The sequence below is a fragment of the Specibacter sp. NPDC078692 genome (assembly GCF_040686835.1).
Classification (GTDB): Bacteria; Actinomycetota; Actinomycetes; order Actinomycetales; family Micrococcaceae; genus Specibacter.
This window is the reverse complement of record NZ_JBFBLV010000003.1, coordinates 115,344-282,969: the sequence shown is the minus strand read 5'-3', so window position 1 is coordinate 282,969 and position 167,626 is coordinate 115,344. Positions and strand designations below refer to the sequence as shown.

Below are 167,626 nucleotides of genomic sequence, written 5' to 3'. Positions count from 1 at the left end.
TCGCTGGCGAAGCTCATCTGGATATTTCTTCGGTGGTGCCATGGTGCTCATCCTTTCAAGGATTCAACACCCTCCATTAAACCCGGGGCGGTTCAAACTGACTCTTTTCTAGTGCTATCTTGCGTATCCGATCATTGCATTAGCGCAGGCCAAGACGACTGCAAGTACCGCCAATCTATTCAGCTGGTGGATCGGATCAATGCTACCGATGGTGTGGTGCGCGTCGGATCAACTGTGCGTAAACCGTGGACGGTAGTAACGCCAAGTGTGCTTGCATATAAGAAGGCCCTGCGGGATGCCGGTGTTGATGTGCCTGTCAGTTATGGGCAGGACACTCGGGGAAGGCATATTACGGATTTTGTCCCGGGTTCTCGGGCTATGGATTCATTCAGACTCTCCCTCTCTTAACTGTCCAAGATCGGCCGTCTCGTGCGAGCCATTCACGACGCCAGTGCCTCCTATGAGCCCACCGCCAAATCAAGCTGGATCCCACTCATTCTGACTCCCAACGCCGACCTGATCTGTCACAATGACCTGGCCCCTTGGAATCTCATCATTGGGGAACGATGGGTGTTCATCGACTGGGACGCAGCAGCACCGAGCACTCGCCTCTGGGATCTCGCCTACGCCGCACAAACATTCACACTGAACGACGCCTCAGCGGTTCCAAACGAGGCGGCGCGGGCGCTAGCAGCCTTCATTGACGGCTACGATGTCGACAAGGAACTCCGTGCATTGCTCCCCGCAGCCATTGGGACAGAGCGACCACCTACGTGGTGAAGCACGAGTCAATATGGCTCCAAGCTCTCCGACCTGCCCCGTAGAGGTTCCCACTGCGGAGACGAGTTGCCCCGCACGCGAGAATGAAAGGTTCGTGGCTGGCCTGATTCAAAGCCTTTGCCGGAATCTCTAAGTCCTGCCTCAAGCACAATGAATTGACAGTCCTCAAGGGAGAAGTGTTACAGATTGAAAGTGTGCCGCCAGGCCAATGCCCCCGGCAACACTGATCATGGCGAACGCATCCCGGCCATCTGCTCCGCGCATTCCACCCTCTGACGTCTGCCGCTGCACTTGGGCGAGCAGCCTCGTCACCAACACAGCCCCGGAAGCACCGTACGGGTGCCCCAAAGCCAGCGCCCCGCCGTCGTGGTTGAAGCGGGTGGGATCGAGGTCCAGAATGTCGGCCACAGCCAGCACTTGGGAGGCAAAGGCCTCATTGAACTCGATGAGAGAATTCCTGACCTGGCCGATCTGCATTCCGCTTCGGGTCAGCAATAATTCCATGGCATGCGCTGCTCCTACTCCCAGAAGATTGGGATCATTGCCCGCAACTGCACTTGCGCGAAACGCCAAGACAGTTCCGGCATCACCCCCCAGAGACTTTGCCATTGCCCGAGCCCGCGTCAGCGAGGTGACAACTGCCATCGCCGCGCCATCGCTGAACGGACAAGAATTACCGGCCGTCACACTGCCACCCGGAACAAACGCCGCCGGGAAGCGTGCCATGAGGCTATGGCTGAGCTTGGGCCGCGGCCCCTGGTCTGCAGTGAGGCCAGCCAAGGGGACCAACTCCTTAGTGAAGGCGCCATTGCGCTGAGCGTTCACCGCTTTGGTATGGCTGGCCCGGGCGTAATCGTCCTGCCGCTCGCGCGTGATGCCATAGTGGCGTGCCACATTTTCAGCGGCCACGCCTGCATCGGGATCGCCCGTTTCCAGTGGGGCGAATTGCGCCCGGTCAAAGAACTCAAGAGAACCGTCGGCGGCCTTGTGAGCCCTTGCGGGAGCCGTGCTGATGCTCTCCACTCCCCCGGCCAGATAGAGATCACCGGCGCCAGCCTGCACCAGACGGGCGGCCAGAATGATCGCTTCGAGCCCTGATCCACACTGCCGATCCACCGTCAGCCCGGGTACCTGATCGGGTAGCCCTGCGGTGAGGGCGGCTAGGCGGGCAACATTGCCGCCTCCCCCGGTGGCATTGCCCACGATGACGTCGTCGATCTCTGCCGGGATAATGCCCGAGTCGGCTACGAGGTGCTCAATCACGGTGGCGGCCAGCTCATGCGCCCTGAAATTCTTATAAGCTCCGCCGGCCTTAGCCGTGGGCAGCCGTCTGGCCATGAGCACTACCGCGGTAGTGTCAGGGTTACGGGCCTCAGTTTCAGTTCCTGCTGCTTCAGTACTTGCATAGTTAGGAACGGCGTTGGACACGGGGGTCTCCTTCCACGATCCACTGAGTCAGGAGTGCTCTGCTGATTTTTCCGCTCCCCGTCAAAGGAAGTTCGGCCAGCTCATAGTACTGCGAAGGGCGGTGGCTGGCTGGCAACTCTGCAGCTCCGGCGCGCAGGAGTGCGAGAGCATCAGGACTAGTGCTGCTACGGTGCGCGTCAGAATATGGAGCGGCAGGACGAAACGCTGCAATAACTCGATGGCCCCGCACCGGATCCGGTAGTCCTGCAACAATGACGTCCATCTCCGTGCCGCTGCTGCTATCACCGCTACTTCCACCGTTGCTGTTCCTGCGAAGAGCCTGTTCGACGGCGTGTGGGTAGACGTTGGCGCCGGAGATTAGGATCATGTCGCTGGCACGGCCCGCCAGGCGAAGCTTGCCATGCTCATCGAGGCGGCCTTGGTCATGCACCGTGTACCAGCCGTCGATACCGTGAGTAGAGAAGGCCAGTCCGTCGTCACCCCAGGCGTAACCGCTGCACACATAGGGACTCTTCACGCAGACACTTCCCAGTTTTCCGGTGTCCACTCCCCTGCCTTGCCCGTTGCGGATACTGAGCTGCACACCGGGAAAGGCGCGCCCTACGCCGTCAGACTCTTCTAGGACAGCTCCCGGCTCCAGAGTTGTGGCGGCGACAAAACCCAGCTCAGCCGCACCATAATACTGGTGGATCACGGCGTTCGGCGCCCACTGCTGGGCCAAGGCTGCCGTTGCACTACTAAGCGCCGAACCAGCACAGACGATGCTGCTGATTACCGGAGCTAGCTGGCCGGTGGCCACTCCTCGACGAGCCAACAGCTCCAACACCGTGGGTACCAGCACGAGCCGATTCACATGGTTGGCCGACACTGCCGCCAGCGCTGCATCCGGGCTGAAATCTGGGAGCGCAACAAAGGAGCCGCCAGCAAAAATGGATTCACCTAGCGCGTAGAGATTCATGCTCGCGGCCATCGGCCCCGGTGCAAAGGTAACCGTTTCGGCAGTGAGCCCAAAATAGTCAGTACTGCGAATAAAGGATTCATGCCACGTAGCCGTGCTGCGCGTGAAGGCCTTGGGCAGTCCACTGGTGCCGGAAGAAAGCCCTAGCAGGAACGGAGGATCAATGGCGTCCTGCGTCGTGGCCCAACTCTGGGCGGTTTCAGCCAGTTGTTTGCGGAGCTCCTGCGGCCAGCTGGTATCCACCACCATGGCTGTTTTGTGCTGGCGTAGGGCGGCACAAAACTGCACTGCCACGTCCACGCTAGCGGGTACGTCAATGACAGCTACCGGGCCGCAGCTGGGCCCGGGGGCGCTAACCGTCACCGACGTACCGGCACCGGGTTCGGCACTGACCAAGGTTTCGGGCGCCTCGGCGGCCGCCAGCAGGCTGGCGTAGTCAAGGCGCTGGGCGCCAACAGTCACGGCGGGACGTGCCCCGGCAGTTTTGGCCCAGTGCTGGAGTTTCTCTATGAACGGCATTGCCTTCATCGTAGAGGAGAATCGCACGCACAGAAATGTGGCCGTTATCTAGTGTCTTACCCTCGATAGCCAGCTGTGGGGATACCCTGTAGCCATGACTTTTAATGAAGGCGCGCGACTTGACCCCTCGCAAGCGGAAGACCGTAGAGGCCGTGGCAGTATGGGCCGGGGCGGCAAGATGGGACTAGGACTCGGCGGCGGCATTGTGGTGCTCATCGGTGCCCTATTGGGGATCAACCCCGATCTCCTGAGCTCCATCTTGGGTGATACCGGCGAACAACCGGCCATCGAACAGACCGGTGGATCGGCCATCGAGAGCTGCCAGACCGGGGCCGACGCCAATGCACGGCTGGATTGCCGCATCCTCGGCACCGCCAACTCGCTCAATAGTTTCTGGCCTGGCTACCTCAACCAATATGGAGTGAAGTACTCAGTCCCCAAAACCGTGATCTTCACCGGCAGTGTTGACACTGCCTGTGGTGCGGCCACCTCAGCCGTTGGCCCGTTCTACTGCCCGGGTGATAACAAGGCCTACTTTGATCCAGATTTCTTTGCCCAATTGGAAACCCAGTTTGGTTCCTCTGGCGGTCCGTTAGCCCAGGAATATGTGGTGGCCCACGAGTTCGGTCACCACGTGCAAAACCTCACCGGAACCATCGGCAAAGCACAGCAGGACCCCAAAGGTGCACAATCGGCAGCCGTCCGCACGGAGCTCCAGGCAGACTGCTATGCAGGAGTTTGGATGGGGTACGCCTCCACTACACCAGCCCCTGGAAGTGACCAGCCCTTCCTGAAGCAGCTGCAGCAAAAGGACCTCAATGATGCGCTGTCCGCGGCGTCGTCTGTGGGTGATGACAGGATTCAAAAGGCCGCCACCGGCAGGACTAACCCCGAATCGTGGAGCCACGGTTCGAGCGAACAGCGTCAAAACTGGCTGTACAAGGGCTATCAGAGTGCCGATCTGGCCGCGTGCGACACGTTCTCCGTCCCGAACGTCTAGCTCGGAACGAAAAGAACCGCCGCCGTCCCCGAACAATTTCGGGAACGGCGGCGGTTCTTCTAATTCGTGGGTGGCGGTGGTGACTAGATGTTGAAGCCGAGGGCACGCATCTGGTCGCGACCGTCGTCCGTGATCCGCTCGGGACCCCACGGCGGCATCCACACCCAGTTGATGCGCCATTCGTCAACGATCGGGCCCAGTGAGTTTTCCACCTGCTCTTCGATGACGTCCTGCAGAGGGCAGGCGGCCGTGGTCAGCGTCATGTCCAACAGCAGGGCACCGTCCTCGCCGTAGCGCATGCCGTACAGCAGACCCAGATCGACGATGTTGACGCCGAGTTCCGGGTCAATGACGTCCTTGAGAGCTTCCTCAACGTCTTCGAGATCAGTTTGGCCGGCCACAAGGGCTGCGCTTGATTCGCTGATGTCAGTCATGATTCCTTCCTAGTGTTGTTTAGGCCGTGGCCGACTCTGCTACCAGGTAGCGGTCGTAGCCTTCTTCTTCCAAACGGTCGGCCAGTTCGGCGCCGCCCTGTTCGGCGATGGCACCGTCAACGAACACGTGCACGAACTGCGGCTTGATGTAGCGCAGGATGCGAGTGTAGTGGGTGATGAGCACTGTGCCCAGACCACCGGCTTCGATGGACCGGTTCACACCTTCCGAGACAACCTTCAACGCGTCAACGTCAAGGCCGGAGTCGGTCTCATCCAAGATGGCGAACTTGGGCTTGAGCAGCTCGAGCTGGAGGATCTCGTGGCGCTTCTTCTCGCCACCGGAGAAGCCTTCGTTGACGTTACGCTCGGCGAACTCCGGCTCGATACGCAGTTCAGCCATGGCGGCCTTGACGTCCTTGGTCCAGGTACGCAGCTTGGGGGCTTCGCCGTCGATCGCGGTCTTGGCGGTGCGCAGGAAGTTGGTCATGGTGACACCGGGGATTTCTACCGGGTACTGCATGGCCAGGAACAGGCCTGCGCGGGCGCGCTGGTCAACTGTCATCGCCAGAACGTCTTCGCCGTCGAGGGTGATGGAGCCGCTGTCAACCGTGTAGCGGGGGTGACCGGCAATGGTGGCAGCCAAGGTGGACTTGCCGGAACCGTTGGGGCCCATGATGGCGTGGGTTTCGCCGGTGTTGATGGTCAGGCTGACACCCTTGAGGATCGGCTTGATGCCCTGTTCCGTCTCGATGCTGACGTGCAGGTCCTTGATTTCCAGAGTAGACATACTCTATTTTCTCCTAAAAAAGTTTGTGTGCGGGCCGTGGCGCTACTGCGCGCTGACGCCGTTAAGAATGTTGGTGACGTCCACATAGACGTCGCTGCCGTGAACGCTCAGGGCAAAGACGGGTACCGGTTCGAATGCGGGCAATGTCAGCGGTTGTCCTGTTGTCAGGTCAAAGGAGCTGCCATGGGCCCAGCATTCGATGGTGCCATCCTCCACGTCGCCTTCGCTGAGGGAGATTTCTGCGTGTGAGCAGGTGTCTCCAATTGCGTGAAGCTCCCCGTAGGAATCCCTGACAATGGCGATGGGGTAATCATCAACCTCAACGAGTAAGGATGATTTCACCTGTACGTCGTCGGCTTGGCAGACAACGACTCCGGCGGGCGTGGAGGAATCGGTCACTGTGGGGTCGCCGCCAATTCGCGTTCCACGGACTCGCGCAGACGCTCTTCGAGGGCAGGTACCTGGATGTGCTGGATGACTTCGTTCAAGAAGCCGCGCACTACCAGACGGCGTGCAACACTTTCTTCAATGCCGCGAGCCTGCAGGTAGAACAGCTGCTCATCATCGAAACGGCCGGTGGCGCTTGCGTGCCCTGCCCCCTCGATCATGCCTGTCTCAATTTCCAGGTTGGGAACCGAATCGGCGCGCGCACCCTGGGTCAGGATGAGGTTGCGGTTCATCTCGTAGGTGTCGGTGCCTTCAGCCTGCTTGCGGATCAGCACATCGCCAATCCAGACAGCGTGAGCGTTATCGCCCTGCAGTGCACCCTTGTAGGTGACGCGGGACTTGCAGTTCTTCGTGGAGTGATCCACGAACAAGCGCTGCTCGAGGTGCTGGCCAGCGTCCGCAAAGTACAGCCCGTACATCTCAACTTCGGCGCCCGTGCCGCTGTAACGCGCGGCCGGGGTGGTGCGAAGCAAATCGCCACCGAGGTTGATGACAACGTGCTTGACCTTGGCGTCGCGGCCAACCTTGATGTGCTGGGCACTGGCGTGTACAGCGTCATCGTTCCAGTCCTGGATGCTGACAACTGTCAGGTTGGCACCGTCCTCGACGAGGATCTCGACGTTCTCGCTCAGCACAGCGGTGCCGCGGTGGTCCAAGACGACAACGCCGGTGGCGAACTTCTTGGCAATGACGACCACGTGCGCGGCTGTGGGCGCATCGCCCTGACCGGTGAGGGTCAAGGTGGTGAGGTTCTCAGCGTTGCCAGCGAATTCCTCGGGCAGGGTGACCACGGTGGCTTCGGTGAAACTAGCCCATGCCCCGGCGGCCACACGGTCTTCGGGGATACCAGCGGAGCCGATGCGTGCGTCGTCGCGACCCACGGTCTCAACGGTGACGCCGTCGGGCGCCGAAACCTCAACCAACGGTGCGGGACCGTTGAGCTCTACGCCCTTGATACCAACGCGGTCAAGGCCGCGCAGACGCTTCAGGGGGGTGAAGCGCCATTCTTCTTCGCGGCCCGTGATGGCCGGGAAGTCGGCGAGGTTGTAGGAGGTCAAGCGGCCGGCGCGTGAGCTATCCGGGACGCCGATGCCGCCACCGTGGCTGTCGCCGCCGTGGCTATGAGCCTTTGCAGCGCTGCCGCCGAGGGGACCTGACTCCGGGTTGATCTCGGAGAGGCTTTCGCCCTCCTCGGTCATGCCCTTGATGAAGCCCTGTGTCCAAACCTTTGAATCTGTTTCGTGTTCTTGCGTGAGCTCGGTCATTTAGCCGACGGCCCCTTCCATCTGCAGTTCGATCAGGCGGTTCAATTCGAGTGCGTATTCCATGGGCAATTCCTTGGCGATCGGCTCGATAAAGCCGCGCACAATCATGGCCATGGCCTCGTCCTCGGGCATGCCGCGGGACTGCAGGTAGAACAGCTGCTCTTCGCTGACCTTGGACACGGTGGCCTCGTGACCCATGGAGACATCGTCTTCACGAACGTCCACGTAGGGGTAGGTGTCCGAGCGGGAGATGTTGTCCACCAGCAGGGCGTCACAACGGACCGTGTTGGCCGAGTGGTTTGCACCCTCACGGATCTGAACCAGACCACGGTAAGCTGCGCGTCCACCACCGCGAGCAACAGACTTCGAGATGATCGAGGACTGCGTGTTCGGGGCAATGTGGACCATCTTGGATCCGGTGTCCTGGTGCTGACCTTCGCCGGCGAAAGCTACCGAAAGGGTCTCGCCCTTGGCGTGCTCGCCGACCAGGTAAACGGCCGGGTACTTCATGGTGACCTTGGAACCAATGTTGCCATCGACCCATTCCATGGTGGCGCCTTCGTGTGCAATGGCGCGCTTGGTCACCAGGTTGTACACGTTGTTGGACCAGTTCTGGATGGTGGTGTAGCGAACACGGGCGTTCTTCTTGACCACGATTTCGACAACGGCAGAGTGCAGCGAGTCCGAGGTGTAGATCGGGGCGGTGCAACCTTCGATGTAGTGCACGTAGCTGTCTTCATCGGCGATGATCAGGGTGCGCTCAAACTGGCCCATGTTCTCGGTGTTGATGCGGAAGTAGGCCTGCAGCGGGATTTCTACGTGAACGCCTTTGGGGACGTAGACGAAGGAGCCACCGGACCAGACGGCCGTGTTCAGTGACGCGAACTTGTTATCGCCCACCGGAATCATGGTGCCGAAGTACTCCTGGAAGATCTCCGGGTATTCCCGCAAGGCAGTGTCGGTGTCGGTGAAGATGACGCCCTGTGCTTCCAGGTCCTCGCGGATCTGGTGGTACACAACCTCGGACTCGTACTGGGCGGTGACGCCACCAACCAGACGGTTACGCTCAGCTTCGGGGATGCCCAGCTTCTCGTAGGTATTACGGATGTCCTCGGGGAGTTCTTCCCACGAACCGGCTTGCTTCTCCGTGGAGCGCACAAAGTACTTGATGTTATCGAAGTCGATGCCGGAGAGGTCTGCACCCCAGGTGGGCATGGGCTTGCGGTCAAAGTACTTCAGGCCCTTCAGGCGCATGTCCAGCATCCACTGGGGCTCGCCCTTCTTGGCGGAGATGTCCCGAACAACTTCTTCGCTCAGACCGCGGCGGGCGTTATCGCTGGCCGCGTTTTTATCTGACCAGCCGAAGGCATAGTTGCCTAGGCCCTCCAGTTCGGGGTTCCTCTCGAGGATGTCGTGGTTAGTGGCATCTGCCACGTCACCATTGGCGCTAACATCCTGCGCTAATTGATCCGTCATCACGGCCTTTCTTGCTGATGGTTGGAAATCGAGTCCACGGGGCTTGCTGTGTTGGTCTGAGCTGTTGCCAGCTTGCGGACCACCGCGCGCCCCGTTGGTACATGTGTGGTGCACACATGCCCGCCACTTGCCATAGTGGAGAGCCTGCGCACGTCGACGCCAATCAACCGGGAAAAAACTTCGGTTTCGGCGTCGCAGAATTGGGGAAAGGAACTGGCAAGTTCCTGGATAGGACAGTGCCCTTGGCATAACTGTTCGGCAGCCATGGATGTTCCGCTATTGAGCGAATTAGATGTAGCTACGAACCTGTCGGCATTCAGCGCCTGAGCCAAAGCCTTAGAGCGGGCCGCTACATCTTCGCCGGCGGCGTCGACGAGAGGCTGGTATTTAGCCTCCATGAGGGCAAAACGGCGCTGCGCGAATTCCACAACACCGGATTCTCCGCGGATATCGGAAATTTCATTCAGCGCCTGTGTTGCAATCTGCAGGTAATCGTCACCGATTTCAGTCTGGCCGCGTCTGGAGACCACATATCTGCGGGCAGGACGCCCGGCGCCACTCTTGGCGTTGCTGACTAGCTTGACTTCAATAAGCCCCTCTTTGGTCAAGGTGTCCAAATGTCGACGTACAGCTGCCGGCGTCAGACCGAGCAGCACACCCAGCTGCGCGGCACTGATAGGACCCTGCTCCAGCACGGCCGTCAATACTCGGTCTCGGGTACGTTCATCAGGCTCGACACCGGCCACGGGAACGGACGCTATTTGCTGACTCAACTAACACCTCCACACTGTCAAAAAAACGCACAACATTAGACAACACAATTATGCCGTAATTGGGGGTGCCCCGCCACTAAGGCGAGCCTACCCACAGACCGGAGCAGCTAGTGGCCGGCAGGCGAGCCGATAGCATGGCGCGCACTTCAGTTCCGCAGTCCCACCCACGGGTCAGCTTGGAGCCCACGGAATAGCCGCACTCGGCAGAACTCCCAATTGCTTCGCGTACAATGGCCGCGTGACAAAGACACTTTCCCCTGCTCTGGAAATCTCCGGGCTCATCAAGGACGTGGGGCCCCTTCCGGCATTGGATGGCCGGATGAAACGCGTTATTTCCAATATTAGTCTCACGGCCCATTTTGGTCAGGTTACGGCACTCTTGGGTGCCAATGGCGCCGGTAAAACCACCACTATTGAATGTGCCCAGGGCCTACAAAACCGTACCGGAGGCAGCATCTCCCTCCTAGGTCAAGACCCAGAAACGGCCGACGCCGAACTGCGCTCCCGGGTGGGTGTCATGTTGCAGGACGGCGGGCTACCCCCGGCGGCCCGCACCATAGCGCTGCTGCGCCACGTGGCGGGCTTGTACCAAAACCCGCTTTCCGTGGACGCCCTGGTAGAGCGGCTCGGCATCAACGAGTTCTCCGACACAAATATTCGGCGTCTCTCCGGTGGTCAGAAGCAGCGTGTGGCACTGGCCGCGAGTTTGTTGGGCAACCCTGAAGTGTTGTTTCTCGATGAACCCAGCGCCGGCCTGGATCCACAGTCACGCATCATGGTTTTTGAGCTGATCCGGGAACTGCGCGACGCCGGCAAGGCCATCATCCTCACCACCCACCTCCTCGATGACGCCCAGCGCCTTGCCGACTACGTCTACATTGTGGACAAGGGTGAATCGGTGGCTTCCGGCACGGTTCAGGAACTCCTTGAAACGTCCACGGCGGCCATGGAGCACCGCGCCATGACGTTCGAGGCCACACCAGCTTTGGATGTGTCTGCTCTGCTGCGGCCCGGGCTTGAATGCTCCGAGACCCGTGCCGGTAGCTACGTCTTGACCGGCCCCCTGGAGCCGGCCGATCTTGCCCGCTTTGGCGCCTGGTGTGAACGAGCCCGCGTCATGCCGACGTCCGTGCATCTGGCATCCAAGTCCCTCGAGGATGTGTTCCTTGCCATTTCCGACGGCGCCGCAACCGTTGCCTCTGTTTCCGCCGATCGCAACTCTCATAGCCCTAACCCTCACAGCCGCAACTCCCACAGCACGGTGATTTCATGAGCACCCTTTTCCATAACGCCCCGCCAGCACACGCCGCGAGTCTGAGCCGACGAATTGTGAACCAGGGCAAGTATGAGGCATCCACCATGCTGCGCAACGGCGAACAGCTGGTGCTCATGGTCGTCATGCCGCTGCTGGGCCTCATTGCCCTAGTAGCCACTCCCCTGCTCGATGACATGGGACATTCCCGTGTGGCCATTGCAACCCCGGGCATTCTTGCCCTCTGTGCACTTTCGACGGCGTTCACCGGACAGGGCATTGCCACCGGATTCGACCGGCGCTATGGAGTGCTGCGCTTCATGTCCACCACACCGCTGGGCAGGGGCGGATTGATAGCTGGCAAGGTCATTGCCGTGTTGGCCGCCTTGGCCCTGCAGGTGGTGCTGATTTCCACCGTGGCCGCGTTCATGGGCTGGCACCCACCGTTAGCGGGAGTGCTGCTGGGCATCCCGCTGCTTATTTTGGGTGCTGCCGCGTTCACGGCCATTGGCCTGCTGATTGCCGGCACAGTGCGCCCTGAAGCGACCTTGGCTATCACCAACCTGGGTTGGATCCTGTTCGCCGCCGTGGGCGGGATCGTACTGCCAGCCGGTAAGTTCTCCAGCACCCTCGAGGCCTACGTCCAGTGGCTGCCCTCGGGCGCCCTCGGCAACCTGATGCGCGCTGCACTGATTGACAGCCGCCTCGATGTGTGGGGGCTCATTATTTTGCTCGCGTGGGGTGTGGCTGCCGCCGTCGCCGCACTCAAGTGGTTCAAATGGAATTGAAAGGCGTCACCGAAGTGAGTCAAAGCAGCACCGCAACAGCCCTGCGTAACTTTGCCGAAAAGTTGCCCACCTCCATCACCCCAGCCATCAAGCGCCTAAGCGTGGCTTCCTTGATCGGCCAAGGCGTCTTGATCATCTCCGGTGGCGTGGTGCGAGTTACTGGCTCGGGACTGGGCTGCCCCACCTGGCCCAAGTGCACGCCGGAGTCCTTGACTAACACCCCCGCGATGGGTATTCACGGTGTCATCGAATTCGTCAACCGCACGCTCACCTTCGGACTTGCCGCCATCGCCCTGGTCCTGCTGATCCTGCTCTGGAACCTGCGTAAGGAACGTAAGGACCTATTCTGGCTGGCGTTTGGCCTGCTCGCCGTCATCCCCGCCCAAGCCATTATTGGCGGCATTACAGTGCTTTCAGGTCTGAACCCCTATGTTGTCAGCCTGCACTTCCTGGTCTCCGCCGCTCTGGTGGTGGTCTCCATGCTGATGGTGAATAGAACCTACGGCCGCACGGGCGCTTCGGCGCCTAACGACGTTCCTCGCGCCAAACCCATCATCCGCAAGCTCAGTGTCATCGCAGCCGTGGCCAGTTACTTGGCAGTGGTGCTGGGAACTCTGGTCACGGGATCCGGGCCGCACTCGGGCGATGCCACCTCGCCACGCATGGAACTGGACGGCTACCTGGTTACGCGTATTCACGTCGTCCCTGTCTACGTGCTGGTGGCGACGGCCTTGCTGCTGGTCATCTTGCTGTGGCGCAACGGCAAGGGCGATATTCTCCGTAACGCATCCCTGATCCTGTTCGTCTCCGTACTGTTCCAGGGCGTTATTGGCTATTGGCAGTACTTCACCGGCATCCCGATTCTGCTGGTAGTGATCCACATGCTCGGGTCCTCTCTCATGCTTTCCGTTGCCACCAACATGATTGATGTCGCGCTTCGCCGCGGCAAGGACCAAGTTCAACTCAAGTAGGACTCTCCCGTCATAGCGCCAAGGCATAACAAAGCCCGGTCCACCGCCACAGCTGGCGGCGGACCGGGCTTTGTCATGGCTATTTCATGCCGAGGCTTGGTGACGGGTCTTGGCGAACGTGATCGCGGTGATGGCCAGGAGTACCAGCATGAAGCCACCGAACATCATGACCGAGGGAACCGGGGCAACTGCCTGCAGCAGCAGACCCATGGTGGCCTTGAAGGTAACGCCAACTCCCGCTCCCGCCACCATGCCACCTGCAACGGGCATCGGGCATCGGGCATCGGGCATCGACATGGAGACTAGGACCATGCTGGCGGTCACGAGCACCAACCCTACGGCGAGGATTATGAGCCCGACGGGAATCTGTGTGGTGCGTGCCCAGCGCGAGGAGATCATTTGGAAGATCGCGGCGGCAGCAAAGACCGAGAATGCCACCGAACCGGCCACGACGTGTGAGGTGATGCCCAACTTCCCGGAGATCAACACGGGGGCCAATGACGTGAAGAAACCAAACATGGCAAATCCCACGAAGGCCATCATGGTTGCGGCACGGTGACCAGCAACAGCAATCCGCCCAGCAACAAGAAGGCAAAGACTACATACGGGGTGAACCATGCTGCCGGGACGTGCGGAGCCGAACAACTCGGTCATGTGCGCCGTCGCTGTGGCCGTCAACATACCCACGCCAAGTCCGGTAATAAACCGCTCCAGCAGCAGCCCCGGAAGATCCGGCCAGGAAGAGGCTGACGACAACACCTGCGGCATAGACAGCAAAGATCACCGTGATGGTGAAGGCACTGAACCCTGAACGCTGCTGATACAGCACGTACAAAGGAGCTGGTGCGGCGGCGAACGCCATGGAAGTCATGAAGACAAAGGCAACAATCCAAAAACCGATGCCATGGCGACGGCGATGGGAGCTTGTGGCGTCGGCGGGTTTCGCGAATGCACGAGAAGTGCAGGAGAAATGGTCATGGTGCAAGTTTCTGACGGAAAATCAATCGCGTCCAACACTTATATTCGATGATTCCGATCGCCGTTGACGATAATGGCAGGAGGCAGATCTTCCAGATTGAGTACTTCCTCGGGGTCGCCGAGGAGATGAGCTTCACTCGGGGCACCCAACGCGCCAATATTGTTCAGTCCGCGGTGTCGGCCGGCATCAAGCAACTCGAACATGACCTTGGCTCCGCGCTGTTTTTACGTCAAGGGCGCTCCATAGCACTGACACAGGCCGGCGAAGCGCTCCTCCCCCACACTAGGAGGATCCTGGCCGATATCCAAGGCGCCCGCGATGCCGTGGACGCCAGCCAGGGCACGGTTCGAGGCACCGTCAAGCTCCGGCAGACGGTACAGGGCACGCGAAGCAGTCTTGCCGAGCTTCGCTCAGGCACGCTGGACTTGGCCCTCGTCTCTGTCCACAACTCTTCCGACACCACTATTGAGCTCATCCCTATGCACTCCGAATGCATCTCGTTTTTGTGTGTTCCAGCGACCATCCCCTGTGTGGACGCCAGCAGATAAGCCTGAGCGAAATAGCGGACGAATCCTTCATCGATTTCCCCGAAGGCTGGGGCAATCGAACCCTCGTTGATGCCGCATTCTCAGCCAGTGGCCTGTCCCGTGTGGTGCGAGCGGAGGTCATCTCCTTCGACATCGCTCTCGCAATGATGAGGCAAAATCTGGGCGTCGCTTTTCTGCCCGCATCGGCATTGGCACCAGACGGCGAGACGGGCCTCTGGGCGATACCGACCAGCTTGCAGTGGAAGATCCAGCTGGCCCCATTCACGGGCCGATTGCCCACGTCAGCCGGACGAGCTCTGCTGCACGGATTCAGCACCCTAAGCGCATCACGCTCACCCAAGTAACTCTCACCGCACCGACGGAAGTAGGGACAACCAACGGCACCAGCTAAGGCAATTGTTAGCTGCTCGGCGGCATGCCCGCTGGCGGGGTACCTCCCGGGCCACCATCAGGTGGGGTGCCACCACCCATGCCACCAGCCGGAGCAGCTCCCGCTGTGGGAGCAGTCGCGGTGTCGACGCCAACTGTGAGCTCCACCTGGAAGCCCTTTGTCACATCGCCGGTTACGGTAGCAAGTTGCAAAGCACCCCCGTCATCCCCGAAGACATTGTCCGAATCAAGGCTCACCCGGGAGAGGTTTGCGGCGGATCCTTCGTACTCGGCCAGGGCATACACGGACTCGCTAATGTCTTTTGGCAGGGCAACCTGGGAGGTTGAAATCGCCTTGGATGAATCTGCAATATCCGCTGCGGTGGAGTACACCTCGAAGTGAATATGTGGCCATCGGCCCGTGTAACAGGCAGGGAAGATGGAGGAAAATGTCACTTTTCCGTCCTTGTCGGCAAGCTGCACTCCACGAAGGTACGTTTCGTTTTCAATCCCCGATGAGTACATCGAATACGCTCCACTGGCGTCACAGTGCCAAACGTAGACGGCGGTGTTGGCGAAGGCCGCATTCCCCTTGGCCATGTCCTTGATATTCAACGTCAAGGTCATGGGCACCCCTTTCGCCGTGGTGCCACCTCCGATGCTGGATCTGATATCGCTCCGAACGATGCCCGCGTCTGCCAAAATGTCGGGACCGTTGGAGCCATCGCCCGGGTAAGGTCCCGCGGTCTCATCCGGCACCTCCTCAAGAGCTCCTGCCGCAGCAGCGGCACTTGCCGTTGGCGTGGCGCTGGCACTTGATGCAGCGCTGGCGCTCTGCGTGGTAGTGGTTCCGGGAGCACCGGCTGAGCAGGCTGCCAGAGCAAATGCGCCTACACCCGCACCCAGCAAGCCCATCACCGAGCGGCGGCTCACAAGCGTCCCAATATCAAAGGAAATGCCTTGATCAACCACCTCCTCGTCGGCCCGGTCAAGCAATCGACCTTCGTACACCGGACCGTCCGGGCTGCTCTGGGGTTCAGGAATTTTGCTCATGTGGCCTCACTTGACGCGTCGTTTGGAATACCTCCAGTCTCCATGCCGTCAATAGGTGCGCGCTTTACCAACGCTGTGCGCCAGCTGTGAGTGCGGAGCACAAGAGCCGCTGACACAAGAACGGCGGCCGGCGAGCTCTCCAAGAGAGCCAGCCGGCCGCCGTCGTCCACCCTGAGGAAGATCAGCCCATCAAGGCAGAGCCAACAAAGGGATCCACGGCCAGTGAAAGGAATACCAGCGTCAGGTAGCTGATGGAAACATGGAACACCTTCATGGCGTTCTTCTTCGTGACCAGATCCTTCTTCGAGTTGTTGTAGAGGACGTGGGCCTCGTACAAGAACCAGGCGCCCGCAGCGAGGGCCACCACGGTGTAGACAATGCCAGCGCCGCCTAGGGGAACCATGAGTAGTGAGCAAGCCACCATGGCCCAGGTGTAGAGCACCACCTGAACGGCGACGGTCCGTGATCCGGCTACGGCGCCGAGCATGGGCACGTTGACGGCGTTGTAGTCGTCGCTGTAGCGCATGGACAGGGGCCAGTAATGCGGCGGGGTCCAGAGGAAGATGACCATGAAGAGGATGATGGCAGGCCACTGCACGGTGTTGGTGACAGCTGCCCAGGCGATCAGGACCGGGAAACAGCCGGCGGCTCCGCCCCAAACAATGTTCTGTGAGGTGCGGCGTTTGAGGATGATGGAGTAGACAACCACGTACACGAAGATGGCGCCAATACCCAGCATGCCTGTGAGCGGATTCACACTCCAGAGCAGGGCCACGGCGAGGACTGTCAGGACCCAGGAGAAAGTTAGGGCCTCACGTGGCGTGAGGACGCCGGTCACCAGCGGACGCTTCGAGGTGCGGTTCATGACCTTGTCAATGTCGCGGTCAATGTAGCAGTTGAAGGAACCCGCAGCGCCAGCAGCCAGTGCCCCACCAACCATGGTGGCGAACATCAGCCACAAGCTCGGCACGCCCCCCAGACCAGAAAACCCTTGTGCGTAAAACATGGTGGGCAAGGTGGTGACCAAGAGCAGCTCTACAACCCGGGGCTTTGTCAGTGCCAGGTACCCTTTGGCTTTGTCCGAAAAACTCACCGGAACTTTGGCCGAAGCCCCAGTTATCGGGGTATGTGTCGCACTCACTTGTAATGTCACCATGTTTTCATTGTTGTAGCTGTGCCGGTTGCATTCGGGCTGGCAATTATTGCCCCGGATGTCTGCCTTACGCCAGCGCTGTCCCTCGTGCGGGCGGGTCACAGGCGCGTTAAGCCTCTGAATATCATAGCCGCTTTCAGCATGGAAGGGCGAAAACCGACATTGTCAAGATTGGCTCCAACTCTTCGCAACATGTGAAAACTAATCACGTTCCGGGTGCTGCATCGTGTAACTTTAGAAGCACCCAACGGCGTGGAATTTTTACTGGTCTCCAGCACCCGTGGGACTAAGCTTGCAATTGCTGAAAGTAACACCGCAGGGCGTACCGGCCAGCGTGTGCCGGCAAGAACTTCGAATTCTCGGCTGCACCGGCGTTGTTCGCACCTGCATTATTTATGCACATAAACGAGAGGGACCTGTCAGTGTCACATCAGGATTTGCCAACGTTCACCTGGACCGCCAACGACCAGCGAGCCGTCGATACGGCCCGCATTTTGGCCGCTGACGCCGTAGAGAAGGTCGGCAACGGCCACCCCGGAACAGCCATGTCACTAGCTCCGGCTGCCTACTTGCTGTTCCAGAAGGTCATGCGCATTGACCCGAAGAACCCGGATTGGATTGGCCGCGACCGCTTTATCCTCTCCCCCGGCCACACCTCGCTGACACTGTATGTGCAGTTGTTCCTCTCCGGCTACGGCCTGGAACTCTCCGATCTGGAAGCCCTGCGCACCTGGGGATCATTGACCCCCGGCCACCCCGAATACAAGCACACCGCCGGAGTCGAGATCACCACCGGCCCGCTGGGCCAGGGCCTGGCCTCGGCTGTTGGCTTCGCCTACTCACAGCGCCGTATGCGCGGTATGCTCGATCCCGACGCTGCCCCTGGCACCAGCCCGTTCGATCACACTGTCTGGGTTATTGCCTCCGACGGCGATCTCCAGGAAGGCGTCACCAGCGAGGCTTCCAGCCTGGCCGGCCACCAGGAACTGGGCAACATGGTTGTGGTCTACGACTCCAACCACATCTCCATTGAAGATGACACCAACATCGCCTACTCCGAAGACGTACTCAAGCGTTACGAAGCCTATGGCTGGCATGTGCAGCGCGTTGACTGGACCAAGACGGGCGAATACGTCGAAGACGTGGCAGAACTGCACGCCGCATTGGCTGCGGCGAAGGCCGAGACCACAAAGCCCTCCATCATTTCCCTGCGTACCATCATTGGCTACCCTGCTCCCAAGAAGCAGAACACGGGCGCCATCCACGGTTCCGCCCTGGGTGCTGCTGAAGTTGCTGCTGTCAAGGAAGTTCTGGGCTTCGATCCCGAGAAGAGCTTCGTGGTAGAGCCTGCAGTTCTGGATCATGCCCGCCAACTGGTGGAACGCGGCGCGGCTGCTCACGAAGAGTGGAACACCAGCTTCAACGCCTGGTCCGCTGCGAATCCGGAAAACGCTGCTTTGCTTGAGCGCATCCAGAAGAAGGAACTGCCGGCTGGCTGGGAAGAGAACCTCCCGGTCTTCGAAGGCGGCAAGGCTGTCTCCACCCGTGCAGCATCGGGCAAGGTGTTGAACTCCATTGGCGCCGTGCTGCCTGAACTCTGGGGCGGTTCCTGCGACCTGGCCGGTTCCAACAACACCACCCTTGAAGGCACGGGATCGTTCGTGCCTGCTTCCAAGCAGACCGACACCTGGTCAGGTGGCCCCTACGGCCGCGTCCTGCACTTCGGCATCCGCGAGCACGCCGCCGCCTCCATTGTGAACGGCATCCACCTCAGTGGTCCCACCCGCGCCTTCTCCGGCACGTTCCTGATCTTCAGCGACTACCAGCGCCCGGCCATCCGCCTCTCGGCACTGATGGGTGTACCGTCCATCTACGTGTGGACGCACGATTCCATCGGCTTGGGCGAAGATGGCCCCACGCACCAGCCCGTGGAGCAGCTCTCGAGCCTGCGCGCCATTCCGGGCTTGGACGTTGTCCGCCCCGGTGATTCCAACGAGGTTTCGGCTTCCTGGAAGAAGATCCTGGAAACCACTGACAACCCGGCTGGCATTGTGCTGACCCGCCAGAACATCCCCACCTACGCGCGTGGCGAGGGTGCGGCCACGGCCACCGAGTTCGGTTCCGCAGACTTGGTTGCCAACGGCGGCTACGTTTTGGCAGAGGCCGTGTCCGACGGCGCAGTGGTCACCCCCGCTGTCATCCTGATCGCCACCGGTTCCGAGGTTCAGCTGGCCGTCGAGGCTCGCGAAGCTCTCGCAGCTGAGGGTATCGCTGCCCGCGTTGTCTCCATGCCGTGTGTTGAGTGGTTCAACGCGCAGAGCCCGGAATACCGCGAATCCGTATTGCCTGCAGGCGTCAAGGCGCGTGTCTCGGTCGAGGCCGGTTTGGCTCTGGGCTGGCGCGAGTTCGTCGGCGATGCAGGCCGTTCCATCTCACTGGAGCACTTCGGCGCCTCCGCTGACTACAAGGTCTTGTTCGAGAAGTTCGGCATCACCACGGAAGCAGTTACAGCCGCAGCCAAGGACTCCATCGCAACGGTGAACTCCTAAGCGTTCTTTGTCACATAAGTAGTCCCAAGGCCGGCACCCCACAACAGGTGGCGCCGGCCTTGGGAATACAACACCTCGCCTGCAACGCTGTTCAGTGCAGGGCCTTAAAACACAAGGAAGTAGCATCATGACTAACTCAACACCCACTGCCGCACTCTCAGCCGCTGGCGTTTCCATCTGGCTTGACGATCTTTCTCGCAGCCGGATCAGCAGCGGCAACCTCTCCGCCCTGATCGCCGAGAAGAACGTTGTTGGCGTCACCACGAACCCCAGCATTTTTGAAGCAGCCATCACCAAGAGCGATGACTACAAGGCTGAGCTGAAGAAGTTCTCGGCCGCTGGTATCAATGCAGAAGATGCTGTTTTTGAACTCACCACAGCAGATGTTGCCGACGGTTGCGATATCTTCGCCTCGATCTATGACACCACCGCTGGTGTTGACGGCCGAGTCTCCATCGAGGTTGACCCGCGCAAGGCTTGGGACACTGCGGGCACCATCGAAGAAGCCAAGCGCCTCTACGCCAAGGTCAACAAGAAGAACGTTCTGATCAAGATCCCCGCAACCCTTGAAGGCATCGAAGCCATCACGGCAACCCTGGGTGAAGGCATCAGCGTCAACGTCACCCTGATCTTCTCGCTGGAGCGCTACCGCGCCGTCATGAACGCCTTCCTCAGCGGCCTGGAGCTCGCCAAGGCCAACGGCCACAACCTGGCCGAAATCCACTCCGTTGCCTCCTTCTTCGTTTCCCGCGTGGACCTGGAAATTGACAACCGCTTGGATGCCATCGGCACCGAAGAAGCCGCTGCCCTGAAGGGCAAGGCCGGACTGGCCAATGCCCGCCTGGCATACCAGGCCTTCGAAGAGGTCTTCTCCTCTGAGCGTTGGGCCGTATTGACTGAAGCCGGCGCGCTCCCCCAGCGTCCGCTGTGGGCCTCCACGGGTGTCAAGAACCCGGCTTACCCGGACACCCTGTACGTGACCGAGCTGGTCGCTGCCAACGTGGTGAACACCATGCCGGAGAAGACCCTGGATGCAACCTTCGATCACGGCGTTGTCACCGGCGACACCATCACCGGCGGTTACGCAGAAGCCAACGAACTCTTGAACAAGCTCGAGGGCTTGGGCATCTCCTACAACGACGTTGTAGGCGTACTGGAAACTGAAGGACTGGATAAGTTTGTCGCCAGCTGGAAGGACCTCCTGAACCACGTTCAGGTTGCCCTTGACGCTGCAGGCGCGGAAGGCTGATCCCCATGACTTCACTGGCATTTGCCGCAACCGGGGCCGCCAAGGCCGCCGGGGAGGCTCAGTTGTTGACGCTGGTGGCCGATCAGGTCGCCTCGCGCATCTTTGCCAAGGACGCCACCCTGTGGGGCGCCGAGGCAGAGTCCGAATCGGCGATCCGGCTCGGCTGGGTTGAGGCCGCCGAAGTTTCGGCTCCCTTGGTTGCAGAGATCACCGCCTTGCGCGATGAGCTGCGTGCCGAAGGCATCAACCACATTGTGCTGTGCGGCATGGGCGGTTCTTCACTGGCCCCTGAGGTCATCACGGCAACTGCCGGTGTTGAGCTCAGCGTCCTTGACAGCACCGATCCGGATCAGGTTCGGACAGCTGTCAGCGACCGTCTGGCCACCACCGCCATTGTGGTTTCTTCCAAGTCAGGTTCCACGTTGGAGACTGACTCCCAGCGCCGTATCTTCGAACACGAGTTCGCGGCTGCTGGTATTGACGCCAAGTCACGCATCATCATCGTCACCGACCCAGGCTCGCCCCTGGACGGTTCTGCTCGTGCAGCTGGCTACCGCAAGGTCTTCAACGCAGACCCCAACGTGGGCGGACGTTACTCGGGTCTGACCGCTTTTGGCTTGGTTCCTTCCGGTCTGGCCGGGGTGGATATCGCTGCACTGCTAGATTCCGCCGAAGAAGCCGGCGAGATGCTGCGCGATGACGATGTTGACAACGTTGGTCTGCGCCTCGCCGCAGCCTTGGGTGGCACGTCGCCGCTGCGCAACAAGATCGTCATCGTCGATGAGGGCTCAGGCATTGTGGGCTTCGCCGATTGGGCCGAGCAGCTCATCGCCGAATCCACGGGCAAGCTAGGCACCGGTGTCCTGCCGGTCGTGGCCGATCCCAACTCTCCCGAGGTGACTAGCGGTGCTGCTGACGTGCTGGTGGTGCGCCTGGTAGGCGGGGACGCCGACGTCGAACTTCGTGAGAACGAGGTCAGCATTGCTGGCGAACTGGGTGCGCAGATGATGGTGTGGGAGTTCGCCACAGCAGTTGCCGGGCGCTTGCTGGGCATCAACCCCTTTGATCAGCCTGATGTTGAGGCTGCCAAGGAAGCTGCCCGCGGCTTGCTGGACGCCACCCCGGAGGCCACAGCTGCCCTGTTCACCGACGGTGCCGTTGAGGTGCGCACTGCCAATAACGACGCCGGATGGCTGGCCGGGTCACAAACCCTACCCCAGGCGCTGGCTGCTTTGGCAGGAACGTTGGGTGCCGATGGCTACCTGAGCGTTCAGGTCTATCTGGACCGCTTGGCTCATGCCCCGCTGGAATCTGTACGCAATGAACTTGCTGCATACACCTCCCGCCCAGTCACCTTTGGTTGGGGCCCGCGCTTCCTGCACTCCACCGGCCAGTTCCACAAGGGCGGCCCCGCCGTCGGCGTGTTCTTGCAGGTGACAGGTGAGACCTCAGCCGATGTGGCAATTCCGGACCGTCCCTTCAGCTTCGGCGAGCTCATTGCGGCTCAAGCCGCAGGCGATGCTGCCGTACTGGCAGATCACGGACGCCCCGTGTTGCGCCTGCACCTGACTGACGTGGCTGCCGGTGTGACTCAACTAAAAACTGCGGTTGCCGAACTCGCTGGCCGCCAACTCGACGCATAGGGCTACCTCTTTCAAGATGCCATTCTCTGCCACATCCCATAATGAAAACCCGCTCCGGGACAGTCGCGATCGCCGACTGTCCCGGGTGGCGGGCCCATCGTCGTTGGTACTTTTCGGAGTCACCGGCGATTTGTCACGTAAAAAGCTCATGCCAGCTATTTACGACTTGGCTAACCGCGGTTTATTGCCGCCTAGCTTTGCCTTGGTTGGTTTTGGCCGCCGTGCATGGTCAGACGCCGAGTTTGCGGCACAGGTACGGGAGTCCGTTGAGGCCCATTGCCGTACGCCGTTTGATGAGACCGTCTGGAATCAGCTCAGCGAGGGAATTCGTTTTGTTCAGGGTGAGTTTGATGAAGACGCCGCCTTTGAACGCCTCAAGGCGACCCTTTGCGAGCTAGATGAAACTCGTGGCACCCGCGGCAATCACGCCTATTACCTGTCCATCCCGCCGAAGGCCTTTGAACTGGTGTGCCGCCAGCTCTCGCAGCACGGCCTCGCGCAGGGTCCCTCGGACACGTGGCGCAGGGTGGTGATTGAGAAGCCTTTCGGGCACAACCTCAAATCAGCACGCGCACTGAACGACATTGTGGAATCGGTGTTCCCGGCAGATGCTGTGTTCCGGATTGACCACTACTTGGGCAAGGAAACTGTCCAGAACATCCTCGCCTTGCGTTTCGCCAACCAGCTCTTTGAGCCGTTGTGGAACGCCAACTATGTAGACCATGTGCAAATCACCATGGCCGAAGACATTGGCACCGGTGGCCGTGCAGGCTATTACGACGGCGTGGGTGCAGCCCGCGATGTGATCCAAAACCACTTGTTGCAGCTACTGGCATTGACGGCCATGGAGGAACCCATTTCCTTCAACGCAGATCATCTGCGGGCCGAGAAGGAGAAGGTGCTTGCAGCTGTCAAGCTGCCCGAGGATCTCTCGGCCCACTCTGCACGCGGTCAGTTCGCTGGCGGCTGGCAGGGCGGGGAACAGGTTTTGGGCTACTTGGAAGAAGAGGGTATTCCGGCCGATTCCACCACCGAGACCTTTGCGGCAATTCGTCTGGACATCAACACCCGCCGTTGGGCTGGTGCTCCGTTCTACCTGCGCGCTGGCAAGCGTCTGGGCCGTCGCGTGACCGAAATTGCGGTTGTCTTCAAACGGTCACCGAATCTGTTGTTCACCGACCATGCCGAGGACGATTTCGGCCAAAATGCCGTCGTCATCCGGGTTCAGCCTGATGAGGGTGTGACCATTCGTTTCGGCTCCAAGGTCCCTGGTACACAGATGGAAGTTCGGGACGTCACGATGGACTTTGGCTATGGCCATGCGTTTACCGAATCCAGCCCGGAAGCTTATGAGCGTCTGATTCTTGATGTGTTGTTGGGCGAACCGCCGTTGTTCCCCCGTCACGAAGAAGTTGAACTTTCCTGGAAGATCCTGGATCCCTTCGAGGAATACTGGGCCGCTGAAGGCATCCAGCCCGAAGCCTATGAACCAGGCAGCTGGGGCCCGTCCTCCGCTGATGAACTCTTGAAGCGCGATGGAAGGACGTGGCGCCGACCATGATCGTAGAACTCCCGGATACAAACACATCCAAGATCACCAAGATGATCGTGAAGATGCGTGAACAAGGCGGCGTGGTTGCCTTGGGTCGCGTGCTGACGCTCGTGGTGATCACCAAGGAAGGCCGTCAAGAAGAGGCCATCGAGGCTGCAAACTTGGCTAGCCGTGAGCACCCTTGCCGCATTATTGTTCTTGCTGCGGGGTCACCTGGGGATCCGACCTGCCTGGATGCGGAAATTCGTGTGGGCGGTGACGCCGGCGCTTCCGAGGTGATCGTGCTGCGCGGTTCCGGTGAACTTGCCGCAGAAAGCGAATCGATCCTCTCGGCATTGCTGTTGCCAGACGCTCCTATTGTGGCTTGGTGGCATACGGACGCCCCGGATTCACCGAGCCAATCGGCTGTGGGTCGTATTGCCCACCGCCGCATCACGGACTCTGCCAACACGGCAGATCCGCGCGAGGCACTTGCGCATATCGCCAAGACGTATGCCGACGGTGATACGGATCTGGCCTGGACCCGTTTGACCAACTGGCGTGTGCAGTTGGCGGCGGCTCTGGACCAGTCCGACAGCTCGGATCCCATCACGGGCCTGCAGGTTGAAGGCGCCAGCGATTCCCCCAGCACACTCCTGCTAGCAGCATGGTTGCACCGCGCCTTGGACGTGCCCATCACAGTGACCGAGGACCCCCGTGGCACCGGTATCCGAACCGTTGTCATTGAACGCAAAAAAGGCAATGTGCAATTGACTCGTCCGGGCGCCTTGGAGGCAACTCTGAGCCAGCCAGGACAACCTGAGCAAAAGATCTCCTTGCCGCGCCGTTCGTTGCAGGACTGCCTGGCCGAAGAATTGCGACGACTGGATCCCGACTTAGTCTTTGGGGAAGTTGTCACCTTGGGGCTGAGCAAGCTTTTGGCTGAAGAGAAGGTAGTGAAACTATGAGTAGGAATTTCCGCGTCACCGAACATCCGTCCTTTGATGTGTTGGCAGCCACCACGGCAGCACGGCTCATCACCCGGTTGTTGGATGTTCAAAGCGAACGTGGTGAGGCTACCGTTGTGCTCACAGGCGGCAGTGTTGGCATCGCCACGCTGCGTGAAATTGGCCAGTCACCGGCGCATTTGGCGGTTGATTGGAGCAAGGTGAACTTCTGGTTTGGTGATGACAGGTTCGTTGAAACTGATTCTCCCGACCGTAACTATGGTCAGGCTGCTGAGGCACTCTTGAACCAGATCCCCGTGGATCCGGCTCGTGTTCACATCATGCCCGCCTCCGACACCGTAGCCGATCTTGATGAGGCTGTATCGCAGTATGCTGCCGAACTGGCTGCTGCGGCTCAGGCTGAATGGCACAACGACGAATCTCGTGAAGCCGAAGCCGCCGAGGTGGCGCCTGTTGTGCCCCGTTTTGACGTCCTGCTGTTGGGTCTGGGACCGGACGCCCACATCGCATCCCTGTTCCCGGACATGGCTGGCATCCGCACCAAGGGTGTGTCGGTGGTGGGAGTCCGTAACTCCCCTAAGCCCCCACCCACTCGGGTATCGCTGACGCTCGAAACTATTAACTCTGCCCAGGAGATTTGGATTGTGGCAGCAGGCGCGGACAAGGCTGCTGCTGTGGGGCTCGGCTTGGCCGGCGCCAATGCAGTTCAGGTACCTGCGTCCGGTGCCCGCGGCATGCAGAAGACTCTGTGGCTCCTGGATCAGGCGGCAGCTGCCAAGGTTCCCGGAGTGCTCACGCACCGCAATTCCTAGCAGCCAAAGACTGCTACGACTGACAGTACTAAAAAGGTCCCCTCCAGCACGTAGCCGGAGGGGACCTTCTTAGTTGGAACTAGTGTTGGTGCAAAGTTTTATGCGCCGATGTTTCCGTAGGACATGATCAGGCCGAGGCCAATGATGACAACGCCCCAGATGATGCCCAGGACCACGGTGAAGCGGTTCAGGTTACGCTCTGCCACGCCGGAGGAGCCCAAGTTTGAGCTCATGCCACCGCCGAACATATCGGACAGACCGCCGCCACGGCCCTTATGAAGCAAGATCAGCAGGGTCAGCAGCAAACTGGTGACACCCAAGATGATCTGCAGGGCAATTTGTAGAGCTTCCACGTGTGGCCTTTCGAACATGGTGATGGTGAATCAAGTAGTTGGTGGAGCAGGATTTCCGCGCATCAATGCGCAGCAGTGCCTTGGTCCGCAACCAAGTCTAACCGTGTCCACCCACACAAGGCGAATGGACACGGTAAGCAACTACTTGGTGACGAGGTGGTTTTCAAAGCGTGCGATGTTGGCGAACTCGCCGGCATCCAAGCTGGCACCGCCTACCAGCACACCGTCAACGTCGCGTTCGGCCATGATGGCGCCCACGTTGTTAGCCTTGACCGAGCCGCCGTAGAGCAGACGGGTCTTGGCGGCTGTTTCGTCGTCGAAGAGTTCCACGAGCTCGGCACGGATGGCGGCACACATTTCCTGTGCGTCCTCCGGTCCAGCAACCTCGCCTGTGCCAATGGCCCACACGGGCTCATAAGCAATCACGAGCTGTGCGGCCTGCTCGGCGGTGAGTCCGCTGACTCCGCCGCGCACTTGTGCCAGCGTGTGTTCTACGTGAGTTCCGGCCTTCCGGATTTCAAGGCCTTCGCCTGCGCACAGCACGGGCGTCACTTCGTTGCGGAACGCGGCCTTGACCTTTGCGTTGAGCAGTTCATCGCTCTCAGCATGAATCTCGCGGCGTTCGCTGTGGCCGACCAAGACGTAGGCGCAGCCCAGCTTGTTCAGGAAGGCACCCGAGATGTCACCGGTGTAGGCGCCTGAATCCTTATCAGAGAGGTCCTGCCCACCGTAGGCAAGTTTGAGCTTGTCGCCCTGAACGAGGGTCTGGACACCGCGCAGGTCGGTGAAGGGTGGGAAGACGGCAACTTCCACCCGGTCAAAATCGTGGCGGGCGTCGGACAAGGTCCAAGCCAGTTTCTGCAGGAGGGTGATGCCCTGGACGTGGTCCATGTTCATCTTCCAGTTGCCTGCAATCAGCGGCGTCCGGTCAAAATTGCCGTTTGTTGAAGTAGTCATCGCGTCTCTCGTTTCTTGCGTTACTTAGAGTAAAACTTTTGTCACAACAGTGCAGAAGGGCATCCTGCAAAAGTGGTGGCGGGGACTGCCCGCCACCACCATTTTGCTTTTAGCGGTCTAGTGCGTTCAGCCCGGGGAGTTCCTTACCTTCAAGGAACTCCAGGCTGGCGCCACCACCGGTGGAGATATGACCAAATGCGTCATCGGCAAAGCCCAAGGTACGTACGGCTGCGGCTGAATCACCGCCACCTACAACGTTGAATCCACCGTTGCTGGTGTTGGCTGCGAGGGCCTGCGCAACGGCCTTGGTTCCTGCGGCGAAGGCCGGGAATTCAAAGACGCCCATCGGCCCGTTCCAGAACACGGTCTTGGCGCCGGAGATTGCTGTGGCGAAAGCCGCAGCTGAATCCGGACCAATGTCCAGGCCCAGTCCGGATGCGCCGAAGGCACTGCTTTCAATGGCATCGGCCGCAACAACTTCGTGGGCTGCGTCAGCAGCAAAGCCGGCAGCAACAACCACATCGGTGGGCAGCACAAAGTTGGTGCCTGCTGCGGCAGCGCGTTTCAGGTAATCCTGAACCACGGGGATCTGGTCAACTTCCAGCAATGAAGAGCCAACCTTGTGGCCCTGAGCTGCGAGGAAGGTGAACAGCATGCCGCCGCCAACCAGGATGGAATCGGCTTTGCCAATCAGGTTGTCAATGACAGCCAACTTGTCCGAGACCTTGGAACCACCGAGCACCACCACGTAGGGGCGTTCAGAATCTGAGGTCAGCTTGCGCAGGACCTCCAATTCTGTGCGGACCAGATCGCCCTGGTAGGACGGCAGTACCTTGGCAATGTCATAGACGCTGGCGTGCTTGCGGTGAACAGCACCAAAAGCATCATCCACGTAGGCACCATTGCTGCCGGTCAGGGCGGCGAGCTCAGTAGCGAAAGCCGCCCGTTCGCCGTCGACCTTGGACGTTTCGCGAGCATCGAAGCGCACGTTCTGCAAGACCAGAACCGAGCCATCAGCCAAATCAGCCGCTGCCGCCTGGGCAGCCGGACCGGTGGTGTCGGCGGCCAAGACCGCGTTCAACTCCGGAGCGAGTTCTGACAAGCGGGCAACGGCTGGAGCCAAAGAGTACTTGGCTTCCGGCGCGCCCTTGGGGCGGCCCAGGTGGGCACTGACCAGAACACGAGCGCCAGCATCCGCCAGCGCCTTGATGACGGGCAGTGAAGCTTTGATGCGTCCATCATCAGTGACGTTAGAGCCGTCGAGCGGCACATTCAAATCGCTACGGATAAGAATGTGCCGCCCGCGGACACCTTCATCGATGAGTTCGCTGAGGGTGTGAAGAGTCATTTATTATGCCTTAGAGCTTGGAAGCGACGAGCTTGGTCAGATCGACCAGGCGGTTGGAGTAGCCCCACTCGTTGTCGTACCAGGAAACAACCTTTACCTGGTTGCCCATGACCTTGGTCAGGCCCGAGTCGAAGATCGAGGAGGAGGGATCGCCGACGATGTCCGAGGAAACGATCGGATCTTCGGTGTACGTCAGGTAACCGGCCAGCTTGCCTTCGGCTGCAGCGGCCTTGTAGGCAGCGTTGACTTCTTCAACGGTGACCTCACGGCTCACAGTTGCGGTCAGGTCAGTTGCTGAGCCTGTGGGGACGGGTACACGGATGGCGTAACCATCGAGCTTGCCCTTGAGTTCGGGCAGAACCAGGCCAATAGCCTTGGCAGCACCCGTGGAGGTCGGAACCATGTTGATGGCTGCGGCGCGTGCGCGGCGCAGATCGCCGTGGGGGCCGTCCTGCAGGTTCTGATCGGCAGTGTAGGCGTGGATGGTGGTCATGAGGCCACGCTCCAAACCGAAGGTGTCGTTCAGGACCTTGGCCAGCGGGCCCAGGCAGTTGGTGGTGCATGATGCGTTGGAAATGATGTTGTGCGCAGCCGGGTCGTACAGCTCGTCGTTGACACCCATGACAATGGTGATGTCTTCATCCGAGGCCGGTGCGGAGATGAGGACCTTCTTGGCGCCTGCATCAATGTGCTTCTGTGCGCCAGCAGCCTTGGTGAAGAAGCCGGTGGACTCGATGACAATGTCAACACCCAGCTTGCCCCAGGGGAGGTTTGCGGGATCGCGCTCAGCGAAGACCTGGATGGTCTTGCCGTCAACAACCAGGTGGCCGTCTTCAACTGCAACGCTGACGGACAAACGGCCGGCAACGGAGTCGTACTTGAGCAGGTGCGCCAGGGTTTCGGGGCTGGTCAAATCATTGATGGCAACGATTTCAATGTCTGCACCCTGAGCCAAAGCCGCGCGGAAGTAGTTGCGACCAATGCGGCCGAACCCGTTAATACCAATACGAGTAGTCACTGTTATTTCTCTCCTTCGGTGCTCTATTGAACACACGTAGCTAGGCTGAAGGTCACCTTCAGCCATTGTTTCCCGCACGCCGTTGGGCAGAGATTTTTTACTGATGCACACGTCAAAGTGCGTACCGTGATCTATATTACGTTCTATGGTGCCCGCCCCGTTAATCTTACGGGACGGGCGTCCATATATTGGGCATGTCCGCGGTCCGCTGAACCGGCTGACACTAACCCGGGTGAAGCAGCTTACGGCAGGATCAAGCCTGTCGCGTTCTTGCTGGCAGCCTCAAAGCGCTTGGCCACATCGGCCCAGTTCACAATGTTCCAGAAAGCCTTGACGTAGTCAGCCTTAACGTTGACGTAGTCCAGGTAGAAGGCGTGCTCCCACATGTCCAACATCAGCAGCGGAGTGGTGGCAACAGGGACGTTACCCTGCTGATCGAAGAGCTGCTCGATGATGATGTTGCCACCGAGGCCTTCGAAGGACAGCAGCGCCCAGCCGGAACCCTGGATACCCATGGCGGCTGCGGTGAAGTGTGCGCGGAACGCATCGAAGGAGCCGAAGGCGTCGTCGATGGCTGCTGCCAACTCCCCTTCGGGCTTGTCGCCACCCTCGGGTGAGAGGTTGTTCCAGAAGATCGAGTGGTTGGTGTGACCACCGAGGTTGAACGCCAAGTCCTTGGAGTATTTGGCTACGTTGGCGAAGTTGTTGCTTTCGCGTGCTTCGGCGAGCTGCTCGAGGGCGGTGTTCGCACCGGCCACGTAGGCTGCGTGGTGCTTGCTGTGGTGCAGTTCCATGATGCGGGCGGAAATATTGGGTTCCAGAGCAGCGTAGTCATAGCTGAGTTCCGGAAGTGTGTACTTAGTCACGGTTCCTCCATTGCGATTCTTCTGATTTTTGCCGGCAAAACACAACCGACAGGGCAAAGGCGCCCAAAATGGGCCGCTCTTCACCTCTACTCTTCCATACTAAAGCGCTTAGCCATCGAGCATGTCAAAGGTGACGTTGGACTCAGTGCCGGGGATACCTAAATCCTTGGCCTTTTTATCAGCCATGGCCAGCAAACGACGGATACGTCCGGCGATCGCGTCCTTGGTCAGCGGCGGATCGGCCAACCGTCCCAGTTCATCCAAGCTGGCCTGTTTGTGGGCCACGCGCAGTTCGCCGGCGTACTTGAGGTGATCGGGAACATCGTCGCCTAAGATTTCCAGGGCTCGCTCCACCCTGGCACCTGCAGCAACGGCGGCCTGAGCTGAACGGCGCAGATTCGCGTCATCAAAGTTGGCCAGCCGGTTCGCCGTGGCACGCACTTCCTTGCGCATGCGCCGTTCTTCCCACACGAGGAAGGTGTCATGGGCGCCCATGCGGACCAGCAGCGCGCCGATCGTGTCGCCGTCACGAATAACTACGCGGTCAATTCCGCGGACGTCGCGGGCCTTGGCCGCAATGTCTAAACGGCGGGCGGCCCCCACTAGGGCCAATGCCGCTTCCGGGCCCGGGCAGGTAATCTCCAAAGACGAGGACCGGCCAGGTTCCGTCAGCGAGCCGTGGGCCAGGAAGGCGCCTCGCCACACAGCCTCGGCATCGGCCGTGGAGCCATTGACGACGGCGGACGGCAGCCCGCGCACGGGCCGTCCCCGACCGTCGAGGAGGCCACTTTGCCGAGCCAGAGCCTCGCCGTCGCGCACCACGCGCACTACATAACGGCTGCCGCGGCGCAGTCCCCCACCGGAGACCACCACAATCTCACTCTGATGTCCGTACATCTCCGCAATGGCCTGGCGCAAGCGCCGAGCGGTTGCTGCAGTGTCTACTTCAGCCTCAATGACGATCTTGCCGGCGATGATGTGCAGGCCTCCGGCAAATCGGAGCAACGCTGAGACCTCAGCTTTGCGTACCGATGACTTTTTTACGTCAAGCCGTGACAATTCCTCTTTTACCGCAGCGGTTAGCGCCATGGTTCACCTCCACTGTTCACGTTCATTTTTGACCACCAAAGACATCCCGGTAGGCAGCTGCCAACCGCAATGGGTCATGGACCGCATCGCCTGCCGAGCTACCCACCTTACCGAATACAACCTCTGCCCCGATCATTGCCGCCGCTTCCTTGAACTCGGCAGCATCGCCAATGGAGTTTGGATCAGCTAGGACCACATCTACGGTAAATTCTGGAGCATAACGGGAGATGACGCGCAGATGATCAGCCGCATCCATCCCGGTTGCTTCCTGGTCGTTGATGTCCAGGTTCATCGTGATCAGCCGTCTAGCCTTGGTAGTGCAGAGGGCCTCACGCATTTCGGGCAGCAGCAGGTGCGGCAGCACCGAGGTGTACCAAGACCCTGGGCCCAGGACCACCCAGTCGGCGCTGTGAATCGCGTCGACGGCTTCACGGCAGGCCGGAGCGTTCTCCGGCAGTAGCCGTACATTCTCCACCTCACCGGCTTTGGCGAGGTGAGACTGCCCGCGGATGATAGTCCCGGGCGTGCCGTTCATCCGCACTTGGCCTTCAATGGTGAGCGGGACACTAGCCATGGGCAGCACTTCACCGCGCGCACCCAGCAGTGCTCCGGCCCAGCGCAGTCCAGCCACGGGGTCTCCCAGTAATTCCCACAGGGTGACGATCAGCAGGTTTCCCAGCGCATGATTGTCCAGAGACCCCTTAGCCCCTTCACGGGAAGTGAAACGGTGCTGCATGACATCACGCCACGTGCGCCCCCAGTCGGTGTCATCGCACAGGGCAGACAGAGCCATGCGTAGATCACCCGGCGGAAGGACACCCAACTCTTCGCGCAGACGGCCGGAGGAGCCGCCGTCGTCCGCTACGGTCACAACAGCCGTGACATTTCCGGTCACCAAACGCAGGGCGGAGAGCGATGCGGCGAGGCCGTGGCCGCCACCCAGGGCCGCGACCTTGACGCCGGAATCCGCCGCCGGCAGCTTGTTGGCGGATGGAATGATCGGCAAGATCCCCGTGTACACCACTATTCCCGGCCCAGATCGCGGTGACGGATGCTGGTGGTGACGCGTGGCAGCTGGCTGAGGCGTTTGGCGAGCTCAATCGCGACGGCCACCGAGCGGTGTTTGCCGCCGGTGCAACCCACGGCAATGGTGGCGTAGTGCTTGTTCTCGCGGCGGTAACCGTCAAAAACCGGCTCCAGCATGTGCACATACCTGTCCACGAAATCGTTGGCCCCATTGTCATTGAGGACAAAGTTACTCACGACCTCGTCCTCGCCGGTGAAGGGACGTAGCTGCGGAATCCAGTGCGGGTTGGGGATGAACCGGACGTCGGCAACATAGTTCGCATCGACAGGCAGACCGTATTTGAAACCGAAGCTCATGATGGTCAGGCTCAGGACCACGGGGCCAGATTCGGAGAACAGCTCCGTCACGGCGGTGCCCAGCTGGTGCACGTTCATGACGGAGGTGTCCAGGATCATCTCAGCCTGATCCTTCATCTCGGCCAGCAGCACGCGTTCGGCGGCAATGCCGTCGGTGATGCGGCCGTCTTTCTGCAAGGGATGCGGGCGCCGGCCCTGCTCGAAGCGCCGCACCAGGGTGTCGTCGCTGGCGTCAAGGAAGAGGACCCGGTAGGACACCCCCGCGGCGGAAAGCGCATTGAGAGATTCACGGATGTCGGCAAAGAGTGCCTTCCCGCGCACATCGACGACGACGGCCAACTTGGGAAGTGCGGCGGGCATGCGGGATACAAGTTCAGCCAGTGCGGCAAGCATTTGCGGAGGTAAGTTTTCAATGACGAACCAGCCGTGGTCTTCGAGAGCATTGGCGGCGGTACTGCGCCCGGCACCGGACATGCCAGTGACCACGAGAAGCTCGGATTCAACGGGCTTGACTGAAGTCAGCTCACCGTCAAGGGCGGCAGTCGGTTCTTGCTGTTGGGTCATTGATCTTCCCTGTCGGTAGTTGTCGTGCACATAAATCATGCAGCAGCTGCTGAGCTAAGCCTACTGGGCGCGGGGCCCGAATTTTGGCGGAGCCACATTTGGGAGCCCAGGATGCGCTACTGGGCGCGGTTATCAATTCGTGAGGATGATTGGCCCGTCCTCGGTGATGGCGATGGTGTGCTCACTGTGCGCGGAGCGGGCGCCCGTTGCGCTACGAAGTGTCCAGCCATCTGCATCGGTGAAAAGCTCAGCGGTATCCGCCATGACCCACGGTTCAATGGCCAACAGTAGGCCGGGGCGGAGCTTGTAGCCGCGTCCGGGCTGGCCGACGTTGGAGATGTGCGGTTCTTGATGCATCGTGGTGCCGATGCCATGCCCGCCGAAGTCGGTGTTGATGGGGAATCCACCGGCGGAAAGTACAGATCCAATGGCATGAGAGATATCGCCAATCTGTGAGCCTGGGTTGGCGGCCGCGATCCCAGCCTCAAGGGCACGTTGAGTTGTCTCGATCATTAGAGAGTCCGCCAGCGAGGCAGCTACTCCAACAATGAAACTCACGGCGGCATCGGCTGCAATCCCCCCGAGAATCGCAGCGAGGTCGAGGGTGAGCAGATCCCCGTCTTTGAGAGCGTAATCGTGAGGCATACCGTGCAGCACAGCATCGTTGACCGATGTGCAAATGTAGTGACCGAAAGGCCCGTCGCCAAACGATGGATCATAATCTACGTAGCAAGAGATGGCACCGGCATCAGCAATCATGTCAGCTGCCCACTGATCGATTTCAAGTAGATTTGTGCCAACTTTGACCCGGTCCTGCAGAGCCCTCAGGACCGAGCCGATGAATTTTCCGCTCTCCTTGGCTCGCGGTAGCTCAGCTGGCCCGAATATTTCAATCATGCGCTTATCCTCTCAGAAACCAATAACAATACCGGTAAGACTATACCGGCACTATCGACTATCATTGGAACTATGGTCAGACTCCCACTCACTCCTGCAGAGATCGAACGAGGGCAAAACCTAGGCGCCCTGCTGCGTCGAGCGCGAACAGATCGCTCCATGCTTGATGTGGCCCTAGCCGCGGGTATCTCACCGGAGACCCTGCGGAAAATTGAAACTGGACGGGTAGCCACCCCCGCCTTCTCGACGATTGCGGCGATTGCGACGGTCCTGGGACTTTCGCTCGATGACGTTTGGGCCACCATCAACCCTCAAGCCTCAGCGGCTACCTGTCAGGACACAGCAGATCAGCTGACTGAGCGCTTGGCGTCTTAAAGCTCCAGACTGACACCCTTAGGGTTTGGCCTGCGCATGATGAGTCCATCAGGCTGGTGGCCAGCACTAACCGTGTTGCCCAGCCGGATGCAAAAAAGACTTGTCGGCGAGGCCTACGGTTGGCGAGTTCGCCTTGGCGACTACCGAGTTCTGTGCGATATTTTTGACGACGTTCTCGTCGTGACTGTGGTCGGCGTTGGACACCGCCGCGATTCTTACAGGTTGTCCTACAGGTAGCGGTCCGCTTCGAGGATTCCACACCATAGAGTCCCCGGGCTAAGTTCCCTATAACGGGCCCAGCCGGGTACTAGTCCAGAATTTCGCCCGTAGTCATATTGACCGCTGGCGCCTGTGGCTGTTTTTGCTCCTGGGTATTCAAGGTGTCGTAGATGGCTTGGGCGAGGACGGGTCCAATGCCCTTGGCCTCCCCCAGCTCTTCCAGGGTCGCAGCCCGGACCTTCTTCAGGGAACCAAAATGTGCCAGCAAGGATTTCTGCTTGGCAGCGCCCATTCCCGGAACCGTGTCCAGCACCGAAGCGGTCATGGCCTTGCCGCGCTTGGCACGGTGGAAGGTGATGGCGAAACGGTGGGCCTCGTCGCGGATGCGCTGGAGCAGGTACAGCCCTTCCGAGGAACGCGGGAGGATCACCGGGAAATCACTGTCTGGGACCCAGACTTCTTCGAGCCTCTTTGCCAGTCCGACGACGGCCACATCAGTAATACCCAAATCTGCCAGTGCGCGTGAGGCTGCGTTGACCTGCGGAATGCCACCATCCACCACCACCAAGTTGGGCGGGTAGGCGAACTTGGACTTTGGCGTCTCAACCAGCAACTCTTCACCCTCTGCAGTCAGAGCTGGAACCGGTTCAGAGCCAAGTTCACCGCTGGTGCCCACACTCTGGGCACGCAGCTCCTTCTCGGCCAGGTAGTTGCGGAAGCGGCGCGTGATCACGTCATACATGGAAGCGGTATCGTCGATGGCGGCGTCGCCCGTGATGGCAAATTTGCGGTACTCGCTCTTCTTGGCCAGCCCGTCCTCGACCACCACCATGGAGGCCACCACATTGGTGCCTTGGACGTGGGAGATGTCGTAGCACTCGATGCGCAGCAACGGCATCGGCAAATCAAGCGCTTCCTGCAGCTCCTGCAGAGCCAGCGAACGGGTGGTCAGATCGCCCGCACGGCGCGACTTGTGCAGAATCATGGCCTGCCGCGCGTTGGCTTGAACGGTGTCCATCAGGGCCGCCTTTTCACCACGTTGGGGCACTTTGATGGAAACCTTGCCCTCGCGCAAACTCCCCAACCAAACGGACAATTCTTCATGGTTGGTGGGCAGCTCAGGCACCAGAATATTGCGCGGAATGGAGTCCTGCTCGGAGTCTTCACTGCCGTACACCTGCTGCATGAGGTGTTCCCAAAGCTCGGCGTCGGTGGCGTCTTCAACCTTCTCCACAATCCAGCCACGCTGTCCGCGGATACGCCCACCACGGACGTAGAAGACCTGCACCGCGGCTTCGAGGTCATCCTGTTCGACGGCGAAGATGTCCGCGTTGGTGTCTTCGGTCAGCACCACGGCATTACGCTCAAAGACTTTCCTCAGGGCAATGATGTCATCACGCAACCGGGCAGCCTGCTCGTAATCTAGCTCAGCCACGGCGGCGGCCATCTTCTTTTCCAGCGTGCTGATGAAGCGTTTGGCCTCCCCGCCCATGAAGTCGCAGAAATCCTGCGCCAGCTCCTTGTGGTCCTCGACGCTGATCCGCCCCACACACGGCGCGGCACACTTGTCGATGTAACCGAGCAGGCAGGGACGCCCGCTGCGTTCAGCGCGGCGCAGCACACCCACACTGCAGCTGCGAACAGGGAACACGCGCAGCAGCGTGTCCATGGTTTCGCGAATGGCACCGGCGGTGTATGGCCCAAAATAACGGGTGCCCTTGCGCCGCTCACCGCGCATGACCTGCACCCGCGGGAACTTCTCACTCATGGAGACAGCCAAATACGGATACGTTTTATCGTCCCGGAACGCCAAGTTGTAGCGCGGCGTGAATTCCTTGATCCACGTATATTCCAGTTGCAGGGCTTCAAGCTCACTGCCCACAATGGTCCACTGCACGCTCGCGGCATGGTGAACCATGGCGTGGGTTTTGGGCAGCAGGGTGGCCGGATTGGCGAAGTAGGAATTCAGGCGCGAGCGGAGGTTTTTGGCTTTACCCACGTAAATGATGCGCCCGTGCTCATCACGGAACCGGTAGACGCCCGGATCCGTAGGAATTTCGCCCGGCTTCGGCCGGTAAGTTGAGGGATTTGCCATGACTATTCCACGACGGGGCTCTGGTTGTATTTGCTGCTGCGTTCCTGACCGCTGAGCTCGCCGATGGCGTCCATGATGGTGTCCGTGACCAGACGGCGGGCCGGCAGCGAATGGTCTGGGCCGGTCTTATCGAAGTACAACGGTTTGCCAAAGCGCAGCGTAAACCGCGCAGGCCGGAAGCCCTTGCTCCCGGCTGGCTGCAGCTTTTCGGTGCCGATGATACCCACGGGAACCACGGGAGCGCCGGTGGTCAGTGCCAGCCAGCCCACACCGGTGCGGCCACGGTACAAAATGCCGTCGCGGGAACGGGTGCCTTCGGGGTAAATACCTACGCCTTCATTGCGGCCCAGAATCTCCAGCAGCGTCTTGAGCGCCTGCACGCTAGCTGCCTGTTCGCCACGTTCCACGGGAATGGAATTCACGGACTCGAAGAACGTTTTCATGAGCTTGCCTTTCACACCCTTCCCCGTGAAATATTCCGCCTTCGCGAAGAAGGACACGGGGCGCGGCGTGAGCGCCTGAACAATCACCGAATCGAAGAACGACAGGTGGTTGGGCGCCACAATGAACGGCCCGTCAGTGGGCACATTCTCCAGCCCCTCCACGGTAGGACGACACACGGCCGCAATGGTGCCGCGCGTCAGCACCCTCGTTGCGTCATACAGCGCCATGCCCAGCCTCCCCTGTTGCTGTGTCGGCTCCCATGCCAGCTGCGGTTCCCGCAAGTACGGCAGCTAATTCGTGTGTTGAATGGACGACGGCGGTAGCTCCTGCCGCCGCCAACTCACCGTCCCCAGCAAATCCCCAGGCGACCCCGATGCACCCGAGTCCGTTGCTCTGGGCACCGTTCACATCCTGGTACCGATCCCCCACCATGACGGCGGTGAGCTCGGTACCAGGGGTGGCAACGAGAGCAGCAATGGCGCAGGTGTGGGCCAGCGCGGCAGCAATAATCTCAGTCTTGCCCGGGCGGTATTCCGGATCACCCGGCTTGAGTGTTTCATCGGCGTGTGAGCCGCAAATGGTGTGGAACAAGGTATCGATGCCGTGGTGCGCCAGCAGCTTCTTGGCCAGCGGCTCGGGCTTTTGCGTTGCAACGGCGAGGTAAACGCCGCTGTTCTTCAGCTCCGTCAACAACTCACGGATGCCCGGATAGACCTGTGACATGGCCATGCCCTGTTCGCCGTACCAGCCTCGGTAGGCTGCGATGACGCCATCGACCTGAGCCTCGGGAACTCCGGCGATGTTGACCAGTGCATCGGCCAACTTGGGGCCGATCATCTTGCTGAGCTCGCTTGTTGCCGGCACGGGCAGGCCCTTGGCGCGCAACGCGTATTCCACGCCGCCGGTGATGCCACCGGCTGGGTCAACGAGCGTCCCGTCGAGGTCGAAAAGAACCACCCAAGGCAGGTTGTCACGTTTTTTGCCAGCGGTCATGGCAGGAATCACTGTAGTCACGTCCACCAGTTTCTCACGAGCCAGCCCCCACCATGCCCATCCATGCAGCAAGTGGCATACATGACTAGCCACAACGGAGGGCACTGGGCAGCGTGGGAGGGCGTGGGGATTACAAAACCTCGCGCAAGAACGTAGCCGTGTGGCTCTCCTTGTTCTTGGCGAGCTTTTCCGGAGTGCCGGTGGCCACCACACGGCCGCCGCCGGTGCCGCCGTCGGGGCCCAGATCCACGATCCAGTCGGCACTCTTGATGACATCGAGGTTGTGCTCAATGACAATGACCGTATTGCCCTTGTCCACGAGCCCCTGCAGCACCAGCAGCAGTTTGCGAATGTCCTCGAAGTGCAGGCCCGTGGTGGGCTCATCGAGCACATAGATGCTGCGGCCATTGGAGCGCTTCTGCAGTTCTGCAGCGAGCTTGACGCGCTGCGCTTCACCGCCGGAAAGCGTGGTCGAGGCTTGCCCCAAGCGCACGTAACCAAGTCCGACGTCGACCAGCGTGCGCAGGTGCCGGGCAATGGGGGTGAAGGCGGCGAAGAAATCGGCGCCTTCTTCGATGGGCATGTTCAGGACGTCGGCAATGGACTTGCCCTTGTAGTGCACCTCGAGGGTTTCGCGGTTGTAGCGGGCACCGTGGCAGACCTCGCAGGGCACGTAGACGTCCGGCAGGAAGTTCATTTCGATCTTCAGCGTGCCGTCACCGGTGCAAGCTTCGCAGCGTCCGCCCTTGACGTTGAAGGAGAAGCGGCCCGGCTGGTATCCGCGCATCTTGGATTCGTTGGTCTCGGCGAAGAGCTTGCGAATGTTGTCAAAAACACCCGTGTACGTGGCCGGGTTGGAGCGCGGGGTGCGGCCAATGGGGCTTTGGTCGACGTGCACCACCTTGTCCAGGTGTTCCAGGCCGTCGATGCGCAGGTGGCGTCCGGCAACCTGCTTGGCTCCGTTGAGCTTGTTGGCCAGCACCTTGTACAGGATCTCATTGACCAGCGTTGACTTGCCGGAGCCACTGACGCCGGTGACAGCTGTCAGCACGCCCAAGGGGAACTTCACATCAATGTTGAGCAGGTTGTTTTCGCGCGCACCAACCACGGCGAGTTCCCGTGCTTTGTCATACTTGCGGCGCTTGGCCGGAAGTGCGATGGACTTGCGCCCGGACAGGTAATCGCCGGTCAACGAGCGGGTGTTCGCCAACAGATCCGGCAAGGAACCGGAGTGCACCACTTCGCCGCCGTGTTCACCGGCGCCGGGGCCAATGTCAACGATCCAATCGGCTTCCTTGATGGTGTCTTCGTCATGCTCCACCACAATGAGCGTGTTGCCCAGGTCCCGCAGACGGGTCAGGGTGCCAATGAGGCGGCGGTTATCGCGCTGATGCAGGCCAATGGACGGTTCATCGAGTACGTACAGCACGCCCACCAGACCGGAGCCGATCTGGGTGGCCAGGCGGATGCGCTGGGCTTCACCGCCGGAGAGCGTGGCTGAGGCGCGTTCTAGGTTCAGGTATTCCAAACCGACATCGAGCAGGAACTTCAGGCGGGCCTGGATTTCCTTCAGCACCTGGCTGGCAATCTGTGCTTCGCGGCCCGTCAAGACCAGGTTGGAGAGGAAGTCAAAGCAGTCGCGCATGGACAGGGCGCAGACCTCGGCGATGGACTTGCCGTTGATCAGCACCGAGAGGGAGGCCGGGTTCAGCCGCGCACCGCCACAGGCGGGGCAGGGAATCTGGCGCATGTACTCTTCGTAGCGGTCACGGGCGGAATCGGATTCCGTCTCGCCGTGCTTGCGGTGAATGTACTGGATGGCGCCTTCAAAGCCGGTGCTGTATTTGCGTTCGCGGCCAAAGCGGTTCTTGTACTGCACCACTACCTTGTGGTCCTTGCCGTACAGGATGGCGGTGCGCGAATCGGTGTCCAACTTATTCCACGGGGTCTCCATCTTGAAGTCCAGCTCCGTGGCCAGACCTTCAAGGAGCCTGTTCCAGTACTCGGTGGTGGCGGTTCCCAAGGACCACGGTGCAATGGCGCCTTCGCGCAAGGACAGGAATGGGTTGGGAACTACCAGTTCCTCGTCCACTTCGAGCTTGGTACCAATACCGCTGCACGCACTGCAGGCACCGAAGGGGTTATTGAAGGAGAAGGAGCGCGGCTCAATCTCATCGATGGCGAGGGGGTGTTCGTTGGGGCACGCCAGATTCTCGGAGAAGGAGCGGATCCGTCCGTCATCGCCGGGCTCAAGGTCCACGAGTTCCGCCAGCACCCGTCCATCGGCCAGGCCCAGAGCGGTTTCGACGGAGTCGGTGAGGCGCTGCTGAATGCCGTCCTTGACGACCAAACGGTCAACCACCACTTCGATGGTGTGCTTGAACGTCTTTTTCAGTTTGGGCGGATCGCTGAGCTGAACTTGCTCACCATCTACCTTGGCGCGGGAGTAGCCCTTGGCCGTGAGCTCCTTGAACAGCTCAACAAACTCACCTTTGCGGTCACGAACTACCGGGGCCAGAACTTGGAAGCGGGTGCCTTCGGGCATTTCCAGCAGCTGATCCACAATTTGCTGCGGCGTCTGCTTGGCGATGGGCTCACCACAAACGGGGCAATGGGCCGTACCCACACGGGCCCAGAGCAGGCGCATGTAATCGTAAATCTCGGTGATGGTGCCCACCGTGGAACGCGGGTTTTTCGACGTCGACTTTTGATCGATGGACACGGCCGGGGACAGGCCTTCTATGAAGTCAACATCCGGCTTGTCAACCTGGCCCAGGAACTGCCGCGCATAGGCGGAGAGCGATTCCACGTAGCGGCGCTGACCTTCAGCAAAAATAGTGTCAAAGGCGAGAGAGGACTTGCCTGAGCCGGACAGCCCTGTGAAGACGATCATGGAGTCGCGGGGCAGGTCAAGGTCAACGTTGCGCAGATTATTTTCCCGGGCACCCTTGACAATCAGGCGTGACAAATCCGGGCGGGCGGCGTTCACAGGTGTTGCTGGCTGGGCCATTATTTCCTTCGCATAGCAGTCCGCGGCAAAGCCGCTACACGTGGCGAGCGTCCGCCACGCAAGTGTTTTCCTACATCAGTATAATCGAAAGTTCGTTCGAACAATGGCTCGAATCGGCGCTTTCTTCGGCTCTGGCTTGAGCGCTAAAAAATCAGCCGCCGGTGCGTTCCAGAGCGGCGGAGACAATACGCAGAGCCTGAGCCCGCGGCATCCCCAATTCACGCACGACGGCGGCATAAGAGTCCGCGGCTTCGGCCACCGCAGCGGCAATCTTGTCACCGCCGGAAGCAATAGCTGTCCCACTGCGTCCTGCCGTGATCACAATGCCTGCTTGCTCCAACTCCCGGTAGGCCCGGGCTACAGTGTTGGCTGCAACCCCTAGATCCGTGGCCAGAGCACGAACCGAGGGCAGTTTGGTGCCCACGGCCAGCTCCCCTGAAGAGGCTAGGTCCAGAATCCGCAGCCGGACCTGTTCAAACGGGGGCACCGTCGATTCCAAGTCCAATCGCCACCGGCGCATCAATACATCCATGGAGTTCATACCTGGCTCACCTCTTCCACCATTGGATCGCCAAATTGGCTCATATAGAGATCGTAATAGAATCCCCTGTGAGCGAGCAGCACGTCATGGCTGCCCTGTTCAATAATGCGACCACTATCCATCACCAGTATGAGGTCAGCATCGCGAATAGTGGAGAGTCTGTGAGCAATAACAAAACTGGTCCGGTTGGCACGCAGCTTATTCATGGCTTGGCGGATCATGACTTCGGTGCGCGTATCGACGCTGCTGGTGGCCTCATCCAAGATCAGAATGCCCGGATTGGCGATCCAGGCCCTGGCAATCGTCATGAGCTGGCGCTGCCCCTGACTCAGCCCGCCGCCGTCGTCCGTGAGAACTGTGTCATAGCCATCCGGGAGCGAACGGACAAAGTGATCTACGTGTGTTGCTACGGCCGCTTCTACGATCTCTTCCTCGGTAGCGCCCAGCTTGCCGTAGGCCAGGTTTTCCCTGATGGTGCCACCAAAGAGCCACGCGTCCTGGAGCACCATGCCGAACTGGCTGCGGAGGTCATCGCGGGTTAGCTGGGCTGTGTTGACGCCGTCCACCGTGATGGTGCCCGAATCAATCTCGTAGAAGCGCATGAGCAAGTTGACCAAGGTGGTCTTGCCGGCGCCGGTGGGCCCCACGATGGCCACGGTTTCCCCCGGCTCGGCCACGAGGGACAGGTCCTTGATGAGCGGATCCCCCGGGGTGTAGCTGAAGTTGACGTGATCAAAGACCACGCGGCCCGCAGGGGGAGCCAGCTTTGCAGCGGGGACGTGATCGGGAGTCTGCTCTGTGGCGTCGAGCAGCTCAAAGACGCGCTCTGCGGAGGCGACCCCTGATTGGAGCAAGTTGATCATGCTGGCAATCTGAGCCATGGGCTGGCTGAACTGGCGCGAGTACTGAATGAACGCCTGCACGCTACCAATCGTGAGCACGCCCTGGGCCACCTGAATGCCGCCGAGTACCGCAACCACCACGTAGTTGAGGTTGGAGATGAAGTTGGTGCTGGGCATGATGATGCCGGAGATGAACTGGGCCTTGGCGCTTGATTCATAAAGGGAATCGTTGGAGACCCGGAACTTCTCAATAGCCTGCTTCTGCTGCCCAAACGCCTTGACGATTTCATGGCCCGTGAACATTTCCTCCACATGACCGTTGAGGTCTCCGGTGCTCTTCCACTGAGCTGCGAACTGCACCTGCGAGCGCTTGGCGATCATGATGGTGATGACAGCAATAATGGGCACCGTCACGAGCGAGATGCCAGCCAGTAGGGGCGAGATGGAGAACATCATGCCTAGGACGCCGCATACCGTCAGGACGGCGATGAGGATCTGCGTCAATGTCTGGTTCAGCGTTTGGGAGAAGTTATCAATGTCATTGGTAACGCGTGAGAGCACATCGCCGCGAGATTCCTGTTGGAAGTGCGACATAGGTAGCCGGTCCAACTTTGCCTCAATGTCGCGGCGCAGTCTGTACATGGCTCGCTGGACTATGCCCGTGGTGACAAAGCCCTGACCCCAGTTGAAGAAGAAGGCAGCTATGTACAGGCTCAAGACAATCATGAGCACCTGGCCCAGGGCGCCTAGATCCATGCCTTGGCCGGGCACCACGTTCATGGCGTTGAGCATGTCCGCCAGCTGGCCCTGCCCCTTGGCGTGCAGCTCGGCCACGGCTTGGGCTTTGGTGGTACCGGCCGGGAACTGGCCGAGCATCTTGCCCACCACGCCGTCGAAGATGATGTCGGTGGCGTTGCCGAGGATCTTGGGCGCTACTACGGACAGGCCAACCGAGATAGCTGCCATGATCACCACGAGAGTGATGCGGATCTTGTCCGGGGCCATAAGACCCAGGATTCGTTTCAGACTGGGACCAAAGGCCATGGCCTTTTGGGGTGGACCGCCGCCGCGGCCGCCGCGCATCATGCTCATGAGAGGCCTCCGTCACGGGTGGTGGTGGGGTTGGTTTCCGTGCTGCTGGTGCTGTCCATGGCCGGAGCCTCTAAGTCATCGTCTGCTCCTAGCTGCGAGTTGACGATTTCCTGATACGTGGGGCAGCTGTCGAGCAACTGCTCATGGGTGCCTTGGCCTACTAACACCCCTTCGTCTAGGACCAGGATGTTATCTGCGTCCCTGATGGTGCCTACCCGTTGGGCTACAACCAGAACTGCCGCGTCGCGGGTGACCGGTTTCAGTGCTGCCCGGAGTTTGGCATCCGTTGCATAGTCCAGAGCCGAGAAGCTGTCATCAAAAAGGTACACAGAGGGTCCGGCGGCAATGGCTCGGGCAATACAGAGCCGTTGGCGCTGTCCACCGGAGACGTTGGAGCCTCCCTGCTCTATAGGGGCCTCTAAGCCTTCAGGCATGTCCCGGACAAAGTTCGCAGCCTGTGCTGTCTCCAATGCTTGCCACAGTTGATCATCCGTAGCGTCTGGGTTTCCCATGCGAATATTGCTCGCTACCGTACCCGTGAACAAGTAAGCCTTCTGCGGTACGAGCCCAATAGAGCTGCGCAGCGCTTGCAAGGTCACGTCCTTGATGTTGTGTCCGCCCAACTGGATGCCACCCTCGGTGGCGTCCAAGAGTCTTGGTATGAGGTTCACCAATGTGGACTTGCCGCTACCGGTGGAGCCAATGATCGCCGTCGTGCTTCCCGGGGAGGCGGTGAAGCTGACTCCGGAGAGGACTGGGGCCTGGGCTCCGGGGTAGGTGAAGGTGGCGTTCGTGACGTTGAGGCGGCCATCGAGGCGGGTGACATGCACGGCGTCGGGGCCATCGACCACGCTGGCTTCGGTGTTCAGGACTTCGGTGATGCGTTCTGCGCTGACGGCCGCGCGCGGGATCATCATGAACATGAACATGGCCATCATGACGGACATGAGGATTTGCATGATGTAACTCAGGAATGCGGTGAGGGCGCCAATCTGCATGTCACCAGCGTCAATGCGTTGCCCGCCAAACCACAGCACACCCACACTGGTTACGTTGACCACGAAGAAGATGGTGGGGAACATGAGCGACATCAGCCGCCCTGCCCGTAACTGGGAGGCGGTGAGTGCGCCGTTGGCCGTGGCGAATCTTTCCGCTTCGTAGTCGCGGCGGCCAAACGCGCGGATGACGCTGATACCGGTGATCTGTTCGCGCAGCACCCCGTTGATGTCATCGAGTTGGCGCTGGACTTTACGGAAGGTGGGGACCAGCACGCGAACGATCAAGCCGATGGCGATGAGCAGCACAGGCAGGATCACCAGTAACAGGCCCGAGAGGGGAACATCCTGGGCCATGGCCAGCACAATCCCGCCAATGCACATGATGGGTGCCATGACCATCATGGTGAAGGACATCAGTGTCAGCATCTGCACCTGCTGGACGTCATTGGTGGTGCGGGTGATCAGGGACGGTGCGCCAATGATGCCCACCTCTTGGGAGGAAAACGTCTCCACTTTGTCAAAAATGTCGCGGCGGATTTGCCGTCCTACGCCCATGGCAAGCCTGGCGCTCAGATACGTGGCCGCGATGGCACACACCACCTGGCCTGCAGTAATGAGCAGCATCCACAGACCCAGATTCAAGATGACGTCGATCTGACCCTTGACCACACCGTCGTCAATGATGTCGGCATTGAGGGTGGGCAGATACAAGGTGGCGAGGGTAGAGAGGAATTGCAGCACCACAATCGCGATCAATGACGCCTTATGCGGCGCCAGATTGCGGGCAATCAGTTGAAACAGCACCTATCCTCCTGATGGTCTCGGCGAGCGTGTTCTTGGTCCAGCTATCAAGCTACTCCTAGCGGCTTGCGAATGTCAGTCATCTATCCCGTGAGTTTGCCGTGGCCTGGGGCGCCTTGTGGGCGGGGTGCCCGGGCACGGGCGCAAGCGAGTGCCAGCGGGTGCCAGAACGCTCGCCGGACAGTTTTGGGCGCTCGCCACCCATCGAGCCGTCACATCACGCCGCTTTGGGGTGATCTAAGCGGCATTATGTGACTGCTCGATGGTCCGTGGTGCGGGGATCGGTCTACCTCGACGCACTACCGGGCTTCGTTGCCCGCAATGTGGCGCCGCTACCGGCCTGTGGGTGCTGTTGCCGTACACTTCTGACCCCTTCCGGCCCGAAAACGTACAGGAGGTGCACACTCGAAAGTGGATCGGGGCTGTTTCTCCCGAACTGGACCGGCTAGGGAGACTCCAGACGCAAAAGGGACGGCGCTCGCGGGATCGGACGGCCGTATAAGACCATCCCATCCCGCAAGCGCCGTCCATTTTCGCGCCAACATTTCGCGCCAACATTCCACTGATCGGTAGCCCGGCAGCCGGACACCGAAAGGGCGTAATAATTAGGCGACGACCTGCCGCTTGGAGGAAATCACGCCGGTGTCGAATCCTGCCAGGTGCAAACCACCGTGGAAGCGGGCGTGTTCAATCTTCACGCAGCGGTCCATGACTACTTCCAGTCCGGCAGCTTCAGCCTTAGCCGCAACGTCCTCGTGCCAGGAGCCCAACTGAAGCCACAGGCTCTTTGCCCCAACGGCAATGGCTTCATCCAGAACGGTGGGCAGATCGTCATGGCGGCGGAATACATCCACCATGTCCGGGACTTCCGGCAGATCAGCCAATGACTTGTACACCGGCTGGCCCAGGATTTCCGTAGCTACCGGGTTCACGAAGTAGACGCGGTAGCTACTGGAAGAGAGCAGATACGTCGCCACGAAGTAGCTGGCCCGTGACGGCTTATCCGAGGCTCCCACAATGGCGATCGACCGAGTCTTGCGCAGAATGGCCAGGCGTTCGGGAGCTGAGGGGCCAACCCATGAACGTTCGGGAGTACTCGTGGTGCTCATGCGTTTGCTCCGATCGTGCAGGACGCCGCGGCTTCGTCAGTGGCAGCAGCGGCATCTGTGGCAGCAGCACGACTGGCAATGAACTCCTGCGCGATGGTCAGCGCCTGATCAAGGTCCCACAGGATATCTGCGAGATCTTCCAGACCAACGGAAATGCGGATCAAGTCCTCGGGGACTCCGGCTGCCTCAAGCTGATCTGCCGTGAGCTGCTGGTGGGTGGTGGAACCCGGGTGCAGCACCAAGGTGCGTGAGTCACCAATGTTGGCCAAGTGGCTGGCCAACTGGAGGGAGTCGATGAACTTCTTTCCGGCAGCACGTCCTCCGCGCACACCGAATGCGAACACCGAGCCAACACCCTTGGGCAGGTAGTGCTGTCCACGCTCAAAGTGCGGGTGGCTGGGCAGTCCGGCGAACTGCACCCAGGAGACGCGCTCATCGGCTTCGAGCCAGGCGGCCACAGCGGCGGCGTTGCGCAGGTGCTCATCCATGCGCTGCGGCAGCGTTTCTACACCCTGCAAGAGCTGGAATGCGGACTGCGCCGAGAGCGCCGGACCAATGTCGCGCAACTGCTCGGAGCGCAGCTTGGTCAAGAAGCCGTACTCACCAAAGTTGCCCCACCAAGACACGTTGCCGTAGGAGGCTACGGGCTCGGTCATGGAAGGGAACTTGCCGTTGCCCCAGTTGAAGCGGCCCGATTCCACCACCACGCCACCCAAGGTGGTGCCGTGTCCGCCCAAGAACTTGGTGGCCGAGTGGATCACAATGTCGGCACCGAATTCGATGGGGCGGATCAAATACGGGGTGCTCAGGGTGGCATCAACCACCAGCGGCACTCCGGCTGCGTGAGCCACATCAGCCAGCCCCTGCAGATCGGCAATGTCGCCGGAGGGGTTGGCCACGATCTCCGTGTAAACAGCCTTCGTGTTTTCCTTGATAGCGGCAGCAAAGTCGGCCGGATCCGTGGAATCGATGAAGGTGGTGTCCACACCGAAGCGGCGCAGCGTCACATCTAGCTGGGTGATGGTTCCGCCATACAGCTTGGAAGAGGCCACAATGTGGTCCCCTGCCCCCGCCAGTGCGGCAAAAGTGACGAATTCCGCTGCCATGCCCGACGCCGTTGCAACAGCACCGATGCCACCTTCCAGAGAAGCAATGCGCTCCTCAAAGGCTGCCACGGTGGGGTTACCAATGCGTGAGTAAATGTTGCCGTACTTTTGCAGCGCAAAGAGGTTCGCGGCGTCGTCGGTGTCTTTGAACACGAACGAGGTGGTCTGGTAGATGGGCACCGCGCGGGCGCCGTGCTCGGAATCAGGCGTGCCGCCCGCGTGCAGAGCGCGCGTGCGGAAGCCGAAGGAATGCTCAGTCATTAGGCGCTCACCTTGTCAAAGTTGGTGATGGGCAGCAGAGAGGTGTCCAGCTCAGTGCCGTGCTTGCGGGCCAGGTCGGATTCGAGTTCGCGCACAATCGGCATGACGTCCCGGCCGAACGCGGCTGTTTCTTCCTGGAAGTGCAGGTAGCCGGTCAGCAGCAAGTTCACGCCGCGCTTCTTGTATTCCACGATGCGTGTGGCGATCTGCTCGGGGGTGCCGATCAGTTCGGTCTTGAAGCCATCGTTGTACTGGATCAGGTCCTCGAAGGAGGAATCGGCCCACATGCCCTTGCCATCCTTGGTGGAGGCTCCGGCCTCCTTGACGGCGGCGGCGAATCCTTCCACGGCGGGGCGGTGTGCCTTGGCGACGATCTCGCGCAAAGTCTCGCGGGCTTCCTTCTCGGTGTCGCGGGCAATGACGAAGCCGTTGAGGCCAAAGCGCGGCTTGCGGCCGGACTCGGCAGCTGCGGCCAAGACGCCGTTGACGTTTTCGCTGTAGCCCTCCAGGGTGCGGCCGTTGGAGAAGTACCAGTCGGCGACGCGGCCGGCCGTAGCCTGGGCAGCGGTGGAGTTGCCGCCGAAGAAGATCTCCGGATGCGGGCGGCCGGGCACGTCAACGGGTGCCGGGTTGAGCGTGAAGTTATTGATGTTGTAGTACTTGCCGGCCTGGGAGTATTCCCTCTCCGTCCAGAGTCCACGCAGCACTCGGATGAACTCTTCGGTGCGGACGTAACGTTCGTCGTGCTCCAGCCAATCGAGACCAAAGTTCACGAACTCGTCCTTGAGCCAGCCGGAGACAATGTTCACGGCAGCGCGACCGTTGGAGAGGTGATCGGCGGTGATGATGAACTTGGCCAACACACCGGGGTGCCACATGCCGGGATGGACGGCGGCGATGACCTTCAGGCGCTCCGTCGCACCGAGCAAAGCGAGCGAGAAGCTCGTGGCCTCGTGCTGCTGATCGGCGCCGTAGGAGGCCGCGTAGCGGGTCTGCGTCAGAGCATATTCGAAGCCGCTATTCTCGGCGATTTGGGCCAGCTTCTTGTTGTACTCGAAGCTCCAATCCGTGCGCTGTTCGATGGTGCTCACCACGAGGCCACCGGAAACGTTGGGGACCCAATAGGCAAATTTGAGCGGAGTGGCGAGGTCTGCAATGTTTTCTGGTGCAATGCTCATCAGTGATCTTTCTTTTTGTACTGGGTAACGGACGCGATAATTCCGGCCATTGATTCTTCGTTTTGGAGCGAGGTGGTATCGCCCAGAGGCGTCCCCTCAAACATTTGTGTCAGCAAACGCCGCATGATTTTCCCAGAGCGGGTCTTGGGAACATCGGGAACTACGACGACGGCGCTTGGCTTGGCGATGGGCCCAATCTTGTGTGCCACGTGGGCACGCAGCTGGTCCTGGACTTCCGCGGCGGAGTGACTTTCGCTGTCCGCTAGGACGACGAATGCCACCACTGCATGGCCGGTCAAAGCGTCGGTCACGGGGGTGACACCGGCTTCAATGACGTTGGTGTGGGTGACAAGTGCCGATTCAATTTCGATCGTGGAGAGTCGGTGTCCGGAGATGTTGATGACGTCATCGATGCGGCCAAGGATCCAAATGTGGCCGTCGGCGTCATACTTGGCGCCGTCGCCGGCCAAGAAGTAGCCCTGCTTGGCGAACTTGCGCCAGTAGGAATCCAGGTAGCGCTGCGGGTTTCCCCACACGGTCCGGGCCATGGCCGGGCCAATTCCGTCAACCACAATCAGACCTTGGACATCGCGCCCAACGTCAGTTCCGGCGTCGTCCACGATGCGTACGCTCACGCCGGGCATGGCACGGGAGGCACAGCCAGGTTTGAACTCGGTATCGCCGGGGCGTGGAGAAAGGATGGTGGCGCCGGTTTCGGACTGCCACCAGGTGTCCACCATGGGGAGAGTGCCTCCGCCGAGTTGATCGCGGAGCCAGTTCCAAGCCTGCGGGTTGACGGCTTCGCCGACGGTTCCGAGCAGGCGCAGGGAGGAGAGGTCGTGGTGGGCGGGGACGCCGTTGGGGAACCAGCCCATGAGCGAACGGACCAGCGTGGGTGCCGTGTAGTAGCTGGTGACACCGTAGCGTTCAATGATCTCAAAATGCCGGCCAGGGTGCGGGGTATTGGGCGTGCCTTCGAAGATGACCTGCGTGACGCCGTTGGAGAGCGGCCCGTAAATTTCGTAGGTATGCGCCGTGACCCAGGCAAGATCGGCAGTGCACCAGTGAACGTCGTTCTCGCGCAGGGCCGGATTCGGGTTGCTGAACAGGAGTTCGTGACTGTAGGAGGCCTGAGTGAGGTAGCCGCCGGTGGTGTGCACCAAGCCCTTGGGCTGGCCGGTGGTTCCGGAGGTGTACATGATGAACAGCGGCGTTTCGGCGTCAAAGTATTCGGCCGTATGCTCCGTGCTGGCTTGTCCAACGGCGTCATGCCACCAGATATCCCTGCCGTCGGTCCAGTCAATCCCGGATCCTGTGCGGCGAACCACGAGGACGTGTTCGATCGCGTTGTCACCCGCCACGGCGGCGTCGGCGTTGGCCTTGACGGGAACCGCCTTGCCGCGTCGGAACTGACCATCGGTGGTGACCAGCAGCTTGGCGCCAGTGTCTTCAACGCGGAACTGCAAGGCTTCGGCGGAGAAGCCGCCAAAGACGAGGGAGTGGACGGCACCAATCCGGGCCACGGCCAAGGTGATGATGATGGTTTCGGCGATGACGGGTAGGTAGATGACTACGCGGTCGCCCTTGCCGATGCCCAAGGCCTTCAGCGCGTTGGCTGCCTGGCACACCTCATCTTGGAGTTCCTTATACGTAATGGCGCGCCGGTCTCCCGGTTCACCTTCACAGAACAGTGCCACCTTGTTGCCGTTGCCGGCGTCGACATGCCTGTCTACGCAGTTGACGGCTGCGTTGAGTTTGCCGCCGGCAAACCACTCGATGCGCGGAACCTGAAGTTCGCCGGTGACGGCGTTCATGGCAGGTTCAAAGCTGTGGTCGGTGTGCCACGGTTCGGCCCAGTCAAGCCGGTTGGCTTGCTCGGCCCAAAAGTTCACCCTGGCGGCGTCTTCGGCCGTACGCGAGGTCACGGTGGTGGGGGCAAAACTAGTGGTATTCATCAAAACTCCATCAAGGCCGCCGTGTACAGGCGCATAGTGCGGCATCCTTGGCCCAGATCTCTTGGCCGCAAGAAATATTTCTTCATAACTAGACCCCACAAATGCGTTACATGCCAAATTTTCATGTCATAAAGGGTCACTATGTGGAACTTATGAAGTATTGGGAAACATTTGTCCTTGACGAATCGTCCAATAGTTCACGAGAGTGATACTTTTTCACTTATGACAGCAGCCGCAGTCCACGCCGACTTTGGCCGCACTAAAGGAGAGTCCATGTCGCAGTCAACCGTTTTCGCCGAGCCCAAACAGGTCACCCATCCCGGTTTCCATGAAATGCTCAGCGCCGACGATTTCAAAGCTGCGTTCCGGAACCATCCCGCAGGCGTTGCCGTAATTACGGCGGACATCGGCGAGGGGCCTGTTGGGCTGACGGCAACCTCAGTCATCTCGGTTTCAGCCAACCCGCCGCTTGTGGTCTTTTCCTTATCCTCAGCGTCGTCCTCGACGCCCACGGTCAAGCAGGCCGAGACGGTAGTCATTCACCTATTGGGTGCGGATCAGATCTCTCTGGCCAAGAATTTTGCAACGAGCGGCATCGACCGCTTCGCTGACACCTCGATCTGGTCGCGCCTGATCACCGGGGAACCTGTACTACCCTCGGCTAATGCGTGGATGCGTGGACGGATTGTCAACCAGATGGACGCCGGCGATTCCACGGTTGTGGCCGTACAGATTCTGCAGGTGAACCTGCCTGGTGAATCCGGCCGCACAGCAGAACAGGCACGTCCGCTGGTCTACCACGATCGCACCTGGCACTCCCTGAGCGAAACCTCAGTAGTCAAGTAGCTCCGGCCCTAATGTTGGCCGCAGCCTTAACAGAATTCCCGAAGAGTTCACAGTAGAGATCATGAGTATTAAGACTGACGTGGTTGTTATTGGTGCTGGCGCCATGGGCTCAGCAGCAGCATTGGCCGTTGCCCGCAGCGGAAAATCCGTCGCCGTGTTGGAGCAGTTCCCGGAGGGGCACAGCCTCGGGGCTTCCCATGGGACCACCCGCAACTTCAACACTGCTTACCAGCAGCCGGAGTATCTTCGGCTGGTCAGCGAAGCGCGCCTGCTGTGGGATGAGCTCGCTGAAGAAACCGGCGTGCAGCTACTGGACCTGGTGGGACTGGTCAACCATGGCCATGAAGTAGCACTAGAAAACACCCGGCAAGCACAGCAGGAAGCTGGCATCAGCAGCTCATTCCTGTCACCGCAAGCGGCCATGGAGCGTTGGGCAGGCATGCGCTTTCGTAGCAGAGTCCTCTACGTACCGGAGGCTGGCAGGATCCGGGCAGCGAATGCTCTCACCGCCCTGAAATCTGCCGCTCAAAACCGAGAAGCGCAGTTCCTGTACAAAACCACCGTGCGGAATCTCGCAGTGCTCGGCGACGACCTCGTAGCGGTGTCTACCGACAGCGCTGAATACCGAACCACCCGCGTCATTGTGACCGCTGGCGCATGGACCCAAAAGTTAATCGGCGGAATAGTCCAACTCCCGCGGCTTGTGGTGACGCAGGAGCAACCAGCGCATTTCCAGACTGTCAGCGACGGGCTCGAATGGCCCTGTTTCAACCACAACCCCGAGCCCGGAGTCCCGGAAGATGACTTTTGGTACAGCCCTATTTACGGGATGCTAACTCCGGGCGAAGGTATCAAGGTCGGTTGGCACGGCGTGGGTCCCGTGGTTGATCCGGACGCCCGGGACTTCACAGCCGAGACGCGCCAGATGGATGCTCTCCTACGCTATGTGCGGGAGTGGTTCCCCGGTTTGGATGCCGAACGATTCGACCCCATCAGCTGCACTTACACCTCTACCGAATCAGGCGACTTTATTCTTGACCGGTTCGGCCCCGTTGTGGTCGGCGCGGGATTCTCCGGTCACGGTTTCAAGTTCACGCCTGCCATCGGCCGCATTCTGGCCGATCTTGCTGACGGCATCGCCGCCCCAAAGTTGTTCCAGGCCCCGCACAGAAGTTGAGCGCGAAGACGCCGAGGTTGGTGCAGCCACCTAACGCCGCCGCCGGCTGGCCCGCCCGAACTCAGCCGTAAAGCTCAAACGCTACGACGCCGCCCGCCGTCACCATCTGCGTTTGCTCCCGGGCCTGCTCCTCCACGGGCGCATCGCTAAGGGCGCGGAGGTATTCACCGTGTTCAGCCAAGGAAGCCACGGCTTTCTCGACACTGGCTTCCGACACTTTTTGAGCGTGGGTAGGCTGCGGGAACTGATCGCCACCCAACGCACCTTGTGACGCGCTAAGCCTTCCGCCAAGAGTTCGGGAAAGATCCAATCGTTGTCCGCATCGCCCACAGCGTCAAGGACGGCTCGGCCAACAGCCCTGTGATCGGCCGAGTTCCATCGCCCCGGGCCCCACTCATCCCGGTGATTCAAGGTCAGCACCAGATCGGGCCGTGCACGGCGAATCTCCCGCGCGAAGTCTCTACGTAACGCCAACCCTTCCTCAATCCTCCCGTCCGGATGATCGAGAAAGACCAAGTCCGAGACACCCACCCGAGCACACGCATTCTGCTGCTCCATGGACCTCAGCGGACCCGATTCCTCGGCCGCCATGCCAGCAATTCCGGCCTCACCACGGGTGGCCAGCACATAGCTGACCTCTTTACCCTCGGCCGTCCATTGCGCCACGGCCGCTCCCATCCCGTACTCGGGGTCATCCGGATGCGCCACGATCACTAGCGCCCGCTGCCAGTCCTGCGGAAATTGCTCAAGGTCAGTCATTGTTTCTCTCCCACCATGAAGATCCGCCGAAACGGATAAATTGTGCCATGCTCCCCCGTTGGATAGGCATCGACCAATAGCGCGGCGTACTCATCCTCGAACGCCGTAGCTTCACTAGCAGAAAGCGCACCCAAAACGGGCCTCAGCGCCGTCCCTCGAACCCACTCCAGAACCGCATTTTCGCCCTGTAACAGTTGGTTATAGGTGGTCTCCCACACGTCCACCCTAGCCCCGCCACTGAGGAACAGTTCCTGATAGACGGCAGGTTCGGCCACCACGTCGTCGTGCTGCAGCACCCGGCCAAGTTGCTTTCGCCACCGGGAACTCTCGGCCAGTTCTCGCATCAAAACGTGCGACGGCGCTCCAAAGTTTCCGGGTACCTGCACTCCCAGCCACGCGCCAGGGTGCATGGTCGCCAACCAGCCAGACATCAATTCGCGATGCCCCGGCACCCACTGCAGGGCAGCGTTGGAGACTATGACATCAGGAGGAGCGCCGGGGGCGGAAGCACCGGCCAAGGGTGACCATGCGGCAATATCGCCCTGCACAAATGACAGCCCCGGAACAGTCAAACCCTGCGCCTTCTCCACCATGGCTGCCGAACTATCCAATCCCACCACTGACGCCTGCGGCCAACGCCGCGCCAAGGTAGCCGTCAGATTGCCCGGCCCACAGCCAAGGTCAACTGCACTCGCGGGCGCCACTGCTCCAATGCGGGAGGTGAGATCAAAGAAGGGCCTGTCACGGAAATCGCCGAACTTACGGTACTGAGCTGGTTCCCACACAAATGGTTGATCCGTCATGGCGTTATCCTGCCACATGCCATTCCGCACGGGCAGGGGTTCAGCAGTGGCAGCTGCGACCGCCTAAGCTGGGATGACCATGAATCTTCTTGAACAGCTTGCCACCCTAAATCCGCAGACCTCCACCGACGACGACGTATTGGACGCGTTTTTGGAGTGGACCTTAGACCGGGGGCTGGAGCTGTACCCAGCTCAGGAAGAGGCCGCACTGGAGCTGGTGAGCGGCAACAACGTGATTTTGTCGACCCCCACAGGTTCAGGCAAATCGATGGTGGCCATCGCGGCGCACTTCAACGCCATGGCCCGCGGCGCAGCCAGCTACTACACGGCCCCCATCAAGGCGCTGGTCTCGGAGAAGTTCTTCGCCCTGTGCGAGATCTTCGGAGCAGAAAACGTTGGCATGATCACCGGTGATTCCTCCGTGAACCAGGACGCACCCATCATCTGCTGCACGGCTGAGATCCTGGCAAACATTGCGCTGCGCGAGGGCGAAGATGCCGATGTTGGCGTGGTCATCATGGACGAGTTCCACTACTACTCCGATCCCCAGCGTGGCTGGGCGTGGCAGTTGCCCTTGCTGGAACTGCCGCAGTCGCAATTCCTGCTCATGAGCGCCACTCTGGGCGATGTCAGCCGTTTCGAGAAGGAGCTCACAGAGCTGACCAACCGCGAGACCACCACCGTTTCTTCCGGTGAGCGCCCCATCCCGCTGCACTACTACTACGTGCAGACCGGCGTACATGAATCCCTCGAGGAACTGCTCGCCACCAAACAGGTCCCGGTCTATGTGGTGCACTTTAGCCAGGCCGAGGCCATTGACCGCGCCCAGACCCTCATGAGCATTAACGTGTGCACGCGTGAGGAGAAGGACAAGATTGCCGAGCTCATTGCCGGTTTCCGCTTCTCCGCAGGTTTCGGCAAGACTCTGAACCGTTTGGTCCGCCACGGCATTGGCGTCCACCACGCCGGAATGCTGCCCAAGTACCGCCGCCTTGTGGAGCAGCTGGCCCAGGCCGGCCTGATGAAGGTCATCTGCGGCACCGACACCCTCGGCGTGGGCATCAACGTGCCCATCCGCACCGTGTTGCTGACTGCTTTGAGCAAGTACGACGGCGTCCGCACTCGCGTTTTGCAGGTGCGTGAGTTCCAACAAATCGCTGGCCGAGCAGGCCGCGCAGGCTATGACACCGCTGGCACCGTCATTGTGCAGGCACCCGAGCACGTTATTGAGAACACCAAGGCCATGGCGAAGGCCGTGGCCAAGTTTGGCGACGATCAGAAGAAGCTCCGCCAGGTGGTCAAGAAGAAGCCGCAGCAGGGTTTTGTCAGCTGGGGTGAGCCCACATTCACGCGCCTAGCCGAATCCGTGCCGGAACCGCTGACCTCCAGCTTCACCATCACGCACGCCATGCTGCTGAACTTGCTGGAACGCCCCGGCGATCCCTTCCAAGCAGCGAAGGCCTTGCTGACCGAGAACCACGAATCACCGGCCAAGCAGCGCGTGCTGATGCGCAAGGCCATCGGCATGTACCGCGAACTCCTGGGCGCCGGCGTTGTAGAACGCATCCCCGAGGACGAGCTCGAGAATGATGGCCGCACTGTGCGCCTCACCGTGCACCTGCAGATGAACTTCGCGCTGAACCAGCCGCTCTCCCCCTTCGCCCTGGCTGCCCTAGACTTGCTGGATCAGGAATCGCCCAGCTACGCCCTGGATGTCATTTCCGTCATTGAGTCCACGTTGGAAAAGCCACGCCAGATCCTCTCGGCCCAGCTCAAGCGTGAGCGCACCGAAAAGGTTGCGGCCATGAAGAGTGAGGGCATCGAGTACCACGAGCGCATGGCCATCCTCGACGAAGTCACCTACCCTATGCCTCTCTCGGAGCTGCTATTCGAGGCCTTTGAGGTCTACCGCAAGGCCTCCCCGTGGATGGGTGACTTTGAGCTTTCCCCGAAATCGATCATTCGCGATATGTATGAGCGCGCCATGAACTTCGGTGAATACGTCCAGTATTACCAGCTGGCTCGCTCCGAGGGAATCGTGCTGCGGTACCTGACGGACGCCTACAAGGCCCTCCGCCAGACCGTCCCCCAGGATGCACTCCGCGAAGACCTCGAGGACATCATTTCCTGGCTGGGCGAGCTGGTCCGCCAGGTAGACTCCAGCCTGCTCGATGAGTGGGAGAAGATGACCAACGGGGACTCCACCGATGGCGCTGGCCTGCTGGAGGAAACCGCACTGCCGCCTGCCCCGCCTCGTCTGACGGACAACGCCCGAGCCTTTAGGGTCATGGTCCGCAATGAGATGTTCCGCCGCGTGGAGCTCGCTGCCGATGATGACTATGAGGCGCTGGGGAAGCTCGACGGCGAACACGGCTGGGATGCGGACCGCTGGGCCGATGCGCTGGATGAGTACTGGGACGAACACGAATACATTGAGTCCGGCCCGGCCGCCCGTGGCCCCGCGCTGTTGCACATCGCCCCGTCGGATGACAACTGGACCGTGCGCCAAACCATCGTTGACCCGGCAGGCAACCACGATTGGTTTATGCACGCCACAGTGGATCTTGACGCATCGAATGAGGCGGGTGCCGCCGTCGTACTTTTCAAGGAATTCAGCCGTATGTAGAGGTGCGCGATAAGCTCAGTGCATGAATTTGCTTCGCACTGCCGTGCCCGCCGATGTCCCCGCAATCCTTGGCATGATTCACGATCTGGCTGTCTATGAAAAAGAACCAGACGCCGTGAAGAACACGCCCGAGATGCTCCGCACCAGCCTGTTTGGCGAGAATCCGCAGGTGTTCGCGCACGTGGTGGACTCCCCCGCTGCCGGCGAACCCATTGTGGGGTTTGCCCTGTGGTTCCTGAACTACTCGACGTGGGAGGGCACGCACGGGATCCATCTCGAGGACCTGTATGTGCGGCCCGAGGCGCGTGGGGGCGGCTACGGCAAAATGCTGCTCCAGCACCTGGCGCAGATCACGGTGGAGCGCGGCTACGCCCGCATGGAGTGGAGCGTGCTGGACTGGAATGAGCCGTCCATCAACTTCTACAAGTCGTTCGGGGCGGCGCCGATGGATGGGTGGTCGGTGTTCCGTTTGGATGGCGAGGCGCTGGCAAAATTCGGCGCTTCGGCTGCCACCGAGACCGCAGGAGCCCAGTCATGAGCGATTCCTTTACAGTCCTTTCGGAGATGGCCAGTTCGGAAGCGTACACTGCCCGCGGTGTGCGCATGCGAGATCATTTCTTCACCGTGCCGCTGGATCATGCACAGCCCCAAGGCCCCACCATCGAAGTGTTTGCGCGCGAACTCAGCGATGCGCGCATTGATGCCGAGGAGCTCCCCTGGTTGCTGTTCCTCCAGGGCGGCCCGGGTGGACGCGGCAACCGCCCGGCTGGCCTAAGCGGCTGGCTCGCCGAGGCCGCCAAACACTTCCGCGTGTTGATGCTTGACCAGCGCGGCACCGGACTTTCGACGCCGGCCACTCGCCAAACCTTGCCCCTCGCCGGGGACGTGGCTGCCCAGGCAGACTACCTTTCTCATTTCCGAGCTACCGATATTGTGGCCGACGCCGAGCTCATCCGCGCCACGCTGGGCTCTGAGCCGTGGAGCATCTTTGGCCAAAGCTATGGCGGCTTCTGCGCGTTGACGTACCTCTCTTTCGCGCCGGAGGGTGTCCGCGAGGCACTCATCACGGGCGGCCTGGGCCCGCTGACCGGGCCCGCAGACCAGGTGTATCAGGCTACGTTTGACCGCCTGCGAACCCGCAATGCCGAGTACTTTGCGAAGTACCCTGAGGACCGCGAACTGCTCACGCACATCATGCGGCACACGTCCGAGGTCGAAGAACTGCTGCCTACGGGTGAGCGGCTCACGCCCGAACGCGTGCAGATGTTGGGCAGCTTTTTGGGCGGTAATACCCGTTTCGATGCCTTGCACTTTGTCCTCGAGGATGCGTTCACGTCAACGCTCGACGGCGTCCGCCTGTCCGACACGTTCTTAAGCACCGTTTCGGCCTATGTGAGCCGTGCGGCCAATCCGCTCTACGCGTTGATGCACGAATCCATCTATGTGCAGGACTCCCCGAGCGACTGGGCAGCCGCCCGCGTGCTGGCGCTGAACCCGGATTTCTTGCCGGATGCGCCGGAGCCGCTACTCACCGGTGAAGCCATCTACCCGTGGTACTTCGAACAGGATCCTGCCCTTGTTCCTTTGAAGGGACTGGCTGATGTGCTGGCTGCTCGCACCGAGGGCTGGGGCCCGCTGTATGACGTTGCTCAGTTGGCCAAAAACACCGTGCCCGTGGCCGCCGCCGTCTACAGCGATGACATCTTCGTGGACCGCGAGATCTCCATGGCCACGGCCGCAGCCGTCAAGGGACTCCAAGTATGGGAAACCGCCGACTTCCACCACGACGGCATTGCCGACGACGGTGAAGGTATCTTCGCCCGGCTCCTTGGCATGGTTCGGGCGTAAATCCCCAGTAGTCGAGGCCCCCGGTGGTTGAGCCTGTCGAGACCCACGTTTCGACAGGCTCAACCACTCACGCCTTGGCTAGTCATGGCCGGCTTCTCGCATCTGGCGTAGTTCCTTCTTCAGATCGCCCACTTCGTCGCGGAGCCGGGCTGCAAGTTCGAAGTGGAGGTCTGCGGCGGCGCCGTGCATTTGCGCCGTAAGCTCTTCAATGAGTTCCACCAGTTCCTTGGCCGGGCGTGAGGTGGCACCGGCGGCGCCCTTCTTCTTACCTGCCTTGCCAGCAGGTTCACGCTTGAGCCGCGCTTCCTCCAACAGCGCGGCCGTGTCCGCGTCTTCACGAGCCAACTGGTCGGTGATGTCTGCAATCTTCTTGCGAAGCGGCTGGGGGTCAATGCCGTGCTTCTTGTTGTAACTGACCTGGATCTCCCGGCGTCGATTGGTTTCATCAATGGCGAACTGCATGGAGGCCGTGATCCGGTCCGCATACATGTGCACCTCACCCGAAACGTTTCGAGCGGCACGACCAATGGTCTGAATCAATGACGTCGAGGACCGCAGGAACCCTTCTTTGTCGGCGTCGAGAATGCTGACCAAGGAAACTTCGGGGAGGTCGAGTCCTTCACGGAGCAGGTTAATGCCCACCAGCACATCAAAGACGCCCATACGCAGTTCGCGCAACAACTCAACACGTCGCAGGGTGTCCACATCGGAGTGCAGGTACTGGACCTTGATGCCATTTCCCAGCAGATAGTCGGTGAGGTCCTCGGACATGCGCTTGGTCAGCGTCGTGACCAGAACACGCTCATTCTTGGCCGTGCGCTTCCGGATCTCGCCGAGGAGATCGTTGATCTGGTCTTGGGAGGGCTTGACAATAATCTCGGGGTCGATCAAGCCTGTGGGGCGGATGATCTGCTGAACGTAGCCGTCTGACATGCCCAGCTCGTATTTGCCTGGAGTTGCGGAAAGGTACACAGTCTGACCGATGCGTTCCAAGAACTCATCCCATTTAAGAGGACGGTTGTCCATGGCTGAAGGAAGCCGGAAACCGTGGTCCACGAGGGTGCGCTTGCGGGACATATCGCCCTCATACATGGCACCAATCTGTGGAACCGTGACATGGGATTCGTCGATGACCAGCAGGAAATCGTCAGGGAAGTAGTCCAGCAAGCAATGTGGGGCGCTGCCCTTGTCGCGACCATCGATGTGCCTGGAGTAGTTTTCGATGCCGTTGCAAAAGCCCATCTGCTCCATCATCTCTAGGTCATAGGTGGTGCGCATACGCAGTCGCTGAGCCTCGAGGAGCTTGTTCTGGCTTTCAAGTTCCTTGGTTCGGGTGGCAAGTTCGTCTTCAATTTGTTTGACGGCACGGGACATCCGATCTGGGCCGGCAACATAGTGCGATGCCGGGAAGACGTACATCTCATTCTCTTCGCGGATGATCTCCCCCGTTAGTGGGTGGAGCGTGTAGATATTTTCGACCTCATCGCCAAAGAACTCAACCCTGATGGCTTGTTCCTCGTACATGGGGATGATCTCAACGGTGTCACCACGGACGCGGAAGGTACCGCGGTGGAAATCAATATCGTTGCGGGTGTACTGCATACTGACGAACTTGCGCAACAAGTCATCGCGGTTCATCTGCTCCCCGCGCTTCAAGGTCACCATTCCGGCAACATACTCTTCGGGCGTACCTAAGCCGTAGATGCACGAGACCGTGGCTACCACGATCACGTCGCGCCTGGTCAACAGGGCGTTGGTTGCTGAGTGACGAAGCCGCTCCACTTCCTCATTGACGGAGGAGTCTTTTTCAATGAAGGTGTCCGACTGAGGAACGTAAGCCTCGGGCTGGTAGTAATCGTAGTAGGACACGAAATACTCGACGGCGTTATTGGGCAATAGTTCCCGGAACTCGTTGGCGAGCTGGGCGGCAAGGGTCTTGTTCTGAACCAGCACCAGGGTGGGCCTTTGCACCTGCTCAATCAGCCACGCCGTGGTGGCTGACTTACCCGTTCCCGTTGCACCAAGAAGCACCACGTCCTTCTCGCCATTATTGATGCGCTCGGTAAGTTCCTTAATAGCTGCCGGCTGATCGCCAGCAGGTTTGAACTCACTGATCACTTCGAAAGGGGCCACAACACGGTTGATCTCTTGGGCAAGACTCATGATGTTAAAACTACCCCTCCTAGGCACCACCGGCACAATAACTAAGTTCCACCATGGGCACAACTCACCACGCAACATTCGGTGGACTAAGGATCATCCATGCAAAAATGAGATGGGAAATCATCACTTTTACGCGCAAATATTCCTTTGAGAGGAAAACAATGTCTTCCAACACACCCGAAAACCCGTACGGCCAGCAGCCGTCCGCACCTTACGCTTCACAGGCGCCGACCGCCTACGGTCAGCAGCCCGGTCAGTACGGCGCCCCGGCTGCCGACCCGGGCAAGACCATGTCGATCATCGCCATCATCCTGCCGTTTGTCGGTTTCAGCTTGGTTGGTTTGATCTTGGGTCTCGTTGCCAAGTCAAAATCCAAGAAGGCCGGTTACAAGAACACTCTGGCCCTCGTGGCCATCATCATCAGCGCCGTGGTCCTTCTCATATCCATCATCGTTGGCATTTGGGCGATTAGCTACTTTGCAGACGTCGCCGCACAGGTTCAGGCTTGCGCTGACGGTGCGGACACCGTAACCATCAGCGGCCAGGTTGTGGACTGCTCCAGCTTCACCACTCCCTAAGACCTCCCGGCGATGGCCCGCACCTTTTGGTGCGGGCCATCCTTTTCTGCCGGTTCTCGGTACTAGCTCCACACGTTGCGGGCTTCGCCTCAGCTTCGGATGGAGCCTCTGCTCCGGAACCAGCCGATCCCGGCCGTAGCAACAAAGAGGATTATGCCAATGACTGCCAACCAGAATAGGCCCTTGATGGCGAATCCCAGCACCGACAAAATAAGCCAGATGACCAACAAACCAATAATGAGTCCCATAGCGGCACCTTCCTATCGTCCATAGCAAGTCACGCAGCCAACTGCCCAGCCATTTCTCGCAGCTGTGGCTGCCGTATGTTTTCAGGCTAGGCCCGTGCCGTGCCAATAACAAGGGCACCGCATGTCATTGATGGATCCAGCCTCGGCGCCGCTAGGTGACACTCGATTCCACCAACTGGCCCACCTCGTCGGTGACTGAGATGCTCTGACAGATGAGCCGCCTAGGCGCCGTCGACAAGATCCGGTCGCGCCTCGTGATGCTCCAGGCCATGTGTTCTGCGGTCCTCTTTCATCTCCGCCTCATACACGTGCCGTTTGCCACCGTCCAGCTCATCTCTAGCTCGCTTTTCGGCATCCTTGAATGCGGCGTAATACCCGTCGTCGTATTCCTCAACAATCTGGAATGTCCACCGACCGTCGATGACGTTACGCCCCACTATTTGACGCTCAATGTCATCACCAAGTACTCCGTGGCCCGCCGCTCGCAACAATTGCACAGCCTCACCCAGCGCCAGATCGGCCTTTCCTGTAAGCCGGTGAAAACCATAAAGAAGTCCTCTGGCGTGCTCAACTACTTCGAGTGCTTCAGAGAGTTTCCCGAGTGCCTTCACCGTGCCGTCGGATACCCCAGGACCGCGTTGATGGGCGTCGTTGGGCCCATCAGCTGGCGTTGCCGATGATGATGTCATCTGAAACACCCATCATTCTGATTGGGATGATCGTCTACTTTCCATGCCACCGTAGTTGCTCCTTCGCAAGCTGGTTTTCCTTGGTACCTAGGAACCCGCGGCCGGGGGTTCGTCAACGGCTGAGCGTTCGGCATCACCGAATACGGCGCCGAGGCCCTTTGAGTCTTCGGTTGCTTCACCACGGGGAATCGACTCCCCGTGACCTCGTGAAATATTCTCCTCCTCAACTGACGTCTGGCCGAGATCGGGGAACGTCTGCTGCCCCTCATGGCGCCAACTGACGTTTACGTGGGCTGAACCATTCGCAGGGGTCTCCACGGAAGTCTCAATTGCTTCGGGCGGTGCACCCATGTCCCGAATCTTTTGCTGGTAGGAAGCCACCAGCTGGTCCAACGATTCCGGCGTCCATTCCCCAGGGCGCATTCGGGTGGAAATTTCAACAGGTTGGTCGGTGCTTTCAGTCATGTGATTCTCCTAACGGATGAATTAGCTGTCGGCGGCTCGCCGGATTTCAGGGCTGAGCTTTGTTTTCATAAACATCGCATGGACGTATGCAGTTCGTTGGGAACTAAGAATTGCGCAATGCCTCGATAAGTTCCGACTTACGTTTTTTTGAGTAACCGGTCAGTCCGATTTCTTTGGCCTTGCCTCTGAGTTCGGGCACCGTCCAGGCTTCATAATCTTTTGATTTTCCACCCTTCCGTCCCACCGTAGACCGACCGTTCTTGGCCGCAGCATTGGATATTCTGGCTGCCTTCTGGGCAGAGGCTCCGTCATCGCGCAGTGCCTCATACATTTCCGGATCCTTGATGCTGGGATTCTTTTTCTCTGGCATGATTCCTCTCCTTAGTGCGTGGGTTGAGCTACTTTGAGGGCCAAGGCCGTTAGATGCTTCCCGTTGGAAGGAAGGACGGCACCTGGATTACGGGCTCAGGCTCGCGAATAACTTCAGCCTGAATCTGTTCATGCGCCCGCGTGACCAGTTCGGCGGCGCCTTCGTGATGCGCCGCCTCCAAAGCTCCCGCCAAAAGAACAGCGTCCACAAGTGTGCTGTCCGTCTTGGCGATGAGGGCGTTGGTCTCCCTATTCAAACCTTTGGCCGCCGCGCTGGGAGCATCGTTGGTGTTTTGATCCGGCAGGCTAAAACACCCTTGCAGATTTTGAAGATGGTGTCGGGTCGCGTGGGCGGAATCCCGAAAGAGATCCTCGAGATCGCTGCGCGTGGCGGTCTCCTCGAGGGTATCCAGCGCGTCGATCGATCCCTGCAACATGGTCAGGGCCAAAGCAAGTTTGTAGCAATAAATTTCTTCGAGAGTTGTGAAGTGTTCAAACATTGTTTTTCCTTCGCGTTGGCGTTGGTAAACGACGTAAATCTTCCTCCGGCGACTTCTGCTGTGGCATAGCCAAGCGCGTTACATGAGTCATTTCTTGGGCCGATGAATGCTCATCCCCCTCTTCGACTCTAACGAGGTCAGCCATAAAAATCCATGCCCCGGTATGAAGATTCAACAGGCGATGACATTGCCCTGAAGTTCAATTCACAATTGATAAGATATCAATCAGTGCAGTCTAGGTTCTGCGGCTAGTGGCAGCAGCCAGGCTTTCGTCAGTACCCAGACAACCCTGACCTTTGAGCAGCCCTAGGATTCATAAGAGATCAGGAGAGGCTGCCCCGGATCGGCCGAGGCCAAGACCTGGTGGCCCTCGATAGCATCAGCCACGGGAAAGAATCCAGCCTTGGCCATGGCATGAAGGAGCGTTTCAGCGGAATTTCCAGCCGTTGGCTCCACGCGAAACGCCGGTCCATAACCCTCCGGATGTAAGGCGAGGACGGCGGCGGACTCCCCCACCGCATGCTGCAATCGAGCCACAAGCCGCGCTTCTCCTGCATCGTCAGAAGCGGGCGCATGCGCGCTTTGATCCACATCTGCATGTTCTGCATGAGCCCGCCCGGCGGCCACATTCGTTGCAAACGGCACTAGCCGTTCATGCCAGAGCACATCCAGGGCGGCAATTGCCTCGTCCCGGGTGCCATCATTGACGATCACCACATCAGCCACGGCTGCCCGCTGTTCGTCGGTAGCTTGAGCGGCAATGCGGGCCAGCGCATCCTCCCTAGACATCCCGCGGTCCCGAATCAGGCGCTCTAGCCGAAGCTCCTGAGGCGCCTGCGCAACGACTACCAGGTGAAAGTTGGGGCCTTGCCCCGACTCCACCAGCAGTGGAATGTCTTGGACTACAATGGCGTCCGGGCTGGCGTCGGCTTTCAACGCAGCAGCCGCCGCACGCACTAACGGGTGGGTGATGGCGTTCAGCGCCGCGAGCTCCGCCTTATCGGCGAAGACCCGGGACCCGAGAGAAGGACGGTTCAACGAACCATCCGGCAGCAGCATCTCAGGACCAAAATGAGCTACGACGGCGGCCAGGCCCTGCGTTCCGGGAGCCACCACCTCGCCGGCCAGCTGGTCGGCGTCAATGACAACGGCTCCCAGCTCGCGGAACCGGGTAGAGAGCAAGGATTTTCCGGCAGCGATGCCGCCGGTGAGACCAAGTGAAAGCATGCACCCATACTATCGAGCGTGCCGCAACGCGGTTGTTCCTGACACAGCACAGCGACCAAGCAATGAGCCGGTACTCCCCCGTTAGATAGGATCAGTGGGTGACACTTCCCCTCGCCTCAGCCGGCCCCAACAGCTACACGACGTTAGCGTCCGGACCCGACTTCCGGCACGAAATTTCCATCAAGCGCTCCCGCTTCATCACCGTGCTGCGGCGAGTGGAACAGGAATCCTCCGCCCGCGAGCTGGTGAGTGAACTGCGCAAAGAATTCTACGACGCCAGGCACCACTGCTCCGCGTTTGTCATCGGCTCCGACCGCAGCATCCAGCGCTCCAATGACGACGGCGAACCCTCCGGCACCGCAGGCATCCCCATGTTAGACGCCCTCATCAGACGGGAGGTTCACGCTCCGTCTAGCAACGGAAGCGACACCTCGGCCGCCGCCGACCTCAGTGACGTGTGCGCCGTCGTCGTCCGCTATTTTGGTGGCATCCTCCTTGGCGCCGGCGGACTGGTGCGCGCCTACTCGGAGTCCGTGAGCACGGCGTTGGAGTTGGTCCCGCTGGTGCGCAGGGAGCGGCAGCAGCTGTTCACGGTCGCGGTGCCGCATGCGCAGGCCGGGCGGTTGGAGAATGATCTGCGCAGCGCCGGCTATGTGATGACCGGGAACACGTACGACGGCGCCGAAACTCAGCTTGGGCTGGCCATGTACGACGACGAGCAGGTCATCACCGCCGCGGTGGAAAGGCTTGCCGCGCTGACGGCTGGACGCTGCGCGTTGACGGCCGCCGGAAACGATTGGGTTGACACGCCGCTGACCTAGTACGCCCTACAAATCCAGGCTGAGCCGACCTTCCAGATCCGGCCATGGAACGTTGACACGTGGACCGGCCACCAGGGCCTTCACCAACTGTGCGTCAGCTACTAATATGCCGTCCGGGGATACCTCAACAATGGCTACACCACCTCGGAACGCGGGCTCTGCATCTCGCAGCTGCCAGCCCTCGGCGAGTTCACCGATTCCCCGATCCGCAAGACGTTCGTCAGCAGTAAGAAAATCCGTTGCTCGGCCCACTGGGTGTCCCAGCAGGTTCCGGGGTTGGACGTGCGAGTAGTCGGCCGCCAACGGCTCCAGATACCCCACCGTTTCACCATCATCGGGGCGGGTCACTTTCAGCCATGAAGTTGCTGACACAACGGTTCCTTACGGAGGATTTTAAGACAGGGTCTGCTAACGGTCTTGGTACGGGTAGTTGCCCTGCTGGTAGTTGGCTTGCGGCTGGGTGGGTGGCAGCAGATAAGGCATCTTATCGAATCTGGCACCTTGGGGGTTGCTGGGCAGGCAGGCGAGGATCCAGACCACCAATGCTCCCGCATAGGGAATCAGGCCTAGGGCCAGGAATCCACCACTCATGTTGGCGTCGTGCAGCCGCCGAACGAACAAGGCCAGTGACGGCACGATGATGGCCAGCATGTACAGTCCGTAGAGCACGATGATGAGGCCGGCCAAGGCGGAAGCCCCTGAACCGTCAATTGCCCCAAACAGGACGCTAACCACCATCAGCACGACGAAGTGGAACAACTGGACCCACCAAAATTCGCTTCGTGTGGATCGTCCACTGAAGACGGCGTACTGCTTGAAAAAGCTCTTGATGGCTGCAACAGGTCCCGCAATGTTCCCACGCTGAGGCGCCACGAGTCCCTGTGGAAATGATGGCGCGGCAGCTTCCTGTACCGGGACCACGTCAAAGGTGGGTGGCGGGGTGGCCTGACTGAAATAACCAGGGGTGATGTGAGCCGTGGAGGGCGGCGTGTAGGGCACCGGGTTGTCTTGGTGCCCGCCTGGATAATTCGTTGTCATGCGTTGTCTCCCCCATATGTGATCGTGTGTTCTGTTTATCTTATCTATTGGGCACTGACATTGTCGCCACAGCTCCGAGCGCGCACCAGAGCAATCGACCAAGGACGCACCTCATCACGAGGACAACGAGCGTTAAGTAAGTGAGGGCCCCCGCCAATGGCGGGGACCCTCACTCAAGTCAGCAAAACCTCATTTTCATGGGGCGGTGCTTGCTGGCGTCGAAATTAGTTTCCGGTCAGCTTTTCGCGGAGAGCAGCAAGTGCCTCATCCGATGCCAAGGTACCGGCACCGGCGTCAGCTGCAGCAGGCTCGGAGGAGTAGGAAGTCCCTGCGGACTCGCCACCTTCACCGGCGTTGTCAGCAGCTGCATCTTCTGCGGCGTGCTCGGCAACCTGCTTCTTGTGGGCTTCCCAGCGAGCCTGAGCGTCAGCGTACTGCTGCTCCCAGACGGAACGCTGAGTCTCGTAGCCTTCAAGCCACTCGTTGGACTCGGAATCGAAGCCCTCCGGGTACTTGTAGTTGCCCTCTTCGTCGTACTCGGCAACCATGCCGTAGAGTGCGGGATCGAACTCGGTGGAGTCGACGTCGACACCTTCGTTGGCCTGCTTGAGGGACAGCGAGATGCGGCGGCGTTCCAGGTCGATGTCGATGACCTTGACGAACAGTTCGTCACCAACGGAGACAACCTGCTCGGCCAGCTCAACGTGGCGCACGGCCAGCTCGGAGATGTGAACCAGGCCTTCGATGCCGTCTTCAACGCGAACGAACGCACCGAACGGAACCAGCTTAGTGACCTTACCCGGTACAACCTGCCCGAGGGCGTGGGTGCGGGCGAAGGTCTGCCACGGGTCTTCCTGCGTAGCCTTGAGCGAGAGCGATACACGCTCGCGGTCCAGATCCACTTCGAGAACCTCGACGGTGACTTCCTGGCCAACTTCGACAACCTCGGACGGGTGGTCGATGTGCTTCCAGGACAGCTCGGAAACGTGAACCAGACCGTCTACGCCGCCAAGGTCCACGAATGCACCGAAGTTGACGATGGAGGAAACAACGCCGGGACGAACCTGGCCCTTTTCCAGCTTGTTGAGGAACGTGGAACGAACCTCGGACTGGGTCTGCTCGAGCCAGGCACGGCGGGACAGAACAACGTTGTTGCGGTTCTTGTCCAGCTCGATGATCTTGGCTTCGATCTGCTGACCGATGTAGGGAGCCAGGTCGCGCACACGGCGCATCTCGACCAGCGATGCGGGCAAGAAGCCGCGCAGGCCGATGTCGAGGATAAGACCACCCTTGACCACCTCGATGACGGTACCGGTAACGACACCGTCTTCTTCCTTGACCTTCTCGATGTCGCCCCAGGCACGCTCGTACTGAGCGCGCTTCTTGGAGAGAATCAGGCGGCCTTCTTTATCTTCCTTCGTGAGGACCAAGGCTTCGACCTGATCGCCAACGGCGACAACGTCACCGGGATCAACGTCGTGCTTGATGGACAGCTCGCGGGAGGGGATGACACCTTCGGTCTTGTAACCGATGTCGAGCAGAACTTCGTCGCGGTCAACCTTGACAACAACACCTTCGACGAGGTCTCCGTCGTTGAAGTACTTGATGGTTGCATCTACTGCGGCGAGGAATTCTTCAGCAGTACCAATGTCGTTGATTGCAACAACAGGAGTACTAGTCTTCTCGGGGGTCGTGATGGTCATGTAGTAGGGGCTCCGATGTGGATAGTTGGTTTCGACGAACCCGGGGCTAGGCCGCGAGGTATCGCGTCCATGCCGGATCGGGTCCGAAAATTATTATGGTTGCAGGGGTTCCTGCTGATCGTGATTGCACGACTTGTACGAAATCTGCCGGGTTCTCCGGCCCACTTCACGCATGACATGCCTATTTAGTCTAGTTGTTTGGGGCAAGGAGCGCAAAAGTTCGCCGACGGCTTGCCATAATGTCAAAGGTGGTGGACTCGACGCTTCTAATTCTCGGACCGAACGCGTGGATTCTGCTTGCCATCATGCTGATTTTGGCCGCTGCACTGTGGCGGATTGCGCTTGGAAGATCCCCGTGGGACATGCTCTTTGCGGGGCTGCGTGCGCTGGTTCAGCTGGCAGCTGTGGTGCTTGTCATAGCGTGGCTTTCCGGCCGCGGCCCGTGGGCCTTTGCCTTTGTCACCGTGATGTTCGTGGTGGCCGCCTGGACGTCCGGTCGGCGGGTGGCGCCAGATGGCCGCTGGTGGCTTGCCGCAATTCCCATCGCGGCGGGAGTCATCCCCGTGGCGGCCATGATGTTTGCCCTCGGCGTGGTCCCGTTCAATGCACTGGCCATCATCGCCATCCTCGGCCAGCAGATCGGCGGGGCAATGTCTGCCGTGACGTTATCTGGGCGGCGTATTCGCGATGAACTTTCGCTTCGCCATAATGAAGTGGAAGCAGCCGTGGCGCTGGGCTTCCAGTGGCCGGCCGCACGCCTCATGGTTGCCCGCCCCGTGGCTGGGGAGGCGATCATTCCCACGCTCGATCAGACCCGTACCGCAGGCTTGGTGACATTGCCGGGTGCCTTTGTAGGAATGATCCTGGGCGGTGCCGCCCCCATCGACGCCGGACTCATTCAGCTGTTGGTACTTATTTCACTCTTGCTGGTCAATGCCCTCGCCGCAGCTGTCTCCCTCTGGTTGGGCTCTCGCGACGCGTGGCGCCGCCCCAGCCAGAGGGCCTAACTCGCAGGAGTGAAAGCCCAAGTTCCAGCCTGCAGAAGCTAACCCGCAGCGCGCCCAGTTAGAAGGCGCGGGCAGTTAGAAGTTGGTCAAGCAATGCGGTGGCGCCGGTGCGGCGAAAAGGGTGTCAAAGACGGCCACCGCGGCGGGGTCTGTGGCACGTACCCGGCCAGCAGCCTGCAACGTTCGCGCTGAGACGGTGCCCAGGTACAGGCTGGAAAGTTCGCTGACACCCATGTTCAGTTCCGGCTCCACCGAACCGTCTTCCGCGCAGCGTGTCACGGTGGCTTTACCGTGCACTACCTCGATCCGGAAAATTCCCGACGCATGGCCTAGCGGGTCACCCACGTGGATCGTGATGGTTCCGTCGGCCGTGTACTGCCGGGCAGCAAGCGCTCCTGGGGTATCCAGAATCCGCAGCCACAGGTGATCTTCGGTGGCTGTGCGCTTGTAAAGGCGTTTGGCCGCCATGGCCCATTCCAGCGGATCCACCACCGGTGCCATGTCCCAGAGGATCACATCGATCAAATCCAGGGACCCCAAATAGTTCCATAACGCCAGATACGCAGCATCGCTCACGGCCAGAAAATCAATGATCTCAACAGAGGATCGGTGCTTCTCATCTGTGGGCTTATAGGTGACATAGCCGTCCACCACCCCGGCCGCGTTATAGTGCAGCGCCGCCCGAATATTCTTGATCGGATCTATGGACCCGTATTTTCCTTGCCCTGAAGCCAGCTGGCGATACATGTCTTGGCGCCCAATGGAGCCGTAGCTGAGGACATGAACCTGCGCAAAAATCTCATGATGAATCTCCCGCACCACCAGGACATCGGCAATCTCCACCATTCCCTGGGCTGCAGCCGCCGGGAGAATGAGCTCAAGTCCACCCTTGACCGTGACTTCCACAGTGTTGGAATGAGTTGCCACCCCGAAGCCGAAGCGTCCGTAAATGGTGGCCTCGGAGGCTGTCAGCGCCGCAATGGACAGGCCCGCGGCCTTGGCCTGAGACAGGTCCGAGTCCATCATGGCCCTGAGCAACCCACGACGGCGGTGGCTTGGGCGCACTGTCACAGCAGTGATCTGGTGGACAGGAAGTAAGGTGCCCGCACCTACGTTCAGACTCTTGCGGTGGTAGGCGTAGGTGGCCACCGGATAGTTCTCACCCCAAGCCCTGGCCGGGGCGCCGGTTCCGCTGAGGTACGCACCGGTGACCATCCGGCCATCAGCTTCCTCAGCAGCCCCGTAGAAGGCCAGCAACTCCTCGGTCAAGGTGTCACCGTGGAACCCCAGCGAGACGGCCTGCATCCAAGCAACCACCTCGGCGGGCACCTTTCCATCCACCAACCGCGATGGAAAGGTGCGCAGTTCGTAGGGAAACGACCGTGGGTTTCGGCTGCCCGCCGGATCATGGCTCTGCGTCATTGCGGTTCCTCATCCTTCATGCCCAGTAAGGCGTTGTGACTATCAGCGTCTAACTATCAGCGTCTAACTATTAGTGCCCGGCGTCGTTCCAGCTGGCGCCCACGCCCACCTGGACTTCAAGAGGCACCTTTAGTTCCGCCGCGGCACCCATCTGCTCGATGACCAGAGCCTTGACGGCGTCAAGCTCCCCCGGCCAGATTTCAAGGATCAATTCATCATGGACCTGCAACAGCATCCGCGACTTCAGCTCCTGCTTCCGCAACGCCGCATCGACCCCAAGCATGGCGGCCTTGATAATGTCGGCCGCAGAACCCTGGATGGGTGAGTTCAACGCCACCCGCTCGGCCAGCTCACGCAGCTGACGGTCTGTGCTGGCCAGATCGGGCAGGTAACGGCGGCGGCCCTCAATGGTGGAGGTGTAGCCGTCAACGCGAGCCTGTTCCACCACACCGCGCAGGTAGTCGCGGACGCCACCGAATCGGTCAAAGTAGTCCTTGACCAGAGTGCGAGCTTCATCCACCGAGATTTCCAGCTGCTTGGACAGGCCAAAGCTGGTCAAGCCGTACGCCAAGCCATAGGACATGGCCTTGACCTTGGAACGCATAGCGGAGGTGACCTCTTCCGGAGCCACACCGAACACATGGGAACCCACATAACGGTGCAGGTCCTCACCGAGTGCGTAGGCCTCAATCAGGCCGGCATCCTCGGAAAGATGCGCCATGATGCGCATTTCAATTTGCGAGTAGTCAGCTGCCAGCAGGCATTCGTAGCCTTCGCTGACCACGAAAATGTCCCGCACCCGGCGACCCTCTTCGGTGCGGATCGGAATGTTTTGCAGGTTGGGGTTGATGGAGGACAAGCGGCCCGTGGCGGCTACATTCTGCGCGTAGGTGGTGTGGATACGACCATCCTCGGCCACAGACTTCTTCAGGGTTTCCACCATTTGCTTCAGCTTCGAGGCCTCACGGTGGGCCATCAGCTGGGCCAAGAACTCATGCCCGGTCTTCTCCAACAGCATCTTCAAGGAAGCGGCATCGGTGGTGTAGCCGGTCTTGATCTTCTTGGTCTTGGGCAGACCCAACTCTTCAAAGAGGACCTGCTGCAATTGCTTGGGCGAGCCCAGATTGACCTCATGTCCAATCGCAGCGAAGGCGGCCTCCTGAGCGGCGTTCATGGCCGCAGTGAAGTCGGCGAGCAACGTGGCCAGGCGCTCCTGCGAGATGTCAATGCCCGTCAATTCCATCGTCGCCAGAATTCCCGCCAGAGGCAGTTCCAGCTCGTGCAATAAACGCTCGGCCCCACGCTCAACCAGAATCGGCGCAAAATGCTCACTTAGCAACAGTGCAACGTAGCCGCGTTGGACGGCATCGGTAAACTTAGAATCGCCTTCCAGCCCCAGATCCAGTTGCCCGGACTCAGTGGCAGCTGCCTCAAAAGACACTTTCAGGTGAACCTGGCTCAGCTCAGCCAGCTCGTAGCTGCGGCGGTCCGGCTGAATTAGGTAGCCAGAGAGGGAGGTGTCATCGACCACGCCCGCCACAGCAAGGCCTCGCAGCGACAGGGCCTTGAATGCTTCCTTGTACTCGTGGATTACCTTCGGCGCATCGGAGGCCAGCCAAACAGCCAGCTCAGATTCCAGCGCCGCATCAGCGGCACCCAGATCAACCACGATGGCGGAATCGGCACGTACCAGCGCCACCGCAACAGCTTCATGGGCCAGGCCAGCCTTTTCACTGAGCACCTCCACAGCGACGGCTGCGCCCGCAGCACCTGCAGCAGGCCCCGCAGCAAGCCATGTCGCTAGGGCAGCCGCCTCGGTGACCATCTGGTGGGCAGGCACCTGGTGAGCCTCGCCGGCGTCGACCGCTTCCTCTTCGCCAAACAAATCAAAGAGGCGCTTGCGCAGGGTGTTGAACTGCAGGGCGTCGAAGAGTTCCTCGACGGCTTCACGGTCGGGGGCCTGAAGCACGGTGTCGGTGATGGCGACCGGCAGTTCCATCTCACGGAGCAGATGGTTCAGGCGGCGGTTGCGTTTGACGTCTTCAACGTGGGCGCGCAGCGACTCCCCCACCTTGCCGCCAATGGCGTCCACGTTTTCCAAGATGCCATCGAGACTGCCGTAGAGCTTGAGCCACTTGGCCGCCGTCTTAGGACCCACCCCGGGCACGCCGGGCAAGTTGTCGGCAGTCTCGCCCACGAGTGCGGCCAGATCCGAATAGCGGTTCGGCGGCACCAGATACTTGGCCTCAACAGCGTCGGCATCCATGGGGGGAATGTCGGAGATGCCCTTCTTGGGGTAGAGCACCAGCACCTTGTCGGTGATGAGCTGGAAGGCGTCACGGTCACCGGAGACCACCAGCACGTCCCAGCCGGCTTCCTCGCCCTGTGTGGACAAGGTGGCGATGATGTCATCGGCTTCGAAGCCGTCCACGGAAATGGTGGGGATCCGCATGGCCGCCATGACCTTGATGATCAAATCGATCTGCCCGTAGAACTCCTCGGGCGTCTTGTTCCGACCACCCTTGTACTCGGTGTATTCCAGCGAACGGAAGGTGGGGGTGTCCAAATCGAAGGCAACCACCACATGGGTGGGCTTTTGCTGACGAATCATGGTCAGCAACATGGAGGTGAATCCGTGCACGGCGTTGGTGTGCTGGCCCGTGTCGGTGGCAAAGTTTTCCGGCGGCAAGGCATAAAAAGCACGGAAGGCCATGGAGTGGCCATCAATGACCAGCAGGCGCGGCGTTTCACCGCCAGGCAGGCCGGCGACAGGGGCTGAGGCCGGGCTCGGTGCAACAGTGGACAGGGGGGCCGTCTTGGCAGATTCACTCACAAGTGCAAGCCTAGTCATCATGAGCAATAAATCCACACCGCACCCTATGACCGAAGAACTCCTCGCCGCAGGAATCCCACCAGAATTTCACGCCTCGTTAGGACAACATGGAGTAGGCGCGCTGGTCACAAAAATGGGGATCGTCTTCACCCACATGAGCGCCGATTCCATGGTCGCCACCATGCCAGTGGAAGGAAACACTCAAGTGACGGGCCTGCTCCACGGCGGCGCGCACGTGGTTTTAGCCGAAACGCTGGGCTCCTTTGCCGCATTTTTCCATGCCGGACCAAACTCCCGCGTGGTGGGCATTGAGATCAACGCCACACACCACCGTGGCGCCTCCAGCGGCCTGGTCACCGGCACGGCCACCCCTGTCCACCTTGGCCGCACCCTGACAACCCACGAGGTGGTCATGACCAACGAGGCCGGGCAGCGCCTCTCCACCTGCCGCATCACGAACATGATTCTCGCCTCCTAGCCCGTCCTTGAACGTTCGACGCCGGGCACTGACCTTCCGCTGTAGCGAAAGGTCAGTGCCCGGCGTCGTGCGTTGCTGCGTCGAACGTTGACGAACGCAAAAAAGACTAGAAAATGTTGCCGATGACGGTTTCTGCTGCCTTGCTCAGAGCTGGCACGATCAAGATGATGCCGGCCAGCACTGCCAGCACGCAGAAGCCAAAGCAAATGTAGGAACCCCACTTGGCGGCCTGGTTGCGGCGGCTGTCGTCGTCGCCACTAACAGCAGTGAAACGGACACCCAACGCGTACATGGTGACCACAAAACCGGCACCAACAAGGGTTGTCAGGCCTACTGTGACAAATCCAAACCAGTCAATCACTTCTTGTCCTCCGTAGCGTTATCCTGCACTCCTTTATCAAGGGGTGCATCAGCCAGCTGGATCTTTTCCTGCGGTGCCTTTTCCTGCGGAGCCTTCGCCTTTGCAGGCTTGGGCTGTCCCGGCGACTTGGGCTGTGCAGCCGTCTTGGACGCAGCAGCCGGCTTGGGCGCCTTCGCATCCAGCGCAGCCTGGGTCATGGCCTTGAGTACGGCCGTGTCGGCGCGGTCCAGGGCAGACTGGGCAACGGTGCGGGCAGCATCAGTTTCCGCGGCACGCCTGGCAGCCTTGTCGGCGACCTTCTGGGCCGCACGAGCTTTAGCGGCCAAGCGGTCACGTTCCTTCTTGCTGGGAATGTGCATGGCCTCGCCCACGGCATCAACATCGCTGATGGCGTTACTATGGTCCACCACCTCACGCTGGGAGATGACGAACATGGCGAGGATGGCCCCAAGTCCCAGAACAGCAACGATGATCAGCCCGACGGTTCCGGTGCGGATCAGCAAGGCCGCCAAGCCACCGATGAGGCCAGCGGCTGGCAGCGTCAAGAGCCAGGCAATACCGATCTTGCCGATCGCGCCCCACCGCACGGTGGAGCCCTTACGGCCCAGACCCGAACCAATCACGGAACCGGAAGCAACGTGCGTGGTGGACAGTGCGAAGCCAAGGTGGCTGGAGGCCAGGATGGCAGCGGCGGTGCTGGTTTCAGCGGCGAAGCCCTGTGCGGGCTTGACATCTGTCAGTCCGGAACCGAGGGTCCGGATGATCCGCCACCCACCGGCGTAGGTGCCTGCTGCAATGGCGATCGCACAGGTGGTAATAACCCAAATGTGCGGGCCGGTGCCAGCCTGTTGCATACCGGAAGCCACCAAGACCAAGGTGATGACACCCATGGTCTTCTGGGCGTCGTTGGTGCCGTGTGCCAACGCCACGAGAGATGAACTGAAGATTTGTCCGCGACGGAAGCCACCACGCTTCTGCGTGAGCTTGTCACCGGAGTCCGGGTCGTGGCGACGTGTGATGCCGTAGGCCAGTTTGGTACACAGGAACGCCACCAGCCCGGCAATGGTCGGGGCGAGAATGGCCGGCAGCAGCACCTTGGAAACCACCACCATGAAATTCACTGCTCCCAGTGACCAAGTGCCCACAATGGCTGCACCGATCAGGCCACCGAAGAGGGCATGGGAAGAACTTGATGGCAGGCCCAACAGCCAGGTCAGCAAGTTCCACAACACCGCGCCCATCAATCCGGCAAAAATCATTTCCGGGGTGATGGCGACGCCGTTGGGCCCGCCTTCATTGATGATGCCACCGGAAATGGTCTTGGCCACCTCTGTTGAGAGGAAGGCACCTACCAAGTTCAAGATGGCAGCGAGTGCCACCGCGGTCTTGGGCTTGATGGCGCCTGTGGCAATGGGAGTTGCCATGGCATTGGCTGTGTCGTGAAAGCCATTCGTAAAGTCAAAGAAGAGGGCCAGTGCTATGACTAGCACGACCATGAAGGTGAGATCCACCCGCGATCCAATCTTGAGAGGGCGTAAGCGTGAATTCGAAATTGTGAAGTCGGAAACTCATGCCAACGCCCATGACTTGCGGCAATGATGGCGAACCCAACCGCTACGATCCTACGACGATTTTGGCTCTTAAGTGTCCAGCACCCCCTCATCAGGTTAACGGAAAGTGAACAAGGAGTTAACCCCGGTACCGGATCGGCGAGTTCACCGCACCCGCACAACCGCCATGGCGCGTCAGCACGGCACAGCCGCCAAATCCTTCGACGAATAGTGTTTAGTTGATCACGTTAGGCCCGAACCTGCGATCAACGCTCGATCAAAGATGAATTGAAACGAATTCGAATCCGGATCAACGCCGCATTAACGCCGAAGAGGTGAGTTTCAGCACGCCTCCTGCGCTGAAACTCACCTCTTGACTCATGCTGACTTAACTCAAGCTGACTTAACTTTGGCTGGTTCCGAGCCTAGGCACATCCCCGCCCAGGCCCAGCCCCGCCCGGGATTGAGCACGGACCCTCCCCTGACGTAGGCCTTGGCGAGGACTTAGGCCCTGCTGAGATTTTCGCGAACTCGCGGAGCGACCTCGGTGGCGTACAGCTCAATGCTCTTCATCATGGCCTCGTGCGGGAGCGTGCCATGGCTGTACTTCAGGTCAAAGCGGGACAGCCCAAGAGAGGTGGCCACCGTAGTGATCTTTTTGGCGACGGTCTCGGGCGAGCCCACCATGAGTGCACCGCTGGGGCCGGCCGTGGCGTCAAACTCGGCCCGGCTCAGGGGCGGCCAGCCGCGGTCGCGGCCAATACGGCCATGAGCTGCTGCGTAGTGTGGCCACAGCTCATCCATGGCCTGCTGGTCAGTTTCAGCGATATGGCCCGGCGAGTGGACCCCGATGGGCTGTTCGGGCTGGCCAAATTCCTTCAGGGCCCGGTGGTAAAGCTCGGCAAAGGGGGTGAACTGTGCCGGCTCCCCACCAATGATGGCCAGCATCAGCGGCATGCCATAGTGGGCGGCCCGCACCACCGACTGCGGGCTACCGCCAACGGCGACCCAGGTCTTGAGCGCTCCCGATTCGGTGTGCGGATACACCATTTGGCTGTGCATGGCCGGACGCGTGTTCCCGCTCCAGCTCACGGGCCCTTCCTTGCGCAGCTCGTTGAAGAGTTCCAGTTTCTCCTCAAAGAGTTCCTCGTAGTTGGCCAGGTCAAAGCCAAACAGAGGGAAGGATTCGGTGAAGGACCCCCTGCCCAAGGTGACTTCGGCGCGGCCTGAAGAAACGGCGTCGAGCGTTGAAAAACGCTGGAAGACGCGGATCGGATCATCGGAGCTGAGCACCGTGACGGCCGAACCCAACCGGATTTGCTGGGTCTGACCTGCGATGGCAGAAAGCACCATGTCCGGGGATGAAATGGCGTAGTCATCGCGGTGATGTTCGCCCACACCAAAGTAGTCAAGGCCCAACTTGTCGGCCAGCACGGCTTGTTCGACGACGTCACGAATCACCTGCGCGGCATGCTTGGGCGTGCCGGTGGCATCGAGGGTGATGTCACCAAAAGTGTCCAAGCCCAGTTCAATCTGCCGGGGTTGAGAAGTGCTGGGGGCCATGAGAACCATCCAATCCAAATAAATATACGTTTGTATCTACTTGAAGAACCGGACGGACTTAGAAACTATTCCCGCACGGCGGCTACTTAGCTAACGAGCGCCGCTTTGCTGCGGTAGACGGCCAGGAAGGAGCTGATGCGTCGGATGGCCTCTTCGATATCAGTGATCGAGGGCAGGAGCACGAACCGGAAGTGGTCCGGGGTGGGCCAGTGGAATGCGGTGCCGTGGCTGACCAGGATTTTTTGGTCCTGCAGCAGGTCAATCACAAACTTCTCATCCGATTCGATGGGGTACATGTGGGAATCGAGCTTGACGAATAGGTACATGGCCCCGGCCGCCGGCACACAGGAGACGCCGGGCAGCGCATTGAGTAATTCCGAAGCGCGGTCGCGCTGCTCACGCAGGCGACCGCCGGGCTTGGTCAGATCGTTGATGCTTTGGTAACCGCCCAAGGATGTCTGGATGGCGTGCTGAGCCGGCACGTTGGAGCACAGGCGCAGGGAAGCGATGAGCTCCAAGGACTCCTTGAAGCCGGCCATCGCGGCACGCGGACCCGAAAGCGCCACCCAACCGGCACGGTAACCGGGCATCCGGTATGCCTTGGACAGGCCGCTGAAGGTCAGCATGCAAATGTCATCGGCGAGCGAGGCCATGTGGATGTGGCTGCGGCCGTCATAGAGGATTTTCTCGTAAATTTCATCGGAGAAGATCACCAGATCGTGCTTGCGGGCCAGCTCCACGAACTTTTCCAGAATGTGCCGCGGATAGACAGCCCCGGTGGGGTTGTTCGGGTTGATGATGACGATGGCTCGGGTCGCCGGCGTGATCTTCGCTTCGACGTCGGCCATGTCCGGCCACCATTCATTGTCCTCATCACACAAGTAGTGCACGGGCACACCGCCGGTCAAGGTGACAGTAGCGGTCCACAGAGGATAGTCGGGGGCCGGGATGAGCACCTCGTCGCCGTTTTCCAAGAATGCCTGCAGGGTCATCGAGATGAGTTCGCTAACCCCGTTGCCGACAAAGATGTCATCGACGCCGATACTCATCAACCCCTGGGTTTGGTAGTACTGGGAGATGGCCGTGCGGGCGGAGAAGATACCCTTGGAGTCGCTGTAGCCTTGGGCTCCGCGCAGGTGATGGATCATATCCACCACAATGGATTCCGGCGCCTCCAGCCCGAATGGGGCGGTGTCACCTAGATTCATGCGCAGGATCCGGTGCCCCTCCGCCTCCATTTTTTGGGCCGCATGCAAGATGGGACCGCGGAGTTCGTACCGGACGTTGGCTAACTTGGAAGAGTGTTGCATGGGGCGCATGCTTTCCATTTTCACACATGCACCCCCGCAAGCCGCGTATCCTCCCCTAGCGTGGCCGGTCCCTCGCGGCGGCGCCAGTTACTTTCTGGGCTACTTTTTGGCGAGCAGCCGCTCCACCCGGGGCTTGACCTCGGTGGCCAGCAGCGTGATGGATTCCAGGAAGTATTCGTGCGGCAGGCCCCCAAAGTCCGATTGCAAAAAGTGCCGCATGTGACCCATGTAGCCGTGCAAGTGAACAATGCGTTGCGCCACCTCGTCAGGGTCACCCACGTAGTAGGCACCCGGCGCCTGTGCTTGGGCAAGGTAGGCGTTCTTATCCGGTGCCGGCCACCCTCGCAGGCGCCCCATCTCCACGTTGAGGTTGTGCCAGCTGGGATATAGGCGGTCCAGGGCCTCCCGCTTGGTGGGTGCCACCAACCCTAAGGCGGCCACCGAGACCTTAATATCGGAGCCCGTGTGCCCGGCCTGCGCCGCCGATTGACGGTAGAGATCGGCCAGCGGAGCAAATCTGTGCGGCGCACCGCCAATGATCCCGTAAGAGATGGGCAGTCCCAGTTGTCCTGCCCTGGCGGACGACGCCGGGCTGCCGCCAGTTGCGATCCACAGCGGCAGCTTCCCTTGGACGGGCCGTGGGACGACAGCCAAGTTCTCGATGGCCGGCCGGACGCTGCCGTGCCACGTTACGTTTTCAGACTCGGCGCTGTTGATGGCCATGAGGAGCTCCAGCTTTTCGGAGTACAACTGGTCATAGTCACGCAGATCGAAGCCAAAGAGTGGAAATGTCTCCACGGAGGAGCCGCGGCCGGCGGTAATTTCAATGCGGCCACCACCGGAGATGGCATCAGCCGTGGCCATCTGCTGGAAGACCCGCACAGGATCATCGGTGCTGATGATGCTCGCGGCGCTGCCGAGTTTGATGTTCTTGGTGGCACCGGCCGCGGCAGCCAGCATGGCACCGGGCGAAGACGCGGGCATGGAGACGGTGTGGTGCTCCCCCACGCCGAAGTAGTCCAGGCCTTGCGTATCGGCATGAACAATTGCCTCAAAGAGGTTTTTTATGCCCTCGGCGGTGGAGCCGGTGCTGCCGTCCGCATTCAGGGGTGTGTCGCCAAAGCTGTACGCGCCGATTTCCATGGTGCCTTCCACAAATCATCCTTTGCAGGCACGAAAGTGCCGAACCACGAAACTGCGTGGTTCTACAGATCATATTGATAGCAGATTAATTCGGCAAGTTTTGAGCCAGCAGGGTCACAGCAGGACCATAATCCCAGCAGTGCGCATCCGGGGTGTCACAGCTTTGGCAGCGACTGCTCTTTAACTTGCTTGCGGAGAATCTTTCCCAGCATGGATCGTGGCATCTCATCGATTTCAATGATACGGACGGGCACCTTGTACCTGGCCAGCAACTCCTTGCAATGGTTCCTGAGGGCTGTCTCATCCAATGCAACACCGGGTTCCAGCTGGACGGCGGCCACCACCATTTCCCCGCCGCGATCAGCAACTTTTCCAAAAACGGCGGCGTCCGTGACATCGGCGTGCTGACGCAGCACCGCTTCTACTTCCGACGGCGAGACATTGAATCCACCCGTGATGACCAGTTCTTTGGCCCGATCCACAATGGTGGTGAAACCCTCTGGGTCAACCGTGACGACGTCGCCGGTACGCAACCAGCCGTCAGCGGTCAGGGTCTTGGAGGTTTCCTCCGGATTGTTCCAATAGCCTTGGAACACCTGCGGACCCTGCAGCAACAGTTCTCCCGGTTCGCCCTGCGACACCTCGCGAGACGGGTTGTCAACGTCGACAACTTTCATCAAGGTAGAAGGGAAGGGCACCCCGATGGTGCCCGTCTGCCGGCTCGGATGAAAGGGATTTCCCAAGGCCACGGGAGAGGATTCGGTCATGCCGTAGCCCTCCACCAAGAGGCCGCCGGAGACCGACTCCCACAGCTCGACCACATGGTCGGGCAGGTTCATGGCACCGGAAATGCAGAACTTACACGAGCGCAGTGACACCCCTTTTTCCTTCGCAGCAATGGCTGTGCGTTCGTAGATGGGCGGCACGGCGCAGTAGACCGTTGCCGGAGACTTTTTCATTGCAGAGAGCACCAGATCGGCGTCGAACTTGGGGAACAGAACCAGCAGACCTTGCTTCCGGATACCGAACGTCAGGTACAAGGTCATGCCGAAGGCGTGGAACATGGGTAGCACCGCGTACAGGATTTCCTTCTGTTGCTGCGCCCCATGCATCCACGCTTCACCTTGGAGGGCGTTCGCATAAAGGTTTCGATGCGTCAACATGGCGCCCTTGGGGTGGCCGGTAGTGCCGGAGGTGTAACCGATCACAGCCAGATCGGTGACCGCCGGACGGGGGTGCGCCTCCTCCAACGCCCCTCCCGAGAGAAGTTTCTGCCACGGCAGTGTGCCCGGTGCCGGTGCGCTCAAAGACGCCCGCGTTTCACGTAGTTTCTTCACCGGCAGTTTCAAAGCCAAACGCTTGACGAGCGGGAATTCTGAGAGCAGGTCCACGGAAATGATCCGGTCAATGGCAATATCGGCCGGGAACTCCTGCACGGCGGGAACCACCTTGTTCCACGCGATCACTACCCGGGCCTGATGGTCCTCGAATTGGTGGCGCAGTTCCCGAGAGGTGTACAGCGGGTTGTGTTCGACCACCACTGCGCCCAGGCGCAGCACGGCATAGAAGGCCACCACATGCTGCGGGCAGTTCGGCAGAATCAGGGCAACACGGTCGCCGGCACGAACGCCGAGCTTGCGCAAACCCTCCGCTGCCCGAGCCACCTGCTCCCCCAGTTCCCGGTAGCTGGTGCGGCGAGCAAAGAACTCCATAGCCGGGAGTTCTCCTGCCTCCTGAACGGAACGCTCAAACATTTCCACCAGCGATTCAGTGGGCATCACAATCTGCGCAGGAACGCCCGGCTGGTAGTTCCGCACCCAAGGCTGCTCGGTGGGAGAAAAAGTAGATTTCGGGGTGGGCACAGCGGCGGATTCTGGCGTGGCTTCGGAGGATGCGGCAGGGCTGGGGGTGTCGTTATGTGGCATGGTTCCATCTTGCCGTCTGTTTTGTCAATTTTGAAACTTTTACCCCAAGTTGCTGGACTCAGGGCACAAGGATCGCTACCGTGGGGATTCCGGAGCACCTAGGAAACTAGAAAACTAGATGCACCGGATGCCATGCGAACAGCACGACTTTCACTACTAGTTCACTATTAGGAGACTGTTATGGGTTTCATCGGATGGATTATTTTGGGCCTCGTGGTTGGAGCCATTGTCAAGGCCATCATGCCCGGCAGGGTAGGTGGCGGCTGGGTCACTAGCCTGATTCTCGGTGTGGTGGGGGCCATCGTGGGCGGTTGGATCGGTGACGCCCTCTTCAACAAGGGAGAGATGGGCTTCTTCAGCATCGGATCGTGGCTGCTCGCAATCGTCGGCGGCCTGGTGGTTGCCGGGGTTTACGGTGCCATTACCGGACGCAACAAGACCGCCGCCTAGGAGCGGCGAATCGTGAGAGTAAGTCAACGAGGCCCGGCCACTGCGCCGGGCCTCGTCACGTCCGGAGCAGTCACGCCCGGAGCAGCCGTGGACAAGGCCGACGCCCCAGCCCCTGATGATGAGCGCAAGCCGGATTCCCCGATACAACTGCCAGCAAAGTCATGGAAGTATGCAGGTCGACGCGCCATTGCGAAGTTCAGTGCTGATGGCTGCACAGATTTAGCCGCGTCCCTGACCTACTATGGCGTGCTCTCCTTATTCCCTGCCCTTCTCGCCCTGATCTCCATCATGGGACTGGTGGGTCAGGCAGAGCAGACCTCGACCCTGCTGCTAGATCTGGTCAGCCGGGCGGCCGGCCCGGAGACTGTTGAGGCCATCCGCCAACCCGTTGAGCAACTGACAAGTTCGCGGGCAGCAGGCTTGACGTTGGTCATCGGTATTGTGACAGCTCTGTGGTCGGCGTCGGGATATGTTGGCGCCTTCAGCCGGGCCATGAACAGGATCTACGGCATTGACGAAGGCCGGCCTGCCTGGAAACTACGCCCGGCCTTACTGTTGGTGACACTTGCTGTGGTGCTGCTGGTAGCCACCATGGCACTGCTGCTGATCCTCTCCGGTCCCGTGGCCCGGGCGGTGGGTGAGGTGCTCGGCGTCGGATCTGCCACACTCACTGTGTGGTCCATCGCCAAATGGCCCGTGGTGGGCATCTTGGCAGTGATTCTGATCGCCATCCTTTACTACTTCACACCCAATGTCCGCCAGCCAAAATTCCGCTGGATCAGCATTGGCGCCGCGGTGGCACTCGTGGCGCTCGTTGTGGCGTCGGCAGGATTTGGTCTGTACGTGGCAAATTTCTCCAACTACAACAAAACCTACGGAACCATTGCCGGCATGATCGTACTGCTGCTGTGGATGTGGATAATGAACCTGATGCTGCTCTTCGGCGCCGAGGTCGACGCCGAACTCGAGCGGGTGCGTCAACTCCAGGCGGGCATTAAAGCCGAAGCGCAACTGCAACTACCTCCGCGCGACATTGCCGCCAGCGCTAAAAAGGAAATCAAGGAGCAGCAGCTACTGACCGAAGGCCGGGCGCTTCGAGCGGAACTAGACGCCGAGGCCGAGCCACCGGTCAGAGAATCCGCTGAGGCCCGCGCGCTGATGGGCATCATTCTCCTCGGGGCAGGCGCTGCCGCACTGAGCTCCTTCCTCAAGCGCCGCCGTCGTATCTGAGAAAGAGCCACCCAAAAAAGAAGGCTCCCCAAAGCTGTCCGCTAGCAGCTTTGGGGAGCCTTCTTTGCCTGTTGGATTTCTCACAATTTAAGGATTTGGACGTCCCCTAGCACAGACCCCCGATGCCCGGTCACCGGGAAATAATTGATAGGCTGGGAAGTCGGCCCTCCTCCCTTAAGGGAAGCTGCCGCAACAACTCCCATTCCCTCTAAGGAGAACTAAGCCTCAATGACATCCGTGGCCACTGAATCACTGCGTGAACAGCTCTGGAATCGCCGATACGACGAGAACATTGCCCCCATCACCGAACTCTGCGACACCCTGGCCGAAGCCCGGCCGGAGCAGCAGGTGGCTTACGTGGACCCCGTACACGATGTTGACGAGTGCAAGATCATCAGCTTGTTTTCCAATGTTGGCGAAATAGATCCTTCCGGCTTCGTCACCGCAGGAGATGAGCAGGCAGCTACCCGCCTGCTGGGTATTCACTGGCAGATTGGCCTGCGCCCAAGCTACGTCATGCCGTGGAACGTCCACCCCTGGTTCACCCCGGGCCAGCCCAACGGCCGTTTGACTGCTCCCCAAATTGAGCAGGGTCTGCGTCCTCTGGTGAAGTTCCTGACGCTGGTTCCCCGCGCGTCTGCGTTGGTTGCTCACGGCACCGAAGCGCACCGCTTGGCCGATCAGCTGCTGAAGGCTCAGGGCCCCATGCTGTACAAGCGTGGCTTCGGTATCTACAAGGTTCGCTCACTGTCCGGCCGCAGCTTTGCCGGGTCAGCCGAGCGCCAGGAGCAGTGGCTGTTGGAGTCCGCCAAGGCCTACGCCGAGTCAATGACCCGCAACGGCATCCCGGTCAAGGGCCGCTAAGCCTCACCAACACCTAGCTAACAGTTGGCAGCCGCGGGGCGGGTGCTTGGATTCTTTAGGACTAAACTCCTTTACGTGAAACACACAGAATCCAAGCCCCGCCCCGCACTCGTTGTACAGACCCTTGTTATTGACATCGTGCTGGTGCTGGCCTTTGCCCTATCCGGCCGCCGCAACCACGATGAAACCCTGGGCGTCATCGGCGTCCTTGAGACGGCCTGGCCGTTCCTGACCGCGTTGGCCGCAGGCTGGCTCATCTGCCGACTCTGGCGACAGCCGTTGAGAATCTTCCCGCACGGCATCTGCCTGTGGCTCATCACCGTGGCCGGCGGAATGGCGCTGCGCATACTCTCCGGAGCCACGGCCGCACTCCCCTTCGTGGTGGTAGCCACGTTGGTGCTGGCACTGTTCCTACTGGGTCAGCGCATCATCACAACACTGCTGCTGCGACGCACTGCGAAAGCGTAGTTTCGGGGCCGCTTTGGGTTAGGATCTAAGCGGGTGAATCGTTGTTTTACAGCAGCGTTTTCCCCTGCTTCCCCCTGCCCCGCCACACGATAAGGAACCACTACTGTGATCACCGCATTCGTCCTGATCAAGACCGACGCTTCACGGATCCCCGAGGCGGCCCAAGAAATTTCGGAGCTGGCGGGGATCAGCGAGGTTTACTCCGTCACAGGCGAGTGGGATTTGATCGCCATCGCTCGCGTGCCCAAGCATGAGGACCTGGCCGAGGTCATTGCGGACAAGCTCTCGAAGGTCACCTCCGTGGTCTCAACCACTACACAGATCTCCTTCCGCGCCTACTCACAACATGATCTGGACGCGGCGTTCGCCCTAGGCTTCGACCACTAACACGGGCTGATGCGCCTTGAAATAGCAGTTCAGGATGTTCCCGGCGCTCACCTTGCAGCCGCCCATGGCGCAGACCGCATTGAGCTGTGCTGTGCACTCCAGCTAGGTGGCCTCACACCGTCGCAGGGCTTGCTGCGCAGCGTTCGCTCCGCCGAGCCCGCCCTGCCCATCCATGCGTTGATCCGAGCCCGACCCGGCGATTACGTCTATGACGCTCCAGCCCTTGCGCTCATGCTGGCTGAGATCAAAGAAATACGCGACGCCGGCGCCACCGGTGTGGTCATCGGCGCCCTAACGCCTGCTGACACCATTGACTACGCCGCAGTACAGGCCATGGTTGCGGCCGCTGATGGCCTGCACATCACCTTTCACCGGGCCGTGGATCACTTGTCCATGAACGACGCCGTTGCCGCCGTTCCGCGCTTGGCAAGCCTTGGTGTGCAGCGCATCTTGAGCTCAGGCGGGGCGCTCAAAGCCGGCGCCGGGTTGGCTCAGTTGCGGGCCATGCACGAGGCAGCCTCCGGGACCCTGACCATCATGGCTGGCGGCGGTGTGGACGTGGCGGACTTCGCAGCCTTTCATGACGCCGGTCTGCGCGACGTGCACCTCTCCGCCAAGCGAACCATCCATAAATCTACGCCCGGCCCGCTTACCGGGGCCGCACAGGCTGAAGACAATAGCTATTTTGTCACCGATGCACACATGGTGGAACAAGCTGGGATTGCGGCAAGGGCCCTGGCACTGGCCTGAGCCAGCCCCGGAGGCACTCGCACAGAACCTTGTTTAGCTACCAGGCCAACGGCCCATGCCAGTTCAGCTAGTGGTGCAGACTCTATTTATTGCTTCTGTTTGGCTTCGCTGCTCAGTGCCACCCAGCTGGTGAGGACCTTAGCTGCTGCACCGCTATCAATGGAGGCCTCGGCCCTGACGACTGCGGCCGCCATCCGCTCTAGGAGAGTTCCTTCGTGAGAGCTGTCGTAAGCCACCAGGCCTGCTGCTGCATTCAGGACAACTGCGTCGCGCACTGGTGAACGTTCGCCATCAAGGATGCGGCGCACTACACCGGCATTGAATTCGGCGTTCTGTCCGCGCAGGTCCTCAATGGTGGCCCGAGGGATACCAAGATCCAAAGGATCAAAATGACTTTCGGTGATGGAATTGCCCCGGACCTCCCAGATGGAGGAGGTGCCCGTCGTCGTCAATTCATCAAGTCCGTCGCTGCCCCGGAACACCAAGGCACGGATATTCCTGGCGGCCAGCACACCCGCCATCAGCGGAGCCATGCGAACATCGGCCACACCAATGGCCGACGCCACCACGCGGGCAGGATTGGTCAGCGGGCCTAGGAAGTTAAAGGCTGTGGGGACAGCAAGTTCTCTCCGCGCAACTGCGGCGTAGCGCATGGAGGGGTGGAAGAAGTTTGCGAAACAGAAGGTAATCCCCACCTCCGTTGCAGCACGTTCGACCATTTCCAACGGCAGATCCAGGCGCACGCCCAGGCTCTCAAGAACATCGGCCGAACCTGCAGCCGAGGAAGAGGCCCGGTTACCGTGCTTAACCACGGTGGCACCCGCTCCAGCACACACCAAAGCGGCCATGGTGGAAATATTTACTGTGTTAAGACGATCTCCGCCCGTGCCAACAATGTCCAGAGCCTCACTGGAGACACGTAACGGCCTGGCGTTGGAGAGCATTGCCTCCACAAGACCTGTCACCTCCGCCACGGTTTCACCCTTGGCCCGAAGCGCTACGAGAAATCCGGATATCTGCGCATCACTGGCATTGCCAGCCATGATCGTGTTCATTGCCCACGCGGTCGCGTCCTGTTCCAGATCGTTTCCTGCAATCAATGCAGCAATGAGATTTGGCCACGTGTGCGTGCTTGACGAAGTGTCTTGGAGAGGATTCACCTTTCAAATATTAGACGAATTCGCAGCACTCCCGGTCTTTGTGACCATTGACACGTGAAGCGTGTTGTGCATAGGCAACTGGGTTTAAGCTGTGAATACGCCGGAATTTCGCAGGTTTGTAGAAAAAGATCGTTCATTCGGAGTTTTGCATTGGGAACTCTGGGGTTTTATAGACATAATGTCTATGTGACAACTGCGACCCATACCCCCAGTACCCCGGCGCATCCGACGCTGAACCGCCCGAACCTGGTTTCTGTAGGAACCGTAGTTTGGCTGTCCAGTGAGCTGATGTTCTTTGCCGGCCTTTTTGCCATGTACTTCACACTGCGTTCCACCACTGGTGGGATGTGGGCTGAAGAAACGGCCAAGCTGAACTTCCCGTTCGCCTTGGTTAACACCCTCATCCTGGTTTCGAGCTCTTTTGCTTGCCAGATGGGTGTGTTCACCGCGGAGAACCTTCGGCCTCGCCGCACGGGAAGCCTCTTCCAGTTCTCCAAGTGGGGAATGACGGAGTGGTTCCTGTTGACCTTCGTTCTTGGTGCAGTATTCGTTGCCGGTCAGACGACCGAATACGCAATGCTGACTTCCGAGCACGTGACCCTGAACTCCAACGCCTATGGCTCTGCCTTCTACATAACTACCGGGTTCCACGGCCTGCACGTTATTGGTGGCCTCATAGCATTCCTCCTCATCATTGGCCGCGCCTATGCAGCCAAGAACTTTGGACACTTTGAAGCTACGAGTGCGATCGTGACTTCTTACTACTGGCACTTCGTGGATGTCGTGTGGATCGGCCTGTTCTTGGTCATCTACGTCCTGAAGTAAGCTGCCCGCAGCTTACTTCTGCACAAGATACGAATTAGCATTTGCGGCTCTCACTCGGGGCTGCTGGATATAGATCAAAGGAACCACCAAGTGAAGGCACTCTCGCAGAAGCGACGTCATCCGCTGGCCGCACTAGCGTTGCTAGTGTTGGGGCTCATGCTGACAGGTGGGCTATACGCCGTTGTCACAACCGTGAATGAGGCCAAGGCCGATACCACCACCTACACTGCCCAGGAAGTGCAGGAGGGCGAGAAGCTCTTTGTCGCCAACTGCGCTACCTGCCACGGCCTCGGCGCCAGTGGTACCAACGCTGGCCCATCGTTGGCCGGCGTTGGCGCCGCTGCTGTTGACTTCCAGGTCGGCACAGGCCGCATGCCCATGCAGATGCAGGGACCCCAGGCAAAGCAGAAGCCCCAGCAGTTCACCACCGCCCAGACCCGCGAAATGGCCGCTTATGTAGCCACTTTGGGTGACGGCCCGGCCATTCCCGACGAGCAGTACCTCGACGGCGGTGGCGACGCAGCCGTCGGTGGCGAGCTGTTCCGCGTTAACTGCGCCATGTGCCACAGCGCCGCTGCAGCCGGTGGCGCACTGACCCGCGGCAAGTTCGCACCCCCGCTGGCTGGCGTTGGAAACAGCCACATCTACAGCGCCATGGTTACCGGACCGCAGAACATGCCGGTCTTCAACGATGCCAACATCAGCCCTGATGGCAAGCGCGACATCATCACGTTCTTGAACACCATCGAAAACCAGGGCTCACCCGGTGGCGCCAAGCTTGGCTCACTGGGTCCGGTATCTGAGGGCTTGTTCCTCTGGACTGCCGTTCTCGGTGTCATCATCGGCTTCACCATCTGGCTGACCTCACGGACCTCCTAGGTCCATAAGAAGTCCCAAGATTTTGGCTGCAGCTGCAGCCGCAGAAACATACATTACGACCCCGGGAATGCACCGGGATAAGAGAAGGATGAGGGGATTATGGGCAACCATAGTGACGGCACGCCGACAGGCTCGGACGCCGTAGCTAAGGCTGGTCACAAAGAGGTGGATCAGTTCCAAGACCCGGGACTGCCTCCACACCGTTTGCGACTAGCTGACACGGACCCCAAGGCTGCAAAGCGGGCCGAACGCCAGGTGGCATGGCTATTTATCATTTCCATCGTCGGAACCTTGCTGTTCTTCGTGGGCTACTTCGGCATTCGACTAGATGACACCTTCGGCCAACTGCGACTGCAGAACACCCTTCTGGGTCTGGGCATCGCCTTTGCCATGTTGGGCATTGGAACAGGCATCGTGCACTGGGCTCGCGCCCTCATGCCGGACCACGAAGTCATTGAAGAACGCCACGAGCTGCGTCCCGAAGAGGACCGTCTGGCCGCTGTCGAGATCCTCGAGAACATTGTCGAAGAAACCGGTATCAAGCGTCGACCGTTGATCCGCAACACCCTCCTTGGTGCTGTAGCTCTGGCTCCGCTGCCGGCTATCGCGATCTTCCGTGACCTGGGCCCGCTGCCGGGTGATTCTCTCCGCCACACACTGTGGAAGGAAGGCGAGCGTCTGGCTCGCGATCCCGACGGAACCCCGATCAAGGCCTCCGATGTCACCATCGGCTCTGCCTTCCACGTGATTCCGGAATCGCTGAACAGCCTCGAGCAAGGCAAGTTGAACGAAAAGGCCAAGGCCGTCGTCTTGCTGATGCGCCTGAACCCGGAAGACCTCAACCCTTCCGAAGGTCGCGAAGACTGGGGCTACAACGGGATCGTTGCTTACTCCAAGATCTGCACCCACGTCGGTTGCCCTGTTGCCCTGTACGAGCAGCAGACACACCACCTGCTGTGCCCCTGCCACCAGTCGACCTTCGACCTAACGCAGGAGTGCAAGGTCATCTTTGGCCCGGCCGTCCGTCCTCTGCCGCAGTTGCCCATCTCAGTTGATGCTGATGGCTACTTGGTCGCCCAGAGCGACTTCCACGAACCTGTTGGACCGAGCTTCTGGGAGCGTGGCTAAACATGTCTGCAGTTACTGAAACAACCTTCGAACCCAAAACGTCCACAGGACGCATTACCAACTTTGTTGATGAGCGTGTTGGCGGTTCGGGTATTGTCCGTGAGTTCGCCCGGAAGGTCTTCCCTGACCACTGGTCATTCATGTTCGGCGAGGTGGCACTGTACTCCTTCGTCATTTTGCTCCTCTCGGGTACCTTCCTGACGTTCTTCTTTGATCCGTCCATGGCAGAGACCCACTACAACGGTCCCTACGTCCCGCTCAAGGGTGTGGAGATGTCGGTGGCTTACAACTCCACTCTGCAGCTCTCCTTCGAGGTTCGTGGCGGCTTGTTCATGCGCCAGGTTCACCACTGGTCTGCGCTGCTCTTCGCAGCCGCCGTGGCCGTGCACATGCTCCGCGTATTCTTCACTGGCGCATTCCGCAAGCCCCGCGAACTGAACTGGGTTGTGGGTGGCGTGCTGCTCATCCTCTCCTTGGCTGCAGGCTTCACCGGCTACTCGCTCCCCGATGATCTGCTCTCCGGTAACGGTCTGCGCATCATTGACGGTGTGGTCAAGTCCATCCCCGTGGTCGGTACTTACATCTCCTTCTTCCTCTTCGGTGGAGAGTTCCCGGGCACCATGATTGTTGGCCGCCTCTACATGATGCACATCATGTTAGTTCCGGCACTGATCCTCCTCATGGTTGCCATCCACTTGTTCATGGTTGTCATCCACAAGCACACGCAGTACCCCGGCCCGGGACGCAACGACCGCAACGTCGTCGGCTTCCCCCTCGGCCCGGTATACGCTGCCAAGGCTGGTGGCTTCTTCTTCATCATGTTCGGCATCATTGCCTTCATCTCCGCTACCTTCCAGATCAACCCGGTCTGGAACTACGGCCCGTATGACCCCTCCCCCGTATCGGCAGGCACCCAGCCTGACTGGTACATCGGATGGGTCGATGGCGCCCTGCGTTTGATGCCAGGCTGGCTGTTCAACATCCCGATGGAATGGCACATCCCGCTGCCGTGGGGTACCAACACGCTGTCCTTCAACGTGCTTGGCCCGGCATTGCTGCCAGCTGGTCTGCTGTTCACCGTCCTGTTCCTGTACCCGTGGATTGAGCGCTGGGTAACCCGCGACAACCGCGAGCACCACGTACTCGACCGTCCTCGCAACGTACCGACGCGTACCGCCATCGGTATTGCAGGCTTCATCTTCTACTGCGTCATGTGGGCAGCTGCAAGCTCCGACTTGATCGCAACGCACTTTGAAGTCTCATTGAACGATGTCACGTACTGGCTGCGTGTACTGTTCTTCGTCGGCCCGATTCTTGGCTTCGTCGTCACCAAGCGTGTTTGCTTGGCGCTGCAGCGCAAGGACCGCGAGATCGCACTGCACGGCCGCGAGACCGGCCGCATTGTGCGCCTGCCGCACGGTGAGTTCCAGGAGATCCACGCACAGCTCGATGACTACAAGCGCTACAAGCTGGTTGGTTACGAGTCCCCCGTTGCTGAAGAGGGCATCCCGAATGAAAACGGGATCGTCACGAAGCAGGAGAACCTGCGCTCCAAGCTCAGCGGCTTCTTCTTCGAGGACCGCGTGGCTCCGGCCACACCGTCCGAACTCGAAGCAGGTCATCACCACGAGGCTGTCGCAGCCGGTGAAGACGACAAGGCCATCACCCACTAAGCATCACAGTGGTAGTTAGTCCATAAGCAATTAGGCGGTTCCTCCGGGAGCCGCCTAATTGCTTTAACATCTGCACCGCTGCGCCGGGTTTGCGGGTTTCGGGTCTCCAAACGGCAGATGACGCGATAGCCGTAGTCGAGTCGACACATATGGCCCCGAATGTACCCAAATTAGGGGCCATATGTGTCGACTCGAATCTGTGGACTGACTGGCTGGCTGGCTGGCTCCATGCGGCCGTGCTTTCCGCCGCATCTGCTGCAGCCTCAAATGTGGGAACCGCAGCAACTGTTGTTTCAACTATGCCGTCCCCTACTCGTCGAACTGTCCGGCGCTCCTTCTAACAAGCCGTGCGGCGTCCAACGGGCTCGACGCCCACTCTTCGCCAGCGGGCCAACAAGGCGCAGGAGCGACTCCACGGACCCCCTAGAGCGTGCCTAGTACATGCGTCGTGTGCGCACACCAGCGCGTTGCAAGGGCACACGGAGCTTGTAGCGGTCAGCCCGGTAGAAAGACACGGAGTAATCCACGGTTGCGCGCGAAACAAACGCGTGGCGTTCAGTTCTGAGCACCGGCGCGCCGATATCCACTTGCAGGAGTCGCGCAATAGAAGGTGTGGCAGCATTGGCCTCGATGGTGTCCTCGCCCCACTCGATGATGAGTCCGTACCGCTCTCCCAGCACGTTGTACAGGGAAGTGGGTGGTCCGGCATCTAGAATCCCTGGGACCCGGCATGCCGGGATGAAGTTCTCATCGACGCTCATGGGCAGATCATCTGCCAGCAGTAGACGCCGCAGACGGATCACGGCGGCACCCTCTTCTATCTGGAGCTCACGGGCCAGCCTGGCCGTCGCGGGAATCTGTTCGAAGGCTAGTGTGCGCGCAGCCGGGCGCAGACCACGACGGGCCATTTCCTCAGAGTAGGAGGTCAATTTGAGAGTGACATCGAGTTTCGCCCTGGCCACAAAGGTGCCAACGCCCACCACTCGTTCGAGCAGTTCTTCCTCAACCAGGGCCTCGACGGCTTGACGCAGGGTCATGCGAGCAACACCAAAACGCTCGGCCATGTCACGTTCGGAGGGCAGCTGCCGGCCTGGCTTGCTGCTCTCTACGATGTACTGGCGCAGCAACTCCCGGAGCTGGATATGGACCGAAATCTTAGCGTCCCTGTCCAACTCCCCCGGGATCTCGCTCGCCGAAGGCACTAAATAGCCCATGAAACTCCTCTGTTCACATGTACCAGCCTAAAACACGACTACTCTCTATACAGAACCATCTACCGTAGGAGTAATCATGTACACCCGGAAAGCCACAGTGGTAGCCGGCGTTGGCTTGCACGCCCGTCCCGCTGCCGTCTTCGTCAGGGCAGTCAATAAAACCGGCTTGCCCATCACGTTGGCGAAGGACGGGCAATCCCCCATCGACGCTAGGTCTTTACTGGCCGTCATGAGCGCTGACTTTGAGCACGGCACCGAAGTAGAGATCGGCGTGGGACCTCATGAAGCCCCCGAGGAGTCCGTTGTAGCCGCCGTAGACGCCCTAGCGGAGCTCTTGCGTACCGATCTCGTCGATCTCTAAACCACAGCCTCCCAGGCGCTGTGGCAGCCTTGAGGCAGTAGCAGCGCAGCCGCGGTACCCGTGCTTGAATCAGCACTCCGCGATTGAACATGAAATTCAGAAGTAAACATTAAAGGGATTGCCCCGCACCAATGGTGCGGGGCAATCCCTTTGATGTTTGCACGTCCCTGTCAGCAGGAACGAACGTGTCCTGCTAGTGTGCGTGGTCTCCGCGGCTGTACTCGTAGACCCAGCCAACCAATGCGATGACGGTCAGGCCGACACCCATGAGGAAGACCCACCAGCCTACGGCAAGGCCCAGGAAACCTGAGGCAGCGCCCAAGCTGAGGACCAGCGGCCACCAGCTCCAGGGGCTGAAGTGACCCTGCTCGCCGGAACCCTCATGAACTTCAGCATCAAGGCGATCCTCGGGACGAGGACCAACCCTTTTGCCGGTGAAGTGAAGGTAGACGCCAATCATGAAGCACAAGCCTGAAAGCAAGTACAAGGCCAAGAAGCCAACGGGTTCATTCCACTCAACCATGAAGCCATAAACAGTGGCGACGGGGATGAAGAACAGACCAACCAAATTGAAGAGACCAGATTCTATCTTCACTTTTTGGCTCCCTTCGATGCTGCAGCCGGTACGGGCTGGTAATGCGGGGCCAGCTCCGGGTGATGGAGATCAAGTGCCGGACGCTCCGAACGGATACGCGGCAGCGAGGTGAAGTTGTGGCGCGGCGGCGGGCAAGATGTTGCCCACTCCAAGGAAGCACCGAAGCCCCAAGGATCATCGACCTCAACCTTCTTGGCACTGCGCCAAGTGATGTACACGTTCCAGAACCACGGGATCATCGAGGCGCCCAAGACGAAGGATGAAATGGTGGAGAACTGGTTCATCCAGGTGAAGTTATCTTCAATCATGTAGTCGGCGTAACGCCGCGGCATACCCAGGACACCCAACCAGTGCTGGATCAAGAAGGTGCCGTGGAAGCCCAGGAACAAGAGCCAGAAGTGGATCTTGCCAAGACGCTCGTTGAGCATCTTGCCAGTGAACTTGGGCCACCAGAAGTAGAAGCCGGCGAACATGGCGAATACCACTGTGCCAAAGACCACGTAGTGGAAGTGAGCAACCACAAAGTAGGTATCCGATACTTGGAAGTCAAGCGGCGGTGAAGCCAAGATGATTCCGGTCAGACCACCGAACAAGAAGGTGACGATGAAGCCAAGGCTCCACAACATCGGTGTTTCGAAGGTCAAGGACCCTCGCCACATGGTGCCAATCCAGTTGAAGAACTTCACGCCTGTTGGAACGGCGATCAGCATCGTCATGAAGGAGAAGAACGGCAGCATGACCTGCCCGGTGACGTACATGTGGTGAGCCCACACAGTCACGGACAGTGCGGCGATGGAAATGGTGGCGAACACCAGACCCTTATAACCGAAGATCGGCTTGCGGCTGAAGACCGGGAAGATCTCCGAGACGATACCGAAGAACGGCAGCGCAATAATGTACACCTCAGGGTGGCCGAAGAACCAGAAGAGGTGTTGCCAGAGCAAGGCTCCACCGTTTTCGGCGTCGAATATATGGGCCCCAAAGCGGCGGTCTGCACCCAGTGCGAACAGGGCTGCTGCCAGCGGCGGGAAGGCCATCATGACCAAGATACCGGTGATCAGCGTGTTCCACGTGAAGATCGGCATGCGCCACATGGTCATGCCCGGGGCACGCATGCAGATGATCGTGGTGATGAAGTTTACCGAGCCGAGAATGGTACCGAAACCGCTCAGTGCCAGACCGAAGACCCAGAGATCTCCACCGACGCCGGGGCTGTAGGTGGTGTTTGACAGTGGCGCGTAGGCGAACCAGCCGAATGCTGCAGCACCCTGAGGGGTGATGAAGCCGGCGATGGCAATGGTGCTACCGAAGCTGAAGAACCAGAACGCGAGTGCGTTCAGTCGCGGGAACGCAACATCCGGTGCACCAATCTGCAACGGCATGATGACGTTGGCGAAGCCAGCGAACAGCGGTGTTGCGAACATGAGCAGCATGATGGTGCCGTGCATGGTGAACAACTGGTTGTACTGATCCTTGGTCTGCAGGATCTGCATACCGGGCTCAAACAATTCCGCCCTGATGATAAGCGCCATGACGCCACCAAGACAGAAGAATACGAATGATGAAATCAGGTACATGTACCCAATTGTTTTGTGGTCGGTGGAGGTGATCCAGTTGACGACAATGCGTCCCTTGGAAACCGGAACGACTCTAGGTGCAGCTGAATTGACTTCAGTTGCCGAGTACTCGAGCGTAGACACTTTCCTCTCCCCCCTACTTCTTCTGGATCTCAGTGATGGCGGCGTTAGGGTTGCGGTCGTACTTCTCAGTCAACTCGCCAGTCTGGCCCTTGTCCTTCAGCGATGCGAGGTGGGCATCGAACTCTGCCTGCGTAACAACCTTGACGTTGAAAAGCATCTCAGAGTGGTACTCGCCACACAGCTCAGCACACTTGCCGTCATACGTTCCCAACGCCGTGGGCGTCAGGGTCATGTAGTTGGTCTTGCCGGGAAGCATGTCCTTCTTGTCCAGGAATGCGGGAACCCAGAAGGAGTGAATAACTTCGCGTGAGTTCAACTGAAGCTCAACCGAACGGTTCACGGGCAAATACAGTGTGGGCAGAGTCGACTTATCGAACGGCTTGCCATCCAACTCAGCCTGAACACCGACGGAATACACAGATTCCTTCACGTCGTTGCCAGCCAAGTAGTTGAAGTCGAATGACCACTGCTTGGCCCGGACGTCAATCGTCACATCCGGGTTGTCGTCACGGGCATTGATGGATTCTTGTTCCACGTTCGTGAAGTGGAAGAACACCAGCACCATGAACAACGGCACCAACACATAAAAAACCTCCAACGGGAGGTTGTAACTGGTCTGCCGCGGGAAGCCCGTGGCGCCCTTGCGGCGACGGTAGGCAATGATGCACCAGATAACCAGTCCCCACGTAATAAGGCCGATGATCAAAATGGTGATCCAGGTGTTGACCCACAGATCGATGATTCCCGCCGTGTGATTGGTGGTATCTCGTTCTGATGGCATCCAGCCATTTTTATTCTCTGCCGTGCATCCTGACAAAGCTAACGCTCCGGCAATCGCCAACCCAGCTATGGGGATGACTTTTGCGCGTCGGCTGCCGGTTCGGTCCTGCGAACTCACAGACGGCCCTTCCTCTTGTTACTACGCTCTGCAACGGTTGCATACCGCTGGAGCTAAATGGGTTTTACTACTCGGTGTAGAGCTTACCGCTATGGCACACAAAATGCGTACTAAACCCTCCGTGCGTCGGATGTCCATCAAGAAACTTGATGGACATCCCTACCTCGAGTAGAAGATTTCTTAGTGGAACGAATCGCCGCAGGCGCAAGAGCCTCCGGCATTGGGGTTATCAATAGTGAAACCCTGCTTTGAGATGGTGTCTTCAAAGTCGATGCTGGCACCATCCAGGTAAGGCACGCTCATTTTGTCGATGACAACTTCGACACCGTCAAAATCGCGCACAGCGTCTCCGTCGAGCATGCGCTCATCGAAGTACAGCTGGTAGATCAGACCGGAGCAACCTCCGGGCTGGACTGCCACGCGCAGACGCAGATCGGTGCGGCCTTCCTGTTCAAGGAGGCTGCGCACCTTGCCGGCAGCAACATCGCTGATCAGCACACCATGGGTGGGCAGCTCAGTGGCTTCTGCGACAGTGGCAGAGGAAGTTTCTTCGTGGACATTTGCAGTCATGGCATTTCCTTACGTGGGGGTACAAGTACATGCTACGTCGAGCCCGGCAGGGGCGCTAACTAGTCTCAACCTTTCGTGTCGGCTTTCTGTTCCCCTAGCGCGCCAGCATTGACGGCCGCTAGGAGCAGAGCCTGCGACACAATTGCCTTTTCGAAGTCACCGAGGTGCAGTGATTCGTTGGCGCTGTGCGCTCGGGAATCGGGATCTTCGACGCCGGTCACCAAGATCTGCGCCTCCGGAAAGGTCTCCTTCAAATCTGCAATAAACGGAATGGAGCCGCCCATTCCTGTCTCCACAGCCGGGACTCCCCACGACTCCCCCATCGCCCACAGGGCTGTCCGAGCTGCGGCCGCTGTGGTGTCAGTTGCGAAGGCCTGGCCAGCCTCGCCGGGAACGAACGTTGCCTGAGCACCAAACGGTGCGTTGGCTGCCACGTGCGCCGCCAGAGCTTCCATGGCCGCCGCCGGGTCCTGGCCGGGAGCCAAACGCATACTGATTTTGGCCCGCGCCGAAGGTAGCAATGTGTTTGAACTCATATCCACGCTGGGGATGTCCATGCCGATAATCGATAGTGCCGGCTGGGCCCACAACCGTGAGGTGAGGCTGCCACGGCCAGCCAGCTGGACGCCGTCGAGCACGGCAGCATCAGCACGGAACGAGTCCTCTGGATAGTCCAGGGCCACTTCATGGCCGGTGTGCAATCCGGCGATGGCCACCGAACCCTGCTCGTCATGGAAAGTCGCGATCAATCTGGCCAACAGGGTGGGCGCGTCAAGCAGTGGCCCACCAAACATCCCGGAGTGGACAGCATGGTTGGTGACACGGACCTCAACAGTGCCGTCAACGAGACCTCGCAAGCTGGTGGTCAAGGCGGGAACGCCAACCTGCCAGTTCGCGGAATCAGCCACGACGATCACATCGCCGGCGAGGAGTTCACGGTACTCGTGCAGGAAGTCCTTGAAGGTGGGCGAACCGGCTTCTTCCTCGCCTTCGATGAAGAAGGTAATTCCGACGCCGAACTCGGCACCGAGCGTTTCGGTTACGGCACGGAAAGAGGCAATGTGCGCCATGATGCCAGCCTTGTCATCAGCGGCTCCGCGCCCATAGAGCCGTCCGTCACGTTCCGTGGCAACAAACGGTTCACTGTTCCACAGCGCAGAGTCGCCGGGAGGCTGAACGTCGTGATGGGCATACAGCACAATGGTGGGCATGCCGGGGGCCGGAAGCTTCCTGGCCACGACGGCGGGACCACCTTGGCCGCCGTCGTTCTTGGGAACACGGAGGATCTGCACGTCATCGAGGTCTGTGGAACGGATCAAGGCGGCCACAGCGTCTGCGCTGCGCTCAAGCTGGGCGGCGTCGAAGGCTTCCCAGGCGATGCCGGGAATGGCCACGAGCTCCACCAGCTCCGCGACAGTAGTGGCGAAGTTAGCGGCAACGCTGGCACGCAGTCCAGCAATGGGGAGTTGGGCAGCAAGTTCGGGAGCCAGCATGTGGGCGCCGGTGTTTTCAAGAGTCATAATCCCCAGACTACCGCCGGAAAATCGACTTCGGTCACGGTGGCCGTCCGGTTCAGGGTATCCTTTACGGGTGTTTGGACGTAAGAAAGATCAAGCCCCCGACCCGCAGGTCACGCCTGCCTCCAACGAGCCGATTGACCGGTCTAGGGACCCGCAATCAGCCAAAGGCGTGCCCACGCCGTCGCGTAAAGCGCAGGAGGAGGCGCGCAAGCGACCCCTCGTGCCGAACGACCGCGTCGCAGCCAAAGGCGCCGCCCGTGATGCCCGCCGCGAGGAACAGGCCCGCATGCGCCGAGCTCTTGATACCGGCGAGGAACGTTTCCTTCCCGCCCGTGACAAGGGCCCCCAAAAACGTTATGTGCGCGACTATGTCGATGCCCGTTTCAGCTTGGGCGAGTACGTTATGTTCGCTGCACTGGCGATTGTGCTGCTGACGGTCGTCATCCCGCCCACGAACGACGCCACCTTGGTCTTGTTTGCCGCTTTCTGGGTCATGGTCGCCGGTGTTGCCGTGGATGTCTGGATCATGACCCGCAAGCTCAAGCGCCTGCTGATCGCCAAATTTGGCAGCGTCGATCCCGGTGTCGTCTGGTACGCCTCCATGCGCGCCATGCAGTTCCGCCGCTTGCGCCTGCCCAAGCCCCTGGTACGTCGCGGAGAATGGCCTTCCTAACGTTCCGTTACTCAACGCACCCCAGCACAACACGCCGGTCACCTCCTTCGGGAAGTGACCGGCGTCGTACTTTAAACAGTGGCTAAACTCAAAGTATGGAATATAGATACCTTGGCCGTTCGGGCCTGAAGATCACTGAAATCACCTACGGCAACTGGCTCACCCACGGCTCTCAGGTGGAGAACGACGTCGCCACGGCATGCGTCCGTGCCGCGCTCGACGCCGGCATCACCACCTTTGACACGGCCGACGCCTACGCAAATGGGAAGGCAGAAGAGGTTTTGGGCGCCGCCTTGGCCTCCGAGCGCCGCGAATCCTTGGAAGTGTTCACCAAGGTGTACTGGCCTGTGGGACTGAAGGGACCCAACGACACTGGGCTGTCGCGCAAACACATTATGGAGGGCATCAACAACTCGCTGCGCCGCCTGAACATGGACTACGTGGATCTGTACCAAGCCCACCGCTACGACCATGAAACCCCGTTGGAAGAGACCATTTCCGCATTCGCCGATGTGGTGCGAGCCGGAAAAGCGCTGTATATCGGCGTTTCGGAGTGGAATGCACAGCAGCTGCGCGAGGGCCAACGGCTGGCACGTGAGGCCGGCTTCTCCCTGGTCTCCAACCAGCCGCAGTACTCGGCACTGTGGCGCGTCATCGAACCCGAGGTCATCCCGGCGTCGATTGAATTGGGCATGTCCCAGGTGGTGTGGTCACCCATGGCACAGGGCGTACTCAGTGGCAAGTACCTCCCCGGCGCTCCCTTGCCGGCCGGTTCACGAGCCATGGATGAGCATGGCGGGGCGAACACCATCAAGGCCTTCCTTGACGATGAGATTCTCTCCAACGTGCAAAAGCTGCGCCCCGTTGCCGACGAGCTTGGTCTGAGCATGCCTCAGCTGGCCATCGCATGGGTGTTGCAAAACGAAAACGTTGCCACTGCCCTCGTGGGCGCTTCGCGTCCCGAGCAGGTTGCCGAGAACGCCAAGGCCTCCGGCGTGAAGATCCCGGCCGAACTCATGGCCGCGATCGACACCGCCCTGGCCCCGTCGATGATCAACGACCCCGCCAAGACTGTCAGCCCGGCCACCCGCGTGGCGTAGCCGACAAAAAAAACTGGCCCTTCCGTCGAGATCCCTCGCGAGCAAAATCCATCCTCGCTCCGGGACCCCGACTGCAGGGCCGGTTTTTGCGTTTAGGGCATCCTTGCCGTCAGGCCAGAACTACTTGCGCAGCGCTACCAGCTCTTTGTTGATGCGGGCCGCCCAGAAGGGGCCCTCATAGAGGAAGGCCGTGTAGCCCTGGACTAGGGTGGCGCCGGCGTCGAGACGCTCTTGGACGTCAGCGCCGGTTTCTACGCCGCCTACTGAGATCAAGGTCAGCTGATCCCCAACAAGGGCTTTTAGCTGGCGCAGCACGGCCAGTGAACGAGCCTTCAGGGGTGCTCCGGAGAGCCCTCCGGCGCCTTTCTCCTGCACCAGCGCGTCCGGGCTGGCCAGTCCGTCGCGGCTGATGGTGGTGTTGGTGGCGATGATGCCGTCGAGCTTGAGTTCAAGGGCTAGTGCGGCAACGTCGGCCACGTCCTCATCGGCAAGGTCCGGCGCAATTTTCACCAGCAACGGAACATGACGCCCGGCAGCGGAGTCGGCCGCCTCACGCACACCACTGAGCAGGGGCCGCAAGGTGGCTACATCTTGGAGCAATCGCAGGCCGGGAGTGTTGGGTGAACTGACATTGACCACCATGTAGTCGGCCGAGTGGGCCAAGGTGCGGGCACTGATGAGGTAGTCGCCCAGCGCATCCTCAAGCTCCACAATCTTTGTCTTGCCAATGTTGACGCCAATGATGGGACGCACACCCGGGTAGCTCTTGCGCAAGCCAGCCAACGCCTGCTTGAGGCGCGGCGCGACGGCGGAGGCGCCGTCGTTATTGAACCCCATGCGGTTGATGACGGCCCGGTCCGCAACGAGACGGAACAAGCGTGGTTGCGGGTTGCCGTCCTGGGCCTGACCGGTGATGGTGCCAACTTCAACGTGACCGAAACCGAGGTTGGCAAGGGCGTTGATGCCCTGCCCTTCCTTGTCGAAACCGGCGGCGAGGCCAAACGGTGTCGGGAAAGTCATGCCCAGCGCCTGCGTTTGCAGCGAGGCCGGAGGTGTGAACATGCGGCGCAGCACAACACCAGCTCCCACGGTGTGGATGGCCTTGATCATGGTGAACCCGATCTTGTGGGCCTTTTCGGCATCCATCCAAGAAAAGCAGAGCCGGAAAACTGTGGGATAAATTCGCATACCCCTAGTTTTCCGGTTCCGCCGCCCAACTGCAAAACGCTTGAACATGACGTGGACGCGAACGGCGCTACCCACCGGAGACAAAAGAGGCGTTAGCATGGGCCAATGAATACCAATGGCGGTAGCATCTGGCAGCAGTCTGACGTGGTGGTTGTGGGGGCAGGTCTCTCCGGCCTGGTGGCCGCCGCCGAAGCCTATAACGCGGGGCGCAAGGTACTGATCCTGGATCAGGAGCCGGAGGCGTCCCTGGGTGGACAGGCTCATTGGTCCTTTGGTGGGTTGTTCCTGGTTGACTCCCCCGAACAGCGGCGTCTGGGCGTGAAGGATTCGGTGGAGTTGGCCATGAGCGACTGGATGGGCTCGGCCGCCTTTGACCGCCCTTGGGACACCTGGCCCCGCGCCTGGGCCGAAGCGTATGTGAACTTCGCCGCCGGCGAGAAGCGCTCGTGGCTCCATGCCCTTGGTGTGCGCCTCTTCCCCTTGGTCCAGTGGGCCGAACGCGGCGGTTACGACGCGCAAGGGCACGGCAACTCCGTCCCCCGCTTCCACGTTGTCTGGGGCACCGGCCCCGGCATCGTTGCGCCCTTCCTGAGCAAAGTGCAGGAAGGTATTGCCGCCGGACGCGTGCAAATCGCTTTCCGTCACCGTGCTACAGAGTTAATGTTCGACGCCGGAGCCGTCACCGGAGTGCATGGCCAACTCCTGGAGCCTTCTGCGGCCGCTCGGGGTGTTGCCAGTGGCCGGACCGTGATGGGCGACTTTGAGGTCTCCGCTGACGCAGTTATTGTCACCACCGGTGGCATTGGCGGAAATCATCCCATGGTCCGTGAGCAGTGGCCCAACGGTAGTGGACCGGACTACATGCTGACAGGGGTTCCAGCCTCGGTGGACGGTGAGTTCCAGCAGTCTGTCGCCAACAGTGGTGGCAGCCTGATCAACACCGACCGCATGTGGCACTACCCCGAGGGCATCCACAATCCTGATCCGGTGTGGCCCAACCACGGAATTCGTATCCTGTCCGGCCCCTCTCCCCTGTGGCTCGACGCCACCGGAAAGCGGCTGCCTGTCCCCTTGTTCCCCGGCTTTGATTCGCTAGGCACCCTGCGCCATCTGGAGTCAACCGGCCACGGGCATTCTTGGTTTGTGCTGAACAAAACCATCATGAGCAAAGAATTTGCGCTCTCCGGTTCCGAACAAAACCCGGATCTGACAGGTAAAGACGTCAAGCTGCTGGCGAAGCGGGCGCTTCCGGGCACGGTTGGTCCCGTGCAGAAGTTTCTTGATGCCGGGATCGACTTCGTTCAGGCCACCACAGCGCAGGAACTGGCCGCCAAAATGAACGCTTTAGTCGGTAGCTCCTTGATCGATCCTGTCGGGCTGCACCATTCCATCGCTGCCCGGGACATGCAAGTGCACAGTGGGCTGGGCAAGGACACCCAACTCAATGCCATCCGAGAAGCACGCCGTTTTACCACCGATAAGTTGATGCGTGTTGTGCCACCGCATCCCATGCTGGCGCCGGAGCACGGCCCGCTCATTGCCGTCCGCTTGACCACCTTGACCCGCAAAAGTCTGGGCGGGCTTGCCACGGATCTATCTGCACGAGTTCTGGGCTCCGACGGCACACCGATCCCTGGCCTCTTTGCTGCCGGTGAAGCGGCCGGTTTTGGCGGTGGCGGTATGCACGGCTACCGCTCGCTAGAGGGCACGTTCTTGGGTGGCTGCCTGTTCTCCGGGCGCACGGCCGGCCGGGAGGCTGCGGGTAGCATCGGTGGATGAGCAACAGCAACAGCAAAGTAGCGTGGGTGGAAGATATTCTGGGTCCCGATTACCAGGCAACCACCTTGCTGGTGCAGACCCGCGAACATGCGGTTGCCGAGCAAACGGATGTTGCACACGACCCTGCTGACCACACGTTAGGTGAACAAGACTGCGCTGATCCGCACTTGGTGGAACATGTTACAGCCGAACAAGACGCAGCCCAGCACAATGTTGCCGGCCGTCAGTACAGAGCCACCTTGGTGCGGCACCGGCCGCATGAGCCGAAACCTGGGGCCGGGCACCCCCGCTCGGGGATCCCAGTGCTCTTCATTCACGGGTGGAGCGACTACTTCTACAACACTGGGCTTGCCGAGTTCTTTACGGACCGGGGCTACAACTTTTATGCCCTTGACCTCCATAACCATGGACGCAGCTTAGATTCCCTCGAGATGGGTGGCTATGTAGCTGACCTCGCCGATTACGACGCCGAGATTCTCGCCGCACACACCGTCATTTCTGGTGGCAGTCCGCTAATCTTGGTGGGCCACTCCACTGGCGGACTCATCGCAACCTTGTGGGCACACCACCATCCCGGACTCGTCAGCCATCTGGTGCTCAACAGCCCGTGGTTGGAGATCCAGGGCGGGGCTGCCATCAGACGCGCTGCAACTCCGTTGGTGCAGCTTGCCGATCTGCGACCACTGCTGCGTATGCGCGTGCCAGAGCGTTCTTTCTATTGGCGCGGTATCAGCAATCAGGCCTACGGAGAATGGCCGGTCGATACGGCACTGCGTCCGCCGCATGCATTTCCCGTGCGGGCAGGATGGATGAAGGCTATTTTGGCAGCTCAGCAGGAGGTGGCTACCGGGTTGAGACTCCCCATGCCGATCCTGGTGCTGCTCTCCTCCAAAAGCATGCTCGGCCCGGTCTGGAATGACCAAATGCTGCATGCCGATGTTGTTTTGGATGTCCGTTCTCTGGCTTTGCGAACCCTTTCTCTGGGTAACTCCGTCACGCTGGAAAGGATCGACGGCGCGCTGCACGAGGTGTTCCTATCACGCCGTTCGGTCCGTGAAGACGCCTATGCCAAATTGGCGCGATGGCTACGCGGCTATGTAGCTATGTAGCTATGTAGCCACTGAGTTAATACATTCGTACTAAATTAGGTGTACTAAATTAGGCTAGCCCGTTCAGCCTAGGCTTGAGCGGCCGCGTCAACCGCTCCGCCGTATCGGCGGTCTCGGCGCGCATACTCATCCACGGCAGCCCACAGCGTGCGCCTGTCCACGTCAGGCCACATGGTATTCATGAAGACAAACTCCGCATAGGCCGACTGCCACAGCAAAAAGTTGGAGAGACGCTGTTCCCCGCTGGACCTCAAGAACAAGTCAACATCCGGCACATCCGGCAGGTACATGTACTTCTGAAGCGTCTTTTCACTCACTTGCTTGGGGCTGAGCCGTCCGGCCGCGACGTCGGCAGCCAAGGCTGCCACGGCATCGGCAATCTCGGCCCGACCACCGTAGTTAACACACATGGTTAACGTAATCACGTCGTTGTCTTTGGTGTGTTCCTGGGCCGTTTCCAGCTCCTTGATAACCGAGCCCCACAATTTGGGTCGGCGTCCGGCCCAGCGAATCCTTACGCCCCACGCGTCCAGTTGGTCCCGCTGCCGCCTTAACACATCTTTGTTAAAACCCATCAGGAAGCGAATCTCTTCGGGTGAACGCTTCCAATTCTCCGTAGAAAAGGCATAGACACTGACGTACTTAATGCCCATTTCAATGGCCCCGGCCATCACATCCAACAGCGCCGGCTCTCCCGCTTTGTGACCCTCGATACGGGGCAGTCCCCGCTCGTTGGCCCAACGACCGTTGCCGTCCATGACTATGGCCACATGCTCAGGAATGAGCTCACTCGGGATGGAAGGAACTGACGCTCCCGATACGTGCGGCCACGGTGCCACAACAGGCGGCTTGGCAGCACTGCGGCCAGTCTTGGATCGGTTGCTCTTTTTTCCGCTAAGCTCCATTGCCATCTTCCTATACACGCTCCACAAGTTTCAGAGAACGCACTGTGCGTTCCAAATGCCATTGCACGTATCCAGCCACGAGTCCGGCTGCTTCACGCCGATGAATGGTCAAGGAGCCATCAGCACCAGCCCAATTGCCGCTGAGTAACTGTCCCAACAACGCCATGGTCTCCGGTGCTGGAGCAGCCGAGCCCGGTGGCCGGCACTCGTGGCAGACGGCCCCGCCCAGAGACACATTGAAAGCACCATGGGGGCCGGGTTCACCACAGCGGGCACAGTCGGAGAAGCTGGGCGCCCAACCCGCGATCGATACCGCACGCAGCAGATAGGAATCTAGGATCAGCTCTGGCGCATGGGCGCCGCGACTGAGGGCAGCCAACGCCCCCACCAGCAGTAGGTAGTGGGCAGTTGAGGTTTCTCCATCAATGTCGGTGAGCCGCTCCGCAGTTTCGGCCATAGCGGCCGCGACTACATACCTGTCATAGTTCGCGGCGATCGCATCCCCATAGCTAGCTCGAGCAACAGCCTGGGTGACGATATCAAGTGACCGGCCCTTGACGAGCTGCAAATCTGCCACCATAAACGGTTCAAGCCGGGCACCGAACTTACTGCTGGTGCGTCGCACGCCCTTGGCTACCGCCCGCAGCTGCCCATGATGGTGGGTCAGGAGGGTGATGATTCGATCTGCCTCACCCAATTTGTGGGTACGTAGGATGACGGCGTCATCTCTATAGGTACGGGCGGCAAACGATTGATTGGACACTCCCCCATTGTCCCATCATTGCCCACAGAAGCGGTCCAAACCGCGCCGGAAATGGCAACACCCCGGTACTGGCCCTGCTCAGGGCCAGTACCGGGGTGTTGTTTAGAACAGCACCGGGGAATGGGGATTAACCGTTTTTGACGTCCCGGATCGCACGGTTGACAGCCGAGATGACTGCCTTCAGTGAAGAGGTCGAGGTGTTGGCATCAATGCCCACGCCCCACAGCACGCGTTCACCCACAGCACATTCCACGAACGCAGCGGCGCGCGCGTCGCCGCCTTCAGACAATGCGTGCTCGGAGTAATCCAGAACCCGCACGTCTACGCCGTCCTCGGCCAAGATGGCCAACAGGGCCGCGATGGGGCCATTGCCGGTTCCTGTACGTGTGTGAATCGTGCCATCAATGCTGACCTTGGCAGTGAGGCTCATTTCACCATCGTCGTCGGTCGAAGTTGAGAACGAACCAATGCGGTAGCGACCCCACTGTGCGTCGCTGTCCTCAGCCGGCAGGTACTCATCCTTGAAGATGGTCCAGAGTTCTGCGGCACTCACTTCGCCACCCACTGTGTCGGTGCGCTGCTGAATGACACCGGAGAATTCAATCTGCGCCCGGCGCGGCAGGTCCAGGCTGTGCTCGTTCTTGAGCAGGTATGCCACGCCTCCTTTACCCGACTGGGAGTTGACGCGGATGACAGCTTCGTAGCTACGTCCCAGGTCCTTCGGATCAACGGGCAGGTACGGGACTGCCCAGGTGTGCTGGTCCACGGTTGTACCGGCCGCAGCAGCGTCGGCTTCCATGGCGTCCAAGCCCTTCTTGATGGCATCCTGGTGCGAGCCAGAGAAAGCGGTGAATACCAGATCGCCACCGTAAGGCGAACGCTCCGGGACAGGCAACTGATTGCAGTACTCCACCGTGCGGCGAATCTCATCAATGTCGGAGAAGTCGAGCATGGGATCGATGCCCTGGGTGAACATGTTCAGTCCCAGTGTCACCAAGTCCACGTTGCCGGTGCGTTCGCCGTTGCCAAACAAGCAACCTTCGATCCGGTCGGCACCTGCCAAATAGCCCAATTCCGCGGCGGCAACGCCTGTTCCACGGTCGTTGTGGGGGTGCAGAGACAGCACGATTCCCTCACGCGGATGCAGATTACGGCTCATCCATTCAATGGAGTCCGCGTACACGTTGGGAGTGGCCATCTCCACCGTTGCCGGCAAGTTAATGATGACCTCATTGTCAGCTGAAGCCTCGAAAATCTCAGCAATGGCGTTACAGACACGCAGTGCGTATTCCGGTTCGGTGCCTGTGAAGGACTCCGGTGAGTACTCATACGTGATCTTGGTATCAACGAGTGTCTCTTCATACTTCTTGCACAGGCGAGCCCCCTGCAGGGCAATGTCCAAGATGCCGTCCACGTCCTGGTTGAACACCACACGGCGCTGCAGCACAGACGTGGAGTTGTACAGGTGAACGATCGCCTGCTTGGCGCCCTGGAGCGACTCATAGGTCCGCTCGATCAGGTGCTCACGGGCCTGCGTCAGTACCTGGATCGTGACGTCATCGGGGATGTGGCCGCCTTCGATCAGCTGGCGCACAAAGTCAAAGTCGGTTTGTGACGCAGACGGAAAGCCAACTTCAATCTCTTTGAAACCCATCTTGACGAGCAGCGCAAACATCTTCATTTTGCGGCCTGGGCTCATGGGGTCGATGAGCGCCTGGTTACCGTCCCTCAGGTCAACGGCGCACCAGCGCGGGGCCTTCGTGATGCTCTTGTCCGGCCAGGTGCGGTCAGGCAGGCTGACATTGATCTGGTCTTGGAAGGGAATGTAGCGGTGGACAGGCATTCCAGAGGTTTTTTGCGCATTTCGCATTGTGGGTGACCTTAATGTTGTTCAACGAGGGAGAGGCCGGCCGGGCAACACAAACACCGCAGCGAGGGTGGCCATTGTCCGCATTGATCACATCAACGGGTTCGAGGCCTCGCCGCGGCAGCTAAGAAGAAGCATTCCAGTGCGCACATTTTTACCCTAACACGGCACGTAGGATGAAGGTGAACGAACTCACCTAGTGTGTTCGCCCACCTTGTAACAGTAGGACGTTTGCCATGCGCCACCGTTTGAGGGTGGCATTTCTTTAACCGACGTTGACCAGCTACGACTGGCTGTGACTAGCCTCGAATAAGGTTGACTATCCCCGAATACCCGAACACCCATGAAGAGGAACCGATTCACTTGACCCACTCCGGTATCAATCTCAGCCACATTGACCCGGGCACACGGCCCCAGGATGACCTGTTTCGCCATGTCAACGGTGCTTGGCTGGAGGCGGAGGTGATCCCTGAAGACAGGGCTCTCACCGGTTCTTTCATCACCTTGCGCGATGAATCAGAAGACGCTGTCAAAGCCATCATCGAGCACGCTGGCACGGAAGCGGGCAACCCAAACGCCACTAACCCGGCGCTGTCCGCCAAAATCGGAGCCCTCTATACAGGCTTCATGGATGAAGTCGCCATCGAGGCCGCCGGGGCCACCCCCTTGGCAGAGAAGTTGCGTGCCATCGCATCAGCTGACTCCATCGAGGCCCTGGTTCGGCTGATGGGTAAGCTTGACCGCACCGGCGGAAGCACCTTGTTCGGCGCCTATGTCAACAACGACGCCGGAAATCCGGACCGTGCGCTGCTGCACCTATTTCAGGCAGGTCTGGGCCTGCCGGATGAGTCCTATTATCGGGAGGAGAAGTTTGCGGCCATCCGCGCCTCTTATGTGGCACATGTTCAGACCATGCTGGAGCTCGCTGGCGTCTCTGACGCTGCATCCAAGGCCCCAATCATAATGGCATTGGAAACTGAAATCGCCGCCACCCATCTCGACAAGGTGAGTCTTCGAGACCCCCAAAAGACCTACAACCTCAAGAACCGCAGTGAAGCGTTGGCTCTGCTTCCAGTTTTGGAGATCTGGTTGGATGAACTGGGCGTCACAGCAGAACAAAGCAGCGAAGTGGTCATTGCCACACCTGAATTCTTCAGTGGCCAACAGAGCCTCTTGGTGGAAGAACGCCTCGCCGATTGGCAGGCCTGGTTGGCCATGCGCACCATCTCCAGTCTCGCCGGTTACTTGTCCAAGACCTTTGTGGATGCCAACTTCGCCTTCTACGGCACCACCCTGAGTGGAACCCCGGCCATCCGGGAGCGCTGGAAGCGTGCCGTCGCTCTTGTGGAAGGCGTACTGGGCGAGGCCGTGGGCCAGCTGTATGTGGCCAAACACTTCCCCGAGTCTCACAAGGCGCGCATGGAAGCCCTGGTAGCCAACCTCATTGAGGCCTACCGGATCAGCATCGCTAACCTCTCCTGGATGAGCAGTGAAACCAAGGAAAAGGCGTTGGAGAAGCTGTCCGCCTTCACTCCCAAAATTGGTTACCCATCCAAGTGGCGCGACTATTCGACTCTGGACATTGTGGAAGGCGATTTGCTGGGCAACATTGAGCGCAGCAACGCGTTCGAGCTGGCACGTCAGCTGGCGAAGATCGGCGCCCCCATTGACCGTGAAGAGTGGCTCATGACCCCTCAGACGGTCAACGCCTACTACAACCCCACCATGAATGAGGTGGTCTTTCCGGCTGCCATCTTGCAGCCACCGTTTTTCGATGCGGAGGCCGACGACGCCGCGAACTACGGCGGCATTGGAGCCGTCATCGGCCACGAGATTGGGCACGGCTTCGATGACCAAGGCTCCCAATTTGACGGTTCCGGCGCCCTGCGAAATTGGTGGACAGACGACGACCGTGCAGCTTTTAACAGCCTCACCAAGAAGTTGGTGCAACAGTACAACGCTTTGTCCCCTATGGCCGCCCCAGAAGAGTTTGTCAACGGCGAACTCACCTTGGGCGAGAACATTGGGGACCTTGGTGGTTTGGCCATCGGCTACAAGGCCTATCAGCTGAGCCTGGACGGCAGCAGCTCACCCACCATTGATGGGCTGACAGGGGCTCAGCGTTTCTTCTACTCATGGGCGGAGTGCTGGCGCACCCAGATTCGTTATGAGGAGGCTGTGCGGCGCCTCACCATTGACCCGCACTCCCCCGCGGAACTGCGGTGTAATGCTGTGGTCAGTAACTTGGATGCCTTCCATGAGGCCTTCGGCACCACCGCCGAAGACAAGCTGTGGTTGGCACCAGCAGATCGCGTGAGTATCTGGTAGAAAAGCTCAGGGTCTCACCGGCCCAACAATATAGAGGGCGGGCACTGTTGCGAAGAATTCCTTCGCAATAGTGCCCGCCCTCTATGGATTACAGTCCGGCTGGCCCGCCATCCAGCCGGCTAGTAGGTGTAATAGAGCGGGTTGACCTTCATACATCCAGCATCTTGCTCTGCGGTGCTGGCCACAATGTTCTCCGGCACCACGATGGTGCCGTATTGCTTGCCGGAGATCCAGTCAGCACCAACGACGAGGCTGATACCTGCCACTGTGGCATCGAACTGAACTGCGGCCGGCGGAAGGTTGAACAGCGTGGCCAAATCTGCCGCCACATCCGCCATATCGGCACCGTACAGCAGCTTTGTCTCGCTGACGGCGGGGATGTCCCCTGCCTGCCAAGCGTTACTAAAGCCAGCGGCAGCCAGGGCTTGCACCAGTTCAAGGGAACGGCCAACAACCGCAGTGGCATTGACCACACTGATGGGCTGCAGGGCCTTCTCATACGCCGGAGCATGCGGGGACTGCGTAGCAGCAGGCGTTTCAGCCGTCGGGGTGCTTGCCGGGGTGCCACCAGTGGAGCTGGGAGTCGGCGAGGCCGTCAGGTCTGTGTCTTGGCGCAAGGCCGCGAAGAACTGGCTAGCCTGCGGCTGTTGGAGTTGGACACGGTTGTTGTCGGCCACATAAGGCTCAATCGGAACCGTAACAAAGGATACTTTGGCGAGGTCAATCTTTGCCAAGCGAGTAGCAATGCTAACCATGGACGGAATGTTGGCCAAACCCTCATCTATCGTGAGGTTCTTAGTTACTACATCCGCCAGTGTGTAGAGTCTGGGCAGATTAGTCAGAGTGCCTTCACTCTTGACTTTGCGGACCATTGACCCGAGGAAGTACTGCTGTGCCTTGATCCGATCCAGGTCCCCGGAATCCCCGAAGGCATGACGGGTTCTTAGGAAGGCAAGGGCCTGTTCGCCCTCCACTAAGCTTTTGCCTTCTGGGAGCCGCAGGAATGAACCGTTGACATCATACATAGCATGGTCAACGCATACTTCAACGCCACCAAGCGCCGTGGACAGTTCCTTGACTGCTGTGAAATCGGCCAACATAAAGTGGTCAATGCTCAGCCCGGTGATGTCATTGATCGCAGCCACTGTACAGCCAGGACCTGCCTGCAATGCTCCATTGAGCTGCCCGGCGGAGGACCCGTAGACGGTCTCAGATGTTGTGGCCGAAACACAATCAGGGATCGGGACTACTAAATCCCGAGGGAAACTCGTGACCGATACCCTGCTGTTGTCGGCGGAAATGTCCATCAGCAACATGACATCAGATTGACCCTGACCTGTGGAGTCCTCTTTAGAACCGTACTGGCTGTTCTTGCCATCGCGGGTGTCGGTTCCCAGAATCAAGATTTGCAAGGAACCGGTGTCTTCAATGGCTGAATCGCTCTTGGCCCCGTTGGGTACCCGGCCATCCAAGGGCGCCGTGGTGACATTGCTCTGCAACTTGTAAAACAACACCCCGGCCGTACCCACACCAATGACCAGAACGCTGCACAAAACCAGTGCAGTGAGACGCAGCCACAGCGGCGCTTTGTGGTGGGGCCGATAGTGTCTACCGGCTGGCTCTTGCGGGTTCTCAGGTCCACTCCGTGGGGTGCCGGCAGCGTCAGCTGCTCCCGTTTCGGCACGGCGTCGCCCCATGAACAAACCTTTCACTATGAATATTAACTCTCACGAGTTTAGCGGCGAAGACTGGGAACATCCCCACAGCCACACGTTCGCGCACTACTGAACACCAAAAGTTGCGTGGCGGCCGTTCAGACCGCCACGCCCAACAGTCGGGTCTAAAACCCCTATTAAGAAGTTTCTTTTACCAGCTCTAGCTAGAAGCCCAGCTTGACCAGTTGCTTCGGATCACGCTGCCAGTCCTTGGCCACCTTGACATGCAGGTCCAGATAAATTTTGGTACCCAGCAGTGCCTCGATCCCCTTCCGGGCGGTGGTGCCAACATCGCGCAGCCTAGCGCCACCCTTACCGATGATGATCGCCTTCTGGGACGGTCGCTCTACATAGAGATTTACCCGCACATCCAGCAACTGGTTGTCCTCGCCGCGTCCTTCCCGGGGTAGGATCTCCTCTACCACCACAGCTAGGGAGTGAGGCAGCTCATCACGAACACCTTCAAGAGCAGCCTCACGGATTAACTCGGCTACCATGATCGCTTCGGGCTCGTCGGTGAGGTGACCGTCAGGGTACAGCGCCGGTGAGATAGGCATGAACTCGGCCAGGACCCCTGCCAACGTCTCCACTTGGAAATCCTCTACCGCAGAAACCGGGATGACTGCGGCAAAGCCAGACTCACCGAAGATTTCCTGTCCCAGCCGGTCAACAGCAATGAGTTGGTCCGTGACGGCCTGACGGTCCACAGTATCTGTCTTGGTCACAATGGCAATGACTGGCTTTTTGCCAACATTGGCCAGCTGCTGGGCGATAAACCTGTCTCCGGGGCCAATCTTTTCATTGGCGGGAAGGCAGAAACCAATCACGTCTACTTCCGCCAGCGTGTCGGCCACCAGATCGTTCAGGCGCTTGCCCAAAAGGGTTCGCGGCCGGTGCAGACCCGGGGTATCAACCAGTACCAGTTGGAAGGTATCCCGGTGTACCAGGCCTCGGATGGTGTGCCTCGTGGTTTGCGGCTTGGCCGAAGTGATGGCGACCTTTTGCCCTACCAAAGCGTTGGTCAGAGTTGATTTGCCGGCGTTGGGTCGCCCAGCCAAAACGGCAAATCCTGCCCGGAAGCCGTCGCCCTTGGGAGCAGGCATAGCCAGTTTCTTATTCGACTTACTCATGGTTGCTCCTAGTTTTTTGATCATTGGACACCTCATCATGAGGCGCAATAGCTTGTGTTAGTGCACTCATGCCAGTGTCCGTCTCCGGCGCGTAGCTGGCAACACTGCGGCTAGCAACACCCCGACTGGCGATGACATGGCTAATGCGGTTCCGCTGTGGTTCTTTACGTTCTGCTTGCAAAGTCAATCCGGAGACTTCAACGGAGTCCCCCACCATCGGAATCCTGCCCAGATGCTTGGCCAGGAGGCCACCTACGGTGTCCACCTCGTCGTCGTCCAGGTCTTTGCCGAACAACTCACCCAGTTCATCGACAGCCATTCTGGCCCGGATCCGGAAGCGTCCCTCAGCAAGGGTTTGTACATCAGGGGACACTGAATCGTACTCGTCCGCAATGTCACCAACAATTTCCTCAATGAGGTCCTCCAGGGTGACCAGTCCTGCCGTGCCGCCGTATTCATCCACCACAATGGCCACGTGAGTGTGCTCCACTTGGAGTTCTTTCAGAAGCGCATCCACCGGTTTGGACTCCGGAACATAACGGACATTGCGGGTGAGTTGTTCTACGGTGGGCTGGTTCTGCAGATCGCTGTTGCGGTGCAGGGTGGCCACCAGATCCTTCAAATACAGGATCCCAAGAATATGGTCGGTGCTCTCACCAATGACCGGGATGCGTGAATACCCTGAGGATAAGAACGCGTCCAGGGCATGCTCTAAAGTGGCATCCTGTTCAATGCTGAGGATGTCGGTGCGTGGCACCATGACGGCACGGACCATGGTTTCACCCATGTCGATCACGCTATGAATAAGTTCAGCCTCGTTGTCCTCAATCATGTCCGCTTCGCTGGCCCGGTCTACGAATTCACGGAATTCCTCTTCGCTGACAAAACCCTCATCAGCTGCCGGGGCATCCTTGGTCAAGGCGGTCCCAAGACGGTTCAACCACTGCGGAATGGGCCCCAAGACGCGGCGCAACAAGTGCACCAGCCACGAGGTACGCCCCACGAGAGCTCCGGCATGGAGACGGCCTAGACGACGCGGGGAAACGCCCACAATCATGAACCCGAGAAAGGCCATAATGATGGTGGCAATGAGCCCGGCAATCCACTCGTTCTCGAGAATGCGCACAAAAAAGATTGCCACGGCCACAGCCGCCGCCATCTCTGACCACACCCTCCAAAACTTCAAGGCATTCAGGTGCGCGAGCGGATCACCGAGGACTTTATCCATGGACGCACCCCGGCGGTGCGCGGTAATGGTTTCGGAATCATGGCGGGGGAAAAAACTCAGCGCCGATTCAACGGCTGTCAGGAACGCGGCGATGATCGTAAAAAGAATCCCCATGACAGGGAGGACAACTAAGGTCACTGCGTGGTCTCCTGAGGGGCTTCCTTACCTAGGAAGCTGGAAAGCAGTTCACGCTGGATACCGAACATCTCTTCCTTTTCATCAGGCTCACGGTGGTCATAACCCATCAGGTGAAGCATGCCGTGAGTGGTGAGCAGCAGCAGTTCCTCATCCATGGAGTGACCCGCAGCCACAGCCTGGTCTTGGGCGACAGCTGGGCACAGGACTATATCGCCGAGCAGACCGGCAGGGGTTGGCTCTGAGGCAGTTCCTGGCCGAAGCTCATCCATCGGGAAGGAGAGCACGTCGGTGGCACCGGGCTCATCCATCCATTCGATGTGGAGTTTTTCCATGGTTTCCAGATCGGCCAGAATCACCGAAACTTCGGTTTGCGGGTGCAGGTGCATGGCGGTGAGGATGTGCCTGATGAGCTTGACGAGCTCTTCTTCGGCCGCCTGCACACCCGACTCATTGTTGATTTCGATGCTCATCGTGACGTGCTGTCCTTCGGTGTCGTGGGGCTGGGATGAGCTTCATCCCAGCTGTTGTAGGCGCTGACAATAGCGCCCACGAGGCGGTGGCGCACCACATCGGTGGCGTCCAGAATGGCGAAGTCGATATCGTCAACGTCCTGGAGAATTTCCTTGACTACCCGCAGCCCGGATTTAGTCCCGGAGGGCAGGTCAACTTGAGTGATGTCGCCTGTTACAACAATCTTGGAGCCAAACCCCAACCGTGTCAGAAACATTTTCATCTGCTCCGGGGTGGTGTTTTGAGCTTCATCCAAAATGATGAACGCATCATTCAAGGTACGTCCGCGCATATACGCCAGTGGCGCCACTTCAATGGTTCCGGCCGCCATGAGGCGCGGGACCGTTTCTGGATCCAGCATCTCGTTCAGGGCGTCGTAGAGCGGGCGCAGATAGGGGTCAATTTTGTCGTAGAGGGTTCCTGGCAGGAAGCCCAACCGTTCCCCGGCCTCCACTGCGGGGCGGGTGAGAATGATCCGGCTGACTTCCTTGTGTTGGAGGGCCTGGACCGCCTTGGCCATTGCCAGATACGTTTTGCCAGTTCCAGCCGGGCCAATGCCGAACACCACGGTATTGCGGTCAATGGCATCAACGTAGTCCTTTTGGTTCGCAGTCTTGGGCCGAATGGTGCGGCCCCGACTGGAAAGGATGTCGTGACTGAGGATATCCACAACAGAAACTTCAGGGCGGGATTTGAGCATTGCGACCAGTTGCTCCCAGACGTCCGCAGTCATGGGGCTGTTGCGCGCCACCATGCCGCGGGCTTCTTCCATCAGGTGCATGATGCGTGGCACCACGGCGGCTGGACCGGTAATGGTGAGCACGTTGCCACGGGCCAGAAAAGAAATTCCCGGGTAAAGATTTTCGACAATACGCAGGCCTTCATCCTCGGCACCCAAAGTGGCCACCATCTGCTCTGTGGAGAGGAAATGGACGAGTTCGGTGCGTGTGCCGTCAACGGAGTAAGGGAAGCGCCGTCCGGGCCCCTCATCGGGGAGTTGACCACCGTGGTGTGCTGTTGTCTCTGCCATAATTCCGGCCCATCCGGGCCTGAAATCTCTCCTTGGGTTCACCGGTAGGAACTACCGGATTTACTGCCTTGTCTATGTGGAATCAATTCTAGTGCACTCCCCGGATTACTACTCCGATTGGTAGGCCAACGAGTACTCCAGCTAGAACTCAAGAGAACTACTCCACCGATGTGCAACTTTTCCCTTATCAGCGTAGAAGTGTTTCGATACGGTTTCAGTTCTCCACAACAGGCCCATTCCAGCCCATCTGCGCAGCCTCCTGTGCCAAGGTAGATAAGGTTCGAAGCCTTGTGGGGATGCTTGGAACAACCCGATTCCTGACGGAACGGGACCCGCAATCATCATCGTCAAAAGAAACTGCGAGATAGCTCCCCATGCCTGCCTTTCATCCTGCGCCCACACCCCGGATCGGCACCTGTGCCGGCCGTGAGGCGCGGGCGCAGCGTACAGCAGAGAAATTGCGTGCCGTCGACAAAATCGCCATTGTGGCTTTGTCGCTGTCGCTGCTCCTGGGTGGCTGCACCTCGGGCGGTGGCGAGAAGCCTCCCGTTACGATGCCGGCCACAATAGCCTCCTCCTCGGCCGGATTGGTCACCAGCGCACCGTTGGAAACTGCCACGGCCTCGGAAACCCTGCCGGTCTACTGGCTAGGACGCAGCAACGACGACGTCTTTCTCTACCGGGAATTCCGGTCCTCCAACAGCGCCGACGAGCCGATCGTTACCGCGCTGCGAACCATGATGGCCGACAAGCCTTTGGACCCGGACTACTTCTCGCTCTGGAACGAACCTTCACGGTTAGGCGCGTCCATCTCGGCAAAAAATATCATCACAATTGACGTCTCAGCCGACGCCTTCGGACAAAAGGTAGATGCCGGCCTCGCCGAGCGTTCCATCTCGCAACTTATCTACACCGCCACCGCCGCTGCCGCCATGGCCGGACTGGTTGACACCACCACACCCATCCAAGTTTCCCTGCTGGTTGATGGGCACACCGGTTACAAAGCCTTTGGTCACGTTTCGCTGGACAAGCCGCTGACCCGCAACCCCTCTTTTGTGGCGCCCGTGTGGATTATTGACCCGGGCCATGGCGCCACCTACAAAGAGGTGCCCCTGAAGGTGATTGGCCAGGGAGTTTCCCCCACCGGCACATTGGCATGGTCCTTGTCACTCATGAAGGACGGTTCAGTGTCCGGGGAATACCTCAGTGGAACAGTGAAAATCCCGCAAGGCCCAAATGAGTTGGGTGAGTTCACCTTCAACTTGGTTCCCCCGCCCGGCACCTACCAGCTCTCAATTTACATCGATGACCCCTTGCAACCAGGCCGTAAAATCGGACTCGATACCAAAGTGGTCACCATCGCCAAGCCCTAAGCCAGCGGGAACCTTCCAGCTACCGGATCACTGAGCCCACGCGCGTAGCTGTCACCAGCGTCCAAGCTCTTGGCTCAGAAGTACGACGGCGGCTGGTCCGGCAGTCGAAGAGCGCAGGACATGGCGGCCCAAGAGGGCGGTCCGCGCCCCGGCAGCTATGAAAGCCTCAACTTCGGCGGCACTCATGCCGCCCTCGGGCCCGACAATCATGAGCACCGTGTGGGGCGCCGTGGCAGCCGCATCGGCACCGCCCGCAACTGTACCTCCCGCGTGGTGCTCAGCCAGCGCTTCCTGCCATTGACGGGCCACCGCTGCCACTGAATCTGTCGCGTCTTCATGCAGAATCAGGGCCAGATCAGCAGCTGCAATCTGTTCACAGACTCCTGTTGTTCCCAGCAGAGCACCAACCTCCGGGATGGTGGAGCGCCGCGCCTGCTTGGCCGCCGCGGCAACTACCTGCCGCCACTTCTGTGGCCCCTTGACGGCCTTGTCCATCTTCCAGCGCACAATGGAACGCTCCGCCTGCCATGGCGCCACCGCATCTATGCCCAGTTCGGTGGCCATTTCGATGGCCAACTCATCCCGGTCACCCTTGGCCAGTGCCTGGATCAGGGTGAAGGTGATGGGTTGGGCAGATTCGCGGAGAACATCGAGAATCTGCACCGTCAGCAGCCCCTTCTCAGCGCTGCTGACGGTGCAAGATAGACGCAACCCAGCGCCGTCGCACAGGTCAACTGGCTCGCCTAAGGTGAGCCGTTTGACGGTGGTGGCGTGCCGGCCTTCGTCACCGCCCAGAGTGTAACTTGAGCCGGGAAGAAGCCCGGCAAGCTCTGCGGGGTCGGCGTAGAAGACTGGATTGCTCATGGCGTTTAGAGGTTGCCGAGCTTGTCACGCAGCTTGGCGAACATTCCACCGCTGGAGACGAGCTTTCCTTCGCTGAACGTTTCCCCGCGCAAGGCGGCAAGCTGCTTCAGCAGGGCTTCCTGTTCGGCGTCAGGCTTGGTGGGAGTTTCCACGTGGATGTGCACCTTCAGGTCTCCACGACCGAATCCGCGCAGGTGGGTTACACCCAAGTTGCGCAGGTTGATGACTTCCCCAGCCTGAGTTCCGGGCTTGATGCTGATGGGCTGTTCGCCGTCGAAGGTTTCGAAGTTCAGCTCGGTGCCCAGTGCAGCAGCGGTCATGGGGACGCTGAGAGTGGCGTGCAGATCGTCACCTTCACGCATGAAGTTCGGGTCATTGTTGACCTTCATTTCCACGTACAGGTCACCTGAGGGGCCGCCGGCGGGGCCAGCCTCGCCCTGATTGGCCAATTGGATGCGCGTACCGGTGCCCACACCGGCCGGAACCTTGATGGTCAGGGTGCGGCGATCGCGGACACGGCCTTCGCCCATGCACTCGTTGCAGGGGTCAATGATCATGGTGCCGAAGCCCTGGCAGGAGTTGCAAGTGGCCAGCGTCATGACATTGCCGAGGATGGAGCGCATGGGACGCTGGATCTGGCCAGCACCGTGGCAAATATCGCAGGTGGTCGGCGAGGTGCCCTCCCGGCAGCAGCTGCCTTCACAGGTGGGGCAGGTGATGGCGGTGTCGATTTCGAGCTTTTTGTTCACACCGAAGACGGCCTCGCGCAGTTCTACGCGCACCGTGATGAGGGCGTCCTGGCCTCGCCGCATGCGTGATGCGGGACCGCGTCCCCCGCCACCACCGCCGGCACCACCGAAGAAGGTCTCAAAGATGTCCTGGAAGGCGAAGCCTTCGCCGCCAAAGCCGCCGCCTCCGCCGCCAACATCGTTGCCGTTTTCATTGCCCGTGGTGTCGTAGACACGGCGCTTCTGCGGGTCCGAGAGCACCTCATAGGCGTGCGTGACGGCCTTGAAGCGGTCCTGAGCATCCGGGGCGTCGTTGACGTCCGGGTGCAACTTGCGGGCAAGCTTGCGGTAGGCCTTCTTAATTTCCTCGGCCGTTGCGTCGCGGGCGACGCCCAATGCATCGTAATGGTTACTCAAAGTGTTGCTCTCTTTTGTTGAATCGGTGGCCGCTTAGCCGGCCAAAATTCTCGATAAGTACTGGGCCACGGCGCGAACGCTGGCCATCGTGTTGGGGTAGTCCATCCGGGTTGGGCCGACCACTCCGAGCTTGGCGTTCTCGCCAGGCACATAGCTGGTGGCCACCACAGAAGCTTCCGCCAGTGAATCGTGAGGGTTTTCACGGCCAATCACCACAGCCATGCCCAACGAGTCCTGAGCCATTGCTTCCAGCAGCCGCAGCAGTACGACCTGCTCCTCTAGAGCGTCCAAGACGGGGCCAATGCTCAAGGGGAAATCATTGTTGGACCGGGCAAGGTTGGCCGTCCCTGCCATGACAATGCGGTCTTCTCGGGCGCTGTGCGCCAAAATCGCCAGACCTTGGGCCAGCCGTGCAGCCGCAGCCTGCTCAGCTACTGGAACCTCGAGCGGAATCCTGACCACCGCAGCAGGAAGTTGGGCCACAGTCAGTCCGTTCAGACTAGCCATGAAGAGTCTCCGCAACCCGGCGAGAATGTCCTCATCTACGGCGGCACCTAGGTCAATCACGTTCTGTTCCACTTTGCCCGAGGCGAGGATCAGCACCACCAGCACCTGGTGAGCCGCTAATGAAACGAATTCGATGTGCCGTACCGTGGCTGCTGTGGTGCGCGGGTACTGAACCACAGCCACCTGGTTGGTCAGCTGTGCCAGTGTCCGTACGGTGCGTTCCAAAACGTCGTCAAGATCGGTGGGACCGTCCAACAGTACCGAAATGGCGCGCCGCTCGGCTGCTGAAAGTGGCTTGACCGAAGCCAGCTGATCGACGAAGAGCCGGTAGCCCTTATCGGTGGGAATGCGCCCGGAACTGGTGTGCGGAGCGGTAATCAGCCCCTCTTCCTCCAGTGCGGCCATGTCATTGCGGATGGTGGCACTGGAGACGCCCAGGTGATGCCGTTCCACCAAAGCCTTGGAGCCGACAGGTTCACGTGAATGCACATAATCTTCGACAATGGCGCGCAGAACTTCCAATTTCCGTGGTTCACTCATGCTCGGCACCTCCCTTCAGCCTTCTCACCGTAACTTTGCCCAAACTTCACCGCGTCACTTCAGCGCATCAGCTTTCCACCGAGTACGCCCAGTGGCTCTTGATAACTAACTTTTAGCACTCTACCCAACCAAGTGCTAAGTCTAATACTTTTTCAGACCACCCACCCATGGCTTATCGACACCCCGCGCGCACACGCCATGCCCCTATACGGCTAGTGCCACGAGGGCGGGCACAGCACGCGATAGCATGGCTTTTCACCCTGTAGCGTTCGCCATGAGCGTTGCCTTGAGCGTCAAAAGTCAGGTTTCTCCATGCATTTCAATGACGTACCTCACCACCAGTGGGGCCCCCTGGACCTCAGCGCCCCGCCAGAACGGGTGTTGCGCAAGGTGGAGGCCCGTTCGGGTCTCGTCGTCGAAGACGTGCAAACAGGCTGGGTGGGAGCTGTGGTGCGGCTGGAGAAATCCGGCGGCATGCACATTGTGGAACTCGCCGATCGACGTGAGAAGATCCGCGCCTTCCCACTCGGTTTCGGCTTCCTGCTGGAAGGCGAACCCATTGAACTCATCGCCCCCACAGCGGCTGGCGCACCCAAGCAGGTCTTGCGTACCGCTTCAGGTTCCGTCAAGGTCACCGGGGACCGTGCCAAGGTTGCCAAAGCCAGCCGGATCTGGGTCGAGGGCAAGCACGACGCCGAACTCGTCGAGAAAGTCTGGGGAGATGATCTGCGGGTGGAAGGAATCGTTGTAGAACCGCTGCGAGGCATTGACGACCTTGCCGCCGCCGTGGCCGACTTCAGACCCGGACCCAACCGCCGTTTGGGCATTTTGGTAGACCACTTGGTGCCAGGCTCCAAGGAAACTCGAATTGTGGCCAATCTCATGCAGAAGCCTGGCGTTCGGGCGAACGTCCTCGTCGTTGGACACCCGTACGTCGATGTCTGGCAGGCCATCAAACCTTCCACTCTGGGCATCCCTGCATGGCCGATTATCCCGCGGACTATGGAGTGGAAGGCGGGTATCCTCCAAGCTTTTGGCTGGCCGCACACAACTGCCGAAGACATCGGTCTGGGCTGGCAGCGATTGCTTTCACGGGTGAGTTCCTACTCCGATCTGGAGCCTTCACTGCTGGGTCGTGTCGAGGAAGTCATTGATTTCCTGACAGCACCCGTATCCTAGAGGCAGGGCAATGATCTTTCACGCCCGTAGCTTCGCACGCTGAAAGGCCTGAAACTGTGAGCCACCCGGCCAACCAGAAGAACCAAAATAACGAAAATGGCGCCGTACCATTGCAGCCCCTCACACCGTCTGAAGACAAGCAGTGGGCTTTCATGTCACATTGCGGTGGCATTTTGGGTTGCGTTCCATCACTTTTGATTTACAAGTTCATGGCGCCCCGCGGCCGTTTTACGGCACAGGAATCCAAGGAAGCCCTAAACTTCACTTTGATCCCCACCATTGTGGCGGTCTTGTTGAACATCCTGGCTTTTGTCATGCAGCTGATCAACCCGGGCTCAGGCACGGCATTTTCCCTGCTGGCACTGCTGATCTGGGCTTTCCTGACCGTCTTCGCCATCATTGGCGCCGTGCGGGTCAACAACGACCAGCCGTACCGCTACCCGTGGAATCCGCGCCTAATCAAGTAACGCGTAGCCAACAAACTCCGAAGTTAAAAGCAAAAGTTAAAAGCAAAGGGGGCTAGCTCACTAAGAGCTAGCCCCCTTTGTGTATGCCCGGAGATCCTGCTAGTCCAGGAGCGCGCGGGTTACAGCGTCACCCAGTAGCCGCCCCTTGAGAGTGAGTACTAAAGTCCCGGCGAAGGCCTTCACTGGGTCAACGAGTTCCCCAGCTATGAGCCCGGCAACTGCCTTGCGGGCAGCCGGAGACAGTGTCTCGATAGCCAGGCCCTGTTTCAATCTAGAGACCAGCATGATGCGTTCAAGCTCACGGGTATCAGCGTCAAGGGTTTCGCGCCCGGCCGCCGGCGATTCGCCCTTGTCCAGGCGGTTTGCATATGCCGTGGGGTGCTTGACGTTCCACCAGCGGACGCCACCCATATGTGAGTGTGAGCCAGGCCCGATCCCCCACCAGTCGTCCCCGCGCCAATAAGCCAGATTGTGCTGGCACGCGTCCTGCGGTGTCCGGGACCAGTTGCTGACCTCGTACCACGACAGGCCGGCCTCTTGAAAGAGGCGATCAGCCAGTTCATATTTGGCGGCGTGGTCGTCGTCGTCAATGTTGGGGACCTGACCGCGGCGGATCTGGGCAGCCAACTTAGTGCCTTCCTCCACAATCAGGGAGTAGGCAGAAATGTGGTCCGGCTCGTAGCTCAGCGCTGTGCGCACCGAGGTTTCCCAGTCCGCGAAGCTCTCCCCCGGCGTGCCGTAGATCAAGTCGACACTGACCCGCAGGCCAACTTCGCGTGCCCAGGCAACCGCCTGCGGGACCTTCTCCGGGTTGTGGGTGCGGTCCAGCACCTTGAGCACATGCGGCACTGCCGATTGCATGCCGAAGGATACGCGAGTGAATCCGCCGTCGAACAGTTCTTGAAGTGACTCACGGGTGACCGAATCCGGGTTAGCCTCGGTGGTCACCTCGGCGCCGTCCTCAATGCCCCACTGCGCGATGGCAGCACCCAAAATACTGGTCAGATCGCTGGCAGGCAGAAGCGTGGGTGTGCCACCGCCGAAGAAGACGGTGCTCAGCTTTCTGGCGGGCAGACCGGAGGCCACCATGGCGCGGGCAGCAAATTCCACCTCCCGCACAGCGGTTCCGGCGTAGGCATCCTGGGATGCGCCACCGCCGAGTTCGGTGGCCGTGTACGTGTTGAAATCGCAGTAGCCGCAGCGCACAGCACAAAAGGGAATGTGCACGTACAGGCTAAATTTGCGGCTCTCAGCGCCGACGGCGGCCTGCGCGGGCAGGACGCCGTCGGCCGGAGCCGGATCCCCGAGGGGCAGTGCAGATGGTGTCACTTCTTTGCTTTGTCCTTGGGTGATTCACTGGTGGTCAAGGCGGCAATGAAGGCTTCCTGCGGGACTTCTACGCGGCCCACCATCTTCATGCGCTTCTTGCCTTCCTTCTGCTTTTCAAGCAGTTTGCGCTTACGCGAAATATCGCCACCGTAGCACTTGGCCAGAACGTCCTTGCGGATGGCGCGGATGCTCTCGCGAGCGATGATGCGTGCACCAATAGCCGCCTGAATGGGCACCTCAAACTGCTGGCGCGGGATGAGCTCACGCAGCTTGCCGGTCATCATGACACCGTAGGCGTAGGCCTTTTCGCGGTGCGTGATGGCGGAGAATGCGTCAACCTGCTCACCCTGGAGGAGGATGTCGACCTTGACCAGATCGGCGACCTGATCGCCGTCGGCCTTCCAATCCAGTGAACCGTAACCACGGGTCTTGGACTTCAAGATGTCAAAGAAGTCGAACACAATCTCAGCCAACGGCAGGCGGTAACGGATCTCAACGCGGTCCTCGGAGAGGTAGTCCATGCCGCCAAGGATTCCTCGGCGGGTCTGGCACAGCTCCATGATGGCACCAACAAACTCGGTGGGGGCCAGGATGGTCGCGGCCACCATGGGCTCGCGCACTTCGGCGATCTTGCCCGAGGGGTATTCGCTGGGGTTGGTAACGTGCACAACCTTTTTGTCTTCCAGCGTGACCTCGTACTCCACGTTGGGAGCTGTGGAGATCAAGTCCAGATTGTGTTCGCGCTCCAGGCGTTCACGGGTGATTTCCAGGTGCAGCAGCCCCAGGAAGCCAACGCGGAAACCGAAGCCCAGTGCAGCCGAGGTTTCGGGTTCGTAGACCAGCGCGGCGTCATTGAGCATGAGCTTCTCGAGCGCATCACGGAGCACCGGGTAATCGGTACCGTCCATCGGGTACAGCCCGGAGAAGACCATGGGCTTGGCGTCGTGATAGCCGGCCAAGGCCTCGCTGGCAGGCTTGTGGAAGGTGGTGACGGTATCGCCCACCTTGGACAGACGCACATCCTTCACACCTGTGATCAGGTAGCCCACTTCGCCAACGCCCAGACCCGTGGAGGGCTTGGGTTCAGGCGAGCTGACACCAATCTCCAACAGTTCGTGCGTGGCTCGGGTGGACATCATCTGAATCTTCTCGCGCGGGCTCAGGCTGCCGTCGATGACACGGACGTAAGTGACCACGCCGCGGTAGGTGTCATACACAGAGTCGAAAATCATGGCACGGGCCGGGGCGTTAGGATCACCCACAGGAGCCGGCAGGTCACGGACGATCTGATCCAACAGCGCTTCCACACCGACGCCGGTCTTGCCGGAAACCATCAACACATCTTCGGGCTTACCGCCGATGAGGTTGGCAAGCTCGGCCGCATACTTCTCAGGCTGGGCGGCCGGCAAGTCAATCTTGTTCAATACCGGGATGATGGTGAGATTGTTTTCCATAGCCAGGTACAAGTTAGCCAGCGTCTGGGCTTCAATGCCCTGCGCGGCGTCCACCAGCAAGATGGCACCTTCACAGGCGGCCAAGGACCGGGAAACCTCGTACGTGAAGTCCACGTGACCCGGGGTGTCAATCATGTTCAGGCAGTAAGAAGTGCCATCAACTTCCCAGGGGATACGAACAGCCTGGGACTTGATGGTGATGCCACGCTCACGCTCAATGTCCATGCGGTCAAGATACTGCGCCTTCATGTCACGCGGCTGAACAACTCCAGTGAGCTGAAGCATCCTATCGGCCAAGGTTGATTTACCGTGGTCGATGTGCGCGATGATGCAGAAGTTCCTGATGATCGCCGGATCAGTCGCGGCGGGCACCGGGGCAGTGCGGGCCATGGGTGACACTAGGGTTCCTTACTGTTGCATGAACGCAGGGATAACGGCTGATGCGCCGAACCGTGCAGGGGATGTGACCGCGCGTTGCACGGCGGACACTCATTGCCATCAAGTCTCCCACGTTTACCCCGCCACGAGAGAACCCGCCACCCACAAGAGCCCCATCGGTACCTAGCTATTCGTTACCCTAGAAACCATGGCATCGACTTCCGAGCAAATTTTCAAGTTCCTCCGGTCTCTGGCAGGCGCATTCCTCAGCCCCGGGAAAACCTCCCAGCCAAGGAACTCCTCCACCAAAACCCGGCCCGGCACCAAGGCGTCAGGTTCCTCCAGCGCAAGACCAGCGGGCCGCCCCGCCGCCCGGCCGACGTCGGGCTCCCCCACCAGCGGACTCAGCGCACCTTACCCGGGAGACTTCCGCGGCACGGCTACCGTCAGCTATTCACCCAAGCCCGACGGCGTGGCGGACCCCGGGGAAATCGTGTGGACGTGGGTGCCTTATGAAGAAGACCATGGCCAAGGCAAGGACCGGCCCGTCCTGATCGTAGGCAAGTCTGGGAAGTATCTGCTGGCGCTGATGATGACGAGTAAGGATCACAGTGATGATCATCGCGGCGACAACGACTACATAGACATTGGTTCTGGTTCCTGGGACAAGCAGGGACGCGACAGTGAAGTGAAGCTGGACCGAGTTTTGCAGGTCTCTGCCCGCGACCTGCGACGCGAAGGATCCATCTTGGAGAAGAAACGCTTCAACGCGGTAGCTACCGGCCTGCGCCAACGACACGGCTGGAAGTAAGCCGCACTAGTTGCGGGGACAAAATCTGATAAACTTGTTGCTTGTGTGTATCCGTGCAGGTCGGCGGATGCAACAGCTTGGCCAGACGTTCACCATAATTCGAGCATCCCCACGCCGCTGTCGACGGCCAAGCTACGCCCTCTACGACCGAATTTACGTATCAAAAGAGAGTTATACATCGTGGCTAATATCAAGTCCCAGAAGAAGCGCATCCTGACCAACGAGAAGTCGCGCCAGCGCAACCTCGCCGTTCGTTCAGGCGTCAAGACCGCTGTCCGTGCAGTCAACGTGGCACTGGTTGCAGGCGACAAGGATGCAGCAGCAGCCGCACTGGTGAATGCCGGCCGCAAGCTGGATAAGGCTGTCAGCAAGGGCGTCTTGCACGCCAACAACGCTGCCAACCGTAAGTCAGCACTCGCTTTGAAGGTTAACGCCCTCTAAGAGAAGCTGATCCGCTTCGCAACTCAAATGTTGGACCCTCACCGTTCTGGTGAGGGTCCTTCATTGTTTAAGTCAGCGTTTATTCATGGTTACAGCGTTTATTGGGTTAGCGGCCAGCCCTCACGCGATTCCGGGGTTAGCGGCCAGCCCTCACACGATTCCGGGGGTTAGCGGCCAAAATGTGGGTACATCCCGGGTGCGTCAGTGGCTTCTTTCGATCGCCATCTTCGAGTCGCCATATCTGGCCCCGAAAATGCGACTAAAGGGGCCACATCTGGCGACTCGAGTGCGGGGGTTAGTGGTTAGCGGCCAAAATGTGGGTACATCCCGGGTGCGTCAGTGGCTTCTGCTTCGAAACAGCAGATGATGCGCTGAACCTGTTCGAGACTGCAGAAGACGCGACAAATTCGCGATTTTCATCGCATCATCCGCGTTTTCAAATCCAGCCCGTACCAGCCCTTAACCACATAGCGGCCGCCCGTCGATTCCTGCTCTAGCGCCGGGCCGCAGTGGCAATCACGGTCACGGCTCGCTCCACGGCATAGACCGGATCTTTCGCCGCTCCCTTGACCTGGGCGTCGGCCTCGGCCAGCACCTTGATGGCAGTCACCAATGCTGGTCCGCTCCAATGCCCGGCGTCACGGCGTGCTGCATCGACCTGCCACGGGCTCATGCCGAGTTCGCGGGCGAGCTGGGCGGAACTGCCACGGAGCGAAAACACCTTGGCTACCTGCCGTACCTTCATGGCCAACGCTGCTACGAGCGGGACCGGATCCACTCCTGTGGCGAGGGCGTGCCTGAGCGTGGACAAGGCCACGGGGGCGTTGCCGGCGAGAGCAGCGTCAGCCACCCGGAAAGCTGTGGCTTCGACCCGGCCGCCGTAGTATTTATCGACGTCGTCGCTGCTGACCATGCCAGTGGTGTCGGCTATCAGCTGGGAACATGCTGCCGCCAATTCCGAGAGGCTTGCGCCCACGGCTGCCACCAAGGCCCGGACGGCCTGCGCATCGATCCTGCGCTTATTCAAGGTGAACTCAGCACTGACAAACTGTGACTTCTCGGCATCCTTTTTCAGCGGCTGGCACTCGATGCGAGGAACTCCGAGAGCTTTCAAAGCATCCAGCAGTTTCTTCCCGCGGGTGCCGCCGCTGTGGGTCAACAGTAGTGTGACATCAGGGGCGGGGTCCTTGATGTAGGCCAAGGCGTCCTGCAAGAAATCGTCACTCATGCTGGCCAGACCGGACACCTCAATGAGCTTGGGCTCACTGAACAGCGACGGGCTGGTGACCATGCTCAATTTGCCCGCTGTGTAGGCGGCAGCATCGAGCGAGGTCAATTCGATGGCCGGATCCTGTGCCCGCAGCTTCCTGCGGAGATCGTCGGTGGCCCGGCTGGCAATGAAGTCTTCGGGGCCGAACAGGAGCACCACCGGTGCCAGCGGAACGTCACGCCAGTCGGCACCGCCGGTAGGCCGCTGGGTAGTTCTCGGAGCCGGGCTCACTGGCCGCTTCCTGTCCACTCAATATTCACAGCATCTACTGTGCCACTGACGGCCGCTGATTCCCAACCAGCACGACGGCGTTCGGCCCACCGGCGTGTCGCGGCTGGCCCCGTCGCGGCATGCCCAGTCGCGGCATGCCCAGTCATGGCTGGCCCGGTCTCATAGTTGAAGTACCGCCGCGCTCCACCAGGCTGCTGCTCCAGTGGCGAAGACCACTGCAGCAACAAACCCGTGGCCGCGCCACCGCGCTGGCAGCAGGGCTCGCATCCGCGCAGCAATAGCCCGAGCCCGCTCTTTCTCCACCACAGCAAACAGCACGGCTAGTACCGCAGTATTCAGCAGTGACATAAGCACAACTCCTTGGACGCCCGAAGGCCAAGGCAGGCTGGCCGCGGGCCAGGCCGACAGCGTGCGCGCCACGACAGCCACCCACCACGCTCCGAGCCCGCTAATGGCTGCACAGAGCGCGGCCAGCGGAGGAAGCACAGTGGCCACCACCATGCCCAGTGTGCCTACCGTAGTTACGAGTGCCACCACCGGGGCCGCCAGCATATTCGCAGGAATGGTGTACGGCGTTAACCGGGCCTGCAGCAGCACAATGACGGGTGCACAGAACAGTTGAGCCGCTAAAGGAATGGCGACGGCCTGCGCCAACCACAGTGGCAGCATGACAGCCAACCACCGCACGCACCGCTGACCCAGAAGATGCAGCCCCAAAGTGGCCAGCACGGAAAGGATGAAAGCGTAGTCGGCGGCAAGCCAAGGATCGGCCAGCAGCAGCACCACGATGGAGACCGCCAGCAGTGTTCCCACCCTTTTGGGCCGTCCGCCCAGAATAGCCATGGCTCCGATGGCCCCCATGACGGCAGCCCGCAGCACGCTGGGATCCGGGCCCACCACCAGAACAAATCCCAGCAGGCCTAGACCCGAGGCGGCAAAGGCCAGACTCCGCGGTGACCGGAGCGTCCGCAGGCCCAGCATGAGGGAAGCCAATATGAGGGTGCAATTGGCTCCGCTGACCGCTGTCAGATGTGTGAGGCCAACCACTTGCATGGAGTCATCGAGGCTACTGTCCATACCAGCGCGGTCCCCCATGACCATCCCCGGCAAAAGTCCTGCAGTATCATCGGAATTCTCTGCCCATACTGTCTGCACCGCCGCAACCCAGGAGCTGCGGATAGCGGTGACGGCCGCTTGCGACCCACCTGACGCGGACGTTGGCGACTGTGGAATGGTGGACGGGCGAAGGAACCCGGCGACAGACTCGTGTCCTCCTGCTGGCGTAATGGAACCGGCAGTCACAGCACTGTCCCCAGGTTGGAGACCGGCCCATTCCGTCCCTGCAACAACTCGAATGGGCAGCCTGCCCGCCATGGTCTTGCCCTTGGCCTGAGCCTGGACCACTACGGCGTCGAAGGCCACCCGTGGCGGTCCGTTACCCGCGCTCAAGCGTCTAGGTGCGGTCTCCACTTCTATGGTGAGCACCAACACCTCACCTCGTTCCACAGCCTGATCTATTGGAGAAGCCGCCGCGCCCCAGGAGCGTAGCGCCGCCGACGCCAAGACGCCCAGAATACAGACAGCGGCCAGAATCACCGTGGGTGCCGCTGCTCGTAGTAGGGCCAATGCACCACCACTCCGCGGAGCCCACCTCGCCCTACTCGGTCTGCTCACCCGCCCCGCATTACTGGCCCGGCTGGACCTACTAGTTGGCATACGCGACAGCCGACGCCATTGGGTAGCCGCAAAGGCTGCCAGCAGGACCGTAACGAGCACCAGCGCGCAACCAGCAGTCAGCTCCCAGGGCATCATCATGGCGGCAGCAGCTGCCGCCCAGGTCCCCACAACGGCAGGAAGCAGCCGGGCATCGGCCCTCCTATGCAGCTCACTCTCGGCCTGTCCAGCATGCGCATCGGCAACGCGACGCCGCAGATCCTGCAGGTGCAACAACAAACGAATCCGTAACGGTTTGGCCCGCACCGGCTCTGGGTCCCCGACGGCGGCACGAGTAAACCGGGCCCAGCGCGGTTCACGGACCCTCATCAGACGGTGACCAAATCACGCAGGCCGGCCAACAGCTTGGCACCAATCCCAGCAACCGCATCGAGAGCGTCGACAGTGGCAAACTTTCCGTGGTCAGTACGCCACGTGATGATCCGCTCGGCGAGAACGGGGCCAACACCTGGCAGGGTTTCCAACTCAGCCGCAGAAGCTGAGTTGAGATTGAGCTTTCCCTGCGCCCCGGAAGGAGCGCTACCCACCGCTCCCTGTGATTGGCCCGGCACCTGCGGTGCCCCCGGATTGAGCGGCAAGGCAGCCGCCTGCTCTTGGGTGGGTATGAACACCTGCACGCCATCAAGCAGTGGAGCCGCCAAATTCAAGGCTGCTAGTTCGGCTGAGGGAAGTGCTCCCCCGGCGGCCTCAACCGCTTCAAAGACCCGGCTACCCGGTGCCAGCGAGAACACTCCGGGATGATTCACAGCCCCTGCAATATGCACCACCAATAGCGTCTGCTCTGTGGATCCTTCGGAGTTATCTGTTCCGCCAACAGCCGCGGCGCCCTGAGAACTTCCTGGGACACCCGTCGCGGGACCAATAGCGCCTGTGGCATCAGCGGCACCGACGGCTCCAGCCGCCCCCGCAGATTCAGCCAGAGATGCATCCAAGGGTGGGACGGCTACTTTTCCTGCGGTTTCAGTGACCAGCTGCGCCGAAGCATTCTGCACTCCCGCCGATTCAATCCACAAGACACCCAGCGCAGCAGCCACCATTGCTAAGACCACTACTAAGGAGCGCACGGGAACAACCCATCGGGGCCCCTTCCAGCGACTTAAGCCTCGACGACGAGCCGCGCCGCTGCCAGCCTCAGAGTTGCCTGTGTCGAAATCACCGAAACCAGCACCGAAACCACCACCGCGACCATCGCCAGGGCCGGCACCACCAGCAGCGTCAGAGCCACGGCCGGCACGATTGCTCGCCTGCCGCATCCGCTGGACTTGTGGGCTGCGCTCTTCCATGGACCTACCGTAGGCCTCCCGGCGGCTACGAACATGACCGTTGGGCGCTTTTGTGAGGAGCTAAGGAGCCAGCTCCTGCTGTGGAGGAACGTGTGCCCCCGACACCACCACAACCAGGACACCCAGACCCGCGTGAGCAGCCAGAACAGCCGGCAAACGTGTCAATGTGGCACCAGCCAGCCCTGGTGAGCCAGCCGCCAAGGAATCACCGAGCGTGCGCGCCTGAGACTCATTGCCAAAATGATGCAGACTGATCCGGGTCTCGGCCGCGCCACGTGCCGCAATTTCGGCTGCGGCCAGCGCTTCAAGACGGGCTATGGCTTTGGCAGCCGTACGCACCTTTTCCAAGGGAACAATAGCGCCGTCCTTAACCCCGAGGATGGGCTTGATATCCAGCACTGTCCCAAACCATGACGAAGCAAGGCTGATGCGGCCGCCACGGCGCAATTGCTCAAGGCTTGGCACATAGAAGTAGATCTCGGTAGTGGACAAAGCGCTCTGCGCGGCAGCAATCACGGCTGCGGCATCTTCACCCCGCAGCGCTGACGACACAGCCGCCTGCACTCCCCCGCCCTGCCCCATGCCAACGGTTGCTGAATCCAACACATGAACGGGGATCGGCGAACGCTCTGCCGCCAGTTGGGCAGCATCCACTGTTCCCGAGAGTTTCTTTGACAGGTGGAGGGACACGATCTGTTCGAATCCGGCATTAGCCGCAGCCTTGTAGGCACGTTCAAACTGGCCCGGAGACGGACGCGATGTTTTGACGGGTTTGCCGGCTGCCAGCGCCAAAGAAATGTGGACTTCCAGTTCCGCATCATCATCTGAATACACGTTTTCGCCGATGATGAGCGGGATGGGCACCACTGTGAGCACTCCGGTGCCAGCAAGTTCGGCCACCCATTCCGGCGGTAGAGCCGCGGCAGAATCGGTCACGATGGCGATGATCGGCGCCGGCGGGCCCGCGGGCTCAGCTAAAAGCCCTGCGTCTAAGGGATCAATAGGGCTTATGGGTTTGGGGCGTATCCGGCCCACCTGCTGCCGCAGCCATGTGCGTGCCGCCGATGTCTCATTCATTGCCACCACCCCCTTCCCAAGCAGTCTCGTCCAAAAAGCCCAGTCCAAAAAGCCCCGTCCAACCAGTCCCGTGTAACAAGGTCCGCATATCCATCAAAAAACAAAGTGCCCTAGCCCAGTGAGGGCGAGGGCACTTTGCGTGGTGCTGCTTTTACGCGCTGTCTCTTCGCTGACTAGGCTGGAACCTAGGCTGGGACGATATTGACCAGCTTAGGCGCACGCACGATCATTGTGCGGATATCAAGGCCGCCAAGTGCCTTCTGGATCGTTTCCGAGGCCAAAGCCAGCTCACGGAGTTCGTCCTCGGTAATGTCCGGGGACACCTCCAGACGGTCCTTGACCTTACCCTTGATCTGAACGATCGCGGTGATAGTCTGCTGCACCAGGAGCGCCTGATCAACGGCAGGGAAACCGGCGTTGGCAACAGAGGCCGGGTGACCCAAGGTGTCCCACATGTCTTCTGCCGTGTAAGGGGCAAACAGGCTCAAGATGATGGCCACTGCCTCAGCAGCCTCACGCACGGCCGGGTCGGCTGCGCCGGCACCGGAGTCGATGACCTTACGGGTGGCGTTGACCAGCTCCATGAGCTTGGCGACCACAACGTTGAACTTGTGACCTTCCAGCAACGCCTTCGCGTCATGGACCGTGCGGTGCGTCAGGGAACGCAGTGCTGCGTCCCCGCTGGCGGCCGGGGTGCCCGGTTCGCTGGTTACATCACGGGCCAGGCGCCAGGCGCGGGCCAGGAACTTTGCCGAGCCCGACGGCGAAACATCCGCCCAGTCGACGTCGTCCTCGGGAGGGCCGGCAAAGACCATGGTGAGACGAACGGCGTCGACCCCGTATTTATCCAGCTGCTGGCCTAGGTCAACACCGTTGCCCAGTGACTTGCTCATGGCCTTACCGCCGTTGAGTACCTGACCCTGGTTCAGCAGTGCGCTGAAGGGCTCGGTGGCTTCCAGCAGTCCCAGATCGTGGATGACCTTCGTGAAGAAGCGCGCGTAGAGCAGGTGCAAAATCGCGTGCTCAACGCCACCCACGTACTGGCCCACGGGCATCCAGTCATTGACCTTGGCCGGATCGAACGGGCCGTCGGTGTAGTCCGGCGAGGTGAAGCGCAGGAAGTACCAGGAGGAGTCCACGAACGTGTCCATGGTGTCGGTGTCGCGCTTGGCCGGCTTGCCGCAGGAGGGGCACTCAACATTGACCCAGTCCGCGGCGGCAGCCAGCGGGCTGGTGCCCTTCGGAGCCAAAGCTTCGCCGCGCAGATTCTCCGGCAGGCGGACAGGCAGCTGATCGTCCGGAACCGCCACTTCGCCGCAATCGGCACAGTGAATGATGGGGATGGGAGTGCCCCAGAAACGCTGGCGGGACAGCAGCCAGTCGCGCAGGCGGAAGTTGACGAACTTCTCGCCCGTGCCCAACTTCTCCAGAACCGCAATGGCGGCCGGGATACCCTCAGCCTTGGACAGGCCGTTGAGCTCGCCGGAGTTGATGAGCGTGCCTTCGCCGGTGGAGGCGATCCACGTCTCGGCCGGATCTTCCATGCCGGTATCCAGCACAGCGCGGACGGGCAGGTCGAAAGCCTTGGCGAAATCGAGGTCACGCTGATCGTGGGCAGGCACGGCCATGATGGCGCCGGTGCCGTAATCGGCCAGCACGTAGTCGGCGGCCCAGACGGGCAGCTTCTCACCTGTCAACGGGTTGATGGCGTAGCGGCCCGTGAACACGCCGGACTTGGGGCGGTCGGTGGCCTGGCGTTCAATGTCGCTGAGCGCCTTAACCTGCTCGCGGTAGTCGCTCAGCGCCTCGGCGTGCTCAGCCGTGACCAAATCCAGCGCCAACGGCGCGTCGGCGGCCACCACGAAGAACGTTGCCCCGTACAAGGTGTCCGGGCGGGTGGTGAAGACCGTCAACTCCTGCTGGACCTTTTCCTCGCCAGCGGCCTCAATCACGAACGTGACGTGGGCGCCCTCGGAGCGGCCGATCCAGTTCTTCTGCATGGCCAGGACGCGGTCCGGCCAGTGGCCCTTCAACGCATCCATGTCATCGAGGAGGCGGTCGGCGTAGTCGGTGATCTTGAAGTACCACTGGTTCAGGGACTTTTTGGTGACGATGGTGCCGCAGCGTTCACAGGCGCCGTTGACAACCTGTTCGTTCGCCAGCACTGTCTGGTCCGTGGGGCACCAGTTCACGGGTGAGTTCTTGCGGTATGCCAGACCCTTCTCGTGGAAGCGCTTGAACAGCCACTGCGTCCACCGGTAGTACTCGGGGTCTGAGGTCTGCAGACGGCGTGACCAGTCCACGGAGATGGCGTAGCGTTTGAACGACTCCGCCTGCGTGTCAATGTTGGCGTAGGTCCACTCACTGGGGTGGGCGTTGCGCTTGATGGCGGCGTTCTCCGCGGGCAGCCCGAAGGAGTCCCAGCCGATCGGGTGGAGCACGTCATAGCCCAGCTGGCGCCAGTAACGCGAGACCACGTCTCCCATGGCAAACGCCTCGGCGTGGCCCATGTGCAGATCGCCCGAGGGGTACGGGAACATATCCAAGACGTAGCGGCGTTCTTTCGAGCCGTCGTCAAGGGGTGTGAAGACCTTAAGTTCGTCCCAGATGGCCGGCCACTTGGCTTCCATCGAGGCGAAACTGTAGACGCCCTCTTCGCTGTTCTCTTCAGTCTGGGACTGCACGCTCACGTACCCTGCCTTTTCGTTCATCATTGGCTTCTTGTTCCTTCTGGCCGGCTGGCTGGCTGGCTGACTGCTTACACACAAAAGCCCCTCGACATGGCAAGGGGCGCACCGCACTAGAAAGCGCGGCTAAATAAGAAGGAGAAATGTATGCACTCCCTCATTTTAGCGCACTTAAAGTACGACGGCGGGAGCCCACCGATTGCTCCTGTGGTGGGCTCCCGCCGGGGTACTTCAGAGTCCTCTAGAGGACATCTTCATCAACCCAGTCCATGGACTTGGTGACGGCCTTCTTCCAGAGCCGCATCTGGCGATCGCGCTCAGCGGGCTCCATCTGCGGCTCCCAACGCTTGTCCTCGGACCAGTTCGAGGACAGCTCGCCCAAGTCCTTCCAGAAACCAACAGCCAGACCAGCTGCATACGCTGCACCCAGAGCTGTGGTTTCGGTGACCTTGGGACGGATCACGGGGACACCGAGGATGTCCGCCTGGAACTGCATGAGCGCGTCATTGGCGACCATGCCGCCGTCGACCTTGAGCTCAGTCAGGTCGACACCGGAGTCGGCGTTGACGGCGTCGAGTACCTCGCGGGTCTGGAAAGCGGTGGCTTCCAGGGCGGCCCGGGCAATGTGATTCTTGTTCACAAAACGGGTCAGGCCAACGATGGCGCCGCGGGCATCTGCACGCCAGTACGGTGCAAACAAGCCAGAGAATGCGGGGACGATGTACACTCCACCGTTGTTCTCGACCGCTGCCGCCAGCTCCTCGACCTCGGGAGCAGACTTGATCATGCCGATGTTGTCGCGCAGCCACTGGATCAGTGAACCGGTGACGGCAATGGAGCCTTCCAACGCGTAGTGCGGTGCGGCGTCGCCGAGCTTGTAGCCGAGGGTGGTCAGCAGCCCGTTCTTGGAGTGAACAATTTCTTCGCCCGTGTTGAAAATCAAGAAGCAGCCGGTGCCGTAGGTGTTCTTGGCTTCACCTTGGTTGAAAGCGGCCTGGCCGAACGTTGCAGCCTGCTGGTCACCCAAGATGCCGGCAACGGGTACTTCGCGCAGCAGCTGGCTGCCGTGCACGTGTCCGTAAACCTCCGAGGAAGACTTGATGGCGGGCATCATAGACAGCGGCACGCCGAAGACAGCCAGGATTTCTTCGTCCCACTGCAATGTTTCCAGGTCCATGAACAGGGTGCGCGAGGCGTTGGTGACGTCGGTGATGTGCACGCCGCCGTCGGTGCCGCCGGTCAGATTCCAGGTGACCCAGGAATCGGTGTTGCCGAAGAGGAGATCACCGGCTTCCGCCTTTTCACGGGCACCGTCAACATTGTCCAGGATCCACTTGATCTTGGTGCCGGAGAAGTAGGTGGCCAACGGGAGGCCTACCTTCGCCTTGAAACGCTCCACGCCACCGTCTGCCGCCAACTCATCGACAATGCTCTGCGTGCGGGTATCCTGCCACACGATCGCGTTGTAGACCGGAACACCGGTGTTTTTGTCCCAAACAACTGCGGTTTCACGCTGGTTCGTGATGCCGACGCCGACAATGTCGTGCCGGGTCAGATTGGCCTGGGCGAGGGCGGTGCCGATGACCTCGCGGGTGTTGTTCCAGATTTCAGTTGCGTTGTGCTCAACCCACCCGGCCTTGGGGAAAATCTGCTCGTGCTCCAGCTGGCCGGTGGAGACAATGTTGCCGTCGTGATCAAAAACGATTGCGCGGCTGCTAGTGGTTCCTTGGTCAATGGCAATGACATACTGAGACATCTTTGTTTCCTTTGCTAATGATTCAAATACTAATGATCCAAATGACGAACAGTGGTTCAGGTTCAGACCTGGCGGTTTAGGCCACCACGAGCGGCAGCCATTGGGCCGCGGCACCGCCAAGGGCACCGCCGATCAGCGGGCCCACAACGGGTACCCAGGCGTAGCTCCAGTCACTTGAGCCTTTGCCCTTGATGGGCAACAGTGCGTGCGCAATGCGCGGGCCCAGGTCACGGGCCGGGTTGATGGCGTAGCCCGTGGGCCCACCGAGGGAAGCACCGATACCTACAACGAGCAGTGCAACGGGCAGCGGGCCGAGGCCGGCCGGACCATTGGCAAAGTGCAGGATGACGAAGACCAGAACAAAGGTGCCGATGACTTCGGTGACAACATTCCAGCCGTAACTGCGAATGGCAGGACCGGTGGAGAACACGCCCAGCTTGGTGGCTGCGTCCGGTTCACCGTCAAAGTGCTGCTTGTAGGCGAGCCAACAGGCTACGGCACCAATGAAAGCACCGAGCATTTCCGCACCGAAGTACATCATGGTTGAGGCGAAGGTAACGGCAACATCCGGTGCATACTCATCAGCACCGCTGGAGAGGATACCTACTGTTACTGCTGGGTTGAGGTGGGCACCCGATTTTGCTGCGACGAAGACACCGGCAAAGACTGCCAGGCCCCAGCCCCAGTTGACGAGTAGGAACCCGCCGGAATTGCCTTTGGTTCCTTTGAGCGCGACGTTTGCAACGACACCACAACCCAGCAGGGTGAGCATCATTGTTCCCATCACTTCGGATGCGAACACTATTCCAAGAGACATCTTTGACTCCAATTGGTTAGTTATTATGTGAAGGGCCGGCCCTTTTTGGCCGACCCTCTTGAGCCCCCTTCGCCCCCGGGGGCTTAGGCAATCAAGCAATCAAGCTTTGTACCTGGACGCCGTGGAAGCGTGCCAGAACATCGACGCTGTGGCTGATTTCCTGCGCCACTTTAGCCTCGTTCCAACCCAGCGGGCCTGCCAGCGCGGCAGCCGTCTCAGCCAGCAGTTCGCTGGTGACCAGGCCTCGGAACGCCAGCGAGGTGCGGCGAATCATGACGTCGATGAGGTGTCCAATTTGTTCGTTTTCCACCATGAACTCCACCTCACGGTCGCTGAGTTCATTGGTGGAATCGAAGACCGTGTCCACACCAGCGTTCAGGTAGGCCAGTACCTCATCGGCACGGGTTCCGTAGCGGGTCAACAAGACTCCCGCCCGAGCGGCGTCGACCGTTTTGCTGGTGTGCGAGGAAATCCACGCTTCAACGCCAGCGGTAGTTCCCGGGAAATTCACGCCGCCACCGATGGGCAGCTTGGCTGTGGAAACCTTTCGCGGCATGCCCAGGATTCCCAGGACATCGTTAGTCATGTGCTCGGACAAGGCGCGGAAGGTAGTCCATTTGCCACCCACCAGACTCAGCACCGGAACGGAGGTGCCGCCAATGGTGCGCTCGACGCGCTCAATACGGTAATCGCGTGAGACAAAGCCTGGCGCTGTTTCGTCGTGGCGCGGCAGCGGGCGAACGCCGGAGAAGCTGTAGACGATCTCTTCACGGGTCACCAAAATGTTGGGGAAGACGTGGCCAATGAGGTCGAAGAAGTAGTCAATTTCTTCCTCGGTGCAGACCGCATCCTTGGTCATGTCAGCGTTGACGTCCGTGGTGCCGACCAGCACCCTGTCGCCCATGGGGTAAATCAGGACGATCCGGCCATCAGTGTGTTCGAAGAAGATCTCGCGGCCGTTGCAAGCTGCCAGTAGTCCGGGGTGATCCAACACAATGTGTGAGCCCTTGGTGCCGCCCATGAAGCGAGTGGCTGCGCCCATGGCGGTGTTGGTCATGTCCACCCAAGCGCCGGTGGTGTTGACGATGACGTCAGCGTTGAAGACAAACGTCTCGCCCGTGAGCTGGTCGGTCAGTTCCACGCCGTCGGCTGTGACGGCAGTGGCGGCTACGTAGTTGGTGGCACGAGCCTTGGCCTCGGCGGCAACTGTGGCACCGGCGGCGGCAGAACCAGCGGCAGCGGATCCAGGCCTAGCGAGGCCGGCCTTTTCGCCGTCCTGGAGTACGTCCAAGGTCAGTCGCTCCGGGTTGTGCACCGAAGCGTCATAGTAGGTGGCGGCGTACTTCAGGTTGGCCGGCAGCTGAGGCAGTTCGGCAAGAGCCTTCTTGCGGCCCTTGAAATCGTGACGGGGAACTGTGCCGCCGTCGCGGGAGAAGGCATCGTAGAGGGTCAGGCCGATCTTGATCAAGAACGCGCCACGCTCCTGGGGCTTGCCCTGCTTGTGCGTCAGGAAACGTATGGGGGCGCTGAGGATGCCAGAGAAGGTGCTGAAGATGGGGATGGTGGTCTGCAGCGGCTTGACGTAGTGCGGTGCGATCTTTAGGAGGCCATTACGCTCGACCACAGATTCCTTGACCAAGCGGAATTCGCCATTTTCTAGGTAGCGGATGCCGCCGTGGATCATATGGGAGGATGCTCCGGAGGCGCCTTGACAGTAATCGCCGCGCTCTACCAAGGCCACGTCTACTCCTTGCAGAGCCAGATCGCGGAAGGTACCAACACCGTTAATGCCGCCACCAATGATCAAAACACTTGCACGCGGACGATCCTTCAGGGCCTGAACTTGGGCTCTCACAACCGTTGGGGTTTCTTCCGCTGAATTGTTAGTGCCTGCGTTGCCTAGGAGTCCCACGATGACCTCTTTCGAGTCCAGATAAATTGCGCCCTGCGCGCCTCTTCCCTTTATTGTTGGAACACTTGGAAAATATAGTCAACATGTTTGCACGAACGTGCAGAAAGGGGGAATGAACTGTGAGTTCCAAACGAACAAAACAGCAGGATGCTCTGCGGGCTGCACAAATGTACTACTTGCAGGATCAGACCATGGACGCCATTGCGCGAGAGTTAAGAACCTCCCGCTCTACAGTTTCCAGGCTGCTCTCCACGGCCCGTGACAGCGGCCTGGTGCAGATCCAAATCAAGACTCCTTCTGACAGAGCACCTGAATTGGAACGCGTCATTCGCAAGCGCTACCAAGTTGAAGTCCATGTTGTGCCGGTCTCGGACATGCTCAGTGAAGTTGAAGTCTTGGACCGGGTCAGCATGCAGGCGGCCCGCACCATCGGACCACTCGTCGACTCGAACGCCGTCATTGGTGTGGCGTGGGGCTCCACCGTCAGCACCGTTAGTCGCCACCTGACGCGTAAAACCACCCACGGCAGCACCATTGTCCAGCTCAACGGCGCAGGCAACACCCAGACCTCCGGCATCACCTACGCCTCGGAGATCGTTCGCCGCTTCGGCACGGCGTACGGGGCAAAAGTAGAACAGTTCCCTGTGCCGGCGTTCTTCGATCACGCCGCCACGAAAAACATGATGTGGCAAGAACGCAGCGTCCGGCGCATCCTGGACCTGCAAGAGCGCATGACCATCGCCATTTTCGGCGTCGGCTCCATGGATGCCGAAATTCCCAGCCATGTGTACTCCGGCGGCTACCTCGACACCACCGATCTGGATGCCTTGGACGCCAGCGGCGTCGCTGGGGATGTGGCCACCGTTTTCTTCCGCTCTGACGGAAGTGACGACGGCATTGTGCTCAACTCGCGCTCCAGCGGTCCTGACTTGGAAACCTTACGCAAGGTCCGGCGTCGTATCTGTGTGGTCTCCGGGCCCAAGAAAATCACTGGTCTGCGCGGGGCACTCGCCGCAGGCCTGGTCACAGATTTGATTCTGGATGAATCCACGGCTCGCGAACTGGTGGAGTTGTCCAGCCCCTCCAGCGATCCCATCTTCGGCTTCCTCAATGGACTGGACGGACTGTAGCGACGTCGAGGGACTTCATGGCTTGCAGGCCGCGCGCCCATGCCAACTCGGGGCCCGGACTGGGTAAAGTTGTGGGTATGCAACGCTCCCCCAAACAAACGCTCAATAACGGTGTCGAGATCGATGTTCTCGGCTACGGCGTCTATAAAGTTCCATCTGAGGACTGCGCGGACCTGGTTTCCACCGCCCTGGCCACCGGCTACCGAACCGTGGACACGGCAGTCCTCTACGGCAATGAGGAGGGTGTGGGCGCCGCGATCCGCACGGCGGTCGCCGCTGGCACGCCGCGCACGGACTTGTTCGTCACCTCCAAAGTGTGGAACACGGAGCAGGGCTACGACTCCACCTTGGCTGCCTTTGACGCCAGCATGGAGCGCTTGGGCCTGGACTTTGTGGACATGTTCCTGATTCATTGGCCGTGCCCCGAGAGGAAGCTGTTCATTCCTACCTACAAGGCGCTGGAAACCCTCTATCACGAGGGTCGAGTACGTGCCATTGGTGTGAGCAACTTCGAGCCGGAGCATCTTTCGCAACTGTTGGACGCCACCGATGTGATCCCTGCCGTGAACCAAATTGAGCTCCATCCGTGGCTGGCCCAGCACCGTCTGCGCGCCCTTCATGCCGAGCTGGGCATCACCACTCAGGCGTGGAGCCCCTTGGCCCGCGGCGCTCTATTGACCGACCCTGTGCTCTTGGCCCTGGCTGCCGAGACCGGTAAATCCGTGGCCCAGCTGGTGCTGCGCTGGCATGTCCAGTCCGGGCATCTGGTGATCCCCAAGGCCAGCTCCGCGGCCCGGATCGCTGAAAACCTCAACGTGTTCGACTTTTCTCTCACTGACGACCAGCTGACTGCCATCAATGCACTGGACCAGGACCGCCGTTCCGGCTCCAATCCGAATGATGTGAACTGATTTGTCTGCCAAGAACAGTTCATCCGCAAAGAGTCCATCCTTACAGAACAGTACGACGGCGCCCGCCTCACCCATCGCTGTTGATCTGGCGGACCGGGTCAGTACCCACATCCTGACTGTGGTGGGCACCCCCGTTCACTATTGGGAGTACGCCGCGGTATCGCCGTCGGCTGCCACCCGCACCATTGTTATGGTGCATGGTTTCCGTGGCGACCACCATGGGCTTGAGCGCGTGGTGGAGTTACTGCCGGAACACCGAATCATCATGGCCGACCTTCCCGGCTTTGGCGTCTCCCCCGCATTTGCTTCCGGCAGGCACGATATCCCCGGATATGGGGCCTTCCTTGCCTCATTCTTGGACGCACTGGAACTTGGCCCGAATACGGTGCTGTTGGGGCATTCCTTTGGCTCGATTGTGGTCAGCCACTTTGTTGCCGCTCATCCGCACCGGGTGTATCCACTGATCTTGGTGAACCCGATCGCCTCCCCCGCGTTGGAGGGTCCCAAGGGCGTCATGACCAAGCTGGCTGTGTTCTATTACTGGGCGTCGGCCAAGCTTCCGGCACGCCTGGGCAATGCGCTGTTGCGCAGCAAGCTCATTGTGTACGTCATGAGTGTGACCATGTCCAAGACACGGGACAAGCAATTGCTGGCGTTCATCCACGCACAGCACCACGCCTATTTCAGTGGCTTCGCCAACCGGGACATGCTGCTGGAATCATTTCAGGCCTCCGTCAGCGGCACCGTGCGGGAAGTTGCCACTTCTCTCACACTCCCGACCTTGCTGATTGCTGGCGCCCAGGATGAGATCGCCACCCTTCCTAACCAGCACAAACTGCTGGAGATCCTCCCCCAAGGCGAACTTGTCGTCATCGACGGGGTGGGCCACCTGATCCACTACGAAACACCCCAGCCAGCAGCAGCTGCCATCACTGATTTCTTTGAAAGGCACCCCGCCCCTTGAGCACCCCCACCGCGGCCACCACTGGCGAATCGGCCGGCAACCCAACGCCGTCATCTAAACCCAAGATCGTCATGGACGCCCGCTTTACGCGCATGGACCACCACGACGGGATCAGCCGTTACGGCGCAAGTCTCATGACCGCCGTCGCACCTTATGCGCAGGTGACCATGCTCATTCATGACGAACGCCAGCTGGCCCTGCTGCCGGATTTGCCGTGGGTGAAGATCAATTCACCGCTGAGCCCGCTGGAGCTGTTCGTGTCCCGGCACGTGAACAAGCTCGGCGCCGATCTGGTGTTTTGCCCCATGCAAACCATGGGCAGCTGGGGACGGAAATACCCGCTCGTCCTGACGCTGCACGACCTCATATACTATGAGCACCCCGCCCCTCCCGGCTTTCTCCCGGCACCGGTGCGTGTGCTGTGGCGGCTTTATCACAAGGCGTATTGGCCTCAACGGTTGCTGCTCAACCGTGCCAATGTGGTGGCCACCATCAGTAACACCACGCTGTCACTGATGCGTAAGCACAAGCTCACCAAGCGTCCCGTGCGCATCATTGGCAACGCACCGCAGGGTGAGCGGACGCCGCGGGATCCTGCGGTAGCTCCGGAGAAGACACTGACTTACATGGGCTCGTTCATGCCCTATAAGAACGTGGAAACGCTGATCCGCGGCATGGCCGAACTGCCTGATTTCACGTTGAACCTGCTCAGCCGGATCACCCCGGAGCGTCGCGCAGAGTTGTCGGCGCTGGTGCCTGCCGGGGCCTCGGTGGTGTTCCACAATGGCGTGACCGACGCCGAATACGATCAGCTGCTGCTGCGCACCACGGCCCTTGTGACGCTGTCCAAGGCCGAAGGCTACGGGCTGCCACTGGTGGAGGCCATGGAATTGGGGACACCCGTGGTGGTCGCTGACACCGATATTTTCCGTGAGGTGGGCGGTACTGCGGCGCACTATGTGCCAGCCGATTCACCGCACGATTTTGCCGCTGCCGTCCACGCCTTGGCTGACCCGACGGACTGGGCTGCTTGCTCTACTGCGTCCGTTGCCCAGGCGGCCACGTTCAGTTGGGATTCCTCCGCCCAGGAACTGCTAGGAATTGCGCAGGAGTTACGAAAGCAGCGATGACCCTTCCACTCATCCAGGTTCACAAGAAGCCTCGCTTCGGCCTACCCTGGTTGGAGCTTTTCCTAGGCATCGGAACAGTTTTCTGGTTCTCCTGACGTAAGTGTGGGTGGCGTTATTTCTGGTATGGGAGCTTGACGATGACAGGTCCGCAGGCGAGCATGATCAGCGTATTTTTGAAGGCGCACTAGCCATGGCATGGCATGGCGTATGGCCGATGACCTGGCCGCACGTACTCTGTCAGAGCGCCTTGGTGAGGAGTATGTGGCCGACTTCGAGAAACTCGAATTTCTGGTGAAGATGCTGTCCATTCGAGACACCGACGTCAACCGGCGTACAAGGTCCCTGCTTGATACAACACTTGGTCGAAATCCAACTTAACAGGCAAGCAATCAACCGGTTTAGTTTGTCGGTTTTTTGGTGGTTTTGCTGATGATTTTTTTGAGCCATTTCGGGTATTCGGGCCGGTCTGGTTCGGTGTTCAGTGGTGGCCGGTACTTGCCGCTGGGCGTGATCCAGCCGATCCGTCCGTCTTTGGTGAGTTGTGGTGTCCAGCCACGGAGCTGGATCCCGGCCCGTTCTGGTTCATCAATACACCGCCGACGACCACGGCGGTTCTTATCGTCCTTGAAGTGCTTCATCAGGTGATGGCGTTTACAGGCTGGGCGCAAATTCGCCATGGTGGATGGTCCGCCGAATTCAAAAGCACGCAAGTGGTCCAGTTCCGTGTCCATGACTGGGTTGGGGCAATTCGGTACATAACAACACCCAGCAAGGCCCTGCAACACCGCTCGCTCCGCCGCCCGCAACGTATACCGTTGCGGTTCCAGCGGTAACGCTTCCCCGGTGATCGGATCAGTCAAAACCCGCAAGAACGAGGAACTATTACTCAACAGCTTCCGCGCTACTTCCTCCGGCACAGGACCACCCTGAGGACCCACCAATTCAGCGGGTTCATCCGTGATCCCCAACAACCCCAGAAACGGGACTTTCACCAACACCAACGCCTCAGGCATCGGCGGATCCACCAACACACCATGCCCAGCCAACTCCGTCAGCTGCCGTAAATAATCTGCCTCGGGATCCTCCACAATCCCATCCACCACAGAATCAACCAACCCAGACCCATCCCCCACCACAGCCACACAACCAACAAGGCCAGCAAGGCCAGCAGAGTCCGCAGGATCGGTAAGGCCAGCAGGATCAGTGGTGTCGGCTAGGTCAGTGGTGTCGGCGGGGTCAGGAGCGCAACGCTGAGTAGCCAGGCCAGCAGGGCCACCAACACCAACAGGGGCGGCAGGATCAGCAGGATCAGCGGGGTCAGGGGCGAAATACAGTTCAGCAGCCGTGGGACTGGCCGTAATAGTGGCCGTGCCGGCAACGGCAGGACCACCGGATAGGGTCCCTCCTGTGGCGACCTCGGACGTAGCACCGTTCTCACCAGGTGGGGGCGAAACCTCAGTCTCAGCTTCCAGGTTAGCTGCCTGGCCGTGGGGGCGGATCCTGCCCCTAAAAGCAGAACCAGAGCCATCAGCTCCACCAGGATCCCCGAGCCCGCCGGAGCCACCACACTCAACACCAGAACCAGAACCGGTTCTACTAGCAGCTCCAGCACTCTGGCCTGCTCCGGTGTTGGCCCCTGTACTGGTTCCCGTGCCGGTTCCTGAACCGGTTCCTGAACCGGCCGGGCTGCCGGCACTGGATCCTGCTCCTGCGGTGCCTGTGTTGAGGGTTGCTTCTGCCTCATCGACTAACTGTGTAGCGGTGGTGGGGAGGTTTTGTCCCAGCAGCAAGATAGTAGCAATATCAGCCCGTAACTGCGCCAGGGTCCTGTGTTCACGGCAGTCCTGACCCGTCCCGGCAGCATCAGCAACACGCTGAGCCCGCACACCCTCAGCCTTCATCGCCCGCGCCAACCTCGTGCACCGGGTATAAATTCCCGAGGCACTCACCGCCGGCATATGCAACCCCAACCACGCCATCCCATCAGCACCCACATCACACGTTAGCTTCCGCTTCGCGAAAGCCTCCTTGACCCGTACCGGGATCGTCTCAGGAAACATCTTCTCCCGCGCCCGACGAGCCTTGCCCATAAACGAATACGCGGTCGTCCCCGGCGCGAGATACAACAACCGACCCTCTAACACCGCCTCATCAGTGGCCCTAACGTGCCCCATAGAGCTCAGCGTCGCGATCTCCTCCACCATGACCACCGCATGCCGCCACGACAACTCCCCCGCTTCCAAGCCAGCTAACACTGCCGGGCGATCACCCACTAACGCGACACTGTGCTCAATCAATGTCGCCGTGGTGGGTTCAGGAATCCCCAACGCGAACGACATCTCCGTCGCCAACCCCGCCGCAGCAACCCCACGCTGAAAACCATCCAACGCCCACACTGACCGTTCAACAGCAGCCGCCCCAGCAACCCTAGCCACCAACCGTGCCTTACAACCCGCTAGAGCATCTTCTAAACACTTCACCGCGGCCAAGGCCTCCAAGCCAGCATCCCGCACACCCTCAGCAACGGAAAGCACCGAGGGCGGATCAACCTCCGGGCACGGATACGGTGCAGGATTCGAGGGCGAATACAACAACCGATCAGGTAACCCGGCCAACTCAGCATTGTCAGACCCAAAAGGTTCAATAGAAGGAAGAGTAATCCCAGCCAGCAGTGCCGCCACATCCTGTGTAGCGTCACCGCCCCGGCCCCCGGGGAACAACTCCCGAATACTCATAACAACAACACTAAACCCACCTATATAGAACGGCAATACATACCCGAAAGTAACTTCGAAAAATGTTTTATGGAAGGGTTCGGACCTATTTTAGAGAACGTCCAAACCGTCGCAACGGACTTGGACGGGCGCACCCACCCTGCGGGCTGCATTGGCAGCCTTCAAGGCACGCATATTGGCCGTGACGGTGGCTGCCATGGAGTACGGAAAGAGCAGGATGGTCCGGTAATCGGGGGCAGCCTCACCTTCGGCGCCGCCAGCACTCGATGCACTCATGTGCGCTGCTGCAACGGGTGCAGGGCCGATGCTTCGCACTGAATCCGGCAGCTTCAAGGCGGCATGAAAAGCCGCTACATCACTTTCTTGCCCCGTCAGCGACGCCAGTCGCATGGCCGGCGGGAGTCCGAGCTGGTGCCGCAGCGCAAACTCTCGTTCTGCGTGCCCGGCAGGATCCCAGCGCACCAATGCTGCCACTTCAGGCGACTCATCCGCGGTGACAACTACGATTCCTCCATCCTTGGCGGAACGCACCAGTGCAGCTGCGTTCATCCACCGACGCAGTGTTTCTTCACCGGCACGCAACGACTCTCTCCGAAGCATGGAATCGCCATCCAGCAAGAGCGCAGCCGCGTAACCGTGCGGAGCCACTGGCTCGGCCCCTATAGTGGCCACCACAATAGCCGGTTTATCCGGAACCATGGTTTTGATGTTGTCTCCAGAGGAAGAAATAACAGGCACCGATGGGAATGCTCTGCCTAGCTCTTCGGCAGTGCGTAAAGCACCCACGGTGATAGCCCTCAATTGGTTGAACCCGCAGGTGTTACAGCTGAAGGCGTTCTCGGGCTGGCCACACCATTTGCAGGTCACCGTGACGGAGGCAGAGCCAGCTGCCCGGCTTTGCATGAGCGGGCCGCTGCAGTGCTGGCAACGGGCAACTTCACGGCATCGCTGACAGGCAAGTGCTGGCGCGTATCCGGTCCGGGCTACCTGAACCAGCACAGGTCCGAACTTCAGCGCTGCCTTCGCGGTCTCCCAAGCCCTATGAGGTAGACGAGCCATGGCCACGGCAGGGTCACGCTCTTGCTCGAAGGAGTCGGAGGTGCTGATGACCCTGGCCGTGGCCTTACGTACCTCTGGGCGGGCGGCGACGAGGTCCTGCGCCCAGCCTGTGGCAACGAGGCGCTGGGATTCGCTACTCCTGCTGTGTCCGGCCATCAAGACTGCTGTGTCTTCAATACCCGAACGAAGTAGCAGTACATCACGACTGTGCTGGTAAGGGGCCCGGCGTTCAACGTGGAGTTCGTCGCCGTCGTCCCAACAACAGACCAAACCCAAATCCGCCACGGGTGCGTAGGCAGCCGAACGGGTGCCGATGACAATCTTTACGTCGCCAGAGAGTACACGGAGGAAGTTGGCATAGCGAAGGCTGGGGCCGTCGTCGGCCGTCAATTTGACGAAGCTGTCCTCAGGCAGCACTTGAGCAAAAGCCGCTTCCAGCAGCTCAAGGTCGCGCAAATCTGGCACGACCACAATGGCCCCACGCCCGGACAGCTGGCAATAAGCCACAACCTGAGCCAGCTGCCTGTGCCACGACATAGGCCCGAAGCCGTGAAGTGTTGCTAGGACAGCTTTGGGGCTATCCCCCATGGCCAGCCGGGTCAGAAAGTCCTCGGCACGTGGGTAATCACCGAACAGAGAATGGCCAGGCTTGGCAGCCGCAGGCAACTCTAGAAGCGGTTCCACGTGGGGATCGTGGACCACTGCTCCCCCAACTCGGCTGACGTCGGCGGCGGTCCGCTGGCCTGTGCCAGTAGTGGAGCCAGCAGCAACGCCAGCCGTTGGACCGGAGCCACTCTCAGCGCCTGAGCCAGCACCGCCGGCGCTAGGCCCCGTGCTAGGCCCGGTGCCATGGCCCCCTTCACTGCCAACCCGCTCAGCCGCCTTTTTCAGGTAAACCTTTTCCAAGCTGGCAACCCGCGGTGGTACAGCGACGCGCAACACATCAGACACCGTGCCGCAGTAGCGGGCCGCTACCTGATGCGCCAGTTCCAACACCTGCGGTGCCAGCACGGGGACCGCCGAGTACACGCGGCTCAGCGGCACCAAACGGTCGCTCTCGGATTCAGCCACGCGAGCCACCAGGAAGCCGTTGAGGTCCTGGCCGGAGAATTTCACGCGCACGCGCACGCCCGGCTGTGCCTCGGCGTCGAGCTCCAAGGGAACAGAATAGTCAAAGATCCGGTCAAGGTGCGGCAATGGTGAATCAATGACCACGTGTGCCACCGGCAGAACTGGCGCCAAAACAACGCCGCTATGAGGATCGGCCACACGCTCCTTGGCCACAAAGCCACTCAACAGGCTCAGCTGCACACCTTCGCCCGGGCCATCATGGTGTGGTGAATCAGCCATGGCATCCTCCTGCGATCGGTGCGGCAAACCCGCATGCGGGCTTGAATGTTCGGCCGAAAAACTCGGCCTAAAACAAGCTAAGCACAGGCCACTGACAAAGTAGTCGGTGGGCTGTGCTCAGCTGTGGATAACGGAAGTGATTAGGCGTTGAAGTAGGCCTTCAAAGCATCGACGCGGTCCAGGTTTTCCCAGGTGAAATCGGGGTCGTCGCGGCCAAAGTGACCGTGCGCGGCCGTCTTGGCGTAGATGGGGCGCTTGAGGTCAAGGCTGTCGATGATGGCCATGGGGCGCAGATCGAAGATGGCCGCAATGGCATCCTCGATGCGGCGCGGATCCACGGTTTCGGTGCCGAACGTCTCAACGTACACACCCACCGGGCGAGCCACGCCAATGGCGTAACCGACCTGGATTTCAGCCCGTGAGGCCAACCCGGCAGCAACCACGTTCTTGGCAACCCAGCGCATGGCGTAAGCGGCGGAACGGTCAACCTTTGACGGGTCCTTACCGGAGAAGGCGCCACCACCGTGACGGGCCATGCCGCCGTAGGTATCGACGATGATCTTCCGGCCTGTCAAACCGGCATCGCCCACGGGACCGCCCACCACGAACGGCCCAGCCGGGTTCAGGTACGTCTTCAGGCCGGAAACATCCAGACCGGAGGCTTCCATGACCGGAGCAATAACGAACTCGCTCAGATCGGCGCGCAGCTTGTCCAGCATGGTGCCTTCGGCGTGCTGACTGGAGATGACAACGGTGTCTACCGAGACGGGCTTTTCGCCGTCGTACCCGATGGTCACCTGGGTCTTGCCGTCGGGGCGCAAGTATTCCAGCAGACCGGACTTGCGCACATCGGTGAGGCGTTCGGAGAGCCGGTGCGCCAGGTAGATGGGGGTGGGCATGTAGGACGCGGTCTCATTGCTGGCGTAGCCGAACATGAGGCCCTGATCGCCGGCACCCTGGGAGTCGTACTTGTCCACGGCGGTGCCTTCGCGGACCTCGAGAGCGTTGAAAACGCCGTCGGAAATGTCCTGCGACTGCTGACCGATCGAGACGGACACGCCGCAACGGGCGCCGTCGAAGCCGTTTGCGGAGGAATCGTAGCCAATGTCCAAGATGGTGTTGCGGACAATCGCCGGGATTTCCACGTAGGCATTGGTGGTCACCTCGCCCGCCACATGGACCAAGCCAGTGGTGGCCATGGTCTCAACGGCGACGCGGGAGTCCGGGTCTTCGGCCAGCAGCGCGTCAAGGATGGCGTCGCTGATCTGGTCGCAAATTTTATCGGGGTGGCCTGCCGTCACCGATTCGGAGGTAAATAGGCGCAGGGGGTTTACTGAAGTCACTGTTCTACTTTACTTTGGGATAGCTCGCCACCCATTGCGGTGAGACACGGTTTGTCATACATAGTGTGTTGCTGGCGCGTGGTTAGGTAGTGCCTGAGGTGTGGCCGAGCCTCTGCGCAATCAGACGTACGACGGCGTCAGCTACCTCACGCTTGCTGCCCCCGGATTGCACGGGTGTTGCACCGTCTAGAGCCAAAATCTCGACATGGTTGGTGTCTTGACCAAAGACCCGCTCGGTGCCGGAATCCCCCGGCCCCACTTCATTGACCACGAGCAAGTCGCAGCCCTTGCGGCGCAGTTTCGCTTCAGCGTAAGTGCGGGCATCTGCTTCGTCGTCGCCTGTTTCTGCGGCAAATCCAACAATGAACTGCTGCTGGTTTTGCGCGGAACGGTGGGCCACGAGTTCCGCCAAAATATCCGGGTTGCGGACCAGAGTGATGACGGGATCCTCGACGTTGTCGCGCTTCTTGATCTTGCCGGAAGAAACGTTGGCCGGACGGAAATCGGCCACGGCAGCGGCCATGATGACCACGTCGGCCGAGGCCGCCGCTGCCAGCGTTGCCTTCCGCAAGTCAAGAGCAGTCTCAATCGGCTGCAGCTTGGCACCGGCGGGAGGGGCTACTTCCAGGTGGGCGTGGATCAAGGTGACCGTGGCGCCCGCAGCCAATGCTGCCTCGGCCAGGGCCACGCCCTGCTTGCCCGAAGATTTGTTGCCCAAGAACCGCACAGGATCCAGAGGTTCTCGCGTCCCACCAGCAGTGATCAGAACGTTCATTCCAGTCAGCGGGCCATCTTCGACAGCAAGGGGTGCCGAGCCCGTAAGGGAGTCCGTGGCGGGCAGCAGATTCGCATCGTCGTTGACAGCTCCAGAGTGGTCCGAGGGCTCTGCCATGATGACTGGCTCGGCGCCAGCGGCAGTCTCAACAAGATTCCCGGCGCCCCACTGGCCCCCCACGCTAGGTGCGGCTTCAGTGGGTGCCGAGGATCCGGCGTCGTCAAGCAATGCCATGGCGGCGGTAAAAATCGCTTCCGGCTCGGGGAGCCGGCCGGGACCGGAGTCCACGCCAGTCAGGCGCCCCACCGCAGGGTCCAGCACGTGCACGCCGCGGGACCGCAGCGTGGCAACGTTGGCTTGCGTGGCGGCATGAGCCCACATTTCTGTGTGCATGGCCGGGGCAAAAAGCACCGGGCCGCGGGCCATCAGCAAGGTGGTGGTCAACAGATCGTTGGCGTGTCCGCCAGCGGCCTTCGCCAAAAGATCAGCGGTGGCCGGGGCCACCACGATCAAATCGGCCTCATGGCCGATTCGTACGTGGTTGACCTGATCCACGGCGTCAAAAACATTGTTGGTGACGGACCGGCCACTGAGGGCCTCCCAGGTGGCGACACCCACAAAGTTGGTGGATGCGTCGGTGGGGATGACCGTGACCTGATGGCCTGCCTCGGTGAAGAGGCGCAGCAACAAGGCCGCCTTGTAGGCGGCGATGCCGCCGCCTACTCCCAAAACAATGTTCAGCTCAGACACCGTGGCTGTGCTCAAACTTCCTGTTACGCGGTCTCGACGGGGGTGGAAACCAGCAGGCCCTCGTCGATTTCACGGAAAGCGATAGAGAGCGACTTCTCGTTCAACTTGGTGTCTACCAGCGGGCCAACGTACTCGAACAGGCCCTCGTGGAGCTGTGCGTAGTAAGCGTTGATCTGACGTGCGCGCTTGGCACCAAAGATGACCAGTCCGTACTTCGAATCGGCAGCTTCAAGCAGCGAATCGATCGAGGGATTGATGATGCCTTCGGGTTGTGTAGTCAATTACTTCTCCAAAAAATCGAAAGGGTGTCTTGCAGATCCAACAATGTGCACGGTTCGCTAACGGTTTGTCAGCGGTTACCGTGCAACTTATCTTGGCTCAAGCAGTGTGGTGAGGGGTGAGCCCCATCAGTTCAACAAGCGCGGCTGCAGCCCGGCTGACATCGTCATTAACAATGACGTAATCAAATTCCGGGGCGGCAGCAAGTTCCAGTTTAGCGGTTTCTAGGCGACGGTGCTGTTCTTCGGCTGTTTCTGTGCCGCGTCCCACCAATCGGCGGACCAGTTCGTCCCAATTGGGCGGGCCCAAAAACACGAAGTCAGCCTCGGGCATGGCTTCTTTCACCTGGCGTGCGCCTTGCAAATCAATCTCCAGCAGCACCGATTTTCCATCAGCCACAGCCGCTTCAACAGTGCTGCGCAACGTGCCATAGCGGTTCACGCCGTGGACAACGGCCCACTCGAGCAGATCGCCGGCAGCAACGAGACCATCAAAGTCCTCCGCTGACTTGAAGAAGTAGTGGATACCTTCATCCTCGTTCGGGCGCGCCTTGCGTGTGGTTGCTGAAACGGACAGCCACACCTCAGGGTAGTTATCCCTGATGAAAGTTGAAACAGTGCCCTTGCCAACCGCCGTGGGCCCGGCCAGAACGGTGACACCTCTGCGGGGCTTGGTGCGGACGGTGTTTTCCTTCGGTACGGAAACCTCGCTCATGACTTCTTTCCAAGGTATTCAATCAAGGCTCGGCGTTGGTGTATGCCTAAGCCACGCACCCTGCGGGTCGGGGCAATACCCAGCTCGCTCATGATCACAGTTGCACGTACCTTTCCAATGCCCGGGAGGGCTTCCAATAAATCACTGACTCTGAGTCTGTCCAGGGCCGGCTCCGTGGTGGCTGCGCCAAGCACATCTGCCACACTGGCCTGTCCCGATTTTAGATCCTGTTTTGTCTGGGACCTCACCGCCCGGGCTGCAATGGCCTTGATCCGCGCGTCTGCGCGTTGTTCATGCGAGAGGTGCGGCAAGTTCACGAAAAAGGCTCCCTGATGACGAATGTCCCCGGCGCGGATGGCGAACACAGTTAGTGGTTCGAACCTATCCGCACCGGGGAAGCAAATCAATCTGCTCTTGGCTGGCCGCGACTACGGCCGACGCTATTTCAGCCCGGCCAACGTTTCTGTGGTAGCTGCCTGTAGAGCCGCCAGATTCGGCCCGGCAGCCAAGATACCCCGGCTCGAGGTACCCAAGACTGCCGGATATGCCGCCCCAAAAGTGGCCTGCATATCGGCACCCGTGGCACCCTGCGCACCCAAGCCTGGCGCCAGGATTGGGCCATGTAGGGCCGCCAAATCAATGTCCAGGTCCTTCAGCGCACTGCCCACAGTTGCCCCAACAACGAGTCCGACAGAACCTAGCGCCGCTTGTGCATAGCGTTGATTTTCCTGCGCTGCCGCCTGCACAATGCGCTTGGCCACCGATTCATTGCCGCCCACATGCTGCACCGAAGCGCCCTCCGGGTTGGAAGTCAATGCGAGAACAAACACACCCCGGCCGTTGTCTGCGGCCAGATCTAGTGCCGGACGCAATGACTCAAACCCCAGATATGGGCTCAGTGTCACCGAATCGGCGGCCAGGGCCGAACCGTCGCGCAGCCAGGCATCGGCATAACCGGCCATGGTGGAGCCAATGTCCCCACGTTTGGCGTCGGCGATGGTCAAGACGTCGGCGTCAACTGCTGCAGCCAGCAGATCCTCAAGCACGGCCAATCCGGCCGAACCGTGACGCTCATAGAGCGCCACCTGAGGCTTGATGGCGGCCGCCAATGGCGCAACAGCTTCCAACACCGTGAAGGAAAACGTCCGCAGGCCCTGGATGGAATCCTCCAGTCCCCAGACCGCCAGCAGCCCTGGGTGCGGGTCGATACCCACACACAGCGGACCACGGGCAGTCATCGCCTCGGCGAGCCGGGCGCCGAAGGACGCTCGCTGGCCGCCGTCGAGCCTTGACTCCGGATTAGGCATTCTGGGCTGCCTGACCTGCGGCCAGGACCACGGCGTGCTCCTGCAAGCTGGTGACATCCCATTCGTAGGAGCGCAATGCCTCCATGGCCTGGACGGCAACGTTGAACTCGGCCACTGTGGTGATGCACGGACGGCCGTTAGAGACCGCCGCTGCCCGGATCTCGTAGCCGTCGCCGCGGGCCTGACCACCTGAAGGGGTGTTGAAGATCATGTCGATCTCACCGTTATTGATGAGGTCCACAATGCTCTGGTCATCGGAGTTGGCGCTTTCCTGACTGATCTTGCGAACAGTAGTTGAAGCGATGCCGTTGCGGCGCAGTACATCGGCAGTACCCCCGGTGGCCACGATCTCGTAGCCCAGGTCAACCAGACGCTTGACGGCCATGATGATGGAGCGCTTATCGCGGTTCGCCACGGAGACGAACACGGTTCCGGAGACGGGCAGGGCACCATTGGCGGCCGCCTGGCTCTTGGCGAAGGCGGTGTCAAAGTGCTTGTCAATGCCCATGACCTCACCGGTGGAACGCATTTCCGGCCCGAGCAGGGAGTCCACTACGTGGCCCTCCACCGTACGGAAACGGTTGAAGGGCAGAACAGCTTCCTTCACGGCGACCGGAGCGTTGTCGGGCAGCTTTCCGCCGTCGCCAACCTCAGGCAGGATGTGGTGGACGCTACGCAGGTGGGCGATGGAGACACCAACACCGATAAGCGCGGCGGCCTTGGCCATCTGCACGCCAGTTGCCTTGGAGACAAACGGCACGGTGCGGGAGGCACGCGGGTTGGCTTCGAGCACGTAGAGGATGTCAGCAGCCAGTGCGAACTGGATGTTGATCAGGCCGCGCACGCCAACACCTTCGGCGATGGCGCGGGTAGCCACACGGACGCGTTCCTGCACGTCCTTGCCCAGGGTGATGGGAGGCAACACACAAGCGGAGTCACCGGAGTGAATTCCAGCTTCTTCAATGTGCTCCATGATGCCGCCAAGGTACATGTCCTTGCCGTCGAAGAGTGCATCGACGTCAATCTCGATGGCGTCTTCCAGGAACCGGTCAATCAGGACCGGGTGCGCCTCGGTGATTTCCGTGGCGTTCTTGATGTAGCGGGACAGATTCGCCTCATCGTACACAATCTCCATGCCGCGGCCGCCCAAAACGTAGGACGGACGGACCAAGACGGGGTAGCCAATTTCGTCGGCGATCTTCTTAGCGTCGTTGAAGGACACGGCAGTGCCGTTCTTCGGCGCGATCAGACCGGCCTCGTCCAAGACGCGGGAGAACATGCCGCGGTGCTCAGCCAAGTCGATGGCTTCCGGGGAAGTACCCAAGATGGGCACACCGGCGTCGGCCAGTTCCTGAGCCAGCTTCAGCGGAGTCTGACCGCCGAGCTGCACGAAGACGCCCATGACGCCACCGGTGCGCTCTTCGGCCGCAATGACCTCCAACACGTCTTCCAGCGTCAGCGGCTCAAAGTACAGGCGGGTGGAGACGTCGTAGTCGGTGGAGACGGTTTCCGGGTTGCAGTTGACCATGACGGTCTCGTAGCCGGCCTTGCGCAGGGCCATGGAGGCGTGCACGCAGGAGTAGTCGAACTCGATGCCTTGGCCAATACGGTTCGGACCCGAGCCGAGGATGATGACGGACGGCTTTTCGTGCAGCGCAATCTCATCTTCCTCATCGTAGGAGGAGTAGTGGTACGGCGTGTACGCAGCAAATTCGGCGGCGCAGGTGTCCACCGTCTTGTAGACAGGGCGGATGTTCAGGGCCTGGCGGACGCCACGCACCACTGCCTCCGAGTTGTGCGTGATCTCACCGATCTGGACATCGGAGAAGCCGTGGCGCTTGGCCAGTTTCAGCATTTCCGGGGTCAGCGCGGTGGACTGGCGGATGGTCGCGGCCACTTCGTTGAGCAATACCAGCTGGTCTAGGAACCAGGGGTCAATGCCCGTGGCCTCGTAGAGCTCTTCAATGCTGGCTCCACCCAGGAGGGCGCGCTGAACCTGTGAGAGACGCTCCGTGGTGGGGCGCTTAGCCGCTTCAATCAGATCGGGGACGTCCAGAGCGTTGACGGAGGAGAAGTCCAGGCTGGCGCCCTTCTGCTCCAAGGAACGCAGCGCCTTCTGCAGGGCTTCGGTGAAGTTGCGGCCCATGGCCATGGCTTCGCCGACGCTCTTCATGGTGGTGGTCAGGGTGGGATCCGCTGCCGGGAACTTCTCGAACGCGAAGCGGGGAACCTTGACAACAACGTAGTCCAGAGCCGGTTCAAAGGAGGCCGGGGTCTTCTGGGTGATGTCGTTCGGGATCTCATCCAGCGTGTAACCCAGGGACAGCTTGGTCGCGATCTTGGCAATGGCGAAGCCGGTTGCCTTCGAGGCCAGTGCGGAGGAGCGGGAAACGCGCGGGTTCATCTCAATCACCACGACACGGCCGGTGTCGGGCTCAATCGCGAACTGGATGTTGCAACCACCGGTGTCAACGCCAACCTCGCGGATGATCGCGATGGAGATGTCACGCAGGTTCTGGTATTCGCGGTCCGTCAGGGTCATGGCCGGGGCCACGGTGATGGAGTCGCCCGTGTGAACGCCTACCGGGTCAAAGTTTTCAATGGAGCACACAACAACGACGTTGTCGTTCTTGTCGCGCATCATCTCCAGCTCGTATTCCTTCCAGCCAAGGATGCTCTCTTCGAGCAAAACCTCGGTGGTGGGGCTGTACTGCAGGCCCTGGCCCACAATGCGCTCCAAGTCCGACGGCGTGTAGGCCAGGCCGGAGCCCAACCCGCCCATGGTGAAGGACGGGCGCACGACCATGGGGTAGCCCAGGTCCTCGGCGGCCGCGAAGGCCTCCTCGATGGTGTGGATGATGTGGCTGCGGGCCGATTCGGCACCGCAGCGCTCAACGACGCCCTTGAACTTTTCGCGGTCCTCGCCGAGCTCGATGGCGGCGATATTCGCGCCGATCAGCTCAACGTTGTACTTGGCCAGCACGCCGTTCTTGTCGAGTGCGATCGCGGCGTTCAACGCGGTCTGACCACCGAGGGTGGGCAGGATGGCGTCGGGGCGCTCCTTGGCGATGATCTTCTCAATCACCTCGGGGGTGATGGGCTCAACGTAGGTGGCGTCAGCGAACTCGGGGTCGGTCATGATGGTGGCCGGGTTGGAGTTGACGAGGATGACCCGCAGGCCCTCTTCCTTCAAAACACGCAGCGCCTGGGTGCCGGAGTAATCAAACTCGGCAGCCTGGCCAATCACGATCGGGCCGGAGCCAATGACCAAAACTGACTTAAGATCTTCCCTCTTTGGCATTACTTGTTTTCCTGGCTCTGTGTGGTCTGGCTCTGTGCGGTCTCGCCCTGGGCGGACTTACTGGCGTCTGATGTCTTGTAGGCGGTCATGAGATTGATGAACCTGTCGAACAGGTAGGCGGCGTCGTGCGGGCCGGCCGCGGCCTCGGGGTGATACTGCACCGAGAAGGCGGGGATGTCGAGGCAGGAGAGGCCTTCAACAACCTGATCGTTGAGGCTGATGTGGCTGACCTCAACCCGACCGAAGCGCTCCTCGGGAGCCTGGGTGGGCCCGTCCAGTGGTGCGTCGACGGCGAAGCCGTGGTTCTGGCTGGTGATTTCCACCTTGCCGGTGCTGCGGTCCAAGACTGGCTGGTTCATGCCGCGGTGGCCGTAACGCAGCTTGTACGTACCAAAGCCCAAGGCGCGGCCCAGGATCTGGTTGCCGAAGCAGATGCCGAAGTACGGGACCCCGGCGTCCAAGAAGCTGCGTACGAAGCCCACCTGGCGGTCCGCCGTAGCGGGGTCACCGGGGCCGTTGGAGATGAAGACGCCGTCGGGGTTCAACTCCATGGCTTCTTCAAAAGTGGTGGCGGCAGGCAGCACGTGCAGGCGAACGCCGCGCTCGGCGAAACGGGCCGGGGTCATGGCCTTCATGCCAAGGTCCAGCGCCACAATGGTGAACAGGGTCTCCCCCGTCCAGCCGTGGTCAGCAGGTTCGACGACGTACGCCTCCTTCGTGCTGACCTCTTCAGCCAGGCGCAAACCCTCCATGGACGGCTGAGCGGCGACTTCTGCGAGTAGTTCGGCTTCGGGCCGGGCTGCTGCCTCGCCGGAGAAGATGCCGGCCTTCATGGAACCGCGCTCACGCAGGTGCCGGGTGATGGCGCGGGTGTCAACACCCTGGATGCCGACAATGCCCTGGGAGATGAGTTCGTCGTCGAGCGTTCCCTCGCTACGCCAGTTGGACGAGCGGCGGGCCGCGTCACGGACAACATAACCGGCAGCCCAGATCTTGGCCGACTCGTTGTCAGCCTTGTTCACACCGGTGTTGCCGATATGCGGGGCCGTCTGGATGATCAGCTGACGAGCGTAGGACGGGTCCGTGAGGGTTTCCTGGTAACCGGTCATACCCGTGGTGAAGACTGCCTCGCCCAGGGTCGTGCCCTGTGCCCCGTAGCTGCTGCCACGGAAAGTGCGGCCATCTTCCAAGACTAAAAGTGCCTGTGCAGGCATGGTTGCATGACTCATTCTGATTTGTTCTTTCCGTTGCGTTCGACTGCGGGTGTATCGATGTTCTGCACATCAGGTTCTACGTCTGGTTGCGCCTCAGGTGCTGCATTCTCTATCTTTTCTAACAAACCGTTATCTGCCATTTTGGCACCTTCGGGCAGCAAGGTTTGCAATGTTTCCATCAGCGGGTGTTTGGCACCGGCCTCGGTGGTGCGGAATCCGGTGTCAACTTCAGCGCCAGCTAGAAGCCAGCTGATGACGACGATCCCGTCTTTTTCCACAAATTTCCCGGCCATCCCGGCTTGTGTGGCCAGTTCCGTGAAGTGCTCTTTGGCAATGAAAATATCCTGCGCACCGGAGCGCTCCACGAGGATCCCTGACGGGTAGGCGTGGACCACTGCGGGGGTTCGGATGCCTAGCCCGTGAACTGCGAGCCGATCCAACCAGTCTCCGCCGGAGGTGGTGACTACGTATTGTCCCGGGACGCTAATGAGTGCTTCGCCTAGCTCAGCAGGCACCTCGGGGAGTTGTCCGACGTCGGCCTGGCGCTTGAGCTTATTGCGCCAGCCCCACCACATCAAGGTGAAGGCCACGGCAACGATCAGCAGCGTCAGAATGCCTGGCACTATCCGCTCATCCACTAGTTAGCTCCGTGAACGAAAGGGGTGTTGAGCTTGCCATCCAGCACGGTGGGGTGGCCGTTGAAGAAGGTGGCCACCACCTTGCCCGGCAGCACCAAGCCGGCAAACGGTGAGTTGCGGCCCTTGGTGGCCATGGCGTACGGGTCCACGTTCCAGCGGGCTGCAGGGTCAACCAGCACAATGTTGGCCGGCTCCCCTACTTCCAAGGGTCGTCCCTGATCGGCCAACTGGCCAATCTGGGCCGGGGTGGTGGAGGTGACGCGGGCAAAGTCTGCCCAGGTCATCAGACCGGTTTCGATCATGGTTTCCTGCACCACCGACAGGGCTGTTTCCAGGCCTGTCATGCCCATCGCCGCGGCAGCCCATTCGCATTCCTTGGCTTCGCTGGGGTGCGGGGCGTGGTCGGTTCCGACAATGTCAATGGTGCCGTCAGCGAGGGCTGCGCGCAGGGCGAGCACGTCGGCGTCGGCGCGCAGGGGCGGGTTGACCTTGTAGACCGGGTTGTAGCTGCGGACCAGTTCTTCGGTCAGCAGCAAGTGGTGCGGGGTGACCTCTGCGGTCACGGAGATGCCGCGTTCCTTGGCCCAGCGGATGATCTCCACCGATCCGGCCGTGGACACGTGGCAAACGTGCAGGCGTGAGCCCACGTGCTGGGCCAGCAGGACATCGCGGGCAATGATGGACTCTTCGGCAACAGCTGGCCAACCGGCCAAGCCGAGATCTGCAGAGACCACGCCCTCGTTCATCTGGGCGCCTTCGGTGAGGCGGGGTTCCTGCGCGTGCTGAGCGATCACGCCGTCGAACGCCTTGACGTATTCCAGAGCGCGGCGCATCAGGACGGGATCGCTCACGCAGATGCCGTCGTCGGAGAAGACCCGGACGCGGGCGCGGGAATCGGCCATGGCGCCGAGCTCGGCCAGCTGGGCACCGGCCAGGCCCACGGTGACGGCGCCGACGGGGCGCACATCCACCCAACCGGACTCACGGCCCAGGGTGTAAACCTGCTCCACCACACCGGCGGTATCGGCCACCGGTGAGCTGTTGGCCATGGCGTGGACGGCGGTGAAGCCGCCCAAAGCAGCGGCGCGGGTTCCGGTTTCAACGGTTTCGGCGTCTTCGCGGCCAGGTTCGCGCAGGTGGGTGTGCAGGTCAACCATGCCGGGCAGCGCTACCAACGCGCTGGCGTCGATGACGGTGGCGTCCCCCACCACATCAGCGGCGAGGCCCTCCCCGACGGCGGCAATAACGCCGTCGCGCACCAAGATGTCGGCTCTATCCTGACCCAAGAGGGAGGCCGAACGAATCAAGTAACTTACGGAAGTCATGACGGGTCCTTTACAAGAGGCAGAGTGTGTGAAGTCAGTGGCTGCGCTGGGGCGGCCGGTGCGGGGTTCTCACGCATCTCACCGGACAGCAACAGGTACAGGGCCGCCATGCGCACCGAGACACCGTTGCGGACCTGGGCCAGCACGGTGGAACGGGGTGAATCGGCGGCGGCGGAAGAAATCTCCAGGCCGCGGTTCATGGGCCCGGGGTGCATGATGATGGTGTCCTTGAGGTTCAGGGCATCCAGTTTGGCGAGGCGGGCGTCGTCGAACCCCCACCGGCGGGCGTACTCTCGCGTTGAGGGGAAGAAGGAGGCGTTCATGCGCTCGGCTTGAACGCGCAGCATCATGACGGCGTCAACACCGGTTTCCAGAGCTGCGTCGAGATCGTAGCTGACCTCGCAAGGCCAATGTTCGACGCCGACCGGCAGCAAGGTGGGCGGCGCCACCAAGGTCACGTGGGCACCAAGGGTACGCAGCAGCCAGACGTTGGATCGAGCCACGCGGGAATGCAGCACATCTCCCACGATCAGCACGCGCATGCCGGCTAGATCGGCGCCCACCGAGGCGGTGCCTTGAATCTTGGACCAGTGGGCACGCATCGTGAACGCATCCAACAATGCTTGGGTGGGGTGGGCGTGGGTGCCGTCGCCGGCGTTGATGACGGCGGCGTCAATCCAGCCCGAGTTGGCCAGCTGCGCGGGGGCGCCGGAGGCCCAGTGCCTGATGACCACTGCGTCAGCGCTCATGGCTTCCAGGGTCTGGGCCGTGTCCTTGAGGGATTCACCCTTGGACACCGAGGAGCCCTTGGCGCTGAAGTTGATGACATCCGCGGAGAGTCGCTTTGCGGCTGCTTCGAAGGAGATGCGGGTGCGGGTGGAGTCCTCGAAGAAGAGGTTCACCACGGTGCGGCCCCGCAGGGCCGGGAGCTTCTTGATTTCACGTTCGCCCACGGCGCTCATTTCCTGAGCAGTGTCCAGGATTTGAATCGCGTTTTCGAGGCTCAGTTGCTCAGTAGACAGCAAATGCCTCATGCGCCGGCCTCAATCACAACTTCGTCATGAGCAGCAATGCCGCCGTCAATCTCAACGAGGTGCACACGTACTTTTTCACTCGAGGATGTGGGCAGGTTCTTACCCACATGATCGGCCCTGATAGGCAGTTCGCGGTGGCCGCGGTCAACGAGTACCGCCAGGCGGACGGCGCGGGGGCGGCCCAAATCAACGAGGGCATCCAGTGCGGCCCGGATGGTGCGACCGGAGTACAGCACGTCATCGACGAGCACAATGGTTTTTCCATCAATGCCGGAGACGGGCAGCTGGGTGCGCTGGGGTGCTCGGGTGGGTTGGTGGGCTAGATCGTCACGGAACATGGTGACATCGAGCTGGCCGACAATGGCGGTGGGGTCGATCGCCGGATCGCTGGCGGCCAATTTTGCGGCCAAGCGTTGAGCCAACGGGAAGCCGCGGCGCGGGATGCCCAAGAGGAGCAGATCCTGCGAGCCTTTGTTGGCTTCTAAGATTTCATAGGCGATACGAGTCAGTGCCCGTTCAATGTCCGCGGCGTTGAGAACCACGCGGGACACAGTGACAGGCGCTGAGGTTGATGGAACTTCCCCAAATGCTGCAGAGGAATTGCTCATTTTCTCGCGTCCCCTTTCCCCGCCTCACTGGACGGAATTAAAAGGTTGATTGCGTACACCTCAAACTACCACAGCAGCAGGTAGCTCCCGTGTCCGCTACAGCGGTGCCAGAGCGTGATCCGAGGCGTACGCGAGGGTCTGCGTCAGGGTCTGCGTAAGAGGTCCTCGGGCCTGTGTCGCTCGCACCGGGTGCCGCAGTAGATACCGGGTGCGGCGGTAGATGATGTGGGGAATGGGGTGCGGTGAGCGCGTCATCTTTGAGTGAGACTGTGGTGGCCCTACGCTTGAGAGCATGACTGATCCCGGCCACTGGCAAAACTCCGCTGCAGGTGCCCCGCAGCAGCAACCGCACTACGCCCAGGCCCCACTTCCTCAAGTGCAGGCACCGGGAACCGCGTTGAGCTACACGCCCGACTATTGGGCGCACCCCGCCCCAATCCAGTCGAAACGTAGAAGCCGCGGGCTGACGGCGAAGGTGAGCAACATCATCTTGCTGTGTGTCCTTGCTTTGGTAACAATGCTGACATTGGCCTTCTTTGCCCTGTCGATCGGCGCCAACGTGTTTTTGATCTGCGGCGCACTGGCATTGATTCCACTAACTATTTGCATCGCGACCCTGATGTGGATTGACCGGTGGGAGCCAGAACCCCGCACCGCTTTGCTTTTGGCTTTCTGTTGGGGTGCAGGGATGGCAGTCATCACCACCTTGCTGGTAGGAAGCTGGGTGCAGCCTCTGCTCATGGGCACTAATCCTTCGGCGGATGCCGACTTGGTGGGCGCCGTGATTCAGGCTCCCTTGGTTGAGGAACTGTGCAAGGGCGCTGGCGTCCTACTGCTGTTCTTCCTGCGAAGGCGCACCTTTGATGGCCCCATCGACGGTGTGGTCTACGCGGGCATGATCGCAGCAGGCTTCGCGTTCACTGAGAACATCTTGTACTTTGGTCAGGCTCTGTCCGAGGCCGACGGAGCCGTGGGCGGCTTGGTGGGTATTTTCATCATGCGCGGGCTCATGTCTCCCTTTGCCCATGTCATGTTCACTGCCACCCTTGGGGTCTGCGTGGGCTACGCAGCCCGCAACGGCGGCACCTTGATGGTTCTCGGTGCCTGGGTGGTGGGATTGGTCCCGGCCATGCTCCTGCACGGGCTGTGGAACGGATCGGCGTTCCTGGGCGGCAACTTCTTCTTGGTCTATGTGGTGCTACAGGTGCCCCTGTTCATCCTGAGCATTGTGGGCATCATCCTGCTGCGCCGTTCAGAAGCGAAACTGACCCGCAACCGTCTGGCCGACTATGTCCCGTCCGGATGGTTCACCCAGCAGGAGGTGCCGATGCTGGCCACAGGTTCTGGCCGGCGTCGGGCTTTGACATGGTCCAAGACCTTTGCGGCAGGACCCATCATGAAGGAATTTATCCGGTTGGCCACACGGTTGGCCTTCACCCGGCAGCGGTTACTGGTGGACGCGCGAGGCGTCGCTGGCACCAGCGCGGCGAACCGATTCAGCGCCGGCCAAGAGCTGGAGATGCAACTACTGAATGAGATCACCGGCGTCCGCACGGAATTGCTGAGCCGTCATTCGCAAGCGGTATGGCAGGCGCAGAACGTGCAGGCTCAGCAGATTCACGCGCAGAACAACTGGCAACAGCACCGTTAGTGGCCGGTGCCGGTGCCGGTGCGCCAGGATGGCAGGTGGCGGCACCAACGGTAGTTTCCTTCCACAGGCGCAACAGCCGCCGTCGTGACGTCGACGGCGGCTGTTGCGCTGGTGTCAGGGGGCTCCTAGCAAAGCACAGCCACCCGTTGATTCTGTGGTGGATCTGGTGTTAGGAATCCCAGATTGGCCCAAACGCGGGCGTTCCACGCTTTTCAAATTCGGACACGATGCGGTCGGTAACACCCTTGTTGGAGACGCAAATGACGGCGTCGGCCCCGGAGGCCACGAAGGCCTGGTAGGTGATTTCAAAGACGTCGGGCTTGCCTTGCTCGGAGGTGTTCCAAATGACGGCTTCGGGCTGAGCTGACTCAACCTCATTCACCAGATCGTCACCATAGGTTGCACGCGGCGTCTTGGTGACCCAGACTAGCCGGGCACCCTGAGTATCTGTGAGCAGGTGCCCTAGAACTGGTCCGATCCCACTGCCCGTAACCACATAAAGAACCCTATTGAAGAGTCGCTTGGCGTTGGCCACGCCGACCGTGGGAATACCCTTTACCCACACGTGCGTTGGCGGATTGTCAATGAAGTTTGACGTCCACCCACCAGCGCGCGAGATGACCATGCGGTAACCGGGTTCACCCGCCACGGCCGGAACGCAGGCGAAAGGGTGCCATCCAAAGAGAGCATGCCGACTGATGGAACGGGTGGTGCCAACGTGGGGGACGTAGCCGTGGTCAAGTTTCACGACGGCAGCGTGACTGGACGGGTTTGTCACTGTCACGGCGACCCTCCGTAGCAACAACCAGGGCCAGATCGCCAGAGAAGTGGAAACAACCAGCATCCAAAAAATGGGCGAGAGCAAGAGCGCCTCACCAAAACTCCGGTGGGGGGGGTCTGCAACTTGGCCAGAACCACGGTGTTGCTCCATGCCAACAGCAACACCAGCCACGTTCCAAAGCGGTGCGACGCTTCAAAGACGTCGTGGTGTTTCCTTCGGAAATTAGGCCGGGCCAGTAGACAGATAGCCAGCAAGATGATGACGACCAGCAACGCAATCAGAACCGAAACATCGTCGTACCCAGCGACTCCATCGGCCCATGATGGCCCCAAAAGGACTACGTAAATCACATACCACGCTGTTCCGGCCAAAGCCCCTCCCACATGCAGGCCACCCACATGGTAATACTGGGCTAAGCGCCAGCGTAACGCCAAGGGCCACGACACAGGGGCCCGGGTGGCGACCGCCGAAATCAGGTTCACCATCCAGTTCTGGCGAGGCAAAGTCGCCAAAAGCAGGTTTAACTGCGAGATCGCAGCGAGGAATTGCAGGCTTGATGCCTGTGGGCGCCACCATCCAGCCACGGCGCCGAAAAGAAACAAGACGGCGTTCACAATCAGTACACCGACAAAGAGCGCGACATACAAAACAGTCCGCTTTCGCCCTGGCGGTGGCGCAATTACGGAAGCATCAGGGGCTACTAGGGGGTCCGTGGTGCTCGCGGAACTCGTGGAACGAACGACATTCATGTTCGCCTTCTTTCAACTCGACGCATACAGGGGATCGAGTTGAGGAATACGCACCGCACTCCCACATCAGTTCTTCATGACAGGAAGTTCAATAGATTATTGGCGGGCAATTGCGAAGCTTGGATATCGAAACCCAAACGCACCCCGTGCACATTGCACAGTCTTGGCGGACCCTCAACTAGTGTCTCCCATGCTACGACCGCTGAGTCACGCGAGATGGCGTTAGCGAGCGAGGAGCACAAATACAGGTACCCCTGCAATCGACAATAGGTAGCAAGGGGAAGGCTAGAAAAGATTCAAGAGACCAGATTCTCTTTTCAGAATGCCACAGGAGACGAAAAGTTCTTAGCGACGCGTGCAATGGCATCTGCGTCAGGTACGCAGATAAGACCAAGCGCTGTCGGGTAGTCCCAGCCGTCAACAACAACTGTATAGTCCTGACTCTCGCCAGGTGAATCAAACACCGGGGCAAAACAAAATGACCCGTAGCGGGTTCAGCTAGAGCACGGATTCGCGGTCTAGTTGAACCCGGCTTCGGGTCATGTGGTGGTGCGTTTAAGCCAGGAGTGTCGGCTTGATCTGCTGCAATCGGCCCAGGAGACCGTTGATGAACTGCGGTGATTCATCCGTTGAGAGAATCTTCGCCAGTTCCACGGCTTCGCTGACAGCGACACCGTCGGGGACGTCGTCGTTGTAGAGCAGTTCCCAGGTGCCGATGCGCAGGATGATCCTGTCCACGGCGGGCATGCGCTCAAGCGTCCAGCCCTGTGAGTAAGTCTGCAGGAATTCGTCAATGCTCTCGGTCATTGCCGTCACGCCTTCGACCACGTCAACCGTGTAGAGGTTGATGATCTGGTCGGCGATTTCGCGCCGCGCCGTCAACGCCGACATGGCACTGACTTCGCGCTGCTCGGCCTCGAACAAGATGTCCAGGGCTCGGCGGCGGGCCTTGCTACGTGCCGAGTTCGGCTTGCCCGAGGGGTTGTCTTTAGTGCTTGCCACTACTCGCTTACACGTCCCTGGTAGCTACCGTCGCGGGTGTCGACCTTGACCAAGGTGTTGTTCTCAACGAACAAGGGGACCTGGATTTCAAAGCCGGTCTCAACGGTTGCAGGCTTGGTGCCAGCGGAGGAGCGGTCGCCCTGCAGGCCCGGCTCGGTGTAGGTGATGCGCAGCTGAACCGACGGCGGCAGCTCGATGTACAGCGGGTTACCTTCGTGCAGCGCGATGGTCACGTTCAGGTTTTCCAGCATGAAGTTCGTGGCGTCGCCAACAGTCTTAGCCGAGACAGTGAGCTGATCGAAGTTGTCGTTGTCCATGAACACGAAGTCTTCGCCGTCCTGGTACAGGTACTGGAAGTCGGAGCGATCAACAGTGGCGGTTTCAATCTTCAAGCCAGCGTTGAAGGTCTTATCAACTACCTTGCCGGAAAGAATGTTACGCATCTTGGTGCGAACGAACGCACCGCCCTTGCCCGGCTTGACGTGCTGGAACTCAATGACGTTCCACAATTGGCCCTCAAGCTTGAGAACGGTTCCGTTCTTAATGTCATTAGTCGTTGCCACAGTTGCCTCTTAGCGTATAAGTATTATCAAAAATCCATTGACCATACTACCGCATCCAGCCACGGTGCGCCGTATGATTCACCCCACCACGACAAGCACGACGCCGGCCTGCCGCCAGTGAGGTGAACTCCCGTTGGTCTCGAGGGGCCTTTAGGCGCGTTCTGCTAGGTCCAGCGCCCGCTTGAGCGACACCGTGGCGGAGTAGATAGCCGTGGCGTCGGATCCGGATGCGACCCTGAGTTCCA

General features: G+C 60.1%; 150 protein-coding genes (1 of these 150 running past the window's edge). 50 read left to right on the top strand and 100 right to left on the bottom strand.

Going from position 1 to position 167,626, the window contains the following annotated elements:
- Positions 1 to 429: 429 nt before the first annotated feature.
- On the top strand, positions 430 to 780 hold the full coding sequence (locus AB0O97_RS04020; RefSeq protein ID WP_363880123.1) for a phosphotransferase: 351 nt from the start codon (positions 430 to 432) through the stop codon (positions 778 to 780).
- A gap of 165 nt (positions 781 to 945) precedes the next feature.
- Here AB0O97_RS04020 and AB0O97_RS04015 read toward each other — a convergent pair whose 3' ends face one another.
- Entirely contained in the window at positions 946 to 2,208 is a 1,263-nt protein-coding gene (locus AB0O97_RS04015) for a thiolase family protein (RefSeq protein WP_363880120.1), read from the bottom strand.
- On the bottom strand, positions 2,189 to 3,685 hold the full coding sequence (locus tag AB0O97_RS04010) for an AMP-binding protein (RefSeq protein ID WP_363839445.1): 1,497 nt from the start codon (positions 3,683 to 3,685) through the stop codon (positions 2,189 to 2,191). Before AB0O97_RS04010 ends, AB0O97_RS04015 begins: the two co-directional genes overlap by 20 nt.
- A gap of 94 nt (positions 3,686 to 3,779) precedes the next feature.
- Here AB0O97_RS04010 and AB0O97_RS04005 point away from each other — a divergent pair, with 94 nt between their 5' ends.
- The gene (locus tag AB0O97_RS04005) at positions 3,780 to 4,685 is read left to right on the top strand and encodes a neutral zinc metallopeptidase (protein WP_363880117.1); all 906 of its coding nucleotides are present in this window, start codon (positions 3,780 to 3,782) and stop codon (positions 4,683 to 4,685) included.
- 83 nt (positions 4,686 to 4,768) lie between these two features.
- Here AB0O97_RS04005 and AB0O97_RS04000 read toward each other — a convergent pair whose 3' ends face one another.
- The 6 genes from AB0O97_RS04000 to AB0O97_RS03975 are packed head-to-tail and all read right to left on the bottom strand — an operon-like array spanning position 4,769 to position 9,867.
- Positions 4,769 to 5,119 (bottom strand): metal-sulfur cluster assembly factor, encoded by a 351-nt coding sequence (locus AB0O97_RS04000; RefSeq protein ID WP_363839451.1) that lies wholly within the window; start codon positions 5,117 to 5,119, stop codon positions 4,769 to 4,771.
- 19 nt (positions 5,120 to 5,138) lie between these two features.
- Positions 5,139 to 5,906: a Fe-S cluster assembly ATPase SufC gene (gene sufC / locus AB0O97_RS03995; RefSeq protein ID WP_363839454.1), complete on the bottom strand. Its 768-nt coding sequence runs from the start codon at positions 5,904 to 5,906 to the stop codon at positions 5,139 to 5,141.
- 42 nt (positions 5,907 to 5,948) lie between these two features.
- A complete protein-coding gene (locus tag AB0O97_RS03990) occupies positions 5,949 to 6,305 on the bottom strand; it encodes a non-heme iron oxygenase ferredoxin subunit (RefSeq protein ID WP_363839457.1) in 357 nt (118 codons plus the stop codon).
- Positions 6,302 to 7,618 carry a Fe-S cluster assembly protein SufD gene (gene sufD / locus AB0O97_RS03985; protein WP_363880114.1) on the bottom strand — a complete coding sequence of 439 codons (1,317 nt, stop codon included), beginning with the start codon at positions 7,616 to 7,618 and terminating at the stop codon, positions 6,302 to 6,304. The genes AB0O97_RS03990 and sufD overlap by 4 nt, the downstream gene beginning before the upstream one ends.
- Positions 7,619 to 9,094, bottom strand: a complete 1,476-nt coding sequence (gene sufB, locus AB0O97_RS03980) for a Fe-S cluster assembly protein SufB (RefSeq protein WP_363839464.1) — start codon at positions 9,092 to 9,094, stop codon at positions 7,619 to 7,621.
- Entirely contained in the window at positions 9,094 to 9,867 is a 774-nt protein-coding gene (locus AB0O97_RS03975) for a winged helix-turn-helix transcriptional regulator (RefSeq protein ID WP_363839467.1), read from the bottom strand. The genes sufB and AB0O97_RS03975 overlap by 1 nt, the downstream gene beginning before the upstream one ends.
- A gap of 238 nt (positions 9,868 to 10,105) precedes the next feature.
- On the opposite strand from AB0O97_RS03975, the gene AB0O97_RS03970 reads away from it, so the two are divergent.
- Genes AB0O97_RS03970 through AB0O97_RS03960 form a run of 3 tightly spaced genes read left to right on the top strand, consistent with a single transcriptional unit; the run spans position 10,106 to position 12,878 of the window.
- Positions 10,106 to 11,140 carry an ABC transporter ATP-binding protein gene (locus tag AB0O97_RS03970; protein WP_363880111.1) on the top strand — a complete coding sequence of 345 codons (1,035 nt, stop codon included), beginning with the start codon at positions 10,106 to 10,108 and terminating at the stop codon, positions 11,138 to 11,140.
- Positions 11,137 to 11,907 carry an ABC transporter permease gene (locus tag AB0O97_RS03965; RefSeq protein WP_363839473.1) on the top strand — a complete coding sequence of 257 codons (771 nt, stop codon included), beginning with the start codon at positions 11,137 to 11,139 and terminating at the stop codon, positions 11,905 to 11,907. Before AB0O97_RS03970 ends, AB0O97_RS03965 begins: the two co-directional genes overlap by 4 nt.
- A complete protein-coding gene (locus AB0O97_RS03960; protein WP_363839476.1) occupies positions 11,898 to 12,878 on the top strand; it encodes a COX15/CtaA family protein in 981 nt (326 codons plus the stop codon). Before AB0O97_RS03965 ends, AB0O97_RS03960 begins: the two co-directional genes overlap by 10 nt.
- An 84-nt stretch (positions 12,879 to 12,962) precedes the next feature.
- Here the strand turns inward: AB0O97_RS03960 and AB0O97_RS03955 are convergent, their stop codons facing one another.
- Together AB0O97_RS03955 and AB0O97_RS03950 are read right to left on the bottom strand one after the other, a co-directional pair.
- Positions 12,963 to 13,421, bottom strand: coding sequence for a hypothetical protein (locus AB0O97_RS03955; protein ID WP_363880108.1), 459 nt, complete (start codon positions 13,419 to 13,421; stop codon positions 12,963 to 12,965).
- A gap of 55 nt (positions 13,422 to 13,476) precedes the next feature.
- On the bottom strand, positions 13,477 to 13,749 hold the full coding sequence (locus AB0O97_RS03950; protein ID WP_363839485.1) for a hypothetical protein: 273 nt from the start codon (positions 13,747 to 13,749) through the stop codon (positions 13,477 to 13,479).
- Between the two features lie 155 nt (positions 13,750 to 13,904).
- Between AB0O97_RS03950 and AB0O97_RS03945 the strand changes: the two genes are divergently transcribed.
- Positions 13,905 to 14,405: a LysR family transcriptional regulator gene (locus AB0O97_RS03945; RefSeq protein WP_363880105.1), complete on the top strand. Its 501-nt coding sequence runs from the start codon at positions 13,905 to 13,907 to the stop codon at positions 14,403 to 14,405.
- Positions 14,348 to 14,749 (top strand): LysR substrate-binding domain-containing protein, encoded by a 402-nt coding sequence (locus AB0O97_RS03940; protein WP_363880102.1) that lies wholly within the window; start codon positions 14,348 to 14,350, stop codon positions 14,747 to 14,749. The genes AB0O97_RS03945 and AB0O97_RS03940 overlap by 58 nt, the downstream gene beginning before the upstream one ends.
- A 55-nt stretch (positions 14,750 to 14,804) precedes the next feature.
- Here the strand turns inward: AB0O97_RS03940 and AB0O97_RS03935 are convergent, their stop codons facing one another.
- Together AB0O97_RS03935 and AB0O97_RS03930 are read right to left on the bottom strand one after the other, a co-directional pair.
- Positions 14,805 to 15,827 (bottom strand): intradiol ring-cleavage dioxygenase, encoded by a 1,023-nt coding sequence (locus AB0O97_RS03935; protein WP_363880099.1) that lies wholly within the window; start codon positions 15,825 to 15,827, stop codon positions 14,805 to 14,807.
- A 181-nt stretch (positions 15,828 to 16,008) separates the two neighbouring features.
- Positions 16,009 to 16,980, bottom strand: a complete 972-nt coding sequence (locus AB0O97_RS03930; RefSeq protein ID WP_363880168.1) for a heme o synthase — start codon at positions 16,978 to 16,980, stop codon at positions 16,009 to 16,011.
- Positions 16,981 to 17,402: 422 nt separating this feature from the next.
- Between AB0O97_RS03930 and tkt the strand changes: the two genes are divergently transcribed.
- From tkt to pgl, 6 genes are all read left to right on the top strand, one after another.
- Positions 17,403 to 19,529, top strand: coding sequence for a transketolase (gene tkt, locus AB0O97_RS03925; protein ID WP_363880096.1), 2,127 nt, complete (start codon positions 17,403 to 17,405; stop codon positions 19,527 to 19,529).
- Positions 19,530 to 19,656: 127 nt separating this feature from the next.
- Positions 19,657 to 20,778: a transaldolase gene (gene tal, locus AB0O97_RS03920; protein WP_363880093.1), complete on the top strand. Its 1,122-nt coding sequence runs from the start codon at positions 19,657 to 19,659 to the stop codon at positions 20,776 to 20,778.
- Between the two features lie 5 nt (positions 20,779 to 20,783).
- Entirely contained in the window at positions 20,784 to 22,421 is a 1,638-nt protein-coding gene (locus AB0O97_RS03915) for a glucose-6-phosphate isomerase (protein ID WP_363880090.1), read from the top strand.
- Positions 22,422 to 22,437: 16 nt separating this feature from the next.
- The gene (gene zwf, locus AB0O97_RS03910) at positions 22,438 to 23,982 is read left to right on the top strand and encodes a glucose-6-phosphate dehydrogenase (RefSeq protein WP_363880165.1); all 1,545 of its coding nucleotides are present in this window, start codon (positions 22,438 to 22,440) and stop codon (positions 23,980 to 23,982) included.
- On the top strand, positions 23,979 to 24,920 hold the full coding sequence (locus AB0O97_RS03905) for a glucose-6-phosphate dehydrogenase assembly protein OpcA (RefSeq protein ID WP_363880088.1): 942 nt from the start codon (positions 23,979 to 23,981) through the stop codon (positions 24,918 to 24,920). The genes zwf and AB0O97_RS03905 overlap by 4 nt, the downstream gene beginning before the upstream one ends.
- Entirely contained in the window at positions 24,917 to 25,732 is an 816-nt protein-coding gene (gene pgl / locus AB0O97_RS03900; protein ID WP_363880085.1) for a 6-phosphogluconolactonase, read from the top strand. The genes AB0O97_RS03905 and pgl overlap by 4 nt, the downstream gene beginning before the upstream one ends.
- Before the next feature lie 98 nt (positions 25,733 to 25,830).
- Here the strand turns inward: pgl and secG are convergent, their stop codons facing one another.
- The 9 genes from secG to map all read right to left on the bottom strand — a co-directional run bounded on the left by secG (position 25,831) and on the right by map (position 34,207).
- Positions 25,831 to 26,085 (bottom strand): preprotein translocase subunit SecG, encoded by a 255-nt coding sequence (secG, locus tag AB0O97_RS03895; protein ID WP_363839515.1) that lies wholly within the window; start codon positions 26,083 to 26,085, stop codon positions 25,831 to 25,833.
- 141 nt (positions 26,086 to 26,226) lie between these two features.
- Complete coding sequence (tpiA, locus tag AB0O97_RS03890) at positions 26,227 to 27,042, bottom strand: triose-phosphate isomerase (protein ID WP_363880082.1); 816 nt, start codon at positions 27,040 to 27,042, stop codon at positions 26,227 to 26,229.
- A gap of 109 nt (positions 27,043 to 27,151) precedes the next feature.
- On the bottom strand, positions 27,152 to 28,390 hold the full coding sequence (locus tag AB0O97_RS03885) for a phosphoglycerate kinase (RefSeq protein WP_363880079.1): 1,239 nt from the start codon (positions 28,388 to 28,390) through the stop codon (positions 27,152 to 27,154).
- Between the two features lie 10 nt (positions 28,391 to 28,400).
- Positions 28,401 to 29,408 (bottom strand): type I glyceraldehyde-3-phosphate dehydrogenase, encoded by a 1,008-nt coding sequence (gene gap, locus AB0O97_RS03880; protein ID WP_363839523.1) that lies wholly within the window; start codon positions 29,406 to 29,408, stop codon positions 28,401 to 28,403.
- A 242-nt stretch (positions 29,409 to 29,650) separates the two neighbouring features.
- Positions 29,651 to 30,274 (bottom strand): superoxide dismutase, encoded by a 624-nt coding sequence (locus AB0O97_RS03875; protein ID WP_363880076.1) that lies wholly within the window; start codon positions 30,272 to 30,274, stop codon positions 29,651 to 29,653.
- A gap of 108 nt (positions 30,275 to 30,382) precedes the next feature.
- Positions 30,383 to 31,363, bottom strand: coding sequence for a DNA-binding protein WhiA (gene whiA, locus AB0O97_RS03870; RefSeq protein WP_363839529.1), 981 nt, complete (start codon positions 31,361 to 31,363; stop codon positions 30,383 to 30,385).
- Positions 31,364 to 31,385: 22 nt separating this feature from the next.
- The gene (gene yvcK / locus AB0O97_RS03865; RefSeq protein WP_363880162.1) at positions 31,386 to 32,390 is read right to left on the bottom strand and encodes a uridine diphosphate-N-acetylglucosamine-binding protein YvcK; all 1,005 of its coding nucleotides are present in this window, start codon (positions 32,388 to 32,390) and stop codon (positions 31,386 to 31,388) included.
- Complete coding sequence (gene rapZ, locus AB0O97_RS03860; RefSeq protein ID WP_363839533.1) at positions 32,387 to 33,310, bottom strand: RNase adapter RapZ; 924 nt, start codon at positions 33,308 to 33,310, stop codon at positions 32,387 to 32,389. The genes yvcK and rapZ overlap by 4 nt, the downstream gene beginning before the upstream one ends.
- A 132-nt stretch (positions 33,311 to 33,442) precedes the next feature.
- On the bottom strand, positions 33,443 to 34,207 hold the full coding sequence (gene map, locus AB0O97_RS03855) for a type I methionyl aminopeptidase (RefSeq protein WP_363880073.1): 765 nt from the start codon (positions 34,205 to 34,207) through the stop codon (positions 33,443 to 33,445).
- A gap of 72 nt (positions 34,208 to 34,279) precedes the next feature.
- Here map and AB0O97_RS03850 point away from each other — a divergent pair, with 72 nt between their 5' ends.
- Both AB0O97_RS03850 and AB0O97_RS03845 read left to right on the top strand, forming a co-directional pair.
- Positions 34,280 to 34,582, top strand: coding sequence for a helix-turn-helix transcriptional regulator (locus AB0O97_RS03850; RefSeq protein WP_363880070.1), 303 nt, complete (start codon positions 34,280 to 34,282; stop codon positions 34,580 to 34,582).
- Between the two features lie 36 nt (positions 34,583 to 34,618).
- Positions 34,619 to 34,819 carry a type II toxin-antitoxin system RelE/ParE family toxin gene (locus tag AB0O97_RS03845; protein WP_363880067.1) on the top strand — a complete coding sequence of 67 codons (201 nt, stop codon included), beginning with the start codon at positions 34,619 to 34,621 and terminating at the stop codon, positions 34,817 to 34,819.
- A 70-nt stretch (positions 34,820 to 34,889) separates the two neighbouring features.
- On the opposite strand, the gene uvrC is transcribed toward AB0O97_RS03845, so the two are convergent.
- From uvrC to acs, 11 genes are all read right to left on the bottom strand, one after another.
- Positions 34,890 to 36,896 (bottom strand): excinuclease ABC subunit UvrC, encoded by a 2,007-nt coding sequence (gene uvrC / locus AB0O97_RS03840; RefSeq protein ID WP_363880064.1) that lies wholly within the window; start codon positions 36,894 to 36,896, stop codon positions 34,890 to 34,892.
- A gap of 2 nt (positions 36,897 to 36,898) precedes the next feature.
- Positions 36,899 to 37,567, bottom strand: coding sequence for a lysophospholipid acyltransferase family protein (locus AB0O97_RS03835; protein ID WP_363880061.1), 669 nt, complete (start codon positions 37,565 to 37,567; stop codon positions 36,899 to 36,901).
- Positions 37,554 to 38,354, bottom strand: coding sequence for an HAD hydrolase-like protein (locus tag AB0O97_RS03830; RefSeq protein WP_363880059.1), 801 nt, complete (start codon positions 38,352 to 38,354; stop codon positions 37,554 to 37,556). Before AB0O97_RS03830 ends, AB0O97_RS03835 begins: the two co-directional genes overlap by 14 nt.
- 109 nt (positions 38,355 to 38,463) lie before the next feature.
- Positions 38,464 to 41,343: an excinuclease ABC subunit UvrA gene (gene uvrA / locus AB0O97_RS03825; protein WP_363880056.1), complete on the bottom strand. Its 2,880-nt coding sequence runs from the start codon at positions 41,341 to 41,343 to the stop codon at positions 38,464 to 38,466.
- Positions 41,344 to 41,494: 151 nt separating this feature from the next.
- A complete protein-coding gene (locus tag AB0O97_RS03820; RefSeq protein WP_363880053.1) occupies positions 41,495 to 41,884 on the bottom strand; it encodes a GntR family transcriptional regulator in 390 nt (129 codons plus the stop codon).
- A complete protein-coding gene (locus AB0O97_RS03815) occupies positions 41,881 to 43,818 on the bottom strand; it encodes an ABC transporter ATP-binding protein (RefSeq protein ID WP_363880050.1) in 1,938 nt (645 codons plus the stop codon). Before AB0O97_RS03815 ends, AB0O97_RS03820 begins: the two co-directional genes overlap by 4 nt.
- A complete protein-coding gene (locus AB0O97_RS03810; protein ID WP_363880047.1) occupies positions 43,815 to 45,620 on the bottom strand; it encodes an ABC transporter ATP-binding protein in 1,806 nt (601 codons plus the stop codon). Before AB0O97_RS03810 ends, AB0O97_RS03815 begins: the two co-directional genes overlap by 4 nt.
- 602 nt (positions 45,621 to 46,222) lie before the next feature.
- Positions 46,223 to 46,726 carry a CoA-binding protein gene (locus AB0O97_RS03805; RefSeq protein ID WP_363880044.1) on the bottom strand — a complete coding sequence of 168 codons (504 nt, stop codon included), beginning with the start codon at positions 46,724 to 46,726 and terminating at the stop codon, positions 46,223 to 46,225.
- Positions 46,723 to 48,093 (bottom strand): O-acetylhomoserine aminocarboxypropyltransferase/cysteine synthase family protein, encoded by a 1,371-nt coding sequence (locus AB0O97_RS03800; protein WP_363880041.1) that lies wholly within the window; start codon positions 48,091 to 48,093, stop codon positions 46,723 to 46,725. The genes AB0O97_RS03805 and AB0O97_RS03800 overlap by 4 nt, the downstream gene beginning before the upstream one ends.
- Positions 48,093 to 49,271 carry a dimethylsulfone monooxygenase SfnG gene (sfnG, locus tag AB0O97_RS03795; protein WP_363880038.1) on the bottom strand — a complete coding sequence of 393 codons (1,179 nt, stop codon included), beginning with the start codon at positions 49,269 to 49,271 and terminating at the stop codon, positions 48,093 to 48,095. The genes AB0O97_RS03800 and sfnG overlap by 1 nt, the downstream gene beginning before the upstream one ends.
- Positions 49,271 to 51,226, bottom strand: a complete 1,956-nt coding sequence (gene acs / locus AB0O97_RS03790; protein ID WP_363880035.1) for an acetate--CoA ligase — start codon at positions 51,224 to 51,226, stop codon at positions 49,271 to 49,273. The genes sfnG and acs overlap by 1 nt, the downstream gene beginning before the upstream one ends.
- A gap of 273 nt (positions 51,227 to 51,499) precedes the next feature.
- On the opposite strand from acs, the gene AB0O97_RS03785 reads away from it, so the two are divergent.
- Positions 51,500 to 52,072, top strand: coding sequence for a flavin reductase family protein (locus tag AB0O97_RS03785; protein WP_363880032.1), 573 nt, complete (start codon positions 51,500 to 51,502; stop codon positions 52,070 to 52,072).
- 61 nt (positions 52,073 to 52,133) lie between these two features.
- Entirely contained in the window at positions 52,134 to 53,249 is a 1,116-nt protein-coding gene (locus AB0O97_RS03780; RefSeq protein WP_363880029.1) for an FAD-dependent oxidoreductase, read from the top strand.
- A 99-nt stretch (positions 53,250 to 53,348) separates the two neighbouring features.
- Here the strand turns inward: AB0O97_RS03780 and AB0O97_RS03775 are convergent, their stop codons facing one another.
- A complete protein-coding gene (locus tag AB0O97_RS03775; protein ID WP_363880027.1) occupies positions 53,349 to 54,008 on the bottom strand; it encodes a PIG-L family deacetylase in 660 nt (219 codons plus the stop codon).
- Entirely contained in the window at positions 54,005 to 54,811 is an 807-nt protein-coding gene (locus AB0O97_RS03770; RefSeq protein ID WP_363880024.1) for a trans-aconitate 2-methyltransferase, read from the bottom strand. The genes AB0O97_RS03775 and AB0O97_RS03770 overlap by 4 nt, the downstream gene beginning before the upstream one ends.
- A gap of 79 nt (positions 54,812 to 54,890) precedes the next feature.
- On the opposite strand from AB0O97_RS03770, the gene AB0O97_RS03765 reads away from it, so the two are divergent.
- Genes AB0O97_RS03765 through AB0O97_RS03755 form a run of 3 tightly spaced genes read left to right on the top strand, consistent with a single transcriptional unit; the run spans position 54,891 to position 59,285 of the window.
- Positions 54,891 to 57,437, top strand: a complete 2,547-nt coding sequence (locus tag AB0O97_RS03765) for a DUF3516 domain-containing protein (protein ID WP_363880021.1) — start codon at positions 54,891 to 54,893, stop codon at positions 57,435 to 57,437.
- 22 nt (positions 57,438 to 57,459) lie between these two features.
- Entirely contained in the window at positions 57,460 to 57,975 is a 516-nt protein-coding gene (locus AB0O97_RS03760; RefSeq protein WP_363880018.1) for a GNAT family N-acetyltransferase, read from the top strand.
- On the top strand, positions 57,972 to 59,285 hold the full coding sequence (locus tag AB0O97_RS03755) for an alpha/beta fold hydrolase (protein ID WP_363880015.1): 1,314 nt from the start codon (positions 57,972 to 57,974) through the stop codon (positions 59,283 to 59,285). Before AB0O97_RS03760 ends, AB0O97_RS03755 begins: the two co-directional genes overlap by 4 nt.
- Before the next feature lie 78 nt (positions 59,286 to 59,363).
- Here AB0O97_RS03755 and uvrB read toward each other — a convergent pair whose 3' ends face one another.
- Positions 59,364 to 61,448, bottom strand: a complete 2,085-nt coding sequence (uvrB, locus tag AB0O97_RS03750; protein ID WP_363839592.1) for an excinuclease ABC subunit UvrB — start codon at positions 61,446 to 61,448, stop codon at positions 59,364 to 59,366.
- A 161-nt stretch (positions 61,449 to 61,609) separates the two neighbouring features.
- Here uvrB and AB0O97_RS03745 point away from each other — a divergent pair, with 161 nt between their 5' ends.
- Positions 61,610 to 62,026, top strand: coding sequence for a DUF4190 domain-containing protein (locus AB0O97_RS03745; RefSeq protein WP_363839595.1), 417 nt, complete (start codon positions 61,610 to 61,612; stop codon positions 62,024 to 62,026).
- 89 nt (positions 62,027 to 62,115) lie between these two features.
- Here the strand turns inward: AB0O97_RS03745 and AB0O97_RS03740 are convergent, their stop codons facing one another.
- The 6 genes from AB0O97_RS03740 to coaE form a co-directional block, all read right to left on the bottom strand.
- Entirely contained in the window at positions 62,116 to 62,274 is a 159-nt protein-coding gene (locus AB0O97_RS03740; RefSeq protein ID WP_363839597.1) for a hypothetical protein, read from the bottom strand.
- Positions 62,275 to 62,495: 221 nt separating this feature from the next.
- Positions 62,496 to 62,963 carry a hypothetical protein gene (locus AB0O97_RS03735; protein WP_363839600.1) on the bottom strand — a complete coding sequence of 156 codons (468 nt, stop codon included), beginning with the start codon at positions 62,961 to 62,963 and terminating at the stop codon, positions 62,496 to 62,498.
- Between the two features lie 87 nt (positions 62,964 to 63,050).
- Entirely contained in the window at positions 63,051 to 63,428 is a 378-nt protein-coding gene (locus tag AB0O97_RS03730) for a hypothetical protein (RefSeq protein WP_363880012.1), read from the bottom strand.
- A 103-nt stretch (positions 63,429 to 63,531) separates the two neighbouring features.
- Complete coding sequence (locus AB0O97_RS03725) at positions 63,532 to 63,798, bottom strand: Rho termination factor N-terminal domain-containing protein (RefSeq protein WP_363839605.1); 267 nt, start codon at positions 63,796 to 63,798, stop codon at positions 63,532 to 63,534.
- A gap of 49 nt (positions 63,799 to 63,847) precedes the next feature.
- The gene (locus AB0O97_RS03720) at positions 63,848 to 64,297 is read right to left on the bottom strand and encodes a DUF892 family protein (protein WP_363880009.1); all 450 of its coding nucleotides are present in this window, start codon (positions 64,295 to 64,297) and stop codon (positions 63,848 to 63,850) included.
- Positions 64,298 to 64,603: 306 nt separating this feature from the next.
- Positions 64,604 to 65,524, bottom strand: a complete 921-nt coding sequence (coaE, locus tag AB0O97_RS03715; protein WP_363880006.1) for a dephospho-CoA kinase — start codon at positions 65,522 to 65,524, stop codon at positions 64,604 to 64,606.
- Positions 65,525 to 65,622: 98 nt separating this feature from the next.
- Between coaE and AB0O97_RS03710 the strand changes: the two genes are divergently transcribed.
- Positions 65,623 to 66,345, top strand: coding sequence for a YigZ family protein (locus AB0O97_RS03710; RefSeq protein WP_363880003.1), 723 nt, complete (start codon positions 65,623 to 65,625; stop codon positions 66,343 to 66,345).
- A 6-nt stretch (positions 66,346 to 66,351) separates the two neighbouring features.
- On the opposite strand, the gene AB0O97_RS03705 is transcribed toward AB0O97_RS03710, so the two are convergent.
- From AB0O97_RS03705 to rpsA, 3 genes are all read right to left on the bottom strand, one after another.
- Positions 66,352 to 66,717: a hypothetical protein gene (locus AB0O97_RS03705; RefSeq protein ID WP_363880000.1), complete on the bottom strand. Its 366-nt coding sequence runs from the start codon at positions 66,715 to 66,717 to the stop codon at positions 66,352 to 66,354.
- A 36-nt stretch (positions 66,718 to 66,753) separates the two neighbouring features.
- On the bottom strand, positions 66,754 to 67,383 hold the full coding sequence (locus tag AB0O97_RS03700) for a DUF805 domain-containing protein (RefSeq protein ID WP_363879997.1): 630 nt from the start codon (positions 67,381 to 67,383) through the stop codon (positions 66,754 to 66,756).
- 224 nt (positions 67,384 to 67,607) lie between these two features.
- Positions 67,608 to 69,086 carry a 30S ribosomal protein S1 gene (rpsA, locus tag AB0O97_RS03695; RefSeq protein ID WP_363839623.1) on the bottom strand — a complete coding sequence of 493 codons (1,479 nt, stop codon included), beginning with the start codon at positions 69,084 to 69,086 and terminating at the stop codon, positions 67,608 to 67,610.
- A gap of 239 nt (positions 69,087 to 69,325) precedes the next feature.
- On the opposite strand from rpsA, the gene AB0O97_RS03690 reads away from it, so the two are divergent.
- Positions 69,326 to 70,093, top strand: a complete 768-nt coding sequence (locus AB0O97_RS03690; protein WP_363879994.1) for an ABC transporter permease — start codon at positions 69,326 to 69,328, stop codon at positions 70,091 to 70,093.
- A 75-nt stretch (positions 70,094 to 70,168) separates the two neighbouring features.
- Here AB0O97_RS03690 and AB0O97_RS03685 read toward each other — a convergent pair whose 3' ends face one another.
- Positions 70,169 to 71,515 carry a GNAT family N-acetyltransferase gene (locus AB0O97_RS03685; protein ID WP_363879991.1) on the bottom strand — a complete coding sequence of 449 codons (1,347 nt, stop codon included), beginning with the start codon at positions 71,513 to 71,515 and terminating at the stop codon, positions 70,169 to 70,171.
- A gap of 70 nt (positions 71,516 to 71,585) precedes the next feature.
- Entirely contained in the window at positions 71,586 to 74,369 is a 2,784-nt protein-coding gene (polA, locus tag AB0O97_RS03680) for a DNA polymerase I (protein ID WP_363879988.1), read from the bottom strand.
- Here polA and AB0O97_RS03675 point away from each other — a divergent pair.
- The gene (locus AB0O97_RS03675) at positions 74,368 to 74,826 is read left to right on the top strand and encodes a hotdog fold thioesterase (RefSeq protein ID WP_363879985.1); all 459 of its coding nucleotides are present in this window, start codon (positions 74,368 to 74,370) and stop codon (positions 74,824 to 74,826) included. The two genes, polA and AB0O97_RS03675, sit on opposite strands and share 2 nt — an antisense overlap.
- A 106-nt stretch (positions 74,827 to 74,932) precedes the next feature.
- Here the strand turns inward: AB0O97_RS03675 and AB0O97_RS03670 are convergent, their stop codons facing one another.
- From AB0O97_RS03670 to AB0O97_RS03645, 6 genes are all read right to left on the bottom strand, one after another.
- Positions 74,933 to 75,187 carry a hypothetical protein gene (locus AB0O97_RS03670; protein WP_363879982.1) on the bottom strand — a complete coding sequence of 85 codons (255 nt, stop codon included), beginning with the start codon at positions 75,185 to 75,187 and terminating at the stop codon, positions 74,933 to 74,935.
- On the bottom strand, positions 75,184 to 76,683 hold the full coding sequence (locus tag AB0O97_RS03665; protein WP_363880159.1) for an inorganic phosphate transporter: 1,500 nt from the start codon (positions 76,681 to 76,683) through the stop codon (positions 75,184 to 75,186). Before AB0O97_RS03665 ends, AB0O97_RS03670 begins: the two co-directional genes overlap by 4 nt.
- A gap of 558 nt (positions 76,684 to 77,241) precedes the next feature.
- On the bottom strand, positions 77,242 to 78,300 hold the full coding sequence (locus tag AB0O97_RS03660; RefSeq protein ID WP_363839643.1) for an LLM class flavin-dependent oxidoreductase: 1,059 nt from the start codon (positions 78,298 to 78,300) through the stop codon (positions 77,242 to 77,244).
- Positions 78,301 to 78,386: 86 nt separating this feature from the next.
- Entirely contained in the window at positions 78,387 to 79,619 is a 1,233-nt protein-coding gene (locus AB0O97_RS03655) for a pyridoxal phosphate-dependent aminotransferase (RefSeq protein ID WP_363879979.1), read from the bottom strand.
- A gap of 90 nt (positions 79,620 to 79,709) precedes the next feature.
- Positions 79,710 to 80,765 (bottom strand): LLM class flavin-dependent oxidoreductase, encoded by a 1,056-nt coding sequence (locus AB0O97_RS03650; RefSeq protein WP_363879976.1) that lies wholly within the window; start codon positions 80,763 to 80,765, stop codon positions 79,710 to 79,712.
- Positions 80,766 to 80,908: 143 nt separating this feature from the next.
- Positions 80,909 to 82,678 carry a long-chain-fatty-acid--CoA ligase gene (locus AB0O97_RS03645; RefSeq protein ID WP_363879973.1) on the bottom strand — a complete coding sequence of 590 codons (1,770 nt, stop codon included), beginning with the start codon at positions 82,676 to 82,678 and terminating at the stop codon, positions 80,909 to 80,911.
- Between the two features lie 180 nt (positions 82,679 to 82,858).
- Between AB0O97_RS03645 and AB0O97_RS03640 the strand changes: the two genes are divergently transcribed.
- The 6 genes from AB0O97_RS03640 to AB0O97_RS03615 all read left to right on the top strand — a co-directional run bounded on the left by AB0O97_RS03640 (position 82,859) and on the right by AB0O97_RS03615 (position 86,827).
- Complete coding sequence (locus AB0O97_RS03640; RefSeq protein ID WP_363839655.1) at positions 82,859 to 83,128, top strand: GlsB/YeaQ/YmgE family stress response membrane protein; 270 nt, start codon at positions 82,859 to 82,861, stop codon at positions 83,126 to 83,128.
- A gap of 12 nt (positions 83,129 to 83,140) precedes the next feature.
- On the top strand, positions 83,141 to 84,358 hold the full coding sequence (locus tag AB0O97_RS03635) for a YihY/virulence factor BrkB family protein (protein ID WP_363839658.1): 1,218 nt from the start codon (positions 83,141 to 83,143) through the stop codon (positions 84,356 to 84,358).
- Between the two features lie 228 nt (positions 84,359 to 84,586).
- Positions 84,587 to 85,222: a uracil-DNA glycosylase gene (locus AB0O97_RS03630; RefSeq protein ID WP_363879970.1), complete on the top strand. Its 636-nt coding sequence runs from the start codon at positions 84,587 to 84,589 to the stop codon at positions 85,220 to 85,222.
- 75 nt (positions 85,223 to 85,297) lie between these two features.
- Positions 85,298 to 85,690: a DUF3054 domain-containing protein gene (locus AB0O97_RS03625; protein ID WP_363879967.1), complete on the top strand. Its 393-nt coding sequence runs from the start codon at positions 85,298 to 85,300 to the stop codon at positions 85,688 to 85,690.
- Positions 85,691 to 85,795: 105 nt separating this feature from the next.
- Complete coding sequence (locus AB0O97_RS03620) at positions 85,796 to 86,077, top strand: Lrp/AsnC ligand binding domain-containing protein (RefSeq protein ID WP_363839667.1); 282 nt, start codon at positions 85,796 to 85,798, stop codon at positions 86,075 to 86,077.
- Between the two features lie 9 nt (positions 86,078 to 86,086).
- Entirely contained in the window at positions 86,087 to 86,827 is a 741-nt protein-coding gene (locus tag AB0O97_RS03615; protein WP_363879964.1) for a copper homeostasis protein CutC, read from the top strand.
- Between the two features lie 86 nt (positions 86,828 to 86,913).
- On the opposite strand, the gene trpD is transcribed toward AB0O97_RS03615, so the two are convergent.
- Positions 86,914 to 87,987 (bottom strand): anthranilate phosphoribosyltransferase, encoded by a 1,074-nt coding sequence (gene trpD / locus AB0O97_RS03610; protein WP_363879962.1) that lies wholly within the window; start codon positions 87,985 to 87,987, stop codon positions 86,914 to 86,916.
- A gap of 186 nt (positions 87,988 to 88,173) precedes the next feature.
- Here trpD and AB0O97_RS03605 point away from each other — a divergent pair, with 186 nt between their 5' ends.
- The 4 genes from AB0O97_RS03605 (at position 88,174) to AB0O97_RS03590 (ending at position 92,492) form a co-directional block, all read left to right on the top strand.
- Positions 88,174 to 88,812, top strand: coding sequence for a heme-copper oxidase subunit III (locus AB0O97_RS03605; protein WP_363879959.1), 639 nt, complete (start codon positions 88,174 to 88,176; stop codon positions 88,810 to 88,812).
- A 90-nt stretch (positions 88,813 to 88,902) separates the two neighbouring features.
- Positions 88,903 to 89,691: a cytochrome c gene (locus AB0O97_RS03600; RefSeq protein WP_363879956.1), complete on the top strand. Its 789-nt coding sequence runs from the start codon at positions 88,903 to 88,905 to the stop codon at positions 89,689 to 89,691.
- A gap of 99 nt (positions 89,692 to 89,790) precedes the next feature.
- Positions 89,791 to 90,819 carry a Rieske 2Fe-2S domain-containing protein gene (locus tag AB0O97_RS03595; protein WP_363879953.1) on the top strand — a complete coding sequence of 343 codons (1,029 nt, stop codon included), beginning with the start codon at positions 89,791 to 89,793 and terminating at the stop codon, positions 90,817 to 90,819.
- Between the two features lie 2 nt (positions 90,820 to 90,821).
- A complete protein-coding gene (locus tag AB0O97_RS03590; protein WP_363839685.1) occupies positions 90,822 to 92,492 on the top strand; it encodes a cytochrome bc complex cytochrome b subunit in 1,671 nt (556 codons plus the stop codon).
- 434 nt (positions 92,493 to 92,926) lie between these two features.
- Here AB0O97_RS03590 and AB0O97_RS03585 read toward each other — a convergent pair whose 3' ends face one another.
- The gene (locus AB0O97_RS03585; protein WP_363879950.1) at positions 92,927 to 93,706 is read right to left on the bottom strand and encodes a GntR family transcriptional regulator; all 780 of its coding nucleotides are present in this window, start codon (positions 93,704 to 93,706) and stop codon (positions 92,927 to 92,929) included.
- A gap of 76 nt (positions 93,707 to 93,782) precedes the next feature.
- Between AB0O97_RS03585 and AB0O97_RS03580 the strand changes: the two genes are divergently transcribed.
- On the top strand, positions 93,783 to 94,067 hold the full coding sequence (locus AB0O97_RS03580; protein ID WP_363839691.1) for an HPr family phosphocarrier protein: 285 nt from the start codon (positions 93,783 to 93,785) through the stop codon (positions 94,065 to 94,067).
- Between the two features lie 193 nt (positions 94,068 to 94,260).
- Here the strand turns inward: AB0O97_RS03580 and AB0O97_RS03575 are convergent, their stop codons facing one another.
- The 5 genes from AB0O97_RS03575 to AB0O97_RS03555 form a co-directional block, all read right to left on the bottom strand.
- Positions 94,261 to 94,662, bottom strand: a complete 402-nt coding sequence (locus tag AB0O97_RS03575; protein ID WP_363839694.1) for a cytochrome c oxidase subunit 4 — start codon at positions 94,660 to 94,662, stop codon at positions 94,261 to 94,263.
- Positions 94,659 to 96,362, bottom strand: a complete 1,704-nt coding sequence (gene ctaD / locus AB0O97_RS03570; protein WP_363879947.1) for a cytochrome c oxidase subunit I — start codon at positions 96,360 to 96,362, stop codon at positions 94,659 to 94,661. The genes AB0O97_RS03575 and ctaD overlap by 4 nt, the downstream gene beginning before the upstream one ends.
- Positions 96,363 to 96,375: 13 nt before the next feature.
- Positions 96,376 to 97,260: a cytochrome c oxidase subunit II gene (gene coxB, locus AB0O97_RS03565; protein WP_363839700.1), complete on the bottom strand. Its 885-nt coding sequence runs from the start codon at positions 97,258 to 97,260 to the stop codon at positions 96,376 to 96,378.
- Between the two features lie 180 nt (positions 97,261 to 97,440).
- Positions 97,441 to 97,830: an iron-sulfur cluster assembly accessory protein gene (locus AB0O97_RS03560; RefSeq protein WP_363839703.1), complete on the bottom strand. Its 390-nt coding sequence runs from the start codon at positions 97,828 to 97,830 to the stop codon at positions 97,441 to 97,443.
- A gap of 65 nt (positions 97,831 to 97,895) precedes the next feature.
- Entirely contained in the window at positions 97,896 to 99,323 is a 1,428-nt protein-coding gene (locus tag AB0O97_RS03555) for a M20/M25/M40 family metallo-hydrolase (RefSeq protein WP_363880156.1), read from the bottom strand.
- A 97-nt stretch (positions 99,324 to 99,420) separates the two neighbouring features.
- Here AB0O97_RS03555 and AB0O97_RS03550 point away from each other — a divergent pair, with 97 nt between their 5' ends.
- Together AB0O97_RS03550 and AB0O97_RS03545 are read left to right on the top strand one after the other, a co-directional pair.
- Positions 99,421 to 100,023, top strand: a complete 603-nt coding sequence (locus tag AB0O97_RS03550) for a DUF3043 domain-containing protein (protein ID WP_363879944.1) — start codon at positions 99,421 to 99,423, stop codon at positions 100,021 to 100,023.
- A 95-nt stretch (positions 100,024 to 100,118) separates the two neighbouring features.
- On the top strand, positions 100,119 to 101,123 hold the full coding sequence (locus AB0O97_RS03545; RefSeq protein ID WP_363879941.1) for an aldo/keto reductase family protein: 1,005 nt from the start codon (positions 100,119 to 100,121) through the stop codon (positions 101,121 to 101,123).
- A gap of 120 nt (positions 101,124 to 101,243) precedes the next feature.
- Here the strand turns inward: AB0O97_RS03545 and AB0O97_RS03540 are convergent, their stop codons facing one another.
- Complete coding sequence (locus tag AB0O97_RS03540; RefSeq protein WP_363879938.1) at positions 101,244 to 102,311, bottom strand: quinone-dependent dihydroorotate dehydrogenase; 1,068 nt, start codon at positions 102,309 to 102,311, stop codon at positions 101,244 to 101,246.
- Positions 102,312 to 102,416: 105 nt separating this feature from the next.
- Between AB0O97_RS03540 and AB0O97_RS03535 the strand changes: the two genes are divergently transcribed.
- Positions 102,417 to 104,090, top strand: a complete 1,674-nt coding sequence (locus AB0O97_RS03535) for an FAD-binding dehydrogenase (RefSeq protein ID WP_363879935.1) — start codon at positions 102,417 to 102,419, stop codon at positions 104,088 to 104,090.
- On the top strand, positions 104,087 to 105,199 hold the full coding sequence (locus AB0O97_RS03530; protein WP_363879932.1) for an alpha/beta hydrolase: 1,113 nt from the start codon (positions 104,087 to 104,089) through the stop codon (positions 105,197 to 105,199). The genes AB0O97_RS03535 and AB0O97_RS03530 overlap by 4 nt, the downstream gene beginning before the upstream one ends.
- Before the next feature lie 68 nt (positions 105,200 to 105,267).
- Here AB0O97_RS03530 and AB0O97_RS03525 read toward each other — a convergent pair whose 3' ends face one another.
- From AB0O97_RS03525 to leuA, 3 genes are all read right to left on the bottom strand, one after another.
- Positions 105,268 to 106,110 (bottom strand): isoprenyl transferase, encoded by an 843-nt coding sequence (locus tag AB0O97_RS03525; protein ID WP_363879929.1) that lies wholly within the window; start codon positions 106,108 to 106,110, stop codon positions 105,268 to 105,270.
- Between the two features lie 4 nt (positions 106,111 to 106,114).
- Positions 106,115 to 106,867 (bottom strand): DNA repair protein RecO, encoded by a 753-nt coding sequence (gene recO, locus AB0O97_RS03520; RefSeq protein WP_363839723.1) that lies wholly within the window; start codon positions 106,865 to 106,867, stop codon positions 106,115 to 106,117.
- 127 nt (positions 106,868 to 106,994) lie between these two features.
- Positions 106,995 to 108,737 carry a 2-isopropylmalate synthase gene (leuA, locus tag AB0O97_RS03515; protein ID WP_363879926.1) on the bottom strand — a complete coding sequence of 581 codons (1,743 nt, stop codon included), beginning with the start codon at positions 108,735 to 108,737 and terminating at the stop codon, positions 106,995 to 106,997.
- Between the two features lie 360 nt (positions 108,738 to 109,097).
- Here leuA and AB0O97_RS03510 point away from each other — a divergent pair, with 360 nt between their 5' ends.
- Entirely contained in the window at positions 109,098 to 111,062 is a 1,965-nt protein-coding gene (locus AB0O97_RS03510; RefSeq protein ID WP_363880153.1) for a M13-type metalloendopeptidase, read from the top strand.
- A 119-nt stretch (positions 111,063 to 111,181) separates the two neighbouring features.
- Here AB0O97_RS03510 and AB0O97_RS03505 read toward each other — a convergent pair whose 3' ends face one another.
- From AB0O97_RS03505 to AB0O97_RS03485, 5 genes are all read right to left on the bottom strand, one after another.
- Positions 111,182 to 112,759 (bottom strand): LCP family protein, encoded by a 1,578-nt coding sequence (locus tag AB0O97_RS03505; RefSeq protein ID WP_363879924.1) that lies wholly within the window; start codon positions 112,757 to 112,759, stop codon positions 111,182 to 111,184.
- Positions 112,760 to 112,941: 182 nt separating this feature from the next.
- Positions 112,942 to 113,907 (bottom strand): GTPase Era, encoded by a 966-nt coding sequence (gene era, locus AB0O97_RS03500; RefSeq protein ID WP_363839732.1) that lies wholly within the window; start codon positions 113,905 to 113,907, stop codon positions 112,942 to 112,944.
- Positions 113,900 to 115,273, bottom strand: a complete 1,374-nt coding sequence (locus AB0O97_RS03495; RefSeq protein WP_363879920.1) for a hemolysin family protein — start codon at positions 115,271 to 115,273, stop codon at positions 113,900 to 113,902. The genes era and AB0O97_RS03495 overlap by 8 nt, the downstream gene beginning before the upstream one ends.
- On the bottom strand, positions 115,270 to 115,743 hold the full coding sequence (gene ybeY / locus AB0O97_RS03490; protein ID WP_363839738.1) for an rRNA maturation RNase YbeY: 474 nt from the start codon (positions 115,741 to 115,743) through the stop codon (positions 115,270 to 115,272). Before ybeY ends, AB0O97_RS03495 begins: the two co-directional genes overlap by 4 nt.
- Positions 115,740 to 116,813, bottom strand: a complete 1,074-nt coding sequence (locus tag AB0O97_RS03485; RefSeq protein ID WP_363879917.1) for a PhoH family protein — start codon at positions 116,811 to 116,813, stop codon at positions 115,740 to 115,742. The genes ybeY and AB0O97_RS03485 overlap by 4 nt, the downstream gene beginning before the upstream one ends.
- Positions 116,814 to 117,187: 374 nt before the next feature.
- Between AB0O97_RS03485 and AB0O97_RS03480 the strand changes: the two genes are divergently transcribed.
- Positions 117,188 to 118,186 (top strand): GerMN domain-containing protein, encoded by a 999-nt coding sequence (locus AB0O97_RS03480; protein ID WP_363839744.1) that lies wholly within the window; start codon positions 117,188 to 117,190, stop codon positions 118,184 to 118,186.
- A 51-nt stretch (positions 118,187 to 118,237) separates the two neighbouring features.
- Here AB0O97_RS03480 and AB0O97_RS03475 read toward each other — a convergent pair whose 3' ends face one another.
- The 3 genes from AB0O97_RS03475 to hrcA are packed head-to-tail and all read right to left on the bottom strand — an operon-like array spanning position 118,238 to position 121,242.
- Positions 118,238 to 119,050 (bottom strand): 16S rRNA (uracil(1498)-N(3))-methyltransferase, encoded by an 813-nt coding sequence (locus AB0O97_RS03475; RefSeq protein ID WP_363879915.1) that lies wholly within the window; start codon positions 119,048 to 119,050, stop codon positions 118,238 to 118,240.
- A gap of 5 nt (positions 119,051 to 119,055) precedes the next feature.
- Positions 119,056 to 120,195: a molecular chaperone DnaJ gene (gene dnaJ, locus AB0O97_RS03470; protein WP_363839750.1), complete on the bottom strand. Its 1,140-nt coding sequence runs from the start codon at positions 120,193 to 120,195 to the stop codon at positions 119,056 to 119,058.
- A gap of 33 nt (positions 120,196 to 120,228) precedes the next feature.
- Entirely contained in the window at positions 120,229 to 121,242 is a 1,014-nt protein-coding gene (gene hrcA, locus AB0O97_RS03465) for a heat-inducible transcriptional repressor HrcA (protein ID WP_363879912.1), read from the bottom strand.
- Positions 121,243 to 121,554: 312 nt separating this feature from the next.
- On the opposite strand from hrcA, the gene AB0O97_RS03460 reads away from it, so the two are divergent.
- The gene (locus AB0O97_RS03460; RefSeq protein ID WP_363839756.1) at positions 121,555 to 122,421 is read left to right on the top strand and encodes a DUF3097 domain-containing protein; all 867 of its coding nucleotides are present in this window, start codon (positions 121,555 to 121,557) and stop codon (positions 122,419 to 122,421) included.
- 56 nt (positions 122,422 to 122,477) lie between these two features.
- Entirely contained in the window at positions 122,478 to 122,888 is a 411-nt protein-coding gene (locus AB0O97_RS03455; RefSeq protein WP_363879910.1) for a DUF4870 domain-containing protein, read from the top strand.
- A gap of 99 nt (positions 122,889 to 122,987) precedes the next feature.
- Here AB0O97_RS03455 and hemW read toward each other — a convergent pair whose 3' ends face one another.
- Both hemW and lepA read right to left on the bottom strand, forming a co-directional pair.
- Positions 122,988 to 124,217 carry a radical SAM family heme chaperone HemW gene (gene hemW / locus AB0O97_RS03450; protein WP_363879907.1) on the bottom strand — a complete coding sequence of 410 codons (1,230 nt, stop codon included), beginning with the start codon at positions 124,215 to 124,217 and terminating at the stop codon, positions 122,988 to 122,990.
- Positions 124,214 to 126,070 carry a translation elongation factor 4 gene (lepA, locus tag AB0O97_RS03445; RefSeq protein WP_363879904.1) on the bottom strand — a complete coding sequence of 619 codons (1,857 nt, stop codon included), beginning with the start codon at positions 126,068 to 126,070 and terminating at the stop codon, positions 124,214 to 124,216. The genes hemW and lepA overlap by 4 nt, the downstream gene beginning before the upstream one ends.
- A gap of 187 nt (positions 126,071 to 126,257) precedes the next feature.
- Here lepA and AB0O97_RS03440 point away from each other — a divergent pair, with 187 nt between their 5' ends.
- Both AB0O97_RS03440 and rpsT read left to right on the top strand, forming a co-directional pair.
- Complete coding sequence (locus AB0O97_RS03440; RefSeq protein WP_363839766.1) at positions 126,258 to 126,860, top strand: type II toxin-antitoxin system PemK/MazF family toxin; 603 nt, start codon at positions 126,258 to 126,260, stop codon at positions 126,858 to 126,860.
- Between the two features lie 180 nt (positions 126,861 to 127,040).
- Positions 127,041 to 127,301, top strand: coding sequence for a 30S ribosomal protein S20 (gene rpsT, locus AB0O97_RS03435; RefSeq protein WP_363839769.1), 261 nt, complete (start codon positions 127,041 to 127,043; stop codon positions 127,299 to 127,301).
- A 493-nt stretch (positions 127,302 to 127,794) separates the two neighbouring features.
- Here the strand turns inward: rpsT and holA are convergent, their stop codons facing one another.
- The 9 genes from holA to AB0O97_RS03390 form a co-directional block, all read right to left on the bottom strand.
- Entirely contained in the window at positions 127,795 to 128,802 is a 1,008-nt protein-coding gene (holA, locus tag AB0O97_RS03430) for a DNA polymerase III subunit delta (protein WP_363879901.1), read from the bottom strand.
- A gap of 159 nt (positions 128,803 to 128,961) precedes the next feature.
- Positions 128,962 to 130,845, bottom strand: coding sequence for a ComEC/Rec2 family competence protein (locus AB0O97_RS03425; RefSeq protein WP_363839775.1), 1,884 nt, complete (start codon positions 130,843 to 130,845; stop codon positions 128,962 to 128,964).
- Entirely contained in the window at positions 130,845 to 131,600 is a 756-nt protein-coding gene (locus AB0O97_RS03420) for a ComEA family DNA-binding protein (RefSeq protein ID WP_363839778.1), read from the bottom strand. The genes AB0O97_RS03425 and AB0O97_RS03420 overlap by 1 nt, the downstream gene beginning before the upstream one ends.
- A 32-nt stretch (positions 131,601 to 131,632) precedes the next feature.
- Positions 131,633 to 131,761, bottom strand: a complete 129-nt coding sequence (locus AB0O97_RS03415) for a hypothetical protein (protein ID WP_363879898.1) — start codon at positions 131,759 to 131,761, stop codon at positions 131,633 to 131,635.
- A 118-nt stretch (positions 131,762 to 131,879) separates the two neighbouring features.
- Positions 131,880 to 132,896, bottom strand: a complete 1,017-nt coding sequence (locus AB0O97_RS03410) for a DegV family protein (RefSeq protein ID WP_363879895.1) — start codon at positions 132,894 to 132,896, stop codon at positions 131,880 to 131,882.
- A gap of 185 nt (positions 132,897 to 133,081) precedes the next feature.
- Complete coding sequence (gene leuS / locus AB0O97_RS03405; protein WP_363880150.1) at positions 133,082 to 135,607, bottom strand: leucine--tRNA ligase; 2,526 nt, start codon at positions 135,605 to 135,607, stop codon at positions 133,082 to 133,084.
- 217 nt (positions 135,608 to 135,824) lie between these two features.
- On the bottom strand, positions 135,825 to 137,339 hold the full coding sequence (glpK, locus tag AB0O97_RS03400; protein WP_363839790.1) for a glycerol kinase GlpK: 1,515 nt from the start codon (positions 137,337 to 137,339) through the stop codon (positions 135,825 to 135,827).
- Between the two features lie 76 nt (positions 137,340 to 137,415).
- Entirely contained in the window at positions 137,416 to 138,156 is a 741-nt protein-coding gene (locus AB0O97_RS03395) for an MIP/aquaporin family protein (RefSeq protein ID WP_363879892.1), read from the bottom strand.
- 91 nt (positions 138,157 to 138,247) lie between these two features.
- On the bottom strand, positions 138,248 to 140,011 hold the full coding sequence (locus AB0O97_RS03390; protein WP_363879889.1) for a glycerol-3-phosphate dehydrogenase/oxidase: 1,764 nt from the start codon (positions 140,009 to 140,011) through the stop codon (positions 138,248 to 138,250).
- A gap of 224 nt (positions 140,012 to 140,235) precedes the next feature.
- Here AB0O97_RS03390 and AB0O97_RS03385 point away from each other — a divergent pair, with 224 nt between their 5' ends.
- From AB0O97_RS03385 to AB0O97_RS03370, 4 genes are all read left to right on the top strand, one after another.
- Positions 140,236 to 141,198 (top strand): sugar-binding domain-containing protein, encoded by a 963-nt coding sequence (locus AB0O97_RS03385; RefSeq protein WP_363880147.1) that lies wholly within the window; start codon positions 140,236 to 140,238, stop codon positions 141,196 to 141,198.
- Positions 141,199 to 141,275: 77 nt separating this feature from the next.
- A complete protein-coding gene (locus tag AB0O97_RS03380; RefSeq protein ID WP_363879886.1) occupies positions 141,276 to 142,109 on the top strand; it encodes an aldo/keto reductase in 834 nt (277 codons plus the stop codon).
- Between the two features lies 1 nt (position 142,110).
- Positions 142,111 to 143,073 (top strand): alpha/beta hydrolase, encoded by a 963-nt coding sequence (locus AB0O97_RS03375; RefSeq protein ID WP_363879884.1) that lies wholly within the window; start codon positions 142,111 to 142,113, stop codon positions 143,071 to 143,073.
- A 71-nt stretch (positions 143,074 to 143,144) separates the two neighbouring features.
- Positions 143,145 to 144,203 (top strand): glycosyltransferase family 1 protein, encoded by a 1,059-nt coding sequence (locus AB0O97_RS03370; RefSeq protein ID WP_363880144.1) that lies wholly within the window; start codon positions 143,145 to 143,147, stop codon positions 144,201 to 144,203.
- A 398-nt stretch (positions 144,204 to 144,601) separates the two neighbouring features.
- Here AB0O97_RS03370 and AB0O97_RS03365 read toward each other — a convergent pair whose 3' ends face one another.
- The 14 genes from AB0O97_RS03365 to pyrR form a co-directional block, all read right to left on the bottom strand.
- The gene (locus AB0O97_RS03365) at positions 144,602 to 146,938 is read right to left on the bottom strand and encodes a DUF222 domain-containing protein (RefSeq protein ID WP_363879881.1); all 2,337 of its coding nucleotides are present in this window, start codon (positions 146,936 to 146,938) and stop codon (positions 144,602 to 144,604) included.
- Positions 146,939 to 147,028: 90 nt separating this feature from the next.
- Positions 147,029 to 149,347, bottom strand: coding sequence for a primosomal protein N' (locus AB0O97_RS03360; RefSeq protein ID WP_363879878.1), 2,319 nt, complete (start codon positions 149,345 to 149,347; stop codon positions 147,029 to 147,031).
- A 140-nt stretch (positions 149,348 to 149,487) separates the two neighbouring features.
- The gene (gene metK / locus AB0O97_RS03355) at positions 149,488 to 150,690 is read right to left on the bottom strand and encodes a methionine adenosyltransferase (RefSeq protein WP_363839810.1); all 1,203 of its coding nucleotides are present in this window, start codon (positions 150,688 to 150,690) and stop codon (positions 149,488 to 149,490) included.
- A gap of 82 nt (positions 150,691 to 150,772) precedes the next feature.
- Positions 150,773 to 152,206 carry a bifunctional phosphopantothenoylcysteine decarboxylase/phosphopantothenate synthase gene (locus AB0O97_RS03350; protein WP_363880141.1) on the bottom strand — a complete coding sequence of 478 codons (1,434 nt, stop codon included), beginning with the start codon at positions 152,204 to 152,206 and terminating at the stop codon, positions 150,773 to 150,775.
- Positions 152,207 to 152,238: 32 nt separating this feature from the next.
- A complete protein-coding gene (rpoZ, locus tag AB0O97_RS03345) occupies positions 152,239 to 152,496 on the bottom strand; it encodes a DNA-directed RNA polymerase subunit omega (protein ID WP_044575390.1) in 258 nt (85 codons plus the stop codon).
- A gap of 97 nt (positions 152,497 to 152,593) precedes the next feature.
- The gene (gene gmk / locus AB0O97_RS03340) at positions 152,594 to 153,208 is read right to left on the bottom strand and encodes a guanylate kinase (protein WP_363879875.1); all 615 of its coding nucleotides are present in this window, start codon (positions 153,206 to 153,208) and stop codon (positions 152,594 to 152,596) included.
- Complete coding sequence (gene mihF / locus AB0O97_RS03335; RefSeq protein ID WP_363879872.1) at positions 153,205 to 153,525, bottom strand: integration host factor, actinobacterial type; 321 nt, start codon at positions 153,523 to 153,525, stop codon at positions 153,205 to 153,207. Before mihF ends, gmk begins: the two co-directional genes overlap by 4 nt.
- Before the next feature lie 123 nt (positions 153,526 to 153,648).
- Entirely contained in the window at positions 153,649 to 154,515 is an 867-nt protein-coding gene (pyrF, locus tag AB0O97_RS03330) for an orotidine-5'-phosphate decarboxylase (RefSeq protein WP_363879869.1), read from the bottom strand.
- Complete coding sequence (gene carB, locus AB0O97_RS03325) at positions 154,508 to 157,816, bottom strand: carbamoyl-phosphate synthase large subunit (RefSeq protein ID WP_363879866.1); 3,309 nt, start codon at positions 157,814 to 157,816, stop codon at positions 154,508 to 154,510. Before carB ends, pyrF begins: the two co-directional genes overlap by 8 nt.
- A complete protein-coding gene (gene carA, locus AB0O97_RS03320) occupies positions 157,816 to 159,045 on the bottom strand; it encodes a glutamine-hydrolyzing carbamoyl-phosphate synthase small subunit (protein WP_363879863.1) in 1,230 nt (409 codons plus the stop codon). The genes carB and carA overlap by 1 nt, the downstream gene beginning before the upstream one ends.
- Complete coding sequence (locus AB0O97_RS03315) at positions 159,042 to 159,668, bottom strand: hypothetical protein (protein ID WP_363879860.1); 627 nt, start codon at positions 159,666 to 159,668, stop codon at positions 159,042 to 159,044. Before AB0O97_RS03315 ends, carA begins: the two co-directional genes overlap by 4 nt.
- On the bottom strand, positions 159,668 to 160,993 hold the full coding sequence (locus tag AB0O97_RS03310) for a dihydroorotase (protein WP_363879857.1): 1,326 nt from the start codon (positions 160,991 to 160,993) through the stop codon (positions 159,668 to 159,670). The genes AB0O97_RS03315 and AB0O97_RS03310 overlap by 1 nt, the downstream gene beginning before the upstream one ends.
- Positions 160,990 to 162,027, bottom strand: a complete 1,038-nt coding sequence (locus AB0O97_RS03305; protein ID WP_363879854.1) for an aspartate carbamoyltransferase catalytic subunit — start codon at positions 162,025 to 162,027, stop codon at positions 160,990 to 160,992. The genes AB0O97_RS03310 and AB0O97_RS03305 overlap by 4 nt, the downstream gene beginning before the upstream one ends.
- The gene (pyrR, locus tag AB0O97_RS03300) at positions 162,024 to 162,635 is read right to left on the bottom strand and encodes a bifunctional pyr operon transcriptional regulator/uracil phosphoribosyltransferase PyrR (protein WP_363879851.1); all 612 of its coding nucleotides are present in this window, start codon (positions 162,633 to 162,635) and stop codon (positions 162,024 to 162,026) included. The genes AB0O97_RS03305 and pyrR overlap by 4 nt, the downstream gene beginning before the upstream one ends.
- Positions 162,636 to 162,927: 292 nt before the next feature.
- Here pyrR and AB0O97_RS03295 point away from each other — a divergent pair, with 292 nt between their 5' ends.
- Positions 162,928 to 164,286: a PrsW family intramembrane metalloprotease gene (locus AB0O97_RS03295; protein WP_363879847.1), complete on the top strand. Its 1,359-nt coding sequence runs from the start codon at positions 162,928 to 162,930 to the stop codon at positions 164,284 to 164,286.
- A gap of 169 nt (positions 164,287 to 164,455) precedes the next feature.
- Here the strand turns inward: AB0O97_RS03295 and AB0O97_RS03290 are convergent, their stop codons facing one another.
- The 4 genes from AB0O97_RS03290 to AB0O97_RS03275 all read right to left on the bottom strand — a co-directional run.
- Positions 164,456 to 165,070: a hypothetical protein gene (locus AB0O97_RS03290; protein ID WP_363879844.1), complete on the bottom strand. Its 615-nt coding sequence runs from the start codon at positions 165,068 to 165,070 to the stop codon at positions 164,456 to 164,458.
- A gap of 1,301 nt (positions 165,071 to 166,371) precedes the next feature.
- Positions 166,372 to 166,818 (bottom strand): transcription antitermination factor NusB, encoded by a 447-nt coding sequence (nusB, locus tag AB0O97_RS03285; RefSeq protein ID WP_363839842.1) that lies wholly within the window; start codon positions 166,816 to 166,818, stop codon positions 166,372 to 166,374.
- Complete coding sequence (efp, locus tag AB0O97_RS03280) at positions 166,818 to 167,381, bottom strand: elongation factor P (RefSeq protein WP_363839845.1); 564 nt, start codon at positions 167,379 to 167,381, stop codon at positions 166,818 to 166,820. The genes nusB and efp overlap by 1 nt, the downstream gene beginning before the upstream one ends.
- Positions 167,382 to 167,531: 150 nt before the next feature.
- On the bottom strand, positions 167,532 to 167,626 hold the end of the coding sequence (locus AB0O97_RS03275; RefSeq protein WP_363839848.1) for a tetratricopeptide repeat protein. It continues 361 nt past the right edge of the window; 95 of the gene's 456 nt are visible here — the last part of the coding sequence; its start codon lies beyond the right edge, outside the window; its stop codon occupies positions 167,532 to 167,534.

Coding starts and splice junctions, on each gene's coding strand:
- AB0O97_RS04010 (WP_363839445.1), bottom strand. CDS start 3,685: ATGCCGTTCATAGAGAAACTCCAGCACTGGGCCAAAACTGCCGGGGCA.
- AB0O97_RS04005 (WP_363880117.1), top strand. CDS start 3,780: ATGACTTTTAATGAAGGCGCGCGACTTGACCCCTCGCAAGCGGAAGAC.
- AB0O97_RS04000 (WP_363839451.1), bottom strand. CDS start 5,119: ATGACTGACATCAGCGAATCAAGCGCAGCCCTTGTGGCCGGCCAAACT.
- sufC (WP_363839454.1), bottom strand. CDS start 5,906: ATGTCTACTCTGGAAATCAAGGACCTGCACGTCAGCATCGAGACGGAA.
- sufD (WP_363880114.1), bottom strand. CDS start 7,618: ATGACCGAGCTCACGCAAGAACACGAAACAGATTCAAAGGTTTGGACA.
- sufB (WP_363839464.1), bottom strand. CDS start 9,094: ATGACGGATCAATTAGCGCAGGATGTTAGCGCCAATGGTGACGTGGCA.
- AB0O97_RS03965 (WP_363839473.1), top strand. CDS start 11,137: ATGAGCACCCTTTTCCATAACGCCCCGCCAGCACACGCCGCGAGTCTG.
- AB0O97_RS03960 (WP_363839476.1), top strand. CDS start 11,898: ATGGAATTGAAAGGCGTCACCGAAGTGAGTCAAAGCAGCACCGCAACA.
- AB0O97_RS03955 (WP_363880108.1), bottom strand. CDS start 13,421: ATGATGGCCTTCGTGGGATTTGCCATGTTTGGTTTCTTCACGTCATTG.
- AB0O97_RS03950 (WP_363839485.1), bottom strand. CDS start 13,749: ATGACTTCCATGGCGTTCGCCGCCGCACCAGCTCCTTTGTACGTGCTG.
- AB0O97_RS03945 (WP_363880105.1), top strand. CDS start 13,905: ATGATTCCGATCGCCGTTGACGATAATGGCAGGAGGCAGATCTTCCAG.
- AB0O97_RS03940 (WP_363880102.1), top strand. CDS start 14,348: ATGCATCTCGTTTTTGTGTGTTCCAGCGACCATCCCCTGTGTGGACGC.
- AB0O97_RS03935 (WP_363880099.1), bottom strand. CDS start 15,827: ATGAGCAAAATTCCTGAACCCCAGAGCAGCCCGGACGGTCCGGTGTAC.
- tal (WP_363880093.1), top strand. CDS start 19,657: ATGACTAACTCAACACCCACTGCCGCACTCTCAGCCGCTGGCGTTTCC.
- AB0O97_RS03915 (WP_363880090.1), top strand. CDS start 20,784: ATGACTTCACTGGCATTTGCCGCAACCGGGGCCGCCAAGGCCGCCGGG.
- zwf (WP_363880165.1), top strand. CDS start 22,438: ATGCCATTCTCTGCCACATCCCATAATGAAAACCCGCTCCGGGACAGT.
- AB0O97_RS03905 (WP_363880088.1), top strand. CDS start 23,979: ATGATCGTAGAACTCCCGGATACAAACACATCCAAGATCACCAAGATG.
- pgl (WP_363880085.1), top strand. CDS start 24,917: ATGAGTAGGAATTTCCGCGTCACCGAACATCCGTCCTTTGATGTGTTG.
- tpiA (WP_363880082.1), bottom strand. CDS start 27,042: ATGACTACTTCAACAAACGGCAATTTTGACCGGACGCCGCTGATTGCA.
- AB0O97_RS03885 (WP_363880079.1), bottom strand. CDS start 28,390: ATGACTCTTCACACCCTCAGCGAACTCATCGATGAAGGTGTCCGCGGG.
- whiA (WP_363839529.1), bottom strand. CDS start 31,363: ATGGCGCTAACCGCTGCGGTAAAAGAGGAATTGTCACGGCTTGACGTA.
- rapZ (WP_363839533.1), bottom strand. CDS start 33,310: ATGACCCAACAGCAAGAACCGACTGCCGCCCTTGACGGTGAGCTGACT.
- map (WP_363880073.1), bottom strand. CDS start 34,207: ATGATTGAAATATTCGGGCCAGCTGAGCTACCGCGAGCCAAGGAGAGC.
- AB0O97_RS03850 (WP_363880070.1), top strand. CDS start 34,280: ATGGTCAGACTCCCACTCACTCCTGCAGAGATCGAACGAGGGCAAAAC.
- AB0O97_RS03845 (WP_363880067.1), top strand. CDS start 34,619: ATGATGAGTCCATCAGGCTGGTGGCCAGCACTAACCGTGTTGCCCAGC.
- uvrC (WP_363880064.1), bottom strand. CDS start 36,896: ATGGCAAATCCCTCAACTTACCGGCCGAAGCCGGGCGAAATTCCTACG.
- AB0O97_RS03835 (WP_363880061.1), bottom strand. CDS start 37,567: ATGGCGCTGTATGACGCAACGAGGGTGCTGACGCGCGGCACCATTGCG.
- uvrA (WP_363880056.1), bottom strand. CDS start 41,343: ATGGCCCAGCCAGCAACACCTGTGAACGCCGCCCGCCCGGATTTGTCA.
- AB0O97_RS03820 (WP_363880053.1), bottom strand. CDS start 41,884: ATGAACTCCATGGATGTATTGATGCGCCGGTGGCGATTGGACTTGGAA.
- AB0O97_RS03815 (WP_363880050.1), bottom strand. CDS start 43,818: ATGAGCATGATGCGCGGCGGCCGCGGCGGCGGTCCACCCCAAAAGGCC.
- AB0O97_RS03805 (WP_363880044.1), bottom strand. CDS start 46,726: ATGAGCACCACGAGTACTCCCGAACGTTCATGGGTTGGCCCCTCAGCT.
- AB0O97_RS03800 (WP_363880041.1), bottom strand. CDS start 48,093: ATGACTGAGCATTCCTTCGGCTTCCGCACGCGCGCTCTGCACGCGGGC.
- sfnG (WP_363880038.1), bottom strand. CDS start 49,271: ATGAGCATTGCACCAGAAAACATTGCAGACCTCGCCACTCCGCTCAAA.
- acs (WP_363880035.1), bottom strand. CDS start 51,226: ATGAATACCACTAGTTTTGCCCCCACCACCGTGACCTCGCGTACGGCC.
- AB0O97_RS03785 (WP_363880032.1), top strand. CDS start 51,500: ATGTCGCAGTCAACCGTTTTCGCCGAGCCCAAACAGGTCACCCATCCC.
- AB0O97_RS03780 (WP_363880029.1), top strand. CDS start 52,134: ATGAGTATTAAGACTGACGTGGTTGTTATTGGTGCTGGCGCCATGGGC.
- AB0O97_RS03775 (WP_363880027.1), bottom strand. CDS start 54,008: ATGACTGACCTTGAGCAATTTCCGCAGGACTGGCAGCGGGCGCTAGTG.
- AB0O97_RS03770 (WP_363880024.1), bottom strand. CDS start 54,811: ATGACGGATCAACCATTTGTGTGGGAACCAGCTCAGTACCGTAAGTTC.
- AB0O97_RS03765 (WP_363880021.1), top strand. CDS start 54,891: ATGAATCTTCTTGAACAGCTTGCCACCCTAAATCCGCAGACCTCCACC.
- AB0O97_RS03760 (WP_363880018.1), top strand. CDS start 57,460: ATGAATTTGCTTCGCACTGCCGTGCCCGCCGATGTCCCCGCAATCCTT.
- AB0O97_RS03755 (WP_363880015.1), top strand. CDS start 57,972: ATGAGCGATTCCTTTACAGTCCTTTCGGAGATGGCCAGTTCGGAAGCG.
- uvrB (WP_363839592.1), bottom strand. CDS start 61,448: ATGAGTCTTGCCCAAGAGATCAACCGTGTTGTGGCCCCTTTCGAAGTG.
- AB0O97_RS03745 (WP_363839595.1), top strand. CDS start 61,610: ATGTCTTCCAACACACCCGAAAACCCGTACGGCCAGCAGCCGTCCGCA.
- AB0O97_RS03740 (WP_363839597.1), bottom strand. CDS start 62,274: ATGGGACTCATTATTGGTTTGTTGGTCATCTGGCTTATTTTGTCGGTG.
- AB0O97_RS03735 (WP_363839600.1), bottom strand. CDS start 62,963: ATGACATCATCATCGGCAACGCCAGCTGATGGGCCCAACGACGCCCAT.
- AB0O97_RS03730 (WP_363880012.1), bottom strand. CDS start 63,428: ATGACTGAAAGCACCGACCAACCTGTTGAAATTTCCACCCGAATGCGC.
- AB0O97_RS03725 (WP_363839605.1), bottom strand. CDS start 63,798: ATGCCAGAGAAAAAGAATCCCAGCATCAAGGATCCGGAAATGTATGAG.
- AB0O97_RS03720 (WP_363880009.1), bottom strand. CDS start 64,297: ATGTTTGAACACTTCACAACTCTCGAAGAAATTTATTGCTACAAACTT.
- coaE (WP_363880006.1), bottom strand. CDS start 65,524: ATGCTTTCACTTGGTCTCACCGGCGGCATCGCTGCCGGAAAATCCTTG.
- AB0O97_RS03700 (WP_363879997.1), bottom strand. CDS start 67,383: ATGACAACGAATTATCCAGGCGGGCACCAAGACAACCCGGTGCCCTAC.
- rpsA (WP_363839623.1), bottom strand. CDS start 69,086: ATGACCATCACGACCCCCGAGAAGACTAGTACTCCTGTTGTTGCAATC.
- AB0O97_RS03690 (WP_363879994.1), top strand. CDS start 69,326: ATGTCAAAGGTGGTGGACTCGACGCTTCTAATTCTCGGACCGAACGCG.
- AB0O97_RS03685 (WP_363879991.1), bottom strand. CDS start 71,515: ATGACGCAGAGCCATGATCCGGCGGGCAGCCGAAACCCACGGTCGTTT.
- AB0O97_RS03675 (WP_363879985.1), top strand. CDS start 74,368: ATGAGCAATAAATCCACACCGCACCCTATGACCGAAGAACTCCTCGCC.
- polA (WP_363879988.1), bottom strand. CDS start 74,369: ATGATGACTAGGCTTGCACTTGTGAGTGAATCTGCCAAGACGGCCCCC.
- AB0O97_RS03665 (WP_363880159.1), bottom strand. CDS start 76,683: ATGGTCGTGCTAGTCATAGCACTGGCCCTCTTCTTTGACTTTACGAAT.
- AB0O97_RS03660 (WP_363839643.1), bottom strand. CDS start 78,300: ATGGCCCCCAGCACTTCTCAACCCCGGCAGATTGAACTGGGCTTGGAC.
- AB0O97_RS03655 (WP_363879979.1), bottom strand. CDS start 79,619: ATGCGCCCCATGCAACACTCTTCCAAGTTAGCCAACGTCCGGTACGAA.
- AB0O97_RS03645 (WP_363879973.1), bottom strand. CDS start 82,678: ATGCCACATAACGACACCCCCAGCCCTGCCGCATCCTCCGAAGCCACG.
- AB0O97_RS03640 (WP_363839655.1), top strand. CDS start 82,859: ATGGGTTTCATCGGATGGATTATTTTGGGCCTCGTGGTTGGAGCCATT.
- AB0O97_RS03630 (WP_363879970.1), top strand. CDS start 84,587: ATGACATCCGTGGCCACTGAATCACTGCGTGAACAGCTCTGGAATCGC.
- AB0O97_RS03615 (WP_363879964.1), top strand. CDS start 86,087: ATGCGCCTTGAAATAGCAGTTCAGGATGTTCCCGGCGCTCACCTTGCA.
- AB0O97_RS03595 (WP_363879953.1), top strand. CDS start 89,791: ATGGGCAACCATAGTGACGGCACGCCGACAGGCTCGGACGCCGTAGCT.
- AB0O97_RS03590 (WP_363839685.1), top strand. CDS start 90,822: ATGTCTGCAGTTACTGAAACAACCTTCGAACCCAAAACGTCCACAGGA.
- AB0O97_RS03585 (WP_363879950.1), bottom strand. CDS start 93,706: ATGGGCTATTTAGTGCCTTCGGCGAGCGAGATCCCGGGGGAGTTGGAC.
- AB0O97_RS03580 (WP_363839691.1), top strand. CDS start 93,783: ATGTACACCCGGAAAGCCACAGTGGTAGCCGGCGTTGGCTTGCACGCC.
- AB0O97_RS03560 (WP_363839703.1), bottom strand. CDS start 97,830: ATGACTGCAAATGTCCACGAAGAAACTTCCTCTGCCACTGTCGCAGAA.
- AB0O97_RS03555 (WP_363880156.1), bottom strand. CDS start 99,323: ATGCTGGCTCCCGAACTTGCTGCCCAACTCCCCATTGCTGGACTGCGT.
- AB0O97_RS03545 (WP_363879941.1), top strand. CDS start 100,119: ATGGAATATAGATACCTTGGCCGTTCGGGCCTGAAGATCACTGAAATC.
- AB0O97_RS03540 (WP_363879938.1), bottom strand. CDS start 102,311: ATGCGAATTTATCCCACAGTTTTCCGGCTCTGCTTTTCTTGGATGGAT.
- AB0O97_RS03535 (WP_363879935.1), top strand. CDS start 102,417: ATGAATACCAATGGCGGTAGCATCTGGCAGCAGTCTGACGTGGTGGTT.
- AB0O97_RS03530 (WP_363879932.1), top strand. CDS start 104,087: ATGAGCAACAGCAACAGCAAAGTAGCGTGGGTGGAAGATATTCTGGGT.
- AB0O97_RS03525 (WP_363879929.1), bottom strand. CDS start 106,110: ATGGCAATGGAGCTTAGCGGAAAAAAGAGCAACCGATCCAAGACTGGC.
- leuA (WP_363879926.1), bottom strand. CDS start 108,737: ATGCGAAATGCGCAAAAAACCTCTGGAATGCCTGTCCACCGCTACATT.
- AB0O97_RS03505 (WP_363879924.1), bottom strand. CDS start 112,759: ATGGGGCGACGCCGTGCCGAAACGGGAGCAGCTGACGCTGCCGGCACC.
- era (WP_363839732.1), bottom strand. CDS start 113,907: ATGAGTAAGTCGAATAAGAAACTGGCTATGCCTGCTCCCAAGGGCGAC.
- ybeY (WP_363839738.1), bottom strand. CDS start 115,743: ATGAGCATCGAAATCAACAATGAGTCGGGTGTGCAGGCGGCCGAAGAA.
- AB0O97_RS03485 (WP_363879917.1), bottom strand. CDS start 116,813: ATGGCAGAGACAACAGCACACCACGGTGGTCAACTCCCCGATGAGGGG.
- AB0O97_RS03480 (WP_363839744.1), top strand. CDS start 117,188: ATGCCTGCCTTTCATCCTGCGCCCACACCCCGGATCGGCACCTGTGCC.
- AB0O97_RS03475 (WP_363879915.1), bottom strand. CDS start 119,050: ATGAGCAATCCAGTCTTCTACGCCGACCCCGCAGAGCTTGCCGGGCTT.
- hrcA (WP_363879912.1), bottom strand. CDS start 121,242: ATGAGTGAACCACGGAAATTGGAAGTTCTGCGCGCCATTGTCGAAGAT.
- AB0O97_RS03460 (WP_363839756.1), top strand. CDS start 121,555: ATGCATTTCAATGACGTACCTCACCACCAGTGGGGCCCCCTGGACCTC.
- AB0O97_RS03440 (WP_363839766.1), top strand. CDS start 126,258: ATGGCATCGACTTCCGAGCAAATTTTCAAGTTCCTCCGGTCTCTGGCA.
- AB0O97_RS03425 (WP_363839775.1), bottom strand. CDS start 130,845: ATGAGGGTCCGTGAACCGCGCTGGGCCCGGTTTACTCGTGCCGCCGTC.
- AB0O97_RS03410 (WP_363879895.1), bottom strand. CDS start 132,896: ATGAATGAGACATCGGCGGCACGCACATGGCTGCGGCAGCAGGTGGGC.
- leuS (WP_363880150.1), bottom strand. CDS start 135,607: ATGAACGAAAAGGCAGGGTACGTGAGCGTGCAGTCCCAGACTGAAGAG.
- glpK (WP_363839790.1), bottom strand. CDS start 137,339: ATGTCTCAGTATGTCATTGCCATTGACCAAGGAACCACTAGCAGCCGC.
- AB0O97_RS03395 (WP_363879892.1), bottom strand. CDS start 138,156: ATGTCTCTTGGAATAGTGTTCGCATCCGAAGTGATGGGAACAATGATG.
- AB0O97_RS03385 (WP_363880147.1), top strand. CDS start 140,236: ATGTACTACTTGCAGGATCAGACCATGGACGCCATTGCGCGAGAGTTA.
- AB0O97_RS03380 (WP_363879886.1), top strand. CDS start 141,276: ATGCAACGCTCCCCCAAACAAACGCTCAATAACGGTGTCGAGATCGAT.
- AB0O97_RS03370 (WP_363880144.1), top strand. CDS start 143,145: ATGGACGCCCGCTTTACGCGCATGGACCACCACGACGGGATCAGCCGT.
- AB0O97_RS03365 (WP_363879881.1), bottom strand. CDS start 146,938: ATGAGTATTCGGGAGTTGTTCCCCGGGGGCCGGGGCGGTGACGCTACA.
- AB0O97_RS03360 (WP_363879878.1), bottom strand. CDS start 149,347: ATGGCTGATTCACCACACCATGATGGCCCGGGCGAAGGTGTGCAGCTG.
- gmk (WP_363879875.1), bottom strand. CDS start 153,208: ATGAGCGAGGTTTCCGTACCGAAGGAAAACACCGTCCGCACCAAGCCC.
- pyrF (WP_363879869.1), bottom strand. CDS start 154,515: ATGCCTAATCCGGAGTCAAGGCTCGACGGCGGCCAGCGAGCGTCCTTC.
- carB (WP_363879866.1), bottom strand. CDS start 157,816: ATGCCAAAGAGGGAAGATCTTAAGTCAGTTTTGGTCATTGGCTCCGGC.
- carA (WP_363879863.1), bottom strand. CDS start 159,045: ATGAGTCATGCAACCATGCCTGCACAGGCACTTTTAGTCTTGGAAGAT.
- AB0O97_RS03310 (WP_363879857.1), bottom strand. CDS start 160,993: ATGACTTCCGTAAGTTACTTGATTCGTTCGGCCTCCCTCTTGGGTCAG.
- AB0O97_RS03305 (WP_363879854.1), bottom strand. CDS start 162,027: ATGAGGCATTTGCTGTCTACTGAGCAACTGAGCCTCGAAAACGCGATT.
- pyrR (WP_363879851.1), bottom strand. CDS start 162,635: ATGAGCAATTCCTCTGCAGCATTTGGGGAAGTTCCATCAACCTCAGCG.
- AB0O97_RS03295 (WP_363879847.1), top strand. CDS start 162,928: ATGACTGATCCCGGCCACTGGCAAAACTCCGCTGCAGGTGCCCCGCAG.